The following is a 230,686-nucleotide window of genomic DNA, read 5'->3' as shown; positions in this document are numbered from 1 at the left end:
GGAAACAACGGCAACGGCAACACGCCAAATAGCAGCAGCGGCGGGAACACGAACGCTCCTAAAGAAAGCGCGGCAACCGAAAGCACGGAGCCGGAAAAAGAAGTCACCCTCAAGTTTTACTTCGGCGGCGACAAAAAAGCGGCTACGGACGAAGTATGGTCCAAAGTCAGCGATTACGTGAAAGAAAAAGGCCTTAATGTTAAATTCGATATCAACTTTATACCGTTTGGCGATTTCAAAGACAAAATGCTCGTTATGGCCGCTTCCGGCGACAAATGGGATATGAACTTCGACGGCGACTGGCTGTCCTACAAGCAAATGGCGGCAAAAGGCTCCTACATGACGCTTAATGATTTGCTGCCGCAATATGCGCCAAACCTGTATAAGAAATACGAGGAGCAAGGCACGCTTGGCGCGGCTACCGTTAACGGCAATATCGTTGGTCTGCCGTGGACGATGAAGATGAACGAACGCAAATTTGTCGCTTGGCGCTCCGATCTGACGGAGAAAGCGGGTCTGGATATTCCGGAAGGCTCCGTGAAGACGATCGAAGACATGGATAAGTTGCTCCGCCAGATGAAGGAAGCTTACCCGAACGAAAGAATTAACCGGACAACGCCGCTCTCCATCTTTATGATCCGCGACGAGTGGGTGGACCTGAACTTCCACGGTCTTGGCTTCTATCTGAACGATCCGGCGGTAAAAGTACAACCGGTCGAGCAGCAGCCATTCTATATGGAAGCATCCAAACTCGCGAAGGTCTGGTATGACGAGAATCTGATTAACCGCGACGCGATGATCGACAAGACCGATGAAGCAGCCGAGTGGAGAAACGGCAAGAAGCTTGTAACCGTGACTTCCCATGAATGGGTAGAAGCGAACCCTGGCTTCTCCGACCCTTCTTACAAGCTGACGGCTTCCGAGTTCTATCCGGACAAAAAATTCATTAACCGTACTGCTCTGGCTAACGTTGTTGCGATTAACCGCAACTCCAAAAACGCCGACCGCGTGCTTCGTTTCCTCGATATGATCGAGACCGACAAAACCTTGTATGACCTTGTGCAATACGGTATCGAAGGCAAAACTTATGTCCTGAACGGCGATACGGCGGAATATCCGGATGGCATGGATACCACTACAAGCAACTATATGGAGTGGGGCGGCCAATGGGCGTTCTGGAAGCCGCAATTCATGCGTCCAACGATGACTTACGGACAAGGGTTCTGGGAGAACGAAGCGAAGTTTGCAAGCGAGCCTAACAATGTCAACTCGCCAATCGACGGTCTGTTCCTTGCGGAAGACGCGATTAAGAACGAAGTGGCCAAACGCGACGCGGCAAGCGACGAGCTGAGCAGACCTATCGAGTTCGGCGTTGTGAAGGATGTAGACAAAGCGGTTAACGACTACATCGAGACGCAGAAGAAAAACGGTCTGGATGCCATCATCACCGAAACGCAAAAACAAATTGACGCGTTTATTGCCAACAAGAAGTAACAGCCTGAAAGTTAACTAACATAACCGTACAGACAATCAAGAGAAGCCAGCCTGATGACACCTTTGGGAGGGCTTCTCTTTTTCTACGCCTTGTAAGCGGATTCAACGCTCAAATACATCTGCAAACTGGAGGTTTGATTGTGATTACGAATCGAAATCGGACAAACGTACGTACCGGAATGGCCAAATTTCTTGTCATGCTAATGTTATTTTCTTCGGTTGGTTTTATAGGTTTGCAAAGTGTTTATGCTGCGGAAGATGACGGCGATGTTGCCACGGTAACTCTTGGAGCTGAACCAGTGGAAAGCGGGATTTCCGGCAGAGCCGGCGACAACGGGGATGGACTTCAGACGGGAACGGTGGCGGGTGCCTCTTATTGGCAGACGAACAAAGCAGAAGGCACGACCTATATGTATATGAACGTTAGCGACGATTATCTGTTCGACAGCGCGGATTACGACGTGGATGTCACGCTTCGCTATTATGACGAAGGAAACGGAAGTTTCCTGCTTCAATACGATGCGCAGTCGGCGGCTTTCAAGGACAGCGCAAAGTTCACTTACACGGATACAAAGACTTGGAAGGACTACACCTTTAATCTGAGCGACGCCAAGTTCGCCAACCGCACGAACGGCGCAGACTTCCGGATTGCCATTGAAGGCGGCGGCATTAACGGTGAACAAAATCCGGATTTGAAGCTGGCTAGCGTTACGGTTAAGAAGACGCTCAAGGAAACGGCTACTCCGGAAGCCAGCATAACGCTTGGCGCAACGCCAATATCCCGCGGCATTACGGCCCATCCTGGCGATGGCGCCGCGGAGAATCTTGTGACTGGGGAGATCGGCGGCAAGACGTACTGGAAAACGAACCAGACGATTAGCTCAACCGACCATGGCGCCAATATTCTTTATTTCTACTTCGATGTCTCGGACAGCTTTTTGTACAATAACGCGGACCAGGATGTTTTCGTGACGGTTGAGTATTACGACAGCGGCAGCGGCAGCATGAAGCTGCAATACGATGCGTTGTCGGCAACCTTTAAGGATGCGCCTGAATTTACTTATACGAACACGAATACGTGGAAAAAACATACCTTTAAACTTGGCGACGCCAAGTTCGGGAACGGCACGAACGGCGGCGACTTCCGCCTTCACGTATCCGGACCGGGGGCGATTGGCGCCAACCCCGACCTATATATCGCTTCGGTATCGGTGAAAACCCAGCCGCAGCAAAACGTCTCTACGGAGACGAAAGTATACGACACGGTCTATCCTACGGATGATGTCGTGATCGCCGATATGAGCGTGAAGGACTTCGGCGCGGCCGGCGACGGCGTGAAGGATGATACCAAAGCGTTCCAGGACGCGCTTGCCGCAGCAGGCAACCGCGGGGGCGGCGTTGTTTTTGCGCCGGCGGGAACGTATAAGCTGACCAGTCATCTAATTGTTCCGACAGGGGTAACGCTTCGCGGCGACTGGATTAGTCCCGAAGCCGATGCGGCTGGCGGCCAAGCGAAAGGAACGATCCTGGCTGTATATGCGGATAAGGGCATCGAGAACGGACCAAGCTTCCTGCAGCTGGCGCCGGTAAGCGGCGTGACAAACTTGTCCGTCTGGTATCCGGAACAGTCGCTTAGCTCGCCGGTTGCTTATCCATGGACCTTCGAGCAGTTGTCGGGGGACAGCATGACGGTTAAGAATGTAACGCTCGTCAACTCCTATAACGGCATCAAGATAGGTCCTAGCTGGAACGAACTGCACTATGTGCGGAATTTGTACGGTACCGTGCTGAAGACCGGTATTTTCCTCGACTTTACGACCGATATCGGAAGACTGGAGCATGTCCGTCTGTCATCCGCCTATTGGGCGGGTTCCGGCTTGGCAGGTTCGCCGCAACCGGCGGAGTTGAAAGCCTATACGACCGCTAACGCCGAGGGGATCGTCATGGGTCGCTCGGACTGGGAGTATATGTCCGATATTGACCTGGCCGATTTCAAGACCGGCATGCGGATAACGACAAGAACGGGCAGCCTTGAGACGGCTAATGCCCAGCTGTACAAAATCAATGTTCACGACAGCAACGTGGCCCTGAAGGTCGAAGGCGTTAACGATTTTGGCCTTCTGATCTCGGATAGCAGCTTTAAGGCTAACGTGGGTGCAGATCCTAAAGCGGTTTATGCAACCGAAGGTTTCCATTCCATCGTTCAATTCAACCAAGTAACGTTTGGCGGCACGCCGCATCATGCGGTAGTAAATGAAGGCAGCGGCGTATTGTCGTTCGAGAATAGCACGTTCGAGAACTGGGAGGACCAAAGCGGCGGTTATGCGATTGACGCGAAAGGCGGCTCGCTTATTCTCGGCCAATCGACTTTCTCCAAAGCTGCGAAGCATGTACTCTTGGAAGGCAGCGTGGCAACGGTTAATTCGGTTAACTCCGGACATAGCGGCAGTCTTGCTGTGACCGATAACAGCGATGCGGCAGAGGTTAACGTGCATCAGGATGCAAAATATGTGCTGGAGCAGTTGCCAAGCGTTGCGGCGCTAGATTTGGCGAACCGTCCGAAGCCGGCTACGGAAAGCTTGTTTGACATTACGGCAGCTCCTTATTATGCCGACAGTACCGGCGAGACGGATGTATCGGCGGACATCCAGCAGGCGCTTGACGATGCCGATGCGGCGGGTGGCGGTACGGTGTATTTGCCGGCTGGCATTTACCGCGTCAACAATCCGCTCACCGTACCTAGCGGCGTAGAGCTGCGCGGTTCGTGGGATGTTCCGCATCATACGATTGGCGGCGGAACGGCATTGTTTACGACTTACGGCGAGAATAATCCCGAAGGCGCTGCGTTTATCTCGCTTGAGCAGGATGCGGGTCTCAGAGGTTTATCCGTTTATTACGATCAGCAGAGCTGGACGAACGTGAAGCCTTACGCTTGGACCGTTCAAGGCAAAGGCAGCGGCGTTTACCTGATCGATACCACGCTCATTAACCCTTATAAGGGCGTAGATTTTGGCACTTACGATACGAGCGGTCATTACATCGATTACGTTGCGGGCTCTCCGCTGATGGAAGGCATTTTCCTCGGCGGCGGCGCTGACGGCGGCTTGATGCGCAACGTACAGTTCAACCCGCATTATTACGGGCGCAACAACTTCCCGAACCATCCTTCCACGGATCAGGATTTTGACGCGGTATGGAGCTACCAGAAGGAAAATCTGGATGCGTTCCGGGTGGGCGACGTGAAGAATGAAACGATCTTTAATACTTTTGTATACGGTTCGAAATACGGAATCCATTTTGAAGAGCAGAACGGTGTTGGACCTGAAGCGGTTGTCATCGGCCACGGTACGGACGGCAGCAAGAAAGGCGCCGTGCTGGATGCCGCGGGAGAAGCGGGACTTAAGCTGATTAATACCGAGCTGGTGTCGATGAGCTCCTCCGACAAAGTGTATGTTGTGGTTGGCGAGAATTTTGATTCCAAAGCCGTATTCTTCAACTCTTCGATGTGGGGGGACACAACGCGTTCCTTCGATATTTTTGGAGGAGATGTCCGCATTCAGCAGAGCAACTTTACGAGAGTTGGGCAGCGCGGCATTAACGCGGTTGGCGGCGATATTACGCTGTATGATTCCTACTTCCAGCAGCCAAACACCAATCATGTGTATGCGGGTTCTGCTATTGAGAAGCTGGTAATTGCGAACAACCTGTTTAAAGGCGGTCTGCAGCTGATCAACGAAGCGGGGACAAAGGTAACGGGTTCAAACCTGGTTCCGGTTGCGCTGGATCTGGTGAAAGGCGAGTTCGACGAGAGCAACCCGGCTAACGCGAATTTTGCCCTGAAGCTGACCAACATGACGGAATCCGATCCGCTTGCGGGTAAGATCGAAGTTATTGCGCCGGACAGCTACAAGGACAAATTTGTACCTGTTCGCTTCAAGGATATTGCGCTTGGTGAGAGCGTAATGGTGGATCTCCCTTATTTGTCAGGGGATACGCTGAAGTACAAAGTAACGCTGGATAATGGCTATTCCTATGTGACACAGGTGAAGACTGCGCAGTCGTTTGCGACGCGCAAGGACGATAACAGCCAGGTTCAACCTACTATCGATATTTCAAGCTCCACCAATTATTCAAGCCTAGGCGGCATTTGGGGCGGCAAGGACGACCTGAGCGCGCAGGCGAATGTCCATTGGGATAACGATAATCTGTATGTAACGGTACGCGCTACGGACAATACGCATTACCAGACTTGGACAAACGGCGATATTTGGCAGGGCGACAGCTTGCAGCTTGGCATCGATTTGTCGAGAAAAGACGGCTCTGCGAGCCAAAATGTCAATGAACTTGGATTTGCGCTTACAAATAGCGGCACGGTCTCGAAGTGGAGATGGCGTGCGCCGGCTGGTGTAGCTGGCGGGGCATTTAACGATGCGGATGCGGTTATTACGCGGGATGAAGCGACTCATCAGACGGTGTATGATATTACGATTCCGCTCTCCGCCTTGCATGGCGCAGGCTATACGTTCTCGCAGGAGGATCCGCTTGGTCTGACGATACTGCTCAATGAACATGACGGCGCCGGCCGTTCGGGCTTTATCGAGTATAACCAAGGGATCGGTACAAGCAAGGACGCTACGCAGTTTGGCGATCTGTATCTGCTGGGCTCGGATTACGAAAGCCTGCTCGAGCAATCGGCTAATGCAGCGGTAGCGGCGGCTGAACAGTCGAAGGACGTTACAAGCATTGACGCTGCAACCAACTTTGTTAGCTTGCTTCCGCAAGGAACGGTGAAATCCGGACTGTCGGCTAGACTGACGGCAATTGGCGGAACAACAAATCCTGGCAGCGGTTCGGGGTCCGGCTCAGGCAGTGGGCAATCGGATCAGCCGAAGGTGACGGTTGGCGCTAATGGGGCAGTTAAGGTTGAAGGTACGCCAGTTGTTGACGCCGGTTCAAAAAATGCAAAACTTTCGCTGACTGCTACGTTGCTGGATCAAGCGTTCACGAAAGCAGCAGCAAGCCAAGACGGCAAGAAAAAGGTAACCGTGGTGCTTCCTAGCGTAGCAGGCGCAAATGGCTACTCGCTTGAATTGCCATCCGGTTATCTGACCGGTCAATCCGCCGATAAACAGATTGAGCTTGTCACTCCTACGGGGACCATTCTGCTCTCAAGCGATATGCTGAAGCCGGATGCCGGCAAGCTTGGCCAGACGGTTACGATCAGCATAAGCAACGTGAATTCGGGCAACTGGAGCGAGGAGCTGAAGAAGACAATTGGCGGCCGTCCGGTCGTTGACCTTTCGGTTCAATCTTCCGGCCAGATCATTAATTGGCATAACGGCGGTTCTCCGGTGACGGTATCCATCCCGTACACGCCTTCGGCTGCCGAGAAAGCGGATGCCAACAAGCTGACCGTCTGGTATATCGACGGAAGCGGCAAGCCGTTCCCGGTACCTAGCGGGAAGTATGATGAAGCGGCTGGAAGCGTCGTATTTACGACGAAGCATTTTAGCCAATACGCGGTTGCTTTCGTGCAAAAATCGTTTGGCGATCTGATCGGCTATGCCTGGGCGAAAGAAGCGATCGAGGTGCTTGCGGCGAAGGGAATTATTAACGGCGTATCCGATACGTCATATGCTCCCGGAGCATCGATTAAGCGGGCGGATTTCGTGAAGCTGCTCGTCGATACGTTTGGTTTCGCGGCAGAAGCTCCAGGTACTTTTGCCGATGTGAGCTCGAATCGTTATTATGCCAAAGCGGTGGGTACGGCAAAGGCCCTTGGCATTACGAACGGTGCCGGAGGCAACCGGTTTAATCCGGAAGCTCCGATTACAAGAGAAGAAGCGGCAACGTTTATCGAGCGTGCTCTCACGGTTGCCAAGGCTGGTTTGCCAGCGGGTACGGAAGATGTGCTTTCAGCATTTAAGGATGCCGATCAGATTTCGGCGTATGCGACAAGCAGCATAAGCGCGCTTGTGAAAGCGGGTCTCTTGCAGGGCAATGATGGATTGCTATTGCCAAAAGGCCAATTGACGCGGGCGGAAGCAGCCGTATTGTTCTACCGGATTTATAATCAATAATTTAAATCGGTAGGGGCCGGATTCCAGGCAGGAATCCGGCTCCTTTTTGGCGTATTATTAGCGTGCTAAACATGCCTTTGCACCAATAAGCTAGACAAGTAATGCGTTTTGAAACAGGATTGCAGACACTGGAACGGCTATTTATGTTGGGAGGCTACATGGGATGAGCAACATTCGGATTGGTTTTATTGGAACGGGAGGCATTGCAGGCTGGCATGCCAAGCAGCTGCTGGAGCTCCCGGAGGTTCAGATTACCGCGTTATCGGATACGAGCGAGAGCAATCGCATTGCTTTTGCCGAGAAGTTTGGTTTGCAGGAAGCACGGCAATTTGCGGATTATGAGGAGATGCTGGAGCAAGGCGAGATTGACGCGGTAGTCATTTGCTCGCCGCATACGCTTCATTTCAGGCAAGCCTATGATGTTCTGGACAGAGGATTGCATGTGCTGATCGAGAAGCCGATGACTTGTTCCTCGGAGGAAGCGGAGCAGCTTATTCGGAAGGCGGAAGAGTCGGGGAAAGTGATGCAGGTATCGTACCAGCGGCATTTTCAGCCGGAGTTTCTGTACATTCGGGATGCAATAGCAAACGGGGAGATAGGCAGACTTACCTCTGTAACCGCTTCCCTCAGTCAAGAATGGTACCAGCTTACCCAAGGGACTTGGCGCCAGGTGCCGTCGCTCTCCGGTGGCGGATTCCTCATGGACTCCGGAAGCCATATTATCGACGTGCTGCTGTGGACGACCGGAATGACTCCGGTGGAAGTGAAATCCCAGCTGCATAACCATGGGGCAGCGGTTGAAATCGACAGCTTTACTTCCATTCGCTTTGCGGAAGGGGCGCTGGCTGGTCTGAACTTTGCGGGCTATGCGCCGGGCTGGAACGAGACGTTTGCTTTCTGCGGGGACAACGGCGGCATCTACTACGACAATGGCAAAATCACGCTCCGCCGCTTGAACGAGGAGCCGATCGTACCGGAGCTTCCAGCTGCTACAACGAACCAGGACAAAAGCTTCATCGACGCCATCCTTGGCCGCCACGAAGTGCTCGTCCCGGGCGAGTTCGCCCTCAAGGTCGTACGTTTGAGCGAAATGATCTACCAGGCGGCGGGTTACGATCCGCTGAAGAGATAACGATGAAAGGGTTGCCCCGTGTCGGGGCAACCCTTTCATTTATTTAAAAATGTAATTCTGGGCTTATTCTTCATTTGCCATTCTAGGGTTCAATCTCTTCCCGGATCAAAATATCTTGTATCAAAAAACTTGACACAGATGTAGACCGAGGATACAGTGAAGTAAAAGTTCTGGATGAGGGGAATGTGCAGTTGTGGCTAAGTATACCGTTATTAAGGAAGATATTAAGCGACGGCTGATTAACGGAGAATGGACGGAGGGCTACAGATTGCCATCCAGCCGCGAGTTCGCCCAATATTATGAGTCTAGCGTAAATACGATCGAGAAGGCGATCAAGGAACTGGCGGAGGAAGGTTGGCTAATCCGGGATACGCGGAGAGGAACCTTCTTGAACAAAGCGAAGGAAGCTGTGACAAGTGGTTCTCGCCTCATAGCTGCATTTGTTTTCGGGATTGATAATCCGATATGGGCGACTGCATTAAGAGGCGTGGAAGACGTTTTGTTCCTGCGGGGATATCAGTTGTTAAGCTCAAGTGATGATCGAAACTTGAAAAAGCTGGAGTCTCTCGTGCGAGGAGCAGTGGAAAGAAAGGTCGAGGGGGTTATTCTAAGTCCTTTTATGAGCCAAGGACATGAAGATATTAATAACCGGATATTTTCTATGCTAGAAAGCAATGGCATAAAGAATGTAAGCTTGGATCGGGCTGTCCACAACACCAGTATTCCTTATGTTACCAGCGATAATATTACAGGCGCTTACAATTTAACCAAGCTTCTCATAGCAAACGGTCATCGGCGAATTTTATTTATAAAAAATTCAAATATAAGTACGGTAAATGAAAGGCTATTTGGTTTTAAACAAGCATTTATTGACTCGGAATTAGAGTATTCCGATGAATTTGAAGTTTTTATTTCAACCAAATATGAAGATTTCACGGATGAGTTTGATGCGTATTGTGACGTATTAGGGAAAAAAATGAAAGAGATGCGGTTTACCGCCGTTTTTACTGCAAATGATCAAATTGCCGAAGCTGCCATCCGTTCGTTCCAAAATTTGAATTATCGGATACCTGAGGATGTATCGCTTGTTACGTATGACGCCGAAAATCTAAACCGCAGAATCCATTTAAATGTCACCGGGGTTACGCAGCCTTTTTATGAAATGGGACAATGCGCTGCCAAGCTATTGTTGAACATGATTGACGACCATGAAAATCAGTCTTTTTACGGTCAAGTATGCAATTCGAAAATGTATATCGGTAAGTCTATAAGATTGATTGTCACTTAATCAGAGGTAAATAGGGCTCCAATCAACGGCAACATTGAGTTTCCTTTATGGAAATTCAATGTTGCTTTTTTTGATTCAAGCAATTGACTAAGGCGACTTCTGTATCATTTTTACGCCATTTTAATATCAATTTTTAAATACAAGTAATTAATATATTGACACAGATGTTCATCGGCTGTATTGTTCATTGTAAGCGGAAACATTTTGTTTGGTCCAGAGATGCTGGAAACCACACGTAGTCTGAGGGGGGACACAGATGGTAAGTTCACACAAACTTATCAAAGCATGTTGGAAGCAGCGGTATTTTTTGTTAATGGTTTTGCCCGGTTTTCTAATTGTATTGGTATTCAGCTACTTTCCGATGTACGGCATCCAGATTGCCTTCAAAAAGTATAGCGCGGTACGCGGGATGTGGGGCAGCGATTGGGTAGGTTTTAAGTATTTCGTTTTATTCTTTCAAGATCCGATGGCAATGCGGGTTCTCAAAAACACCTTATTGTTAGGCGTCTACTCCTTGCTCTGGGGATTTCCCGCCCCGATTATATTAGCCTTGCTATTTAATGAATTAAAGCGTCCTGTATTTAAAAAAGTGGTACAGACTATCTCCTATTTGCCGCACTTCATTTCCACGGTCATTATTATTGGCATTCTTCGAACGTTCACCGAAAGAGACGGCTTGTTTAACCAAATTGCTGCTTGGTTCGGCAGCGAACCGATTGTGTTTCTGTCGGAGCCCGAATGGTTCAGAACCATATTTATCAGCTCAAACATATGGCAGGGTATCGGCTTTGGCACCATCTTGTACCTGGCGGCATTAAGCAGCGTTGATCCTACGCTCTACGACGTTGCTAATATTGACGGGGCAAACCGTTGGAAGAAGGTGCTGAATATTAACTGGCCGCATATCAAACCAACAACGATCATTTTGCTGATTTTGTCCCTTAGCGGTATTTTGGGAACGGATTTTCAGAAGATTCTTCTGCTTTATAACCCAGACACTTATGAGGTCGCGGATGTTATTGGGACCTATCTATATCGCGAAGGCATCATGGGGTCCAGATTCGAATATACAACCGCCATTGGGCTCTTCCAGTCGTTTGTTGCATTTATTTTGCTCGTAGGAGCAAACATGCTTAGTCGCAAAGTATCGGATACGAGTATTTGGTAGGGGGTACGAAAACGTGGTAGGTAAAGAAAGCGTTGGATCGAGAATCTTTGACTTGGTGAATATGGTATTGATGCTGCTTCTATGCGTGGCTATGTTATATCCGTTTTTGAACGTTATTGCAACTTCTTTAAGCAATTCTGAACATATCCTGAGAGGCGATATTACGATTTTTCCGAAGGGCTTTAATATAGGCGGTTACAAGTACATATTGAAGGATCCCTTCCTCTATTCAGGCTACGCTCATTCCATTATTTACGCTATCGGGTCCACCCTGTTTATGCTGACCTTCACTTCGCTGATGGCGTATCCGCTTACCATTCCCGACTTCGTGGCCAAAAAATTTCTTTCGATCTTTCTGGTCATTACGATGTTTTTTAGCGGCGGTTTGATCCCTTCGTATTTGCTCGCTCGCAGCCTTCATTTGCTTGATACTTATTGGATCATTATTATTCCGGGCTGTGTGTCTGCATTTAATGTCTTCTTGTTCAGATCCTTCTATCAGACGATCCCGGCCGATTTGCGAGAATCCGCTGTGATCGACGGCGCTAACGATATTCAAATTTTAGTGAAAATCATGTTGCCGCTCTCCAAGCCACTCTTGGCTACATTTGCGCTCTTTGGCATTGTCGGAAGCTGGAATAGTTGGTTTGAAGCACTAGTCTATCTTCAGGACGAGAATAAGTATCCTCTGCAGTTGATTCTAAGAAAATATTTGTTTTCCATTTCCTTTGATTCCGGCACGGGAACAGAAGTTATGCAGGCGATGCTGTCGCAAATGAATATCAGTTCTAAAAATATTCAAATGGCCATTGTTGTCGTTGTCATGTTCCCCATTATGGTAATTTATCCGTTTCTCCAGAAGTATTTCGTGAAAGGCGTCATGATCGGTGCGGTCAAGGGTTGATTGTCCAAGACTGCTGAGAGGAGTGGTGCCTATTAGTAAAGAGATCGGAGCTTAGCAACATTCACGCGTAGATGACAATGATTCCAGGAGGGGTAAAGATGAGACAAGGCATCAAATTAACTTCTTTAATGCTTGCAGGCTTATTAAGCACGGGAACTGTTCTGGCAGGTTGCAGCTCTGATTCTACTTCGACAAACTCAGGAAACGGCGAAGCTGCGGAACAAGCTGGAGCAACACTAAGCTTTTCCGTAACATTGCCGTCCTTCGGCGCCAAAATCGAGGACTCTATGGTTCAGAAGGAATGGGTTAAACAGATGGAGGCCCTTACCGGCAAGAAGCTCGACATAAAATTTAATTACATTCCGATTGGCGAATACGATGAGAAATCCAAACTCTTGCTTGCTAGCGGCGATACGACAGATTTGTTCATGGTTATGAACAGAGATCTCTATAAACAGTATGAAACAGAGGGGACATTTCTTGATTTGAGCAAGTATAAAGAGCTTCTGCCTAACTACTTGAGCCTGGTCGATCAAGCGACAGACGGCAAAATTAAGGCGATCCGATCCGATGGGCAATTTTATGGGTTATGGAATATCGACCTTCCGCGGCAAGAGCAGGATAAAGGAATGGGCGTATACACGCCGGCAACCTATCGCTATGATATTTTTCAAAAAGAAGGCATCCCTATTCCAAGTACATTGGACGAGCTGTACGCCGCTGCCAAAACTCTGAAAGATAAATACCCGAATTCCTATCCCGTCAATACGCAAAGTGGCTCGTTTGATCCGCTCTTTTATGCAAATCACAATGGCGGATCTTCAATCTACTGGAACGGTAAAAACTTTGTCTATGGGCCGTTCGAAGATTCTTATAAAGAAGCGCTGCAGTTTGCGAATAAACTATACGCCGAGAAATTGCTAGACCCTGAGGTATTCTCGGACAAATCCGATGCGATTAAGAAAAAAGTAATGAGCGGCACTAATTTTATCTTGCTGTCCAATTGGTTTACTTTTGCTGGAGATTGGAATAGAGCAGCAACCGGAGGGGAGAAATTCGTCATTTCCTTGTTCCCCGATAATCCGAAGTATGGGAAAGCGTGGCAGAGCGTGAACGACTTCAGTACCGTAGGGGTTAGCTCCGGGGCGGTAATGGTCGTTAGTCCAAAGGCGAAGCATGTAGAAGATCTAGTGAAGCTGCTAGATTTGCAATACAAGCCGGATATTATCAACCTGGTTACATGGGGAATCGATGGAACGACCTATACGAAAGATGCCAGCGGTAAACCGACGTTCATCGATTCAATTAAACAGGCTGCGAACCCTTGGGTCGAAGGCGATAAATACGGCATGAGAGCAAGCAGCTCCTATCGTCCTGGCCTGCAAATGGCTATTGATACTCGAGCATTCGTAGATTTTGCACCAAAAGACTCCGGTATTATTAACGGCAAGCCGGTTGATCAACCATGGGAAACTGCGTTCAAGGACTTGCCATTCCCTAATGACTACGTGCCTCCGATGGTATTTCAGCCTAGTGTTGAATTTACAGACGATGAACGCGAACAAATTACTTCGGTAATGTCACCGGTAAATACGTATGTAGCGGAAATGCAGAACAAATTTATAAATGGCAAAGAAAGTTTTGCTAACTGGGCAGACTTTCAAGCTAAAATTAAAAAAACAGGCGATCTCGACAAGGTGCTCAACATCTATAACGATGCGTTAACAAGATATCAAGAGAGACGTGCAGCTAATAAATGATTAATGATGTGGCCCGCTAATTTCCTTCGGTGGAGGCGAAGCGGGCTTTATTTGAACATTTAAGATTGGTGGTGGATATTGGCGTGGAAGCAACGGAATGGAAGCAAAGAGTGAAGAAATATAAGGGGATTTTTACAGAACCGCCCCAAACGGTACCTTCGGACAAAGTCGTCGATAGCCCGGTAATCGGCAATGGCGATCTCGGCGTCACCATTAGCGGAAGACCGGATCAGCAACGTGTATGGATATCGAAAACGGATTTCTGGAAAGCGCAGAAGATGTACCCCAATGGCAGCCCGTGCCTGCTTGGCGGAATCGATATACATATTCCTGATCTCGTAAATGCTTCGTATTATTGCGAGCAACGGCTGGATGAAGCCCAAATCGTATCGGCCTTTCATGGCACGGCCTCTTCGGTCTACATAACCTCTTGGATATCAGCCTTGGAAAATGCGTTAATCATTGAGTTTAGCTGCGAAGGGCAAGCGGTATCCGTTAAGCCGGATCTGTGGGTACAGCAGGGTAATGGATCGGAAACGGAGTATGGGCAGGAAAGCAATGCGGTTTGGGCGACACGTAGATTTTCAGGCGACGATATCGAATGGCCAACAGAAGGCGTTATTGCTATGCGCAGCTCGGCAGGTAGTCCTTCCTTTACGCTGCAGCCTGGGACAAAACAATATTTGGTTGCCTACGTAATGACGAACCATGACGAGGAAAACTATCTGCGGGAATCTATTCGTAAAGTTGGTCTTATCGATGAGAAGGCGATTGCTTCGCTGCGCTCTGACCATGAGGACTGGTGGAGCACGTTCTGGGCCAAGTCTGCTATTGACATCGGGGATGAATTGCTGGAAAAGTTCTGGTACGGTTCCCATTACATCATGGCCTGCTGCAGCCGCAACAAAAATTTCGCGCCTGGCTTGTTCGGCAATTGGATAACGACGGATACCCCGGAATGGGCGGGCGATTACCACCTAAATTATAACTACCAGGCCCCTTGGTGGGGTGTATATTCATCCAACCACATTGAACTAAGCGAACCGTATGATACGCCACTCTTGGAATATATGTCTAGCGGACGCCGGTATGCGAAGGAATATTTGGGCATCCGAGGACTCTACTACGATGTTGGTATAGGCCCGAAGGGTTTACCCACTGCATTGTGTAATACCCCTTATGAGAACGGACATATGTTTTTGGGGCAAAAGAGTAACTCGGCGCTAAGCACGGTCAACATGCTGATGCGGTTTTACTATACCTATGATTTGGAGTATGCCGGATTCGTTTATCCCTTCCTCACTGAGGTTGCGGATTTTTGGGAGGATTATTTGATCTTCGAGAATGGCCGTTACGTGATTTACCATGATGCTATTCATGAAGTAGGAACCTATACGGAGTCGCACGACGATGATCATTGGGACCGCGGCCTGGAGGATATGAATCCCATTCTTTCATTAGCGCTCATCCGGATGTTGTTTAAAGGGCTTCTCGATATTTCCCGGCAATTGCAGCTCGATGCAGAGCGTCGCGAGAAATGGACTCATATTTTGGAGCATATCAGCGAGTATCCAACGTTCGAGCGGGAAGGAAAAACAATATTCCGCTTAACGGAGCAAGGCTACGATTGGTGGCCGGACAATACGCTGGCGATTCAGCATATTTGGCCAGCCGGCGGAATAGGCCTTGATTCGGATCCAGGACTTTTGGAGATTGCCAAGAATACGATTACGGTGCTTAACCGATGGACGGATTATAACGGCTTTCCGACGATATTTACCGCCGCGGCGCGTGTCGGGTATGAACCCGAGACGATCTTGCGCGAGCTTCGCCGCCAATGTTCGAAGCACAGCTTTCCGAATCTGTTTATTTTCTTCGGCGGCGGTGGCATCGAATGCTGCAGCGGAGTACCTGCGACTATCAACGAGATGCTGCTGCAAAGCCATGAGCAAGTAATCAGGCTGTTCCCGGTCTGGCCCCGGGACAAAGCTGCCCGTTTTCACCAGCTGCGGGCTGCGGGAGCATTCGTTATTTCCAGTGAGCTTTCCGGAGGTAAAGTAACTCTCATTGAGATTACAAGCGAGAAAGGCCAAGATTGCCGCATCTTCAACCCTTGGCTTAACGAAGGGTTCTCTTTAATAGAAGTTGATAGTAAGCATCCAAAGGAAATAGAGTGGAAACTATCTTCCGATATCATCTCTTTTCATACGGAAGCGGGCAAATCCTACGCCTTGCGCCATCATGAGAGCTAGCTAGAGGATATGTTTTATCAACAATTAATGATTAAATTCAGCATGGCAGGGTGAATGTGTATGTCAAAAATTAAAGATGTGCTTGTGCTCCATCATAGCCACTTGGATGTCGGTTACACGCATGCGCAGCCTATTCTGTTGGAGCTGCAAATGAACTATATTGATCAAGCCTTGCAGTTATGCGAATTAACCGAGGATTGGGACGAAGAGAATCAATTCCGCTGGACATGTGAATCTAGTTATCCTGTCCTCCAATGGCTGGAGAAGGCAAACGATCAACAAATTGAAAAGCTTAGCCGTTATCTGCAAAATGGGCAAATGAGCATTTCCGCTTCGTTCATGCATACGACGCCGCTTGTGACCGCAGAGCAAACGGCCCGTATGCTGCAACCGATCAAGAAGCTGCGCAGCCTGTTTGGGATTGAGATCAAAACAGCTATTCACCACGATGTCAACGGTCAGCCATGGCCTTACTGCCAGCAGCTGATTGATGCCGGTGTAGAATTTTTCATCATGGGCATTAACATTCATATGGGTGTTGTTCCATTCACAAGGCCAAACGCTTTTCACTGGGAGGCTCCTGATCGCAGGAAGCTGCTGACGTTTAACGGGGAGCATTATTCGCTATTCAGCCAAATTTGCGGAGTAAACGCCAAAAATACGGCCGTCATGGCGCAAGGCATAGCCCCGTATTTGCAGAAGCTCGAGAATAATCCCGACTATCCTTTCGATTTTATCTATTTAACCGCAACCAATCTGCCGCTATACGATAACAACCCGCCGGACCAGGAGCTGGCAGCTCTTATCAAGCAGTGGAACGGCGAGTCGCGCGAACAACGTATTTCATTCGTGACTCCGGAGCAGCTGCACGCTAGAGTTCGCAAGCATGCAGAGCAGCTCCCGACTTATGCCGGGGATTGGACGGATTATTGGAACTTTGGTTCGGGCAGCTCCGCCAAGGAAACGAAGCTGAATCGCCGCACGAAGCAAGGCATGAAAGCGGTCGAACTGCTTGAAGCCTTCCAAGGAGAAACCGATAACCGATATCCGGCGATCAAACGGCAAGCTTGGGAGCAAATCCATTTGTTCGATGAACATACTTGGGGGGCGTTTAATGCCATTGCCGATCCCGATCATGTAAACGTCGATATCCAATGGGCCCATAAAGCGCATTACGCTTACCAAGGCAATAGTCTGACCGGCTACTTGCTTGGAAGCCAGTTGGAGAAGCTCGCCGGAAATCCGCTTCAGGCGGATGACCCCGAGGGGGTTCTGCTTGTGAACTATTCTTCCGCTCCGATTGTTCACGACCTGCGGATTCCCTCAAGCTTTCGAGCGTCCGGCCGTCATCTGAGAGCGGACAGAATGAGACAAGTGCTTATGAACAACGATCGCCTTGCTGCCGGAGAGAGCTACGGAGCGATCGAATTGCCGCCGTTCAGCTGGCGCAAAATTCCGTTCGACAAGCTTCAGCGTGCAGAGCAGGCTTCAAATATAGAAGCATTCCCCGGGTCCAAAGAGAAATGGAACGATCCGTTTAGCGCAATGAATCAGGGATATGAGATTAAGGTTCTGAACGGACGGATTGAATCGCCTTACCACAGGCTTGATTTTGATCCGGTCCGGGGAAGAATCATAAGCTTGTACGACAAACAAAGCGATTGGGAGACACTTGATTTGTCCAGTCCTTGGACGCTGTTTCAATATGTTCAGGAGACGGTTGATGCGACCATTGCCGAGAACAGCAGACAAACTATTTTTTCGCGGGATGTTGAAAAAGGCAACAACAGCATCAGCTGCTGGAATAACGACTGGCCTGCGGTTAGGCGGTCTCACTCTCAACTCGCGTATTGCTCCGTTGAACGGGGAGCGAACGACGCAACGCTTGTGCTGCGATGGGATGCTCCGGGGGTAGATAACCTGGAGCAGCGCTTTACGCTATTTAACTACCGCCCCGATATAGAGATTAAGGTTTCTTATCTAAAGAAAGACATTACAACGCCGGAAGGAACGTATTTTGCGATTCCGCTCAATTTGGGAAGCTGGCGGTGTTTATATGATACGGCCGGACAGCTCGTGGAGCTGGATGAGCAGCAATTGCCGGGTGTTTGCAGGGATTTCTTGACTGTGGACAGGAGTGTTTCCCTATTCGACGGGGATCACGGGATAACGCTGGTCTGCCCCGATGCTCCGTTGGTGCAAATAGGAGATTTCAATTTCGGCAGAGAGCATAAGCAAATCGACAGGTCGGCTAATCCATTGCTGTTAGCCTGGCCGATGAATAACTATTGGGAAACAAACTTTAGAGCGAGGCAGCCAGGCTTTAATTCTTTTACCTACATGCTGTCGACGTATCGGGCATTCGAACCGTCGGCGGTAACCGAAGCCTCAACCCGGGCCGCATCGCAAATCTACGCAACGCCTATAATGGAATGCATGCAGGAAGAAGCAGGGCAATTTATCCATTTCGAAAGTGAACATGCGTATGTTGTCGATGTAAAACCAGCGGAGTCAAGCAAGGGTATTATCGTACGAATTAATAACGTGAAGGATGGCTATACAGAGGCTAATTTGAGCTTTCCGGGCAGACGGATTGCGGAAGCGTACTTGTCTAATGTACTGGAGGACCCGTTGAATTTATTGGCATCCCAGAAAATAGACATGCTTCATGTTAACCTAGAGGCCAAGCAAATGATTCATCTGCTTATTATTTTGGCGGAATAGGAAAAATGGCGGGAAAATGAGTAAAGCCCTACAGGAAACTGTAGGGCTTTTAGGCTTGGGTTGCCTTACTTCACCTCAAACTCGCCAGTCAGAGCGATATGACTGGAGCTTGAACCAATCAGCACGCGGAAGGCGCCGGGCTCGACGGTCCATTTCAGATCGCGGCCGAGAACGCGGAGATCGCGAGAGGTCAGCGTAAACGCAACATTTGCCGTTTCGCCCGGCTGCAAGCGGATGCGCTTGAAGTGGCGAAGCTCCTTCTCCGGCCGCGCTACCGAGCTGAACACGTCGCTCACGTAGAGTTGAACGACCTCGTCACCCGCACGGTCACCTGTATTGGTCACGTCGAACGTCACGTCGACACTATCATCCGCGCCGATCTCAAGCGAACCTAGTTGCAGATTGCCATACCGGAACGTTGTATAGCTGAGGCCATGGCCAAAAGGATACAGCGGTTCGTTATTGCCTCCGGCATAATGCTTCTGGCCACCGCGGCGGCGGTTATAGTAGACCGGAATTTGGCCGATAGTCCGCGGGAAGGAAATCGGCAGACGGCCAGCCGGGTTGTAATCGCCAAACAATACCTCGGCAATCGCAACGCCGCCCTGCTCGCCCGGATACCAAGCTTCGATAATAGCCGGAATATGCTCAGATTCCCATTCCAATGTAAGGGGACGTCCATTCTGGAGAACCAGAATAACGGGAGTGCCCGTCTCATATACTGCCTTCAAAAGCTTAAGCTGGTCGCCCGGCAAATCCAGGCTGCTGCGGTCAATGCCTTCCCCGCAGGTACGCTCGGAATCGCCAAGGGCGACAATGGCAACATCGGCTTGAGCCGCCGCGGCAACCGCATCTTGAATGCCAATCGTGTTGTGGTTCCATCCGAGCACGACTTCAACGCCGTTTGTATCCTTGCAATATTCCGCGCGGATATCGTATTCCCTGCCGGCTTCTAGCTCGATCGGAACGCTGCGCTTAGCGCTTTTGTCCTTGCCCCAGCCGTCCACAAGCAGCTCGCCGTCCAGCCAGAAGCGCATGCTGTCCTGGCTAATTGTACCGATGTAACCGCTGAAGCTATGCTTCGGAATAAGCTTGCCGGTCCAACGGACGGAGAAGCCCATCGTGTTAATGCTTTGATCCGGCTTTGTAATGACCCAGTTGAAGTTGATGTGGCGGTCCAGCTTGCTTAGAACAGGAGAACCCGCAAGCTCCGGATTGTTGAAGTATTCGCCGACCAGTCCAGGATTGCCGCTGCCGTCATGGAGGCAGTCCGCCGGAATGGCTTCGAGCTCATCGGCCAGAATGCCCGTACCCTTGGCATACAGCACGTTCGTCTCGGAAGAGACAGCTGATTTAATGCCCTCGAGCAGAGTTGAAGGCTTAAAACCTTCGATATAAGGCGTATAGTCGCCAAGCCGGGCTTCAGCCGCGCTAGGTCCGATAACGGCAATGCTTCCCAAAGTTTTGACGAGCGGAAGAGCGTAAGCCTCATTTTTCAGCAAGACGATACCTTCCCGCGCCGTCTGAAGCGCCGTCTGTCCATGCTGGGCATGGCGGATGGCCTGCTTGGAAAGCTCCGGATCGACATACGGATTCTCGAACAAGCCGAGCATGAACTTCACCTTCAGCACGCGGGAAACAGCTTGATCCACGACCGCCGCATCCAATTCGCCGCTTTCTACCATCTCGGTAATCGACTGCTGATAGAGCTCATGCGGGTAATCGTAATATTGCATGTCCGTGCCGGCAACCAGCGCCTGGCGGATCGCTTCCTTCTCCGAATCGGCCGTGAAATGCGCATGCTGCAGACGGGCGATAGCCCCGAGATCGGAACGGACAAACCCCGGCATGTTCCACTGTCCGCGCAGAACTTCCGTCAGCAGGCTGTAGTCGGCCGAGCATGGAACGCCGTCAATGGAATTATAGGAACACATCGCGTTAACCGCGCCGGCTTCCACAAATGCCGCTTCAAAGACCGGAAGGTGATAGGCGTGCATATCGTTCAGGCCGATGGAAGCGGGAGAATGGTTCAGTCCGGATTCCGGAATTCCGTGTACGGCAAAATGCTTCGGCTCCGCAATAAGGCTGTTGTTCGCGGCAAGGTCGTCGCCTTGCAGGCCCTTAATCATCGCCACCGCCATGCGGCTCGCCAGATGCGTGTCTTCGCCGAACGTCTCTTCCACTCGTCCCCAGCGCGGCTCGCGGGCAAGATCGAGTACCGGCCCAAACGTTTCGTGAATGCCTACGCTGCGCGATTCGGCCGCGATCTGCCGGCCAATCTCTTTTACAATTGCGGGATTCCAAGTCGAAGCCATGGTGATGGCATGCGGGTATACCGTAAAGCCGGGACGCAATAAACCGTGCAAAGCTTCTTCGCTGAACAGAATCGGAATGCCTAACCGAGTCTCTTCCACTGCATAACGCTGCAACTGGTTATTCACCTCGGCCGTGCCATACAAGTCATGAAGGCAGCCGATACCTTCCTCGCCTACTACTTCGCGCACTTTGTCCCAGTTCACCACCGCATCATCGGCCATCACGGTAATCATGTGGGGATGGGTCGCGCTCATGAATGAGGCGCCAAAATATTGATCCAGCTGCCGGACCTTCTCTTTAAGAGACATCCGGGCAAGCAAATCCGCTACGCGCTGCTCCATTGGAGCATCCGCCTTTTTGTACAAAGCCGCATTGGCATGAATCATTTCGTATTCCTCCTGTAACTTGATCGATCGCGTCTGTATCTAATCTAGCGCAACATGCGGCGCCTAGACAGTGCAGAAACGAAAGAAGCCAAGAATGCGACAGAAAGTTTAAAGATGTCTCATTTAGAGCCTATCCAAAGCGGCTTAGAATGGGAGAAAGCACGACAAGAGGAGGGTTTTACTATGGCAAAAATAACCGGAATCCAATGTATTCGCACCCGCAAAAACGGGACTTGGACCATCGTTAAAGTCATGACCGACCAGGATGGATTGTACGGCCTTGGTTCCGCATCCGATGTCTATAATCCGGAGAGCGTTGTGCAAATCATTGAGCAATTGCTAGCGCCTCTATTAATCGGCAAAGAAGCCGCCAATATAGAAGATTTGTGGCAGACGATGTATATGAGCGGGTATTGGAGAAACGGCGCTTTGCTGCATACGGCAATCGGCGGTATTGACATGGCGCTATGGGATATCAAAGGCAAGGAAGCGGGACTTCCCGTCTACCAGCTGCTTGGCGGGGCATGCCGCGCCGCGGTTCCTTGTTATGGCCATGCCGGAGGCAAGGATATTGGCGAGCTCAAAGAGGATGTCCACAAATTCATTGAAGAAGGCTACACCGTTATCCGCGTTCAAATGGGCGGTTACGGGGGAGGCGGCTTCATCGACCGGGATAAAGCCAATCTCCCGCAGCAAGCATGGGGCAATGGCCCGGTATTTGACGAGCAGTCCTATTTGCATGCCATTCCGCATATGTTCGAGCAGCTCCGCAACGAATTCGGCATGGGCGTTCAATTCACCCACGACGTTCATGAGCATCTGTCGCCGGTCAACGCTATACAGCTTGCGAAGCGGGTAGAGCCATACAGCCTCTTCTTCCTCGAAGACGCCATCGCTCCGGAGCAGATTGGCTGGTACCGCCATTTGCGGCAGCAATGCGCGACCCCTCAGGCCGTTGGCGAGTTGTTCGTCAATCCGCAGGAATGGACGCAGCTGATCAAGGAGCAATTGATCGACTTTATCCGCGTGCGGGTATCCAAGGCCGGAGGCATAAGCGCCTGCCGCAAAATCGCGGCATTAGCCGAAGCGTTTGGCGTACGTACGGCTTGGCAGGAGGGCGGGGAGAACGATCCGGTCAACCAGGCGGCGGCCGTGCACCTTGATATGGCGATCTGGAACTTCGGCATACAGGAAGTGAATCACTTCAAACCGGAGGAACAAGACGCCTTCGCAGGACATATCGAGCGCAAGGGCGGTTATCTGTATCCGTCGCAAAAGCCGGGCCTTGGCATTGAACTCGATGAACTAAAGGCGCAGCAGCTGCTGGGAGAAGGCTTTAAGCGATCGGTTTATTTCAATCCTTATCAGTTGGACCGCAAGGCGGACGGTACGCTAGTACGGCCGTAACTTTCAGACAATAGGAGTGTTCCATGACATGAAAACAATTGCAGTAACGGGAGGCAGCGGCAAGCTGGGTTCGGCGCTGATCAAGGAGCTTCAGCAAGAGGGCTATAATGTCACCTCGCTGGATACGCAGCGCTCCAACGAGCTGAGGTGCCGGCAAATCAAAGTAGACCTTAACGATTTCGGGCAAGTCGTCTCCGCGCTTCATGGGGCGGTTGCGGTTATTCATCTGGCTGCTATTCCGGCTCCTCTTGGTTATCCATATCCGTATATATTCTCTAACAACGTTGTCTCCGGTTACAACATTCTTGAAGCAGCTTCGCTTCTTAACATCCGGAAAGTCGTTGTTGGCTCTAGCGAATCCTCTTACGGCTTCGCATGGGCGCCATCCCCGTTCTCGCCGGACTACCTGCCGGTGGACGAGGAGCATCCGCAGCAGCCGCAGGAATGCTATGGCTTATCGAAGATCGTAAACGAGTTGACGGCCGCGATGTTCGACCGCCGTAACGGGATGCAGGTGATCTCGCTCCGTTTCTCCATGATTACGAAGCCGGAGGATTACAAACATCTTGCCATTAGCAAGCCGGAGGCATTCAAAAATATTTTCTGGAGCTACATCGACATCCGCGATGCCGTCAGCGCCTGCATTGCTTCGCTTCAAGTCGACGATAGAGGAGCAGTCTGTCTCAATATTACTAGCAGCGATACGCTAAGCGACCGGCCAACCGCAGAGTTGATCGAACAGTTCTATCCGGATGTCAAAGATCTGCGCGACCCGTTCCCGGAGCGGACGGCCATCGTCAGCAACAAGGAAGCCGAGAGAGTACTCGGCTGGAAGCCGCGGCATTCGTGGGCGGACCAGGCAGCTGAATAACCGAAAATGAATAACCTGCTTTGCGGATCACCTTCTGCAGAACAGGTTATTTTTTATTGGAAACGCTTAAAATTTAGTTGCCTTTTTCATGCAAGCAATCAATGATGGATAGTGTATGAAATAATTGGAAACACCGCATGACACTACTTGTCTTGAGAGGAGTTTCTGCATATGGCCAAAAGCTATAAAGGCGCAAAAACAAGAGAGATCTCATTCCCTCTGGGAGGGATAGGCAGCGGGAGTATTGGTCTTGCTGGCAATGGCAGACTGATAGACTGGGAAATTTTCAATAGGCCAAATAAAAAAAGCTTTAACGGGTTTAGTCATTTTGCCGTTAAAGCGGAGACTCAGGGTCGATTGTTGGATGCCCGAATTCTAAATGGGGACTTGCAGGCACCTTACATGGGAGAGCATATCCGTGGAGGGCCTTGGTACAGCGGTTACGGGTTCGGACCGGAAAGCCAGACCATGGCCGGCATGCCTCATTTTGAAGATACGGAGTTTCAGGGGGAATTTCCAATGGCCGGCATGACGTTTGCCGACCGTTCATTCCCAGGTCGAATGGAGCTGCTCGCGTTTAATCCTTTTATTCCTCTTAACGACCACGATTCTAGTATTCCGGCCGCATTGTTCGAATGGGTGATCGAGAATACTAGCGATTCGTCTATCGATTACACCATTGCTTTGTCCGTTGGCAACCCGATTCCAACGGAGAAGGTGATCCATTGCTATCGCCAATCGGTTAGCGTCAGCGGCCGAACCCTACATAAATTGGGACTCTCCTCTAAGCAATATGAAGATGATCATCCGCAATACGGCGATATCTGCATCGCGACCGATGCGGCCGAAGTCAGCCGTCAGGATTTCTGGTACCGCGGCGGATGGTGTGATGCGCTGGAGATGTATTGGCATGATTTTTCGAGACCCGGGGCCATGAGGAATAGAACCTATGCCGAAGAGATGCCGCCTAGTGATCGACACAAGGACACGGCAACACTTGCCGCGCATGTGAACTTGAAGCCCGGCGAGAAGGGCAAGGTCAGATTTACGATTAGCTGGAACTTCCCGAATATGGTTAATTTCTGGAACCCGCAGAAGTCAGGGTCAAACAGCTGGAAACACTACTACGCAACGTTGTTCGACAATGCGGAAGCTAGCGGAAAGTACGCGCTGGAGCATTGGGACCGGCTGCTTGCCGAAACCAATGCTTTTAAAGAGGCTTTATTCTCTACAACGATTCCTGATGTCGCGAAGGAAGCCGTGTCCGCTAATTTATCCGTGCTTAAGACTGCGACTTGTTTGCGGTTGACGGACGGCTCCTTTTATGGCTTCGAGGGTCTTACGGAAGACACGGGTTCCTGCGAAGGCTCTTGCACGCATGTGTGGAACTATGCCTATGCGCTTCCATTCCTATTCCCGAACTTGGAACGCAGCATGCGCGATCTGGATTTCCGTTATAATAGCCGCCCGGATGGCCAAATGATGTTTCGGCTTATGCTGCCGATTGGCCGGGAACAGCAGAATTTCCATGCTTGCGCTGACGGTCAATTTGGAGGCGTAATTAAAGCGTATCGGGATTGGAAAATTTCCGGAAATACCGAATGGCTGATCGCGAACTGGCCGGCAATCCGGAATTCCATTGAGTATGCCTGGGCCGATACCAACGACGATCAATGGGACCCGCTGAAAAAAGGGGTGCTGGAGGGGAGACAGCACCATACTCTTGATATGGAGCTGTATGGTCCCAATTCCTGGTTGACCGGCTTTTATCTGGCTGCTCTGAAGGCGGGTTCCGAAATGGCCTCCTTTTTAGGAGAGAGGCAAACGGCCGAAACTTATCAATGCGTCTTTAAGAGGGGGAAAGAATGGGCGGACCAGCATCTATTTAACGGTTCTTATTATGGGCAACGCGTGGATTTGTCGGACGATTCGATCCTTCCTCGATTCGGAGAAGATGCCGTACATGGATATTGGAATGAAGAACGCTCCGAAATAAAATATCAAATCGGCGACGGTTGCGTCATTGATCAGGTTATCGCCCAGTGGCATGCCAATTTGTGCGGACTAGGAGAAATATTCGACAAGGAGCAAACCCGCACGGCGCTGCAATCGTTATACCGTCATAACTATAAGTCTAGCATGAGGAACGAAGCCAACACATGGCGCTTATATTCACTGAATGATGAAGCGGGCATTGTCATATGCACTTGGCCGGAGGGAACCGCAAAGCCGTCAATCCCGTTAACCTACAATTCGGAGACGATGACGGGTTTTGAATATCAAGCGGCTTCGCATATGATTCAGGAGGGTTTTGTCGAGGAAGGGTTATCGATCGTAAAGGCCATCCGGGATCGTTACGATGGCGAGAAACGCAATCCTTGGAACGAATTCGAATGCGGCAGCAATTATGCGCGGTCTATGGCAAGCTACTCCTTGCTACATGCGTTCAGCGGGTTTGAATATGATGGAGTCAAGGGCATGATCGGCTTTCGCCCGGTACAAACCATGCAAGAAGAATTCCGGACATTCTGGTCGCTCGACCGCGTCTGGGGTCAATTCGAAATGACGGCGGATCACCTTAGCTTGAAGGTATTAGGCGGCGGGGACGGGCTGAATTTGAACATGTTCAAAACGACATCATCCGTATTGGAAAAAGTAGATTGCGTATCATTCGGCAATAAAGAGGTTTCCTTTGACATTTTAGAGGATACCCTGTATTTCCGGAACGAAATCATCTTGCAGGCAGGGCAAGCCATAATGTTTAAGCTGCTTCGTTAATCAACAGAAAGCCCTGATTGATCAAGCAACATTGATCAACCAGGGCTTTTTCTTATAGGGCTAATCCTTGTAAATCCGGTAATTGCCGCTCAAGGCAAGCAAGCTGAACAAATAGAGGCAGTTATCATAATAACGGCGTTCTCCGGTCCGAAGCGGGGTATCCCAGAACAGCTTCACGAAATACGCGGCGTCCGGACCGTCTGCCGCAAGAGAAGCCATCGCGTTTGTAGCGAGAAGTCCGACCGGATGAAGCGCCGGTTCCTCGAATGGCTTGCCGTCAATGGTGTAGCGGCGGTAATCCGCTACTTCGATTGGCCGGAAAAACCGCTGAATGCGGTTCGACTGCTCCACCTGCCACGAATCTAGCCGGAACCAAGCCCAATCAAGCCCGATATTAGCGGCTGTCCGGTAAGCATCGCTGTAGAAATGCCGGAAGTCGCCATGTCTTTGCACCTCTGCCGGCGTTCCGTCGTAGTTGGCGTATTCCGGCGACAATCCGGTCTCCGGATGGCAGGCCAAATGCAGGTAAGCCCGACTAGCGTCCGCCGCCTCTTTCCAGAACGGTCTATCTTCTTCATCTGCCCATATAGCAAAGAGCTCGTAGAAGTGAGGGAGGTGGTAGGACGGATCGCTAAATAACGATTCCGGCACGAACTTGATCATCTTGTTCGCCCGTTCCCACATCGGACTGCCGCCGTTTCCGTCTTCGCCTTGGTGCAAGCATGCCCGCAATATTCGCTTTGCCTGCTCCGAATAATTGTAAGGCGCGGGACCGTCTCCCCATCTATGCGAAGCGAACAATAATGCCATCGCAAAAAACTCCTCCCCGTCCGGGGCAGGTCCCTGCGATAACCGTGTTCCGTCCGGATTGCAATGCCAAGCAAAATAATCTTTGTACCGTCCTTCGGTATGCTGCATGTAAGTAACCGAGAAATTCCACAGCCGGTCAAAGATCTCCTTATCGTTCATTTGAACGGCCATCATCATGCCGTAGGACATGCCTTCCGACCGAGCGTCGGCATTTCCGGTATCCAGGAAATACCCTTTGTCGTCTCCTAACGGATAATAGATTCGGTTCTCCCCGTCCAGCAGCTCCGACCATGCCGCTTCGAGCTTTTTTTGTATATCTTCCTCGGAATAACCGAGTTCCTTAAATAGATTGCGATAGTTACCTGTATAAAAAGAGCCGGAAGCCGTTGATGTCATATTGGCGATACCCTCCATTACATGTTGGTTTGAGCAAAGTATAGCATGGATGCTCACAGACAAATTAAAGCGTTTCCATCAAAAAGTATAGTTTTGGGGCAAACAAGCTATGAGAAGTTTCTTCACATACCCCGTTGACAGAAGTTGGGGAAGTCCATACAATATAAATAAATCCAGTGGACAAATTAATTATTCGACCTACACATCATGATCCTACACACCTCTATTTTCATCTATGCAACCACACAACCTTCCTATGCACGGCAAACAGCAGCATCCAATCTGCCGCATCAGCAACACTCTTCCAACATGATTCGCAACTCTCATGCATTCATCTCGAGGTTTATTCTTACAGGAGGTGAGGCCAGCCTACAGCCTACAGCCTAGCAAACCGAATATCCCGATTGTCCGGCAAAGCAACGCAAGACAGGTCATGATCTTTTATTCCTATAAGGGGGTTATGAGAAATGAGGAAATCTTTATTTGCTCTTACGGCCAGCGCTCTGCTGCTTGTAACGGCAGCTTGCGGCAACAGCAACAATGAGGCGGGTTCAAGCAACACGGGGGAAAAGCCCGTTCAGGCGAAAACGATTAAGTTCTGGCAGTTCATGGGGACGATGGATGACAGCTCGGATATTAATATCGCGCCAATCATCAAGGAATTCGAGGATTCGCATCCCGGAATCAAAGTCGACGTTCAACAGCTTGCCTGGGACAATGGCCTGGACAAAATCACAACGGCTTTTGGCGCCAACGAGGCGCCGGATGTCGTGGAGCTTGGCAACACATGGGTTACGCAATTTGCCACGCAAGGCGCATTGCTTGACGTAACGGACCGGATCGCGGACGTGAAAGACCAGTACATAGGCTGGGACAGCGTATCGTACGACTCCAAGTATTACGGAGTTCCATGGCTGCTGGGCACCCGTTCCTTATTCTACAACAAGGAGCTGTTCGAGCAAGCGGGGCTTGATCCAAACAACCCTCCAAAAACGTGGGATGAGATGAAGAGCGCCGCCGAGACGATTACATCGAAGACGAAGGCGAAAGGCTTTGGCATTGCGGCGGGCGAAGCGGAGACGCCTTGGACGGAGTTCTCGATCTTCTTATGGAGCAACGGCGGTGATTTCCTGAACGGGGACCATACAGCAAGCGCCCTTAACGATCCGGCTGCCGTTAGCGCGATGGAGTATTACAATGAACTGTCCAAATCATCCCTCGTTGCGCAGGACGCGGTTATTGGGCAAGAGTTCGCTGCGGGCAACGTCGGGATGTTTATCTCGGGAGCTTGGAATCTTCGAAGCCTTCCGCAGAATGCTCCTGATCTGAAATGGGGAGTAGCCGAAATTCCGGCAAGCGCAAGCGGCTCCACGGCTACCTTTGGCGGCGGCGAGATCTTGAGCATCTCCGCCAAGTCCAAATATCCCGATGAGGCTTATCAGCTGGTGCAATTCATGACTTCCAAAGCCAACGCGATGAAAATTACGGAAATTGCGAAGTCCGTATTCCCTCCGTATCCGGGCATGGAGAGCGATCCGTTCTTCGCCGACAAGCCGGAGCTGACCGTATTTGCCAAGCAGCTTGCGAACGCGAAGAACCCGCCAAGTCTTAAAGAATGGCAGCAAATTTCGGAAGCGGTAACGATGGCCGTCGAACAGGTCGTGCTGAACAAAACCGCGCCGGCCGATGCGATGAAGGAAGCCTCCGATAAAGTGAACAGCCTGCTCAAGCCATAACATGAATTTGTCAGGCGGAGAGAGGGCATAGCCTACTCCTCCTCCGCCTGATTCTAATGGAGGAATACGTATGAAGACGGCCAGCCGGATTAAGCTTAGGCGCAATGCGACCGCGTATTTTTTTCTCTCGCCATGGTTATTGTCTTTCCTCGTCTTTGGTTTGTTTCCGATTCTGTTCTCGTTCTACTTAAGCTTTACGGATACGGGGATGCTCGACATGAATCCGGTTTGGCGAGGGCTTGATAATTACATTCATGTCCTGAAGGATAAGGACTTTCTGAAATCGCTTTGGAACACCTTGTATTTCGTCATTGTGACCGTTCCGATTACAACCGTTCTTGCGATGATTCTCGCCGTTGCGGTGAACAGCCGCATTCCGGGAAAAGTTTTGTTTAGGGTCGGATTTTTTATGCCAACCATCACGTCGATCGTTGTTGTCTCCATGATGTTTATGCTGCTGTATGCCCCGTCGGGCATTCTGAACGCGATTTTGGATCTGCTTCATTTGCCGAAAGTTTCCTGGCTGCTGGATGTCCGGACGGCGCTGCCTTCTATTATGGCGATGTCGGTGTGGACGGCGGTTGGCTTTTATATGCTGATGTACGTAGCGGCTTTGCAGTCGATTCCGAAGGAACTGTACGAAGCGGCGACAACGGACGGAGCAGGACTCTGGACGCAATTCCGCATGGTCACTCTTCCGCACTTAAGGCAGATGAGCATTCTTGTTATCGTCATGAATACGATCAATTCCTTGCAGGTGTTCTCGGAGGTTTTCGTTATGACCAAAGGCGGCCCGCTGAATTCCACCAAAACGATCGTGCTCTACATGTACAACATCTCGTTCTCCAATCTGCAGTTAGGCAAAGGTTCGGCTGTTGCGTATTTGTTAATGGTCTTTATTCTGATCGTCACCGTCATTCAAATGGGGTTGCTGCGCATCAATAAGGGGGTAGGCGAATAATGGCTTTGAGAAATAATGTCCGTTCTGCGGTTATATTTGTTCTCCTGCTCTTCCCGCTTGCGCTGATGTTTTTCCCTTATCTCTATATGATCAGCATGTCGCTGAAAGGCGACGGCATGCTTATTAAGACGCTGGGCGATATTATTCCGCACAAGATAACGCTTCAGAATTACGTGGATGTGCTTAGCAGCGGACCGTTCGGAACGTATTTCTTCAATAGTACGCTTGTTGCCGTGCTTGTAGTGGCGGGGAATGTCCTGTTTGGGTCGATGGTCGGCTATGCGTTTGCGAAGATGGATTTCACGGGGAAAAATGTACTGTTCCTTGCCATTCTCGCAACGATGATGATTCCTTTTCAAGTGACGCTGATTCCAATCTTCCTCTTGATGCGGGAGCTCGGCTGGATCGATACGTACGCGGCCTTGATTGTACCTAGTCTGGTGACGCCGATGGGGATCTTCCTTATGCGGCAATATATTTCCACCATTCCGACAGAGCTCATTCAAGCTGCCAAGATTGACGGCTCCACCGAGTTTGGCGTATTCTGGCGCATTATATTTCCTCTCGCGAAACCCGCGCTAGGGGTGATGATTATCGTGCAGTTCCTAAGCTCGTGGAACAACTTTATCAATCCGCTTATTCTGACAAACTCGGAAAAAATGAGGACCCTGCCAATTGGTCTTTCTTTGTATAAAGGGTTTAACGCCATAGATTGGGTGCATCTGATGGCCGCTGCCTGCGTGGCGACATTGCCGGTTGTGGTGATCTTTATCTTGTTTCAGAAATATATTATCGCCGGAATGACCAGCGGCGCGGTGAAGTCCTAGAGAGAAAGGGAGAAATCGATGCGTACTTCTGTTGAACCGAACATAAAGGAGGAATCGGCTGTGCGGCTCGAAGAGAAAATAGCGGCAATGTGCGTGATCGGCGTTCCTTCATTAGAAGCGGGGCAGCCGTTCCGGGAACGCTTGTCCCGTTACCCCTACGGCGGTATCGGCCTATTTCCCCACAATATACAGTCGGAGCGGCAATTGCGGCAACTCGTGGAAGAAGTAGAAGCGCTGGCCGCAGGCGAACAGCTCCCGGTCCCTTATTATCTTTCCATTGATGAAGAAGCGGGCAGCTTGTCCAACTTCAAGAGCTTTTACCCGTTTATCCCGGGCAATGGAGCGGTAGGCGTCGGCGATGATCCGGAAGCGGCCTTCTTGCTTGGCAAGCTGATCGGGAGCCAGCTTTATGAACTTGGCATTCCGATGAACTGGGGACCGGTTCTTGACGTCAATACGAATATCGATAATCCCGTGATTGGAATCCGCTCTTTTGGTTCGGATGCGGAGAAAACGGCGGCTTTTGGCCAGGCTTATATTCGCGGGCTTCATGAAGCGGGAGCTGCGGCAACCGCCAAACATTTTCCCGGCCATGGACAAGTAAGCGGGGATTCCCATTATATGCTACCCGAATGTACGCTAACTGCGGAGGAGCTGCGGCAAGGGCCGCTTGTTCCGTTTGCGGCGGCGATAGAAGCAGGGGTGGACGCGATTATGACCGCCCATCTCGTGTTTCCGAATATCGAGGAAGCAGGCGGGTTGCCCGCGTCTCTTAATCCTTGGTTTGTGACGAAACTTCTGCGGGAGGAAATGCAATTTAATGGCGTTATTTGCACAGACGACGTGGAGATGAAGGCCATCCGGGATCATTATGAGCCGGAAGAGATTGGCGTTCTTGCCGTTCAGGCCGGCAACGACATGGTATTAATGTGCCATACCGCGGATTTCCAGGACCGGGTAGTTGCCGGTATAGTTGCGGCGGTGCAGGATGGCCGAATCCGCATGGAGCAGATAGACGAATCCTACGAGCGGATTAGGCAACTTAGGTGCAAATTTAGTGTCTACCGTTCCGATGCGGTACCTTTCCCGAAGGAAAAATGGAAGGAAGAAGCGAAACGGCTTGCCCGCCGGACGGTTCATGTGCTAGCGGATCCGCAGCAGTTGCTTCCGCTCGATCCTTCCCGGCGTTACTTGCTTCTGCTTCCCGAACAAGTTCGGCTGACGGTTGCGGATACATCCGCGAGCTCCGGAATATCCCTTGCGCCTCTCCTGCAGAGTTACGGGATTACGGTGGATACCTTGCCATGCTCGATTGACCCGGAGTCTAGTGAAATCGGGCAAATATTGGTACAATGTGACTCATACGACTGTATCCTACAGGGTACGATCAATGCCCATCTATTCCACGGGCAACTTCGTTTGGCCGAGCAGCTTGCGGCCGTTAAGCCGCTGCTTCATCTTGTTCTAAGGAACCCTTACGATGCGGAATATCTTCCGCCAACGTCCGGTAAAGTATTGCTTTGTTCCACCTCTCATTACTCATTATTGGCATTTGCAGAAGCAGCCGTAACCAGGAAGTAAGAAGGGATAACTATGCCGTCCATTAAAAAAGGTAATCTACAATTAATGAAAGAGATTAATACCGCGACCATTCTTAACCTGCTGCACCGCGGAGACAAATTATCCCGGGCCGAGATTTCTTCCATTACAAGGCTAAGCGCAACAACCGTATCGGCCCTAGTTGAAGAGCTGATCGCTTCGGATATGGTCGAAGAGGTAGGCGAGCGTCCGATGGTAGGCGCGGGCCGACGCGCAACGGCGCTTCAGATTAAAGCGCGAGGCGGTTACGTCGTGGGGATATTCCTTAGCAATAGCTCGCTTATCTGCGCCGTCTTTAATTTGCATGGGGAGAAAATCGCGGAGTTCAAGACCGGGATGGTCTCCGGCAATGAGGCGATGATGGAGCAGATTGAGAAAGCCTTGGTTAGCTGCTTGGATGATCCAAACGTGAAGGATTGCGGCAGCATGAAGGGGATTGGCATTGCGGCGCCCGGCATCATTGACGAGAAAGGCGAGACGATTCTTTATTCCAGCTATTTGAAGTTAACTAATCTGGCTCTGAGAGACCGTCTGTCTTCCCTTTACCCGGATATTCCCATCCAGATTGTGAACGATTCGAACGCCGCGGCTTTTGCCGAGCAATACAAGGGGATTGGCGAGGACAAGAGTCATCTGCTCTATTTTACGATTAATGAAGGGATTGGCTCCGGTCTTATCCTGAACAAAACGATCTATTCCGGTTATCTTGGCGCATCCGGGGAGATTGGCCATATTCCGGTGGACCCGGACGGGGAAGTATGCGCATGCGGCAGAAGAGGTTGCATCGAGACGGTTATTACGAGTCCGTATATCCTAAAGCGCTGCCAGCAGCTTGCTTTGACCAAGGAGGTTGCGGTGCCGGGAACGTTCGAGGAATTGCTGCGGCGTTATAACGAAGGCGAAGATTGGCTTCAACCCGTCTTCGACAAGGTGCTTCAGGTAACAACGATTATGATTGCGTCCGCGGTCAACTTTATCAGCCCGGAGACGATTGTCATTGAAGGATGGATGAAGGACTCGCCATCGTTTATGAGCATGCTTACCGCCGAGCTTGTCCGATTCCCATTTCCGGTGCCATTCTCGTCCGAACGGATCTGCCCGTCTTCCTATCAGGACGACGGCGCGCTTTACGGAGCGGCAACCCTCATGCTTCAGAAAATATTCAAAGCAACTTCGATTGCTTGATTGGCTATAACCGAACAAAACTCGGCATCTCGCCTGCGGTATAGGAACACCGGAAGCGGGATGCCGAGTTTTTATAGGCTATCGCTTATTCCAAGTTTGCATGATTGCCGTACATGCCCGTACCTTCGAGCTGAAGCGTCTCCATCAGGTTCATGACGATGGTATCGAGCATAATCAGCAGGCTTTGCTCAAACAAGGTGCCCATCGGCTGATTGGAACCTCCGGCCGGATTGTCTTTGGTGACAGCGGGAATCGTTACCGTAAGCGAGGCAACGGTACCTAAGGTCGACGCCGGAACGATCGTCACAACCCCTATCGCAGCACCGATGCTACTTGCTTTCGCAGCCATGCTTACAAGCGTTTTGGTCTCGCCGGAGCCCGAGCCGATCAGCAATAAATCCCTTTCGGTTATGCCGGGCGTGACGGTCTCTCCAACCACGTAAGCGCGGAGCCCCATATGCATCAAGCGCATGGCAAATGCCTTCATCATCAATCCGGAACGTCCCGCCCCGGCCACAAAGATCTGCTCTGCTTGCATGATCTGCTTCGCAAGCTTTTCCATCTCGCCTGGCCGAATGCCTTGGAGCGTCCGTTCCAGTTCCTGAATAATCGACGACGCTTGCGGTAGCGTACTCATCCGCGGTTACCCTTGCTTGATGAGCTGCTGCATTTGAGCCGCAACGGCTTGCTTGTCCCCTGCGCCGGTAATGCCGCCGCCTACGATAACAAGATCCGGCTGAGCGCTGATGACTTCAGGCAGCGTTTGAAGTTTAATGCCGCCGGCAATCGCGGTTTTCGCCTGTTTGACAACGCGTTTAATCGTAGCCAAGTCCTCGAACGAGTTTTTGCCGTCTGCTTGATGGTCATAACCGGAGTGGACGCAAATATAGTCAACGCCAAGATTGTCGATTTCTACAGCTCGCGACGCGATATCCTTCACGTTAATCATGTCGACCATGATCTTTTTGTTTTGCTTGCGTGCCTCGTCAACCGCGCCTTTAATCGTGGAGTCATCCGATACGCCAAGAACGGTAATAATGTCAGCGCCGGCTTCGGAAGCTTTCATTACCTCGTAACCGCCCGCGTCCATGATTTTCAGATCGGCAAGCACTTTGAGCGAAGGGAATTCGTCTTTGATTTCCTTAACGGCGCGAAGGCCTTCATTAATGACAACCGGTGTGCCAATCTCAACAATATCGATATAAGGGGCAACCTCTTTAACGACTTCTTTTGCCTCCGGGATATTAACCAAGTCCAGTGCCAATTGCAGTTCCATAATAAGAATCTCTCCTTTAATTGAAGTGTTTGAAAGCGATGAGTTCATATTAGGGCGATACCGGATTTTACGGAAGTACGCACTTTCAAGTAAGTCGGTATCCTGCAGGAAACTGTAACGCGCAAAAAAACAGACTCCATGCGGAGTCTGCGGGATTTTGTCGTGAAATATCCGATTTAATTTTCTGCTGCTTGCAACGCGACCGGCTCCGAATCCGAGACTCTTCCAAGCACCTCTTCGCCGTAATGTTTGCCCCAGTTGTACATCAGCTTCAGAATCGGGACCAAGCTTTCTCCATGCGGCGTCAGCTTATATTCAACCTTGGGCGGAACAACCGGATAGACGGTCCGTTCAACAAGCTGGTCTTCCTCCAGTTCGCGGAGCTGGTTGGTCAGAATCTTTTGCGTAATATGGGGAATGAGCTTCTGAAGCTCGCTGAACCTTTTTGTGCCGTCGATGCCCAGATGCCAGAGGATAATAAGCTTCCACTTGCCTCCGATCAACGCCAGGGTTAGTTCTTTCTCACAGTTGATCTGATCAATCTCAATTCGGGAACGAATATCTTTCGCCATGTTCGGCACCTCCGCATTTGCTATATTGTGTCCCAATAGATTACAGGATGATAGAGCTTCTGTCTACCGAAGGGGTTCCGGGATCATAAATGAAAAATAGTTGATAAATTAATATAAATAACAAAAAAAGGGTATTTTCAAACGCTTGTCCGTCGATTATATTAAAAGATACTTCAGGCCTTCTCCGTCATGTCTATCCGATCGGTGAGGGCCTTGTCCCGTTTGTTTGGCAACTCATATGTGGAGATGATGACGTGGTCGTTTTCATTTCGATTATTCTTATAATAGCGGGTGTTCTGGGCAGCTTTTTTCCGTCCATAAGCTGGCATATGAAACATGGCTGGGCTTACGACGGCAAAGCTGAACCTAGTGACCAATACATCTTTGTAAGTAGATTTGGTGCTGTGCTTGTACTAGGCTTGGGGGTTTATATTCTTATTACCGGAGATTTGGGAACGCTCAGATCATAGAAGGAGAGGGATTAGTATGAAACGTTTACCAATGAAAAGGCCAACCGACCACTATGATGCGCGTTTATTCAAAATCGACGAACAGCTCTGCGCTTTGCTGGAAGAACGAAGAGAGATGTCGAACCAGAATCCCGGTTATCCCCCATTTAACAGCATTGAAAGCTGGGCGGAACGTTATCGTTTGTACCCGGATTTCTTGAAAACCGTATTTAGCGTATTAATGAACGAAGAAGCTTATCTGCCCGTGGTGGAGCCTTCGGGGTTCCGGAAGTATGTGCCCATCCTCTCGTTTGTCGAGCTGGACAACCAGATCTACACGTTATCGGGCATTAAACAATACGACAATGCGAGTATCGTGAACTTGAGCATACATGGCGATTACAGGGAGCGGGAAGAAGAGCTGTCCCGCAAGCACCTTCATCTCGAGTTGGAGCTCGGAGAAGGTTATGACAGCTATATCGACCAGGGAACAAGTTCCGGCGCTAATGCCGCTTATGCTTTTGTGGTAACGCCGGCTCTCCCCGATGATCTTAGCGGAATGGCGCTCGCCTTCAGAGAATATGAAAGGCCGCTAAGGAAACAGCCAACCGGCAAAGAAATCATATTTAGCGACCTGTGAAAAAAAGGCCCTACCGGTGTTTGCGAATCCCGGCAGGGCCTTTTGCTTATTTCTGCTGTTCCAATGCGTCGATGCCAAGCGCGATGGATCCGCAAAGTCCGGCATTGTCGCCAAGTCCTGGCGGTACGATGTAAGAGTCGATCTCTTCGAGCAGCGATTTATGGGAAGCGTAGCCGTTCAGATTCTTCTGCACTTCCGCGCGAATCATCGGGAACAACTGCTCCTGATGCATAACGCCGCCGCCGAGAATGACTTTCTTCGGAGACAGCAGCAGGATCGCGCTGGAAATCGCTTGTCCGAGGTAGAATGCCTGCATAGGCCAAGCCGGATGATCCTTCGTCAGCTCATCGCCCTTCACGCCCCAGCGTTGTCCAAGCGCAGGACCCGCTGCCATGCCTTCGAGGCAGTCGCCATGATAAGGGCAGAAGCCGGCATACGTATCTTCGGGATGTCTGCGGGTCAATACATGGCCGCCTTCCGGGTGAAGCAGGCCGTGGACAAGCTTGCCTTCCGAGTAGACGCCAACGCCGATTCCGGTGCCTACCGTGTAATAAAGAGCGCTGTTAAGACCTTTGGCAGCACCCCATTTGGCTTCGCCAAACGCGGCCGCGTTAACGTCGGTATCCCAGCCATAAGGGACAGGGAGCTCGCGTTTCATCGTTCCAAGGAAATCAAAGCCGGACCAGCCCGGCTTTGGAGTAGTGGTCACAAATCCGTAAGTGGGGCTGGACGAGTCGATGTCGATAGGTCCAAACGTACCGATCCCAATCGCTTCCACTTGCTTATCGCGGAAGTAGTTCAATACTTCGCGAAGGGTAGATTCCGGAAGCTCCGTTGGCAAGCTGATCCGTTCTTCAATCTCGCCATGTTCATTGCCAATCCCGCATACAAACTTTGTTCCGCCTGCTTCAATAGCTCCAATACGCAAGGTTGTCTCCTCCTAAAATGAATTGCCATACAAAGGTGAAACAATAACCGTTTTGTGGTAATTCATACTTCGTAAGCATACGCCAATGAATTGCCATACAAAGGTGAAACAATGGTTTTGTTATTCGTGAGAGATAATAAATTCAAGCTCGCCGCGGAGCGTAAACGCGCCAAAGCCAAGCGGAAGAATGAAATGGTCGCCTTTTTTCAGCGGATAGCTGCCCGTAGCATTGTCCAATTCGCCCGCACCGTCAAGCACGCTGCAGATCACAAATTGAGCTTGCTCAGGGAAGGAGCTTTCGCCATTTGTGTTCCACTTCTGAACGGTAAAGAAGCTGTTCGATACAAACGTCGTCACCAACGTATCGCCAACCGTTTCGGTAGAGAACGTTGTTTCCGCTCCAACATGAGGAACGGTCGTCACTTCAATGCCTTTGTCCAGATGCAGTTCGCGGGTATTGCCTTTATCGTCCTTCCGGTCGTAATCATAAATCCGGTAGGTCGTGTCCGAGCTTTGTTGGGTTTCAAGCACTTGGATGCCTTTGCCGAGCGCATGAAGCGTACCGCTTGGCACATAGAAGAAGTCGCCCGGTTTCACGGTTACGCGAGTAAGAAGCTTGTCCCACTGGCCAGCGTCAACCATTTGCTTGAATTGTTCTTTTGTAGCCGCATGGTGGCCGTAAATAATTTCAGCTCCAGGCTCGCAGCCTAGAATGTACCAGCATTCGGTTTTGCCAAGCTCGCCGTTCTCGTTCACTTGAGCATAAGCATCGTCGGGATGGACTTGAACGGACAAATCGTCGGAAGCGTCCAGAATTTTGGTCAGCAAAGGAAATTTAGAAGCGTTTGATCCGAACAATTGCGGCTGCTGCTCCCAGAGCTCTCCAAGTTTCAGTCCTTTATATGGTCCGTTATGAACGATGCTTTGACCGTTCGGATGAGCGGACACAGCCCAGCATTCGCCGGTACGGTCGGATGGAATATCGTAATTGAATTGTTCTCTCAGCTGTTTGCCGCCCCAAATGCGTTCTTGAAATACAGGTTCCAGGAAAATCGGTTGATTCGCCAATCTTGATCCCTCCAAGGTTTTAAATAAAACTTTACTAAACTTGACAAAATAAATATTTGTAAAGTAAATTGATTATACCATACCGTTGAAGGAAGTAGAAGAATGCCCCGGCCTAAAAAAATATCCATGCAGACGATCGCGGATAAACTTGGCATTTCCCGTAATGCCGTATCACTCGCGTTAGCGAATAAAAAAGGGATTGGCGAAGAGCTGAAGCAGCTGATCATTCAAACGGCGCTGGAGGTCGGTTACCCTCTGGACGCAGGGCAGTCCTCTGTCCGCGCTCCCATTCTCGTTCTTGTTCCGGAGAGAATTATGAGCCATGAAGACCATGAGCATTTATTGTTTTATCATGATTTGATTTGGGGGCTTGACCGGCAGTTGCAAGAGGAAGGCTACAGCGCGGTTATTATGAGGATCAGCATCGACCAGGAGCGGGAGCTGATTCTTCCCGAGCTGGTTATTCATATGGAGTACCAGGGGATTATTGCGTTTGGCATATTGGAGAAGGACTATATCGTTAAAGTGCAGCAGACGCTTACGAAGCCGATGCTGCTCTTTGACTCCTATTACCGGGAGATCGATGCGCCAGCGGTTACTTCCGCCAATATTGAAGGAGCCTCTGAAGCGGTTCAACTCTTGATAGAAGCGGGTCATCGGAGAATCGGCTGCATAGCGCCGGTTAATTTGACGACCAGCCATGAAGAACGTTGGTTTGGTTATACGAAAGCTATGCTTCAGCATAAACTTCAGCCGGACTTTACCCTATGTCTCCTGGAATCGGAAGGTTTCGGAGAGACGCAAGAGGAGCTTGTTGCTTATTGCGACCGGTTTGCGGAGGGGGAATATCCTTCGGCCGTTTTTTGCGGGAATGACCGGATCGCCTTGCTCTTGATGAAGGAACTGGAGAAGAGGGGCGTGAACGTTCCGGGGGAAGTGTCGGTGATCGGCTTTGACGGCCTTGCCATGTCGGCAGAGTCGAATCCTCCGCTTACTACGATGGCGGTCAATAAAAAAGCACTGTGCACGGCAGCGGTCGAGGTGCTGGGGCAAATGCTCAAGCATCCCGAATATCCTGCTGTCCGCTGCAGCACAGCGCCAGATCTGCGTATGGGCGGTACCATCCAAGCGAATAATTAAGTTACATCGTTGCTCCATTATTTCGCTGGAAAGCGATAATCCATTCCCCTTGCGTTGCGGCATAACCGGTATCGCCTTCGGCAACGAGACCAAACAGATTTTTGACGTCCATGAATTCTTGCCGTTCGCCGTTATCGAACTCGAGCGTGATGTAATAATAAGTTCGGGAAGAATGGCTGATTTGACCATTATGATTGTGGGAGTTCTGCCGTACGTCCATCCGTTTGGACACGACGCGGGCGAAGACCGATTCCTTAGGCGAAGTTGCGTTTTTGGCATATTTGATGCCGCGGAATACGACAGTCCCGATGACGATGACGAATCCAATTACAATGATGATGGGAACAATCGTAAACATCAGATCAAATCCCACCGGCTGGCCAAAGTTGCTGTTGATCATACTTGCTCCTCCGATGCTTCCATGATATGGGTTAAATGTACTTTGATTGTACGCATGGATGCAAGGAAAAGTTGCACTTTCATTTGGGGTATGATATAAAAGGTTCGTGACTAAATGACCGGAATTGAAAATTAGTCAGTATCATTGGCGACGATGAGGAACGAGAGGAGAGAGGATTCATGTCCATTGACCGCAAAGCATTAATATTGAAAGCAGCGACGCAGTCGTTTGCGCAATTTGGCTATAAAGCGACCACAATGGATTTGGTATCCAAGATCGCAAGCGTAGGCAAAGGCACGATTTATACTTTTTTCAAGACGAAGGAAGAATTGTTCGAAGCGATATTGAACAAAGCCGAGATCGAATTGAAAGAAGCGTTGAGCTGCGGACTCGATCGCGATGGCAGCGAAAGCTCATTTATTCATAGCGTGTTCAGCTTGCTTGATTCTATCCTGGAGTTCCGTTCGGATCATGAGTTGTTTGCGAAGCTGGGGCAAGAGGTTCGGGATATTGGCACCGTGCAGGCGCTTGAAGGCATTCGCCGCGTGGAACAGTTCATGCTCGATTTCCTGAAGCAAAAGCTGGATGCCGCCATTCAAAAAGGCGAAGTTCGGGAATGCGATACGACGATAACCTCGTATATGATTTTCCGGTTGTATCTAGGTCTTGCCTCCGAGTGGAACAAGTCGCATAACGAACCGCTGACGAAAGAGCAGATTAAGGAAAATCTGACGATGCTGATCACGCAAGGGATTATGAAAGAAGTTCGATCGTGAAAATTCCAGCCTGAAAGGGCTGTTTTTTTGGTCTAAAATGACCGAAATACGAATTTAGTCAATTATTCAAGAGGAAGAAGGAAGTGTGAACATGAGACCGATTCAAGTCTTCTTGAAAGACATGAGAACATTAGCGACCAAACGGATGCTGCTCTTGTCTTTTCTTGGCGTCGCTTTGCTCCCGATGCTGTACAGCAGCATTTTGATCGATGGTTCGATGGACCCTTACGGCCAGACGAGCAAGCTGCCGGTTGCGGTCGTTAATCTCGACAAAGGCGCAGACTACGAAGGGAAAACGATGAATGTCGGCGGCGATTTTGTGGAGGAGCTGAAGAAAAGCGACAACTTCAAATGGGATTTCGTAAGCGAAGAGAAAGCGAAGGAAGGCATGGAGCATAACGATTATTATATGACCATTACCGTCCCAAGCAATTTCTCGGAAAACGCGGCGACTTTAACGCAGGAAAATCCCGTGCAGGCAGAGCTGATTTTTGAGCCGAACAGCCAGTATAACTTTGTGGCCGGCCAGATCGGTAATAGCGCGATGAAGGAATTAAGGTCTAAGCTCAATACGCAGATTACGGAAGCGTACACTCGCAGTATGTTTGAACAAGTCGGCACGATATCCGATGGTCTTGGTCAAGCGGGTGAAGGCGCAACCGAGCTGAAAGACGGTGCGGGTAAACTCGAGAACGGTCTTGCGACATTGAAAGATAATTTGAACAAGCTGGCAAGCGGCACTACCGAGTTGAGCGGTGGCGTCTCCAAGCTGTATGACGGCGCATCAAGCCTCAATCAAGGTACCGGCCAATTGTCTTCTGGCGCAACGGGACTAGCTGACGGTTTGAGTCAATTATCCGCAGCAGAGCAGCAGCTCCAGGATGGAGCGAACCAATCGAAGGCCGGAGCGTCACAACTCGCTGACGGACTGAAGGCTTCCAAAGCCGGAGCCGACGACTTGAAGCAGGGCTTGACGGCAGCTTCTGCCGCAAGCGGACAGGTGGCGGACGGTGCGGAACAAGTTGCGCAAGGGCTTGAGCAGTTAATCGCGGCTACCCCTGAGCTGCAAGAGAATGAGGCTTTGAAGCAGCTGCTGGCGGCAAGCAAGCAAGTGGCCGCAGGCAGCGCGCAGTTGCAAGCTGGTCAAGAGCAGCTGCTGGCGGGCAGCGGCAAGCTAGCCCAAGGTCAGGAGCAGTTGTATGCGGGAGCGACTGAACTTAGCAAAGGCCAGGAGAAGCTGGCATCCGGCCTTAATGTATTTGGCGGCAAGCTGAAGGAAGCTGGAGCGGGAGCTCAGCAGCTCGCCGTAGGAGCAGAAGCTGCAAATAGCGGCGCCGCGCAGCTGAAAGACGGATTAAGCAAGTTAAGCGGCGGAGTTGCTGGCATTGCCGACGGGTCGAAGCAGCTGGACCAAGGGGCGGGGCAGCTCAAAGACGGTTCTCAGCAACTCGTGAACGGATCCGGCGAGCTTGCGACAAAACTGAATGATGCGGCAGCGGACACGGGCAACATCAAAGACGGCGACGACATCGTCAATATGTTTGCCGAACCGGTAGTTGTCAAGGAAAATGCCGATCACAAGCTTGACCGGTACGGTCTTGGCATCGCTCCATACTTCTTGTCGCTTGCGCTCTTCATGGGGGCGCTTGTGTATACGACGGTCTTCTCGGTTCGCGAATCCTATACGCTTGGCGCATCGCCGATGGGCCGATTCGTCAGCCGTACGTTGACCTATGCAAGCATAAGCCTTCTGCAGTCGCTGATTGCGGATGCGGTTCTGCTCTACGGGCTCAAGATCGAAGTAACAAGCGTTCCTCTGTTCGTCTTGTTCACGATTCTCACGAGCCTGGCTTATACCTTTATTATCCAAGCGCTTGTCACTTGGCTGGATAATCCGGGCCGGTTCTTGGTTGTGCTACTAATGATCTTCCAGCTGACCTCCAGCGCGGGCACGTTCCCGCTTGAATTGCTGCCGGACTGGATGCAGAAGCTGAATCCTTGGCTGCCAATGACCCATGCGATTACCGGTTTCAAGACGCTTATTGCAAGCGGAGATTATTCGCTAATGCGCGAGCAGATGCTTATTCTCGGAAGCTTCGCGGTTATATTCTTGGCCTTGACGTTCCTGTATTTCAAGCGTCAATCTTCAAAACCGGCGGAGCCGGTGCTGCCGGCAGCCTAAATGGCATGTCTAGGAATTGACATGGAACATGTATCCACATGCCCTTTTTTCCGGCTTGTAAATCGGTTAATATAAGAAGAATAAGTAAAGATCAATGAAGGTGGCCGTCGATTGACGGCTTCTTTTCTTTTTTTTCGTAAGTTTATGTTTTCGAAGCAAGAATCATCACGAGCAGCCATCTGGCTGTTTGGGTGATAATTCTTTTAGGAGTGTGAAGTTGTTGATTTCGTTCTATGAGGACAAACACCGGCGTTCGCCGTTTATTTGGATGTTCCTGCTTCTGCTGAGCAAATCCGTTTTGTTCCGCGTGTTCCTGTTTGGGGAACTGCAATGGAACGGGCTGATCGCGGACGCGGCAGCGTGGCTTGGTTTGCTGCTTCTGGTGGAGCTTGCCACGGGGGCAAGATGGAGAGGGATTGCTTATTGGGTAGTGAACCTGATTGTTTCGGTGCTGCTGTTTGCTTCAACCGTATATTTCAGTTATTACGGCTCCGTGCCTACCTATACGGCGCTTAAGGCGCTTGACCAGGTCAATCAAATTCAGGACAGCGTAGATTCGTTGATCAAAAATGTCTACTATGTTTATTTCATGGACCTCGCGATATTAGCGGTTCTTTATATGGTTCGCTTGATTCGTGGAACCCGCGTTACCGGGCGGAAAAGAATCAGTCAGACACGTGTCGTACTTAGCGGTCTGCTTGCTTGTCTCGTTGTCATTAGTGCCATCATCTATTCCGGAAATGATGTCTCTAATGAATTGGAGCAAGCGGAGGGAATGGGATTTGTCGGGTATCAAGCGGCCGCGGCTTGGGACAACCGCACGGAGAAAGCGTTGGCGGAAAGCGGGAATATCGAGCAGACCAAAACCGAAATCGCCCAGCTGATGTCATCCTATTCTTATAAGGATCAGCCGGGGCAAGCTCCAATTCAATTTGGCAGCGCTCAGGGGAAAAATGTGATCGTAGTTCAATTGGAAGCTTTTCAAAACTTTCCGCTTCATTTGTCCGTTGGCGGCATGGAGCTAACGCCGGTGCTTAATAAGCTGGCGGACGAGAGTTATTATTTCCCGCATATTTATCAGCAGATTGGCCAAGGCAATACGTCGGATGCGGAGTTTATGTCGAATACTTCGATCTATCCGACGGGCAAAATCGCGATGTCGACGGGTTATGGTAACCGCGAACTGCCAAGCATGCCGCGTATGCTGGAGAGCATGGGGTATGAAGCCAATACGTTTCATGTAAACGATGTGACGTTCTGGGACCGGGACAAGCTGTATCCGGCGCTTGGTTTTAACCATTATTTTGACAAGCCGTATTACACCAATGATCATTTTAATGAATTTGGCGCATCGGATGAGGAGCTGTACCGCGTTGCGGTCGAGAAGCTTCAGACCTTGCATGGGCAGAACAAGCCGTTTTACGCACAGATGGTGACGGTATCGAGCCACTTCCCGTTCGAAGTGCCGGATGACAAGAAAAGTCTGAATCTGCCTGAGGCAATGGTGGGGACGCAGTTAGGCAATTATTTAGAGGCTGTCCATTACACCGATTATGCGCTTGGCACCTTGATCGACCGGCTGAAGGCGAATGGCATGTGGGAGGATACCGTACTCGTTGCGTATGGCGACCATTTTGGCTTGCAGCCGGAAAAAGCAAGCGCGGATGAGATCAGCAAGCAGCTTGGCATCCATTACGATGACCGGCTCAGCCGATTCAATATTCCGCTCATAATCCATGTGCCAGGCCAGAGCAATGGCAAGGTCGTCGATCAGCCGGGCGGGCAACTCGATATTATGCCGACTTTGGCGAATTTGCTTGGGGTCAAACCGGCAGAAGACAATGTCGTTGCTTTTGGACACGACCTGCTGAACATCAACCATAACGTGTTTGGAATGCGTTACTACCTTCCGACGGGATCCTTCTTCAATAACGACATCCTGTTCGTTCCGGGCAAAGGCTTCAACGACGGCACCGCCTATTCGATCAAAACGATGGAGCCGGTTGCCGATTTCGCCGAGTACCGCGATGATTACGACTACATCATGAAGCTGATGACTTTGTCGGACCAATATGTAGAGCAGTTGCCGAAGCGACAGCCATAATTAGAATACGAATACCTCCACTGGCCGGTGGAGGTTTTTTTGTTATAGGAGCTCTAGTGCTGGAGGATTAAACGCAATGGCTAAGGAATACCTGCATATGATGTATAAATAAAGAGGTGAAAGAATATGAAGCTGACGGCAGCCGTGCGAGGGAGACATTATCAATTCCGTGACCTTAAGGAGGTTATGGCCAAAGCCAATGAGGAGAAATCGGGAGACAGGCTGGCAGGACTGTCTGCCGAGGACGCAGCGGAGCGGGTGGCAGCGAAGATGGTTCTGGCGGAGCTTCGATTATCGGATATCCGGGAATCGTCATTGCTCCCTGCGGAGACCGATGAGGTATCTCGTATCATTGAATCCGATTTGGATGAGGAAATGTACGCACGGATTAAGAACTGGACTGTCGCTGAGCTCAGGGAGCAGTTGCTGCAGATGGAAGGCGGTGGCGGTTCCAATTCTCTCATTCGTGTAGGTCAAGGGCTGACGAGCGAAATGATCGCTGCATGCGCCAAGCTAATGAGCAATCTGGATCTCATTCAAGCAGCCTCCCGTATGGAGGTTGTGACGACTTGCAACTATTCGATGGGACAGCGGGGCGTCATCGCAGGCCGAGCCCAGCCGAATCATCCCGCTGATCATCTGCACGGCATAAGGGCTTCGCTCTATGAGGCGCTTGCTTATGGCATTGGAGATGCCGTAATTGGAATTAATCCGGTTATTGATACGGCGGATAGCGTCTATAATATCCTTTCGATGACGAAGGATGTGATGACCCGCTGGGAGGTACCCACGCAAAATTGTGTACTAGCTCATATTACAACGCAGCTGCGCGCCATCCGCATGGGAGCACCAGCCGATATGGTGTTTCAAAGCTTAGCGGGAACCGAGCTTGGGAATAAGGCTTTCGGGATCACCGCAGCGCTGCTTGACGAGGCCGATGAAGTTATCAGACAAGAAGGAACTTCGACAGGGCCGAATCGGTGGTATTTCGAGACAGGGCAAGGCTCGGAGCTATCATCCGAGGCTCATCATGGCATAGATCAGCTCACGCTTGAGGCACGCTGCTATGGGCTGGCCCGGCATTATAAGCCTTTTATGGTAAACACGGTCGTGGGTTTTATCGGACCTGAATATTTGTATGACAGCAAGCAGGTCATTCGCGCCGGGCTTGAGGATCACTTCATGGGCAAGCTTCATGGACTACCTATGGGAGTTGATGTTTGCTATACGAACCATATGAAGGTTGATCAGAATGATATGGATAATCTCGCCGTATTGCTCGCGGCAGCAGGCGTTAACTTTCTTATCGGAGTGCCTATGGCGGACGATTGCATGCTGAATTATCAGTCCACGAGCTATCATGATATCGCGACACTGAGGGAAACGTTGGGCCTCCGGCCGGCGCCAGCGTTCGAGCGTTGGCTCGAGGGAATGGAGCTGATGAAGAACGGCAGGCTGACTGCCAGAGCAGGAGATCCGAAGATCTTTGTGTAGGGAGGAGGGGAATGCTGTGATGAACGATATTTCTTCAGAGGTGGAAACTTGGAATGAGCTGAAAAGCACGACTGGGGCACGTATCGATGTGGGGCGAGCCGGTACTAGGCCGCTTACGAGCAACATGCTGAGACTGCGTCTTGATCATGCGGCCGCTATAGACGCGGTGTACAGCGAGGTCCCCCGCGAACTCATTGAAGAGATGGGTTTACTCTCCGTCAATACGCTCGCTTCAGACAAGGTTCAGTATTTGAAGCGTCCTGATCTCGGCAGGAGATTTACAACAACGTCCGCAGACGCGATACAAGCAAGCTGCCTTCATGCGCCGCAAGTGCAGATTGTTGTATCGGACGGACTTAGCGCAGCGGCCATTGAAGCCAATTTGAAGGAGGTCTATTCCTCTTTGCTCGACTCGCTGAATAGCCTCGGTCTCGAGGCAGGTACGCCAATCTATGTAGAGCGCGGCAGAGTAGGTAGCATGGATCATATCGGTGATATTTTGCAGCCGGAGGTGTTGGTTTTGTTAATTGGGGAACGCCCGGGACTGCTGTCCGCGAGCTCCATGAGTGCCTATATGTGCTACAAGCCTTGCATCGGGAAGCTGGATTCGGACCGTAATGTGATCTCCAATATCCATGAGAGCGGTACTCCGCCAGCTGAAGCCGGCGCAAGAATTGCTTCCATGCTGAAAGCTATGCTGGATCAGAGGCGAAGCGGTACGGAACTTGTTTTTTAATATAAGAAGCGACTAACCAGGGCTTTTCGCCTTAGGTTAATCGCTTTTTTAGTGTTCAATATAGCTAATAGATGATTGATCCAGCTTGCCTTATCCCAGTTCCCGAGTAAACCCTTCCTCTTCCATATACGCCTCAACCTCTTTATGCGTCTCAAACGCCATTTCGAGGTTAATGCCGGAATAGATATACCACATATCATCTTCCCATTTGACAACGAGGCTTTGATTTTCCTCATTCGTCCACAATTGATCTTTCTTTTTGCGATTGCGCGAAGGCTTTGGCGCAGGCTCTTCCTCACGTACCGATAAGGAGTCAATGGACTGACGAAGAAGCGTGCGGAGCTGAAGCTCGCTATAATCGCGGATATTGATCATTCCTTTGTCATCCTGGCTGAAGTTGCGCAGAAGTCCTGCATAGACGAAGCCGTTACCGTTCGGGTGCAGGTGGTAAACGACGTTTTTTCGATCATACAGGCTGTCCTCAAATTGGAAATTTACGCGTCCGAGAGACACATTGGAACGTGTCAGCTCCGTGAACGATTCGATTATGGCTAGCTTTTCCTCAAAATTTAACATAACATCCTCCATCATCAATCCATAAATATGCTTCGGCTATTATAGCATAAGCGTCTGCTCCTTACGAATGACCTGTGCGTTACAACTAAACACTTATGCTCCGTGTTAGTCTCCGCTACAAAGTTGCCTCAGGCTCGTTTACTCCGAGTACCTCTATTGACTATCATAAATGGAAACGAAGGGAGCGATCGAACATGAAGCATGATCACGAGTATTATTTGAAATATTCCATTGAGGTGTCCCGCAAATCGAGAGAAAACGGCAATACGCCGTTTGGAGCGATTCTTGTTAATGAAGAGGGCGAAATTGTGCTGGAGCAGGAGAACGTCGAGATTACGGAAAAACGGTGTACGGGTCACGCCGAAACCGCTTTGATGGAAAAAGCCTCGCATCAATTCGATCATCATGATCTGTGGAACTATACGCTTTATACAACCTTCGAGCCATGTGCGATGTGTTCGGGCGCTATCTATTGGGGCAACGTGGGCAAGGTGGTGTATGCGGCAACAGAAGAAGCGCTGCTGAAGCTTACGGGTGATCACGAGCAAAATCCGACCTTTAATTTGCCTTGCCGGGATATTTTCTCAAAGGGCCAAAAGCCAATTGAAGTCATCGGACCTTTCCCTGAACTTGAGGAAGAAGTTGTAGCCATTCACAAGGGATATTGGAACTAAACGGTCCTCACGCCCCCCTTTCGTCTGACGCCTGGCCGTCTTTTTTGTCCTTGCCCTGCATAAGCATGTAGAGGTACGGGACAAAGGTCTAAGCTTACGAAGTGAGAATTACCTCAGTGGCTTGAACCGGCCACTTGCATGGTAATTCTTTGGGTCTAAGCTTACGAAGCAAGAATTACCACAGTGGCGCTCCACCAGAGCCAAAGATGTGGTAATTCTTTTAGAGGTGGTGGATCATGACAAAATGGGGAAGAAGGGGATGGTTGCTTCGATCATTTGGCCTGAGCCGGCAGCAACTATGGTCTAACCGTCCTTTTGCCAAGGTAAAGCGGGTCAGCTGGGGGAGCAAAATCTCTACTCCAAGCAGCACTCCAAAGCCATGGGGAACAAAAAGCAAGAGCAAGTGGCGTTCTCCAAGCAAGCCAAAGCCCGCAAGTAGCTGGGGCGGCATGTGGCAGCCGCGCAGACGTCCGGTTAAAGCGGCAGGAAGAGGGATTAAGACGATGAGCATCAGCTCTGTTTCCGGCGGAAGCGGCGGAGGAACCAGACTGAAGTCCGGCAAACGGCGAACCAAGTTATGGATTGTCGTCAGCATTCTTATCCTGCTCATCGGCTCGATTCAATCATTGGTTTATATCGAGAAGCATTTGCGTCCGCCGCTTATGAAGGTTGCGCAGCTTCGGATCAAGCAGGTCGCCACGCAAGCCATCAATAAAGCAACGACCGACGAGGTTGTCAGCAATGCCGATTTCGAGAAGCTGATCGATTGGAAAATGAACAGCAGCGGCAAAGTGTCCGGGTTTATGCTGAACTACGCCGAGCATACGAAGATCCGTTCGGAGACGATCAAGACGGTGCAGGCTACGCTCGATGATTTGAAGGAAATTCCCGAGCATATTCCGGTCGGCAATGCGCTGGGCAGTGCGCTGATCTCAACCTACGGCCCAAGAATCCCGGTTAAATTCGAGCCTGTTGGCGCGGTAAAGGTGGATTTGAACACGCGCCAGACGAACGCGGGCATCAATATGATCCTTATTGAAGTGTACATCCACATCGTATCAGAGGTGGCGATTATCGTCCCGTTCGAGACGGATCCTCAAATCGTAGAGACGGAAATTCCGATTTCATACCTGCTTGTGGTTGGCGATGTGCCGATGTATTACTACGATAACGAAGGCAAACCCGTCGGCGACTCTGCCCCGGATGCTCCGAATATTTCGCTGCCGATGTCCAAAGGCGAGGGGGTTACCCAACCGTCGGACGGAAGTATGCTGAAAGAACAGCTTGATTCCGAAAATTCGCCGCTGCCTTCGGGTGGCAGCAATTCGGCTAATAACGCTAGTAACGCTAATGCAGGAGACGGTAGTTAAAAAATAAAAGGGGCATCCCAAAAGGTCCAATGGATTGGCCTTTAGGATAGCCCCTTTTATCGGTTTAACCGACGCCGTTCATCTTGCTCCCAATGTCTTAGCAGCGGATACGGATCGAAGGCCCATTCGATAAGCCCGCGGTCCCGATATACGCCGTAATGAAGGTGAGGCGGGAATTTGCCTTGCGTTCCCGGTTTGCCGTAACCGGAGCTGCCGACCCAACCGATGGTCTGGCCGGGTTTGACAATCGTTCCGATGCCAACTGTCTTGTCAAAGCCGGACAAGTGGGCGTAATAATGATAATAATTGTTCAAATCCCGGATCCCGATACGCCAGCCTCCATAAGGGTTCCAGCCTTTTACCTCCACGACGCCAAAGCATGTGCTTCGGACGGGAATACCGTAATTGGCGAAAATATCGGTTCCTTCATGAGTGCGCCTTCCTCCCCAACCCCGGGCATTGCCCCATGTGCTCCGGTACGAATAATTGGTTCCCACCGGAACGGGGAAAGCATGCTCGTATAAATCCAATCGGCCGAAGGTAGCGTAGATGCTGGAAAATTGTTGAATGCGCTGAACGGCTCTGCTGTTATGGTAGAATTCCCATAAACCTATTGCGAAATCGTCTTCGGTCGACCCGCCGTTTTGAAGCAGCCTGGTTGCTACCGAATACAGCAAATCAACATCGTTTGTACGGTCGGCAAATCCATCGCCGTCTCCGTCGCGGCCGACGCCGTTGAACCATTGGATAGAAGCCGGTACATGGTCGGACGGATCTGGGTTGAACGCCCCGGCCCACTGTTCCTCGTCCATGTAGATCCCAACGAAACTTCCCAGCTGCGGACGTGCTTTTGGACGTGCTTTGGACAGAGTACGCTCATATTGATCAACAGCTGCAAGACGGTACCAAGGAATGCCGGTAACCTCACTAAGGCGGTCGTACAGCTGCTGTCTGGTGACGAGCGGATCAGCTGCCCCGCCTGAAGATTGGGCCTCTGCCTGCACCGTTTTGCTAACGCTTGGATTTGCATAGCCTAATTGCCCGGATATAAGCATGGAAGCGACAACGGCAGCAAGCGCAAGTGATAAAGTCTGTTTCAATCGTTCCACCCTTTCGATAGCTCGAAGCAATATTCGTTATGTTTTGCAAATCATTGGATTTTATCCGAACTATGCTATAATAAACGGTGAGATTCAGCTGTCCAAATGAAAGTGAAAGCAGGGAATTCTAGATGAAATCGAATAAAGAAAAACTCAAAAAGCCGGACTGGCTTAAAATAAAACTTACAACCGAAGGTAACTACTCCGAAATTAAAGATATGATGCGAACCAAAACGCTGCACACGGTCTGCGAGGAAGCGCGTTGCCCGAATATTTACGAATGCTGGGCGAATCGAACGGCTACCTTTATGATTCTTGGCGATATTTGTACGCGGGCTTGCCGGTTCTGCGCGGTCAAGACAGGTCTTCCGACCGAACTCGACCTGCAGGAGCCGGAACGTGTGGCGGAAGCTGCCGAACAGATGGGACTACGCCACTGCGTGGTTACTTCCGTAGCCCGCGATGATCTGGCTGACGGCGGCGCATCGATCTTCGCCGGTACGATCAAGGCCATCCGTGAACGGATGCCTTTCACCCGCGTCGAAGTGCTGATTCCTGACTTTATGGGGAATGCAGATTCCCTCCAAGTCGTAATGGATGCCAAACCGGACATTCTGAACCACAATATTGAGACGGTTGAACGGATGTCGAACCGGGTACGGGCCAAAGCGAAGTACAGAAGATCGCTTGAGCTGTTGCAGCGCGCCAAAGAAATGAATCCAAAAATTCCAACGAAATCGAGCATTATGCTTGGCGTTGGCGAAACATATGAAGAAGTGCTTCAAGCGATGGATGATCTTCGCGCGGTGGACTGCAATATTTTGACGCTTGGACAATATTTGCAGCCTACGCCAAACCACATGCCGATCGCGCGTTACGTGCACCCGGATGAATTCAAAAGCTTGAAGGAAGAAGGGTATAAGCGGGGCTTCCGTCACGTAGAGTCGGGACCGCTTGTACGAAGCTCTTACCATGCGCATGAGCAGACGGATTCTGCTGCTGCCGCTGAGGAGCGCGAGCTTAGCAACGTATAAGGCTTCTATTGGGGAATTCGAAAGAGGGGAAACGGGATTGATCCAAATTGGCGGCAAAATATATGAACTTATTCATGAAAATCGAAACGGCTGGAACGCCGATGCGTTCAAGGATCGTTACAGCGAAGTATTGGAGCGATACGATTTCATTATCGGCGACTGGGGATATAGCCAGCTCCGTTTGAAAGGTTTTTTCCGCGATAATCATATGAAAGCAACAAAGGACAGCGCCTATTCGGGAATGTCCGATTATATCAATGAGTACTGCAACTTCGGCTGTGCTTATTTCATTCTGGAGAAGACCGGGACGGTTAAGAAATCTCCGGAAGAAGAAGAGGCAGGGGAGGAGCAAGAGGCTTCTCTTAGGCAGGATTCTTACGTACAGGAGAAGAATGATGCGGATGACGAAGAGGAAGTAGGTGCTTCGCTGCTTGCTGATGCTATCCTTGCGGGTGCCGCTGCGGCAGCAAGAGAAAGCGCTGCTGCAGGCAGAGGTGGACGCCATGCCGAAGATACCAAGCAGCAGCCAGCCCGTCAGCAAGGGCAACATTCCTCCCAGCATTCTAACCGTAGCGGCAAGGACCAGCACAGAAGAAGCTACCGCTCAAACGGTAAAAAGCCTATTAGACCGTCTGCAAACAAGGATGTAGCCGCTGCATCCGAGCAGGCTCAGGTTCACGCGCAGTCCGGCCAGAAACCAAAAGACCGCTTCCGTGACCGGGATCGTGACCGTGACCGTGACAGAAGCAAGGAACCAAACAAGGAACCGAACAAAGAACCAAATAAAGAACCAAATAAAGAACCAAACAAAGAATCGAACAAAGAGCAAGGAAACCGTCCATAAATAAAAGGGCTGTCTCAAGGTTGAACAAACCTGGGACAGCCCTTTTTTAGCGCGAAAGGATCACATATCTACAAACGCATCGCGGACGCGGTTCCAGAACGGGAACGGACGATAACGGGCAAAGCTGACTTTGCGTGTAGACACGCTGCAGCGGATGGACCGGATATCGGTGCGTTGCAAGCTTTGATGGTCAATGGTTAAGAGCAGCCGTTGCTCTTTTTTGGAAACGATATCGCAGTGATGATGCTGCGGCAGAAGGAACGAAGAGCCAAGCGTCCGGTAGACGCGGTTATTGATCGAGGCAATTTCCGCAATCTGCAGCGATTCAATCGACGGATGGACAATAGCGCCGCCGACGCTTTTATTGTAGGCCGTGCTTCCCGACGGGGTAGAGATCACGATGCCGTCGCCGCGGAACATCTCGAAGGATTCATCGTTGACGCTAAGCTGTACGACAAGCGTGGCATCCACGCCTTTTAACGTAAATTCGTTAAGTGCCAGGTAATAGAAATTTTGCTCATCCGTCTCTACGGCAATTTCCGCAAGCGGATAACGAACGAGATGGGGCGTTTCTTCCGCCATCAAAGTGACAAGCGTATCTAATTCATCTGCTTTCCAGTCGGCGTAAAAGCCGAGATGTCCGGTGTGAATCCCGACAAAAGAAACGTCGGTAACCCGGTCGACATATTTGTGAAAAGCTTGGAGCAGCGTTCCGTCTCCGCCGATGGATACAATAATGTCCGGCGTGTCGTCATGTCGCGTAAGTCCGCGCTCTGCCGCCAGCTGATGGAATCGCTCCGCTAATGATTTCGATAATTGATCGCCACGATCGATGACTGCATATTTCAAGAAATTTAAACCCCTTCCGACCTGTTGCAAGATACTAATGATGATATAGGAATATGGCATCAAATTCAACGCCGACACAAAACTTTAAGGTGCGAGCCATCCCCATAACACATACACAAGCACTACCGCGATGAAGCCATGAGCGAGGCGTGCAACCATAAGCGGGAGGTAACGCAGGTCTGTACGGCTTAGCAAGCTAAGCACCTGGGCGTGCACGGATAACCCTCCCCAAGACAATATCCAAGCTGCAACTGCCGTTTGGTGCATTAGTCCCGTATCCGCGCCTCCTGCGGCTTTCGCTCCTAGGGTAACTTCGAATAAACCGAAGATGCTTGCATCCGCAAGTTTAGCCGGCAGACCAAGGGCGCCAAACAACAAACGCAGCGCCTCCGCTAATGCTTCTACGATTCCTGCGCGGGTAAGCAGCTCCATCACAACCGAGAAAAAAACGACAAGACCGCCAACCACAATCATAAGACGCAAGGCGGATTGAATGCTGTCCTGAAGCAGCTTGCCTAGACTTCTGCCGTCAAGCAGCCGTGCATCATGCATCGCTTTTATCGCTTCAAAAAGCCGGGAAGAACGACGAGCCGCCGTCCGCCGCGGCGATTCGGTTACGGGCTCGTGACGGTCATGGAAACGCATAAGCAGTCCGATAATAAAGGCTCCGCCATAATGGGCGGCAGCAAGTATGGGGGCCAAGGCCGCGTTGTGAAAAAAACCGACCGCTACCGCCCCAATCAGGAAGATGGGATCCGATGTTGTGGTAAAAGCAACAAGCCGCTCTCCTTCCGCGCGCTTCACTAGGCCTTGTTCCCATAGCTGGGCGGTTAGCCTTGCTCCTACCGGATAACCGGATACATAACCCATTGTGACGACAAAGCTCCCGATGCCCGGAAGACGGAATAACGGCCGCATGAGCGGATCCAAGAGTTTGCCGAAAAAATGGACGATCCCGAAGCCAAGCAGCAGCTCGGAAATAACGAAGAACGGGAATAAGGCCGGGAACAAGACCTGCCACCATATGGATAATCCCCGCAAGGACGATTCCAGCGTTTGGGCTGGGAACACCGCCATGAGCAGAACGATTAGCAGGGCGGTGAGACCGGTAAGCGAGGCTGGACGGACAAGCGTTCGGAGCATGGATGCGTCCTCCTTTGGACTTTGGGACATGCGGATCGCAAAATGTACAACCCCTACAAGAGGTATATGAAGACAGGTGGACATCCATCACCAAAGGTAGTCAAAAATATTTTTCATAATTCTAAGAAAACGCTTGCAAAAAGGGCTGGACGGTCCGGATTTTTATGTTACAATGAAGGTACCTTTGAAGGCTTGGAGTGATGAGAATGAGTATAATCGCTGGCATTCTGGTCTGTGCGTTTGTTTACGTCATCCGAGAATCACTAACTGCACCGGGAGAAGAGGACTACGAAGGTTAATCGTTACATCTAATTCATAACAATCCCGCATTGGTAACGATGCGGGGTTTTTTTTGTGTTATAATACTAAATACCTACATATTGGAGATGGAATTGACGATGAATAGGAATATAAGCCTTTATGAAGCAATTGGTGGAGCTGAGACTTTAAGACGAGTGATTGAGTCTTTTTACCCAAAAGTGCAGGAGCATGAGTTGCTAGGTCCGCTATTTCCGGACAATATTATCCCTGTTATGGAGAAGCAAATTATGTTTTTGACGCAGTTTTTCGGAGGACCAACGTTGTTTTCCGATGCGTATGGCCATCCGATGATGCGGGCGCGGCATATGCCTTTTCCGATTACGCCGAAACACGCCGAAGCGTGGCTTGATTGCATGAGGCGCGCGCTTAAGGAAACTTCCGGCCTCGATGAAGAGCTGCAAGCATACATCATTGAGAGATTGTCGGGACCAGCCCACCATTTTGTGAACACACCTGAATAGGAGATGGGATTGGAATGGAGCCGCTTTATCAGACAAAGATGAATTGCATTTGCTGTGAGACCATCTTTACGACATCACGAGTTCGCCCAAGCTTTAAAAAAGCGGTGTCTATCGATTCTGATTTTTGCGGTTATTATCATTCGGAAGCAAATCCGGATTATTATGTGGTACGGGTTTGTCCGAATTGCGGTTTTGCAACAACGGAGAATGGAATACAAAAGCTTGCGGAGCGGCAAAAAAACAATTATCGCGAGCAGATTGGCTCGCGTTGGAAGGCTTGCGATTATGGCGGGGAGCGGGATGCGGTTGCGGCGATGACCGTGTATAAGCTGGCTTTATTATCCGCGCAAGCCATTGAAGAGAAACCTCGGGTGATTGCAGGCATCCTGCATCATATTGCTTGGTTGTACCGCTATGACGGCAATCAGCAGGGGGAGCAGAGGTTTATGCGCTTTGCTCTGCAGGCGTACATCAAGGTGTATGAGGAAGAAGAATCGCAATTAAATAATGCAAAGTTGATGTATCTGATCGGGGAGCTTAACCGGAGAACGGGCGAATTGAAAGAAGCGGTAAAATGGTTCTCGCGGATCGTCGGCGACAAACGGATCATGGACGCGGCGATGATTCGGAGAAGCCGTGAGCAGTGGCAACTCATCCGTGAGCAGCTGAACGAAGGACAGCCTGTTGCAGCGGATGGCGAGCCGGGAGATTCCCCCGTACAGACAACCGCTTAACAGGCTTGTCCGGTTTGTTAATGGCGCAGCTTGCGAAGCGACTGATCTGTCAGCATGTAGTCATGGTCCATATCAAGGACCGTCACTTTATTATGGCAGCAAGGAAAGACCAGCAGCTTTTTTTTGCCGTGCTGGATTTCTTCGATCTCGCGGACGCGAAGCGGAATAAGGACGTTCTCGCTGCTGCAGAAGGGGCAGGATGGCACATATACGTCCTTCATTATAATATCGTAAGGCCAAGTCTTTTCAAACGGAATCATGAGGAGGACTCCTCGGAATTAGAAGCGGAATCAGACGGCTTAGCAGCCTCTGCTTCCGCTTTTGCCAGTTCGGTCAGCTTCTGCAGCAAAATATGTTTAGGCATATGCATTAAATGCTCGAGCGGCACGCCAAGCTGTTTGGATAGCTTAATAGCTGTTTCGGGCGAGATTTGTAATGGTTGTGACATGGTGTTATTCCTCCAATCTGGATATAATTAAGTTATACACCGCAGACCGGAGATTGCGCAAATTTATTTGTCGATCTTTTGTGGCGGTTTTTTTCTTTATAGGTGTTACATATGCCAGCTAATCGAGTGCAAAGGAGAGGAACGGTTGAATGACGACAAGTAATTATCCGCTCAGATGGGATTTGGAGACGTTTTATGAAGGAGGGTCGAATTCGGCTGCTTTCGCGAGTGAATTGGCAGGAATCGAAAAAGATGTTTCCGAGTTGGACAGACTGCTCTCGGATAGCTCTTTGGAGCTCAAGAACAAGATTGAGGACACAACGGCTGTTTTGCAATCCGTGTTGATCCGCCTTCGCGAGTCGGAATCATTCGTAGAATGCCTTCAGGCGCAAAATATGAAAGACTCCGCGGCTAACGGCCTTAGTGACCGTGTAAAAACGATTAGCGCCAAGCTGCTTGGAGCATTAACGCGATACGATAACGAGCTTCGCCAGATTGAGGATGACAAGTGGGCAGCAATGATTGCGGACGGAGCTTTGGAGGAAGTGGCATTCAGCTTGTCCGAACGCCGTGAGCTTGCCAAGGAAAAGCTGGCACCCGAGCTTGAAGCGCTTGCCGGCGATCTGGCGGTTGACGGTTATCATGGCTGGGGCGCTTTGTATGATCTGATCGTATCCCGAACTAAGTTTACGGATATCGGCGAGAATGGCGAAGAGAAAGTTCTGTCCGCTGGACAGATGTTTAACCGCCTCTCGGACGGGGACCGTTCGGTTCGCATCCGCGCGTTTGCGGAGTGGGAGCGCGAGTGGGGCGATGCGGCCGAGCTATGCGCGGATGCCCTGAACCGCCTTGCGGGCTTCCGGCTTAAGCTGTATGGCAAACGCGGCTGGGAATCGGTGCTGAAAGAGCCGCTGAGCATTAACCGGATGTCTGAAGCGACTTTTAATGCGATGTGGTCGGCAATTAATGAAGGAAAGCCTAAGCTTGTTCGCTATTTGGAACGGAAGGCGAAGCTGTTAGGCGTTGAGAAGCTCGACTGGCATGATGTCAGCGCGCCGCTTGGTTCATCCGCACGGACAATAAGCTTCGACCAAGGAGCGAAGTTTATTGTAGAGCAGTTCCGCAAGTTTAGCCCGGATATGGCCGATTTCTCGGAAGTGGCGTTCCGTGACGGTTGGATCGAAGCCGAAGATCGCGCGGGCAAACGCCCTGGCGGCTTCTGTACGTCCTTCCCTAAGAGCCGTCAGACAAGAATCTTCATGACCTATTCCGGGACGGCGGACAATGTTTCAACGCTCGCCCATGAACTTGGTCATGCGTATCATCAATACGTGATGGACGATCTGCCTGCTCTGTCGCAGGAATATGCGATGAATGTAGCGGAGACAGCATCAACGTTCGCAGAGCTGATCGTATCGGATTCGGCTATGAAGGCTGCAGTGGATCAGGAGGAGAAGCTTGGCCTGCTCGAGGATAAAATCCAGAATGCGGTAGCCTTCTTTATGAACATTCATGCCCGGGTATTATTCGAGACGCGGTTCTATGACGAGCGCAAGAACGGAATTGTTCCGGTTGAGAAGCTGAACAGCCTTATGGAAGAAGCGCAGCGTGAAGCGTACAGCGGTGCCCTCGGCGAACTGCATCCTCATTTCTGGGCTTCCAAGCTTCACTTCTATATTACAAGCGTGCCGTTCTATAACTTCCCGTACACGTTTGGCTATCTTTTCAGCGCAGGAATCTACGCACGCGCGATCCAGGAAGGACCTGCGTTCGCGGACCGTTATGTACAGCTGCTTCGCGATACGGGCCGCATGACGGTAGAGGAGCTGGCGCAGAAACATCTCGGCGTCAATCTCGAGGAAGCTGATTTCTGGCGAGAAGCCGTTGAACTTACGACTAAAGATATCGACCTGTTCCTGGAGTTGACGGAATAGACAAAGGTTTTGAGGTGTCCCATCGGTCATGACAATGACGATGGGACACTTTTTTTATTTTCTATTAGAGAATAGTTCGCTCATCCAAATTTTCACGGTTTGCGACAAAGGTATGGTAACGTAATTTGCCCGATCCGGCGTTAAGCAATATACGTTCCTTTACCATTTTTCGCAGCAGTCGACGTGCAGTGTCAATATGTATGTTCAGATAATGGCTTACGTCATGAGAGCTGATTGGTTTAGCGGATCGGAGGGCCAACATTAGGATCTCTTGTTGAAACCATTTGCTCGCACATTCGCGGTCTATCTTTTACATCGTCGTAGGAAAAACGAAGAACTCTCCATCCATCAATCATTAAGTGATTTTGACGTATCCGGTCGTCGGAGAATTGTGATTTGGAAGAGTGAGAACCGTAGCCGTCAATCTCAATTGCGAGTTTCAACGGATACCTCATGTAAGCAAAATCAATATATCTTGTACCGTCTTTGAAATCCGATACCTCATATTCAGGATGAAGGAGCTCAAAGGAGCGGAAAGCCGGATACCAGACGTTCTGAAGGAACAGTACTTCAGCATGAGCATGTCCCTCTACGAGTCTTTCCTTAGCTTTATCCTTACGTTTTTTGAGATGCATGTTGAGCCATTTTTGATGCGTCAAATGAAATGTCATAACTCGCATAAGCTCCTTTCTAAAAGAAAAACACGCCGCGATTCCAAGCGTTGAATGCTTGGAAAGCGGCGTGTTCTTCACGACCAAAAGTTTGATTTGTGATGATAATACCATTTTCTGGTCTGGCCATCAAGAGGAAGCTGGTTTTGAAAGAATCGCGAGTCGGTTGTGGGGGCGAGTAGTAGTGTAGCAGGCAAAATGCCTGCTGCAGGAGGTAGGCTAGGTGGCGGAACAGTGGGAGGAGTGGTGCAGCAGGCAAAAAGCCTGCTACATGGGGACCGCGAGTCGGCGGAACAGTGGGAGTAGTCGTGTAGCAGGCAAAATGCCTGCTGCAGGAGGTAGGCGCGTTGGCGGAACGGTGCGAGGAGTGGTGCAGCAGGCAAAAAGCCTGCTGCAAGAGGTAGGCGAGGTGGCGGAACGGTGCAAGTAGTGGTGCAGCAGGCAAAAAGCCTGCTGCATGGGGTGGCGCGATGGCGGAATGGTGCGAGTAGTGGTGCAGCAGGCAAAAAGCCTGCTGCAGGAGGTAGGCGCGTTGGGGGAACAGTGGTAGTAGTAGTGCAGCAGGCGAAAAGCCTGCTGCTNNTTGTTGTGGTGCAGCAGGCAAAAAGCCTGCTGCAGGGCGCGATGGCGGGAGTAGCCGTCCGACTTATTGAGCATAAATAGAGCACAATTCAAATGTGATCTCGCATATATTGTGTAATAAATATATATGTGCTATATTATTTGCGAATATTGATGGTAAATTAGGCAAATGTGTGTAATAAAAAGACTGAGAGGTGAGTCGTCATTCAGTTATCGAGTCGCCAGCTAGAATTGCTAGAGTTAGTTAAGAAGCATGCGCCGATTACAGGGGAGCAGCTCGCGGAGTATATGGGCGTCAGCCGCCCCACGCTACGCTCTGACCTGTCGCTGCTTGTCATGTTGAACCTTCTTGACGCGAAGCCGAAGGTGGGGTATTTTCTCGGCGAAGCCTACCGGTCTGATGACGATTCGGCAACCAGGCAACGCTTCGAGAACATTAAGGTTCATGAAATACAAGGGGTACCGGTTAATATCCCGGAGACCTTATCGGTCCAGGATGCGGTTATCACCTTGTTCACGGAGAACGCCAACACGCTTCTGATCGTGAACGAGAATAAATATTTGGCGGGTATCGTTACTCCGAAAGATCTGCTGAAGATTACGCTCGGAAATCCAGGTGCCGGCGCCGTGCCGGTCAGCATGGTGATGACGCGTTATCCGAATATCGTTACGCTTGTTCCTGAAGAATCCGTTTCGGATGCGATTCGAAAAATGATGCTCCATCAAGTCGACTGTCTGCCGGTAATCGTGCCGGGCGAAGCCGGAGCGGAGATAAGCGGATGGGTATCGAAATCGAACATTATCCGGCTCATGTCGGATATTGCAACAGCAGCGGAACTGGGGGATTAAAGGCGATGTCAGAGCAAATTATATACGTCTGTTCAGATGCGGTTGGAGAGACGGCGGAAGCCGTCGCAAAAGCAACATTGCGGCAATTCGCATCCGAACATGTGAAAATTAAACGGTTTGGCCATGTCAAAACGGAAGACGAGGTCATCCAGATCGTTGCAGAGGCTGCAAGAACGGGCGGCTTTATCAGTTATACGCTAGTTCAGCCGGAGCTTCGCGAGTTGATGAAGCAGGAGTCTTTCCGATGGGGAGTCCGGGCGGTCGACGTAATGGGGCCGATGATGCAAGCGTTTGTTGATACTTTTGGTAGCTCGCCAAAACGCAAGCCCGGTCTTCTTCATTCCATCGACGATGAGTATTACCGCCGGATGGAAGCTATCGAATTTGCAGTCAAATATGATGACGGCAAGGATGCACGCGGCTTTATGCAGGCACAAGTCGTTCTAATTGGAGTATCGCGCACTTCCAAAACGCCGCTTAGCATCTTCTTGTCGCACAAAGGCATTAAGACGGCTAATCTTCCGCTTATGCCGGAGGTGAGGCCGCCAGCGGAGCTGATGCCGGCACCGGGCCGTTTAATCGTTGGTCTTACCATGCAACCGGAGCAGTTGCTCCACATTCGGACGGAACGACTGAAGACGCTAGGTTTGCCAGGTACAGCGCAATATGCTTCCATGGATCGGATTATGGAGGAACTGGCTTATGCTTCAAGCGTAATGGAGGCATTTGGCTGCCCGGTTATAGACGTTACCAACCGTGCGATTGAAGAGACTGCAGGACTTATTATTGAGCAATTATCCTAATTATCTATTTCAAAATGTTGCACAAAAAAGCGCCGCCAACGTATTTATTGCATAAAAATGGCAATACGTATGAGAGGATGCCCAAATATGTTAGAACGCGAATTGTCTCTAGAGCTTGTTCGAGTTACGGAATTGGCGGCGCTGGCCGCTTCCCCCTGGATGGGCAGGGGAGACAAGAATAGTGCCGATGGCGCAGCAACCGAAGCGATGCGGAGCATGTTTGATACGGTATCGATCCGTGGTACGGTAGTAATAGGGGAAGGCGAGATGGATGAAGCGCCAATGCTCTATATCGGAGAAGAAGTAGGCAGTATGCAGGGACCGGAGGTCGATGTAGCGATTGATCCCCTTGAAGGAACCGAGATCGTAGCCAAAGGGCTGAACAATGCGATGGCTGTTCTGGCCGTTGCGGGCAAAGGCGAACTTCTTCATGCGCCAGATATGTACATGGAGAAGCTGGCAGTAGGTCCGGAGCTTGCTGGCAAGCTGTCGCTGAAGGATCCGATCCGCATTACGCTGGAAAAGGCGGCACTCGCCCTCGGCAAGCCGATTACAGACCTGACCGTTATGATTCTTGACCGCGAGCGGCATGCGGAGATGACCCGCGAGCTTAGGGAAGCGGGCGTTCGGATCAAGTTTTTATCCGATGGAGACGTTGCGGGCGCGCTTGCTCCTTCTTTTCCGGAAGCGGGTATCGATCTGTATGTTGGTTCAGGCGGGGCACCGGAAGGCGTGCTTGCTGCAGCAGCGCTCAAATGCCTAGGCGGCGAGATACAAGGCAGGCTGGTGCCGGAAAGCAAGGAGCAGTATGAACGCTGCGTCTCTATGGGGCTGACGGATCCTCGCAAAATATTAACTATTAACGATATGGTTGGTACGGGAGATGTCATTTTCGCCGCAACGGGCGTAACGCCAGGCGAGTTCTTGGGCGGAGTACGTTATATGCCGGATCAGCGGGCAGAGACCCACTCGATGGTCATGCGCGCACAGACCCGCACGGTCCGCTATGTGAAGTCACTGCACTACCTGCCAAACAAACCTCTGTTGCTGAAGTAAAGGTAACGCACATAAATTCGTAAACGAAAGAAGGAATTGGAATGGAACGAACCTTTGTCATGGTAAAGCCCGATGGCGTGAAACGTGGATTGATTGGCAGCATTGTTGCAAGATTCGAGCACAAAGGCTTTAAGCTCATTCAGGCGAAATTGATTGAGATCGATACGCCTTTGGCGGAGCGCCATTACAGTGAACATGCGGCTAAGCCGTTTTTCGGCGAACTGGTCGAGTTCATTACATCCGGTCCTTCTTTCGCCATGGTCTGGGAAGGCCCCGGCGCCGTGCAAAACGCCCGAACGCTCATTGGCCGTACCAATCCGTCCGATGCCGATGCGGGGACGATCCGCGGTGACTATGCATTAAGCGTAGAGAGCAATATTGTCCATGGCTCCGATTCGGTTGAAAGCGCGGAACGCGAGATCAAGATGTTTTTTGAAGGACAGCTATAAAGTTAGAAAATAACCAGTAAAAACCCTATGGAAACGGGTAACCGTTTGCATAGGGTTTTTTTAATATTCTTGCAACATATCGTCGCAAAGTTATGAAAAACGTTGAAAAAACTATTGACACGATACGTTTTGTATCTTAGAGTAAGGTATACAAATGGTGATACGGATTGTATCTTAAGACCTACAACGTTGCAGGAGGGAAACGCGTGGAACTAAAGCAGTATGTGCAGATCGTCATGAAAAAATGGTGGCTAATTGCCGCTATCGTTATCGTAGCCGTTGTTGCGACGGGCATTAAAAGCTACTTTTTTACAACCCCGATCTATCAAGCCAAAGCCACTCTCATTGTTAACCAATCCCCTCAGCAAGCCGGCGTAGAAACACTAAACCTTGGATTATTGCAATCCAATGTAATGTTGATCAACTCCTATAAGAAAATCGTAGAGTCCGCCTTCATTATGGATAAAGTGGTTGAACAGCACGCAAGCCTCGGCGTTACCGCAGATGATCTTTCCTCCAAAGTGACGGTTACCTCGGCAGACGACTCGCAAGTCATGGAGATCTTGTACAGCGGAGCCTCTTATACGAAAGCAGCGCAAATCGTCAATGCCGTCTCCGAAGTGTTCAGGGATCAAATTCCTAATATTATGCAAGTCGACAACGTGACGATCCTCGATAAGGCTAACGAGAACGATAAGCCTGCGCCTACCAATAATAGTCCTCTCCTTAACATAATCATCAGTTTGATCGTATCCGCCATGCTGGCCGTTGGCATCATCTTCTTGCTGGACTACTTGGATGACACGATTAAAAGCGAAACGGAAATGCTGCAAACGCTCGATGTGCCTATTCTTGCGCTGGTCAACAAGATCAATAAACATGACCTCGGCGCCAAGGATAAGCCAACGATTCCTATTAAACAAGAATTAAACGAACCGACGTACGCTACTCTCAATCAATGATAGATACTGGTTTGGCAGCCCTAGACCTCTAAGTCAGGGCTTATATTTTATAGAGAAAACTATATTGGATAGGTGAGGGTGAGAGTGTAATGAACAAGGTAAAAAAAGCGATTATTCCCGCTGCCGGACTCGGAACCCGGTTCCTTCCGGCAACCAAAGCGATGCCGAAAGAAATGCTGCCCATCGTAGATAAGCCTACAATTCAGTACATTGTTGAAGAAGCGATCGCCTCCGGAATTGAAGACATCATTATTGTCACGGGCAAAGGCAAAAGGGCCATCGAAGATCATTTCGACCACGCCTTCGAGCTGGAGCATAACTTGCTTGGCAAGGGCAAGCTCGACCTGCTTGATGAAGTTCGCCGGTCTTCCAACGTAGATATTCACTATATCCGGCAAAAAGAGGCAAGAGGGTTAGGCCACGCAGTCTGGTGCGCGCGCAATTTCATCGGGAATGAACCGTTTGCCGTCTTGCTCGGCGATGATATTGTGCAATCTCCAGTGCCTTGCGTGAAGCAGCTAATTGAGCAATATGAGCGAACAGACCGCTCTGTCATCGGGGTTCAGGCTGTTAGAGAGGACCAGACAGACCGGTATGGCATCGTTGATCCGATAGAAAGTTTTGACCGTCTCTATCAGGTCAAACGTTTCGTAGAGAAGCCTGCCAGAGGGCATGCGCCTTCCAATCTTGCCATTATGGGGCGTTATATTCTGACCCCTGAAATTTTTGACTGCCTGGAGCATCAGGAAGAAGGTTCCGGCGGAGAGATTCAGCTGACCGATGCGATTCAGAAGCTTAATGAATTGCAAGGCGTATATGCCTATGACTTCGAAGGAGTCCGGTACGATGTCGGCGAGAAACTTGGCTTTATTACGACTACGATTGATTTTGCCCTGAAAAATGACGAACTCCGTATTCCCCTGCTTGCTGCCATGGAAGAAATGATGCTGCGGGAGCAGTCCAATAAGATTAATTAGAGGTGAATATTGATGGCTCCCACTCCTCAGCAAAATGATCTCGAAGCCGTTTTTGAGGCGGCTACTATTTATACGCCCTACGAGCGTCGGCCTCTTCGTATTTACTTAATGGGCAAACGCGGTTTTGATCTTATTGCCGCATCGGTCGGCCTTATCTTGCTCTCCCCGCTTTTTCTTATCGTTGCTCTACTCATCAAACTCGAGAATCCTAAAGGCTCCGTCTTTTTCTATCAGACCCGGGTAGGGCGCAATGAGCAGCCGTTTAAAATGTTCAAATTCCGTTCAATGGTTGCCAACGCGGAATCCATGCTGGATAACCTCTTGAACCAAAATGAAATTCAAGGCGCCATGTTTAAGATGAAGGAAGATCCCCGCATTACAAAGGTCGGCAAGTTTATCCGCAAAACAAGCATCGACGAGCTCCCTCAGCTGTGGAACGTCATTCGGGGCGACATGTCGCTTGTTGGCCCGCGTCCGGCATTGCCGCGCGAAGTGAATGAATATACCAGCTACGATAAGCTGCGCCTGAAGGTACAGCCCGGCTGCACAGGCCTATGGCAAGTAAGCGGCCGCAACGAGCTCAGTTTCAACGAAATGGTGGAGCTTGACCTCAGATATATCGAAGAGCGTGGATTCCTGCTTGATCTGAAGCTGGTGCTTCTTACAGTGAAGGTTATGTTTGGTTCCAAAAACGCCTACTAGAGAGAGCGTGAAACGGAGGAGTTTGGGATGAAGCTTGTCCTGTTATCGGGAGGATCGGGCAAACGGCTGTGGCCGCTGTCCAATGATGCCCGTTCCAAGCAGTTCCTGAAAGTGCTTGAGGATGAACAACGGCAGCTGGTGTCGATGGTGCAGCGGGTATGGGGACAAATTGCGGAGCGGGGGCTTGGGGACAGCAGTTATATCGCTACCGGCAAATCCCAGATTGAAATGATGCATAATCAGATTGGCCGCCATGTGCCGTTAATTATTGAACCCGAACGCAGAGATACGTTTGCCGCGATCGCTCTAACCGCCGCTTATCTCTACTCGGAGCAAGGGATCTCGCTTGATGAAGTGATCGCGATCCTTCCGGTAGATCCGTATGTGGAAAGCCGCTTTTTCGATGAAGTGAAAGAACTCGAGACGGCTTTGCGCGATTCGGACGCAAACCTAGCCTTGATTGGCGTGAAACCGACTTATCCATCGTCTAAGTATGGTTACATTGTGCCATCCGAGGATGAGCGTAAAGCGTCGTCAGCCTACCGTCATGTTAACCGATTCGAAGAGAAACCGTCCGAAGAACGGGCCGCTCATTTAATTGAACAATATGACGCGCTTTGGAACTGCGGCGTATTTGCCTTCAAGCTAGGTTTTATCATTCAGCTGATGGAGGACAAAGGATTACCTCTTCATTATGAGGAGCTTGTCCGGCAATATCATACGCTTCCGAAGGTCAGCTTCGATTATGAAGTGGTCGAACGAACGAAGCGTATCGTAGTCCGCCCGTACGAAGGTTATTGGAAAGATCTTGGCACATGGAATACGTTAACGGAAGAGATGGCCAATCGTCTGATCGGCAAAGGGATGATCAGCGAAGACAGCGAAAACACGCATCTCATTAACGAAATTGATATTCCGGTATCCATCCTGGGATTGTCTAATGTTGTCGTAGCGGTAAGTCCGGACGGCATTCTTGTGGCTGACAAAAGCGCGAGTCCAAGGGTGAAGGACTTTATCAATTACAATCAGGGTCCTATGTTCGAGGAACGCAGCTGGGGGTGGGCGCGGATTTTGGATGATCAGCGCTATGATGACGGCCGTACGGTCGTTACGAAGCGGGTTGGGATTTTGGAAGGGCGGAACATCAGCTATCAGCTGCATATTAACCGGGAGGAAGTATGGACCATCGTCAAAGGCGAGGGCGAATTTATCCAGAACGGCAATTATATGCGGGTGAAAGCCGGCAATGTGCTTCATATCCCGATGAAGACGCTGCACAGCATCCGGGCGGTTACCGAGCTTGAGATCATTATCGTCCAATCCGGCAACGGGGAAGAGGATAACCGGATCGTGGAGCTCTATAACACTTGGGAAGAAGTCGAGGAGCATTGTATCAATATGTAACAGCAGGCGCATTTGTCTCCGCGGGAGGCGAATGCGCTTTTCTTTTATTACAGAAACTGGGTGTGAGGAGAGTATCGGATTTTGCTACATTTTGTTGATTAGATAGTTATAAAATGATACAATTAGTATCAAAAAGAAGAGCGAGTGTGATCCATTATGGAGCATATACACAACCGTTTATATACTGCGTATGGGTTGCGTCTGGCAAGCGAAATGGAATTGCCGGAGCTGATGACGGCTATGGATGACGGCTCAGAGCCGGACGCCTGGATTACGTTTGCCGATTTAAGCGAGTTTACCGCAAATTGGCAACCAGGCAAAAAATACATCGCCGATGACGAAAAGGTACTGATCTATGAACCTAATGTAGCTTTTTATTGCGTGAAACATAACCAAATTCAGGTCATGCCTATCAAGCAAACGGAAGCAGGGCAATATCGATTAACGATTATTCGGATCTGTTGCAGCATGCTGCTGGTCCGAAGAGAGATTGCGCCGATCAATGCAGGCGGCGTAGTGATTAATGGCAAGGCTTATGCGGTTATTGCGGATTACGGTACAGGCCAATTGGCGTTGGAAGCTTTTATGGAAGCGGGGTATAAGCTGCTCGGCGACGAGATTCTGGCTATAGCAATGAATGGGAAGACCAATGAACTGACGGCTTATCCCGGCTATCCGGTCGCAAAGATGTTCCACAATGAGCCGCTGCCGCTGGCGGGAGTATTGGAGATTGAAAGAGCAAATACCCATCAAATAAGTATTAGCCAGATCACTTTGCTGCAACGGGTTCAATTGTTCCGCAATCAATCCTATCTTCAACTGATATTAAGGGAAATGAATTTGGAGAAGTGGCTGTTTACCTTCGCAACGAGAGTGGCGCTGTCTATTCCTTTTTATCAAATCAAGCAGCCGCTTATCGGATATTCGGAGCAGAGACTCGTTCATCAAATTCTATATGCCGTCAGTGAAAAAGAAATAGTGTCAGGTATGTTGTGACAAGCAAGGAGAAGGGGAGCAAAGATGAACCAACCTTGGGCGCTTGATGTAAGCTCTCTTCCAAAGGAACTGCGTTACATGCTTCGGTTGCTGCGCAGTGACTATCCATTGGACGAGGACGAAGCCATGCAGCTGGCCGGCGATATCGATTGGCCGTTATTTCTCCGGCTTGCTCTTTATCATGAGACCTTTCCCGTTCTATACCCGATACTCCTAAGGCTAAATGCCAGACAACAGTGGACGCCGGATTTCGTTATGGCCAATTTATTAACTCCGTATACTAGAAATACGCACAAGTTGTTGCAACTGCAAGAGGAGACGGGACGGCTTGGGGGACTGCTTGAAAGCAATGGCGTACGGGCTTTGTTTTTGACAGGCATCACCGGGGATTTAAATATTTTGGTCTCCAAACAGGATGCGAACGTTATGGAGCAGCAACTGGGAACCGAAACTGAACTGAATATCTGTTGGAGCTTTAGCCCGGACTCGAGAAATGCGCCTTCTTTCGAAGAATTGTGGGTTCGCAGGCAGGCAAGCTCCCTGCAAAAGTCGGTATTTACGCTTGGGAATGAAGACAGGCTGTTGCATCTGATTATGAATGGAACGAGAACCGGCTGCTCATCACTTAAATGGCTTCTTGATCTAGACAAATTGATGGGGGAATTTCTGAATTGGAATAGAATGAATCAACTATTTGAACAGAGTAAGAGTAAGTTGATTGGAGGACAAGCTTTTTTGCTATCCACTCAGCTGCTTGGCACTCTGTTGCCCGAAGAAGCCTATAACCTGACACTTGAGTCAAAAGCTAGACGGCTGGCGCAAATGTCGATTCCTCTTGTCCGCGGGGAACAAGATAAGACGCTGGAGTCCGGTAAGTTGCCTATGAAATATGTCCCTTTCCTAAGGATTTGGCAGCAATTTAGAAGGCTGTCTCCTAAGGGAGAAGCCCCATTGCAATAAGAATGCTCCAGCTATCCCTTAATGGAAAGCTAATTTTTAGTTGACGGGCATTTGAGTAAAATGGTAAGATTTGTACATTACAAATCGATCGGCAAGTACGGAAGCACCGTAGAAGGCCGCAGGTAAACTGCGCCTTTTACGGTGCTTTTTTGCGTTTGTCGTGACAAGAAAGGCAGGGGCAGCAGTGAGGCAGCAAATCGCGATTGCAGTGAAGGAGCAGGATTATGTACGAAGATTGGCTGATTATGTGCGGGATAGTCCCTTCAGCGAGTTATGGCAGCTGACAGCTTTTACCCATGCGGAGGCGTTTGTGCAGTTTCTTAAGTCCGGTTATCCGGTTCATGGAATCGTCGCCCAGCCTTCAATGTTGGAAGCTGCTGCTGATGTTTTGCCCGAAGGGGTACCTGTCGCAGCGCTCGTCACAGCTCTAGGACAGCTTCCCGTCTATCACGAATTGATACAGTTCCAAGCACTCCCCGGGCTGCTGCAAGGGTTGGCTTCTTTTCTCGCACCGGCTTCACAGGCGGTTATAAGCGAGCGCGCCATACAAGTTGTTACGTTGTATTCCGCTTCCGGAGGGGTAGGGAAAACAACATTGGCCAGACAATTTGTTCAGACGGCGGCAAGCAACGGGCAGCGGGTTTTCTATTTAAATTTGGAACGATGGACGGCTATGGATAGCTGGCTGGGGGATGGACCGGCCGCTGCGGATGAAGGTTTATCCCAACTCCTCTACACGCTGCAGTCGCATCCGGGCAAGGTTGGCGATTGGCTTGCGAGCCATAGCAAGCGGCATGCGGGATTGCGCGCGGATTATTTGTTGCCTTGCTCGAATCCTGAAGACAGGATATCTCTTCAGGCAGCGGATGCGGAAGCTATTATTCGAGCGATTGCGGGTATCGGCCAATATGATCTTATGGTGGTTGATCTGGACGAAGGGATGGATGAGCTGCATTTGGCCGTGCTTGAGCAAAGTGACCGCGTTTTATGGCTGGTAACGGAAGATCAGGGCGTTCAGCGCAAAAGCCAGCTTGCTTATCAATATGGCATGCAGCGTTACGGCGACAAATTCCGATCCTTGGAACGTCGTCTTGAGCTGATTGTCAATCGCAGTATCGGTCACCCGCATCCGGGACAAAGGTTGTTCAAGCCGGCTTTTGCTATACTTCCGGATGTTTCCATTAGCGGCTCGTCCTCCGTTCATGCCTCGCCCGTTTATATGGCGGCCGTGGAGCGACTGTTCCGTCAGCTGGTGAAGGAGGAAGGAGGCGTTCAACTTGCTAACGGATGAAGCCGTTCTGGAACTGAAGAACCGGATTAAGGATCGCCTTGAATATAGCGGTTCGGTAACGGATGAGCAATTGACTGCTATTGTAGAGCAGACCGTATTCGCCTGGAACAGCGGTAGCCCGCTTACCGCTTCGGAGCTTGCCTCGCTTGTGCGGCGGTTGTTCCATTCCTTTCGGGGGCTAGACATTCTGCAGCCGCTTATGGATGATCCGTCGGTGACGGAGGTGATGATCAACCATCACTCGGAAATTTTTATTGAACGCAATGGCCAGCTTAGTCTGCTTCCCGTTGCTTTCGAAAGCCAGGAACGGCTGGAAGATCTGATCCAGTCGATCGTCGCAAGCGTGAACCGGGTCGTTAACGAATCTTCGCCCATTGTTGACGCGCGTCTGAAGGACGGCTCCCGCGTTCATATCGTCCTTCCGCCGGTTGCGCTACGGGGACCGTCCATGACGATCCGCAAATTTCCGGATCGACCGCTTACGATGGACGAGCTAGTCGCAAGGGGAGCGTTGACGGAAGAGGCGGCACTGTTTCTGCAGATGCTTGCAAGAGCGCAATATAACATCTTTATAAGCGGGGGTACCGGAACAGGGAAAACAACCTTTTTAAACGCATTATCCCAGTATATCCCGCGGGATGAACGGCTTGTAACCATTGAGGATTCCGCGGAGCTGCAGATCCGCAGCGTTCCGAACCTCGTGTCGCTCGAAACTCGTAACGCGAATACCGAGGGGAAAGGGGAGATCACGATCCGCGACCTGATTCGCGCTTCCCTTCGGATGCGCCCCAACCGGATCATCGTAGGGGAAGTTCGCGGTAGCGAGGCGTTAGACATGCTGGCAGCGATGAATACGGGGCATGCGGGAAGCATGTCCACGGGCCACAGCAATGGGCCGAAGGATATGATGTCGCGGCTCGAGACAATGGTGATGAGCGGGGCGGAGATGCCGGTCCAAGTCATTCGTAAACAGATCGCATCGGCACTCGATATTGTGATCCACTTGTCTCGGTTCAGGGACCGTTCCCGCCGTGTGACGGATATTAGCGAAATTATTGGCGTAGAGGACGGCGAGATCGCAGTAAGGCCGCTATTTCAATTTGAAGAGGAAGGCGAGGAAAGCGGGAGAGTGGTTGGTTCGCTTCGGCGCACAACATACAAGCTCCAGCATACCGAGAAGCTGCGAATGGCGGGTATTTCATCTGTGGAGGAGGCAGCCGCAAGCTTATGACCATCATCCAATCCGCAGCGGTACGATTGCGTGTTTTGCTCGAATGGTGCGGATGGGAATCATCCTTCCGCAGCGGAGCGAAGCGGGGCAAGCAGGATCGGGTACCGGTACAGCCACTACAGGATTATGATCAATATCGTTTGTCCTACAGTCAGTTTACGGGATCCGTTGCAGTTGGCGCCTGCATCCTTTTTATCGCCGTGTATCTGATCTACCATTCGGTTATTGTCTCCTGTTTGTTTGCTATGGCAGGTTTGACTGCGCCACGGCTATATAAGAACGCTTTGCTTGCCCGGCGCAAGGATCGGCTGCAGTTGCAATTCAAGGAGGCGTTATATTCGCTTTCCTCCTCGCTAGCTGCTGGCCGTTCGGTAGAAAATGCATTCCTCGCCACGATTGATGATTTAAAAATGCTGTATCCGGATCCTAACGCGGAGTTATTGATCGAATTTCAGATGATTAAGCACCGTCTGGATAATGCCGAGCCGCTTGAACAAGCATTGCGCAGCTTGGCAAGACGTGCCCATATCGACGACATAACGCAATTCGCGGATGTGTTTGCGGTATGCAAACGTTCGGGCGGCGATTTGGTTGAAGTGATGAAGAAGACCTCGCAGACGATTGGAGAGAAGCTTGAGGTTAAACAGGAAATATCCGTCTTGCTTGCGCAAAAACGGTTCGAAGCCCGGATCATGATGGGCGTTCCTTTTGCTTTTCTTGGATTTCTTAGCGCATTTGCTCCGGATTATATGAAGCCGCTGTACGGTGGAGCCGGCTATGTGCTGCTCACGATTGGATTGGCTATTCTTGCGTTTTGTTTTTGGCTTATACATCGCATTATGAGGATTCGAGTGTAAGGAGGTATAAAATGGCGGTTATTGCGCTCTTTCTGATGCTGCTCTGGATAACGCTAATAGGCAAAGCGGCATGGGGTCGCCTACTGAAGAAAGGCAAGCAGGATTGGAAGGAGCAGCTGATCGTATTGCCTTTTGACCGATTATTTGAACGCGGCAAACTATATGTGCAGCTTCAACTGCCACTCAGCAGCTTTCATTCCAAGCAGGTACTGCTGAGAGGAACGGAGTGGCCGTTGAATCGGACGAAGCTACTTATCGCTGAATCCTCAGGTTATGGCTTTGCTGTTCTAACCGGCTGCTCCTTGCTTGCCGTGCTGGCCAAGGAACCTCTTCTTATCGGCATGGGAGTTGTGCTCGGATTGCTGCTGCCGATGAGGCCTTTCATAGAAGCCGGGCGTCAAGTAGAGCGGAGAAAACAAGCGATGGTCTCCGAGCTGCCGGAAGCGCTGAGCAAATTAATGCTGTTAGTTGGCGCAGGCGAACCGGTCTTGCAGGCTTTCGCCCGTTGCCTGGAAGGCAAGGACTCCTCCGTTCAGCCTTTATATAAAGAGTGGGAAAGAGTTGTTCATGCTTTGAGGAACGGCGAATCTTTCAGTGAGGCAATCGAGAAGTTTAACCGAAGCTGCGCCGTGCAGGAGGTTTCCGTCTTTACAACGGTTATGCTGCTTAACTATCGCAGGGGCGGCGATCAATTTGTTCTGGCATTACGCGAGATTTCCTACTCCTTGTGGGAGAAACGCAAAGCGGTTGCCCGTTCTCGGGGGGAGGAAGCATCCTCCAAATTAGTTTTTCCGCTGGTAGGCATCTTACTTGTCCTGATGGTGTTTGTTGCGGCTCCGGCCATGCTTCTCATGTCTTAAGGATTATATGATGAATAGAGAGGAAGTTACTTATGTTGAAAAAGTTAGGTAAAGCGGCCCGTTCCTTCTGGCGTTCGGAAAGCGGTCTCGGTACGCTTGAAGTTATTTTAATTATTGCGGTCGTTATCATTATTGCGCTTTTGTTTAAGGATTGGATTATTGAACTTATAGAACGTTTAATGGGCAAAGCCGATGATGAAGCGGACAAAATTTTCACCAATTAATGTTAAGCGAAGCTGGGTGCGATGGCTTAGAAATGCGGAGGGCAGTTTTACGTTGGAATCGGCACTGGTGTTCCCGGTCGTCTTTCTGCTTATCTTAATGTTCCTATTATTCAGCATGTATATCTATCAGAAGGTTGTGCTCTATTATACGGCATCCATCGTGGTGGAGCGCGCATCCTTCAGTTGGGATAACAGCCATCGGAATGCTCGCAGCGGCATGCTGGGGGATGGCCAATATGACAGCTTGTACTGGCGGGTCAGCGGTGATTATATGCTTGGTTCTTTATTTGGTCTAGCGGCTGACCAAACGGATGTGTCGATTGACTTGCCTGGTGAGCCTAATAACGAATCTTCTGGACTGGCAACAGTTAAGCTGCAACAAGCCTCTTCCTGGCTAAGCGGTGAAGCGGGGCTGCCGTTTCAGGGGAAGATCGCTTATGCAAATAGCGTGCTCAAGCGGGAAGTAGCAGTGCAACTGAAACAACCTGTTTCTCTCGTTCCTCTGGAGAAGACGCTTGGACTGTCGGAGCCTAAGACGGCTGCAGCAGCAAGTATCGTTGATCCGGTTCAATTCATTAGGGATGTGGATATGGTTCGTTACTACACGGCCAAATTCAACAACAGAACGTCGAAGCAGCAAGCCGGCAAAGCTCTTGCAGCTTATACCGACGGCGGGAAAGCAGGCAATCCGTGACAAAAGCAACGCAAGGCTCGATCACGATATTTGCCTCCGTTGTATTATCCGGGCTGCTGCTCTTCTCAGCGGTGCTAATTGATTATGGAAGAATGGCCGTCTTGCATAAAGTAACGGAAGATGCCGCCCGGTCAGGCATCCGGTCTTCCTTGTCCGCGTATGACGAGAGGCTGTATGAACGGTATGGTCTGTTTGGCCGGGGAGGGACGGGGAGCGATGAAATTTTCAAACAGACGGTGCAAGCAAATTTAGGACAATCCTCGTCTGAGCATTCGGATACCTTCAAGCTAGTGCAGGCGGAACTTGAATCCGCTCATACGGATGTTGCGGAGGTACTGGGTAATCATGCTGTCTTTGCCCGGCAAGTGCTAGAGGAAATGAAGTATAAAGCGCCGGTCGACTTTACCTTGGAACTGGCATCGAAGTTTGCTCCGCTCTCGGGGACGATGAAGGAAGCTTCCGTTACCGTCAATATGCTGGAGGAGCTAAGAAAGCTGTACGACAAGCGGGAAGAGAATCTGACTGCCGCCTTGCAGCTGCAGCGGCAAGCAGCGGAAACCGTAGGCGGTATTGCGGGTCTCATTCCGTCCAAAGCGCTGGAGCTTGCAACGGGAACGAAACATGCGGTTAGACTTGCAGGTGATTACGCTGGTTATGCCAATTGGGTGCTGAGCGACAAGAGTTTGATTCAGCAAGGTGAAAAACCAAAACACGCCGATGACATTGACGAATACGAGACAAACGCAAGAGAGTGGACGGATGGGATGTCTCGCGAGCTCTCAGCGGCAAAGAAACAACATGACAAGCTGCAATTAGAAGCGGGCAAAGCGATTGAAGCGGCTAAGCGGATGAACGAAGAGATGCAACGCATCAAGCAAGATGCAGATCATGCTCCTTCCAATAGCGGATATGACCGGGTTACCGGTAAATCCATTGCAGGCGATACAGCCGCGCAGCTAGATTCCTCTCCAGGGAGCGATATGAAGGACATTCGGCAAATGGCGGATGAGCTTATATTACCGGATAGCTGGTTCGCCGATTACAGTGCCGAAATCGCTAATCAAGCTTCGGGATTTGCATCGCTGCAAATGGAAGCGGGCGGCTTTATAACGAATCTAACTGCCGGTCTTGCTTCTCCTAATCCCCATAATGAGCAGATCAAGGAAGGCGTCCTGAATCTCCGTATCGCCTATGAACAATATGAAGGAGCCTATTTGCGCAAGGGGTCAAGCCTCGACGAACGCGAGCAGAAGCTATCGGATAAGGAAATCAAGAAGCAGCGGCAAGCGCAAGAGGCGCGCGCAAGCGAATTATGGTCGGAAGCACGCCGTCTGCTGCATGGCATGACCTTAATTCCTCAAACGGAGGAGAATCTTTCGATTATTCAGGAAGTAGAGAAGCGTTATGCAAACAATCTCTTGTTTAATCAGGAAATGGCCGAGGCGGAAGCGCAAGGGCTTTCCTTTGCTCAAGATGCGCATGAAGAGACGGAACAAGCAACCACTTTGATGAGCGGATTGTTTGACGGACTTGCCGATATGCTGGAGAAGACGAGAGATACTGTATATTTCTCGGAGTATGCCATTTCGCATTACGCTGCTTTCTCGCCGCAAAATCTTCGCGCACTGCTAACTAGCGGCAATACGAATGAACTAGCCCATGCGATTGCATTTAGCAATCAGGAAGCAGAGTATGTCATTTACGGTTTTCATAGTCCAACCGCAAATTTGGCGGCAGCATATGGGGAATTGATTGGGGTACGAATGGCAATCAGAACGATGGAAGGCTTGTCATCCTGCAGAGCGGCTGCCCATCCGCTGTTAATCTTGTCGTGCTCCATTGTATATGGCTTGGAGAAAACGATGGAGGATCTTAATGCTTTTACGGAGCGGGGTGCAGCACCATTATCCAAATATATGAACGTGGATGTATCTTACACGGATTATCTCCGGTTGTTTATGCTGATTCACGGGGGTGCCAGCCGCCCTTCGGCGTTAGCCCGAATGATTGCCGTCATCGAGCATAACAGCGGTGTTACGTTATCCAAAGTTCCAACATCCTTGACGGGTGAGGTGCAGACATCGGCCAGGTTATGGTTTTTACCGGGAGTAATGGAGGTTGTACGGCACTTTGGATCCTTGCAAGGAAAGGTTGTTGACGGCAAGTATGAAACCACGCAAACGATTGGCTGGTCTTATTAGCCGGCGGAAGCGAGTGGAAACCAGAGATGGCGAGAATGGCAGTATCGTTCTGGAGGCCGCGCTCGTCATGCCTCTGCTGCTCATTATCCTGTTGCTTTTTATTATTATGATCCGTTTATGCGCGGTACAGATGGCCTTGCAATCCGCAACTTCCCAGACCGTCAGGCAAATAGCAGCTCATATAAAACCCGCCGATCTTGCATTTCAGAATACCACTTCCTCCATACCCGATTTGAGTCCAATCGGTTTGCCGCTTCCCGATTGGGGAGGGGCTATTGCGCAAGAAGCTGCTAGTTGGCTGCCATCGCCGGCAGACGCGTTAGCTTCCGCCGTACTTGATGGGAACTGGAAACCGGTAGCGGATGCCGCTGCTACCGAGCTTGGACGAACGGCTATCCAGCCTCTGCTCCATCAATTTGCGGACGAAGCGGTGCTGCAGAAGAAGCATTTGAGGTTGTCGCATCTTGCGCTGCCGGATCTGAAGGAAAAGCAGGAGCCTTATTTGACCGTTGAAGCGGAATATGAATTTCCGTTGGCCATGCCTTTTATAAACAAAAAAATCATCTTGCGGGAGCAGGCGTCCGAGCGGGTTTGGGTTAGTGATGCGGTACCCGCACAGGATCAGGCGGAATCTTCTGATGTTATACCAATACAGATTGTTTCCATTCAACCGGTGCCGCTGCGTCCCGGCAATAAAGCAACGGTAACGGCTTTAACTTCGCCGAGTGCATCTGCATCTCTTGCCGTTCATTATAAGAGCGGCTCCAGTGTTGCCAAACATCTGGGCAGCGCGACGGCAGATGCGAACGGGTATGTACAATGGACATGGCTTGTTTCCGGCAATACGACACCGGGTACCTGGGAATTAACGGCGACTTCGTCGTCGGGAGAGACGGTATCCATGCATTTCAATGTCATGAAGAAAGGGGATCCGCCATTATGACTTTACCGTTTGCGGCAGTAACCGTACTGTTATTGGCAGCTTTTTATACCGATCTGAAGGCAATGACCATACCTAATCTGCTGACTGTTCCTTTTTGGGCGGCCGGATGCTTATACGCTTTGGCGGTTCATGGAGGCCAGGGACTAATGCTTGCTTTCGGAGGCGCGCTCGCGGGTTTTGTTCCGCTGCTCCTTCTGCATTTGGCCAAGGGAATCGGCGCCGGGGATGTGAAGTTGTTTGCGGCGCTTGGAGCTTGGCTAGGGGCGATTGCCGTCCTTCAATTAATGATGTACGCCATTTTGTACGCTGGGCTGTTAGGACTGGTCTTGCTGCTCGTTAGCCGTCCGTTTGCAAGAAAGATAGTAGCAGGGATAATGGCTGTTGCCGCTTTACCGTTTGGAATCCGGACGACTGCTTCTTCGTGGTTAACATGGGCAAAGAGCGGTCGCACCTTTCCCTTTATGCTTGCGGTTGTACCGGGTGCAATAACCTTGTGGATCATATCCGGTTAATTGAGAGGAGGTTGTATGGATGAGATTACCGCTTATTATCGATTTTTCAATGAACCGCGGCCATGAGATGATCGTCGACCGGAAGGACGGAATTCGCAGAACAGAGCTGGACGAGCTTGAACTGCAAATGCTGCAATCGGGTAAAATCCCTCATCTTCTGCCGGTGGAATGGCTGGAAATCGACGGGAGGGTTACCTTCCGTTATGCGTTGGCAGGCCGAAAAATGCTGCTTCACCGTCTGCAGGTTCAGCCGCTCACGATGGAACAGTTCTATACGTTATTGCTTGGAATCGTAGAAACTTTTGACGAATGCAAACATTATATGCTTCGTCCGGAAGGTTGTCTGCTTGATGATCAATATTTGTTTGTAGGAGAACAGCTTAACGATATTGCCGTTGCATACGTGCCGTTAAGAGAAAGTGAGTCTAACGGCATTCCTGGGGCTGGCGACTTGCTGTCGCTTATCGTTAGGTGGACCGCGTACATCCAAGACATTGACGGCGCGGGACTTCAATGTATTCTACAGCCGCTAAACGGCAATAAATGGCCGATTAGCGAGCTCCGGTCCGTTTTGCTTGGCCTTATTGGCGACTCATTTATTCAGCACGTACCGCAACAATTATCTCAAATGCGAGAAAAGATTATACCAGCGTTCCCGGTATCACCCGAGAGAGTTGCAGAGCAGTTGGACAGAGAACACGTTTCGTCTAATCCAAGATCGGCTTACGATAACGCCACCCCTGTTAAATCGAATATTCCAATGCTTGAGCTCGAGGAGCAAGAGCATAACCCTGAAGCTGCAAGGAGAAAGATGTGGATCACGGCTGCGGTTGCCGTTATCGTAATAGCCTGCGTGTGGAAATATATTTATTTGCCGTCCCATTCAAAAAGCAGCCTATATATCAGTTTAGGTTTGACCTTTATGGGAATAGCCGCTTTATACATGGTATGGTCTCGCAGGCTGCCGGCCGAACTGCTCGCCAAACCATCGGAAGACGATATCATTGACGAGTTTGTTCCGGAATCTCAACCACTTGGCATGTGGCCTCGTTATGGGGGAGAAGAATCGGAGAAAAGAGCATATCACGATGCTAGCGTTATATCTATTAAGCGGGAATCGGAGTTTTACGGCTATGAGAAGAATACCGCGGATCTTCATAGCAAGCATAAGCATGCAGAAGCAATGGCGGCAGAAGCAACGGTTTTGCTAATGGATCAAGAAGAAGTTTCATCAGAATATGCAATCTACCGGGAGTGGGCAGGCGGCGGTACTTGGCTCGATTGGCGGGATTCGAAATTTACGGTGGGCCGTCTAGGAGAGCAGGTTAGTTATGAGGAAGAGGCGCATGGAATTTCAAGACTTCATCTGGAGCTGGAACGGGAGGAAGGATCCTATCGTGCGAAAGATCTTGGCTCCAGAAACGGCAGTATGTTAAACGGGGAGTCGATGATTCCTTACAAATCTTATTTAATCAAACCGGGAGATACGGTTCAGCTGGCTGGCAGCAACGGACCCAAATATGTGCTGAAGACGGGAGGATAACTCCCCTTTTCAGCTTTTTCCGCTTAACTGGCTCATGGCGCTTTCGATTGTGGGATATTTGAACGTAAAACCATGCTCGATCGCTTTGCGGGGAACCGCTCTTTGTCCTTCGAGAAGCAGCGAAGACATTTCCCCAAGTACAGCCTTCATCATAAAAGCCGGAGCGGGAAGCCAATGGGGCCGGCCTATGGCTTTACCTAGCGCCCGTCCGAATTGATCATTCGTAACGGGCTCGGGAGCCGAACCGTTAACGGGTCCTTCCATCTCCCGGTGATCGATACAAAACAGAATAAGCCGGACCATATCCTCCAAGTGGATCCAGGAGAGCCATTGCGATCCCGTTCCGAGCCTACCTCCCGCGAATAAGCGGTGAGGCAGAGCCATAAGGGGGAACGCGCCGCCTGTCCGGTTCAAGACGACGCCTACGCGCAGCTTAACCAATCGTTTCACCGGGATGGCATTTGCAGCTTGTTCCCATTGCTCCACAACGCTTGACAGAAAATCCGTTACTTTGAGCGGACTGCTCTCATCAAAAGTCGCGGTAAGAGAGTTGCCATACGCAGAAATGCCGGAAGCGTTAATGACGGCTTCCGGCTTCTGATTCAACTGACTAACAAGATTCGCGATACGTGCCGCGGCTTCGGTCCGCGAGTGGAGAACACGCTGCTTGGCGGCAGCCGTCCAGCGCTGGTTGATACTTTCGCCGGCTAAGTTCACAATAACGTCGGTTCCCTCCAAGCTGCCCGGCGACACGGCGAGCTCGTCCCAAGTGACTTGATGAAGTCTGGAATCGTTAGATGAAGAAGAACCAGCCTTTTTCCGTGATACGACCCAAATGTCATCGCCTCTCTCGAGCAAGGCTTTCACCAGCGCCCGGCCAACAAAGCCGGTGCCCCCCGTTACCGCAACACGCATCGTTCATCCGTCCTTTATTAGGATTTTGCTTCGAGTTTTTTCAAAAAGTATTGCGTAACATCTCCGCTGACCTTCTCGGTATATTCGAACGTTACTTTTGTATCCGCTGGAATGCTGTTGATTTCATCGGCCAGTTCGTCCGTAAACTGCAGAACCATTGGGCCTTCAGGCAAGTCGATCTCAACCGAAGTTGTATCGGCTTGTCCGGCAAACACGCCTTCGCCCGTTTTTACTGCGGAATCCTCAGGAGCCGCATTTGCATCAACATCCGGCGATGCCGTTTCCGGATCTACTACGCCGTTGTTTTGTCCCTCAGCCTGATTGTTGCTTGTGTTACTATTATTCGTTGTATTATTGCTGGTGTTGTCAGGTGCGGCATTGGACGGTTGTTCAACCGCCGAGCCCTCGGCATTGTTCTTGGCATTGTCGTCCGATCCGCAAGCGGATGCGGTCATCATAACAGCGAGTAGTACGGCGCTGGCCGCGATTAAGCTGCTCTTTTTCTTGGATTTCGTAGTTGTCATACGAGCACCTCCTAAAAATTTTTACCTTAAAGATTGTTGATTTAGGTATGTCTATATTAACGAAAACAACCTGTTTAAGGTTCCAATAGATTAGTACACACTAATAGTACCGTTTAAAACAATAGGCTGCCGGGAAAAATCTCAGCAGCCGCTGCTTTATTTATTGAGCAGATGCCTGTAGGACGTGTAGTCGATTTCCTTGCGTTCCAGGAAAGAAACAAGGCTTCGGTAGTCACGCTTAGGCGTTGCGCGTATGTATCCTTCGATGCAGTGATCCCGCGTTACTTCAGAAGCTCCGTTATCAATAGCGACCTGGCCGATCTTCGCGGCAATGGAATGCTTGGCGATATCCCGGAATGCGGACGGAACAGGAGAGACCAGCTCGTCCAGAAAACTTTTGGATTCGTCGGTCCACATGCTGCGGCTCCGCTCGACCCAATAGTTTTGCCAATCAAGCTTGGATTTGCCGTCCCGCTGAGGCAGCACCTTCAAAAACTTGCGGAACATGAAGAAACCGCCGATGGCCATAGCGCCGACCATAACGACAGCCCAGAAAACAATGAAAAACATAAACCAATCGGGAGCTGATTTCATACTGTACCTTCACCTCAGGAAGAATTATACCGTATTCCTAGATTTATTTCGACATTCCTTGTAAAATAAGGGTTGATCAACCGAAAGGGGCGTATTTGTAAGATGTTGAAAATCGGTTCCCATGTATCATTTTCGGACAAGGGGCTGCTCACTGCGGCCAAAGAAGCTGTGTCCTACGGTTCAAGCTCGTTTATGATCTATACCGGCGCACCGCAGAATACCCGCAGAAAGCCAATTGAAACTTTATATATTGAAGAAGGCAAACAGATGATGGAGAAGGCCGGCATTAACGAAATTGTTGTGCATGCTCCTTACATCATCAACCTTGGCTCCTACAAAGACGACACGTTTGAGCTTGCCGTTCGCTTCCTGCAAGAAGAAATCCGCCGTACCGATTATATCGGCGTGCGGAATATCGTACTTCATCCCGGCGCATATACGGACAAGGATGCCGAATTCGGGATCGCGCGTATCGCGGAAGGTTTGAATGAAGTATTAGAAGGAACAAAAGACACGAATGTGAATATCGCTCTTGAGACGATGGCCGGCAAAGGCACGGAAATCGGCCGCAGCTTTGAGGAAATCGCTCAAATTATCGATAAAGTGCAAAATAACGAACGTTTGACGGTATGCATGGATACCTGCCATATGCATGATGCGGGTTATGATCTCATTAATGATCTGGACGGCGTGCTTCAAAAATTCGATCAAACCGTTGGACTTAACCGCGTAGCGGTCGTCCATGTCAATGACAGCAAGAACCCTGTTGGCGCAGGCAAAGACCGTCACGCGCCTATTGGCGCCGGTTGGCTTGGACATGAAGCGATTCACAGAATCGTGAATCATGAGGCGCTTGCAGGCCGTCCGTTCATTCTGGAAACGCCATGGATCGGCAAAGACGACAAGAAGCAGTTTCCTATGTATGAAGCGGAAATCGCGCTGCTCCGCGGCGATGCGATGGAGCGTTTCGGCGAGTCGTTCTTCGACCATGTCGAACGTCTGCACCATTTCTACGGCAAGCAGGAAGTTGATCCTCGCCTGTTCGTTTTATCGACTTGGGATGTTCTGAAGAATGATGCCAAGGCGAAAAAAGCGGATCCGCGCGAGCCGATGGAGCGTTTGTTCGATATGCTGGCGGAAAGCGATGCGCTTCCGGGCGATTTGTCCGAAGAGCAGATCAACCAGCGGATTACGGCATGGTTCGCCGGCAAGCAACTGCTTAAAACGGTGTAACCGATGCTTTAAGATAACCATTGCAAAAGGAAGGAAGTTTTAACGTTTATGTCTTCATCTACTACGGAGTCGCGCAGCGGACGCGCGCGAATGCTGATCTCGTGCCCGGATAGACCGGGTATCGTGGCAGCTGTTTCGCATTTTTTGTATGAGCACGGTGCGAACATAGTACAATCGGACCAATACACGATGGATCCGGAAGGCGGCATGTTTTTCATCCGCTTTGAATTTGATTTGAATGATCTGGACAAGGAGCTGCCTGTTCTTGTTGAAGATTTCGCCCGCGTGGCGGACCGCTTCAACATGAAATGGCATACGTTCCGCGCGAGCCGCAAGAAACGCCTAGCCATCTTCGTCTCCAAGGAAGACCATTGCTTGAACGAGCTTCTGTGGCAGTGGAAAGCGGGCGACCTGAACGCGGAAATCGCAATGGTTGTGAGCAACCACCCGGATATGAGAGATATGGTCGAATCATTTGGCATTCCGTACCACCATATTCCGGTTACGGCGGATACGAAAGCCGAAGCGGAGCGCAAGCAGATGGAAGTGGTTGCGGACAAGGCTGATCTTATCGTTCTTGCCCGTTACATGCAGATCATTTCGCCGAAATTCATCGAGCAGTTCCCGAACCGCATCATCAACATCCACCATTCCTTCCTTCCGGCCTTTGTTGGCGGCAAGCCTTATGCGCAAGCGTACAACCGCGGTGTTAAAATCATCGGCGCTACGGCACATTATGTAACGGAGGAACTGGATGGCGGCCCGATCATCGAGCAGGACGTTCAGCGCGTCAGCCACCGCGACAATGTAGAGGAATTGAAACGAATCGGCCGTACAATTGAGCGTGTCGTTCTCGCCCGTGCCGTGAAATGGCATACGGAAGATCGCATTATTGTACATCAGAACAAAACGGTCGTTTTCAATTAATCCAATAAATGTAACTCTCTATTTTTAGGATGGTAAACAGGTTTTCGGAATGGTACAATATTCAAAGCCTTTGCGCTACAACTCGCGCTATATCCAGAAAATATAGAGAGAGACAGAGCAATTTCAAACAGGAATTAGGAGGAAGTAAGAAATGACAGTTACACAAAAATCGATTGAACAGCTGTCGATCGACACGATCCGTACGCTGGCAATCGACTCCATCGAGAAAGCAAAATCCGGACATCCAGGTATGCCAATGGGCGCAGCTCCAATGGGCTACCAACTGTTCGCAAAAAACATGAACCACAATCCGTCGAACCCGACTTGGATTAACCGCGACCGTTTCGTACTGTCCGCAGGACACGGTTCGATGCTGTTGTACAGCTTGCTCCACCTGAGCGGTTACGATCTTCCGCTTGAAGAGCTTCAAAACTTCCGCCAATGGGGTTCCCTGACTCCAGGTCACCCGGAATTCGGCCACACAGCTGGCGTTGACGCAACTACAGGTCCGCTTGGACAAGGTGTTGCAATGGCAGTTGGCATGGCAATGGCAGAAGCTCATCTGGCAGCTGTCTATAACAAAGATAACTTCAAAGTAATCGACCACTTCACATATTCGATTTGCGGCGACGGCGACTTGATGGAAGGCATTTCCCACGAAGCGGCTTCCATGGCTGGTCACCTTAAGCTTGGCAAACTGGTTGTTCTGTACGATTCGAACGATATCTCCCTTGACGGCGCGCTTGACCTGTCCTACTCCGAAACTGTTCAAAAACGTTTCGAAGGTTACGGCTGGCAAGTACTGAAAGTTGAAGACGGCAACGACCTGAACACATTGTCCAAAGCAGTAGCTGAGGCGCAAGCAGAAACAGGCAAACCGACTTTGATCGAAGTGAAGACTGTCATCGGTTACGGCAGCCCTAACAAAGGCGGCAAAGGCGGACATGCTGGTCCTCACGGTTCCCCGCTGGGCGCTGACGAGACTAAATTGACAAAGCAATTCTACGGCTGGTCCGAAGATCATCAATTCCATGTACCAGACGAAGTTCGTGCACACTTCGCAGAAGTGAAGCAAAACGGCGAGAAAGCAAACGCGGCTTGGAACGAACAGTTCGCAGCTTACAAAACGGCTTATCCAGAGCTTGCTGTTCAATTCGAGCTTGCTGCTTCGGGCCAATTGCCAGAAGGCTGGGATGCTGACCTTCCTAAATACACAACGTCTGACAACGCGGTATCGACTCGCGTTGCATCCGGTAACGCTCTGAACGGTCTTGTGAAGAACGTTCCTAACCTGGCTGGCGGTTCCGCTGACCTTGAGAGCTCCACAATGACTCATCTGAAAGGTTTGGCACAATTCAAACCGGGCAGCTACGACGGCCGCAACATCTACTATGGTGTTCGTGAATTCGGTATGGCTGCTGCAATGAACGGCATGAGCCTGCATGGCGGCATGAAAGTATTCGGTGGTACATTCTTCGTATTCACAGACTACCTGCGTCCGGCTATCCGTCTTGCTGCAATCATGAAGCAACCAGTGACTTACGTTCTGACGCATGACTCGATCGCGGTTGGCGAAGACGGTCCTACGCATGAACCTATCGAGCAGCTGGCTTCGATCCGCATCATCCCTGACCTGACTGTTATTCGTCCTGCTGATGCGAACGAAACTTCCGCAGCATGGGCATATGCGGTTGAGAACCAAAGCAATCCGGTAGCGCTTGTTCTGACTCGTCAAAACCTGCCGATCCTGGAAGGCACTGTAACTGGTTCCCGTGATAACATCAAACGTGGTGCTTACGTTGTATCCGATGCAGCAAACGGCGCTCCGCAAGCTCAAATTATTGCAACTGGTTCCGAGGTTCAACTGGCTGTTGCCGCTCAAAAAGCACTTGCTGAAGAGGGCATCCAAGTTCGCGTAATCAGCATGCCAAGCGTGGATCTGTTCGACAAGCAAGATCAAGCTTACAAAGATTCCGTTATTTTGCCGGAAGTTAAAGCTCGCGTAGCTGTTGAAATGGCTCATCCGTTTGGTTGGGATCGTTTCGTGGGCGACAAAGGCGTTATTATCGGCATCGACCGCTTTGGCGCATCCGCTCCTGGCGACCGCGTGATCAAAGAGTACGGCTTCACGGTTGAGAACGTAGTAAGCAAAGTGAAATCGGTTCTGTAATTAAATATAGCTATTTGGCGTAGAGGAGCTAACCATAATATGTCGCAATTTGAAAACGTAACGGTTGTCAAAGAAGCTAATGTTTACTTTGACGGTAAAGTAACAAGCCGTGCAGTAGTGTTTGCAGACGGCACGAAAAAAACGCTCGGCATTATGCTTCCTGGCGACTACGAGTTCGGCACGGACTGCATTGAAATTATGGAAATTTTGGCTGGAGACCTGAAAGTACAGCTTCCTGGGGAAACAGAATGGCTGCACATTCAAGGCAAAGGCGAGTTCACTGTTCCAGCGAACACGAAGTTCAAGCTTCAAGTAGCGGCTGTATCTGACTACTGCTGCTCTTACATCTACGAATAGCATGAAATGAAAAAGGGGCCGCCCCATCGTTGACGATGGGACGGCCCCTTTTGTTCGGTTAAACAGCAAACTGCGCATTAAAATGTTCTTCCGATCGCCATTGCTCAGGGATTCCTTTGAATCAACTAGCAATGGTTGGAATCCCTTCACAAAAGCGCACGCTAGCGCTTCTCCAGAATCATTTTAATGCTCCGTCTGCCATTAACCTGATCATTTTAAAGGCAATAAGAGATGAAAAAAAGTGGCCATGAAAGGAATCTCATGGCCACGATATGTTAGTTTTTATCGCTGATCTTGCGGCCAATCCATTGCTCGTACGCTTTGGTAACGCTGCTGAGGTCAAGATCGCCAAGTCCCATCGAATCGCTGACCTGGAACATGCTTTTGGCAGCTTCCAGCATCGGCGTTGGTACTTTAAGGTTATCCGACAATACGGAGGATAGGCGCAAGTCCTTCAGCATAAGCGCCAAGGAGAATTGCACATCATAGTTGCCGGTAAGAATCTTCTCGCCCTTCAGTTCGGCTTGCTTGCTTCCGGCGCTGCCCGCTTGCACGAGCTCAAGGAATGCGCTGCCGGTAATGCCGCCGCTTGTTGCGATCGCTAACCCTTCGGCCAAGGCCGTTATATTGATGCCTACAATGGTGTTATGGGCGAGCTTGGCGATAGAGCCTTTACCGTTTTCGCCCATATGGATCACTTTGCTTCCCATTGCAAACAGTACGTCTTCTATCGATTTCAAAGCTTGTTCCGTACCGCCAACCATAAAGGTCAACGTACCGGCATCAGCTGCCGGTTTGCTTCCCGTTACCGGAGCGTCCAGGAATACGGCGCCTTTGGATTCCGTAGTCTCGGCGAGCTCGACCGCCAAGGAAGGAGAAATGGTGCTGCAGTCAATCAGGGTTGAACCTGAACGGACGGCGCCAAATATACCCTTGTCACCGAAGTACACCTCGCGAATTGCCGCATCATTAGTGATCATTGTGATAACGATGTCCGAGTAGCGAGTCGCATCGGCAGGGGATGCCGCTTCTTTTGCCCCAAGTTGAATCAACTCATTAGCTTTTCCAGCAGTTCTGTTGTAGACCGTTACCTCGTATCCTTTGCGAATCAGGTTTGCAGCCATGCCATAACCCATAACGCCAAGGCCAATAAATCCGATTTTTTTCATGTATAGTTCCCTCCATTATCTCTATAGTATGTAAAATAATTCTGAAAGCTATAAATGCTTTTGCTATTCAGTATAGATAATCTTAATACCTTTTCATGGTTTTGTCGCTTGTTTTTCATATGTAAATCCGATATCCTAAAGGCTAAGTAAGACAGGCAATTGAAAAACATGATCAGGGAGGCCTTTTTTTTATGAGTAAAACCGTAAAATTCGATTACAGCAAAGCGCTTGGCTTTATCGGCCAGCATGAGATTGACAATTTGACAGAACAAGTTCGTGTCGCTCACGAACAATTACATAATGGTACTGGTGCAGGCTCCGACTATCTCGGATGGATTGACTTGCCAAGCAATTATGACAAAGAGGAATTTTCCCGCATCAAGCAATCCGCGGCAAAAATTACATCCGATTCCGAAGTGCTGGTTGTAATCGGCATCGGCGGTTCTTACCTCGGCGCTCGCGCTGCGATCGAAATGCTGTCGAACTCCTTCTACAATCTGCAGACCAAAGAACAACGCAAAACGCCTCAAGTGCTGTTCGCGGGCAACAACATCAGCTCCACTTATGTGACGCATCTGCTTCAACTGCTTGAAGGCCGCGACTGGTCCATCAACGTTATCTCCAAATCCGGTACAACTACGGAGCCTGCGATCGCTTTCCGCGTATTCCGCGAAGCACTGGAGAACAAATACGGCAAAGAAGAAGCTCGCAAACGCATCTACGCTACAACGGATCAAGAAAAAGGCGCTCTGAAAAAACTGGCGAGCGAAGAAGGCTACGAGTCGTTTATTATCCCTGACGATGTAGGCGGCCGTTACTCCGTATTGACAGCGGTAGGTCTCTTGCCAATCGCCGTAGCCGGCATCGACATCGACGCGATGATGCAAGGCGCAGCAGACGCTTCGAAAGAATACAGCAACCCGAACCTTGCGGAGAACGAAGCCTATCAGTATGCGGCAGCCCGCAACGCGCTTTACCGCAAAGGAAAAGCAACGGAAATTCTCGTTAACTACGAGCCTAACCTGCACTTTGTATCCGAGTGGTGGAAACAGCTCTTTGGCGAAAGCGAAGGCAAAGACTACAAAGGCATCTACCCGGCATCGGTTGACTTCTCGACTGATTTGCACTCGATGGGACAATTTATTCAAGAGGGCAACCGCAACATTTTTGAAACGGTTATCCAAGTGAACGAAGTTGCGGAACATATCGCAATCGGCAACGACCCGGCTGACCTTGACGGACTGAACTTCCTGACAGGCAAAACGATGGACTTTGTTAACAAAAAAGCATTCCAAGGTACGCTGCTTGCCCATACGGACGGACAAGTACCTAACTTTATCGTTAACATCGCCGACATGACGCCATATACGTTTGGTTACATGGTGTACTTCTTCGAGAAAGCTTGCGGAATCAGCGGTTACCTGCTGGGCGTGAATCCATTCGACCAACCGGGCGTTGAGGCTTACAAACGCAACATGTTTGCGTTGCTCGGCAAACCGGGTTACGAGAAAGAAAAGGCTGAGCTCGAAGCTCGTCTGTAATGCTGGAGCGTTATCGGACGGTAAGAGAGCAGGGCAGCGAGGAGATCGTCATCAAGAAATCCCGATTTATCGGTTATGCGAAGCCGGTAGAGACGGAAGAGGAAGCCGTCCAATTCATTGACGAAATCAAGCGGCTTCACCGAAGCGCGACTCATAACTGTTCGGCCTATGTAGTGGGGGAGCGCGACCAGCACCAGAAAGCCTCCGATGACGGTGAACCTAGCGGAACGGCAGGCAAGCCGATTCTGGAGGTCATCAAGCATAAGGGGTTAAAAAACGTCGCTGTCGTCGTAACCCGCTATTACGGCGGGATTATGCTAGGCGCCGGCGGGCTTGTCCGTGCCTATACGGACGGCGCCGTAGCCGGGATTGAAGCGGCAGGCGAGATCGTGAAGGTGCTGCACCGCGAAGTGTTTGTTGACGTGGACTACACTTGGTACGGCAAGGTGGAGAATGAACTTCACGGCCGCGGAACGAGGCTTGGCGGTACGGAATTTACCGACCGGGTTATCGTGAAAGGTTTGCCCGAGGTCTCGGAAGCGGACGCTTTTGCGGCATGGATGACCGATTTGACGCAAGGACAAGCGATCATCACCGAAGGCGAAGAAGTTTATTATATCGAAGGCGAGTAAAACAGGAAGCCGCGCATTGTCTTAATTAAGACGATGCGCGGCTTTTTTATGGGAAATTTGGACAGTCCAAGTAAGCATAAAATGTAAAAATGGGATTGACTAGACCAGTTGTTGTCTGCTAAATTTAGAATACCAAGTGAGTTAATAGGAATTGTAATGAATAAAAGGCAGGACTGAAAATCAGCAATCACCTACGGCTCGAGCCGATGGTTTGGAGGTCATAAGCAACATGAATGTCATGTTTCGCAGCAAGTGGTGGAGCTTCGGATTTCGAAGCGCGATTATGCTCTACTTTATTGTACTCATTGTACTTCCCATTATCGGAATTTATTCGCAGTCGGTTTCCAGAGGGTTCGTACCGTTCTGGGAGAGTATATCGGATCCATTGGCGTGGAAGGCTGTCCTTCTGACGATCAAGCTGGCGCTTATTGCTACCGTTATTAATGTGTTGATCGGCACGATGAGCGGATGGGTCCTCATTCGTTATCGTTTTCCGGGCAGAAGAATTCTAAACAGCTTGGTTGATTTGCCGTTTGCGCTTCCGACGGCCGTGACGGGGCTTATGATTTTGCTATTGCTAGGTCCTGGCAGCTTAGTTGGCGAGTTGGCCGAGAAGCTGGGCTTTACCATTGTTTTTCATCAACCTGCCATTGTAATCGCGATGGTATTTGTTACGTTTCCGTTTGTCATCCGTGCTGTACAGCCGCTCCTTGAGGAGATTGACAAATCGGAAGAAGAAGCTGCCTATACGATGGGCGCTACGAAGTTTCGGACGTTTTTTACGGTAATCTATCCTTCTATGCTACCCGGCGTAATCAGCGGAGCGATGCTGGCCTTTTCCAGAGCGCTGGCGGAGTTTGGGGCTGTTGTGCTTGTAGCGGGCAATATCCCGGGGAAAACGCTGATTGCCGCCGTTTATATTTTTGGCGAAATTGAAAGTGACAATGCTCAAGGAGCCGCAGCCGTATCGGTCATGCTGCTGACGCTTTCTTTTATCATCTTATGGACGGTCAACCTGATTCAAGCTAGGAGGCCGGGCAAATGACCATAAGACGAACTTGGATAACACTTACGTATATTGTTTTTACTCTATTGCTAATTATTCCGCTTATCGAAATATTCACCGGCTCATGGGCGGACGGCTGGAGCGGTTTTATTGAAGGACTAACCCGCAAGCAATCGCTTCACGCGCTTCAGATGACGGCTATGATCGTTGTTGTCGTTACAGCCATCAATACGGTGTTTGGCGTCATGCTGGCGCTGTATCTCGTACGGGCGGAGTGGATTGGCCCACGCTTGAAGCGGCTGCTCAACAGTATCGTTGACTTGCCGTTTGCCGTATCGCCAGTTATCGGCGGTTTAATGATTGTACTGTTGCTTGGTCCTAATACGGTCATTGGTTCATTTTTTGAAGGTACGGGCTTTAAAGTCGTTTACGCTTTGCCGGGGATGATTCTTGCTTCGCTCTTCGTCACTTTCCCGCTTATGGTGCGCGAAGTGCTTCCGGTACTTCAGGAGATTGGCGCTCAGCAGGAGGAGGCGGCATCCACGCTTGGCGCGTACTCGTGGTATACCTTCTGGAAGGTAACATGGCCTTCGATCCGCTGGGGCGTTATATACGGCGTTGTATTGACGGTAGCCAGGACGCTTGGCGAGTTTGGCGCGGTATTGGTCGTTTCAGGCAATATTATGAATAAAACGCAGACGGCTACCACGCTCGTCTATCAGGATGTCGAGAATTTTAATGTCGTTGAGGCCAACGGAATCGCGCTGGTGCTTGCCGTATTTTCAGTTGGTCTCCTGTTGCTCATGGAATGGGCCAAAAAACGAAAGGAAGTGCATTAAGCCATGCATATTGAAGTTCGCAACCTTAACAAAAGCTTTGGCGATTTTCATGCCGTGCAGGATGTCAGCTTTGAGATTGAAAAAGGTCATTTAATCGGGCTTCTTGGACCAAGCGGCGGCGGTAAAACGTCGATTCTCCGTATGCTGGCCGGCCTTGAAACGCCAAGCTCCGGCGACATCCTGTTTCATGGCAAACGCGTTAACGATCTTCCTCCGCAAGAGCGGGGAATCGGATTCGTATTTCAGAACTATGCTTTGTTCAAGCATATGACGGTATACGAGAATATCGCTTTTGGTTTGAAAGTGAAGAAGCAATCCAAAGAGCAGATTCGCGAGCGCGTATCCACGCTTGTTGAGCTTACCGGCCTCAAAGGCTTCGAGCACCGTTACGTGCATCAGCTCTCCGGCGGTCAACGCCAGCGCGTCGCTTTCGCCCGTGCGCTTGCGCCAGAGCCGCAATTGCTGCTGCTCGACGAGCCGTTCGCCGCAATTGACGCGAAGATTCGTACCGAGCTTCGGACTTGGCTGAAAGAAATGATAGAACGCGTAGGGATTACGTCGATCTTCGTTACTCATGACCAGGATGAGGCGATAGAAGTAGCGGACGAGATTATGATTATTGGCAAAGGCAAGCTGGAGCAGAAGGGTACCCCGTGGGAAATTTATAAAAATCCGCAAACACCGTTTGTGGCAAGCTTTATCGGCGAGTCTACCATCGTGGAAGACATTAAAGTGCTGAAAGGCTTTGATGCCGCATTAAATTATGAAGGCACGAAGGCACTTATCCGTCCTGAGTATATTGAGATTGGCAAGCCGGGCGAGATCCGCCTGCAGTCCGCGACGGTTAACGCGACGGTCAAAGCCTTGCATTTCCGCGGCAGCGAATGGATGGTGGAGCTGCTCGTCGACAATGTGAAGCTGATTACGTACCGTTCGCTTGAGAAGGAAGTGCTGCAGCCGGGCGAGCAGGTCAGCGTCCTCGTCCATCGCGCCTACCTGTTTAACGACAATGACAGCTGGATTATGGAGAACAGTTTGAAAGTTGACCCTATGCCGATTCATATCTAAACTCATCTTTTGCGGAAAGAGTTGTATATGCACATGAATAATAATCGAAAAACAAGCCGGCGGATGGCCGTGCTGCTCCTCGCCCTCCTGCTCCTTATCACAGCAGGCTGCGGCAAGGAACAGTCCAGCCAACCCGCCGAGTCTACCGCACAAAACGGTGATGTAACGCTTGTCATCGGTGCTTACTCGGTAGTAAAAGATGCGTTCAGCGAGCTGCTGCCGCAATTCCAGACCTACTGGAAGGAGCAAACGGGTCAGAAGGTTGTATTCCAGGAATCGTATGAAGCTTCAGGGACGCAGGCACGCGCCATAGCCGGGGGCTTCGAAGCGGATGTCGCGATCCTCGCGATGGAAGGCGATCTGGATAAAATCTCGGATGCGGGCTTCATCACGCATGACTGGAAGTCCCAGCCGAACCAAGGCCTCATTACGAAATCAATTGTTGTCTTAGGTACAAGAGCGGGCAATCCAAAAGGCATTAAAGATTGGGATGATCTTACCCGCAAAGGCGTAAAAGTTCTATACCCTAATCCAAAAACCTCAGGGGGCGCCCAGTGGGACATTAATGCGATTTACGGGGCAGGGCTCAAGAAATCGGAAGAAGAGACGGGTACCAAGGATCCGGCATTTGCCAAGAAATACTTGGAATCCATTCATCATAACGTCGAGTCGCTCGATAAAAGCGGCCGCGCATCGATGGCTGCCTTCGAATACGGTGTTGGCGACGTCATCGTTACTTACGAGAATGAATTGCTGGCCCGCATCATGAACGGCGTGAAATATGACATCGTTATTCCGAAAAACACGATTCTGATCGAGAATCCTGCCTCGGTTGTCGACAAAAACGTCGATAAACATGGCACTCGCAAAGTAGCCGAAGCGTTTATCTCGTATTTGCAAAGCGAAGAAGCTCAGCGCACATTCGTCAAATACGGGTTCCGGTCCGTTGACGGGAAAGTAGCCGAAGAATCGAAGGATAAGTACACCGTGCCGGAAGGGCTCTTTGACATTAGCTATCTTGGCGGCTGGAAGGAAGTCCGCCAAACGCTTTATTCGAAGAAAGGCATCTGGTATCAGGTGCTTGCAGGAATCTAGACTTTGACGCGAAAAAAAACTCCATGGAGGGAGCCTAACGCTTCCCATGGAGTTTTTTGCTATTCCCTATTTATTTAGCAGCCGGTTCGAGCACGAATTTCTCAATGACATGACGCACGCCTTCTTCATTATTCGTCAGCGTAATATAATCGGCGATTTCTTTCAGCTTCGGCGTTGCGTTGCCCATGGCAACGCCAAGCCCGGCTGCTTCAATCATTTCATGGTCATTCCATGCGTCGCCAATCGCTATCGTTTGATCGATTCCGCAGCCCAGGTGCTCAGCCATAAAACGAAGCGCATGGCCTTTAGTGCCTTCCTTGTGCATGAACTCCAGATAATGAGCTTTCGATTTCGTAATGTGGACGCGGTCTCCGATCATCGGCTTCAACTCTTCGGCGAGCTGATCCAGATAAGCGGGATCGTCAATGATTAGCATCTTGTTATTTGGTTTGTCTAGCAAAGCTTCGAAATCCTCGGCTACGACATAAGGGATATTCGTCAAAGTGGAATAGTTGACGGCTTTCTCGTTTGCTTCCTTCACATAAAGGATATCGTCCGCGTACAGCTGCAGATGCAGTCCCCGCTCCTCCGTGAAAGCATAAAGCTCTTTCGCGGCATCTTGAGGGACGCAACGTTCGTAGAGCACTTCGCCGTCCAGTAGCGTCTTCACAAGAGATCCTTGATACGTAATAATCGGAACGTTTAGCTCGATCTGGTTCGCGATTTTTTTGGCGGATGCGTACATCCGACCTGTTGCGAGCGTAACCGTTACGCCAAGCGCAATGGCTTCCTCCATCGCTTTTTTTGTCCCTTCGGTTACTAGCAGATCATCGTTAAGAAGCGTATCATCGACATCGATTGCAATTAATTTGTACATATTCTCTCTCTCCTGTCTCTATTCGTCCAATAAAAGCTAGGTTGATTGTAGCGAAAAACAGAACCCGGTTCAAGCCTTATGACGGTGATCGATTTTACGTTTATTTGCTCCGCAGACCATAAATAAGCTACAGTAGAAGAAGGATTGATCAGTCATAAGTCAGGAGTGACCTTACGTGAAAGAATTCTCGAACGCTGCCGCCAAACAGCGAATCATAACCTGGGCGGTAATAGGTGCATTATTGTTTACGATTATTGGGTTTGTGCTTGGCTGGCTATGGATGGAGATCAGGTATCCGATGCTTAGAGAGCCTGCCTTCCGGAATTTCACGGTATCGTACAATACGATTATGAGCAAATATTTGAACGGTGCCAAGTCGGAGGATCTCATTAACGGAGCTTCGCAAGGCATGCTTGCATCGCTCGGCGATCCGTATTCCAGATATCTGATTAAGGAGCAGGGCAGCGCCTATACGCAAGGTTACGAAGGGGAGTTTTCCGGCGTTGGGATTACGCTTCAGGAAGCGGACGGCAAATTTATTGTGGCTAGCCTGACGGAAGATGCGCCGGCGGTACGCGGCGGCGTTCATGCAGGGGATGAGATCGTTGGGGTAAACGGAACCTCGATCAAAGGAAAAGCCTATGAGGATATAATAACGATTCTGCGCGGAGACGTTGGAACGAAGGTGAAGCTCTCTTTGCAGCGCGGCGGCTCGGCGAAGCCGATTGAGGTTGAATTGACGCGTGAAGCTATTGCCGTACATACGGTCACTTCGGAGATGTTAAGCGGCGGCATCGGACATGTCACCATCTCCAAATTCGGACAGAAGACGGACGAAGAATTCAAAACCGAGGTCGAAAAGCTGCAGAAAGAAGGAATGACCAAGCTGCTGCTTGATCTTCGTTCTAATCCCGGCGGACTTTTGCAGTCGACCATTAAGATTGCCAATATGCTAGTACCAAAAGACAAGGTCATTTTGCAAGTTGTCTACAAGGACCATGCCAATACGATTACCTATAAGTCGAAGCAGGACAAGCCATGGACGATCCCGATCGTAGTACTTGTGAACGGTCAATCGGCCAGTGCCAGCGAAGTATTGACGGCGGCGCTGAAGGAATCGGCAGGGGCGACGGTTGTTGGCGAGAAAACATTCGGCAAAGGCATTGTCCAGACGTTCCAGCAGTTCAAAGACAACTCTGTCTTAAGCCTGACCGAAGCGCAGTGGAAAACACCGGGCGGTACATGGATTCATAAGCAAGGCGTAACGCCGGACGTAACCGTAGACCTGCCCGCCTATGCGAGCCTTAGCCAGCTTCCTTTCGGAACGGAGCTTGAGATTGGAAGCTACGGGGACAATGTAAAAACTCTTCAGCTCATGCTGAAGGAGCTAGGATATTCGCCGGTTGGAGATATTGGCCTCTATAATGAACAAACGGCCGACGCGCTGAGCAAGTTCCAGAAGGACGAGCAGCTGGCAATAACGGGCAAGTTTAATGATGTGACAGGTTACCGTATTCTTGAACTGTTAAGCAATAAGCTGAAGGAAGAGGATACGCAGCTGCACAAAGGAATGGCGATACTGAATGAAAAATAAAGCCGGCAGAATTTGCTATAGCTATTGACAACGGGAATGATAATTATTATCATTTGTTCTAGTAAGTATTACACCGTTGCGGTAGCGAGGTGAGCCGGCTTGAAGATCAAGTATTGTACCCGGAATTTGAAGAATGGGACAAAACCCGTATACAAAGCCATGAAGAGCAAATATCCGGATATTAAGATGAAGAAAAAGGACTGTCTCGGCAATTGCAGAACCTGCAAGCGGGAAAGCTTTGCGATGATTAAATCGAGAAGTATCTGTGCCTCAAGCCCGGACCAGCTGTATAAGGAATTGAAGAAACTGATCGGGTAACCGAATAACTTGGATAATTTTACATGGGACGGCTTTTGCCGTCCCTTCCGTTTGTGTTAGAATAAGTTAGAATAAGACTAAATAAGAAAAAAGAGGTGCATAAGCGATGAATGATAAATTAGCAGAAGCGCTCAATGAACAGATGAATTTTGAATTTTATTCGGCGCATGTGTATCTGGCAATGGCAGCTTATTGCTCCGGCGAAAGTCTCGATGGTTTCGCGAACTTCTTCATTATCCAAGCGGAAGAAGAACGATTCCATGGTATGAAAATATACAAATTCCTGAACGACCGCGGCCGCCGCGCAACGCTCTCCGCGCTTGGCGAACCTAAGAACGAATACGCGTCGATGCTGGATGCTTTCGAGCATGGTTACTCGCACGAACAGCAAAATACGAAGCGATTCTATAACCTGGCGGATCTCGCACTTAACGACCGCGAGCATGCAACGATGTACTTCCTGAAATGGTTCATTGACGAGCAGGTAGAAGAAGAAGCATTGTTCGATAATATTATTCATAAGCTGAAGCGGATTGATAAAGACAGCAATGCTTTCTATATGCTGGATGCGGAATTTGCGCAACGTACGTTTGTTGCCCCAGCGGAATAACAAATCACGGAACATCAAAACGGGACTTGGCAGTTTGAACTGGCAAGTCCCGTTTTTTTATTAAGATGCTAACGAATTTAGGAGGGTACTCGTTTGTTTCTGGCTCAACGGATAGCAGGCTTCGCAGCTGTTGTATTTGGTCTTATTATGATGATACTTGGACTTTTCTGGCAGGGGGCGATCGTCGCTTTCGCGGGTTTCGTGCTTGCTTCTCTCGCGGAGCTGGTTCTTGTGCAGCAGAGTAAGTACCATCTGGCATTAGGGCTGCCTTATAAGGACGAACAAATTAATCTGATGCTCAAACGGAGCACACCGGTGAAAGTATCCTCCGGAGGCTTAAGCATTCATCCGTTGGATGGGACGGCTTATCCGCTTCTCCAACTTCACGGAGACTATTATTTGCGGGCGAAAGCCTTCATTGCCTATATCGAGCAAAACGAAACGGAGTACCGGTTTGCCTTTCCGGACGTTGAACCGGTACTCCTCGCAAGCGAGCCTCGTTGCAGACAGGGCAGCAGCTTGTTTCAATTTAATGATCAGGTATTCGTTAAGTTGTCCGCGCTTCCGCTTGCGATTCAACTGGAAGGCGACCGGCTGCGGATTGAAGTTCAATCGCGGTCCGCTCAGTTATAGGCGTTAATAATAAAAGAGGATACCGCCGCGGGTTTGCCGCGGTAATAAGCGGGGGAGCTGATATACAGCTCCTCTTCCGCTCTTGTGACGGCAACGTAAGCGAGGCGCCGTTCTTCTTCCATCGCGGCTTCCGCTATATTATCGCCGGCTTGGATGGCGCTCCGGTCGCTATTTTTCTCCGCTGTAATCGCAGAGCTGTGAGGCAAAATCCCTTCGGAGACACCACATACAAACACAACCGGAAACTCCAAGCCTTTTGATTTGTGAATGGTCATGAAGTTCACGGCATCCGCGCTTCTGCTGTCAAGCTTCAGCCGCTTCATCTCTTCATGCTTAGAAGCAATCTCGTCAACGAAGGAGAGGAACGCTTCTAACTGATTGAACCGCTTTGCCGAAGCTTCAAGTTCGTCCAGCATTTCTTTTAGCGAATCTTTATGTTCGGTTAACGCGGGCCCAGTCTTGTTCGCATCGATGAATTGATCATAAAACTCGATGCGGAGTTTGCGGATCGCAGCTTCCGGCTTCAGCTTCTCCAATGAGCGGATCAGCTTGATCCGTTCTTTTATTTTGTCCTGATGGAAACTCTTGATCTCAGGGAAGCGGGTCAGATGGATAAGCGGCCACTTCTTCGCTTGTTTCTTCTCTTCGTTCCATATAAAAGCCATCGCTTGGTCCGGACGGACGTACATCGTGGCCAGCATCGCTTCCATGGCGTCAAAGTTGCGGCGGTCAATCGACAGGCGAAGGTGAGCGATCACGGGTTTGATCACCCATTGCTCGTACAACGATTCACCGCTGCCGTAATCGATAAACGGCACCTGCCGGATGACAAGCTGATCGAATACCGCCCGGCTGCTGCTTGCCGTCCGGAACAAAATCGCAAAGTCGCGGAACGAACGGCCTTTCTTCTCCTTCTGCTGGAGCAGCGTGTTCACGATCAAGTCCGCTTCGTCGTCGCTGTTGCCGGGTCTTGCGAACACCGGCGGAAGTCCGTGGGGCTTTGCCGTCAGCAAAGTTTTGCTTCGCCGCTGCTTATTATGGCGGATAACCGCATTGCCAAGGCCAACGATGCCGGAACCGGAGCGGTAATTGACGTCAAGAATGATATTTTTGGCGCCGGGATACTGCTTTTCGAAGTTCAGAATGTAGTCGTTGCACGCCCCGTTGAAGGAATAGATCGTCTGGTCATCATCTCCAACAACCATAAGATTCCGGCGAGGGTCTGCGATCATCTTAATGATCTCATATTGAATCGTATTGGTATCCTGAAATTCGTCAATCATGACATAACGGAAACGGTTCTGCAGCGTGGAGAGCAGATTCTCGTCCCGTTTCAGCAGTTGGTAAGCTTCGAGAAGCATATCGTCGTAATCGATCAAGTCCGCTTGCCGTTTCCATTCTTCGTAACTGGTAAAAATAAGTTTGAGCTGCCTGTCTTCCTCGGTTTTCTCCGGCAAGTCCGGGACGGCGATCATCTGCATCTTATAAGAGGAGAGTAGCGTCATAAGCGTCTCGGGCTGATAGGTTTCATGCAAATTGCGCTCACGGAGCAGCCGTTTGAAATAAATTTGCTTGCGGCCGGTTTCTCCCAGAATGTTTTGCTTGTATCCGCGCCTGCGCAACATAAGCAAGCAAAACGAATGGAAAGTCCGCGCTTCAATTCGGGAAGCGGCGGCCTCTCCGATATTCGGCAACTGGCTGATCCGCGCTTTCATCTCATCGGCTGCTTTTTTGGAGAAGGTCATAAGCAATAGCTGCTGCGGCGGGATGCCGCGTACCGACAGCATATAACCGGTCCGGCATACGAGGACGGAGGTTTTGCCCGAGCCGGCGCCGGCTAGCGTTAGGATCGGGCCGTCAATATGGCGGACGGCGGCGATCTGCCGTTTGTTCAACCGGATGCCTTGGCTCTCCAATGCCCGGAAATAGAAGGCGTCTTTGTCGGAAGCGGGAACCAGCTGCTCGCTTGTATCGGCCGAAGCGTGCTCGGCAGGGGCGAAGTTTTTATTTACAACGCCATAAGGACGTTTGTAGTAGATTTTATTGTTGGAGTTTGTCGCATTGTTCATTGTCTGTAATCACCTGTTGTCGATTATAGCATGATAGAATAGGTGTTCGTACGGTTAAACTGAAATTATTAATATTTGGAGAGGATCGTGGCAGCATGATTGAACCGGCAAGCAAGGAAGACGTGGAGCAAGTGATGCCGCTCCTGCATGAAGCGATTGGCAATATTGCCTGCTCGCTTGCGGGAGTAGGCGAAGACGAGGAAGCGGAAGCGATGCGGATTCTGGCGGATTTCTACGTGGAAGAAGATAACCGCGTCAGCTACCGGAATGTGATTGTAGATAAAAGGGAAGGCGTAGTTGCGGGTATCTTGGTCTGTTATTCCGGAGATGCCGCGGAACGGCTCGATCAGCCGCTTATTGAACGCGTGAAGCGGGCAACGGGAATGGCCGATTATACGATTCTGACGGAAACCCGTCCCGGCGAGTTTTATCTGGACTCGATTGCCGTCCATGCTTCCTTCCGTAATCAAGGAATTGCGAAAGCGTTAATGGCTGCTTTTGAACGGGAGGCTGTGAAGCAAGGTTATCGTTTGGTCTCTTTGATTGTGGAAGAATACAATGGCCAGGCCCGAATTCTTTATGAAAAAATGGGCTATACAGAAGATGGCGAGCTCGTAGTCAGCGGACACCGTTACACCAGAATGGTAAAGACTGTCTAAGGAGAATAAGGGCGAAGCAAGAAGGAATAAGGCGATTGATGTCGAACAACTACATCCGGCATAATTATAATAATGTAATGGGTGATACATAATGAACCTGATTCCTTCTTCGTGGAGTACCCCGACTTTTAGTTGTGAGGATTTGCAGTCGTCTGAGATTGGCGTGGTGCAAGAGCTGTATATGGCAAGCGCACCGGTTGCTTTGTGGGATGGGAAAGAACAAGATCCCCATTATATCGAACTTTCCTATCAGGAAGGTATTTTGCCGGAGGGCGGCGTGAAAGAGAAGTTCCGCATTCAGTCGATTAGACTGACTACAACGGAAGAAATCGTCGGCTTTATTAGCGTATACCACGGCTATCCGCGTGAAGATTCGCTGTATCTAGCCATGATGTGCATTAGCGGGGATTTTCAGAATCAAGGTTACGGACAGGAAGTCATGAAGCATTTCTTGCTGGAGATCGGACTGCTTGGTTATTCCGAAGCCAGGGTGAATGTGTCGCTGCGCAATTGGGCGGGGTTACGCTTCTGGACGAAATCCGGGTTTAACCGCATTAGCGGGATATTTGGCGATAAGGAATTCGCGGAAGGTAAATTTGCCGATATTGAACTGATCAACCGTTGGTGACGGCAAGCGGGAAATTTTAGATGTCATTGTGTAATGATAATAACTATGATAAGATTGTAGTTACTCTAAATTATAATTATTCTAAATAAGATGCGATGAAGCATGAAATGAAACACAGGAAAGGCGGGTGAGTCATATGATGATCGAGGAACAAATGGAAGCGATCAACCGTCAATTAAGAACCAAAGGTTACAAATTAACGCCGCAGCGGGCGGCAACGGTACGCGTATTGCTGGAGAACGAGAAGGATCATTTAAGCGCTGAGGATGTGTATATGCTGCTCAAGCGCAGTAATCCGGACATTGGTCTTGCCACCGTATATCGTTCCCTAGAGCTGCTTAGCGAGATGCATGTTGTGGAGAAGGTCAACTTCGGCGACGGAGCCACTCGTTATGATCTTCGCAACAGCGATCAGGAACATCACCATCATCACTTGATTTGTACCGAATGCGGTACGGTTGAGGAGATTATGGACGACTGGCTGCTGCCGATGGAGCATCGGATCGCGAAGGAATTTGGATTTAAAGTATTGGATCACCGGCTTGATTTCCATGGCATTTGCAAAGCTTGCAAGAGCAAAGCATCAGGCAATGACCATAAAGCGGTATCTTAACATAATAAGGAGCCTTGGGAAGATGATTACCCCAAAGGCTCCTTTCTTGTTGTCAGTCGCAGACAATTAGGCTTGCGAGCACGGACGGCCGTTTATGTAATAGCTGTCTTCGCGATAGGTTCGGAAGGCAACCTCCAGTTCATGGACGCCGATCCGGGCGAGCTGTTCGGTTACAGCCTTGGCGAACCGGTCGCGTACGGCTTGTCCGCGCTCGAACCAGCCGACTTCAACAAACGGGTAAGATTGTCCTTCGGCGAGTCCGCCGTATATTGCGGTCGTATGAACATACTCCATCGTGAAATTATCCGTACCGCATTCGCAAATGAGCGCTAGCTCCTCGGAGAGCGGTTGGCTAATCGTTTGAAGCTTTTCTGCCGGGACGCCCCGGAATAATAGCTGTGGCATACGTCTCCTCCTTATCTTCTGTTGTCTATCCATTAGATTACCCCGACGAGGCAACGAATTGCAATGAACCGCAATGGATCGCTCCTATCGTTAGCGGTTGCAGACCAGAGGGCGCATGCGTTATCGTAAGAAACGGAAGAAAGCCCCCTTCGATCGAAGGGAGCCCAATCTGAGCGTCATTTAACTGTATTTCAGCCAGATGTTGCTAAGGGCCAGAAGCGGCCAAATATAGTTGTTGCTTGCATAATGAACATAAACGCTGCCGGGCAGCGCTCCGCCGGTCGGGTACGTGTAAGTCCAGTCATGGCGGTCAAGGGACTGCAGCAGGGCTTCGACGCCGCGTTCCAGGGCGGAGTTGGGTTTATTCAAGGCAGCCGTTAATCCGTCAAGCGCCCACGCGGTTTGGGATGGCGTGCTGCTGTTCAGCGGGACATAACGCCTGACTTTATCGCTGATGCAGGATTCGCCCCAGCCGCCGTCTTCATTTTGGACTTCCAGCAGCCAGTTGACGCCTTTTTTGACAGCCGGGTGATCGTCCGCGATCCCTACGGCCGTCAGCCCTTGAAGAGCTGCGCTTGTGCCGTGAATATAAGTGATTCCCCATCTGCCGAACCAGCTGCCGTTTGTTTCCTGTTGGGACAATACCCAGCGGATGGAGGATTCCACCCAGCTGTTGCCGGCGTTCATGCCTAGCTCCTGGCCGAGAAACTGCAGCGTCCTGGACGTCAAATCAACGGTGGATGGATCAACGGCGATATCTTTGGCCCCGTCAAAAGCAAAGAACGCAATAGGCAGACGGGAGCCTTCCCGCTCAAACGCCGGCCATCCTCCATTGTCATTGCGCATCGTCAGCACCCAGTTCAGTCCGCGTTGCCAATCGGCTTGAAGCTGCGGGGAACGGGAACTGTACGGCCGAATGGCCCGCAAAGCTGCGGTTGTATCGTCGACATCCGGGTAAAGGGTATTTACATTGGAGAATCCCCAGCCTCCCGCCGGCGTGCCGGGATTGCGGATCGCCCAGTCGCCGATCTGGCTTTGCTGTCTTTGACGCAAATAAATGCCCGCATTCTCAAGCGCGGTTGAGGTAGGGTTTACGCCCGCTTTCCTGAGCGCGTGAACAAGCATAGCGGTGTCCCATACTTCCGAGGAAGCAATCTGGACATGATGGTTCGAGCACATGACCGAACGGATGCCGTTTACCATGCGGTGAATCATCGGCGAGGTAGGCGAATAACCAAGCATGCGCAGCGCCAGAATCATAAACATCGTTGCTGTCGTATAAGTGAGCAAGGTCCCGTCCGGTTCCAATCGATCGAACAGGAATTGGACGGCTTTGTCCTCCGGGGAAGGGGATTCCAACGGCAGCAGCTCTGACAAGCCTAATGAACCAACTAACGTAGCGAGGGCGGCGATCCACGGCGAGTCATTCTCGAAACGTTTGGAGCTGCCGGCGAACAGATCGGACAGATCGGGCATGGCGTTACTGCGCTCAACGTATTGATTATTGGCGAGCATAATGATCGGTACGATATGTACGCGGGCATGCCCGGACAAGGAGAACAGATCAATGCCGATGCCATGTTCGGAGAAAAAGACCTGCAGAGGAATTCGCATCGACTTCGGCCATATGGCTTGCCCGGCGGCGGAGAATAAGGCTTGCGTCAGCAGGGAGCGGATTTTGGATAACCCGCCTTTGCTCAGAATGAACTGCTTGGCTAGCTGCATGCGCGTGTCCTGCTTGTTCACGTAACCGGAAGAGAGAAGCGCGAAATACGCTTCGGCGGTGGCGTCCAAATTGCCGTCTTCTTCGTCGGGGTATATTTTCCACGCGCCGCTCGGGAGCTGCCTGGACATAATCCGGCTGGCCAATTGGCCGATAAGAACTTCTTCCTGCTTGTAGCCGAGCATCCGAAGAATGATAATGAAGTAACTGTCCGGCATCGTGCCGGAATCAAAGCAAAGACGCCAGGCGCCGTCTTGCGATTGGAGCTGAAGAAGCTCACCCCGCATTTGTTCGATCCGCGCGCGGATCCGATTCATATCCATAGACCGCATTCATTCCTTTGCCGCGAGTATGTTGCTGCTTGTTATGTATATGCGGATGCCGGTAGGGATCAGAAGAACTTTCAAAGTGTTGCCATATGGAGAGGAGAGGCTTGAGAGATGTACGATATTACGATTGATTTGCATAGAAATTGGATTGATACCGTCAAAGAAGTGTTCCGCGGGTCGGGCCAACCGTTGCCGGAGGATTTGAGCGATGCGGAGGTTGCTGTTATCTATTATAAGCAAACGGCCGAATCGGAGGGGGAGGCCGTGACGCAGCAGAAGTTGAACGAGGACAGGCTCCACGGCATGCAGCAGACGATATTGGACAATTTCGAATCGGTTATATTGCCGGATATCCGCAAACGTACGCGTTACGAAGGCAATCGGTTTTGCTTCCAATGGGTGTATAACAATGGCGAGCATATTACCGAGGAGTATTCCTCGTACCGCATTCCGGTGTAATGGCATAAAAAAGAGGCTGGCTCCGTCTTGGCGACGGGGTCAGCCTCTTTCCTATTTATATTCATCCGCTTCTTTGTAATGCTCCTTGCAGAAAGCAAGCAGCTCCTGCTCTTCGTCTTCTTCAAGCCCGAATTCGAGCAGCTTGTCCGTTACCCGTTCAATCAGCTCATGTTTGATGAGACGGCCGCCGCCTTCCTCTTCGCTAAATACGGCACGAATATAAACGCCGTTGCTTGAATAAAGCTCGTCTTCTTCGTCCAGATCGATATCAATCAGGAATTCGTAACGGCGTCCGGTCAAGATGCCAAACGGGTCTTTAATAAATTCTACGCTATAGCCTGTAATCTCAAGCAACATCATAATCATCCTTTGCTTCTTCGATCTGGGGTTGTTGATTCATTCTTGAGCGGATTGTAGAACAGCTTCGGAATGCCGGTATCGAACTTTAGCAGCTCTCCCGTAACGGGATGCTCGAAGCTAAGAATACGGGCGTGCAGGCCGAGACGGCCAATTGGCTTCGTGCTCGAGCCGTATTTCTTATCTCCTGCGATAGGGTGCCCGATATCCTGCATATGAACGCGGATCTGGTTTTTGCGGCCGGTTTCCAAATGAACCTCGACAAGCGAAAAAGCTTTGCCCGCTTGCAGCAGCTTATAGTGGGTAACGGCGTGTTGGCCGTCGTTCGGATAAGAGCTCGAATACATCTTGAGCGTCTTAGTTTCTTTCAGCCAGGAGGTTATGGTGCCTTCTGTCCGTTTAACCGTGCCTTCGACAAGCGCCACGTACGAACGTTCCTTGACGATGGTTTGCCATTGCTCCTGCAGCTTCTGCTGCACGGCTTCGCTCTTTGCGAACATAAGCACGCCGGATGTATCCCGGTCGAGGCGGTGTACGATAAATATCCGGTTCTTCGGGTCGGCCTCGCGAACATGCGCCATTAGTTGGCGGTAGGCGGTCAAATCGGTTTCCTTGTCCGAAGCGATGGTAAGGAGTCCTGCCTCTTTGCTCGCCACGATCACATCATCGTCTTCATGCAGAATCTTAAGTCCGACGAGAGGGAGCTGTTCTTTCTCGCGTTCTTTGCGAATCGCAACCGTTTGTCCCGGCTGAAGCGGGTAATTATATTTCGTCTCCACTTTGTCGTTGACATATACTTGTCCATGCGCCAGCAGCGATTTGACCGAATTGCGCCCTTGGTTCAAATGCGCGAGCAAAAAGGCGAGCAGCTCGGACGCTTCCGTCACGGCAAAAGACTTGTTAGGCGTAGCCGGAGTGCTTTTTGCCGGGCTTGCGCTTTTTTTCGCCGGGTTATGGGATTGTTGTTTTTTTGACTTCACTTCAGTTCCTCCAAGTTCAAGCTTGACTGCAATCACTATACCATGACCGGCTTTGCAAATTCTACACAGAAGACTTCATATTCCGTTCATGTTGGGCCGATATAATCAACATTAGCAGTATATCCCTATGAAACCATTTTCATAGACAAACGCAGGCAGATAGTGGTACGATAATTAGATCTATCTTTATTACTGGTAGTACAGTAAGAATTTGGGGGAAATAGCAATCGTGAAAAGAAAATTAGCCTTTACTCTACTAAGTCCGCTGCTTGCAGCAAGCCTGTTGCTGTCGCCGCTGGCTACGCCTCAGCACGCCGCAGCCGCAGCTGTTCCGGCCAAATTGGCTGCCGTAGCAAAAACTTCAACGATCAGCGTATACGTCGATGATCAGAAGCTTTCGCTCTCGAAAGCCCCTTATACGAAAAACGGCGTAACTTACGTGCCGATGCGCGAGTTGTTCAAAGCGTTAGATGCTTCGGTAACTTGGGAAGCGAAAGCGCAGACGATTATTGTGCGGAAGGACAGCACCTCCATTACGCTGACGATCGGCAACAAGGTTGCGCTTATTAACGGCAAGTCCGTGAAGCTGGATGCGGCGCCGGAGATTAAGAGCAATACAACGTTTGTGCCTGCCCGTTTTGTAGCGGAATCGCTTGGCGGAACGGTGAAATGGGATAACGCAAAGCAAGCCGTACGGATTACGACAGAAGAATATGAATACGAGAAAGAATATGAGCAGCTCCAGGAGGAACTGAAAAACCGTCCGAAATATACGCCGCAGCAAATCGTTGAGAAGTATGACGACAGCGTCGTAACGATTACGACGAATCTTGGCCTGGGCAGCGGTGTGGTCATCGGGGACCGTTATATCCTGACGAATTACCACGTCATGCAGGATGCTTCCTCGGCTACAGTCGTTACCGTCGACAACAAAGAGATCAAGGTATCCGGCGTAGCCGCTTATAGTGAAGACAATGATCTGGCCATTATCCAGACAGACCGTTCGATTGGCGCAACGCCGGTTGAGCTTGGCTACGGCAGTCTGAGCGTAAGCAAAGGCGATAAGGTGGTAGCGATCGGCAGTCCGCTTGGTCTTCAGAATACGGTGTCTGACGGATTAGTCAGCGGCGTCGTATACATAGGCAATACCCGTTATATCCAGACCAGTGCTCCTATCGACCATGGCAGTTCCGGCGGGGCGCTGTTCGATGAGTACGGGGAACTAATCGGCATTACGTCGAGGGGCTTGACTTCGCAAGCGGACCTGAACTTTGCCGTCTCGTCGCTGTATGGCGCGATTCTGATGGACGATCTTCCCGAGAAACCTGCAGCTAACGTGAAATTCCTTGATCCTACTCTTCCGGCAACGCTTGTAGGCAAGTCTAATGACGACATTGCGGCTTTGCTGAAAAAGCAATTTGGCGAATTCTCCACGGAAGAAGGTATCGCGGAGATGAGCAACTGGAAGGTTGCGCGCGATTCCCAAGGTTGGCTCGTTATCACGACGGATATGGATCCCGTATTCTACACGTATTACGGCGGACAGGAAAAAGAGGAGCTTCGCACCTGGTCCATTAATTTGGCCAATGAGCTTCACCGCATGCTGCCTGACGAGAAGATCCAATTCCAAATCTATTACGACCGTGTATTCGGTTTTGAGCCGCGCGGCTTCGATTCCAGCGAAGTGAAGGCGCTTGGCGACGGGAAATGGGAAGTTCGTTTCCCGATTTTGGATGCTCAATTCAAAGATCAGCTTTTTATTAACATGAGGGCCTAATTCCATATCTTTTATATCGTTCATGATGAGGCTTGCCGACTTGGGGAATATCCCCTTGCGGCGAGCCTCTTCTTTTTTACTTATGTTTTCGGTACAATAGTAGTCAGCTTGCATAAGAGCAGAAAGAGGTACCGTGATGAAAGTTGTGTTATCAACGCTTAATGCCAAATTTATTCATACTTCGCTTGCCCTGCGCTGTCTGAAGGCGTATAGCGGCGAGCAATTTGATATGGAAATTGCCGAATATACCATTAAAGATCCGGCGATGAACATCGTATCGGATATTTTTTCGCGTAAGCCGGATGTCGTGGGCTTCTCCTGCTACATTTGGAATATCAATGAGACCATTACCGTCATTAATATGCTTCGCAAAATTATGCCGGAGATCAAAATCGTTCTAGGCGGACCGGAAGTCAGCTATGATACGGAATATTGGATGGAGCGGATTCCGGAGGTCGATTTTATCGTGGTGGGAGAAGGGGAAGAGACTTTCCACCATTTGCTGACGGAAATCGAAGGCGCGGGCAAATACCATATGGTATTTGGGGTAGCTTACCGCAAGCAGCGGGAGGACCATGCGGAAATTCTTCTTAATCCGGGCCGACCGAAGCTGGACCTCGCTACGTTGCCTTCGCCGCACCGGTTCCAGGAAGATCTTCCGCATCTGGGCAGCCGGGTTGTCTATTTCGAGACAAGCCGCGGCTGTCCGTTCAGCTGTCAGTTCTGTCTGTCGAGTATCGAGGTTGGTGTCCGTTACTTCGACATGGAGCGGACGAAAGCGGATATTACGTATTTGATCGATTCCGGCGCGAAGCTGATCAAGTTTGTGGACCGGACGTTTAATATTAAGCGGGATTATGCGCTTGAGATGTTTAAATTTCTGATCGAGAATCATCGTGGCTGCGTGTTCCAGTTCGAGATTACGGCGGACATTATGCGTCCGGAAGTGCTGGATTATTTGGCTGAGCATGCGCCGCCGGGCGTTTTCCGCTTCGAGATTGGCGTCCAGTCGACGAATGATCCAACCAATGAAGCGGTGCAGCGCCGTCAGAACTGGAAGAAGCTTGTCCGGACCGTTACGAAGGTGAAGGAGTCGGGCAAGATCGACCAGCATCTGGATTTGATCGCCGGCCTGCCGCTTGAGAATTACGATACGTTCCGCGGCACGTTTAACGATGTGTTCGAGCTTGGACCGGAGGAGCTGCAGTTAGGTTTCTTGAAAATGCTTCGCGGAACGGGATTGCGGCGGGATGCCGACAAGTGGGGCTACCTCTATATGGACCATGCTCCTTACGAAATGCTCGGCAACGATTTGATGCCGTTTGGCGATATCGTGCGCATCAAACGGGTGGAGGACGTGCTGGAGAAATATTGGAACGCGCACCGGATGGACCGCACGTTGGGTTATCTGGTGAAAGAGGTGTTCCCTTCTCCATTTGATTTCTTTCAATTGTTCGGCGATTTCTGGGAAGAGAGAGGTTGGCAGAAGATCGGCCATCAGCTCGAGGATTTGTTCTCCCGGTTATGGGCGTTCCTGTCGGATTACAAAGCCGGGGCAGCTTCCGAAGAAGCGGATAAGCTGGATCTTGAGATTGTTCTTGGTCTCATGAAGTACGATTACTTCCTGAACCATAACTATAAGCCGCGCAAAACCTGGTGGGAGTTCACGATGGACAAAGCGGTATGGGGAGGCTGGATGCGGCATCTGGTCGAGCATCCGGAGGAAGTCTCGGAAGGGTTTGCCGCTCTTCGCCTGAACGAGAAGGAGCTCCACAAGCATACCGTGATCGAGATGCTTCCGTTTGACCTGGAGCATTATCTGGCTACGGGAGAGATCGATAAACATTCGCATACGCTGCTTGCCGTGTTGTATGCGCTTGGCGGCGGCGAACGCCAGGCGAAACCAACGCCTAAACCGTATATGTTGAAGATCAGCGAAGCAGCTTTACCTGCTTCAGGTTTGTAATAGATCCAATGTTGGGGCCGCCTATTGAGGCGGTCCTTTATTTACAAATAAATCCGTTGCTCTAAAGTTTTCATATGGTACAATAGGAAGCTATGTGGAATGTTTTTATTGAGTAAAGGAGCTATCGTACATGGAACATTGTATTCCTTCCGACGCGCTGATTACGATCGCAGGGACGGTTGGCGTCGGCAAATCGACATTAACCTCCGCTTTGGCCCGGCGTCTTGGCTTTCGGACTTCGCTCGAGCAGGTTGAGCAAAATCCGTATTTGGAGAAGTTTTACCACGATTTCGAGCGGTGGAGCTTTCATCTGCAAATTTATTTTTTGGCCGAGCGCTTTAAGGAGCAGAAGGCGATTCATGAAGCGGGCGGAGGTTTTGTACAGGACCGCTCCATCTACGAAGATACGGGCATCTTTGCGAGAATGCATGCGGATCAAGGCACGATGACCGCAACCGATTACGAGACGTATACCAGCTTGTTCGAAGCGATGGTGATGACGCCGTATTTTCCGCATCCGGATGTGCTCATTTATTTGGAGGGCAGCTTGCCGTCCATCCTGAGCCGGATTGAAGCGCGCGGACGCGAAATGGAAATTCAGACGGACCGTGCTTATTGGGAACGGATGCACGAACGTTATGCGGCCTGGATCAGCGGGTTTAACGCTTGTCCGGTGCTGAGACTCAACATCGACGAATATGATGCCAATGACCCGTCCTCCTTGGACGGCATTATTGCGCAAATCGGCCATGCGATTTCGGCATCGCGCCTCGCGAGAGAGGAAGCGGCCGCGGCAGCCGGACGAATATAAATAGATAATCAAAACACCTCCAAAGTTATTGCCCGTTTCAGGGACGGCTTTGGAGGTGTTTTTGTTAGCTGTTTGAGCTGATCTTAGCTTGAGACGCGTGCAGCTTTGGCTGTTTCAGTGTCAGGAACCTGTTCAAGCGCTCGGAGAACAGGAACATGGCAGCTGCGCACAATACGATATAGACCGGGAAAATACCGATGGAAATCGTTGAAGCCAGCAGCCCGAGAAGCGGAGGCATAAGCGTGCTGCCCGTATAAGCGACGGCCATTTGATAACCCATAATGGACTGGGAATGCTTTTTCCCGAATCGCACCGGCGTTTCGTGAAGCATGCAGGGATAGATAGGCGCAAGGCCTAGTCCGATAATAATTAACCCGGCGAGAGAATAGCCGTCCGGGAGCGGAAGGATGAGCAGCAAAGCGCCGGCAAGGGCAACCAGCTGACCGCCGCGAATCAGGTTGCGGTTGCTTACTTTAAACGTGATAAAGCCCGTAATAAACCGTCCCGCCGTGATGCCGGCGTAATAAAGGGACACCCATGCGGCTGCCGTTCCCGCGGATATATGTTTGCTGTCCACGAGGAAGCTGCTCCCCCATAAGCCTACCGCTGCTTCGATGCCGCAGTACAGAAGGAAGGAGACCAAGGCGAGCTTGATGCCTCTGATTTTGAGAGGATGCCCCGTCGTCTCTTCTTCTTCCGGTTCTTGAACGGCAAGCTCCTCTTCGGATGGGGAGGAAGACTTATGGACTTTGGCCACGCGATCCCATAACGGGAGGGTAAAGAATAAGATTACGACAAGCAGGCACTGAATCGCAGCAACGGTCATATAGCCGTATCTCCAGGCGTTGTTCGTAATGAACTGGGCCATAATGATAGGACCTAACGTTGCGCCTACGCCCCAGAAGCAGTGCAGCCAGCTCATATGATGCGCTTTATAATGCGCGGCAACATAGTTGTTGAGTCCGGCATCAACCGCGCCGGCGCCAAGACCTAGCGGGATGGCGCAGAAGAGCAGCCAGATCAAGGACGGGGAAGTCGAATAGCCAAGCAATGCCGCTGCCGTCATGATACAGCTGAACAGCGTAACTCTGCCCGTGCCAAAGCGGCTTAGAATTTTTCCGCTAGCAAGGCTGGATACGATCGTACCCGCCGCTATCGTCATATAGAGCACGCCTGCTGTACCTAGAGGGGCATGAAATTCCGGCCCCATAACCGGCCACGCGGTTCCAAGCAAGGAATCGGGCAGGCCAAGGCTGATAAAGGCTAGATAAATAATGATCAAAAAGAAAGTCGCCATGAGATTTCACCTTTTCTTATATTTATGAGGAAGCGGATATCATCAGATCAAGCCCCAGGCTTTGCAGGCCGTTCAGATAGTCCGCCTTCAGGTCGCTTGCGGTTAGCTGCGGGAGATGCTGCTTCGGAATATAAGCTGCGCTATGCTCCGCAACCCGTTCCAGAATAGATGCCGTAACTTCTGCTTCGTTAAAAATAATCGTCCGCGGGTTAATTATCGCCGCAAATGTTGCAACAAGCCGGCTGATGGCATCCAGTTTGCTGTTATCGTTCTTCAGCGCCTGATGGAAATTAGCATGATCGTATTGCGGGACAAAGGAAACCTCGCCCGAGAAGAAGGTGTTTCCCCGTACGACATCCCCGTTGATCATAATGCCGGAACCGGGACCGTTTTGCCCGAAGTATAAGTAAACAAGCGACGGATTGTCTTGATTTCCGCCGTTTTTGTAATAGCCCAGCACAGCTGCGTTCATGTCGTTCTCGACGACGACAGGAAGGGAAAATTGCTCTTCCAGAAGCTGCTTCAGATTGATATGTTCGAAGCTCGGATAATCCGGGATATGAATCAGCACTCCGTTATTGTTAACGGCACCCGGCACGCCAATTGCGATGGAGCTAATCTTGGGATGAATCTCGATCAGTTGGCTGATCTGCCGTGTAAGGCTGGGAACGTCGTTAATTAATGAAGTGGTGCCTTGCTCCTTGATTTCCCCTATGCAATTAAAGATCGTGTAACTCAGATCCGTTGTCTCGAAAAAGATCGCAAGCCCCAGCATAAACTCCGGGTTGTACGCGTATCGCTGCGCTCTTCTGCCGCCGCTCGAATCATCAAGCCCTACGGTGAGCAACTCTCCCGCCGCTTCCATCTGCGCCAGAAACTTGCTAATGGTCGGAAAGCTGATGCCAAGCTTCTGGCTAAGTTCCGCTTTCGTAGCGCTTCCTAGCGTAAGCAGGGCGGAGCGCAAGCCATGCAGGATGACATTCTTCATCTCTTTGGGTGTGGCGAGCAAATCACTCACGGTTATGTTCAACTCCTCTACTGAGACTTATTAAACATCTTTAATAAGTTGGTATGATCGTATCAAAAAAGATTGTTCGCGGCAATAGGTTTGGCGCAAGAAAATGATTTACGTTGGTTGCAGGTCTAAGAAAGTGTAGAAATGAGTGAAAAGAAAAAGAGGCGAAGCTGCGGCAGCTTCACCTCTTCTCCACCGCCACCAAATACGGTGCGGTGTCTCTCTGCGGCTGGCGGTATAGCACCGCCGCATACAAAGCCCCGGGCAGCTTCGCTGCCCAGTCCGCGACAATCGCCGCTTCTTCCGCGCCGCCCGGGTGCCCCGGGTACAGCGCGACAGTCACAATACCGCCGCGGCGCAGCAGCGCCAGCGCCGCGTCCAGGGCGGCGACCGTCGTTGTCGGCACGGTGATGACCGACTCGTCGCCGCCCGGCAAATAGCCGAGATTGAACATCACGGCTGCAACATGGCCTACCGCGGAGGAACCAACGGCCTCCGCCATTAACGCATGGCTGACCAGATGCAGCTTCACTTCCGGAAGCTTGTCCTGCCGCTCATAAGAGCGGAGGCGCTCCGCGGTACGGTCCAGCGCATCCTGCTGAATGTCAAAGGCATGCACGATGCCGCGCGGCCCAACAAGCTCGGCAAGCTTCAGCGTGTCCACGCCGCCGCCGGCGGTTGCGTCGATAACCGCATCGCCTGGCTGTACACGTTCGGCGATCCATTGATGCGCCATGCTAAGAATCGATAAAAAGCCCATTTTACACCGCCCCCCAGAGTTTGCCCTGCCATGTATTGCGTCGTTTCAGCTCGGCATCGATGGCGTTCAGGACAACCCATTTCTGCATGCTCCACATCGGACCGATGAGCAGATCCTTGGGGGCATCGCCGGTAAGCCTATGAATGATCATCTCCGGCGGGAGAAATTCCAGCGTGTCGACGATCAGCTTCACATATTCGTCCAGTTCGAGGAAGCGGAGCAGTCCGGCTTCGTACTGCTTCACCATCGGCGTCTTGCGCATGAGATGAAGCAGGTGGATTTTGATGCCTTGCACGTCCATGGCGGCCACCGCGCGGCCCGTCTCGAGCATCATTTCATGCGACTCCTGCGGCAGGCCGTAAATAATATGCGCGCAGACACGGATGCCCCGCTCGCGGAGGCGGCGCACGGCATCCAGATAACAAGCCGTATCGTGAGCCCGGTTGATGAGCTCCGAGGTGGATTCGTGGATCGTCTGCAAGCCCATCTCCACCCACAGGTAAGTCCTCTCGTTCAGCTCGGCCAAATAATCGACGACATCGTCAGGCAAGCAATCCGGCCGGGTAGCGATCGAGAGCCCCACAACCCCCGGTTGCTGCAAAATAACCTCATAATATTCCCGAAGCTCCTCTACCGGGGCATACGTATTCGTGTAAGCCTGGAAGTAGCCGATATAATTCGCTTCCGGCCATTTCTGATGCTGGCGGTCGCGGATTTTGTTAAATTGCGTGACCAGGTCATCCCGCCGGCTGCCGGCAAAATCGCCGGATCCCCTAGCGCTGCAGAAGGTGCAGCCGCCTTTGGCGAGGGAGCCGTCCCGGTTCGGGCAGGTAAAGCCCGCATCCAGCGTCACCTTGAACACTTTTCCTCCAAGCTGCTCCCGCATCTCGTAGTTCCATGTATGAAATCTCTTGTCGCCCCATAGCTTTGGCTCTTCGGGCGTTAGTGGCAAACCGTTACTGTTCATGCCGTTCTCCTTATTAAGCGGATAAGAATTGCATGTTTCATTTTATCGGAAACAGGGGGGAAATGCTATTCGGGATTTGCAAATGAGACGATTGACCATCCGCTTGCAGCCGTAAAAATCAACTGGAAATAATTTTGCGATACGAGGGAATTGGGCTTGCAATACCTAACATCATCTGTTATATTAAAAGTGCGACAAATCAATGAAATAACCTTACATGCTTAATTCGTAATGATCGTCATAAAACGTCGATAAACTGGAAATGCTGTAATAAAAAAATCGATGAGGTGATCTTAATGACAGTGCAAGCGAGAATTCCGCATGGTGATGAGAAAGTAACGATTGAATTAACGGTGAAAGAATTGATGGCGCTTTCAGGAATTCGGTTCCACAACAACCATCATATTGAAATATCCGCTCGCAAGAAACTTAATCAAGTGATTGAGAGTACTTGCCGCGATATTCAAGCTGAAGGCCCAATTGATTATCAACTGCTTGTATAATCGTTTTGCAACGAACATACGCATACAAACCTGAAGCCTTGGCGATTCTCAACAATCGTTCAGGGCTTTTTCTTTTTGAATAGCATCTTTACAAGGCGCTTCAACTTGGGCACAATAAGGACTAGCTTAATTTGTAGGAGGACCAGTACAAGATGCGTTTAAGAGGAAGAAAAGGAATCCGCGAGTCGATTGAGGCTCAACCGGATTTAGTCGTATTGGATGCCAAGCCGCTTAAGGGCAAATGGCGCGAGTTTTTTGGCAACGATAAGCCGATTCACGTGGAGCTTGGCATGGGAAAAGGCCGTTTTATTAGCAATCAAAGCTTCCGTAATCCGGATAACAACTACATTGGCGTAGACATGTACGATGAGTTGATCCGCCGCGCGAGCGATAAAGCGCGCACGATCTGGGAGGAAAACGGCGTGGAATCGCCCCCGAACCTGGCTTTGCTTCGCGCCAATATCGAGCACATCGAAGACATGTTTGAGCCGGGAGAGATCGAGCGGATTTATTTGAACTTCAGCGATCCTTGGCCAAAAAGCAAACATGCCCGCCGCCGCCTGACGCATCCGCGCTTCTTGCGGAAATATGCGCAGCTGCTGAGCGACCGCGGAGAAATTCATTTCAAGACCGATTCGGAATCTTTGTTCGAATTCTCGCTTAACAGCTTCGCGGAAGTGGAGCTGCAGCTGCGCAATATTTCGCTTAATCTTCACAAAAACGGTCCTCGCGAGGATCTTGTGTTTACCGAATACGAGATGAAATTCATGGAAAAAGGCCAACCGATCTTCCGCCTTGAAGCGGTTATCGGGGAAGCGGCGCTGCGCGAATACCGCGAAAGCAAGCTGGAGAACTCCCGCCGCGAAGAAGCGGAAGCGGAAGCATCCAATCAGGACGATGAGTCCGACGAATAAGCCATGCAGGCCTTAACATAAAAAGGGCCGTTCCCGTGTAGCCGATTGGAGGCTAAGGGAACGGCCCTTTTTCAATGAGAACTAAAACAAGGTAAGAGTCCAGCTGTATTCTACCGTTAACGCCGTTAGCGTCCCGACAAGCGCGCCCGCGGCAACATCGGATGGATAATGGAGTCCCAGGTACATGCGGGACCATGCAACCGAAAGCGCGAGCAATGCCGCAATGGGCATAACGACCGGGAACCAAATTCCGCTGGCCCCGATAATGGGAACCACATATGCAAAAATGGCTGTTGTATGCCCGGAAGGGAAGGAAGAGTCAACGAGCGGTTTTTTTCCCGTGTTCACCCCGTTTAATGCCTGGTATGGGCGCAGCCTCTTTAATTTTCGTTTTACCACGTACACGGGCAGATGACTTATAAATACGGCAGTAAAACATTGCCAGCCCACGGTATTCCAAGGATTTTGTGCAAACATCGCAACAAGGAAAGAGCTGATGAGTGTAAAGGATGCTCCACCAACATGAGTCACCGTGCTGAGCCATACCCCAAGCCAGCGGTGAAGCCTGCTCTGCGATCGGCGCTGATTCGCCCATAGAATCATTTGCAATTCCCTGGTTCGTAACCAACCTATCATTCTTCTCATCTATTTCCTCCTAAAAGATTTGTTTCACACTTCTGCTTCGAAAGCATTGCTCACGGTGGAACAAATCTACTTCGAAAGCATACGCTTGAGATTTGCAGAGCAAATCTACCTCGAAGTTTCCACACACATTATAATCGATATTTAACTATTATGGTTAAATTAATGAGCTTGTACAAGTTTTAAGTTTATACGAAGAGGACGGGGAATCCGCCCCAAACATTAACGAAGTATTAAAATGATGTTGATTATCCCCTAACAGACCTCCTGTAGAATGGAGCCGATCAAGGTTTCATATAAAGCCTGTGCTTTCGAAGTATGAATTACCGCAATGGTTAATGTTTTACCTTTGGTATGGCAATTCATTAAGTTAATGCTTACGAAGTATGAATTACCGCAATGGTTAATGTTTTACCTTTGGTATGGCAATTCATTTTAGGAGGCGTTCTTCATGAGAGTTGCGCTATTTACCGACACGTTTGAACCCGATGTGAATGGTGTGGCACGCACGCTTGGCCGCTGGACCAACTATTTGAAGCGGCAGGGCGCGGAAGTGCTCGTATTGGCTCCAGATCCGGCATCCGGCAAGCAAAACGGCAAAACTTCCAGCGTAGAGCGCTTCGCAAGCCTGCCTTTCTTCTTATATCCCGAGTGCCGTCTGGCGCTGCCTAACCCGATTCATATCCGCAAGGCATTAAAAGATTTTAATCCAACGATCATCCACGTGGCGACTCCATTTAACCTCGGGCTATGCGGCATTCATTATGCCCGCAAGCTAAAAATCCCGCTTGTTGCTTCTTATCATACCCATTTTGATCAATATTTGCCGTTTTACAATTTGCAATGGATGGCAAAGCTGTTATGGAGATATATGGAATGGTTTCACCATGATTGCCGCTCCATTTACGTACCTTCCCGTTCCACATATCAGGATCTGCTCGATAAAGGCTGGGATGACAGCCGGCTTGAAGTATGGAGCCGCGGTATTGATACCGAATCTTTTCATCCGAATGTTAATCGGGAGGAATGGCTCCGCCAGCATGGAATCGACGGCAACCGCTTTGTCGTGTTGTATGTTGGAAGGCTCGCTCCCGAGAAAAATGTCGATACCGCTCTAGATGCTTTCTCTAAATTTCGGCAAAATATAGGCGAGGATGCGATATTTGTCATTGCCGGCGACGGACCTTCTTCGGAAGCGCTGAAGGAACGGTGCCGCCGCGAGGAGATCGATGCCCGGTTTCTCGGCTTTACGGCTATGCCGGATTTGCAGCAATGGTACGCTTCCGCCGACCTGTTCCTGTTCCCGTCGGCGACCGAAACGTTTGGCAATGTCGTGCTGGAGGCGATGTCCTGCGGCGCGCCGGTTGTATGCGCGGACAAAGGCGGCGTTACGGATTCCGTTCAGCACGGTGTAACGGGTTTATTGTGCAATCCGGAAGATCCGGGGTCGTTTGCTAACGCGATGGGACTCTTGTACAGCAATCCGGACCTGCGCGGGGCGATTGCCGAGCAAGGACGGGTATATGCGCAGAAACAATCGTGGAATGCGATTTTCGACAAACTGGCTGCCAGCTTTGAACGGTTCTCGATTCCGGTTCAGCCACACATTCGTCACAAAGCAGAGTGAGGTACCGGGAACAATGGATCAACTATTTGCGTCTATATTGGACGTAAGGGCTAAAAATTCAGGAAATGGATGAAAATAAGGGCGACAGGACGCAAAAGGAGGTAATACAACCATATGCTTGCCATGCAAGCGTTTTAATGGCCTGATAACGGATAATGGGCGGAAATAGCGGTTTTGACAAAGATAAATAATCCGTGGAAAATCAAAAAGGTCTCGCGAATCGCCGGCACACAAAAAAAGAAGAGCTTGCGTTAGCACAAGAGAGAAGATAGTAAAGAGCCTGTCGGCGCCTGTAAGAGGCGATTAGAACAGGCAATTAAAAAGGGGTCTCAAGGGGGCAGTACCGAAAAATGTTCAACACGATTATGCTTGTGTTCCAGATCATTTTTGCATTGCTGGGTTTGTATCAACTGTTTTTGACATGTTTTGGCTGGCACCGCAAGAAAGAAGACGTATCTCATCCGCCGCAAAAGACGTTTGCGCTTTTGGTTGCGGCACATAACGAGGAGCAAGTGGTAGGAGCTCTAATCGAAAACCTGCTCAAGCTGAAGTATCCTCGCGAGCTGTTTGATATTTTTGTCATTTGCGACAACTGCACGGACGGCACCGTCGATATTGTGAACAGCTACGATGGCGTTTATGCCTGCGTTCGCAATAACAAGAGCCAACGCGGCAAAGGCTTCGCCGTGGAATGGATGCTGAAAGAACTGTGGAAGATGCCCAAGAGCTACGACGGCGTTGCGATTTTTGATGCCGACAACCTTGTGGCAACGGACTTCCTGCAGTACATGAACAATGATTTGATTAATGGCCACCGCGTTATCCAAGGTTACCTGGATACTAAAAACCCGAACGATTCGTGGATCAGCTCGGCGAACGCAATCAACTACTGGTTCTGTAACCGCCTGTGGCAGCTGCCGCGCACAAATCTTCGTCTGGCTAACTTCCTCGGAGGCACGGGCATGTGTTTTGACGCCGCGCTACTGAAGGAAATGGGCTGGGGCGCTACAAGCCTCGTAGAAGACCTTGAATTTACGGTCCGCTGTATTCAGCGGGGCATTTATCCAAAGTTTAATTTCGAAGCGAAGGTGTTTGACGAGAAGCCGATTACGTTCCAGGCTTCGGCACGTCAACGTCTGCGCTGGATGCAAGGACATTTCGACGTTACGCGCAAGTACATGCTGCCGCTTTTGTGGCAGGGCATTAAAGATCGGAGCTGGACAAAGATCGATGCAGCGCTGTACGTATTTAACGCATATAACTATTTGGCCGGGTTCTTCATCGCTGCGATCATCTGGGGCGACGTGCTTCTGTTTGGCGGCAACAACGTGGAATCGGTATACAACCTGCTGCCGATATGGCTAAGCGTTCCGTACATGGCTTATATCATTATCCAAATTCCTTTGTCGATGTATATGGCGAAGGTGCCTTGGAAGCTTTATTTGCGGATCCCGACTTTCCTTCTGTTCACTTTGTCTTGGTGGCCGATTACGGTTCATGCGTTTTTCACGCAAAACAACAAGACATGGAGCCATACGCAGCATACGCGCGTGATCCGGCTCGAGGACGTACAAAGCAAACAGCTGTAACGCTCGCGTGATATAATGGGTTGACACATAGAAATCCGTTATGTTATAGTATCTCGGTAACGTTGTTACACAACATATTTGCACAAGCAGAAGCACCCGCTTCTCACCTTTCGGTTTTGCCGACTGGTTCGCGATAACTGACTAGCTTAACGAATTGCTTCTTTGCAAGCGATGAGGAAAGCCCAATGAACGGTTATAACAATGCGGGTTCGTGCGAACCCGCATTTTTTATTTTGTCTCAAACACATAAACATCCTATCCTGGAGGTGGCACGTTATTAGCAGAGAACATCAAATCAACGATGAGATCCGGGCCAGAGAAGTACGACTTGTTGGCGCGGAAGGCGAGCAAATCGGTATCAAATCGATCCGTGAAGCTATGCAAATGGCAATTGACCTGAGCTTGGACCTGGTGAATGTCGCACCAACGGCTAAACCGCCGGTTTGCCGGATTATGGACTACGGTAAATTCCGTTACGAGCAACAGAAGAAAGAAAAAGAAGCACGCAAAAACCAGAAGATCGTCGACCTTAAGGAAGTTTGGTTCCGTGCCAACATCGACGAGCATGACTACCAAACGAAATACCGTAATGTCGTGAAATTCTTGGGCGAGGGCGACAAAGTTAAAGCTTCCGTACGCTTCCGCGGACGGGAAATTGCCCATGCTGCCATCGGCCAGAAAATTCTGGACCGTCTGGCGCAAGAGGTTGCCGAAATATGCAGCGTAGAACGTGCACCGAAGCTGGAAGGCCGGAGCATGATTATGATTTTGGCACCAAAAAGCAATAGTTAAATAAAGGGAGGATAATCGACATGCCTAAAATGAAAACACACAGCAGTCTGAAAGACCGCTTCAAAATTACTGGTACTGGTAAAGTAAAACGCTATAAAGCGTACAGAAATCACTTGCTTTCCCACAAATCCGGTCGTCAAAAACGTGTTCTTGCTGGCCAACCACTGATGGCAGCTGGCGACGTTCGTCGTATTCAACAAGGTCTCGCTAACCTGAAATAGTAGCAATCGTTCAAATAGCTTTATCAAAATTCAACCTACGGGAGGTTTCCACTCATGGCAAGAGTCAAAGGCGGTTTTGTCCGCGCTCGTCGTCGTAAAAGAATTCTTAAACTAGCAAAAGGTTATTTCGGTTCGAAACACCGTCTGTTTAAAACAGCAAAGGAGCAAGTTGGTAAATCGCTTCTTTACGCATACCGTGACCGTCGTCAAAACAAACGTCAATTCCGCAGACTGTGGATCGTTCGTATTAACGCGGCTGCTCGCTTGAACGGTCTTTCCTACAACAAACTGATGCACGGCCTGAAATTGGCTGGTATCGAAGTAAACCGCAAAATGCTTGCTGATCTGGCTGTTAACGACATCAACTCGTTCAACTCCCTTGCTGGCGTTGCAAAATCGAAAATCAACGCTTAGTAATAAGCGTGATATAGAGAAGAGGTTGTCCCTTTTGAGGACAACCTCTTTTTTTATGCAGAATGGGGTATCCTAACGAACAAGCAGACAAGCCTGCGCTTAAGTGCGGGCCGACAAGGGATGAAGCCGGTATGCGCGAGGGCTGGTTCCATGGAAAGCCGTAAAATGGCGGGTGAACGGATGAATGGACGTATACCCAAGTCGTTCGGCAATAGCGGTAACGGAATAATCCGTTTCGACAAGCAGCTGGGCAGCTTGTTTCATCAGCAGTCTATGCCGGTATAACTGCGGGGTGAACCCGGTCTCGCGCTGGAATAGGGAGTGGAAATAGGAACGTTTGAGGCCGCACATTTCCGCCCATTCCTCCACTTGGGACCGTGTTTCGGGATGCTCGTTCAAGTGCGCGAGCAGCTTCAGGATCCGGAAGTCGCTTGGCTGGCGAGTGTGAACGACGTTGTACCAGCTGAGCATCCAGGCATATAGCAGGCTATTTACCAGCTCGGTACGGTAGTGTCCGGCATTGTCATATTGCTTGGCAAGCGTAACGAAGGCATCGAATAACCACGGATGGGGCTGCAAAGAGAAATAGCTGGGCAGCGATTCGAGCTCCGGGCATGGTTCTTCCAGCGAGCGCGACTCCAGCTCGAAAGAATCCGGTGCATGGATAAACACCCGATTCAGGGAGGCCGGCGGGCCTTCCCACATGTCGCAATACAGGTTGTAAGAGGATAGCGGTCGGTCTTCGGTAATGTGGAAGGCATGCGGTTCGCCCGGACGTAGGAATATTAAGGTTCCGCGCTCGATCGGGTACCGTCTGCCGCTCACTTCCATTTCTCCCGGACCGTCAACAAACAGATGGAATGCATATACGCTGCAGACGCGCAGCTTTTCATTCCAACCCCCTACGTACAAATATCGCATGGAATCCCCGACATATGGTTTCATTTCGCTTATGCTTCTCATCATTTCTCTCTCCCCTCTATAATAGCGGACAAATCGTCAACTAATTGGACTTGAGGACAAATACGTTTGTTAGGATCAATGTTACAATAATGGCGAAATTCGTGAAAGGGTTATCCATGCTTTAGCGGATAATTTGTTAACAAGGGAGAGGATGATTGTGATGAAAATGACTTATACGCAGCCGGCATCGGGTTGGAAGCAAGGACTTCCGCTTGGTAACGGGCAGCTTGGGGCTGTCCTTCATGGCGGCATCTCATATGAAACTTGGAATATGACGGAGGTAACGTTCTGGTCAGGCAAGCCGGAGCGGTTTGGGGGATCAATCGATGCCAAGGATAAGCTGAAGGCGATGCGGGAAGCCTTTTTCGGCGGTGATTATGTAACGGGAGATAAGCTGGCGGCCGAGCAATTGGAGCCGGTTAAAGGCAATTTCGGAACAAACCTGTCCTTATGCGATGTTCATATCCGTTATGAGGATGAAGGCAGCGAACTGTTCCGGGAATTGGATTTGAATCGCGCGGTAGCGACTGTGAAATACCGTAGTGCCACGGGGGCTGTTATTCGAAGAGAGACTTTCGCGACTCATGCGGATGGGCTGCTTGTTTCCCGGATTAAAGGGGACCGGGCGGGAAGCATATCGCTAACTTTGCACATAGAGGGTAGAACGAATACGTTTGATGCCTGGGCGGACGCACCGGGTCAACTCCAGTTCCGTACGCAAGCGACAGAAACGATCCATAGCGACGGCACTTGCGGCGTGTGGTGCGAAGGCGGAATGAAGGCGGCGGTTACAGGCGGGCAGGTAGTTGGCGATGCAGGCAAAATCGTCATTCGGCAGGCGGATGAGGTTGTTCTTTATTTTGCGGCGGCGACGGATTACGGGCACGGGCATGATGATTGGAAGGCCGAAAGCAGCGAGAGGCTGAAGGCGGCGGAAGCAAAAGGTTTTGATCGGCTGCTCGAGGATCATATTGAGGATTACCGGCAACTGTTTGGCCGCGTGGATATTGACCTTGGCGGAACGGAGAACTACGGCTCGCTTCCCGTAGACGAGCGCATCCGCAGGTTGCGGGCAGGAGAATCCGCGGATAACGGGCTTATCGCGCTATTTTATCAGTACGGCCGTTATTTGACGATTGCCGGTACGCGCGAAGATTCCCGTCTGCCGCTTCATCTGCAAGGCATCTGGAATGACGGCGAAGCAAACGCCATGGCTTGGAGTTGCGATTATCATCTGGACGTCAACACGGAGATGAATTATTATCCGACCGAGATTAGCAATCTGGCGGAATGCCATATTCCGCTTATGAATTATATCGAGAAGCTTTCCCATGCTGGCCGCGCGGCGGCGGAAGACTTCTATGGATGCGAGGGCTGGGTGGCGCATGTCTTCTCCAATGCTTGGGGATTCGCCTCTCCGGGCTGGGGAAGATCATGGGGCCTGAACGTAACGGGCGGCTTATGGATTGCGACGCATTTGAAGGAGCATTACGAATATAGCAAGGATCGGGAGTTTTTAACTCGTCAAGCTTATCCGGTCATGAAGGAAGCCGCACTCTTCTTCCTGGACTATATGACGGTTCATCCGAAGTATGGCTGGTTGGTGACTGGGCCGTCGACCTCGCCGGAGAACAGCTTCTATCCGGGGCAAGCGGAGCAAGGAGAGCAGCAGCTGTCCATGGGATCAACGATGGACCAAATGCTGGTCCGCGATTTATTTGGCTTTGTACTGGAATCGGCGGAGCTGCAGGACGTGGATCAAGATCTGCAACTGAGGCTGAAGGGAGCGATTGACCTGCTGCCTCCGCTGCAGATCGGTAAACGCGGGCAACTGCAGGAATGGCTGGAGGACTACGAAGAAGCGCAACCGCAGCACCGGCATTTCTCCCATATGTACGGGATCTATCCGGGGAATCAGATCACGCCGGAGGAGACTCCGGAACTTAGCGCGGCGATGAGGCAAACGCTGCTCGGACGGATGCTCGTGGATGAGCTGGAGGATATCGAATTTACGGCAGCTTTGTTTGCTCTTGGTTTCTCGAGGCTTCATGACGGCAATCAAGCGGTGAAGCATGTCCGGCATTTGATTGGCGAGCTATGCTTCGATAATCTATTGTCTTACTCCAAACCCGGTGTCGCCGGCGCGGAGACGAATATTTTTGTCATTGACGGCAATTTCGGCGGTACGGCGGCAATCGCGGACATGCTGCTCCAAAGCCATGCGGGTTCCATTCATCTGTTGCCGGCGTTGCCGGCAGATTGGTCTACCGGTTCTTATCGCGGGCTGCGCGCAAAGGGCAATGCGGAGGTCGCGGCAACATGGGAAGAAGGCCGCTTGACGGAAGCGGCGATAACGGCTTATTCGGATTTGGAGACTGTCGTCAAATACGGAGGCGAGCAAATTCGTCTGCAGATGGAATCGGGCAAACGATACCTGCTTAATCGCCAGTTGATATTGCTTCAGGTTGAAACAATAGCATAAGATTTAAGATTTATCTTGAGCCGCCAAAGGGAAGGAGCCTAGAAATAGGTTTTCCTTCAAACTTTGGCGGTTTGTCGTATAGTTCGTTAAATATTGGGATTGTTCAAGCCTTCGCTCTAACTTACATTGAAAAGGCAATCTGAAAGCGCTTCACACTAATGGATGCGAATAGGAGGCTTGAAGTAATGAAGAGGAAAGCTAGATCATGGGCCGGCAAATCATTGTTTCTTTTGCTGGTTGCGGTATTGCTCGTTCAATGGACAGGTGGTCCTGCAGGGCAGGAGGCCGAGGCGGCTGGCGCGGAGGTGACGTCTATAACGGATGAAGCCGCTGCAGACAGTTATTCCTTCGAAGCGGAATCCGCGGTTAATACGCTGGCGGGCAAAGCAGAGATTAAAGCTTGCGCAGAGCTAACGGCCTGCTCGGGCGGTCAAATCGTCGGAGGGCTGTGGGGAGGTTCATCGCTTGGTTTTAACGAAGTAACCGTGGATGCGGCTGGTGTATATACGATGACGGTCCATTATATTTCGGGTGATCCGAGATCGATTGGCGTCAGCGTAAACGGCGGGACCATTGATCATTATGATCTGCCGAAGACCACCGATTGGAATACGCTTGGCGTCTACGAGCTCGAGCTTGAGCTGAAGGCGGGAAGCAACACGATTCGTCTGGACGACGAAGGCGGCTATTCTCCGGATATTGACCGGATTGAGCTCCGTTTGTCCGAAGGCGGATCCGGCGAGCCGGGTACGGGCACGGCATACGAGGCTGAAGCTGCGAATAACGTTCTGACGGGCAATGCATCCGTCAGCGGTTGCAGTGCGGCAACCGACTGCTCGGGCGGCAAGAAGGTGGGCAACCTGTGGGGCGGTTCAACCTTGCAATTCCGCGATGTGACAGCGGAGCAAGCTGGCGTGTATACGCTTAGCGTGTCTTATATTTCAGGGGATCCGCGTCCGGTGTCCATTGCCGTTAATGACGGTCCATCGGATAATTATGCGCTGCCAAAAACGGAAGACTGGGATACGGTTGGAGTATTCAAGCTTGAAGTTGAACTGAAAGCAGGAGCTAATACAATCACGTTTAACGATGACGGCGGCTGGTCGCCGGATATCGACAAGATCGAGCTTGCGGCTAAGGAAGGTTCCGGCGAAGATCCGGGTCCGGTGGACAACATCGGCCAGATCGGCAAAGCGATTGATTCGAAGAAATACGGTTCGATTAAAGTGACCGCCTATGATAAGGGAGCGACCTTCGTGTCCCGTAATTATAGCGTTACCTACAATACGGAATCGGGCCTTGCGGCATTTGCCTGGAACGGCAAAACGCTTGTAAAAGGCGCGTATGCCAGCGCTCAGCTGGAAGACCAGCTGCTGGACAGCCGCAAATACAGCGAGCATAACTTCAAGCTCGGAAATGTGGAGAAGATAAAGGACGGACATGGCCAAGGCGTCCGAATTACGGTGGAGAACCGTAGCGCGGGGCTGCCGGTTATGAAGCAAATTTATCAATTGTACGATAATCAGTCGTATTTCCTTGTTTCGCAGCAGGTGGCTGGCAGCAACGTGATCAGCTCGAACGATATGGCACCGCTTGTCGTGAATGCGAGCGGCGGCGTTGATCTTGGCAGCAATGGCGACAACCGCGTCCTCATTACGCCATATGACAACGATGCTTGGTCTCGTTATCAAGCCCGTACAATCAATACGGCGCTCAACAATAACAACTATATCAGCTCCGAGATGACGGCCGTCTATGATAATACGAGCCGCGCCGGGCTAGTTATCGGTTCGGTAACGCATGACGTATGGAAAACGGGCATCTACTGGAGCGGCTCGAATGACAAGCTGAATAAGCTGAAGGTATACGGAGGTTTCACTTCGCTTACCTCGACGCATGACAGCATCCAGCATGGCAAAGTTTCCGGCAAGACGATCACTTCTCCGCAGGTTGCGATTGGCTATTATGCGGATTACCGCGACGGTCTGGAGAACTACGGCGATGCTAATGCAGCGGTAGCGCCACCTCTCAAATTCGAGAAGGGCATACCTTCCGGCGTGCCGGTCGGCTGGAACAGCTGGGGCGCTTACGAAAGCTCGCTTAGCTATGACAAGGTCGTAAGCGTGTCGAATTTCTTCAAGGATAACCTGCAGAAATCGTTCTCTAACAAAGGAACCGTCTATATCAATATGGACTCCTATTGGGATAACTTGACGGAGCAGCAGCTTCGCGACGCGGTGAAGGTCATTCGCAAGAACGGGCAAAAAGCCGGTATTTACTACGGTCCGTTTGTATACTGGGGTGACAATATGTCGCAGCCGGTAGAAGGGACAAACGGCAAATACACGTATGGCGATATCGTGCTTCGAGATGCGGATGGCAACATTTTGCCTAAAGTAGACGGCGCGTACGCGATTGACCCAACGCATCCCGGCTCGCAGCAGCGCGTCGAGTATATATTCAACAAATTCCTGGAAGAGGGCTTTGAGTACATTAAGATCGACTTCTTGTCCCATGGCTCCTTCGAGGGCAAACATTATGATCCAAACGTGCAAACCGGCATTCAAGCTTACAACGAGGGCATGGCGCATATTGACAAGACGCTGGGCGGCAAAATGTTCATCAGCGCTTCCATCGCGCCGCTGTTCCCTAGCCAATACGCGCACGCAAGACGGATCTCCTGCGACGTGGACGGTTCGCTTGGCCGCACCGAATATCAGCTGAACAACCTGACTTACGGCTGGTGGCAAAACGGTACAATCTACTCGTACACGGATCCCGACTATGTGACGCTTGCCAAAGGCGGCTCGTTCATCGCGGCGCAAACAAGAGTTAACGCAGCGGCTATTTCCGGCACGGTCTATATGAACTCCGACGACGTCAGCAACGTTGAGACGCAAAAGCTGATGAAGTCGCTGCTTACGAACAAAACCGTTAACGACATTGCCCTGATCGGCGAAGCTTTCCGTCCGGTTGAAGGCAATACGGGCAATGCCGCAGCAGACGTGTTTGTCCTGCAAAACAAACAGGACTACTACCTGGCGGTGTTTAACTATACGAACGATGCGGTAACTAAAACGGTGGATCTGAAGCGGGCATTTGGCGTAACCGCAACTTCCAAGGTTGAACTTACCGACGCTTGGACCGGTTCCAAGCTTGAGGCCCAAGATTCCTTCCAATTGAGCCTTGAAGGCGCTCAATCCAAGCTCTACAAAGTGAAAATCAAGAAATAACAAAAAGGCTGTGCCGGGTATTGTATCCCAGCACAGCCTTTTGTTCGCCCCACCTCTCCGATATTTGGAGTTTTGGAAAGAGGGACGGCAGGTTAAATGCAGGCGGAGCAATTAAATGTTCTGGAGAAGTGAAACGTTCGCTTTTGCTCTGGGGATTCCAATCCGCTAGGATTGTTGTTCAAGGAATCCCCGAGCAATGGCGATCGGAAGAACATTCAATTGCGCAGACAGCTCTTTAACCGCCACGCCACTCACTTCCCGGGAATCCGAACCGTAACGCTAGTCCCAATTCCAAGCCGGCTAAATATCGACACCCCATACGACTCGCCAAACAATAACTTAATCCGGTTATCGACGTTGCGCACGCCGTAGCCGGACAGATTATCTTCGCTTTGGGGCAGATCTGTGCCGCCGGCCATTCTCATGCCCATCCCGTCATCAATCACTTGGAGTAAAATATCTTGTCCCTCGCGATAAGCCCGGATAACGATATTAATGCCATGCTCGTGATCCCATATCGCGTGATTGATACAGTTCTCCACAAATGGCTGCAAGGTCAGCTTCGAAATCAAGCAGGGCAATACCGATTCATCGATGTCGTAATGCACCCGAAGCAGCTTATCGAACCGTACCTGCTGAATCGATACGTAATAGCGGGTTAGTTGAATTTCCTCGTGAATGGACAACGTGTTTTTACCTTTGTTCAATGAGATCCGATAAAACTTGGCCAGGTCCGTCACCATCTTGTTCATTCGAGGATCTTCGTTACGGATAGCCAGCGACGAGATGGAAGCAAGCGAGTTGTACAGGAAATGCGGGTTAATCTGAGCCTGCAGCACGTTCAGTTCCGCTTCGCGTTTATCAATCTCTTTCATATAGACGTCGGAGATCAGCTTGCTTAAGCGTTGTCCCATTCGCCTTAACGCATTGCCGATTTGGCCAATCTCATCCCGACCAAGGGACCTTATGTCCTGCAGGTCGAAATCTTCCTTTTCAATGCTGCGGATCATCCCTACCAGCGTTTCCATGCGTTTGGTAAACAAACGGGCGGTTATATAGATAAGCAGCGCCATAAGGACAAAGCTGATGAGTGCATAGGTGAGTATTCGTTTGGCCGTTAGACTTGCCTTGGCAAGGAAGCTGCTGTAAGGAATAAGGGAGACGCTTTTCCAGCCGTATGTGGTCGTGTTGTAGACGACAAGCACTTTTTTGCCATTATAGGCGCTGTCGAATTGGCCGCTTTGCTCGGTCGGGAACGGTACCGGCAAATCGATTCTTTTGTTGAGAAGGCTTTTATCTCTCGATGACATGACGATACCGTCCTCATTGAGGATCAGTACGGTTTTGTCGCTCGACTCCTTCTCCATCAGCCGAAAGATATCCGACTCCAAAATGTTGATCGTTAACACGCCGTACGGATTATTCATGCTGCTTATATTCAATAGACGCGACAACGTAAACATAGGGGGTTTGTCAGGTTCGGAAGGAGAAGTGATAAACCGGACCTCCCCGTAACTGCCGCTGAGCGACTTGTAGGCAAGAGAACTGCGGAACTTCTCATCCATGGATTTGATGTACATGCCGTCGGTGGGCAATGTGTCATTGTTGATGAATATGGTCATCGAATCAATATCCGGGTTGGTCGTCAGCATGTTAACAAAGGTGTTGTTGATATATTTATAAGCGTCGACAAACAAGGAAGGATCCTTCGAATAGTCGTTGGTCAGATAAGCCCGCATCGTGGAATCCAAATACAAGGTCGCGGACAGCTTCGTATAAATATCAAGTTTGTTCTCCAAGTTGGAGTTGATCTGCGCAACCGTCGATTTGGTGCTGGCCACCACCTGAGCCGACAACTCGCTGCGAATGGTCGAATAAGAATATTGGACGAAAAAGAGCAAAGGGAGAATGCCTCCGAGCAAAAACATGACAAACAGCTTTTCTCGCAAGCGCAAATTGTAAAAAGGATTTATCAGCCATTGGGCAAGCTTCTTCATAAACAAACCACTCCAGCCTAAAGTTGCAATTTACGGTATTCGTTTGGGGTACTGCCTTTATGTTTCTGGAAGACCGAGCAGAAGTACGAGACGTTCTCATAGCCGACATGATGGGCAATTTCGCGTACTTTTAACGAACGGTCCTTCAGCAGCTCCGATGCGTGATTCATCCGGACCCGTGTGATGTAATCAAGGATCGTCTCACCCGTCTTCTCTTTAAAGATGGTGCGCACGTAATTGGGAGACAGAAATACCTCTCTGGCGATATCCTCTACGGTAAGAGTCTGATGATAACGCTCGGCAATCAGCTTCATGATCTGCTCCGCTATGGACTGATGGCGATCCACGTCGCGTTCGGCGGCAGCCTTAAGCAGATCCGTGCAGAAGCGAAGCGTATATGCATGGAAATGAGCGATCGACGGCAGCAACGACAACTCCTTCCAGTGGTCGGCAAGCAGTTGATCGCGAAGCGGACCAAACATCAGGGAGGTGAAATGCTGCTCCAGCATGGTGAGCAGTTGGATAACCGCCCGGACGGCATAGTTCCGTTCGACTCGCTCCTGGCGCATGCCGGAGAACCAATCGCTTAGTACCTGTCCGACGCGCTCTGAATCGCCCGCCTGGACGGCGGCGATTAGGGAAGCGGAAGTTCCGTCGACATCGATATCGGCTTGCTTCGCAATTTCCCCGCTGCCGCTCCGAATGACGGAGCCGGCGAGCCGGTACAGCTTCTCCTCATTGCAGCGCTGAGATTCCTCGTAGGCTTCCTTCAACAGATGAAATCCCATGTAAGGCCCTGAGAGGCCGATGGTCGCAATCCCCGTTCCTTCCGTCGTAACGGCAAGCAGTTCCTCGCGCAGCAGCTCCCAGTATGCCGTTTCCCATTGCTGGGGTTTGCCTTGGAATAGAATAAAAAGCGTGTTAGGTCCGGTCTCCAGCACAATGCCCGCATCAAGTCTTTTCTTCAATAGATCCCGCGCGGCTTCCGCGGCGTCTGCGGAAAGCGAGCTACTGCTATTCGAGAGGGGAAAGGCCGGAGGTTCAACCGTCATGTAAGCGGCTCCAAATGCTTGGTGGGCAAGAAAGCCCGAAGCCCCGTTTTCCCATTGGCTGATCCACTCCATCCGCCTCTCCGTGGAAGGTTCCCTGACGATTCTCAGCAGCAGCTTTTCGAGCCGCCATCCGCCGCCTTCATTAGCTTGCTGCTCCTCTTCGCATTTCTTTTTCACTTTGTCAAGCAGAGCTAGCAGCTCTTCCATGTCGATCGGTTTCAGCAAATATCCGGCGGCTTCGATATTAAGGGCGGATTTGATATATTGAAATTCGTTATGTCCGCTTAAGTAAATAATTTTGACGCTTTTGTCAATTTGTTTGGCGCGCCGTCCAAATTCCAGACCGTCCATGATGGGCATGCGTACATCCGTCACAACGATGTCGGGCTTCAGCTCCGTTAGCTTTGTTAGAGCTTCTTTGCCGTTACGAGCCGTTCCCACGACCTGGATGCCGGCTTGTCCCCAAGGAACGTAATGTTCCATCGTCTCCAATTCGATCGTTTCATCGTCTACGAGCAGCACAGTATACATATCGAAATCGCCTCTCTTGAATAAATAGAACTTATTATCGGTATGGATACTAGTTTAACGGCAATACCGCAATTCAACAATGGAGCGCGAAGAAGTGTGTGGGATTCGAACATGAATCGGTAGATCTTTTTATAGAACAGCCCTTTGGGCGGACCTATAATTAGGACACGAAGCGATGAAACGCTATCCATTTACGGGAGGGCAACCTGATGAACATGCAAACGAAAGCGCATCCAGGGGGAAGCGGCGCGCTTGCCGTCAAGCGGAAGAAAGGCGGCTTGCTAGACAGATTAAAAGAGCAGAAGCTGCTTTACGTGCTGATGCTGCCCGCGATTATACTGACCCTGATGTTCTCCTACGTCCCGATGTTCGGGCTATACATGGCGTTCATTAATTATCAACCGGGCGGCGGGACGTTTTTCAAACAATTTTTCACGACGGATTTTGTAGGACTGCAGTGGTTCCATTACTTCTTCACAAACGGTGACTTTATAAGAATCATGCGGAACACGCTGGCGCAAAGCTTCTTGTCGCTGCTATTCGGATTCCCGCTGCCGATCATGCTGGCGCTTATGATTAACGAAATGCGCAATGGCTGGTTCAAGCGGACATTCCAGACCGTATCTTATATGCCACATTTTATATCATGGGTCATTGCGGCAAACATTATTATTACGATGCTGTCGTCGGGCGGGGTACTTAATAATATACTGACCGGCCTTCATATCGTGAACGAGCCGATCCAGTTCATGCAGAAGGGACATCTGTTCTGGTGGATTATCGCCTTCTCGAACGCTTGGAAAGATATGGGCTTTAACGCGATCATGTATTTGGCTGCTATTTCGGCGATTAACCCCGAACTTTATGAAGTGGCCAAAATTGACGGTGCAAGCCGTCTGAAGCAAATGCTTCATATTACGCTTCCTTCGATACGGCCTACCATTATCATTTTGGCGATCCTGGCCGTTGGCGGTATTTTGAATGCCGGCTTTGACCAACAGTATTTGCTCCAGAACAATACGGTATTGGAGTACTCGGAAGTTATTGATACTTACACGTATAAATACGGTCTGCAAAACGGCATGTTCTCCTACGGCGCTGCTGTAGGGCTGTTCAAGTCGATAGTGGCTTTCCTCCTAGTCATCAGCGTCAATCAGCTGGCTAAACGAACGGAAGAACAAGCCCTGTTCTAGACCACAATGGAAGAGGAGAACACGCCAATGGTAAAAGACAAAAAAGATTTTCTTTTTATGGCAGGGGTTTACGCCTTTATCGGTGCGATATTTATCGTCACGTTTTATCCGTTCTGGAATATCCTCATCATCTCGTTTAACAGCGCGGAGGATACGCTGCGTGGTAACTTGTACCTGTGGCCAAGAGACTTCAGTCTGGAGAGTTATAAGCAGATTCTGAGCGACAGCGAGATTTGGACGGCGATTCGGGTCACGCTGCTGCGGACTTTAATCGGCACGCCGCTAGCGGTAATTACGATCAGTATGCTAGCGTTTGCGCTTAGTAAAAAAGAACTGGTCGGGAATCGGTTCTGGACGTTATACTTCGTCTTTACGATGTATTTCGGCGGCGGTTTGATTCCTTACTACATGGTGCTCAAAAACTATCACCTGATTGATAACTTTATGGTCTTTATCGTACCGGGTTTAATGAATGTGTTCTATATGATTATCGTCCGTACTTTTATGCAGGGGCTTCCGCAGGAACTGGACGAGTCGGCCAAAATGGACGGAGCGAATCATCTTCAAATTTTCTTCCGCATTATTTTGCCGCTCACGACGCCGGTGCTTGCCACGATTGGTCTATTCACGGCAATCGGTCACTGGAATTCCTGGTTTGATTCGTACGTGTTTACTTACAAGCCGGAATTGAAGACGCTGCAAGCCGTGCTCGTCAAAATTTTGAATCAGTATCAGACGGGCTCGATGGTTGGAGACGCGCAAGCGATGGCGGATTCGGCTAAACGGATGGCGGTTTCCCCGGATACGATCCGGATGGCAGCGACGATGGTGGCTACGCTTCCTATTATTATGGTGTATCCGTTCCTGCAAAGATATTTCGTGAAAGGGATGACACTCGGAGCGGTCAAAAGCTGATCGCCCCGTCACCATCCGCTTAAGTCAAGTCAGATTACGTATGAGGGGGTATGTCCCCGCCGGGACGAAGACCTGGCAACTTGCTCAATCATGTAATGAACAATGTATAGGGGGATTTCAGTATGAACACGAAAAAATGGGCGTTGTCTCTGCTTACAGCCGTTATGTCGGTTTCCTTAATTTCTGCTTGTTCTTCGAATTCATCAAATAAACCAAGCAACAACACGGGGTCGTCTAATACGGGAACAAACGAAAGCGCAACCAAAGATCCGGGCACAGATCCGATCACCATTACGTTCTTTGATAAAAACACGGGCGACAAGTTCGACAATGAAGTGGCCAAAGAGATTACAAAGCGTACGGGCGTAACGATCGAGATTCAGCAGCCGACGGGCAACCCGACGGAGAAGCTCAATCTGATGCTGGCGAGCGACGACTTGCCGGATATGATTATGTTCGACCGCTCCAGCGACCTTGTGGCGAAATACACGGAAGCGGGTTCCATTATTCCGCTTAACGAATTGATCGATAAATACGGTCCTGACGTAAAAACCATGTACGGCGACGTATTGAACAAAACGCGTTACAAGGATGGCAACAACTATTACCTGTCCAACTGGTACGGTCTTGAGCATGAGCCCGTGTTTGGCTTTAACATGCGCAAGGATATCGTGAAGGAGCTGGCTCCGGATAAAGCGGAAGGCGGCGTGCCGTTCACGCAAAGCGAGTTCAAGCAGCTTCTTACGGACTATAAAGCCAAATACCCGCAAGTAGACGGCAAGAACACGATTCCTCTGATCATGAACGGCGAGAACTGGGGCGGCACGATCGGAACATTCAAAGGGATGTTTGGTCTTAAGCCTTACTTCGAACATGACGGACAATTGCAATATGACGTAAAAGACCCGAAATATAAAGATATGATTTTGTATATGAATGATTTGTACCGTTCCGGTCTGATGGATAAAGAATGGGCAATCAACAAGCAACAGGTATGGGAGCAAAAGCTCGCAACGGGCAACGTCTTCTCTTCGACGGGCGCCTATTGGGACTTGGGCGGAGCGAATACGATTCTGAAAAAAGATAAAGGCGATGATTCGCAGCTGTTCGCGTACAAAGTCGTAGCAGACGGCGTTGATCCTTCGGCAACCACTTACGGCGGCCGCAGCTCGCTCGGCTGGGATGCGATCTCAATTACGAAGAAGAACAAAAATCCGGAACGCACGATGCAGCTCATTAACTTCCTGGCAAGCGAAGAAGGCCAATACCTGCTTATGTGGGGCGTGGAAGGCAAGGATTGGGACATGAAAGACGGCAAACACGTGCCGCGTCCTGAAACGCTGGAATCCCTCAAAAACGACAGCACCAACTTCATCAAGCAAACAGGCATCCGCAAATGGACTTGGTTTATTAAGAACGGTCCAGGCCAAGACGGCACGCCATATGACCTCGTTGGCCGTTACGAGCGTTCGCCGATCGACCAGATGGCGATCAAGAACTTGTCGGACACGGTGTTTGATACGGCGATCTACGACGGTTTGAACCCTCAAGGCGGTACGCCGGAAGCTTTAGCGGAGCAAAAAATCAACGACATTATGAAACAGGCGATTACAAAAGCGATCATGGCTTCTTCGGCTGACGAAGCAAGCGCGACGTTTGACAAAATGCTGGCGGACATGAAATCGGCAGGCGACGAAAAGGTTGAAGCGGTATACACAACCAATTATGCAGCCCGCAAACAATTGTGGAACTAAAATAGCAAGCAAGAGGGGAAGGCCAGCTTAGCTGGCTTTTTCCCTTAATAGGACAGGGATTCTGCACTAATCAATGGGAGAATGGGAGCGAGGACATGATGACGACGGAAATGGGGCAATTCAAGCTGGAGCAGGCGGCAGGAATTTTTGAAGCGGATAACGGACTGCTTAAGGTTACGGCCAATACGGAAGACGGAACATTGGGGCTAACTTGGTCTAACGGACAGACGATGACCGGATTTTATGCGGAAGCTCGCGTTGGGGGAGCGCTTGTCCGTTCGTCCTGGTACAGCTCGCATGCTGTTCCGGAGGCATCCGTGCGGGAGATCGAGGACGGCTTTGGCCAAGGGCTCCGGTTCAGCTTTGAGCATTCCGATCCGGGCAAACCGGCATTGAAGCAGCACATTCGTTTGTATCAAGGATTGCCGTATGCTTTGGTCGAGCTGGAGGCGGTACATTCAGAGGAGTGGGAAACCAACGAGTTGATTCCGTTTGCTTCTTATTTGAATGACAACGGGATACTTGATTTCGGCGACGGCTCGAAGGAAGAAATCCGCTCACTGTTTATTCCGTTTGATAATGACAAATGGGTACGGTTTGGTTCCCATGCTAATCCGGCAAGCGTGCGGAGCTACGAGGTAACCGCCGTTTACCGGGCAGAGTCGCGCCGCGGTTTCGTTATTGGATCGGTGACTCACGATGTTTGGAAAACGGCCGTTGAAGTGGAAGGCACCTTCTCGGAAGCAATCGGCCGCTTGCGGGTCGTTTCCGGCGTCTCCGATCTGCAGACGCGCGATACGGTTCCGCACGGCTCGCTTCGGGGAACGTCAATCGCATCGGCGACAATACTTGTTGGAGCATACGATGATTATCGCGAAGGCATGGAAGCCTATGGCAAAGCCAATGCGATTGTTCAGCCTGCGCTTTCCTGGAACGGCGGCGTACCGATGGGCTGGAACAGCTGGTCGGCGGTTATGACCAAGCTTGATTACGACGTCTATACGCATACATCCGATTTCTTTGCGACAGAGCTTCAGGAGAACGGGTTTGCCGATCAAGAGGGCAGCTTGTATGTCAATTTCGACGCTTTCTCGGATAATTTGAAGGAAGGCGAGATTGAAGATGCCGTGCGACGGGTGAAGGCGAACGGCCAGAAGCCGGGAACGTATTACACGCCGTTTGCGTTCTGGGGAAGCAATCCGGATACGCCGGTTGAAGGAACGGATGGCAAGATTCTGTACCGTGAGATTTTGCTGAAGGATGAAGCAGGCCATCCATTGCCTAAGCTGGACGGCGCTTTTCCTATCGATCCGTCGCATCCGGAGGCGATTGCGCGCATCATGCGCAAGCTGGATGAAGTTGTGGCTGCAGGCTTCGAGTATTTGAAGATGGACTTCCTGGCCCATGGCGCCATGGAAGGCGTCCATTACGACAACTCGGTACGTACCGGTATTCAAGCGTATAACTACGGAATGGCCGCTATTGCGGATGCGCTTAGTCCGGAGAAGCTTGGACGTCCATTCCTGATCAATTTGTCGATCGCGCCGCTGTTCCCGCATGGTTATGCGCATAGCAGACGCGTGTCCTGCGATGCCTTCGGTTTGATAGGCGATACCGAATATATGCTTAACGCGCTTACTTACGGCTGGTGGATCAGCGACAATTTGTACCGCTTCAACGATCCCGACCATATCGTCTTGTACAAGAGCGATAACCAGCGCGCAACGACGGAGCATGAAGGACGCAGCCGCTTGAATTCGGGCGTCATCTCCGGCACGTCGCTGCTGCTTGGCGATGATTACCGGATGGAGGAAGCGGCGTCACGCGCCAAAGCTTGGATGACCAACCGAGAAGTCATGGCGCTTGCGCGGCGCGGGGAATCTTTCCGCCCGTCCCAAGGCAGAAGCGGCATGGGCGGGGAAGATCTGTACTCTCTTGCCGGCGATGGCGGCACATGGGTTGCGGTGTTTAACTTCGACGGAGAGAACGGAAAGTCGAAGACAATCGATTTGTCCCGCGTCGGCATAGACCCCTCGAAGGGTCTAACGGTCCGCGACCTTTGGAGCGGGGAATCGTACAGCCTGAAGCCCGGCGCATCGGAGCATGTGGTGGAGCTGGAACCGGCCGAGTCGAAGCTATTATTCTATATTTAATCGGAAAGCTGTGCAGGGGCTCATCCCTGCACAGCTTTGTTTGTTATTTACTAGCTGGCATGTGGCTTCTCTCCAACGCCACATCGGCACTTTCCGGCCAACTCTCATTGCCCTAAATTCGACTGGTCTGTACTAGCGCCTGTCCTGTCGCTAAGTTGACTAGAACCCACGCACCAACCCATCCCCTCGGCCGACAAACACTAACTTGTTCCAACGCGCCATGCCCGCGGCATGACGCAACCTACATCCGCCGTATTATGCTCACTACGTTGGTCACCTAACGCAACCTACATCCGCCGAAACGTGCTCCCCACCTAACTGCTCTATCTGCATCTACATAACGTGCTCGCTACCTAAAGTAACCTACATCCACCATAGCGTGCTCGCTACCTAACGTAACCTACATCTACGATAACGTGCTCGCTACCTAACGTAACCTACATCCACCATAACGTGCTCGCTACCTAACGCCTACATCTACGATAACGTGCATTCCCCCTAACACTAACTACATCCTCCGAGACGTGCGTGCCACCTAACGTAAACTACATCCACGATAACGTGCTCGCTATTTAGCGCAATCTACATCCGCCGTACGTTGCCGCCACCTAACCGCTAACTACATCCACTTAGCGTGCACGCCACTTAACTATCTAGCTCTAAACCTATGACCGCCTGCCACTCATTTGCTACCCCTGCACGGAGTCTGCCGCCAAAACTATCTTTCGATCGAACTAGATCTTTAATCTCATTCTCTTAGGCAACCTAATCGACTAACACTGGTCGAGAATTTCGCTAATAAGGAAAGCAATTTCCTTATATGGAGCCAACCCGCCGTGCAATGCCAATCTTATATACTTTTAGCATGAACAGCGGAAACGAATTACCGTATTGAGAAAGAATTTACCTAAGAAGCGAGAAAAAGGCGGGAATTAGCCGCCTTTCAATAAAATAAGGAAAATATCGCAGGATATAAGGTAATTTATTTCGCAGCAAGAGTTCACCTTGGCAAGAGAGCACTATAGCTTCTTCTGCTCTTTCCACTCCTTCCACTCCTTCCACTCCTTCTACTCCTTGTACTCCTCTGCTCCTTCTATCCGTCCGTCTGAGACAGTCTTCCAGCCCAGCTAAACGACTAACTCTGGTCGACAATTTCGCTAATAAGGAAAGCAATTTCCTTATATAGGGCCAACCCGCCGTGCAATGCCATTCTTATATACTTTTAGCATGAACAGCGGAAACGAATTACCGTATAGAGAAAGAATTTACCTAACAAGCGAGAAGAAGGCAGAATATAGCCGCCATTCAATGAAATAAGGAAAATATTGCAGGATAAAGTGATTTATTTCGCAGCAAGTTGGTGGAATCGGTGAAAGGGTACGGATAATAATTCCGTATCCTTTCATCTTCCACCAATCCCAGTTCACCCTTGGCAAGAGAGAGCTCCATAGATCCCGTCACCATGCACGCCGCCTAAATCAAGGTATGTAGTTAGCTAGCCGGTAGACCGATACTCTCTTAGCGGTAGAATCACATTCCAGAATACCTTCATCTCGCAACTTATGCAGCCAATTGACGGCGGTTCTGCTTGTGACTTGAAACTGTCTCGCAACATCATCGGGCTTAACTTTTCCGTCATGCCGCAAGGCGATTTGCATGATCAGGCTTTTCTTGATTTCATGAAGCTGATTCTGATTGCCGCTGTCCACGCCATAATTCCGGGACCACCAATATCCGATTGCCTGCATAATGGTCCGTTGGCAACGCTCAGCTTGATGCTCGACTTGCCAAGCCGAGAAGCGCAACACAAGCCAGCCCGAGAGTATGAGGTCGTTTTGCCTCTCTAAATGATCATTGAACTCGCCTGGAGTAAGATCTCTCGCATGTGTGGTAAAACCGTCAATCTCAATAGCTAACCTAACGCCGTTTCGTACATACACAAAGTCAACAAACCGCTGTCCGCCTTTGAAATCTCGGAAGGGGTGTTCCGCTTTAAGTCCTTCGTACTGGAATTGGAAAGCAGGACCCCAGACTTGCTCCAGGAACATTAACTCCATTTTGCCTAGCTTGCCGCGGTAATGGCCATTTACAGCCGCTTCATGCTCGAACGATTCGATATAACGCACCAATTCGTATCTCATCTCTATTAAATCCTCCCTCCCGGAAAACAGAACACCCCGATCACAGCACACAATGCGCTGAAATCGGGGTGTTCTTCATCCCAAAATAGTTTTGAATCCTATTATAAAGGAAACGGAGTTACGCTTCAATTGCGCTTGCTAGACTAATAAACAGGCAGCACTGCCACTTCCTGAATACACTGTAGAACAACGGGAAGGGAGGGAATACTCATGAGCAAAGTGAGCAAAGTTTCCAAAGCGCAAGTCAAGAAGCTGGTAGGCAAACCGATCTATGCGGTTCGCAAAGACGGTTCTGTCGTGACGGGCAAGCTTGTGGAACTGCGGCAAAACAAGCTCGTACTGGCACCTCTGAGAAAAGATAAGGGGAAAGTAGTGAAAACAAAAGCCTTCTTGCCGCTTGTATTATTTGATCTTCTTGTCATTGGCACATTGCCGCTCTGGGGCGGTGGCGGCTGTGGATGCGGCGGTGGCGGCTGCAACAAATGCGGCGGCGGCTACGGCGGCGGATATGGCGGTGGTTATGGCGGTGGTTATGGCGGCGGCTACGGCGGTGGCTATGACGGCGGATATGGCGGCGGTCCGTACGGCGGCGGTTTCTACTAACTCATATAATTCATTAGTAAGTTGATGAAGCGAGCTGCTTAATCATTTCGTAACAGCGGAGCTCCGGATAATACTGGTTGGCTTGATAACCGAGGCGAGTATACAGATTTTGAGCTTTGGTATTCACCTGATCCACAAAAAGTCTGGAAGCTCTGCAGTTACGGCTTAAGCCGTAAGCTTCGGCGGCAAGGAGCAACTTTCTTCCCCATTGGCGGTTGCGGTGGTCCGGATGCACGACAAGCATATCTAAATACAGGATCTCGCCTGTAATTTCAAACCGGATGAAACCGTAAGGTTTGCTTGTTTTTCCTTCTGCAGCTACATAAGTCATTCCCCGGCGAAAACGTATAGGCAGATCCCGAATCGTCTGGGCGTCCAGAGGATGGGCGGTATGCGACATCGGGATAAGTTCATCTTGTATGAGGCGGTATATTTCCGTATCGTCCGTTTTCGGATTGCGTGCTCGTATCATTTGCGATCCATCCTGACCGAATGAAATTGCCGAAAATAGGCTATGTTATCCTATGAGAGAAAAGCGGAATATGCCCTAACTATTTTTTCGAAATTGTTAGGCAGTTTAGCTTGACGAACAGATGTGCAAGGCATATAATAAAGAAAATCTTAACCAAGCATATGTTATCGGCAATGATGAGGACGAAGTGTTAAGGGCTCTTTTGTTCAGAGAGCGGATGGATTAGCTGCAACCATCGCCAAAACCCCTTTTCTACGAGCTCACCTCGGAGCTGTTTTCCTGAAAAGCAACATTCGTCAAATGTTGGTTTATTAGGGAAAATCGCAAGACACGCGTTATTGTGTCAAAGGTATGGGCGTTTTGTGCGCACACGTTCATTTACCTTGTGGAGGTTATGCATCGCAAGATGTATAACGAATTTGGGTGGTACCACGGAAGATATAACCTTTCGTCCCTCAGGCTTCAATTGCTGAAGCTGGAGGAACGAAAGGTTTTTTTGTTGTTTTCGAGAGGAGGATGACTAATGGTCACGCAAAGTGTTTCTGTAACGTTAAAGTCTAAAGAAGAAGTTAAAGAACGGATGAGTAAGCCTGAAGTAATCTCCGGTTCTGAAATATTACTCCGCAGTTTGGTGCTGGAAGACGTCGATTGCGTGTTTGGTTATCCAGGCGGTGCCGTATTGTACATCTACGATGCGATGCACGGGTTCTCCGATTTCAACCACGTCCTTACAAGACATGAGCAAGGCGCGATTCATGCGGCAGACGGTTATGCTCGCGCAAGCGGCAAGGTTGGCGTATGTATCGCAACTTCCGGTCCTGGCGCAACGAACCTCGTAACGGGGATCGCAACGGCTTATATGGATTCTGTGCCACTCGTTGTTATCACGGGTAATGTTATTTCGTCACTGATCGGTACGGATGCTTTCCAAGAAGCTGACATTACGGGCATTACAATGCCAATTACGAAACACAGCTACATGGTTCGTGATGTTGAGGATCTCCCGCGCATCATCCATGAAGCCTTCCATATCGCGAACACAGGACGCAAAGGCCCGGTACTGATCGACATTCCGAAGGATGTCTCGGCAGCGAAAACCTTGTTCAAACCGGTAACGGAAGTGAGCATTCGCGGCTACAATCCAACAGTATCCCCTAACAAGCTGCAAGTTGACAAATTGATCAAAGCGATCGAAGCGTCCGAGCGTCCGCTCATTCTTGCAGGCGGCGGAGTTGTCTATTCCGGTGCGCATGAGGAATTGCTGGAGTTCGTAACAAAAACCGATATTCCTATCACGACAACATTGCTTGGTCTCGGGGGCTTCCCAAGCGGCAATGATCTGTGGCTCGGCATGCCGGGTATGCACGGTACGTACACGGCGAACAAATCGATTCAATCTGCAGACCTTCTTATTAATATAGGTGCTCGCTTCGATGACCGCGTAACGGGCAAGCTGGCCGGCTTCGCGCCACTGGCAAAAATCGTCCACATCGATATTGATCCGGCGGAGATCGGCAAAAACGTTCCTACCGATATTCCTATCGTAGGCGACGTGAAGACTGTTCTGCAGCAAGCCAACCTGCTTGCGAAGCGCGCTGACAAAGCAGATGCTTGGCGCGAGCAGATTCAAGAGTCGAAAGCGCAATATCCGTTCAGCTACAAAGATTCGGATACAGAGCTCAAGCCGCAGTGGGTTGTGGAGATGATCCACGAAACAACAAACGGCGACGCGATCGTAACGACAGACGTAGGCCAGCATCAGATGTGGGCCGCGCAATATTATAAATTCAACAAACCTCGCTCCTGGGTAACATCCGGCGGACTTGGCACAATGGGCTTTGGTTTCCCGTCCGCGATTGGCGCCCAAATGGCGAATCCGGATCGCGTCGTTGTATCGATCAACGGTGACGGCGGCATGCAAATGTGCGCGCAAGAGCTTGCGATTTGCGCGATCAACAACATTCCGGTTAAGGTCGTCATCCTGAATAATCAGGTACTGGGTATGGTTCGTCAATGGCAAGAGCTGATTCACGAGAATCGCTTCAGCCATATCGATCTTGCAGGCAGCCCTGACTTCGTGAAGCTGGCAGAAGCTTACGGCGTGAAAGGCTTCCGCGCTTCGAACAAGGAAGAAGCGAAAGTTGCATGGGAAGAGGCGCTTAGCCATCCTGGCCCTGCAGTGGTCGAATTCGTAGTTCGGAGAGACGAGAACGTGTACCCGATGGTAGCACAGGGTAGCACGATCGATCAGATGATCATGGGGGATGCAGAATGAAAAAGCACACGATCGCAGTAATTGTCAACGATCAGCCCGGCGTTCTGCAACGCGTATCCGGCTTGTTCGGACGCCGCGGCTACAATATTGAGAGCATTACCGTAGGTGCAAGCGAAGAGCAGGGCTTGTCCCGTATGGTTATCGTCACTACCGGCGATGACCATACGCTCGAGCAGATTACAAAACAGCTGTACAAGCTGATTGATGTTATCAAAGTTGTTGATCTTAGCTCCAACCCAATGGTATCCCGCGAGCTTGCCCTTATTAAAGTAAGCGCCGAGCCGTCGTCCCGTCCGGAAATTCTGGGCGTAGTAGATACGTTCCGCGCAGCGGTTGTGGATATCGGCACTCATTCGCTTATCGTACAAGTTATCGGCGATACCGAAAAAATTGATGCCATGATCGAGCTGTTGAAGCCTTATGGCATCCGCGAGCTTTCCCGTACTGGTGTAACAGCGCTTAACCGCGGTAACGTACGTTAGTTAATAATCAACATTAAAACCAACTATAATAAGCAAGTTCCCGTTTTGAACGGGAGTTTAAGGGGAGAACCTCTTCTCTGCTTAAACACCCGTTCAAAAGGGTTAAATTAAAGGAGGCAATCATTAAAATGGCAGTTACATTGTACTATGAAAAAGACGCAGACCAAGGCGTACTTCAAGGTAAGACAATCGCAGTTATCGGTTACGGCAGCCAAGGCCACGCACAAGCGCAAAACCTTCGCGACTCCGGCCTGAAAGTTGTTATCGGCCTTCGTCCTGGTAAATCCGCAGACGTTGCAGCAAAAGACGGTTTCGAAGTGTTGACTGTAGCAGAAGCGACTAAAGTTGCTGACGTTGTTCAAATTTTGCTCCCTGACGAAACCCAAGCGAAAGTATATGCAGAAGAAATCGAACCAAACCTGAAAAAAGGCGCGGCTCTGATGTTCTCCCACGGCTTCAACATTCATTACGGCCAAATCGTTCCTAGCAAAGACACAGACGTATTCCTGGTAGCTCCTAAATCCCCTGGTCACATGGTTCGCCGTACGTACCAAGAGGGCTTTGGCGTTCCTGGTCTGATCGCAATCCACCAAGATGCTTCCGGCAACGCGAAAGCAATTGGTCTTGCATATGCAAAAGGTATCGGCTGTACTCGTGCAGGCGTTATCGAAACTTCTTTCAAAGAAGAAACAGAAACAGACTTGTTCGGCGAGCAAGCTGTACTGTGCGGCGGCGCTTCCGCGCTCGTTAAAGCAGGCTTCGAAACTTTGGTTGAAGCTGGCTACGCTCCAGAAATGGCTTACTTCGAGTGCTTGCACGAGCTGAAGCTGATCGTTGACCTGATGTATGAAGGCGGTCTGGCTACAATGCGCGACTCGATCTCCAACACAGCGGAATACGGCGACTATGTAACTGGTCCTCGTATCGTTACGGAAGAGACGAAGAAAGAAATGAAACGCGTTCTGGAAGACATCCAATCCGGCCGTTTCGCACGCGACTTCATCCTTGAAAACCAATCGAACCGTGCTATGCTGACAGCTACTCGTCGTAACGAAGCTGCTCATCCAATCGAGCAAACTGGTAAACAGCTGCGCGAACTGATGCACTGGATCAAGAAGTAATAAAGAAGTAATATAATCATAACCCGCAGATCCATTATCCCGGTTCGCCGGAGTGCGCGCAGGTTAGGTTCCTTGCCTGCCTGTCACGCGCTCTTGAGCGAACCGGGATGATTCTGTTCCCGGAGGTGTAAGGCACAAATGCGAAAAATTTATATTTTTGACACGACGCTTCGTGATGGAGAGCAATCTCCCGGTGTTAACCTGAACACGAAGGAAAAGGTTGAGATCGCGCTCCAGCTCGAGAAGCTTGGCGTTGACCGGATTGAAGCAGGTTTTCCTGCAGCATCACCAGGCGACTTGGCTGCTGTGAATGCGGTTGCGAGCGCAGTTAAGAATGCTACGATTATCGGCTTGTCACGCTCCCGCGAACAGGATATTGACGCGGTACGTGAAGCATTAAAAGGCGCACAGGATCCTTCCATTCACGTGTTCCTCGCTACGAGCCCGATCCACCGCAAGCATAAGCTTCGGATGGAGAAGGAGCAGGTATTGGAAACGGCTGAACGCGCGATTCTGTACGCGAAGAAATATTTCAGCAAAATCGAATTCTCGCTTGAGGATGCAGGACGTACCGAACTTGATTTCATCTGCCAAATGACGGACATGGCGATTCGCGCAGGCGCTTCTGTCGTGAATCTTCCGGACACGGTTGGTTACATGAATCCGATCGAATACGGCAACATCTTCAAGACGGTGAAGGAGAATGTACCAAATATCGAAAAAATCCAGCTCAGCGCGCATTGCCATGACGATCTTGGCATGGCAACGGCTAACGCCCTCGCCGCAATCCTGAACGGCGCCGATCAGATCGAAGGTACGATCAACGGTATTGGCGAACGCGCGGGCAATACGGCTCTTGAGGAGATTGCGCTTGCGCTTGAGACTCGTTCGGATTATTTTGGTGCAAAAACAGGCTTGAACCTGAAAGAAATCGCAAAAACAAGCCGCCTTGTCAGCAAATTGACCGGCATGGTCATTCCTGGCAATAAAGCGATTGTTGGCGCGAATGCGTTCGCTCATGAATCGGGTATTCATCAGGACGGCATGTTGAAGGAGAAAACGACTTACGAGATTATTTCTCCGGATACAATCGGTCTTCATGATTCCAAGCTTGTGCTTGGCAAACATTCCGGCCGTCATGCTTTCCGCGAGAAACTGATTGACCTCGGTTACGAGCTGGATGAGGAAGCCGTTAACGTTGCTTTCGCGAAGTTTAAGGATTTGGCTGACCGCAAGAAGCATGTAACGGATGAAGATATCCGCGCTTTCTTGGAGGAGAAGCTGATCGATACGCCGGAAGTCTACACGCTTGAAGCGATTCAAGTGAGCTACGGCAACCAGTCGACGCCAAGCGCTTCGGTCCGCATCCGCACGACGGAAGGCGAGACCCGCGAAGAAGTGGCGATTGGCAACGGTTCGGTAGACGCGATCTACAATGCGATTGATAAAGTAACGGCTGAAGCGGTTGAGCTTGAGGATTATTCCATCAAGTCCGTATCGCAGGGCAAGGATGCGCAAGGCGAGGTTCACGTCGTGCTGAAGCAAGATGATACTTCTGCACATGGACGCGGTCTCAGCACGGACATTCTTGAAGCTAGCGCACGTGCTTACATCGACGCGCTGAACCGTCTCATTGAGAAGCGTAAGTCTCCTGGACGCCGCGACAAGATGAGCCTGATCTAACCCGGTAAGCCCTCTGAAGTTGATGAACTCAACCGCAGGGGGCTGTTTTTATAACCAGCTTATTGATAGATAGGGGTGACCGTACCGTTATGTTCTTTACCGAAGATTTGCAAACGTCCAGAAGAGACGAAATGTTCGATATTACGCGTAAGATTGCGTCTATTGTGGCGCGGGAGGGCATCCAAAGCGGTCTTGCCGTTGTATATTGCCCGCACACGACGGCCGGGATTACCATTCAAGAGAATGCGGATCCGGATGTGAAGCATGATATTCTGATGCGGCTGAACGAGGTATACCCATGGGAGCATCCGAAATATCGTCATGCAGAAGGCAACACGGCTTCCCATTTGAAGGCTCTTACAACCGGAACAAGCCAGACGGTTATCATTAACGGCGGCAAGCTTGTGCTTGGCACTTGGCAAAGCATCTATTTCTGCGAGTTTGACGGGCCGCGCAGCCGGCAATATCATGTGAAGTTAATTGAAGATTAACGGGTTGAACCGCCTTTATAAGCACCACCTATAAAGATGATAGATTTTATATCTTGGTACTCTTGCTAGAAATGTGGTACAAATGATAACAGAATGAGAATAGCTTACTAGAGCGAATAAGAGGAGTGTTCAGTTATGTCAGAAGTGAAAAAAATCGCTGTCATCGCCGGCGACGGTATCGGTCCAGAGGTTGTTGGCGAGGCGCTTAAAGTTATGAAAAAAACCGAGGAGCTCTTCGGTTACCAATTTGAATTCGAACATGGTCTGTTCGGCGGCATCGCAATCGACGAGAAAGGCACGCCGCTTCCGCAAGAGACGCTTGATATTTGTAAGAAAGCCGACGCCGTATTGCTTGGTGCTGTAGGCGGTCCGAAATGGGACAACAACTCGAAAGAGCTTCGTCCGGAAACAGGTCTTCTCGGCATCCGTAAAGCATTGGGCTTGTTCTCGAACATCCGCCCGGCAAACGTATTCGACTGCCTGAAAGAAGCATCCACTCTGAAGCCTGAAGTTCTTGAAGGCACTGACCTGATCGTTGTGCGCGAGCTGACTGGCGGCATCTACTTCGGCGAGAAGTTCCGTCGCGAAGGCGCAAACGGCGAAGAAGCGGTGGATACTTGCGTGTACAACGTGCAAGAGGTTGAACGTATCGTTCGCCAAGCTTTCGACATTGCGATGACTCGCAGCAAACGTCTGGCTTCCGTTGATAAAGCAAACGTTCTTGAAACTTCCCGTCTGTGGCGCGAAGTGGTTAACCGGATCGCTCCGGAATATCCGGAAGTTGAACTCGAGCATGTACTCGTAGACAACTGCGCGATGCAATTGCTCCGCCGTCCATCCAGCTTTGACGTTATCGTAACGGAAAACATGTTCGGCGACATTCTAAGCGACGAAGCAGCTATGCTGACAGGTTCGATCGGCATGCTCTCCTCCGCTTCCCTTGGCGAAGGCAGCTTTGGCCTATACGAGCCGGTACACGGTTCCGCTCCTGACATTGCCGGACAAGGCATCTCGAACCCAATTGCTACGGTTCTGTCCGTTGCTCTTATGTTCCGCCTCACATTCGGCTATCATGAAGCGGCTCAAGTTATTGAAGATGCGGTTAAAAACGTCCTTGATGCCGGTCATCGCACAGGCGATATCGCCGTTGACAAGAGCACGGCAATCGGTACAACGGCAATGGGCGATCTGATCGTTGCCGCAATGAATCGTTAATCATTCCTTGTTTATAATAATTATAAATTAATACCGATTCTAATATTGACTTTATTATAGGCTGGTGTTACTATTCTATAAGTAAGTCACAGCTTAGTAGTGACATTAACTATAAATATGTTGGATAGGTTAAGGAGGAATTGTATTATGGCAGAGCGTTTGGTAGGCCGTCCGGCTCCAGATTTCACAATGGAAACAGCAACAGGTGACGGTAAAGATTTCGGAACAGCATCCCTTGCTGATTACAAAGGTAAATGGCTGGTATTGTTCTTCTATCCTCTCGACTTCACATTTGTTTGCCCAACTGAAATTACAGCTTTGAGCCTTGCTTCCGAGCAATTCAAAGCCCTGAATACAGAAGTTCTTGGCGTATCCGTTGACAGCAAGCACAGCCACCGTGCTTGGATCAACACGCCAGTTAACGACAATGGCCTTGGCCAATTGAGCTTCCCGCTCGCTGCTGACATCACGAAGAGCGTTGCTCGTGACTACGGCGTCCTGATCGAAGAAGAAGGCGTTGCACTGCGCGGCCTTTACATCATCGATCCAGAAGGCGAAGTGAAATACCAAGTCGTTAACCATAACGACGTTGGCCGTAGCGTTGACGAGACTCTCCGCGTATTGCAAGCTCTGCAATCCGGCGGTCTGTGCCCAATGAACTGGAAACCAGGTCAACAACATCTGGTTGCGAAATAAGGTTTTACCTGCTAAAGATCCCGTATCGCATTTGCGATACGGGATCTTTTTTTTGTGTAAATAGGAGGTAAATCCTGGTTTGCATGTAGAAAGCAGCCGGATTATGCTTGTAAAGCAGGAATTTTGAAATAGAGAAGCGAATAAGTTGAGAAGTAAGCATGCGCGAATGAAGTTAATCCTTACGAAGTGAGAATTATCGTTTAGGAGGTTGTCGCCCGATGAGCTTTTGTTGTGGAGCGAGTATGATCGGAACGAAAGGCACTTTGAAGCATATGCGTACCCATATTCATAATGTACCGATTTTGTTTTGTCCCGTCTGCCACCGAGTAGAGATACATTATTTGATCGAGAATGAATATGAAATTTTGGCTGAATATGCGCATGGGGATGGCGCTGCCGAGGTTGATTTCACGGATTACGTGGAACAGGAAGGCAAAGCGTTATATGAGAACTGCGTGAATAACGAAAATGAGGAACCTATGGATGTTGTTCTTAGCCAAATCGATATGTCGCTTGATTTGTTAAGCTTTGCAAAGCAAATTGGCGATGAGGCATGGGAAAATGAGCTAAAGACGCGTCTTGGCATGTTAAGCGGAAGACGGAATAAACTACGGCAGCGACGAACTTCTGTTTAACTTTTATGGATTTATCAAAGTTAAGCCTCCGGAGCCGGGGGCTTTTTTTATAGTAAATGGATTGTAGCAGACGGCTGTCTGATAGTTTCTCATCTTTTTTCTCATATTTCTAACATTTGCTAAGATGGAACCCCCTAAAAAAGAAACCACACTATCGAAACTTATACAGAGAGGAGGATAATCTTCATGTTCAAACGGTTTTTGCGGAGAAAAACCGCCGCACAAGCTGCGCATGATGAAAGAATAGCTCCTGAACAAATCATTAAACAAATTCAAGAAGGCGATGAACAGCTGAGAGAGAAGTTTATTGCCGATTACAAGCCCTATGTGGCCAAGGTTACCAGCGGCTTCAGCAAGCGTTATGTGGACCCGACTAGAGATGATGAGTTTAGCGTAGCGTTGACGGCTTTTAATGAGGCCATTACGCAATTCTCTCCGGAATCGGGCAGATCTTTCCTTAGTTTCGCGGAGACGGTTATGCGCCGCAGGTTGATTGATTACGTGCGCAAGGAGCAGCGTCATCTAAAGACGGTGCCGTATACGGCATTTGACCAGCAGGACGAAGAGGAACAGACTTATAATCCGATTGATACGAAGATGGCTATGAACGCCTATCAGCTTAAGCAGGATGGCGATGACAGACGGCTTGAGATCGAGGAATTTTCCAAGGAACTTCAGCAGTTCCAGATTTCATTCATGGAGCTGGCGGAATGTTCGCCTAAGCATGCCGATTCCCGCCAGTTGCTGCAGCGAATTGCCCAAACGCTAGCCGGGCAGCGCGAGTTGTTCGCACAACTGTATGTATCGGGCAAGTTGCCGGTCAAAGAGTTGACGGAGCTATGCGGCGTTTCCAGGAAAACGGTGGAACGAAACCGTAAATACATTATTGCCATATCTCTTATTGTGAACGGTACATATCCTTACTTATACGATTACTTAAATATATCTATACCAATGCCAGGGAAGGAGGCGGGATTATGAAACGAGGGATTATTCTCTCTTTAGACAACAAAAAAGCTGTTGTTATGACGGCGGATGGCCAATTCATTTCAATCCCGCAACAGTCCCATATGCGAATCGGTGAAGAAACAACGATTCCGGCAGAGACCTCGGCGCCTAAGCGCAAGCCGAAACAGGTCTATTGGTATTCAGGTGCAGCGGCAGCGGTCTTGCTGTTCTTCCTTCCTTTCTTTTACCTCACTACTGCTGAAGCGCATCCCGTAGTCGCTTACGTGAGTCTCGACATTAATCCAAGCATCGAGCTTGGCGTGGATAAACAGCAGCGCGTGCAGGAGCTTAAAGGTCTAAACGGCGACGGACAGGCAATCGTAAGCAAGCTGGACTATAAAGGAAAACCTCTTGAGACAGTGGCTGCTTCCATAATGAGCACCGTTGCATCAGAGCATTACTTGGACAAACCGGATAAGGATATCGTAATTACGAGCCTCGCTCTAAACAATGCCGATGATCTTGAACAAACGGTAGCCGGCGCGGTTGATCAAAAAGTGAAAGATACCATCAAGCAGATTGATTCGACAAAAGAAGCAAACGTTACGGTGCTGTCCGTGCCGACCGAGGTTCGGGACGAAGCGAAGGCAAACGGAATCTCGTCCGGCAAGATGGCCGTCTACTTAATGGCCAAAGACGAAGGATACGAGATCGAGCTGGAGCAGTTAAAAGCCCAGTCGATTGCAGAGGTAACTGAAAAAGCCGGCGGCGTTAAAAAAATTGTCGAGCAAGGCGCTAGCAAAGAAAAGCTGAAAGAGCTTGTTGCCAAAGAAAAGAAAAGCAAAAAACAAGCCACAGCCACTCCGGCTGCCGACAAAACCGCAACGGCAACAGCAACAACGGTTCCAAATAAAAACGCTGTCAAAGCGAACCCGGCAAAAGAAACGAATCCGCCGCGTCCGTTAAGACCAAGTCCATCGGAGAAACCGATCTGGTCGAAGGATCGAAACCAATCAGCCAATAAACCTAATCGCCCCGTGAAGCCGATTTCACCAACCAAGCCATCTGGCAAGGATGATGATAAGAAGCGGAACGGGGATTGGTCTAATAATAGAAATGACCGCTGGAGCAACTCGGAATCCGACGACGATAATGGCAAAAAAAACAACTCCGGCAAAAATAATAGCTCAAAAAACGCTAACAAGCTGGAGAGCTGGACTTGGAAAACCGAGCGGGATAACGAACGGAACCACGATCGGGGAAATAGTAATCGGAATAAGTGGGAAAGCAATCGGAATCATTAAAGACAGAGATAGGACGATAGGCACGGGAAAAAAGTCGTTTTTAAAAAGGGAATGCCTCTCAACTTTCGACAAAGTCTCCGATTGACATCTATTGGTAATAAAACCTATGATAATAGAGATATGTTATGCTGTTACATGTTCTCTATAGATGTGGCCGGGAGGGTTGATGATGCATTCCATTAGAAAGCGCTATTTCCCGGCGCTTGCCGAATATATTCGTGGCGGCGAGGAGCAGTCCCTCTATAAAGCATCCGAACTCGGTAAAGACATGCAAAGCTTCAACCCTGAGGAGATTATTGCTGTTCACGAAGAAAGCATTCAATATTTGGCCGCCAATGTGGAATCCGAAGAAGCGGTAAAACTGTATAATCAATCTTTTATGTTTCTAATAGAAGTAATGGTCGCGTATCGGCTTAATGAAGTTCCTGTTGAATCGGCAGAGCAGAAGTTTTCAGATATGCGGGAGAGACTTTTTCTATCCAACCAGTCCTTTGAGATGGTCAAACATAAATATGAGAATGTTCTCCAGCATATGGACAGCGGGATTGCTCTATTCGACAGCGATGGGATTCTGTCTTTCATTAATGTCCGGATGGCTAAGCTTCTAGATATTCCGCGCAAAACGTTAGTTGGTTGCAATCTGCGCGAGATTTTGCTGCATCCGTTGCTTAAGCGTTCTACGAGACGCGTCATTTTGCGGTTATACAAAGAAATGAATCTTAAACGCAATGTTTACTATGAGTTTCAGGATAAAGACGGTAGGCATTTACTCGTGAATTTTACATACGGAGACCAAATGAACGGCGATTTTCTTGTGAGCGTCAAGGATGTATCCGAGTACAAGCAGATTGAACAGACGGCTTTGCAGAACGACAAGCTCGCGATGTTAGGCCGAATCGCAGCGGCGATCGCGCATGAGATCCGCAATCCGCTTACTTCCATTCGCGGCTTTATTCAGTTGCTGAGGCCTTATTTGATGCAGCTTGGCAAAGAAGAATATGCCAGAATTATTTTGACGGAGATTGACCGCGCGAACGATATTATTTTTGAATTTTTAAATTCATCCAAACCTTCGGCTCCTATGAAAAAGTCGGTTTCGATCAACCGGTTGGTTCAAGAGGTTATTTTGCTCACGGAAAGCGAAGCGTTGATGCGCAATTGCGACATTCAGCTGGAAACCTACGGGGATGATCAAGATCTTATGGTTTCGATCGATGTGAAGCAAATCAAGCAAGTTGTTCTAAACATTGTGAAAAACTCGATCGATGCGATTGAATCGCTGCAGGAGGCACGCAGAGGCCGAATTGACCTCGTTGTGCGTTCCGATGGACAATTCGCGGAAATTACATTAAAAGACAATGGCAAAGGGATGGACAAAGCGACACTCGCCCGTTTGTTTGACCCCTTCTTCACAACAAAGGAAGCGGGAACCGGACTTGGCTTGTCCGTAAGCTATCGGATTATTCGCAATCATGGCGGATCGATCCGGGTGGACAGCACGGAAGGAAGCGGAAGTTCGTTCCTCATCTATTTGCCATTAGCAGAATAAACGATTAGAATCGGGTTAGATCGCTAAAGATTCAAGCGGTCCCCGATTTTGTCATTGAGAGAGAGGAATTTATTTTATGCAAACACATTTTACATATGAACCGGCGGAAGCAGCGGGATCGGCTGATGCAATCGTAAGGCTGATTAGCAATGCGGAACTTAAGGCAGGGAACATGGCTGAGTGGGTGCAGCCGCAAATAGATGAAGCCGTTCGCGGACTGTATGCCAAAGGACTGTTTAAGGCAGATCCGGAACAAACGGAGACGTTATCTACGCTTGGTCTCCATTCGGCTTCCCATGTTATTTTTGCGGGATATGACGACAAAGCCGGCATACATGGCATTCGCTTTGCAGCCGCGGCCGCTGCGAATGCGCTGAAGCGGATTAAAGCGCAAACCGCGCAAATTCGCTTGCCGGAATCGATCATCGCTTCTGCTGACTATACGTTAACGCAAGCTGCGCAGGCACTGGTTGAAGGTCTTTCCCTCGCTGTATATGACCGCATGCCTGAACTTCGCCAGCCGAAACAGCGTTATGCTTTGTCCAATGTATCTTTTGTGCCTGCGGCAGGCGCGGTTGTTCCTTCCGATATGGCGGAACAGTGGAAGGCTGGCACCGAGCAGGGCAGACTGTATGCGGAAGGCGTTAAGCTAGCGCGTGACTTGACCAATCTGCCGGGCAATCAGCTAGTTCCGGAATCGCTCGCCGCTCATGCGGAAGAGCTTGCCCGCGAATGGGATCTGGATATTGAAGTGTTGGATGAGTGGGCGGCTATTGAGCAAGGTATGGGCGGTTTGCTGGCCGTTGGCCAAGGCAGCGTTCATGCGCCAAGAATGATCGTTATTCATTATAAAGGGGCTCCGGATCAGGAAGAGGCCTGGGGATTGATTGGCAAAGGCATTACCTTCGATACGGGCGGCATCTCTTTGAAAAAAGGGCCGGGCATGGAGGAAATGATTTCCGACATGGGCGGAGCGGCAGCCGTTCTTGGAGCTATGCGCATTATCGGCGAACTTAAGCCGGAAGTAAACGTGATTGCCGTTATTCCGACTGCGGAAAACATGCCTTCCGCTCAAGCATTTAAGCCGGGTGACGTCATTAAGATGATGAACGGCTTAACGGTTGAAGTCGTCAATACCGATGCCGAAGGGCGGCTTGTCCTGGCGGACGGTCTGACAACGGCTATTCGCCGGGGCGCTACGCAGCTGGTCGACGTAGCTACGTTAACCGGAGCTGTCATGGTTGCGCTTGGTACGGAAGCGACGGGCGCGATTACGAATAACGACGGGTTGATGCAGCAGGTATCCGAGGCAGCTTCGCGCGCAGGCGAGCGGATCTGGCAGTTGCCTTCGTTCCCGGAATATAAAAAGCAAATCCGCAGCGATGCGGCTGATCTGAAAAACAGCGGCGGACGATATGCGGGCGCAACGACGGGCGGCTTGTTTATTGGCGCATTTGCCGAGGATCTGCCATGGGTTCATCTGGATATTGCCGGCACTGCGTTCTTGGATAAAAGCCGTCTTCTTGAACCAAAAGGGGCAACAGGCGTCATGGTTCGCACACTCGTTGAGTTGGTTGCCAAAAACGAGGGGTAAAGTGATTTAGGCGATACAGCTAGTTATGAACGGCTGACACTCAGGCCGTCATAGCTAGCTTTTTTTTGCTTTAATTCACAAAGAAAGTTCTATAGTTTCTAGGTATTTATAGCGGGTTAACAGCCGTATAATTTTGTTTGTAATCGCTTTCAAGTAAATGGCAAACCGTTAAACTACCCAACAATAAGAGAATAACAAGTAATCGAAGCGGGATGTTTTGGCGGGGGAATCATTTTATAATGAGGTAGCAGTCCGGAATAGATTCAAATGGCAGGGGGCTTTGCTGATGTACAAGGTGTTGCTGGTGGATGATGAAATATTTGTGCGCAAAGGATTAATGAATTTAATAGATTGGGCGTCTCTTGGTTACGAAATTTGCGATGAAGCGGGTAACGGCCAGGAGGCCCTTGAAAAAATAAAGCAGCTTGAACCGGATTTGGTTATTGCGGATATCCGGATGCCCGTGCTGGACGGTCTGGAGTTGATTCGGAAAGTTACCGAAGAAGCCGCGTATAGCCCTACGTTTATCATTGTCAGCGGTTATCATGATTTCGAATATGCGCAACGCGCGCTTCGGTATGGGGTCCATGACTACATCTTAAAGCCAATCGACGAGACGGAATTAGAGACAACGTTGAAGGCGCTTTCCGGAACGCTTGGATTAAAAAAGCTGACCACCATTGCGGGGGACAGCGCCGTAACGGATTCGATCGTGGAAACGCTTGTTCAAGGACAGTTCTCGGAAGCCGATAACAGTGCGTTATGTGCCGCTCTTCAGCTGCCGGAGTATTCAAGCTTCAACTACGTGCTGGTAGAGATTCATGCCGATGCTTTGCATTCGGGCAAAAGCGAGATGCAAGGCAAGGAGCTAGCGGCAATCGTACAATTAAACGCGGCAACGCCGGGATGCAAAATACCCCTATACGAGCAGGCAAACGGTTTATTTGGACTGCTTATTGACCAGCGGCAATTTATCTCGCCGGAGGGGCGTCCCGAATCCGCGTTTGCCAGCTTGCATGGGATTCTAACTAAAGCTGTTGCGCGGCAAGTCACGTTATATATCGGCAAGACGGTGGAGCGTCTTGCCGATATGCCTGTTTCCTATCGGTCAGCGAATGAGGCATTGTCATACAAGTACGCGGAGAATGGCGTTCCCGTTATTTACGCGAGCCGGGTATCGGGTACTCCCTTGTATTATTTCGACGTGGATACGGAGTTGTACAGCCGACTTTTGGAGAGATTGGAAGAAAATCAGACGGATTTATATGAGCAGGATATCGAGCTCTTATTCCGCCAATTCGTGGAGCAAAGATTCGCGCCAAATGCCGTCGCCAATACGATTACACGGTTTGTTATCGGCATTATCAATATTATCCGGAAGATGGAGGGAGACGAGAATCGCCTCCGAATGCTTCCTTCTATGATCGATTGGCAGAGCAATAGCAGCAGGCTTCAGGATTTGAAGAGCTTGTTCAAGAGCTTTCTGCATGAAGCGGCAGCCTATTTGGCCGAGCTCAGAGGCGAACAGTCAAAGGGCGGCATCGAGCGGATTAAGAAATACATTGAAGCGAATTATACGGAGAATATTAGCCTGAAGAGCATAGCCGGCAAGTTCTATATGAATTCCGTCTATTTGGGACAGCTGTTCCGTAAAACCTACGGTGTCTACTTCAATGATTTTCTTCTGCAGATCCGTATCGGGGAGGCCAAAAAGCTGCTTCGCCAAACCGATCTCCGCATGTATGAAATCGCCGAGAAAGTAGGCTTTCAGAACGCCGATTATTTTGTGACCCAATTTGAAAAGCTGGAGAAAGTGACCCCAAGCGATTACCGCAACAAGCTGCTGGGCAAAAAATAAACGGGTGGAGATTGAAGTGGGCAAATTTCATTGGAATCATCTTAAACTGCGGGACAAGCTGCTCTTGATGTATATCTTTTGCGTATTTGTACCGATTGTTCTGACCAATATAGTTTTCTATAACGTAACGACCAATAATATTAAAAACCAAAAATCGCATGACGCAGACATCGCCCTGGAGAAACTTCAGGGCGAGCTTCGTGCTGTCATTGATGAAGCGGCGGGAATCTCGTACTTATATTACATTGACCCCCTTCTTAATCAGCTGCTGGACAAAAGATACGAATCCCAAATTGAATACGTCGAAGCGTTTAACAACATCCGAAGCGTGTTTAACAAATCCGAGCAAGCTTACAAAACGACCAGTTCCACGGTTATATATACCGATAATCCGACCGTGTTATCCTCCGGGCCAATCATGCCTATTGCCGACTCCGTTAAACAATCCGTTTGGTACCGGGCGTTTATGAAGACGAATGTCTCTTATCCGATGTTTATTCAAGACGGAGAGACGTTTAGTCTTGTTCAGAAGCTGAATTATATCAAGGGAAGCGGTTATGACAACGTCATTAAGATCGACCTGAATATGGCGACGGTGAAGCAGCTTTTTGCCAATTCGGGCTTTGAGGGCCAAATCTATTTCGTTCAGCCGGACGGCACCGTCCTGTATTCCAATGACTCAAACGTAGAGTGGCGTTCACACGGCCTGAACATAGAGGCGCTCCCAATGCCCCATAACGCTCTTTCTTTCGACAAGGTATATACCAACAACAATTATTTGAACGGCTGGACGCTGCATGGCGTTATTAACGAGAGAAGTTTCCTGCATGACGTGAGAAAGTCGGGCTCCTTCGTCATTTATTTGGCGCTTATTAATTTTGTGCTGCCTTCTTTGATCATTGCAGCGCTCTCCAGATCGATTAACAAACGGCTCGTCCAAATCGTGAAGCATATGAAAAAGGTGAAAAACCAGCATTTCGAGACGATTCCCCTTGATGATGCCCGCGATGAAATCGGCCAGTTGACCGGCGAATTCAACCGGATGACCAAGCGGATTGACAGCCTTATTACCGACGTGTATCTCGCGGATATCCAGAAGAAGGATATGGAGATTCGGCAGCGGCAGGCGCAGCTTCATGCTCTCCACAGCCAGATTAATCCCCATTTTCTGTTCAATTCCTTGGAGACGATCCGCATGCGCAGTTTGATGAAAGGGGAAACGGAAACGGCTCGAACGATCCATTATATGGCGAAAATTTTCCGCAAGTCGATTTCGTGGAAGCGCAGCTGGGTGTCGATCCGCGAGGAGATTGAGCTGACGGAATGTTTCCTTGAAATTCAGAAATACCGGTTTGGCGACAAGCTGCAATATCAGTTGACCATTGAAGAAGCCGTGTATGATCAAATGATTCCCAAGATGACGTTCCTGCCGTTCGTGGAAAATGCGAGCATACACGGAATTGAAAGCTCGCCGGGTATTGGACTAATTCAGATTCACGTGGGCATTACGGGCAACAAGCTGATGTTCAGGCTGACGGATAACGGGATCGGAATGTCCGAAGCCAAGCTAAGCGAGCTATTGAATTACTTGCGGATGGACGACTCCATTGGCGATAACGTGGGAATGAAAAACGTCTATACAAGACTGAAATTATGTTATAAAGACTCCTTCGAATTTGACATTCGCAGCGAAGAAGGCCTAGGAACAACGGTCGAATTGCGCCTTCCTCTCGACATGAATGGGCAATAATCGGCAGAAAAGGCGAACTATGCTTTTCAAAGTACGAACTAAAGTTTGAGGGGTAATCAAGAATTCGGATTCGTTTTATGATGAAAGTGCTTACAACATACACGTTGAAATGACGAAAGGGGTCACAAAGAAAATGGTTAACAAAAAGCTTCTCTCTGTCAGCTTGGCTGCTGCCATGTTAGCGGTTACGGCATCTGCCTGCGGCGGCAATAACGATAACGGCAATGCAAACACCGGCAATAACGGCAACGCGGCTGCCAATGGCTCCGCTTCTCCTGAAGCGGATGACAAAACACCTGTCACTTTCTCGTATTACGGCTTCAGCAGCCAGAAGGATACTTTGGCAAGCGACACCGTCATCGGTAAAGAGCTGCAAACCCAGACCGGCGTAGATTGGAAAATGGAATTCCTCGTCGGCGATCCGCAAACGAAATCCGGCGTTATGATCGCAAGCGGCGACTACCCGGACGTTATCGTTCCGGAAGGCGAGATCGACAAGCTGCTTGACGCGGGCGCCTTTATTCCGCTTGATGATCTGATCGATAAATACGGTCCAAACATCAAACGCGTATACGGTCCTTATTTTGATAAATTCAGACAAGCAGACGGTAAAATGTACTTCTTGCCGTTTGGCGCGAACCAAGGCTACATCGGCGATCCGGGCATCAGCCAAGGCGCATTCTGGGTCCAGCGCTCCGTTCTGAAGGAAGCAGGTTATCCGAAGATTAAGACGCTTGACCAATACTTCGATCTGATTAAGCAATACCAAGAGAAACATCCGCAAGTAGACGGCAAAGACACGATTGGCTTCGCTTCGCTTGCCGGTCCTGCCGACAGCTTCTTCTCGATTACGAATCCGGCTATGCACCTTGCGGGTTACCCGAATGACGGCGACGTGACCATCGACATGAACACGCATGAAGCAAAAACGTACGCAGCTACGGATATAGAGAAAAAATGGCTGCAAAAGCTGAACGAAGTGAATGCGGAAGGGTTGTTTGATCCGGAGACGTTTACGGCGAACAAGGACCAATTCCTTGCGAAGCTCACTTCCGGCCGCGTACTCGGTTACTTCAACTACGCTTGGCAAGTTGGCGACGCGACAAACAACCTGAAGAAAGCCGGCATCGACGAGAAGCGTTACGCTCCGCTGCCAATCGTATTCGACGAGAATACAAAAGACCAATACGTAGATCCGCCTAGCTTCGTTAACAACCGCGGTATCGGGATCTCCGTTAAAGCGAAAGACCCGGTTCGCATTATCAAATACTTCGACAACCTGCTGAAAGAAGAGAACCAAGTTCTCGTTCAATGGGGCGTGAAAGACCAGAACTATACGGTGGACGCAAACGGCCGTTACGTGATGGATGCTCAGCAAATTGCGGACCGTAACGATCCGGAGAAAAAACGTTCGATCGGTTGGCAGTATTTCGAGTACAGCTGGCCGCGTTACGGCAACAACTCCGTGCTTGCTGACGGCAACGCTTACGGCGTGGGCAACCAGCCGGAAGTAGCGTATGCGGGTTACACAGACGGCGACAAAGCGCTGCTTGATGCATACGGCGTTAAGACGTTCTCCGAATACTTCTCCAAACCGGATGAACGCGCTTGGTACCCGGCATGGAGCATTAACAAAGGACAAGGCACGCCTGAGCAGATCTTCCAGCAAAAAGCAGGCGACTTGCAGAAGAAATTCGTACCGAAACTCGTTCTTGCCAAGCCAGGCGAATTTGATTCGATCTGGAACGATTATGTCGGCCAAATGGGCAAACTCGGCGTGAAAGATTATGAGACGTTCGTAACGAAAGTCGTTCAAGACCGCATCGCGGGCAAGTGGTAAGCAAATAAAAGTAGACGGAGGGCCGGAAAGCGACTTCCGGCCTTCCGATCTATGAATCTATGGATTCATGCAGGATGCTAGAGAGGGGAAGAGCTAGTGGAGAACATACAAGAAGTTACACCAACTGTTGTCAGGAGTCCCAAAGCAAGCGAATCGCGACTGCAGCTCTTTTTCAAGAAATTAATGCAGCAAAAAGTGCTTGTGTTCATGTCGTTACCGTTTGTATTATGGCTATTCCTGTTCAAGTACGTACCGCTCTGGGGCTGGACCATCTCCTTTCAGAAGTTCAGACCTGCCAAAGATTTGTTCGATCAGGAATGGGTAGGCTGGAAAAACTTCAACTTCCTGTTCAGCGATGATTCTTTCTATCGCGTATTAAGAAATACGGTTGTCATGAGTTCCATCAACCTCGTATTAGGATTTGTAACGGCGATTGTGTTAGCCATTCTACTAAATGAGCTTCGCCAAATCATGTTCAAACGGGTCGTTCAGACGATCAGCTACTTACCGCATTTCATTTCCTGGGTCGTTGCGGCCAACATTATTTCTTCGGCGCTGGCGCCTGAAGGAATCGTCAATATTTTATTAACGAAGATGCATCTTATTGACCAGCCTATCTTGTGGTTAGGCAAAGGGAATTACTTCTGGGGTATTCTTGGCGCGTCGGAAGTATGGAAAAACGTAGGCTGGAACACGATTATTTATTTGGCGGCTATTACAACCATTGATCCTTCCCAATATGAAGCTGCAGAGATTGACGGAGCAAACCGGTTGCAAAGAATCCTGCACATTACTTTGCCGGGTCTGAAGTCGGTTATCGTTATTCTGTTGATCATGAACCTCGGAAATATTTTGGAATCGGGATTTGAGCCGCAATACTTGCTAGGCAACGGGATGACCGTGGACTATTCCGAGAACCTTGATATATTTGTGTTGAAATACGGCATGAACATGGGCAACTACTCCTTGGCTACCGCAGCCGGCATGTTCAAAACGGTCGTCAGCTTTATCTTCCTCTTGTCGGCTAACTCCATTGCGAAGCGGCTGGGCGAGAGCAGACTGTTCTAGATTGAACCGAAAGTTGGACAAAGCAAGGAGGCTATCGACATGAAAGAGAGTTCGGCCAAAGCAAGGTACAGCTCTATTCCGGATAAGATTTTTGACACAACTAATATAGTTTTTATGCTGCTTATCGTAACGGTGACGTTATATCCTTTTCTTAATATGTTCGCGTTATCGTTTAATGACGCCAATGATTCGATCCGAGGGGGGATTTACGCCTGGCCACGGATGTGGACTTGGGATAATTACAGCTACATCTTTAATGAAGCATCGATTTATCACGCTACGCTGATCTCGGCATTGCGCACGATTATCGGTACGGTCTTTTCCGTGTTCTGTACGGCAATGCTGGCGTATACGATCAGCCGCCAAGAGTTTGTGCTTCGCAAATTCGTTACGCTGGTCGCGATCTTCACGATGTATTTCAGCGGTGGTCTTATTCCGGGTTACCTGCTGATTAAAGAGCTTCATATGATTGGTTCGTTCTGGGTGTATATTATCCCGGGGATCATCGGCGTGTTTAATATGATCGTGATCCGCTCCTTCATCGAAGGATTGCCGGACGGCATTATGGAATCGGCGAAAATCGACGGTGCCGGCGACTTTATTACCTTCATGCGTATCGTATTGCCGCTTACGGTTCCGGCTTTGGCGACCGTATCGCTGTTCGTGGCGGTATCTCAATGGAATTCCTGGTTTGACGTGTTCTTGTATAACTCCTCTCATCTTAACCTGAGTACTTTGCAATATGAGTTGATGAAAATTTTGCAGACTTCGAATACGGCGGCGTCTTCAACGAACGCAGGCGATCAGTTTGCAGCGGGTCAGAGCGGCGTGACGGCCGTTACGCCAACTTCAATCCGCGCGACGATGACGATTATTGCGAGTCTGCCGATTATTATGGTGTATCCGTTCCTGCAGAAATATTTCGTTAAAGGGATGACGGTAGGCGGCGTAAAGGGATAATCGCTTGCTGCCCGCGTCTTCCAAATAATAATACGCGTTCGCTTAGCTTTCCTTATGGAATCGGGCGGACGCGCTTTTTTGCCAATGATGAGTTAAATCTATGATGAAGGGATGTACACGTTATGGGAGATCACGGATACGCGGCTTGGCTGAGATATGAGCAGGTGACGGGCGACAGCATGGCTAGCTATGCAAGTTGGGCAAACGAAATGGTATTGCCGGCAGGGGTGCCGGTAGACGGGGTGTTAAAAACCGCCGTACAAGAGTTGTCGCGAGGCATTCGCTCAATGCTTGGAACAGCGCCAACGGTGGAGCATGAACCTTCGCGGCAGCGGTTTATCGTGTTAGGCGTGCTGGGCGGAGGAAGCTTGATAGATGCGGCGGCTGGCGATACGGCAGCTTTGTCTAGCGAGGGTTATATCTTAAAGACGGTTCACGAAAGGGACCGGGCCTATATTGTTGCGGCGGGCAAGTCGGATAAAGCCGTTCTTTACGCAGCTTTTCACCTGCTGCGCTTGATGCAGTCCGGCAGCGCGATTGATCAGCTGCATTTGATGGAGTCGCCGACATACAGCCTTCGCATGATTAACCATTGGGATAACATGGATGGCAGCGTGGAGCGGGGTTACTCGGGACGTTCGATCTTTTACGAGAATAACAACGTGCTGTCAGATTCCGAGCGGATCCGCGATTATGCCCGCCTAATGGCTTCCGTCGGCATTAACGGAATTGCGATCAACAATGTCAACGTTCATCGGGAAGAGACTTACCTCATTACCGAGAAACTTCTTCCGGATGTTGCCCGCATTGCAGAAGTATTCGGCGAATACGGCATCAAGCTGTTCCTCAGCGTAAACTACGCGGGAACGATTGAGATTGGTGGCCTGGATACGGCGGATCCGCTTGATCCGCAGGTGCGTACTTGGTGGAAAGAGAAAGCGGCTGAAGTATACCGCTACATTCCGGACTTTGGCGGCTTCCTTGTCAAGGCCGATTCCGAGAACCGTCCCGGGCCGTTTACGTACGGCCGCGACCATGCGGATGGAGCGAACATGCTGGCTGAAGCATTGGAGCCTTACGGCGGTCTAGTCTTGTGGCGCTGCTTCGTCTATAACTGCCATCAGGATTGGCGAGACCGTTCCACCGACCGCGCAAGGGCTGCTTATGATCACTTCAAGCCGCTGGACGGACGATTCAAGGATAATGTCATCCTTCAGATCAAGAACGGTCCGATGGACTTCCAGGTCCGAGAGCCGGTGTCTCCGCTGTTTGGCGCGATGGAGCATACGAACCAGATGATGGAATTCCAGATTGCCCAAGAATATACCGGCCAGCAGAAGGATGTTTGTTTCCTTGTTCCCCAGTGGAAGGAAGTGCTGAACTTTGACACGTATGTCAAAGGCTCGGGCAGCACCGTCAAGGAAATAGCGGCAGGTCATGTTCATGCTTATACGCATAGCGGAATAACGGCCGTTAGCAATATCGGCAATGACGAGAATTGGACCGGGCATCATCTGGCGCAGGCTAATCTATACGGCTATGGCCGCCTCATCTGGAATCCGGAGCTGTCATCGGAGGAGATTGCGGGCGAGTGGGCGGTTCAAACGTTTGGCGGCAACGAGAAGGTCCGGGACATTCTCGTCAACTTCCTGCTCGAGTCCTGGTCGATCTATGAGAACTACACGGCGCCGCTTGGCGTTGGCTGGATGGTTACGCCGCATTACCATTATGGTCCGGATATAGACGGCTATGAATACTCCAAGTGGGGAACGTATCATTTTGCCGATCATAAGGGGATTGGGGTAGACCGTACGGTTGCGACCGGAACCGGCTACAGCAGCCAATATATGCAGGCAAATAGCCAGGTGTATGACAGCTTGGAGGCTTGTCCGGATGAACTGCTCTTGTTTTTCCACCATGTTCCTTACACGCATGAGTTGAAGTCGGGCAAGACGGTGGTTCAGCATATTTACGATACGCATTTCGCCGGCGTGGAGCGGGTGGAATACTGGATCGGCCGCTGGCAAGAGTTAGAAGGCCTTGTAGGCGTGGACCGCTTCCGTCACGTGGCGGCACGACTGAATAAGCAACTGGACAATGCGATGGCATGGCGAGATATCGTCAATACGTATTTCTTCCGTAAATCGGGCATTCCGGATGCGCATAACCGGGTTATCTATTAATTGGAGTTAGGAGATGTGCGGGACATGACACAAACATCCAAGCAGCCGGCACTGCAGTCCGTGTATAAGGATTACTTTGATATTGGAGCAGCGGTAAATCTGACAACAATCGAGAGCCAGAAGAGCTTGCTTGCGTATCAATACAACAGCATTACGGCTGAAAACGATATGAAGTTCGAACGCATACAACCGGAAGAAGGCTTGTATACGTTCGAAGCGGCTGACCGGATTGCCGGCTTTGCAGCCGCAAACGGCATGAAGCTGCGCGGACATACGCTGGTCTGGCATAACCAGACGCCGGATTGGGTATTCAAGTCTGCAGACGGCGAGCCTGTTAGCCGGGATACGCTGCTTGCCCGGATGAAGAGCCATATCGAGACCGTAGTTGGGCGATATAAAAGCAATATATACTGCTGGGATGTTGTAAACGAAGTGATTGAGGATAAAAGCGATGTCTGGCTCCGGGAGTCCAATTGGCTGAAGCTGGCCGGCGAAGATTTTATTGCGAAAGCATTCGAATATGCGCATGCGGCCGATCCGAATGCGCTTCTGTTCTACAACGATTACAATGAGTGCAATCCGGAGAAGCGGGACAAAATCATACGTTTGGTTCAATCGCTGCAGGAGAAGGATGTACCGATTCATGGCATTGGCTTGCAAGGCCATTGGAATCTGAACGGCCCAACTCTCCCCGAAATCCGCGAAGCCATCGAGCGTTATGCAGCGACGGGGCTGAAGCTGCAAGTAACGGAGCTTGATATTTCAGTGTTTGATTACGAGGATAAGCGAACCGATCTGAGCGAGCCGACTGCGGAAATGCTGGAGAGGCAAGCCGAGAGGTACGGGCAGGTGTTTGAACTGTTCCGCGAATACAAAGACGCGATCACCGCCGTAACGTTCTGGGGCGCGGCGGATGATTATACTTGGCTGGATAACTTTCCGGTTCGCGGAAGGAAAAATTGGCCGTTTGTATTTGACGAGAAACATGAACCCAAGCCATCGTTCTGGAAGATCGCGGGGCCGATGAAATCCTGAGCCATACCGAAAGCTGTCGATTCAGTCGGACGCACAAAGCTACGAGTTGATGTTATACCCATTAAATTGCACAAGTCCTGTCTCCTTTGGTGTGAGACAGGGCTTTTTTTAATTCTACGCATTTACAAGTTTTTGCTTGGTCAACATGGCTTAGAAATGTCCGGATTGTAACACACTACGCCTTAGCCGGCGGCAATCGCTGTTTTGACTTGTTGCAATCCAGGCGAACTTGGTATTGACAGCAGTAACTGTATATAATAATATTACAGTAATGAAAGTTGTTACAGTTAAGCGTAAGTTAGAAATGACGAGGAGTGGAGAACTTGGAACAAAAATATAATCCCCTATTTGAATCTTTTGCATTCCGGAGCGGCGTTGAGGTGAAGAACCGCCTTGTGATGGCGCCTATGACGCATTCGTCTTCCAATGAAGACGGAACGGTATCGGACGTAGAGCTCGACTATTATGCTCGGCGGTCTGAAGGTGTAGGTATGGTTATCACGGCTTGCATTTATGTAACGCCAAACGGCAAAGGATTTCCCGGGGAATTTGCTGGCGACAGCGATGCTATGATTCCCGGTTTGACACGACTGGCTAACACGATCAAAGAAAAAGGCGCCAAGGCGATTCTTCAAATTTTCCATGGCGGCCGCCGTGTACCTCCGGCATTGGTCCCTAACGGAGACGTGGTCAGCGCAAGTGCCGTTGCTGCTACAGAAAGCCCGGATGTCGTTCCGCGCGAGCTGACGCATGAAGAGATCGAATCGATTATTCGCGACTTTGGCGAGACCACCCGCCGCGCGGCGCTTGCCGGATTCGACGGCGTTGAAATCCACGGGGCGAACACTTATCTTCTGCAGCAGTTCTACTCCCCGCATTCCAACCGCAGAAACGATCAATGGGGCGGAGATATCGACCGCCGGCTAGCATTCCCGCTTGCCGTTGTTGACGAAGTAAAACGGGCTGCGGCTGAACATGCAAACGGACCGTTTCTGGTAGGATACCGTTTCTCGCCGGAAGAACCGGAAACACCGGGGCTTACGATGGAAGATACGTTCCGTCTGGTTGATGAGCTAGCCGCGAAGGATCTCGACTATCTTCATGTATCGTTGTTCGACTACCATTCCAAGCCGGCTCGTGGTGCCGACGACAGCAAATCAAGACTGGAATGGATCGTGGAACGAGTAGCCAATCGCGTGCCTCTAATGGGCGTAGGCTCCGTTCATACGGCTGATGATGCGATTGACGTGCAGCAACAGGGAGCGCCTTTGGTGGCACTGGGACGCGTATTGCTAACGGATCCGGATTGGGTTCAAAAGGTTGAATCCGGCCGCGAAGACGAAATTCAGCCGAAGCTTAGCTTGAGCTCGCAGAACAAGCTTGTCATTCCGGACGGCTTGTGGCGGATGATTGCGTCAAAAGAAGGTTGGCTGACGTTTACCGAATAAGTTCGGTGAGCAGAAGCAGGCCATAATATAAGGGCTGGCTGTTTGATGCGGGGCATCAATGACAGCCAGCCCTAATTGCTTTGCAGTAGCTTGGCCGCCAAGGTATACTCGGATGTAAGAAACAAACAATTGGAGGCCAACGGATGACCTTTGATGAAGTCATGCAAGCTTTAGAAGCGATGGGAAGCGACCAGACGAAAAGCACGTATTTGCGGCATGGCGCACTGGAGCCTTTTTTTGGCGTAAAGATCGGAGATATGAAGAAGCTGGTCAAACACGTGAAAAAAGATCAAGAGCTGGTGTACAAGCTATACGATTCCGGAAATTATGATGCGATGTATTTGGCGGGCTTAACGGTAAATCCAAAAACGGTATCAAAAGAAATGCTGCAGCAATGGGTTAAGCAAGCGAATTGGTATTCGCCTGCGGAGTATACGGTTGGCAGCGTGACCGCTGAAAGCTTATTCGCTAGGGAGCTAGCCATGGAATGGATCGATTCGGCCGAAGAGTTGGTGGCGGTTGCCGGTTGGAGCGCATATGCGAATTATGTAACGATCGCGCCGGACGATCAGCTGGATATGACCGAAATCCGCAAGCTGCTGGAGCGGGTCAGAAAGACTATCCATGACGAGCGTAATCGCGTGCGGTACGTGATGAATAATTTTGTCATTTGCGTAGCTTCGTATGTATTGCCCCTTACGGAAGAAGCAAAAGCCGTGGCGGAAGCCATCGGCGCCGTTAAAGTGGATGTCGGCAATACCGCCTGCAAAGTCCCCTTGGCCTCCGACTATATCGCAAAGGTAGAAGCCAAAGGAACAATCGGCAATAAAAAGAAGACATGTATTTGCTAATACTGAATTACTCCGTGGCAGCCTTCAAGGCTGCTTTTTTGCTGTCCGATTGATCAAGACTGTAGCTGTAGGCGGTAGCGGCAAATGCGATCAAAGCAAGTATCGCTGCGGCAAGCGGAAGATAACGCAGACCATAATGATCGGTTACAAACGCGCCGATCGAAGAACCTACGGCAATTCCGATATTGGCGCTGATCGGCAGCAGGGATGCCGCGAAGTCTTTCGCTTCGGGCACGTACCGTTCGGTCAAATGAATGAAATACAGCTGGCAAGCCGCATTGATCGAGAATGAAATCAAGGCGATTGCCATCAGGCTTATAATGCCAAGCCAAGTGAACGGAACGGTAAATCCAAATATCGCATAAACAACGGCATGGACGAGGAACAATGTTTTTAACTTCGCCATATAGTTCCCGCTCGCTATTCTGCCGCCAAGCAAGTTGCTGAGAATGGTAACCGCCCCGTATATAAGCAGGATGGTGCTGGTGCGTCCTTCGGATATGTTCATCGTCTCCAGCATAAGCGGATTGATGTACGTGTAGATGACAAATATGGCTCCGATACCGATAATCGGGATAAAGAAGGCAACCAGCACTCTCGGATTTTTCATGAGTTTAATCTGATTTTTCATCGAGCTTTGCACGGCGGGTAAATTTCTCGGCACGATCCGATACAGAAGCAGGATGCTAATCACGCCGCATGCGGCAACCAGCCAAAAGGCCGCAGGCCATTCGAAATGCAGGCCAACCAAGGTGCCGATCGGAACGCCAAGCACGTTTGCGATCGTAAATCCGCCGATAATATAGGAAAGCGCAAGCCCTCTCCGCTCAGGAGATACATAATCCGAACAGATCGATACCGCTAACGATACGCTTAACCCGCAGAAGATCGCGGTTGCCATGCGGGTAAGGAACAAGACGGGGTAAGAGAAAGACAAGGCACTTCCCACCGTGCATAAGACAACTAACGAAGCGCCAAGCAGCAGCGCGTTGCGTTTCGAGAAATAACCGGCAGCCATCATGACAAACGGCGTACCTGCCGCATAAGCAATCGCAAAGCCAGAGACCATAATGCCGGTCTGCGCGACGGAGACGCCTAAGCTGTCAGCGATGGGCGTAAGCAGCCCCACAATGACATATTCGGTCGTTCCCAGAATAAAAGCCAGCAGAGTAAAGGTGAAAATAAGCAGATTTTCTTTTTTCATGTTGTTGTTCCTCCAAATAGATAACTCCTACCAACGTTCGGAGCCAAGCAGCTTATGCCCTCTTGCCGACAGGAACGTATGGCTAGTTCTTGCTTCCCAGCTTCGCAGTCTTTCCTTCAACAGGCAAGGCTGATCCGGCTGTGCCGGAAAGAAAGCGATCGGCAGCCAGCTGTGATCCGGTACGCTATCCAGATCGAGGCTGTGGACCTCCGGGTTGTATAAGACCAAATCGCCGATCTGAGCATAGTTCAGGCGGCATTGTTCAAGCGGGATCGGAACCGAGTGCTGCAAGCAAATGATGCCTTTGACGGGCGCAGGCTCCTCGGGGATTAGTTGTGCCCAGAGCGCGGTTGTTCCAAGAATTTCGCTAAATGCCTGATAAACGGGCTCATGCATGCGAATGTCCCATAAGTATTGGTGATGGATGTCGTATGGTTGGTCGTGAGGAAGCTCTTGTATCCATAACGAGTAACGCAGCGCATAAAAATGCGTTACCGCTCTTTGAAATATAGTCTGCTCCCAGCGTCCCGTCTCGCGCATACGATCACCTCTTTCGCTTGCTACCCTACACTCAAAGCTTAATGGAAGGGTGAACATGCGGCAATGAAGCATCTTGCCGGATATGCTTATAATGTGATATATCTTGCTGTAGCAGGTTATTTGAAATGAGGGAACGGGCATGACGTCGGCTGCCGGAGAAGAGCTAGAAAGCCGCTTGTTGTATGCGGGGAAAGTAAGCGATGCGCCAAACTGGAATTTTCCGAGCCATAAGCATGATGATTTGCATGAGATTATCGTCATATGCGACGGAGAAGGAACATTTACGATCGGAGGACAATCGTTCCGCGTTAGCGGAGGGGATATTCTGGTCTATAACAAAGGGGTTCTGCATGAAGAACAGTCATCAAGCGATCAGCCTCTGACCACGTATTATTGCGGATTTGCGCTGCCTAAAGCAAGCCCGTCCGAGGATTGGGTCATTCCCCGGGACGTTGAGCCGGTAATCCGGTCCAGCCGGGTGTACACGGAGATTGCGGCTCTGATGAAGATGATCGTGGACGAATCCTCCATCAAGGAGGAGGGCTATGAGAGGATATGCCGGTGTCTGATCAACTCCGTTATCTTGTTGCTTAGAAGAACCGTTCGCAATCAGCAACATATTAAGCAGCAATCCAATGCGGGACTTGCCGAGCAAATCAAGGACTATATCGACAGGAATTTTACGCAGAATATCAACCTGAAGGATTTAGGGCTGCAATTTCACGTGAGTCCGTATTATGTGTCGCATGCGTTCAAGGATTATTACCAGATCTCTCCGATTAATTATGCGATCCATAGGCGGATCGGAGAAGCGACAAGGCTGCTCGTCTCCACGGAAATGAAGGTATGGGAGATTGCGAAGCTGCTGGGTTACGACAATCCGAATTATTTCTCGATCATATTTCGCCGGGTGACCGGATTGTCTCCGAACCGGTTCCGGGAAAGCAATCAGCAGAACCTGTTTCCTAAGCACTAACGCTTGAAGCATCAAAAAAAGCGACAGTCAATGGCGTGTAGCCGTTGCTGCCGCCCGTGTCCGTGCGGTAATAGCTAGATTATGGAGTAATGGCTTCTGCGGTCTGAGCGGCGTCCTGGCGGACAAGCTTCAGAAATTCGCGCATAAAGCCAGGCAGATCAGGCCAAGCATGGCCGGTGACAAGCTTGCCGTCTACATGCAGCGTCTCGTCCGCATAACATGCGCCAAGCCGTTCGACTTCCAGCCGGGAAGCGTTATAGGCCGTCATGGTGCGGCCGTTGAAATAGCTGTAATCGGAGAGCGAGAGGAACACTTGCGCGCCGTGGCAGATGGCGCCGATCGGTTTGTCGGCGTCGATGAAATGCTGAAGAATGCGCGGCAGCTCCGCGTTGCCCCGAATGTATTCCGGCGCTCTGCCGCCAGGAATAATAAGAGCCGCATACTCGGACGGATCTACATCGGCGAAACCCAGGTGGGATTGCAATAGATGAGCCGGTTTTTCCGTGTACGTGTCCCAACCGTCAATAAAATCATGACATACGGTATGTAACGTTTTTTGCGTCGGGGAAGCGATAACAGCCTCGTAGCCTTCCTCCAGGAGACGGTAATAAGGATAATACACCTCTAACACTTCCGCAGCATCGCCAGTCACAATCAGCACTTTGGACATCAGCTCACACTCCTAAACAGAAATAGAATCTCAACAACATCCATAGTATGCGCCCCGCTATATAAACAGTCAATATTTTCCTTTTGCGAGGATCGTCAAATCGGCCCTTTCTACTAGAATTACCGCTTGAAGTGCGTGAAATTACCTATACAATAAATAAGAATAGCCATTCTGCTTCATTACATATTTGCTATATTTAATGGTAGAAAGCTGGGGGTGCATCATCATGAGAACGGGCTTTTCCAATCCAATGACCAAATTAAGCGTGAAGCAGCAGCTGCTGTTATTGTTCGTGCTGATGGTCAGCCCGATATTCATTCTTCACAGCTACGGCAATTCCGAGGCGGAACAAATCTTAAAGCGCCACGTCACGAATGCCTACGCTGAGCTGAACAAACAGAACCACACTTTGATTGACAGAGATATCGATACGGTCAACAAAATTACAACGACGATTATCCAAAATCCGGTCGCGCAGCAGTTAGTGCCGGACGGCGATGAATCCGTGATCGAACGCGTTCGGAAATACGAGAAAATGGACGCTTTGTTGGCCGGATATTCCACCGCTCTGAATGGCGGGGAGGCTGTTTATTACAGCTTGTATATTTACGACCCGGACAATTACTACTACTTTGCGCCAAAAGTGCAAATGATTCAAAGCGGCGTTTATTTCTTCTCCGACGCGAATAAGCCGAAATGGTTCGATAAGGCCGTTCAGCTGAAGGGTCTTGGATTTATGGAGATTATCGACAATAACGACATGCTCGTTAAGAAACGTACGCTTGCTTATATCCGCGCGGTTAATACCGTTAATCAGGGGCGTAAAGTCATCGGCGTGCTCGTGGCGACCAACATGGACAAAAAGCTGGCGGAATCGATGCAGTCGGTATCTTTGCCTGGCGGAGAAATCTATTTCACCGATCAGCAGAACTATATATTGGCTTCTACCGATTCCAAGAAAATGGGTTCAACGGTGGAGCTTCCTGTAACCGCTTCCGGCAAGCAGCCGGACAATCTCGATAAACCGATCATGAACTCGGAATACATCTATATGGCAAGCGACAATGAACTGCTTCAGCAGCGTTTGATTTATAAAATTCCGATCAAATCGCTTCTTCAGCAGCAAAACGAAGTGAAGCGGGTCATCCAGCTTATTTCGGTCGCTTACATTTTGTTCGGTTGTATCGTTATCTTCTATTTCTGGCGTTCCTTGATGACCCCTTTGCAAAGACTGGCGACATTTGTCCGCCGTTATGAACCTGGCAAGCGAGTGCCGGAGACGCCTGGCAAAGGCAGAAACGATGAGGTGGGAGTGTTGATTGCAGCTCTGTATGATATGGCCCGCCGGTTAAACGGACTCATTCATGACAAATACCAGATGGAGATCAAGCAGCGGGAAAGCCAGCTTCAAATCTTGTACCAGCAAATTAACCCGCATCTTCTCTATAACACGCTCGAAAGCATCTATTGGAAAAGCTCGCTCGAAGGAAACTCCGAATCCGCCGAAATGATCAAGGAGTTGTCGAAGCTGATGAAGATCAGCTTAAGCCGAGGTCGGGAGCTGATCACGCTGGCCGAAGAGCTTGAGCATGCGGCGGCTTACGTGAAGCTGCAGCAGAAGCGCTACGACTATGACTTCCAGGTCATCTGGGAGGTACCGGAAGCGATGATGAATCATCTCATTCCGAAGGTGACGCTTCAGCCATTAATCGAAAATGCGATCAACCACGGGGTCAAAAATATGGGCGAAGACGGCGAAATTCATATTAACGCGGATTACGAAGGCGATAAGCTGCTGATCCGCGTAGAGGATAACGGTTATAGAGAGGTCGACTATAAAGCGATTGAATCTCTTCTGTATGAGCCGTCCGCGAATCCGACCTCCGGATACGGGATTAAAAACATTCACCAGCGGCTTCAGCTGCATTTTGGCAATATTTACGGCATTCAATACAAAAAAAGAAACGGCGGCGGAACGATCGTGACGATCCAGCTTCCGGCTGCCGGCGAAAGGAAGGAACTAGGCGATGTATAACCTGTTGGTGGTGGATGACGAACCGCTTATTTGCAAAGGACTGAGCAGCGTGCTGGCTTCTTCCGGCATGGATATATCTACAATCCATATGGCTCATAACGGGTACGAGGCGTTAGACGTTTTGCGTACTGACGATATTGATCTGCTTATTACCGATATTCAGATGGGCTCGATGAACGGCATTGAACTGATGCAGCAAGCCAAATTAATTAAGCCTTGGGTGCAGACGATTATCATTTCGGCCCATGAGACGTTCCAATATGCCCAAATGGCGATCCGCCTCGGGGCGAAGGATTATTTGATCAAGCCATTAAACAATGAGCAATTTCTAGATTCCGTGCGTAATGTTCTGCTTAAGCTCCGTAAGCCGGAGACGGCCGTCCAAGAGGATCTGCTGTCCGGGATGCAGGAGCATTTCCACATGGAAGAGCTGAACCAGCAGTCGATCGAGTGGCTTAATCAGCTCGTAAGCGACCAGCCGTCGCTTAAAGTGCAGGATATTGCCGCGGTATTGAAGGAGAAACACGGGATTCGCCTGGAGGGTCCTTATTTCTCCATGATCCGCATCAAGCTTAACCTATCGGATCAATTAACGAAGAGGGATGAACGGCTGCTCCGCTATGCGGCTCTGAATATCGTAAACGAATTGTTTGACGAGCATTGGAACCATACCGCCTTTTATGCAACGGATCGGGATATCAATATTATTTTGCAATGGGATGAATCCAAATACGGAGCAACCGATCTGATGAACGAGCTCGATATGATCGGGCGCAGCTTGCACTTCAATATTCAGAAATATCTCGGCATGACAAGCGTTATTGGCATCAGCCAAATTCTGAAAGGCATTGAGTTTATCGACGTTGTTCACGATCAGGTCGTGAAGGCGCTTAGCTGCAATGACCGCCATAAGGACCACTATGTGTTTTATTACGGGGATTTCAACTGGAACCAATATTCGCAACGTCCGACGGAGGAAGAATTCACGGCCCAGACCAGCCTGATCGTCGAGAAAGCGATGGAATATATTAACCAGAATTACGCGCAGAAAGGGCTGACCCTGCATGAAGTGGCGCAGAACAATCATGTCAGCCCGAATTATCTTAGCTATCTCTTCAAGAAAGAAACGGGATATAACTTGTGGGAATACGTCGTGAAGCTGCGGATGGAAGAGAGCAAGCGGCTGCTTCTGCATACCGATATGAGGCGTTACGAAATTTCGGAGAAGGTCGGCTATGAATCGCCGGAACATTTTAGCAAAATTTTTAAAAAATATTACGGGATGAGCCCAAGCGAGCTAAAGAAGTAGAATTACTCATCATTGCCTTGGATATGCACATTACCTCGGGAGTCTCCTTTTTCTACAATAGGGGAAGAGGATTGTTATAGGAAAGAGGGAGACTTGTATGGAGCAACACGCTGCAGTCGCAAACGTGCCTCTCGAGCGTAAGGGCCGATTTGCCGTATTATGGAGGAAGCATTTCTGGGGATTGCTATTCCTGCTTCCCGCCTTTGTTATCTTTATCTTGTTTCTATGGGTCCCGATCTTCAAAGGATTCATCTACAGCTTCTACCACATTGACTTTGTAAAAGGGAACAGCTTCGTCGGGTTTGACAACTACAAAGTCGCGCTTCACGATGAGGATGCTTGGACGGCCGTGAAAAACACCGTTTATTATATGTTCCTTTGTCTCGTGATTGGCTTCTGGATTCCGATCGTATTCGCGATCGCCATCTCCGAACTTCGCCGGTTCCAAGGCATTGTCCGCGTAGCCGCTTATTTGCCAAACATTATTCCGGTCGTTGTTCTGTACGGATTATGGCGGTGGTTCTACGATCCGGTTGGGCCGATCAATGGCGTAATTACCGGATGGTTTGGGGCCGATGAACCGGTTTCCTTTATGACCGATACCAGATGGTCGATGATCTCGCTTGTTATTATGGAATCTTGGCAGCAATTCGGCTCGGCGATGCTCATTTATTTGGCGGCCGTGCTCAGCATCCCGCGAGACTGGTATGAAGCCGCGGAGATTGACGGGGCAGGCGTATGGAACCGAATCCGCCATATTACGCTGCCGTCGATCAAAGGTCTGCTTGGTTTGCTGCTCATCCTGCAGCTGATCGGCACCTCGCAAGGGTATCAATCTCAGCTGGCCATGCTGGACGGCGGTCCTAATAATACGACATTAACCTACGCCTTGCTAATCGTGAAGTATGCTTTTAACCAACAAAATTACGGAGTCGCGTCAGCGCTTGGCGTTCTTATGTTTATCGTGTTGGGCTTGCTCGCGATCGTTCAATACCGGCTTCAAGGCAAGGAGGGAGACGTACGATGAAACAGTTGGACAGAGGGATTCTCTCTTCGTTTGACCTGAAGAAGAAGCCGATTCTCATCGGTTATTCGATTATGGTGCTTGTGCTTGTCATTATGTCCTGTTCGATGGTCTATCCGATTCTGACCACGTTGTTTAACGGTTTGAAGACCAATGTGGAAGTCAATTCCTTCCCGCCGAAGTTTCTGCCAAGCGAATGGCATTTCGATAACTTTAAGAAAGGCTGGAATTTTATCGATCTGCCCGAGTTTTTAAGAAACACGCTTTATATATTCGGCGGCAATCTCGTCATTACGGTAGGCGTGCTTGGACTTGCGTCCTTTAGCTTGTCCCGGCTGAATGTGCCAAAGCGCAAAGCGATCTATTTCTTCTTCATGATGACTTTGTTTATTCCGCCAACAACGTATATCATTCCAAACTTCGTGAACTTGAAGGATTTGGGGCTGATGAATTCGTTTGCGGCGTTCTGGCTGCCGGCAGGCGCCAACGCGTTCTTCCTGCTGCTGCTCAAAAACTTCTTCGACGAGATTCATTACGAAATCTTCGAAGCCGCGCGAATTGACGGCGCGTCCGACTGGAGAAGTTTCGTGCAGATCGCTCTGCCGCTGTCGATACCGATCTTCTCGACGCTAGCGATCTTTATTTTCTCGTCGTCATGGAACGACTGGTTCTGGCCATCGCTCATCATGCATAACGACAGCCATTATCCGCTCGCAACGGCAATCTATAAATACGTGATTAATGCAAAAGGACTTGCGCTGAATATCCGGTTTGCGATTCTGACGATGGTCATGCTCCCGCCGATCGTGGTGTTCCTCGTATTCCAGAAGTATATTATGCGCGGATTACATTTGGGCGGCGTGAAAGGGTAGTATTCAAATCGTAATAGTGCACATGATCGGAATAGGAATACACCTCGCAGACGCCCATCCCTCTCAACTATGATGAGGGTGCAACAAATAATTTAACTCGAGAAGGGGAGTTTCAATGAGAAAGAGCGTTTTTACGACAGTAGCTGCGGTATTACTGGTTTCGTCACTTGCTGCCTGCGGCAACAATAACAACACGTCGAATAGCGGCAACAACAAGCCGGCTGAAAGCACAAATGCAAGCGCTAGCACAAATACGGCGACAGACACTCCGCAACCATCCGAAGATATTACGCAAAAGAAAGTTAAAATCAGCATTTATTATCCGCTTCCCGACCAAGTGGAGAACCGCAAGGCGGAGGATGACAAAATCGCGCGGTTCAACAAGGTATATCCCAACGTTGAGATCGTGAAGAGCGACTGGCATTATGCGCCTAACGAAATCGGCATCAAAATGGCAGCTAACGAAGCGCCTACGTTCTACAACACTTTTGCGACAGAAGCGAAATTCCTCGTTGAAAAAGGCTGGGCAGCCGACATTACGGACTTGTTCAACAGCTATGAATTCAAAGACCAAATCAATCCGGTTCTCCAAAACCAATTCGTGATTGACGGCAAAGTATACGGTATCGCGCAAAAAGGTTATGTAACGACTACTGTCGTAAACAAAAAAATGCTAGATGACAAAGGCGTAGCCGTTCCTTCATACGACTGGACTTGGGACGATATGGTTAATACGGCCAAAGGCGTAGCCGACGCGAAAAAAGGCATCGCGGGTATCGCTCCAATGGGTAAAGGCAACGAAGCAGGTTGGAACTGGACTAACTTCCTGTTCGAAGCCGGCGGTGAAATCCAAAACGTTGCAGACGGCAAAGTTACGGCTTCTTTCAACTCCGAAGCGGGCAAAAAAGCGCTTGATTTCTACAACAAGCTGAGATGGGACGCTGACGTTATTCCGAAAGACTGGGCACTTGGCTGGGGCGACGCTGTAGGCGCATTTGGTCAAGGACGTACGGCAATGGTTATCGCAGGTGCGGAAGGTGTACTCGAGCAAGCGCTGAACCAAGGCGGCATGAAAATCGAGGACGTATTGACATACCCAATGCCAGCTGCTGAAAAAGGCGGCAAGCACACAGGCGTATTGGGCGGCGACTACATGGTCATCAACCCTAACGCAACAAAAGACGAGCAAGAAATGGCATTCCGTTATATCACGTTCGACTACTTCACTGACGACTACCTGGCATCGCTCGAGAAAGACATTCAAGCTCGCAAAACCGAAGGCAAATACTTCATTCCGCCGCACATCAACTACTTCAGCCCGGATTCGGAGTATGGCCAAAAAGTGCAAACGATCTTCGACAAATACGATAACGTATACAAATACAATGCAGAATCCAACGCTCTGCTCGACGGCAAACCGGAAGCTCAGTATAATACGCAAGAATACTATGGCTCCATGACGAACGTACTGCAAGAAGTATTCTCGAAAAAAGGTACCGACACGCAAGCTCAGCTCGACGCGGCAGCCAAAGAAATGCAAACGAAATACTACGACGCAATCAAACCATAAGCAGGAGATACCCCTTACCTTATCAGAAAAAAATAATAACGGCCGTGCAGATGAAATTCACTCTGCACGGCCGTTTTATCGTTAGACGACAACAGGGAAATGCTGGGTGAAACAAGAATATATTCGTAAGAAGCAGATCATGAGTTGAAGGAGTGACAAGCTTGCAATTTCCTGTCTTAACCAAGGAATTAGCCGAACGGCTTGAACAGTCTGAAGTGGATTATATGACGTCCCGAGTCCTTGCGATCCAAGAGCGGGAAGGCAATCCGATGGGTGCTGAGGTACAAACATTCGGAGGAGCTACCGCTTTGTACGTGAAGGAAATGCCTTGGGGCACCTTCAACGCAGTGAAAGGAATGAGCGAGCAAGAGATTGGACTTACGGACGAGATCGTTCAATTCTATCGGGAGCGGAATAGATCATTTCAACTTGAGATTATTCCGAGCAAAGCTAGCAACGATTTGCTAAGCTGCTTGTCAAATAGCGGATTTAGACAGACTGGTTTTCATTCGACCTTGTATGGAATGCCTACGCCAACCAAGCCCTCTAATCCTGCTGGTGTAACGATCCGGGAGATGGATGCTGAAGATTTCGAGCTTTACGGACAACTTCATTGCCTTGGAACCGGCTTGAACTTGGAAGGGGCAAGTTACGTAGCAGACAATAACAAAGTATTGTATGGGCGTCCGGGCTGGAAGTTTTTTATCGGTTACGTGGATGGTCAAGCTGCCGGCGTAGCGGTTATGTATATGGATAACGAGATTGCCTCGCTCACCTTTGCTGCTACGGTTCCCGCCTTCCGGAAGCGGGGATTGCAAACGGCATTTCTGCACCAACGAATGTATGAGGCCGCTCTTGCCGGATGCGAACTGGTCGTTGGACAAGCTGCTTATGCCTCGGTTAGTCAGAACAACATGGAGAGAGCTGGTCTGAGATTGGGCTATACGAGAGCAACCTGGGCCGGGAAGTAGCCGAAGAGAAAAAGTTTATTGACATATTTAACATAACGTATATATTGGGGAGTGTATTATTACTATCAATTTTTCTAAATGATCGGACTGGGGAGAGATCACATGGACCGTTATAGACCTAGGTATCATTTTACGGCACCTCGCAATTGGATGAATGACCCGAATGGCCCTTTTCAGCTAAATGGAGAATATCATTTGTTTTACCAGCATAACCCGTCGAAGCCCGAGTGGGGCGACATTCATTGGGGCCATGCCATAAGCAAGGATCTGGTGAACTGGACTCACTTGCCATATGGGATGGCTCCGTCTTATGAGCTTGGCGAGTCGCATTGTTTCTCGGGCTGTTCGGTCGTGGACGGCGAGGAAGTCACTTTGTTCTATACGAGTATTGGCGAAGGCGAGCGGAATGCGGCTACTGGCGCACAACAGTGGATGGCTCGCGGAACGGATATGCGCACATGGCAGAAGCCGGCTATTAATCCGGTGTTGACCTTGGAATTGCATGGGGATCTTCAAATCCGTGACTGGAGGGATCCTTACGTATGGAAGACGGAAGACGGTTGGCGGATGATCCTTGGCGGTATTCATGAGGAAAAAGGCTGCGCCTTCATCTACCATTCCGATAACTTGGAGCAATGGAGCTTCAAGGGGATCTTTTATAAAGGCGAGGAATGGATCTGGGAATGTCCGCATCTGTTCCGGTTTGGAGACAAAGCGGTATTATTCTACTCTCCAAGCGGTCCAGTTCGTTATCTGTCCGGTACGATCAACGGAGATCAACTGGTTGACGTGCAACAACACGGCACCGTCGACTTTGGAGGATGGGAAGGGTATTACGCTTCGACAGGTTTTGTAGATGAAGCTGGACGCCGCATCGTGCATGGCTGGATTCCGGAAGGCAGCAGAGGCGAAGAGTTCCCGGTAAACTTGGATTGGGCTGGGGCATTGGCTTTGCCGAGGGTGGTAGATTTGAAGCCAAACGGCGCGCTATCGATGACTCCGGTTCCCGCATTGGAATCGCTTAGAGGCGAGAACTATAGCTTCGCTAACGTTACGGTCAATCAATCTGCATGGAATACGGGAGTAGGGTCGACCTCCTTCGAATGCCTGCTCGAAATCGACAGACAAGCGATTGCATCAACAGATCTGACTATTTCCGTATTCGCGTCAGCTTGCGGCAAAGAGCATACGGATGTCGTCTTGGATCTGGCCGCGAATACGATATCCATCGATCGTTCAAATTCGAGCCTGCTTCCTAAGGTACATAAAACGGCAATTACCGGCGAGCTGCCGGTTGCTGACGGTACAGATTTCATCAAGCTGCGTATATTCGTGGACCAATCCATCGTTGAAGTATTTGTAGATGATGAAACTTGCCTTACAACAAGAGTGTATCCTACGTTAGAGGACAGCAACGGTATTCAGCTTCGTTCGGGCAACGATAAATCCGTCGTCTCCAGTATTCAGATTTGGGAAATGAAAGCCGCGGACATCCGCGAGGAATAATTATGCATGAACGAGTCAAGGACAGCCGATTTCGGCTGTCCTTGGCTATTTTAAGAAGGTAAACGTGTTCAAGATCCTAAAAGCGCGATTTTGACCGTCGAATCCGGTTTTTTTATAACTTGTTTGATTGCGCGAAGCAGCCGCTTTCGGGAACATTCGAAGCCGTTAACGCTCTATAATTGTGATTGTCTGATCGCGATCAGAAAAAAAAACTATTTTTACAACACTGGAGGTGACGGAACAATGCATGTTGTTAAAGCATTTAGCTTTAAATTAACAGCACTTGTTCTTCTATTCATGCTTACTCTGACTTCGTTTGGGGCACAAGGTTCTTCAGCCGCATCCACATTAAATTACTCGAATCCGATCAACACGACCGGAGCGGATCCCTATGTCATGCTGCATTCGGATGGATATTATTATTTTACCCACACTTTAGGCAACAGACTGGATATTTGGAAATCGAGATCGCTGACAGCCATGGATTTGGGAGAACGAAAAACGGTGTGGGAAGCTCCTTCCGGGTTAAAAGATATTTGGGCCCCTGAAATCCACAACATCGGCGGCAAATGGTATATCTACTATACGGCGAACACGGGCTGCGGCGATGAGTGCAGGGGGATATACGTCCTGGAGAACGACTCCGCGGATCCTTTGCAGGGAGATTGGACAGACAAAGGCAAGCTGAATACGCAATATCCGGGATTGGATGGCACGGTATTCGACCATAATGGCCAGATGTACTTCCTCTATGCGGCATATGGGGATTGGACGGGCAGCCACGGCAGCGCGATTGCCATTGCGCCAATGTCGAATGCATGGACGCTGGACGGAGACAATGTAATTCTGACGAAGCCGGAATACAGTTGGGAACAGAAAGGCATGCCTGTTAACGAAGGCGCTGTCATTTTGGAAAGAAACGGGAAAATATTTCTTGTTTATTCCGCGAGTGCTTGCTGGGAAGATGATTATTCATTAGGCATTCTGACCGCTGACGATACTAGCGACTTACTGAATCCCGCTTCGTGGACGAAGAGCGAGCAGCCGGTATTCGCCAAATCGCCGGAAAATGGCGTTTTTGCACCGGGACACAACTCCTTCGTTAAGTCCAAAGACGGCACGCAGGATTTGATCGTATACCATGGCAACAGCGGACCCGGTCAAGGATGTGGCCCAAGGCCAACGCGAGTACAGCCTTTTACTTGGAATGACGATGGTTCCCCGAACTTTGGGGTTCCGACGAACGGTCCTCTTGCCGTTCCATCCGCTGATTATCGGATTGAAGCTGAGCACGGAGTAGCTGTCAAAGCGAATATAAAAGAGAATCAAGGAGCATCCGGCAAAAAAATCGTGCGACTCAATAATAGTAATAGTACCTTGACGATCAAAGATGTCATTGTGCCGGAGGAAGGCAGCTACACGTTAAACGTTCGATATTCGAGCGTCGCAGGTCCGGATGCCTATGAGAATGTATCGGTAAATGGGAAACCTGCCGGATTGATGGCCTTCCCTCATACTGGCAGCAACCAATATGCGACTGCTACGATACAAGTTATGCTGAATAAAGGCTACAACAACGTGATCGAATTTACGAAAGGCAAACATGCGATCGAATTGGACTATATTGAGCTAGCCGGCAGCAACGCGTTCTCGGTCAAGGATGGAGCCGAATATAAGCTAATTAACCCTAATGGCGGCAAGGCGCTGGGAGTAACGGATGCAGGCATAACGGACGGAACGTTGACCCAGATGTGGGACGACGCTAATGGAACGGCCGCGCAGCGTTGGAAATTCGTCGGAAACGGGGATGGATCCTATACGTTGATTAACCCGAACTCCGGCAAAGCGTTGACCGTTCTGAATCCTGCGGAATCATGGGGAAGAGTGGGCATATCCGAGAACCAAGGCCTAGATACGCAAAAATGGAAAGTGATAGATACCGGCAACGGCTACTGCAATTTGATTAACGTGCAGACGGGGAAAGCGCTAGATATAGGCGGAGCAAGTATTAACAACGGGGCGGGTGTAGGTACTTGGAATGAAATCCCCGGCGGAGTAGCGCAGCTGTGGGTGTTATATCGTTTGGATTGAAGTTGTAAACGCATACGCTTTCCATTACAATGAGGGAAATTATTTTGCAAAGGCATGGGACCCCGATGAGATACGAATTTGTGGACAACATCGAGCATTTTGCCCCTCATGCGTTTACGGGAGATCAGGGAACGGGCTTGTTTCGCGCACACTCCCACGGCACGGACGAGATTACGCTTATACTTGAGGGAGAAGGCTATTATTCATCAAATGATCAAAATGTCCAAGTTAGGGCGGGTGATCTGCTCCTCATCCCCCCTGACATCCTCCACGGTTTCGTGTGTTTGAAAGCGTGGGAGGGGATTTCGATCCATTACAATTCTCAGAGTATTCCATCCTACTGCCAACATTTGCTTCAACAGGCCTATAGGCAGCATCCTAATCAGATGCTAATATCGCGGTTGAACGGGACACATTTTGAAAGAGTGAAGGCAGCGATGCAGCAGGTGGAAGAAGAATGCGTAAGTGAACGGATGAATGAAAATGCTTATTCGCAGGATCTGATCCGCAATGCGCTCGAAGCCATACTGCTTACATACCTTGCGAATGCTCCAGCACCTTCGGAACAGGCTAATGAAAGCGAAGACAGCGATGAACTCATGATTCAAGACGTATTGAAAGAAATTCATATGACCTATTTTACTTCATTGAAGATTGCTGATTTGGCGGCGCGACGCTTCCATTCCGAGAGCATTTTCCGTAAAAAATTTACGAAGCGCGTAGGCGTATCGCCAAAGCAATATATTATCACCGTTCGCTTGAACGAAGCCAAGCGACTACTGCGTCTCACCGACAAACCCGTTGAATTTATTGCCTCCGAAGTCGGATTCACATCTTCAAGCCGCTTCTTTGCGCTATTCATCAAACATGTAGGCAAAACGCCCCTGGAATGGAGAAACGAGAAGTGATGATTCTGAAGGACAAAATCGAACTAGCAAAGGAAGTAGCCACGAATGCTGCAATAACGGCAGGGAAACTAGCCAAGGATTATTTTTCTAAAGACAAGCAAATTGTTGAGAAAGGCGATGATGGCGACCTTGTCACCATTGTGGATCACCTGGCAGAAGAAATCATCTTGAAAGCCATTTCCGACCATTTTCCAAATGATCAAATTAGAAGCGAAGAAACGGGATGGTCTGGCGAAGAGGGAGATTGGTTATGGTTAGTGGACCCGTTGGACGGAACAAATAACTACGCTATAGGTCTTCCCGTATACGGGGTATCCGTTACCCTGATTTATAAGAAAGAACCCGTTCTTGGCGTCATCTATGATTCGCATTTAGGCGATATTTACGTTGCGCAGAAAGATAAAGGGACGACTTGTAACGGTAAACCGTTATCGATCGTTAACAATCCCGTTAAGCCGATTCATAAAATGACCATTGGTTGGATACAGGGGCATCAGGTTCAAAAAGATGCCAATGCGATGAGCTTAAAGCATAAGCTGGATCAGGAATGCAAACGAGTATTGCGGCTTTGGGCGCCATCGCTTCTTTGGTGCATGTTGGCTCGCGGCGATTTGGATGGCATTGTCCTCTTTAATTCCGAAGGCGACGATCTCTATTCGGGCCTATTAATTGCGGCAGAGGCGGGAGCTGACGTCATAGATTATAGAGGTGCAAAATTCGAAGGCATGAATCCTGAGCCTTATATAATTGCATGTCATCCTGATCATAAAGCTTCGTTAATGGAATTGGTGGAGCAAGCATTACCATCAATGGAAGGGAGGGACTAGTCATCGGCATTAGAAATTATTTGATTGAAGGCGTTTCGGGCACCGGCAAAACTTCAGTCTGCGATGAATTGCAGCGCCGCGGCTACCATGCCATTCATGGTGACCGTGAATTGGCTTATCAAGGCGATCCTATGACGGGTACACCGATGGAAGGCGTCTCGCATGAACATCATATTTGGAATGTAGATAAAGTAAAAGTTTTGGTCGCCAACAAGGATGAGGCCATAACGTATTTTTGCGGCGGTTCTAGAAACTTTTCGAAATTCATAGATCTGTTTGACGATGTATTTGTCCTCGAGGTCGATCCTGATACTTTGATCCGGCGGCTAGAAGAGCGACCGGCAGATGAATGGGGCGGTAAGAAAGCAGAACGGGATCTTATTGCGCGATTGCACCAAACAAAAGAAGATATTCCGAGTCACGGAGTAATTATCGATGCTACCGCGCCTCTCGAGCATGTAGTGGACGAGATCATTCGTTTATGCGAAGCAAATAAACACTAGCGATATGAGGGGGGCTAAATGAAAAGCTATTATTTATTGAGTCTTATATTAATAATGATTTTATCGGGCTGTAAATCAAGTAATGAACCAAAACCTTCACCGTCGCCTGTAAACCTTTCGTCCATGTACTCTACAGAAGAAGGTAAATACTATTTAGTTGCATTAGGAACCAATGAAGAACAAGAGCTTGAATTTCAACAAGTGTTTGACGAGAATATTGAAAAAATAGCCGGTTCTTATCTAAACGGATCCCCAAATGAAGTTGAGTTACAAAAATTAAATATACATGAAATGCCGGTGTATATTGTTATTGGCACCGAGAAAGAAATATTTCGAACAGATCATTTGAGTGAGCTTAATCAATTTCTTCACGATGATAAATTCCTTCCTTAGTTGTAAATCCGGCACATGGTAAGTTCCTAGGGGAACTCATCACGTGCCGGATTTGTTTAAAAGGTGTGACATTTGTCATTCCATTTTCGTGATAGCCGTTACTGACCAGTGACTATTTAAAGTGGTATTTTATGGGTATAACGTGCGATGAGGGCATCATGCATGCCGAATCAAGGAGGGAAGCAAATGAAGAAATTTAGTCTTGCCTTTCCGGTTACTGTTGCAGTGATCGCAATCACATCGATCTTCACTTTGTTGCAATTTATCTACCCTGAGGTTCTAAGCGCGTTTCGACGCAATCCAGCGGCATTGGAGTCGGGTGAATGGTGGCGGATCTTTACCCCGCTTCTTGTTCATTCTGATGGATTTGGTCAATACATTTTCAACATGGCGTGTTTGGCTTTCCTTGGTGCTTCGGTGGAAAAAAACTTCGGTTGGCGGCTATTGGTGGTGTTGTATGCAATAAGCGGAGTGGCGGGAGAAATTGCCGGTTACGCTTCGTGGGACCCGAATGGAGCTGGTGCATCCGTCGGATTTTGCGGTTTGCTTGGTGGTCTAGTCGTGTGTATTCTCAAGCGGAAAGCTGATGTGAACCCATTGGTCAGGAAAATGAGCATATTTATCGTCTTGGGCATGATAAGCGGGGCGATAGGTGGGATGGCCATAATAGCGGCGTTGTATGGAGGGGTCATCCTTCTCTTTATAATTGTACAGCGTTCCAAAGGTTCGGAGAGGCTGCTTGATCTTATAGGCAGTTGGGGAACGCTTCTCGGCGCACTTGTCTTGCTCGGTTTGCACGATATCCATGGAGTATCTATCTTGGTAGGGAGTATGTTGGCGCTAGCCGTGCTGCCATTGTTGAAGCGGGCTTCCACGCCTTGCCGTCCAACGGAAAAGGGAATTTGAGATCATAACACAAAACAGCCGGCATTATAGCTCGGCTGTTTTGTGTTGCAATAATTATACGTTTAGTAATTCTTGCTGCTCTAGTCTTTCCACTTCATCATCATATAAAGCTGCTCGACGCTTTAGGAGTTCATAGGTTTCGCTCCACTCGTCGGGATATCTTGTCCATTGAATTCGTTGATTGAGCTCTCCAAGGGCCAGTTCAACTCTATTTCTGAATTGTTCCCATACGATCTTAGCTTTGTGATAATCTCCGTTATTACGCGTAGCGTTCACGACGTCATAACAGAGTTTATCTTTCTTGGAAATCTCCATACTGATCTCGTCAACTTTAAAGAGAATTTCTCTCTTGAGTTTGGCGTCATTTTCCATTGTTTCGATCATTTCGGCCATTATAGAAATTATATTGTGATTGTTTTGAACAGAGTGATTTATTCGTTCAGCGAGTTGGATGGTCATAGATTTTTCCCTCCTAGTAAAGGGGTTAGTTTAATTAGCTGCTGCATTTGGGCTATATATAATACTGTTCGTTAGTAGGGTCTTTTTTTAGTCACTAAGAAAGTAATAAGAAGGATGAATGCATGGGGCTGAAATTATTGACTTATTTAATATGTCGTATATATTTGTTATATAAATAACTGATGAAATGGATATTCAATCCGAATAGGAGAGATGAACATGGATCGCTACAGACCAAGGTATCATTTTACGGCACCCCGCAATTGGATGAATGACCCGAACGGCCCGTTTCAATTAAATGGCGAATATCATTTGTTTTACCAGCATAATCCGTCTAAACCGGAGTGGGGAGATATCCATTGGGGACACGCGGTAAGTCGTGATCTAGTGAACTGGACACATTTGCCGTATGGACTTGCGCCTTCTCATGAGCGTGGTGAAATTCATTGTTATTCCGGATGCGCAGTTGTGGATGGCGATGAGGTGAAGTTGTTCTATACCAGCATTGGCGAAGGAGATCGGAACGCGACTACGGGGGCGGAGCAGTGGATGGCTCACAGCAGCGGTCGAGATTTGCGTTCCTGGCATAAACCGGATATCAATCCTGTGTTAACTCTGAATTTGCATGGGGAGACTTATGTGCAGGATTGGCGCGACCCTTATGTATGGAAAGAAACCGACGGCTGGCGTATGATCCTTGGCGGCATCTACGAGGGCAAAGGCGTGGCGATGATCTATAAATCCGAAGATTTGGAGAACTGGAGTTTTATTGGTGTTTTCCATCAAGGCGAGGAGCATATATGGGAATGCCCGCATTTGTTCCGCTTTGAAGAAGATAAGGCCGTATTATTCTACTCGCCAAGCGGACAGGTTCGTTATATGACCGGGACGATCAATGGAGATAAGCTGACTGATGTACAAATGCATGGCACCGTCGACTTTGGCGGTATGCAAGGTTATTATGCTTCGACTGGTTTTGTTGATGAAGCCGGCCGCCGCATTCTGCTCGGATGGAGCCCTGAAGAAGCAAGAGGGAAGGATTTTCTCGTGAATTTGGATTGGGCGGGAGCATTGGCATTGCCTCGAGTCGTGCAACTTAAGCCTAATGGCGCTATCGCCATGTCGCCGGTTCCAGAGATCGAGAGACTAAGAGGCAGCCATCATATGTTCCAACAATTACGAGTTTCTTCAACTAAGGTGGATACAGACCTCCATTCCACCTCGTTCGAATGTTTGTTGGAAATGGATAGAGACGCGCTTGGCGTTCAAGCTATCATCGTGTCTTTATTTGCTTCGCCATGCGGCCGGGAGCATACCGATGTGCGCCTCGATCTCGTGTCCAATAAGGTTACGATTGACCGTTCAAGCTCGAGTTTGTTCCCCGATGTTAATAAAACCCCTGTTGAAGGGAACTTGCCGCAGGCAGAAGGATCTGAACCGGTGAAGCTTCGGATTTTTGCGGACCAGTCTATGATTGAGGTGTTTGTGAATGACGAGACCTGCTTAACCGCACGGGTATATCCTACCCTGGAGGAAAGCAACGGTCTTGCGCTTCAGACTAGCTTAAGCGAAGCGGTTATCTCCAGCATGCAAGCGTGGGAAATGAAGGCAGCCGATATCCGCGAGGAATAAGAAATCAAAAAATAGTAAAAAGGACAGCCATGTGCGGCTGTCCTTTTTGCACTGTCAGATTAGAAAAGAACCTTAGCACGGCGGCTTGCCGGGCTAGAAACAGCCATTGCAACTTGCGATGTGAAAGAATGGACAAAAAAACATGATCATTTTTATTTGTCCATTGAGTCGACATCTGGATTTTCGTATATTACATTAATAGATAATGATTATCATTATCTCTAGTACAATCGAAAAGACTGGTGGAGGGCAATAGAATGAAGAAGGCAGGAAAATGGATGTCGCTCCTAATCGCGACTATGCTCACGATGGGCGCGTTGTCCGCTTGCGGAGAGCAAGCAAATAACACGGCGGATCAAGCGAAAGAAGCTGAGAAAACGGGAAATAATTCGGGGGTAGAGACCGTGGAGCCGGACAGCGGAGACGCGGAACCGGCAGCAGCGACTCAATTGTTCCAAGACTGGACAGGCCATTCGGTCGAAGTGCCGACGTTGCCCAAACGGATCATTTTCCATGGGGAGACAACGGGCGATCTTGCGGCGCTTGGCGTTAATCCGGTGGGGATCATGCAGAGCTCTGTTGACGGTACGTTGAGTAAAGAGCATTTTAAAGATGCACAGGACATAGGATTCCCGTTCAATGTTGAAAAGGCGCTTGATTTAACTCCCGATCTTATCATATTCGGCAATGCGGACGAAGAGCAATATGTGCAAATTTCCAAGGTAGCGCCAACCGTTACTTTTGATACGTTTGGTTCGCTCGACGAGCGCTTGACCAAGCTGGGACAGCTTCTCGGGAAACAAGAGGAAGCGGGGCAATGGCTGGAAAGTTATCATGCGAAGGAAGCGGCGATGTGGAAGGCGATCAGGGATGGCGGAATCGGCGAAAACGTGACCGCTACGGTATTCACCATGTATCCGGGTGACCGGTTGTTTGCGATGGCCAATACAGGTTTGTCCCAAATCCTGTACGACGAAGGGGGAATGAAGCCAACGCCTTTGGTACAAGAGGCTTTGGATGCCGGGCAAGGATTCGTTGAAATTAGCTTAGAGAAGCTTTCGGAGTATGCTGGCGATTATATATTCCTGCTTACGCCCGTTGATGCGGAAGCGGTTAGCGATACGGAAGAATTGAAGAAAAGCAAAGTATGGAACGGACTAGATGCCGTCAAAAACGGTAAAGTATACACGTTTGGCTTGCTGGAAGCGTATAGCGATGCGATGTCGCGCGACTGGTTGCTTGATCAATTGCCGAAGGCGCTTCTGAAGTCGGAATGATCCTGGGAAGGCAAGTAAAGCCGCTTATCATTATTGATAAGCGGCTTTCGATCGTCTACAATGATAACAATTTTGTTGCAAAGCGAGGAGGAGGACGGCGAATGGATCATTCAAGGGCAGAATGGGAGACGCTTGATTCCTTGTTGTATCATATGCTGGAAGCACGCCGATGGCTGATTCAAGAAGGCGAAGTGACAGAGGAGCAAAGTGTTTCGAGCTACACACTGCTTCTGGTTACAGCCGGGGACTGCAGTGTGTATGCGAGCGATGTGTTAATTCCTGCCCTGGAGCAGAGTTGTTACATGATACCGCCAGGGCAGCGATGGTATATTAGCAATTATTCAGGCAGCCAGGTTGAGATTTACTCCATGTCGTTCAAAATATGGAATGTGGAAACCGAAAAAGCACTCTGTATACCGTTGCAACCCATTCATTATAATTGGAGGCTGTTCCCGTATACGCGCGCGGTCAAGTTGGCCGAGCAATTGACGAATAATTCCGGGAACGAGGAAAGCGATTCGGTCCATGGAATGGGCGCAGGCAATAAGATGCACCGCCGCCGGATGTTGTTCATGGAATTGATGGGCATGCTGCTGCAGCATAACGCTGATAGCGCGGCAAGCGGATCGCTGCCGTCGGCCGAGCGTTCCGTCTCCTTTATGGAGGAGCATTACATGCATCCGCTTAGCATTAAACAGTTGGCCGAGCAATCCGGCGCGCAGCCGGGACAATATGCTTCGATGGTCAAGCAGCTGACGGGATTTGCGCCTCTTGAGTATTTAAATCAAATTCGGATCAAACAGGCGAAAAAGCTTCTTCTGACGACCGGAGACCCTTTGCGCGAGATTGCCCGCAAGGTTGGCTTCGAGGATGAATATTATTTCAGCCGTCGTTTTCGCCAACATACGGGACTTGCGCCGAGACAATATGCGGAGTCCATGAGCGGAAGCAAGCTGGTTACGGACGATGCGGGACATGAGGTTCGAATCCCTATTCGGCCACGCCGAATTGTATATTTCGGCGAAGTGCTTGGAGATCTGTTGGCGCTTGGCGTCAGACCTGTCGGGAGCAACTTGTACGAACTCGATAGCTCTTGGCTTGCGGAAGAAGAAAACGGCTTGGCAGAGATCGAGGATATCGGAATCCCGTTCCGACTGGGCAAAGCGAGGATGTTAGAGCCTGATTTAATCATTATTTCGAATATGGATGAGAGAATTTACGGGGATATCAGTGCGATCGCGCCTACCCTTGTCTATAATTCCTATGATTCGCTTATTCAGAGACTTCATAGATTGGGCAAATGGCTGGACAAGGAGAAGGAAGTAGTCCGCTATATAGCTACTTATAAGCAACGTCTTGAGCATGCTAGTCTCATTTGGAAACAACAAATTTCAACTAACCGAAGGGTATCCGTATTCATCTGCCATCGCGGGCACAAATGGTTTGTGATGGGGAAACTTGGGTTGTCCGAATTGCTGTATAACGTGGACACAATGGCTGTTACCGGCCAGATTCAGGAGCTGATTGAAAGCGATGAGGCGTACTTGATGATTAATCCGGAAGACATCGCAAAGTATGCAGGCGATATTATATTTCTTCCTATGCCAGTGAACGTATCATCTCGCGATACGACGGAGCAGATGCTCCACAGCGAACTGTGGCGAAACATTCCGGCTGTGTTGAGCGGTCAAGCTTTCGTGGTAGAGGAAAGCAAGTGGAATTTATCCGACGCAATATCTCGCATTCGCCAGTTAGAGCATTTGCAGGAGCTAATCGAGAACCGTGTCCTTGAACATTAATAAGATGGCAGTTGATCATGGATCAGCTGCCATCTTATTGCGGGAGAGTTTCTAAATAAACGGTAGATCGACCTCGTCATTAAATTCTTCTTCCAGGACGTCGAGCGGCACGGATTGCTCCTCGTCTGGACTGTCCAGCGTATGAATGATTGCCGTGCCGGCTTCCATGTTAACCGATTCGATAAACACTGGAATACCCAAATACGATATGACCTGTATATCCGGAGATTCGGCGATCTCCTTCGCTCTGTTGACTTCCACGATGTCATCACCTCTCGTAAAGTATTTGCATAAGTCCATGCCGTTTATCCGTGAAAAAAAGCTGGGCGAAATGAATCGACCAGCTCTTTCGGTATTTATAACAAGGTAATCGGTTGAGGAAAGGGGTATCTCCTGAAGAGCGAAGCGCCCGCCTTTGCCACTTGTGAATTAAACCTTATAGAATGTAATCGAAAATTCACAATGGCAACCGCGGCGTAAGGAGATACCCCGTCCTCTTGAGCGATACCTTACTCTCCATCTTACTTTCCGCTCCAGGACGCCTCGATTTCCTCAAGCGACTTGCCTTTCGTCTCCGGCACGACACGCATCGTAAACACGAACGTAATCAGCGCCATAACGCCGAAGATCCAGAACGTTGAAGCGGGACCCGCGGATTCCAGCATTGGAGGGAACGATTGCGACACGACGTAGTCCGCGATCCACAGCGCCATCGACGCGATAGCCGTAGCGCGGCCGCGCACGCGGTTCGGGAAGATTTCGCTAAGAACAACCCATACAACCGGACCAAGCGATACGGCGAATGCCGCTACGTAGATCAGGATAAAGACAAGGATAAGCGAACCTGTCGTGTGGCCGGTATGGAACGCAAAGCCAATCACGGCAAGACATACGGTCATAACCGACGAACCTACAAGCAAAAGAACTTTACGGCCGACTTTATCGATCAGCCAGATGGCAAGAATCGTGAACAGGAAGTTAACGAGACCAACCAGAATCGTTTGAACAAGGGAAGAATCCGTACCGGCGCCCATTGATTTGAAGATTTCCGGTGCGTAATACATAACCGCGTTAATACCTGTTACTTGCTGCAGAATAGCAAGGACTACGCCAACGATCAGAGCAAGACGAATGCCCGGACGGAACATGTCTTTCAATTTGCTGCCTTTTTCCTCGGCAAACGAAGCTTTAATATCCAGAACTTCTTTCCGCGCTTCTTCTTCTCCGTGGATGCGAAGCAAAATGTTAAGTGCTTGCTCGGACTTGCCTTGTTTGATCAGCCATCTTGGGCTCTCGGGAACAAGGAACAGCAGAACGAAGAAGATAACGCCAGGCACAACGCCTACGCCAAACATCCAGCGCCAAGCATTGGCAATATCCCATGCGTCGTCGCCATAACCGGCAATGCCGGAGTTAACGAAGTAAACCAGGAAGATACCTGTTACGGTAGCGAATTGGTTCAACGCAACGAGACGGCCGCGGTATTTGGCAGGAGCAATCTCCGCGTTATACAGCGGGCACAGCGTAGAAGTAATCCCGATGCCGAGACCGCCGATCATGCGGGCGACGATGTACATCGAGAATGTATCTGGAATAGCAGAGCCGATCGAACCGATGACGAACAGGGCTGCTGCAACGATAAGTACTTTTTTGCGTCCGAAGCGGTCACTCATAACCCCGGAGAAAGCGGCACCAACAATACATCCAATAATAAGCGAAGATACGGCCCAGCCGACCTCGACTTCATTCAAATCAAACTTGTCTTGCATAAACCCGATGGCGCCGGATACAACGGCTGTATCGAAACCGAACAATAATCCGCCAAGCGCGGCGATCATCGAAACGAGCGTAACAAACTTCATGCTTTTGCCGCCGGCATTCGCAGTTAAGTTGCTCATTTTATTTTTATTCCCCTTCCGTGTGACTATTGAATAATTGGCTGATGTGAAGCGAATCTCATTATAGCATCGGACCTACAGCCTAATGTCGCTATTCGACAGCACTAATTTGTGTTGTTTGGGCGCGGGGGGAGCGTGCTTTACCGCACAAAAGGGACAAGTAGCATTTTATTGATATGCCAAAACAAAAAAGTCCATGCGCAACTGGCATGAACTCCCTGTATATCCTATTCATTTCGCTTGACTGCGGAATTCGGTTGGCGTGACGCCGGTTACCCGCTTGAACACTCTGCTGAAGTAGTTGGGGTCTTTGTAACCAACCTCGAAGCAAACTTCTTTGAGCGCAAGTTCATCGGCAGAAGCAATCAGTTGCTTGGCTTTATCGATCCGAAGTCCCGTCAAATAGTCGATAAACGTAGCCCCAACCTGCTGCTTGAACACTTTGCTGAAATAGTGAGGATTCAGATGAACATGTTCGGCCGTCTCCTCAAGAGACAAGTCTTCCGTAAAATGCTGCTCGATATATTGTTTGGCTTTGTCCATTACGTTGATCGTCTGCTGCTCGCGCTGCTCCCGGATCCGCTGCAAGGCGGAGAGGACGTAGGATCGCCCATCATGGTCATCCGCATGAAGGGAGTCACTAGCGCCGACGGGCAATGTTCTGTCCGCAGCGTCCGAGCCGGCCCCTTTGAGCACGTCCTCGAAATCGCAAACTTCTCCGGCATGCCGATCCGCATCCGAAGCAAACACCGCTTCGAAATACGACTTGCGCCAACCATTCCCGCCAGTCTGAACGGATCCGATTCCGACGGTAATCGGAAGCTGAAATTGCCGCTTCGCCAGACTGCACAGCTTTTCTCCGAATTGCTTCACGGTCTCTTTCGAGAACGAATCCGCCTGTTCATGTCGTACAAAGATCGCCATGTGCAAGTCAATTAAAGAGCTGACAATACAGGAGATGCCATACGTTTTGGCATAGCTGCGGAACGTTTCGTACAGCTTTTTCTTATCCAGCGTGTAGATCTGCTTGGGGAAAGCGACAACAACCGCACAGCCTTCATTCAGCGGGAAGTCCAGCCAATCGGATAACTGCGCTTCATCCGCATCCAGCACCTGATCGACCATGAACAGGAGGGACAGCTCATTCTCTACAAGCGGCTGCAGCTGGGACACTTTATCCCGAAGATGAAGATCCTCGGTCCGTTTGGATTTCTCTCGTTCCAGCTCTTCAATAAGCTGAGTCAGGGTAGAAGCGATCAATTCGCGTCCGGCGGGCTTGACGATATATTCCTTTACCCCAAGCGAAATGGCCTCTTTGGCATAGGCAAAAAAGTCATAGGCCGTAACCAGAATAAATTTGGTGTCCGGCAAAAAAGATTTAATTTCCCGGATCGCCTGCAAACCTTGAATGCCGGGCATATTAATATCCATCATAATGATATTGGGGCGGAATTCCTCGGCTTGTTCAATAGCCCGCCGGCCATTATCCGCATGCGCGATCTGGAACATCCCCGGCAGCATGCGGTGGATTAGATGCTCAAGCCCTTCGCGCTCAAGCGCTTCGTCATCGGCGATCAATAAACGGTACATCGGCAGCTGTACCTCCTTTCTTGTCATGGTCTGAAAGCTTCGGCACAAGAAGAATGACAGTCGTTCCCCGTTCCGGCTCGCTTTCTATTCGAACAATATCCTGCCGGTTATAAAATAACCTCAGTCTTTTGATTACGTTTCGGGTACCAAAGCCCATCGAATTTTTCTTAAGCGAGGAAGGCTGCGGCGGTTCTTGCAGAGCAAGCAGAGCATCGCGCTGCGCAGCAGTCATGCCAGCGCCGTTATCCGTTATCTTAATCCTCGCGCCATCTCCCGCCTGCTCCACGAGAAGCTCGATCACTCCGCCGGACTCCATGCGTTCCACGCCATGGACATAGGCATTTTCCACAAGCGGTTGAATCGTTAATGCGGGAATGAGAATCCCAAGCACGGAATCGTCGATCTGCTGCCGGATTTCCACGCGGTTACGGAATCGGGCTTGCTGAATCGTAAAATATTCCCGGACATGCTTCAATTCATCTCCAAGCGTGACGGGTCTGTCCAACTGACTTAGGTTATAACGGATCAGCTTGGACATCGACACGATCAGATCGCTGGTCTGATCCGCTCCTTCCAGGAGGGCCAGCTTGGACAATACGTTAAGCGTATTGAACAAGAAATGAGGATTGATCTGGCTTTGAAGTGCTTGCAGTTCAAGCTCCTTGATCAAACGCTCCGACTCGTGATGTTCTTTGTCTTTAACCATAAATTCGTTCAAATCCTGGATCATAAGCCGGAACGATTCGGATAAGATGCCAAGCTCATCGTTGGTTCGTTCCGGAAGATACGCCGTATCGAGCTGTCCTTTGGACAACTGCCGCGCCGTAAGCACCAGCCGGTCTACCGGTTCCGTAATGCTTCTAGAAATCCATAAGGCAAGCACGATACTGAGCAAGGTATTAATCATAAATACAGCAGGGCCAAGCCAATCCATTTGTACAATTTCCAACTGGATGCTTCGGTATACCGGCTCGTAGGCGCTAAGTTCCAGGTCAATGAGACGGCGTTCTTCCTCGCGGATAAATGAGCTCGTCTGCTCCGCATTCTCGTAATAAGCAAGCGCATCGTTTTGAGTCTTGGCCTTTTCGGCCGATTGCGTTTGTTCCGCAAGCGTGCCGAGCATATGAATATATCCTTGCAATACGCCGGCAATCGCCGTTTCGGTCTGTTGCGTCTCCAGCCTTCCCTGAATGAGAGCAAGAGATTCTTGTTGCCGGTGAAGCGCTAGGCGCCTGCTATCCTCAGGATTAAGCAAATAGGTATACAGCGCTCTCACATAATCTTCGGCGGTTTGCGCCGATTGCGTATAGAGCAGCATGCGGTCCATCATCGTATTATAGCTGTGTTGGACGGTTTTTGAACTTTCGAAGAGGAAAAAAGTAACGCCGTTCGTAAGCAAAACGAGCAGCGGAATAAATAGAAGCAGCTTTTTGCGCAGCGTCATCTTGCAAGCACCTCCTTCTCCGTTAGAACGGAAATCGGAGTATACTGCTTGGGAGCCGCGGATTTCCCTGCGAAATAGCCATTCAAGAGGGACATTGCTTGATAACCCATCTGGTAGGGCTGCTGTACGATCGAGGACTGGATCTGCTTGTTCCCGATAGCCGTTAACGTATCTTCCAGATCATCAAAAGCATAAATGCTCACTTGGCCTGGTTTCAAACGCGCAACCGCTTCAGCCATGCCAATGCCGTCTAGGGAACTGAAACCAACGAGCGTCGTAATGTCCGGATGCTCCCTTAGCATTTCTTCGGTTTGTTGTGCCGCTTGCAGGCGGGATATGTTCGAAGCCCGAACATCGGCAATGCGCAGACCTTTGTAGGTGTTTATGACAGATTTGAAGCCCTCTAGTCGAAGTCGTTGATTGGCTGCGTCCAGGCTGCCGACCAGTACGCCAATGACTCCGCGCCGGTCTTGATCCCCTTTTGCCACAAGGCGTCCCATCTCTTGTCCGGCTAATGCGTTGTTGGTGCCTACATAAGCGATGCGTTTGCTGCCCGGTTCGTCTGTATCGACCGTAATGACCGGTATGCCAAGCAAATCTGCTTTTTCAATTAATAATCGGTCCTCTTCCGTTCCAATACCCTGCAAAATGATAGCATCCATCTTAGAGGCAATCGCTTTCTCCAATAGTTTCATCTGTTCATCGGCATCGATGCGGAATGGCCCCATATATTGCAGCTCCATCCGGTAATTCGCGGCCGCTTCAAGCGCGCCTTGCTCGACAGAGCGCCAGAACGGATTGTCGAGCTCCTGCGAGATTAAGGCAATCTGCCGGTTGGCGCGTTCCTCATGGCTTGCTTCAAGCGGGGTCACAAGCCCCCTGATCCGCTGGGTTGACAGATAAAATTGAACCAGCACATAGCCAAATACAATGAGCAATAGAAGGACGACAATGTTCCATTTTGTCCGGTTAGTCATTCGTTTCGTACGTTCTCCTCAGGTGTCTGAATAATAGCCACATTATACATGAAGGGTCAATAAACCCAAAATTAATGTAATTTCAACGTTCATGTTAGCAGGGGATTCCCTCAATTTGTGGAATTGAAAGAAGTAGCGATCACTTTGACTTCGAAAAGGTGGAAAAATTCGAATGGACAAGCATGGTCATATCATGAATCATTCCTTTATGGAATCGATATGGAATCATATCCCCGACGGGATTGCAGTCATAGATTTGGACGATAATGTGTTGGACGTAAATCCGGGCTTCGAAGCGCTTCATGGATGGACGAGGGACGAGCTTGTCGGCAATCCATGTTGTTTTACGCCGGTACATCTGCTGTATGAGCGAAAACTGATGATCGAAAGAGCACTGAACGGAGAATCTTTGCAAGGACACGAAACGTTTAAGCTTCGCAAGGACGGGACTCTTGTTTATGTCAGCATTACACTGGCTGCTCTGAAGGATGAGAATGGATTTATTATCGGACTCGTTAGCATCGAGCGGGATATTTCGGACCGGATCAAGATGGAAGCTTCTTTATTTGAAGCGGAAAGCTTGTACAGCCATTTGGCGGATAGTGCCCTAGCCGGTGTATTTGTGGGACAGCAAGGGCGCATTTTATATGCCAATCCCTATTTGTCTGAGCTATACGGGTATTCGAACGATGAGCTGCTGCAAGTTGAACTAGGTCAATTGATGATGCCAAGCGAGCTGGTGGCCGTTACGCGTGAAGCAGAGAAGACGTTAATCGAACAGAAGCAGAACTATTATCATTTCAATGTTACGGGAGTGAAGAAGGACGGTTCTCCCGTTCACCTCGAAGGCAATTCCTGCCTCATCTCCTTCCACGGCAAACCAGCGCTGCTTGGCACCGTTCAAGACATTACGATCAAGAAGGAGAAAGAACGGTCCTTGCGCGACAGCGCCAATATGTATCAGCGGATTATCAAATTCCTTCCCGAGCCGATCGTTCTGATCGATAACGGCGAAATCGTTTATGCCAACAAATTAGCGGTTAAGCTGATCGGCGCCGCGGATGACACCGAGATGGTCGGAAGACCTATTTTTGATTACGTGGATCCTGCTTACAGCCGTGATCTTACCGATGTGTTAAATACCGTTATACATACCGATGACCCAACGAATTTTATCGAAAATAAGCTGTTATGCAAGGATGGGCAGACCATTGACGTTGAAATGTCGAGCATTCGGATTCATAATTACCGGGGCAAAATGGTTATTCTGACCGTTATTCGCGATTTGACGGACCGCAAACGGTCGGAAGAGATGCTTGTCCGGTCGGAGAAGCTGTCGGTGATTGGCCAGCTGGCGGCAGGGGTAGCCCATGAAATCCGCAATCCGTTAACCGCGCTTAAAGGGTTCACCCAATTGCTGAAGTCCAAGGCGGAGGGGAATTCGTTCTATTACGATATTATGACGAACGAGCTCGACCGGATTAATTTTATCGTGAACGAGTTTATGACGCTCGCGAAGCCGCATTTCTCTAAATTCAGCACGCGCAGACTGGATCATATCTTGCATGCGGTTATCTCCATTCTGGAGACGCAAGCCATCTTGATGAATGTATCGATCCGCACGGAATTCGAGAATTGCATACCTTCCATCTATTGCGACGAGAATCAGCTGAAGCAGGTGTTTATCAATATTATTAAAAACGCGATCGAAGCGATGCCATTAGGGGGACAAATTACGATATCGGCGGCTATGGAACCGGATGAGAAGCGGGTGCGGCTTACGGTTCGCGATGAAGGAATGGGTATTCCCGATGAGATTATCCGTCAGATCGGACAGCCGTTTATTACGACCAAAGAGAAGGGTACGGGGCTTGGTTTAATGATAAGCTCCCGCATTATCGAAGCCCATCAAGGGCTGATGAATATTTCGAGCGTTCCTGACGAAGGGACGACCATCGAGATTATTCTACCGCTTAATATGGAGGAACAATGAATGAAATAAGAAGGCTGGGCGTCGTTGAACGCTCAGCCTCTTTTTTATTTAATGGTAGAAACGGAGCGGCGGATAAGCAGCTCGGCGGGCAGGACGATTTTTTTCCATGGGCCGGCTTCGTCTTTGTTCTGTATGCGATCAATGAGCATCTGCATGCCCAAATATCCGAATTGATAGGCTTGCTGAGCGGCAACCGTCATAAACGGATCAACCTCGGAGTAAGGACCGAAATCGTCAAAACAGACGATGGATATATCATCCGGAATCCGAAGGCTCCGCTTCCGCAGCAGGCGGATTACCTCAATAGCCAGCACGTTATTGCCTGCTACAACAGCAGTCGGGAGGGGGTTAAGCGAATCCAGCCAAGCCTCCATCTCCGATAGATCGGTCCGCGGGCCGTAACTGGTCTCGAAGACAATGGTCTTGTCGTATGCAAGACCGTTAAGAATGAGCGCTTCTCTATACCCTTCAAGGCGGAGCCTCGCGCTAGAGATCGTATCGGATCCATTCACCATGGCAATTCGGCGATGGCCTTGCTGGGCAAGGTGGTTAACGAGCTGGCGGGCGCCTTCTTTGCTGTCGCCAAGCACGATATCGCAATCTACGCCCGGCACCTCGCGGTCGAGCAGCACAAACGGAATGTTATGCCGTTTGAGAGATTCAAGATGGGGCAACGACGGGTCTCCCGCCGGAGCGATCATAACGCCGTCTACGCGGGTCGTTAGAATCGTGTTTATATAATCGGCTTCTTTCTCGAGGCTTTCATCGCTGTTGCCGAACAACAAGCGGTAGCCGTTTTTGGTAGCGGCATCTTCGGCTCCCCGCGACAGCGTGGTATAGAAAGGGTTCGTAATGTCGGTAATGAGCAAGAACAAACTCCGGGTCTGTTGCAGCACCAGGCTGCGGGCCATTTGGTTCGGGACGTAGTTAAGCTCCTCCATAACCTTCTTGACCTTGGCTCTTGTTTTCTCGCTAATTCTGCCTGTGTTATTGATAACTCTAGAAACGGTCATTGCAGAGACGTTAGCTTTCTCCGCAATATCATAGATTGTAACCATACTAACCTGCTCCTTGTCGACAATTCATGCTTTTATCTTACAAGAGAAAACGATTGACAGCAACAGGATGCCTTGCTAAATTAGAGTTATCGGTAACATTTTACTTTTTAGGAGGGTATTTATGACGGATATCGCTTATCGCTTTCAGAATGGTTTTCCGAAGATTGGCATTCGCCCTACGATAGACGGTCGCCGCAAAGGCGTTCGCGAATCGCTTGAAGTGCAGACGATGAATATGGCTAGATCGGTTGCGAATTTAATTGCGGAACATTTGCGTTATCCGAATGGCGAACCGGTACAATGCGTCATTGCGGATACAACAATTGGCGGGGTTGCGGAAGCGGCGGCTTGCGCCGACAAATTTGCCCGCGAGAATGTAGGGGTATCGATAACGGTAACGCCTTGCTGGTGTTACGGAACGGAAACAATGGACATGAACGCTTCCATCCCGAATGCGGTGTGGGGCTTTAACGGTACGGAACGTCCCGGCGCGGTTTATCTGGCAGCGGTGCTGGCAGGTTATGCGCAAAAAGGCATTCCGGCTTTTGGCATATACGGCGAAGAAGTGCAGGAAGCATCGGACACGTCCATTCCGGATGATGTGCGCGGCAAGCTGCTGTCATTTGCTAGAGCGGGACTTGCTGTCGCTTATATGCGCGGCAAATCATATCTCTCGATGGGTTCGGTTTCGATGGGTATCGCGGGCTCAATTGTAAGCGATTCCTTTTTCCAGGAATACCTTGGCATGCGGACGGAATACATCGATATGTCCGAGTTTGTACGGCGTTTCGAAGAAGAGATTTACGATACGGCCGAGTTTGAGAGAGCGCTCGCTTGGGTGAAAGAGAACTGCGCGGAAGGACCGGACAACAACCCGGAAGCGATTCAGACCTCCCGCGAGAAGAAGGACCAGGACTGGGAGACCGTTGTCAAGATGACGATGATCGCCCGCGATCTGATGATTGGCAACCCGCGTCTTGCCGAGCTTGGCTTCGGTGAAGAAGCGATGGGCCATAACGCGATTGTGTCCGGGTTCCAAGGACAACGCCAATGGACGGACCACTTCCCGAACGGCGACTTTATGGAAGCGATTCTGAATTCCTCCTTTGACTGGAACGGTATTCGTCCTCCATTTATTGTGGCAACGGAAAATGACAGCTTGAACGGCGTTGTTATGTTGTTTGGTTATCTGCTTACCAATACGCCGCAAATTTTCGCGGACGTGCGTACGTACTGGAGTCCGGCTTCCGTAGAGCGGGTAACGGGTTACAAGCTGGAAGGCGCTGCGGCTAACGGTATTTTGCATCTGCTGAACTCGGGTTCTGCAACGCTTGACGGTACCGGCGAACAACAGCTGGACGGCCAGCCTGCAATGAAGCCGTATTGGGATATTACGGAGGACGAAGCGGCAGCATGCTTGTCCGCGACTTCGTGGAGACCTGCAGGCGTCGAATATTTCCGCGGCGGCGGTTTCTCTTCCGACTTCCTGTCGCGCGGAGGCATGCCGATGACAATGTCCCGCATTAATTTCGTAAAAGGCGTTGGACCGGTACTGCAAATTGCGGAAGGTTATTCCGTTGAGCTTCCTAGCGATGTCCATGACAAGCTCGACAAACGGACCGATCCAACTTGGCCGACGACTTGGTTCGCTCCAAACCTGACAGGCAAAGGCGCATTTACTTCCGTCTATGACGTGATGGATAACTGGGGAGCCAACCACGGTTCGATTAGCTTTGGCCATATTGGGGCGGAGCTCATTACGCTTGCTTCGATGCTGCGCATTCCGGTTAACATGCACAATGTTCCGGAAGAGGAGATTTTCCGTCCGCGGGCATGGGGACTGTTCGGGACAAACGATAAAGAGGCGGCGGATTACCGTGCGTGCTCGAACTTCGGACCGTTGTACAAGTAAATTTTTGTAGGAGCTGAGCGAATTGGATATTCGGCAGGAGTTGTGCAAGTACGCAAGAAAGACGGTCGCGAATAAGCTGGTCGTTGGACCGGGCGGCAATATTAGCGCGCAGCATGAAGGGAAAATGTACTTGTCGCCAAGCGGTTTTGCCCTTGACGAGATCGAGCCGGAGCAATGGGTTGCCGTTGATATCGAAACCGGTGCGGTAGAGGATAACGGGCTTCGCCCTTCTTCGGAAGTGCTTATGCACTTATACGCGTACCGGGCTAACCCGGCGATTGGCGCAATCGTGCATACGCATCCGCCGTATTGCATCGCTTTTACGCTGGTGGAAGAAGAACTTCCGATTATGTTCCCGGACCAAGCGGCGCTTGTGGGCAAAACCGTCTACATTCCTTATGTGCTGCCAACGACGGAGAAACTGGCTGATGCGCTTGCTCCCAAAGTGAAAGAAGCGAGCAGCATTCTGCTAGGCAATCACGGACTGGTCACAACGGGACGCAACCTGCGCGAAGCGTATTACCGCACGGAGGTTGTGGAAGAAAGCGCAAAGATCTTCCTCATTGCTAGCCAAGTCAAGGAACCGAAAGTGCTGACGAAGGAAGAATTCGAGGAGATTGCATCGCTTGAGAGCGAGGCTTACCGGATCAAGCTGCTCCAGAAGCAGCAATAGCGAAGGGACAGCAGCTGCCGCTGCGAGGAGGAATGGATATGGAGCATACAACCACCGTATTGGCGTTTGACCTTGGAGCTAGCAGCGGCAGGGCGCTGATTGGCAGACTTACGGGCTCCGCTATGGCGGAACGGAAGCTGGAAGTCGAGGAAATCCACCGTTTTCAGAATGTACCGGTTCAGGTGGGGCGTCATTTGCACTGGGACATTCTGAGGCTGCTGCAGGAAATGAAACAGGCGCTGCGCAAGGCGTTTCAGCTCGGTTATGAGCCGGTTACGTTTGGGGTAGATACGTGGGGTGTTGACTTCGGTCTGCTCGATGCGAACGGCGAACTGCTCGGCAACCCTTACCATTACCGGGATCCTCAGACGGAAGGGCTGATTGCCGAGGTGGAATCGAGATTCGGCCGGGAGGAGCTGTTCCGCCAAGGCGGTCTGCAGTTTATGCCGTTTAACACGGTCTACCAGTTGTATGCGATGGCACAGGCCGCATCCCCAAAGCTCGATGCGGCGAGAACTTTGCTGCTGACGCCGGATCTGCTTGTCTATTTGCTCACGGGTAAGCGGGTTTGCGAGTTTTCAATGGCGACAACGACGCAGCTGCTGCAACCTGAAACCCGTCAATGGAATGCGGCATTAATGGAGCAATTGGGCATTCCGGCAGGCATGTTTCTGGAGCCCGTTTATCCGGGGACCCGGATAGGAACGTTGTCCGAAGAGGTGTGCGAGGAGCTTGGAATACCGGCTGTTGAGGCGGTCGCCGTGGCCACTCATGATACGGAATCTGCTGTTGCCGCCATTCCTGCTGCCACCGGTCCGTTTATTTATTTGGTTTGCGGTACTTGGTCGCTTGTAGGAACAGAACGGGATGAGCCGTTATTGTCGGATGAGGCAATGGCGCTTGAGTTCTCGAACGAAGGCGGTGCCGACGGTAAATATCAACTGCTCAAAAATATTATGGGTCTGTGGATTCTCCAGGAGTGCAAGCGGGAATGGGATGAAGCGGGCATGGTATTTTCTTTTGCCGAGTTAGCTGCCATGGCGGAGCGGGAGGAGGCTTTCCGCTTCCTTATTAATCCGGATGATCTGCGTTTCTTCGGGCCTTCCAATATGACGGAAAAGGTTAAGAGTTATTGCCGCGAGACGGGGCAACCCGTTCCGTCAACTGAAGCGGAAGTTGCCAGATGCATTATGGATAGTCTTGCGCTTCGGTACCGCAGCGCGCTAGAGCAGATCGAGAAGCTGACAGGCGAGCATTACAGCGGGATGCACATGGTTGGCGGCGGCATTCAGAATAAGCTGTTATGCCGCCTGACCGCGAATGCGATCGGCCGTCCGGTTTGGGCTGGCCCGGTCGAAGCTAGCGCGATTGGCAATATGCTGGTGCAGCTTATGGCGCTAGGGGAATGCGCGAACCTCGAGGAAGCGCGGCAATTGTCCGCGGCTTCTTTCCCGGTTGAGGCGTATGAGCCATCGGATCCGGAAATATGGAATGAGACCTACGAGCGATTCAAGCAACTGTTGTAGCCGTTTATAGGGGAGGACTTCAAACAAATGTTGAGCGGTATTCCGAAGATCATTTCACCCGAGCTATTGAAAATATTAATGGAGATGGGGCATAGCGATGAAATCGTGCTTGCCGACGGCAATTTCCCGGCTGCAAGCCATGCTCAGCGTCTCCTGCGCTGTGACGGTCATGGCGTGCCGGAACTGCTGGATGCCATCTTGCGGTTATTCCCGCTGGATCAATACGTGGCAAAGCCTGCCGCGCTGATGCAGGTCATGCCCGGCGATTCGGCGGAAACGCCAATCTGGGAAACGTATGGAGCGTTGATTGCGAAGCACAGCGGATTGGAAGAGCCATTCGAGCAAGTGGAACGATTCGCGTTCTACGAACGCGCGAAAAAAGCCTACGCCATCGTTGCTACCGGCGAAAGCGCCATCTACGCCAACCTGATTTTGAAAAAGGGCGTCATCAAGGATGCATAGCCCGTTGCCAAAAGCTGCCTCTCGGGGCAGCTTTTTTGCTGCGAGGAAAAAGGAAAACCAAGTTACGAGGGACTGGTGCGTGACGGTGGTGGGCGTGGTGGTCGGAAAGCAGTAAAAAAGGAATGCCTAATGTAACCGGCATTCCTTCTTTATGAAATTAAACCGTCTTAAACGAATACGATTTGCGCGAAGCTTCGCGGCTCTTTGAGTCATAGGCGATGATCTCGATTTTGTGAGTGCCGGCTTTCAGCTTGTCCGGCTGGATCGAGAAGGTATACGGATATTGCCCGCGGCTGAGCACAAGGTTGCCATCCAGCTTGATGACCACTTTGCTAATGTACGGATCATACGTTTTCACCCATACGATGCCGGTGGCCGATTTGCCGATCGTTCCTTGGTTCGCGAACTTGCTCACCGTTCCCGTATAGCTGCTTGTTCCTGTTGCGACCTTGGACAGGTAGTACGGATCTTGAATCATCTTGCTGTAGGCGCTGAGCAGAGCCGGGCTTTCGGTCAAGCTGAAGTTGTTCAAACTCCGTTCAGAGTTGTAGGAATCCGTTAATGTATTCAAGCTGAACCAGTTGATCGACTTCACTCTTGGATACTTCAGTTTTGCCCCATGGTAGAGCATATTCATCTTCGTAATGGCGAAGTTCACCGTTGAGGTGTTGCCCGCCTTGCTATAATGCGTGGCGCCAAATTCGCTAATCATAATTGGTTTGCGGGATGCGTACAGCTTGTACGTGTAATCGACCGAATCCAGAGGGTTCACTTGATCAGCAGGCTCATTAACGTTGCCGTTGAAAAATTTTACGCTGTAGACGCTTAGTCCTACCCAGTCCACCCAATCGTCGCCCGGGTAATAGGCGGCGATTTTTTGCTTCGGATTCGCGGCTGGCGACCATACCATTGCAACGTTAGGAGCTTCTTCCTTCATCACTTTGGATACGAGACGGAATTTCTCGATGTATAACGACGGATTGCCGTTCCACTTCACCCAGCTGCCGTTCATCTCGGAGGCGAATCGCAGGAATACCGGAACCCCGGCGGCTTTTGCGTCCCGAGCGAACTTGCGCAAGTAAGCGTCATCCTTCACCGCGCTTAATCCGTTATCCGGCTGCAGAGCAAGCTGGATGGCACCGCCGGCATTTTTGACGGTCTCTGCCCAATGATAAGGAAAGGCGCTGCCGTATTTATGGTAATTGAAATAGATGGCATGCTGCTTGCCTGCGAGCTTGTTGAAGGCGCTGAATTTGCCGTCTTTCTGATTCTCGACGCCGCTGTCTTTCTCGACGTAAGCACCAATGTACATGCCTGACGCGGGTTCAAACTTCGCCAGATTGGAAGCTCCTGAAGAAGCACCGGCGCTTGTTTTTTCCAGATACAGCTCGATTTGCGTATTAAGCGCATCTGCTTTGGCCAGTACGGCGTAGTAGGTGTTTAAATCGCCGGATTTCTCGCCGATGGCTTTATCGATTTTGGCTTCGCGGTAATATGTGTCCGCCGCTTTCTGGAACTGGTTGTCCATCGTGTAACATTCAGCCAGCTTTCGCAAATAACCGGCTTGCTCCGATTGCGCTACGGCGAGCTCGAACTCCCGGATAGCCAGCTTGATTTTGCCTTGATTCATGTAAGCTACGCCATTGGTGTAATGTTTCCAGTGGTGAACGGAATCCGCGGCATCTGCCGCCCGTGCCAGCGGCTGCAACGTTAATGCCAGAACAAAAGCCATGACGAGAACAAGACGCAATCCGCGCCAGCCTTGCTTCCTTGCGATGATCATTTGTAATGCCTCCCTTGTTTGTCTTCTACAAATATCGGCGGAGTCTACTTGCCTGTGAATACGAATCTACAATTGCGTACTTTAGTCCTATTACACCTTTATACACGTAGGCGAAGGGGCCTGAAACGCCGTGAGGCCATAGCGCAACCTTTTTCTGGAAAATAAAGTCTAATATCTAGATCCATTAAAAGGAGGCTTAACGGATGAAGCATACCGCCGTACCACTTGCCATAGTAGCCGCATTAGCCCTAATTTCGGGCTGCAGCCAAGATGCAACTCCAAGCAACAAGGCTTTGGGAACAGCAACATCAGCACCAACTGCGGCCGCTAATTCCACGCCATTATCCAATCAGCCTTCTGCCAGCGGAGAATTGCCAATCGAGTTGGTACAGCGAGACAATGGATTCTCCTTTCCCTTACATATTTCGGAAGAAGTGAATGGTTTTGTCGCGCAAACGTTTCTAGTTCCTGGAGATCAACATCGTGTAGCCCATCTGGTAAGGCGTATGTCCGAGAACAATAAATTTCAATTGGATGTCGTTGTAGTCGATACGGCGAAGCAGGGCTACAAGATTTACCCGGCAGCAGACATGACCGTAAAAGATCCTTATTCGGTAGACTCTTTGGCGCGAGCGTATGGGTTCACTAAACAGGGGCAGCTGGTTCTTGTTCAACCGAAGACGCGGGATGACGGACACACAGGGGTCCAGTACGATGCCGTTGCACTTGATCTTGTGACCGGTGAAATCACGACCATTGCCGCTAATATAGTGCCGGATGTATCGCCAAGCTTTTACGCAAAAGGTTGGATGAGCGAATCCGGCATGCTCTACTTGAACAGCTATTCCGACGGCCGGCTGTGGTCTGTGAATACCGAGAATGGCCAGGTCCGGAAGTTCGAAGGACAATTTGCCAACGAATGGCCGCTATTCATGCTGACGGCCTCTCCCGACGGCAATCTGTTCTGGCATGAAGAAAAGGATAATTTCAAGTTGTACGACCAGAAGGGGCAGCTGCTTAAGGTCATTCCGCAAACGCTTGGTTATCACGCATATCCTGCTTTTGATTGGAGTCCGGACAGCAGGCTTGCTGCGCTTGCGTTCACGCTAAGTGACAGCCATGACAATGTACTTGGGGGAGAAGAGGCTTATATAATCGCTCCGGAAGCGGTAGCTTTTTATGATGGCAAAGGGGATCTAATCTGGGATGCGCAAGCTAAACTTAAAGAAGGCTACACGAATATCGATTGGGTCGGATGGCTCGCGGAAGGGGATGAAGGCGTATTGTCCTGGTACCGTCTTGAGCGGTCCGGCACCGATGAAGTTCCACGCAAAGCGGATCCGATTTATGCTTTGGCGAACGTAACAACAGGCAAGATTAGCATGCTATCGCAAGCGGACCGGCTGGAGGATTTGGAGTCGCCGGTACCTGTTGTGAACCCATCGAAGCAGCTACTTCTCATTGACCGTCATAGCGGCAAGTATTGGTCGCCATCGCTTGAGGAAGAGAACAGCAACTCTTCGGTCCGTTACGCGTTAATCTCGAAGCCGAAAGATCAGCAGCTTATGTGGGCAGCCTACGACGATCATGCAGGGACAACTGCAATTACCCGGTATTCGCCCGCAAACCACGCTGCAACCTCGACGGCGTTTCAAGAGCGGCTGGGAGATGAATTGCAGGTCATCAACGATAATATCGTGGTCGACAACAAAATGAATTACAGATGGATTCATTGATGGAAAAGGCTAATAGCCTGCCCCTTATTTACAGGTGGCAGGCTATCTTTATGGTCATGCTATATAAGCACCGCATCAGCTTCCGCTTGTTACGCGTGCATGTTGCTGTTGTTTGCATATAATTTTCCGCAGGCTGTCCCCGGATAAATAATAAACCCGCTCAAGGTCAGCGATTGACTGCCCTTTGCAATATTCCGCATAGATCTGATCATTGCGATCATTGATCCGCGCTTTCGTGCCGCTTAGCTGTCCCCAGCCGGCACGCTCTTCGCTTTGCTTCGGAATGTAGAGCAATTCGCCATCAATATATTGCTGGATTTGCTTAAGCAGAGTGGGGGGAAGCACATCTTTTCCGTTTTTGTAACGCCCCATCGAGGCCCTCCTTTAATATGTGGTTCCATTGGCTTTCGCTGGCTTGTTTTGCGTTAAACATGGCTAACCCTCCTCCTTTCACAATGTTAAATTTGAGATTTCAAAATCAAATGGAGGGGAGCCGTAAAGCTCCCCTGTTATGGGACATCCGCTTACGCGAATGCCACCTCCTGGATCTGAATCATTTCGTTCAGCCTCCTTTCCGGTCAATTCGTCGGCCCGACATCTATATTAACGCATAGAAAGGCAGTATCCCGCAAGGTCAAAAACGGTTAAATTTGTCTTTTACCAAAATGATTCTTCATGAACGTACAATCGGCGGAGCAGCGCAGCAAATTCAGGCTAGTTGACATTTCAAAAATAATTCAATAATATTCACCTATCTGATAGGTGTAAAGGATGGTTGGACGATGATTCGCACAATTAAAAAGCAGCAAATGCATGAACTCGTATCCGAAGAAATTATTCGATATATTGCCGACAAAGAGCTGGTAGAAGGGGACAAACTTCCGTCCGTGGACGAGCTCGTGAGGATGTTTGGGGTAGGGAGATCCTCTTTGCGCGAAGCATTGCGTTATTTGGAAGCGATTGAAATCGTGAAAGTTATTAATGGCAAAGGCATTTATGTAAGCGATTCCGGTTCTTACCGGTATAGCGTAAAAGTGAAAATAGAGGACGAAAAATCGTTCCTGCTCGATATTCTGGATGTTCGAAGAGCGCTGGAGGGCAAAGCCGTCGAGCTGGCCGCGAAACGGATCTCGGACGGCAAGATCGAGGAGATGAAAGCTTGTCTTGCGGAGTACGACGAGCGGAAGCAAAAAGGGCTGGATACGTCGGTTATTGATTACGAATTCCATCAGCATATTTACGACGCGGCAGCCAATCCCTTGCTGCGCAGCGTGTACGATTCCATTGCGGAGCTGATTAAGAAATTTTTCTCGGGACCGTTTGGCGTGAAAGAGCTGTTCGATAATACGTATCCGTTCCACCGCACTTTATTTGACGGGATTGAGAGCCATGATTGGAAGTACGCGTTAGAAGAATTTAACAAGATGATGGACATTATCGAAGAGACCATAAAGGAATATTGACAGAAAATTTAGATATTGACAATTCGTAAATGCCTCACTTATATTAAACCTATCAGACAGGTATACAGCATGATACTCACTCATCTAAAGGGGGATTCCAATGCAACAACTGTTTTGGAAGAAGTCACTGTTATCCGTATCTATGATTGGTTTAACGCTTAGTTTGACCGTAACGGCCTGCAGCTCATCCGGTTCCAACAACGGAAACGGGGGAGGAGACAAAGTCGTCACGCTTCGCATGATTGAAAGCTTGACCAGTCCGAATCGCACGGCCATTATTCAAGAAGGCATCAAGGCATTTATGGATCAGAATCCTAACATCAAGGTGGAACTAATTTCGCCGCCTTTTGATCAGGCGGACAACAAAATCAGAACGATGCTGAACGCGAAGCAAGATCTGGACGTACTGGAAGTTCGCGACCTGAACGTGGCGGAATTCGTGAACAACGGCTACGTGGAACCACTGAATGAATATACAAAGAATTGGAATGACTTCAGCACCGTCACTTCCGTTGCCCAATCCGTCGCTACCGTAGGCGACAAGCTTTATTTTATTGCAAACGGCCTCTACCAGCGGCAGCTGTTCTACCGCGCGGATTGGTTGAAGGAAGCGGGCATCGCCGCACCTACTACATATCAGGAGTTGGTTGACGCTTCCGTGAAGCTAACCGATCCTGCCAAGAACCGCTTCGGCTTCTCGTTCCGGGGGGGCTCCGGCGCAAACGGGGTTCCGGATACGATGATCCAGGCGTACGACTCCGAGAAGATTAATGTCGATGACGCGATGTTCCTGAAGGACGGCGGCACCATCTATTCGTCGCCTGAAGCCAAAGAAGCGGTCGAACAATACGTGAAATTGTATAAAGAAGGTTCGCCGCCGGATTCCATCAACTGGGGCTTCCAGGAACAAGTGCAGGCGTTTACGTCCGGCGTGACGGCATTCCTGTTGCAGGATCCAGACGTGATCCAGACGTTGACCGATAGCATGGAAGAGGGAACATGGGCAACGGCTCCAATGCCGAAGGGCCCTAGTGGCAAAGCGCTCATCTCCGCAGGCGGAGCGGGTTGGGGCATTACTTCTTACTCGAAAAACAAAGAAGCCGCCTGGAAGCTGATCAGCTTCTTGTCTTCGCCGGAACAAAACACCAAGCTGTCGAAGAGCCACGGCACCGTGCCGATTCATTCCTCCGCGACAGAGGACGCCTTCTTCCAGACCGGACCTTACAAAACGCTGCTCGACATGACCAATCTGCCCGATACGTTTATTAACTACAAACCGCCTTTCCAATACCCTGCTAACGGACAATGGGGCACGGTCGCGATGGAATCCGGACAAAGCATGTTGCTCGGCAAGACGAGCGTAGAAGATACGCTGAAGAAATGGGACGAATATTGGGTGAAAGCAAAAGCGGACATGGAAAAATAACCTTAAATAAGCGGTGGGCGGCATAAGAACGCCCACCGCATTTTACTAGCGGGGAAGGTGAGAATCGCGTGAGTAAGCAAAGAAGGTACATCCTGCTCAGTTTGCTTCCTGCATTGGCATTGCTGCTGGTGTTTACGTTTTATCCCTTTTTGCAAGGGGTAGTGATGGCGTTTCAAAATTATGTGCTGTTTGATCTGACGAACGTGAAGTTCATCGGTTTGCAAAATTTTGAAACCGCGTTTCAAGACGCTAAGTTTCTATCGGCCCTGGAGAACAGCGGATATTGGGTATTCTTTTCGCTTATCCTGCAATTCTTGATCGGATTGTCGCTTGCGCTGACGCTGCGCAAAAACTTCAGAGGAAGAGGCGTCTACCAAGGTTTTGTTTTCTATTCCTGGGCTTTGTCCGGGTTTCTGATCGGCCTCATCTGGAAATGGATGTTCAACTCGCAAATTGGCGTTATTAATGACTTATTAATGCGGACGGGACTTATTGATACGCGGATTGGATTCCTTTCCGATCCGAAATGGGCGATGACTTCGGTCATCATCGCAAACGTTTGGTACGGCATCGCGTTTTTTGCCATTATGCTGCTCGCCGCGCTTCAATCGGTGCCGGCGGACTTGTATGAAGCGGCGGAAATGGACGGAGCGGGAGGTTTGCGCAAGTTTGTCAACGTGACGTTTCCGTATATTTTGCCGACCGTTATCGCAACAACCTTGCTCCGGGCGATCTGGATCTTTAATGATCCTTCAATCATTTACGGTCTTACGAACGGAGGACCGGCCGGAACGACCCATATTCTCTCTTCGCTGATGCTGGACAAAATTATTTACGGCGGAGATTACGGCATGGCAGCGGCAATAGGCGTTATCATGATCCTCATTCTTATGCTGTATACCGTCTTTTATCTATTTGCAACAAGGTCTGAAAAGGCGGGTGATTTCTAGATGAAGCAACGTTTGTTGACGGGTCTGAAGTCGCTTTATCTCGCCGCTTATTTTCTCATTATGGTGTTCCCGCTCTATTGGATCGTCATCACTTCGCTGAAGCCAAAGAAGGAGATTTTCTCCCTTCCGATTCGCTATTGGCCGGAGAAGCTAACGTTCGAAAACTACGCCAACATTTTTAAAATATCGAAGTTTCATATTTATATCGCTAATAGTTTGCTAATCTCCATCATCGCCGCTCTAATCGTTATTTGCATTGCGACGCTAAGTGGTTATGTCATGGCCCGGTTCCAGTTCCGGGGGCATAAGCAAATTATGATGGCTTTCTTCTTAACGCAAATGCTGCCCGGCTTTATTTCGCTGGCGCCGCTGTATCTGCTCATGTCCGACATGAACCTGATTAACAATCGGTTGTCCTTGGTCCTGACCTATACGGTAATGCTGATCCCATTCTCAACCATTATGCTGCGCGGTTTCTTCCAGCGAATCCCTAGCAGCCTGGAGGAGGCGGCAATGATTGACGGCTGTTCCAGGCTGACGGCGCTCATCCGCGTCATCATTCCGGTCATGCTGCCGGGGATCGCATCCACCTTTATATTTGCTTTCGTGCAGAATTGGAACGAGCTGTTTATGGCGGTTATGTTTATCGATGACGAGAGCCTGAAGACGCTGCCCGTGGCGATGAACTCCTTCGTCATGAAGTTCGACATAGACTGGGGTTCCATGTCGGCCGGCACCGTCTTGTCGGTTATTCCGACCGTCGTCCTGTTCGCATTCGCCCAGCGGTATATCGTGGAAGGGCTGACGCAAGGCGCCGAGAAAGGTTAACGCGAGCGGGCACAGGCGGAAGTGGCTTGATTGAAGGAATCAACGGAAGGAATGACACAAGTAAAGGGATGTATGGATATGGAGAGAACGCACATGAATGAAGAGCTGCACAATATCGTGTCGCATGACGAGGTAGATACGAAACATAGCGGCGCCGTTAACATCCCGATCTATCAGAATAGCCTGTTTGCGTTTGAGAACTATGAATCGTTTGAGCTTGCCATGAAGGATGTATTGGCAGCGACGGTATATTCCCGCGGCAACAACCCGACGGTTCAATACCTGGAGAGCAAAATCGCCGAGCTGGAAGCTGCCGAGCAGGCGCGTTGCTTCGCATCGGGCATGGCCGCCATCGCCGGTTCTTTGCACGCGTTATTGCGTTCGGGCGACCATGTCATCTGCGTCAATCAAGCCTATGGTCCAACAAGACAGTTCCTGGATGAATTGTCCGACCGGTACCGTGTTGAAGTCACCTATGTCGACGGTTGCCTGTTGTCTGACTTCGAGGAAGCATTGAGGCCGAATACGCGCCTCATCTATCTGGAGAGTCCCACATCGGGATTGTTCCAGCTGCAGGATCTGGAGGGAGTTGCGGCGCTTGCCAAGCGGGAGGGCATTCTCACCATGATTGACAGCAGTTGGGCGACACCGTGCTTCCAGCGTCCGCTAACCTGGGGAATTGATCTTGTGCTTCATTCGATGACCAAATATTTCTCCGGCCATAGCGATTGCTTGGGTGGCGTGGTGGCGGGGCGCGCGGATTTAATAGGTGAAATCGCTAACAAAGGGTATATGCTGTTTGGAGGCGTCATGACTCCTCATACGGCATCCCTTATGATACGGGGGCTGCGAACGCTGCCAGTGCGGATGGAGCGGCATCAGAAGAGCGGTTTGATCATTGCGGAGCATATGGAGAAACATCCGGTAGTGAACCAGGTGAATCATCCGGGCTTGCCTTCGCATCCGCAGCATGCTCTCGCACGCAAGCAACTGGACGGCTACGGCAGTTTATTCTCGTTCGAAACACAGTTGCCGGTAGAGTCGCTCAAGAAATGGGCCGACGCTTTGCGTTATTTCCGGATCGGTGTCAGCTGGGGCGGCTTTGAAAGCTTAGTGACGGTTGGACAGACGCCGGCAAAACGCAATTTGGCGGGGAACAATCCGTCGGTAGCCCGTTTATACATCGGTTTGGAAGATCCGAATACGTTAATAGAGGATATCGAGCAGGCTTGGCGGCAAGTGATCAAGGCTTAGCTGGCGCCATACGTAAATCCTTAACCGTAATTGCTGGACAATGGCCCGCCGCTTGGCGGGTTTTTATTTATTCCGGCCCATGTGTTATTTTTAGTAATAATCGCTATTAGCCTATTGAAGGAGAATCAAAGAGAATGAGAACATCATTGCCTATCGTTGTCCGCTCGACGGAAATTGATGTTAACGGCCATGTTAACAACGCCAAATACTTGGAGTATTTCGAATGGGGACGCGAAGAATGGTACGAACAATGCGGGCTCTCTTATGAAACGTTCGGAGACATGGACATTCAGACGGTGACGGTAAACATTAACGTGAATTATAAAAGGGAATGCAAGCAAGGCGACAAATTAATTGTCACCTGCGAGCCTGAGCAAATCGGTCGTTCTAGTTATGTTTTGAAACAGGAAATCAGGGACGAGAACGGCGAGGTTCGCGCGGACGCATTCGTAACAAGCGTAACGATGGACCGTTCAACCCGCAAAAGCCGCGAGGCTCCGGCCGATCTTAGGAAGTTTTTTTCGTCTTAAGAACAAACCGCCTCGTTTGTTAAACCTACAGCTTCCAATCCCGCCGTCAAAATCGTAATCATCTCCTCCACGTCATCAGCCGTTACGATCAGTGGCGGCATTAACCGGATGGTAGAGGCGTTAGGCGCGTTAATGAGCAGACCATTCCGCAAGCATTCGGCGGCCAGCACCGGAGCTGTACCTTCAGGTACGTTAAAGCCGAGAAGAAGGCCTTTGCCGCGAACATGACTAACGGCATAATCCTCGAACAAACCCGTAAGCTTCTCCTGAATCAAGGCGCCTTGATTAGCCGCATTGTCAGCAAGTCTCTTATTGATGATTTCGCTGACAACGGCATAACCGGCCGCCATGCCAAGCGGCGCAGCTCCATAAGTGCCGCCTTGGTCGCCTGGCGCAAACAGATCAAACTTCTCTGTTGCCAGCATGGCCGAGACCGGATAGCCGCCAGCAATTCCTTTCGCCAGCGTCATGACGTCAGGTTTAACCCCGTAATGTTCGTAAGCAAACAATTTGCCCGTTCTTCCGAGTCCGGTCTGCACCTCGTCAAAAATCAGCATAATGTTGTACACGTCGCAAGCCTTGCGCAAAGCCTGCAAGTAAGGAGCTTCGACCGCGTGTACGCCTCCCTCGCCTTGAACAAGCTCCAGCATGATCGCGCAAGTACGGTCGCTAATCGCCGCAAAGCAGGCATCCAGATCATTGATCGGAACATGCTTGAAGCCGGGGATTTTAGGTTCAAACAAAGGCTTGAACGCTTCTTTGCCCGTGGCGGACATCGTCGCAAGCGTTCTGCCGTGGAAGCTGTTCGTCATCGTTATGATCTCATAGGCGCCGTCCCGGTGGAGCGCGCCATGCTTGCGGGCGAGCTTAATCGCGCTTTCGTTCGCTTCGGCGCCGCTGTTAGCGAAGAATACTTTATCAAAGCCCGAAATTTCCGTTAGGAGGTTCGCGAATTCAATCATCGGTTTGTTATAAAACCCCGGGCTTGCATGCACCAGCTGGCTGCTTTGTTCAGCCAAAGCATCCCGCAGGGCTGCCGGGGAATGCCCGAGACTGGTCACTGCCCAGCCGCCAACATAGTCAAGATAACGATTGCCTTCCGTATCCCACAGGTACATGCCCTCCCCGCGATTCATTACGATATCGGGACGATTAGCCGTATATAGCAGCGATTGCTTGGCGGATGCGAGCAAGCTGTCGGTTGTTTTATTTAACGATTGCATGATGTTCAAACCTCCGTCTCTAACATGATGTGAATTAATATACAGTATAGTGAATATTAATACAATACTCTGAACGGTTGTTTTCAAAAAGAATATTTTTCCTAAAAGCAAGCATGAAAAAAGGGGCTGTCCCATAAGTCATGTGAATGACGATGAGACACCCCTTTGTTTTACTTTGGGCTAAACAGCAGTCTGCGCATTAAATGTTCTTCCGATCGCCATTGCTCAGGGATTTCTTGAATTAATATACCACCCAACCAATTTAAGTAAAGAGAGGCTTCTTTTGTACAAAGTATATACCATGGATCAACTGCCCTTGCCAATGGACTTGCAATGGCTTTCCCATCGCGTTATCCGATTGTAATTTTGCCTTCCGGATACCGATATAGCTCTTTGGACTGATGGGGGACTAAAGTATAGGCCAGCGTAAGTGGTCCCATCCTTCCGATAAACATGACGAGTATGATCATAAGCTTCCCGAAATCGGACAGATTGGGGGTTAGTCCCATGGACAAGCCTGTGGTCCCGAAAGCTGATGTCACCTCGAACATCACGGTTAAGAAATCAGTCTTTTCCGTAGCGGACAAAATCATCGTAAACAAGACGATGGTAGCAATTGAAACGGCCGTAATCGTTAACGCTTTATGGACGCGGTCCTTCGCTAACCGGCGTTTGAAGAAAACGACGTCCTCTTTGCCGCGGATCATGGCGATAACGGCTCCGATCAGAATGGCAAACGTCGTTACTTTGATGCCGCCTCCCGCGGAGCCGGGGGAAGCCCCGATAAACATCAGTATAATGAGCAAAAATTGGCTGGCATTGCGCATTTCGGCAATATTCAGCGTATTGGCCCCGCCCGAACGGGGCGAGATCGATTGGAACAAAGAGCTGTACAGCTTGCCAGGCAAGCTTAGCGGTTCAAGCGTGTTTGTGAATTCAAAAATAAATAAGAGAACCGCACCGCCAAGAAACAGAAGCCCGGAAGTGCTGAGCACGACTTTGGAATGAAGCGACAGCTTGCGGATTTTTGGGAAATCAATGATTTCAGCCAATACGATAAAGCCGATGCCTCCAAGAAAAATAAGCAGCATCAGCACGATGTTAATGACAGGATCCTCCACATGATTGGTAAAGCTGTTAAAGGGTCCGTGCAACGGGCCCATAATATCAAGGCCGGCATTCGTAAACAACGAGACGCTATGAAAGACACCGTAATAGAGGGCTTGGTCAAAAGGCATAACGGCGGACCACCGGATGGCAAGAAGAAGCGCGCCCGCCAGTTCAATCGTAAACGCATAGATGAGCACTCGCCGGATAAAACGGACAATGCCTTCGAGTGAAGTATGGCTCATGGACTCCTGCAGCCAAAGCCGTTCGCGGAGCGATATCTTTTTTCTGAAGGCTAGCGCAAATAAGGTTGCCATCGTCATGAAGCCTAGGCCGCCTACCTGCATGAGCATCAATATAACGGTTTCCCCGAAGACGGAATAATGCGTTCCTGTGTCCACGACAACAAGTCCCGTTACGCATGCCGCCGTAGTGGCCGTAAAGAAGGCGTCTATAAACGGTGTACGGATCCCGTCTTCCGTTGCGTATGGCAATGATAACAAGATAGAACCAATAAGAATAATGACGATAAAACCTGCCGTTAAAATTTGAGGAGGACTAATTGGCGACAAAAAATATTTTTTCAAGCCTAACCTATCACCTTTCATGATGGCTGGTAACAGCCGAATTCTAAGTTCTTCAAATTATCTGGTATAATTAGTATAAATGCAACGGTACAGGAGGACATAACATCATGAAATCCAGATATATCGCGAGTTTATCGCTAGCCATTATGTTGATCGGTTTTATTGTCACGAGATGGTGGCTGCCGGACAATTGGTGGATCAGGCTGCTCGAGAGCGGCTTTGAGGCGGGCCTCGTCGGCGGGATTGCCGACTGGTTTGCGGTTACGGCTTTATTCCGCCATCCGTTTGGGATTCCGATCCCGCACACCTCTTTGCTTCTTAAGAATAGGGATAAAATCGTAAATTCGCTTATTTCGGCGATGGAAAACGAGCTTTTGAACAAGGAGAGCATCAGTAAAAAGCTGAAGGAGCTGAAGTTGTTCAAAGGAATTGCATCAGCAGCAACGGGGCTGATCGGCAAACGCAAACTTCGGGTAAGCGTACTCCGTTTCGCCCAGTCTTCACTCGAGCAGATTCCGCTCGAGAAACTTAGCGTCAAAATTCAAGAGCTTGCCGCAGGTTATGTCCGCAAGCAAGATATCGTGCCCATCGTAGATAAGCTGACGGATAAGTTCGCCCACGAAGGCTGGGATGAGAAAGCGCTGGATTTTGTGCTCGAGCAAGGTAGAGAATGGGTGAAGAAACGGGAGACCGAGCAATTCTTCGGCAGATTGGCGCATAGCAAGATGGAAGAGCTGCAAGTTGGCGGTTTTATGGGCTTTGCGGTCCAGGCGTTTGTTGGATTTATGAGCCCGGAGAAGCTTGGTCCAATCATTCAAGGCATGCTCCTCTCCAGCATCAAGGAACTTCATACGCCTGGCAACCCTCACCGGCAGAAGCTGCTGGAAGAGCTTAGAAGGCATGCGTTGGCGTTGTCTGCGAATGAGGAGTTGATGGGCAGGCTGAAAGCCGGCTTGCAATCGGGCGTAGAGAGCGTCGGGGTAGAGCGGTTTATTCATCTTCGTCTGGAAGAACTGCGCCAATTGCTGCTCGACAAGCTCGAAGAGGAAGCATTAAGCGGAGGGCGCATCCTTGTTAGAGGTTTCCGCTTCTTAATCGAGCAGGCGAAGAGCAGAGAAGAGCTCGTTCACCGGTGGGAGCAGTCTATCTTGTCCTATATGGTTGATTGGATTGAAAAGAACCATTACCGGATCGGCATGCTTGTCCGCGATAACGTCAACCAAATGGACGATCAGGCGCTTGTTCAAATGCTGGAGCAAAAGATTGGCAAGGACCTGCAGTGGATCCGCGTAAATGGCGCGGTATGCGGCTTTATTGTAGGCGTGATTCTATTTTTCTTCTAGAACATGTCCGCTGGAGAAGGAGTACTCGTATTGCACATTAACAACCTTACTAAATCAAAATTTGACGATCCAAACGCTTTATTGTTCAGGGGAGTTACGGCGAAGCTTCAGCCGGCAGACAGAATTGCGCTGATTGGAGGCTCGGGGACCGGCAAAAGCACGCTGCTTCGAATTCTTTCGCTGTTAGAGTCGTTTGAGGAAGGAACCATTGCGTTGGAGGACCGCTCAAGCACGGAGTGGAAGCCGCATAGCTGGCGCAGGAAGGTCTCTTATGTCGCTCAGAAGCCGATCATGCGCAGCGGCACGGTTGGGTTTAATCTTCGCACGGTCAGTCAGCTGCATAACCTTCCATTCGACGAGGAATTGGCGAGAAAATATATGGCGGCGGTTGGTCTGGGGCAGACGGATTGGAATAAACAAGCCGGGGATCTGTCCGGCGGCGAACAACAGCGGCTTGCTCTTGTCCGCTCGCTTCTGCTTCAACCGGACATTCTGCTGCTTGACGAGATTACGTCCTCCCTTGACCCCGGCAGCAAACAAGCGGTAGAGAGCCTGCTTCTGGAATGGGTAACGGGCCAAAGCGATCCTTCCGCCCGGGCATACGTCTGGATTACGCATGATCTGGAACAGGCCCGTATAATTAGCAATCAAATCTGGTTCATGGCTGATGGAGGTTTGCTTGAGCAAGCGGAGACAGGAGCTTTTTTTGCGAAGCCGGCAACCGAACAAGCCAGACGGTTTATTCAGGGGCTGAAGGAGGGGGCAAAGAGCGATGAGTAATTTAGCTTTGATCTGCACCTTATGTTTTGTTGCCGTCGCCGCTGTCATCTCCATGCGTCAAAAGCTTGGCCTGGAAAAAGAAATCCTAATCGGCACCTTGCGGGCGGCCGTGCAGCTGCTGTTTATCGGTTATGTCCTTCATTTCGTATTTGAGACAAGCCATCCGGCATTTATCGTGACCATTATCCTTTGCATGATCCTCGTTGCGGCTTGGAACGCGGGAGCCAAAGCCAAACACGTCCGGGGCATCCGCAGCCGGATTGCCCTTACCCTTGCCTGTACGGAAGGATTAACGATGGCTATACTGCTTGGCCTAGGCATTATAAACCCGACTCCGCAATATATTATTCCGGTCAGCGGCATCATTATCGGCAGCTCGATGATCGTATGCGGGTTGCTGTTAAATCACATGAAACGCGAGATGGAAACGGCCAGAGGCGAAATGGAAATGCTGCTTGCGTTAGGAGCTACGGAAAAGCAAGCCATTCATGACCCGTTGCGCCGCTCCGTAAGGGCAAGCATGATTCCGACGATAGACGGCATGAAGACGGTGGGATTGGTGCAGCTTCCCGGCATGATGACGGGGATGATCGTTGCGGGAGCGGATCCGGTCGAAGCCGTCCGCTATCAGATTCTCATCATGTTTGTGCTCGCTTCATCCGCAGCCATGACCGCTATGGTGCTTAGTTTGATCAGCTATAAGTTATGGTTTACGAAGGATGCCCGGCTGCTGCCATTGCAAGCTTCCGATTGATAGGCAATTGCTTTCTATTAATGAAGAGGTATTCGCATTCTTGAATAGAGCAGAATGCGAATACCCGGTTTATCAATGGGAGGGATATAGCCAGGACACCCAGAACGCCAAACAAACCAAGGTGAAAATAACCGTGGGCGGAATAACGACAAACGTAAGTTTCATATAGTCTTTCCAACTAAGCTTTACTTTGTACTGCTTAAGAATATGCAGCCATAAGAGGGATGCTAACGTACCGATCGGAAGGAGCAGCGAGCCGATATCGCTTCCGACAACACTTGCAAGATAGGCGATTTTGAGCGTCAACGGATCCAGGTCCATATGGGTTAAAGTCAAGGTTCCGACCATTAGAGCCGGGTGGTTGTTAAAAAGCGTCGACAAAATCGAGATCAGGCCGCCCATTAACAAGCTGGCATTCAAGTGGTCACCGGATACCAGAGGTTGGAAGACGTCAATAAGCAGGTTGGTCAATCCGATGTTGTTAAGACCGTAGATGATGACGTACATGCCAAAAGCAAAAACGAGAATGTGCCATGGGATTTTGCGGATGACGTCCTTGGGCGGCATCTTCAAGTAAATCCAGCGCCAAGCCAGCAATATCAAAGATCCGGCGACGGCAATCCATTCAATCGGGATATGGAAATAAGATCCTGCAAATAAGCTTAACCGCACGATGAACACAAACAATAAAATGTTGGTCATAAAACGGTTGCTATATTTGCGGTTCGAGTGTTCATCGGAAGAATGGCGCAAAGGATGGCTTGTCACGGGATGACGCGGAATGGTGAAGGTTAGCGGTATTTTTTTTGGCAGCTCGCGGTAAAAGTAAAGAAACATCAAAGTAACCAGGAACAGTAGGCCAAGGGTTGCCGGCACAAACATCATCATGGTGCTCGTGTACAAATCCATATGGACGATCTTAAGGGCGATCAGGTTAACGATATTGCTTACCCCGATCGGGGCGCTGGATGCGGTAGCGACCAAGGCTCCCGATAATAAATACGGGAGTTTCTGGCGGTTTTTCAGTCCAAGATGCTGCAGCAGGATTAAGAGAATTGGCGTAGTTATTAGGATGCTTCCATCATTATTAAAGAACATAGTCATGAGAAAACATAGGAGATTGACATACCAGAACAACCGTACCCCAGAGCCACGTGCCCGTATAGCTAGTCCTTCGGCGACCCAAATAAAGAAGCCAAAGCTTTCAAGCACGATGGCCATAACGATCGTTGCCATTATCGTTATTGCAGCTCCGCTAACCGTCGTAGCGATTTGAACGAGATCCGGGAAGGATACCGCTCCGCATAAAAAAACGATGGCCGCTCCAACCGTCGCAGGGATAGCCTCATTAAGGCCTCTTGGTCTCCAGAGGATCAGCAGCAAAGTAAAAGCGAATGAAATTAACGTGATTGAAACCGCAGCGGAATTTATCATTGTCATCACCTCATTTCAATCTGAATGTTATGCGGTTTCGTCCTCCTTCCATCATGATTCTCTACCACAACTATCACTAGTAGATATTGATGCTATATTCATATGAGCCTTATTGTCGGGACGTACTAGTCAGATGATTCTATTAATCGAGAATTCCGCTATTCATAGATTTCATTAGCCTATATTAAAGTTTTGTTATTCATTTGTAATTTGCGAACGTTTGTTCTATAATAGGGAAGATCTCGTAGCCCAACAAATAAAAAAAAGCCTGTCCTTTCCGGAATGGAAAGACAAGCTTTCTTGACAAGTATTGTATTATTCGGAAGAGACAACAGCCTGCTCTATCTGGATCCAATCCTGCGACCATCTTTGAATTTCCCTCACCACGGGCTCTAATGCGCGCCCTTTTTCCGTTAAGGAATATTCGATGCGAACTGGAATTTCCGGATAAACCACGCGAGTGACGATCCCTTCATTCTCCAAATCTTTGAAACGTTCGGATAACAGCCTGCCGCTAATCGGAAGCGCGGCTTGAACGGCGCAGAAACGCTGCGGTCCGGCTAACAGCTGATATATAATCAAGCCGATCCAACGTTTTCCAATGAGATCCATCCCTTTCTGCAGGCGCGGACAAAGGTCAGATTGCTCCATAACGATCACCTCAGATTGATTTCCACTCCATTATAGACACAATATCAAATGAATACAAGCAAACTTTTGTAGTGCTTGTAACTTGACGTCACTTGTTTATGAATTTATAATTAGTTACTAATAGTAACGAAGGTTAGCCGATTTTTCTCCGCTTTTTCCCGTCTGGGCGAATGGCGGAGGGACCAGCTGCCTGTTGCGCTCTTGCTTCATTCTCAATATACTGGTATTCACTGCAAGAATTTGGTCAATTATTCGTGGTTTATTATTCAGCTAAAAGAAGGTGCGGTAAATGAGTAATCAACATATCTTATCGATATTAAAAAATAAAATAAAAACGATCGACAACGGTGATCATGCGATCCATGTTGTTGGTCCTGTCAAGCTGCCAGTTGAATTGGACGGCGAGACCGTCACATTCCAGTGGTACAGCTGGCTGCGCCGCGACAAGGCGAAGGCTGAATCGGTGGAAGAGCTGATCGAGGAACTTAACCGCGTTCATTATGCGGATTTCCAACAATCCAGCGTGTTAGTCTATGGGGACTTCGAGCATGAGGAAGAAGTGCTGATCCGCATGCACAGCATCTGCCATACCGGCGATATCTTCGGCAGCCAACGCTGCGATTGCGGCTTCCAGCTGAAGCAATCCATGCGAATGATTATGGCAAACGGAGCAGGCGCATTGTTCTATTTGGCGAATCATGAAGGCCGCGGTATCGGTTTGTTCAGCAAAGCAATGGCGTACTTGTTGCAAGAAGAAGGCCTTGATACGGTGGATGCAAACCTAGAGCTTGGTTTTGAAGAGGATGCCCGCGATTATAGCGAAGCCATTGACGTTCTCAAGTTGCTTCGCCAGGCTCCGGTATCCATTATTACAAACAACCCTCGCAAAGTAGAAGCGTTGCGCGGAGCGGGGATGAACATTGTTGCCCGCGTGCCGTTATGGGGCGAAGCTTCCGTTCATAACGAGAAATATTTATCGACCAAAGTCGTCCGTTCCGGCCATTTCGAGCGGGAACTAGCAGTCAAATAAGGAACAGGCCGATCAAACGGCGCCTCCCATTTAGCTAATGATTTGGGGCCGTTTGCTACCGGCCTGTTTTTTTTTTTGCTTTTGGACCGAAACCAATCGATATGTCCCGTCGTCTAATGGATATGCTCAATCTGGCATACACTATATGGAACGGAAGGTTGGGTGCATATGAATTCTCGTCTAAAACAATCCTTATATATATTGCTGACGGTAAGCATCGCCATCGGATTGATGGGATGCGGCAAAGCAGAATCTGATAGCCAGGCTGCTAAGAAGGAACTTGCGAAAGTGGAACCGGCAGCTGATGCGGTTAAGCAGGATCAGGATGATCTTATTAATAAGTTCAATACGGTAGTCCATACGGCCAAGGAAGCCTCCGACATTGTATCCTTCCTGAACGAGAACTTGAACAAAGCGGGACAGAATAACGCAGATCGGATGGTCAGGGAGCTTTATGACTTTTATAACAAGGATGTGCAAATCGCCCAGAAAGCTTTTATGAGCGCGGATGTACAAAACGTGCTGACGGATATGGACTGGCCGATAACTTCAGCTAATGCGGGATCCATTCCCGATAATGCGGTCAGACAGCTTGTCGTGACCAAATTGTCCGGCGGCTACAAGCTTGTATGGGTAGAAGGCACCATCTATCCCATCGTGGATTACAGCATGCAGCATAAATACAGCTCGTATTTGTCGAGACCGCTGAACAGTTACATAGCTCTAAAGGCAGCTGAATCGGAAGAACCGGCGGCAAGAGATGCCGGACTTGTCATCACATGGGACGAATTGGCTAGCCGGGCGATCATGACGGAAGCTTTTCTTAAGGAATATCCGGATTCGCCTGATTATACGGAAGTGAAAAATCTTTTTTTGGACAATTATTTGCGCATGTTCATCAACGGTCTGGCGAATAGTCCGATATTTGATATGAAGACGCTAAAGATTGTACCGGAAGTGAAATCCAGCTACTTAAAAACCTATAGTCAAAGCCCGAATACGATAACGGGCATAATGGCAAAGCATTTCCTGGCGATCCTGGACAAGACTGATGATGTTGGGCTGCTCCGGGGACCCGGCGGAACAAAACTGCTGCAAGAGGTAGACCAATTCCAGAAAAACTACCGGCGCGAGGCCGTAACGCTGTTCACGGGCGAGTAAGGAGAGCATCCAAAAATCGACAAAATTATTTTGCGTTCCGCATCTATTTCAAGTATGATTGGATGTAACATATCGAACCGAGAAGGAGAAGGACATGAACACGAAAACTAGCCATTGTAAAATTGTAGACTGTACGGTTCGCGACGGCGGACTTGTGAACAACTGGGACTTCAGCGTTGAATTCGTTCAACATCTCTATAAAACATTGAACGAAGCCGGCGTAGATTATATGGAAATCGGCTACAAAAACTCCCCTAAGCTGCTGAAAGGCGCTGAATCGGCTGGCCCTTGGCGCTTCCTGGATGACAACTTCCTGAAGCAAGTCATTCCAAACAAAGGCAACACGAAGCTGTCCGCCCTTGTCGATATCGGGCGTGTAGACGAGAATGACATTTTGCCGCGCAGCGAAAGCCTTCTTGACCTGATCCGCGTTGCCTGCTACATCCAGGACGTGGACAAGGCTCTTGAGCTGGTTCAACTGTTCCATGACCGCGGTTATGAAACAACGCTTAACATCATGGCGCTCTCCAACGTAATGGAGAATCAACTGATTGACGCGTTTGAACTGATCAAGGAAAGCGTAGTTGACGTTGTCTACATCGTAGACTCGTACGGCAGCCTGAAGCCGAATGACTACAGCTACCTGATTGAGAAATTCCAACATTACCTGCCTAACAAACGTCTGGGCATTCATACGCATAACAATATGCAGCTTGCATTCGCGAATACGCTGATTGCTGCGGAGAAAGGCGTTGAGCTCCTTGATGCTTCCGTATACGGCATGGGCCGCGCCGCGGGCAACTGTAACACGGAACTCTTGGTTGCCAACCTTCAAAACGCGAAATACAATGTACGCCCGGTTCTCGACATGATCGAGAAATATATGATTCCGCTTCGCGAGAAGGAAGAATGGGGCTACATCATTCCTTACATGATCACTGGCATGTTGGACGAGCATCCGCGTTCGGCCATGGCGCTGCGTGATTCCGAGGACAAAGACAAATGCGTTGACTTCTACGATCGTTTGACGACTCCTGAGGTTGCGCATAGCAAATAAGATGAGGGCTGCCGTTAAGGCAGCCTTTTTTATGGTAAGGGCATGCTCAGGACGGTCATGTATCTCCTTCCGGCTGCTGTTGCCAATCTGAATATTGAATTTACTCGTTAACGAGTATTCAGATTGGCAAAGGCAGACGCTACGCTCCTCCAGGAGATACATGACCTCTCTTCGCACCATAACCATAAAGACAAGGCTGACCTTAAAGGTCAGAGCCCCCTCATTTGCTATTTAGGGGGCGGTTGGTGGTGCCAGCTGATTCTGGCACCTTGGTGTGTAAAAGGCAAAGGCAAAGCAAAGGCAAACACAAGAGCGAAGGCAAGGACAAAGAGCGAGGGCAAGCTGTAATTTGTCAAACGTAATGGTGCGCCAGAGACCAGTAATTTAGCTGCAGTGGATTTCATCTAAGTGGATCGCTTATTCGGGCACGTACAAGCTCAATAATGAAATCCAACTTGGACAGCATTGAGCACAATTGGGCAAAGCCTAAGAAAAACGTTAGTTTGGCTACGTTGCACGTAGTGCAGTATATTTCCCTTAATTAGGCCAAAGAGCAAATTATCCTGCACGGAATGCAGGATATGAGTTGGATTGGAACCCTTTTGGGCATTTTTTGACTTATATCCTGCATTTTGTGCAGGATATCTCTAGTTAGTGGACTCATACGCCTAAATATGCTGCATTTCGTGCAACGTAACTAAACAGGCGTCGGGACTTTGGTGAGCGCCAATATCAACATTTAGGTTTAACATAGCCAAAGCATAAAAGAGGCTGTCCCATAGTCATTTTCATGACTTATGGGACAGCCTTTGTTGGTTATAGCGTTTTTTTCATGGTAACGTGGGGGATACCCTCTTCCAAGAAGATATCGGAGACGGTATGGTAACCGAGTTTCGCATAGAACGGTTCGGCGTGAGTCTGGCCGTTCAGCTTGGCTACCTGCAGTCCTTCTTCGCGGGCAATGGATTCGAGCGCTTCGACAACCGCGCGGCCAAGGCCGTATTTGCGATGGGATTCCAGGACGCAGATGCGTTGCAGCTTGGCAGCGCCATCAACCTCTCTAAGACGCCCCGTTGCAGCAGGCTCTCCGTTATATAGCACAAGAACATGGTTTGCTGTTTCGTCAAATTCATCGTATTCGTTCTCCGCAGGTACGCCTTGCTCGTCTACAAATACTTTTTTGCGGATCTCGAAAGCTGCTTTCAAATCTTCTTCATTGGTAATTCTTCTTGAGGTAATTGCCATGTTGTTATTCTTCTCCTTCCTATGTATAAGGGGCTTTACGTTTGGCGCAGCTCTCCGTCGCCTCGGATGGCAGCTGCCTGGTGAGGCTCGTTTGGGTGCAAATAAGCCGTACCGTTAAACGTTCGGCCATCCGTGGCGGTTGCATATAACTCGACCCGGATATCCTCGCTTTGTCCAAACCACTGTAGCATTTCCAGATCTTTCACTCCGTTTACGTCCACGTACCATAACCTTGAGCCGTAATCCGACACCAGTACAAGCTCGGCTGTATCGAACGGAATCTCCTTCATCTGCTGCCGGTACACAATCTCAATATCTTTTAATTGAATCGTCTCCATGATTGCAGCCCTCCATGACTGGCATAGAACGGCTTGTTCGCCGAGTTGCCTGCTATTGATTGTAATGTTGATTGCCGGGTAATGCAACAATCCCAGAATCCTTAACGTCTGACTATTTAGAAAATAAAGGGGGTTGTGGAAAATGCTAATAGACCAAATGAGAAGCAAGCTGACGTCCATGATCATTTTGTTGTTTGTTGCCGTGCTGGTCATGGGAGGATGTTCTTCTTCAACCGGCAACAATGCGGCTAACGAGGATGCAAGCAAGAATAGCGGCACGGCATCCAGCGCAGAATCCACGACAGACAAAAAAATGAGCAACGAAGACGATCGGTCAAGAGAACCGGAGGCTCCAGTCCGGGAAGAGGTGCGGCGCCAGGGGAGGACGGATGCGCCAATTCAGGCGGGTCAGCTTACCGCCGGAGAATGGGATGATCTGGCCGCATGGGAGAAGTTTAATAATCTGTTGAACAGCTATGAAGGCAGCCAAAGCTCGAATACATGGGGGTTTCAGTTGTTCAACCGTTTGGAAGTTGTCGTGACCTCGGATGGCAAGGCGGTGTCCGATGCCGCAGTCAAGCTGATTGGCGAGCAGGAGACGGTGTGGGAAGGCCGGACCAATGCGGAAGGAAGAGCATATTTATTTACCGGTTTATTTACTGAAGATCAGCAGTCTAATCGCCAAACGCGGTATACCGTTGAAGTGATGGCCGATCAGCAGAAAAAACGGGTATCTCAGATTGAAGTGCCGGGACAAGGCGTATTAAAGGTTGATCTCGACGACGAGATCGAAGATTCCAATCAGGTTGATGTGATGTTCGTCATGGATACAACGGGCTCGATGCAAGACGAGATGGATTATTTGGAAGCAGAGCTGAAGGATGTGATCGAGCGGGTAGGCGATCAGCATGCGAATCAGTTGGATATCCAAGTAAGCACGAATTTTTACCGGGATGTTCATGATGACTATGTCGTGAAGTCGAATCCTTTTACAACTAATATCGATCAGGCGGTTCAGCTCATTGCGATGCAAAAAGCGCAAGGCGGCGGCGATTATCCGGAGGCGGTCGAGCAGGCGCTTAGGGATGCGGTCAGTAATCATAAATGGAGTGAACATGCGCGGGCAAGACTGATGTTCCTCGTGCTGGACGCTCCTCCACATCAGGAGCCGCAAATTTTGCAAGAGATGCATAGCGTAATTGCCGAAGCCGCGAAGGCAGGCATACGCATTATTCCGGTTGCCTCCAGCGGTATTGACGTGGATACCGAATACCTGCTTCGTTTTGCAGCCGTAGCCACCGGAGGAACGTATCTGTTCTTGACCGACGACAGCGGGATTGGCAGTGATCATCTGGAGCCAGCGGCAGGCGAATACGAAACGAAGCTACTTAATGATTTGCTGGTTGAAGTCATTAACCGTTATGTGCAATAGGTAGGGCGCAATGTTGCAGGAGGTAGGGGCTGCCTGGCTTGGCAGCCTCTTTTTGATGTGGCAGGCGGTGGTGAATGTATTCTACAATAAGGAAAAACAGCGGATGCTAAAGGTGCGGATCGAATGGGTGTTCAAGTAACGCCGCTTGGCGACAGGGCGCTTGTTATTCGCCAGGATGATGTGGAAGGCGCCGATGGGTGGAGGCTGATGGCCGATCTTGCATGGACGCTTCAGCAGGTAGCCGAGGCGTGGATCGTGGATGTTGTGCCGGCTTATGAAACGGTAACGGTCCTGTATGAACCGGCATTCCTGTGGCGGGAGATCGAAAATGGAAAGGAAGCTGACCGTCTGCTTCCTTATGAACTGGCAGAACGTAAGCTCAGAATACATATCGAGAATAGAAGTGCGGTAGGGAAACGGGCGGCAGCGGCACGCAGGTTTGAGCTTCCCGTTTATTACGGCGGGTCGTACGGACCGGATTTGGAGGAAGCAGCAACACGTTCGGGTCTATCCGTAGAGCAATTCATCAAGGAGCATTCCAGCGTGGAATACACGGTGGCGATGATTGGGTTCATGCCGGGGTTTCCTTATTTAAGCGGACTGCCGGAGGTGCTGGAGCAACCTCGCAAATCGGCTCCCCGGGCCGTCGTGCCCGCGGGATCCGTTGGGATTGCCGGGAAGCAGACCGGGATTTACCCTATTGCGACACCCGGAGGCTGGCAGATTATCGGGTATTCGCCAGCCGTGTTGTTTGACAAGGAGCGAAGCGAGCCCGTGCTGCTCCGGGCCGGCGACCGCGTTAGATTTATTCCGATTGGCGGAGGTGAAGGTCTCTTATGACGGAACGGATGGTTAAAGGGGGAGCCTCGATGGCGAACAACGCGGTACATGGCTTAAAAGTGATTAAAGCGGGTCTGTTAACAACGATTCAGGATTTGGGCAGAGCGGGTTACCGGTCGTCCGGGATTACGACGGGAGGCGCGATGGACCGTTACGCGCTGCGGCTCGCCAATCTGCTAGTTGGCAATGAGCAGGGGGAAGCCGGACTTGAGATCACGCTTGTTGGTCCTGAGCTCGCGGTTGAAGCTGATCTTCTCATCGCGGTATGCGGCGCTTATTTGGAGCCCACGATCGATGGCGAAGAGCTGCCGATGTGGCGGCCGGTTTGGGTTCCGCGCGGCGCGGTGATCCGGTTTGGCCGTGCGGTTAGCGGCTGCCGCGCTTACTTGGCGGCAGCCGGAGGTTTCGGCGTGCCGAGCGAACTCGGCAGCCGCAGCACGGATGTGCGCGCCGCGCTGGGCGGGGTTGCCGGGCGGCGCCTTGCCGCCGGCGACGCCCTGCCCTGCGGCGCAGGGCAGGGCTCGGCTGCCCCGTCCCGGTG

At 50.0% G+C, this 230,686-nt stretch carries 199 protein-coding genes, 1 pseudogene and 1 other annotated feature (1 of these 201 cut by a window edge); of the genes and pseudogenes, 147 read left to right on the top strand and 53 right to left on the bottom strand.

The genetic code is table 11. From position 1 onward, the window contains the following. From QQK89_RS10470 to QQK89_RS10430, 9 genes are all read left to right on the top strand, one after another. Positions 1-1,494, top strand: the 3' portion of a protein-coding gene (locus QQK89_RS10470; RefSeq protein WP_284238492.1) for an extracellular solute-binding protein. It extends 81 nt beyond the left edge of the window; 1,494 of the gene's 1,575 nt are visible here — the last part of the coding sequence; its start codon lies beyond the left edge, outside the window; its stop codon occupies positions 1,492-1,494. A 140-nt stretch (positions 1,495-1,634) separates the two neighbouring features. Continuing rightward, complete coding sequence (locus QQK89_RS10465) at positions 1,635-7,574, top strand: S-layer homology domain-containing protein (protein ID WP_284238491.1); 5,940 nt, start codon at positions 1,635-1,637, stop codon at positions 7,572-7,574. A gap of 163 nt (positions 7,575-7,737) precedes the next feature. Continuing rightward, on the top strand, positions 7,738-8,706 hold the full coding sequence (locus tag QQK89_RS10460; RefSeq protein WP_284238490.1) for a Gfo/Idh/MocA family protein: 969 nt from the start codon (positions 7,738-7,740) through the stop codon (positions 8,704-8,706). 193 nt (positions 8,707-8,899) lie between these two features. After that, on the top strand, positions 8,900-9,994 hold the full coding sequence (locus tag QQK89_RS10455; RefSeq protein WP_284238489.1) for a GntR family transcriptional regulator: 1,095 nt from the start codon (positions 8,900-8,902) through the stop codon (positions 9,992-9,994). A 256-nt stretch (positions 9,995-10,250) separates the two neighbouring features. Further along, complete coding sequence (locus QQK89_RS10450) at positions 10,251-11,162, top strand: ABC transporter permease (RefSeq protein WP_284238488.1); 912 nt, start codon at positions 10,251-10,253, stop codon at positions 11,160-11,162. A gap of 13 nt (positions 11,163-11,175) precedes the next feature. After that, the gene (locus QQK89_RS10445) at positions 11,176-12,066 is read left to right on the top strand and encodes a carbohydrate ABC transporter permease (RefSeq protein WP_284238487.1); all 891 of its coding nucleotides are present in this window, start codon (positions 11,176-11,178) and stop codon (positions 12,064-12,066) included. 98 nt (positions 12,067-12,164) lie between these two features. Then, positions 12,165-13,826 (top strand): extracellular solute-binding protein, encoded by a 1,662-nt coding sequence (locus QQK89_RS10440; protein WP_284238486.1) that lies wholly within the window; start codon positions 12,165-12,167, stop codon positions 13,824-13,826. 83 nt (positions 13,827-13,909) lie between these two features. Then, positions 13,910-16,078, top strand: coding sequence for a glycosyl hydrolase family 95 catalytic domain-containing protein (locus QQK89_RS10435; RefSeq protein WP_284238485.1), 2,169 nt, complete (start codon positions 13,910-13,912; stop codon positions 16,076-16,078). A 60-nt stretch (positions 16,079-16,138) separates the two neighbouring features. Then, positions 16,139-18,802: a glycosyl hydrolase-related protein gene (locus tag QQK89_RS10430; RefSeq protein WP_284238484.1), complete on the top strand. Its 2,664-nt coding sequence runs from the start codon at positions 16,139-16,141 to the stop codon at positions 18,800-18,802. Between the two features lie 65 nt (positions 18,803-18,867). Here the strand turns inward: QQK89_RS10430 and QQK89_RS10425 are convergent, their stop codons facing one another. Continuing rightward, positions 18,868-21,504 (bottom strand): beta-glucosidase, encoded by a 2,637-nt coding sequence (locus tag QQK89_RS10425; RefSeq protein ID WP_284238483.1) that lies wholly within the window; start codon positions 21,502-21,504, stop codon positions 18,868-18,870. Between the two features lie 183 nt (positions 21,505-21,687). Here QQK89_RS10425 and QQK89_RS10420 point away from each other — a divergent pair, with 183 nt between their 5' ends. From QQK89_RS10420 to QQK89_RS10410, 3 genes are all read left to right on the top strand, one after another. Then, a complete protein-coding gene (locus tag QQK89_RS10420; protein WP_284238482.1) occupies positions 21,688-22,911 on the top strand; it encodes an enolase C-terminal domain-like protein in 1,224 nt (407 codons plus the stop codon). Between the two features lie 28 nt (positions 22,912-22,939). Further along, positions 22,940-23,782, top strand: a complete 843-nt coding sequence (locus QQK89_RS10415; RefSeq protein ID WP_284238481.1) for an NAD-dependent epimerase/dehydratase family protein — start codon at positions 22,940-22,942, stop codon at positions 23,780-23,782. Positions 23,783-23,953: 171 nt separating this feature from the next. Continuing rightward, positions 23,954-26,560, top strand: coding sequence for a GH116 family glycosyl-hydrolase (locus QQK89_RS10410; RefSeq protein ID WP_284238480.1), 2,607 nt, complete (start codon positions 23,954-23,956; stop codon positions 26,558-26,560). A gap of 60 nt (positions 26,561-26,620) precedes the next feature. Here the strand turns inward: QQK89_RS10410 and QQK89_RS10405 are convergent, their stop codons facing one another. Continuing rightward, positions 26,621-27,766: a glycosyl hydrolase family 8 gene (locus tag QQK89_RS10405; protein ID WP_284238479.1), complete on the bottom strand. Its 1,146-nt coding sequence runs from the start codon at positions 27,764-27,766 to the stop codon at positions 26,621-26,623. Between the two features lie 467 nt (positions 27,767-28,233). On the opposite strand from QQK89_RS10405, the gene QQK89_RS10400 reads away from it, so the two are divergent. The 5 genes from QQK89_RS10400 (at position 28,234) to QQK89_RS10380 (ending at position 34,074) form a co-directional block, all read left to right on the top strand. After that, the gene (locus tag QQK89_RS10400) at positions 28,234-29,502 is read left to right on the top strand and encodes a sugar ABC transporter substrate-binding protein (protein WP_284238478.1); all 1,269 of its coding nucleotides are present in this window, start codon (positions 28,234-28,236) and stop codon (positions 29,500-29,502) included. Positions 29,503-29,572: 70 nt separating this feature from the next. Then, the gene (locus QQK89_RS10395; protein ID WP_284238477.1) at positions 29,573-30,463 is read left to right on the top strand and encodes a carbohydrate ABC transporter permease; all 891 of its coding nucleotides are present in this window, start codon (positions 29,573-29,575) and stop codon (positions 30,461-30,463) included. After that, positions 30,463-31,290, top strand: a complete 828-nt coding sequence (locus tag QQK89_RS10390; protein ID WP_284238476.1) for a carbohydrate ABC transporter permease — start codon at positions 30,463-30,465, stop codon at positions 31,288-31,290. The genes QQK89_RS10395 and QQK89_RS10390 overlap by 1 nt, the downstream gene beginning before the upstream one ends. A gap of 18 nt (positions 31,291-31,308) precedes the next feature. After that, on the top strand, positions 31,309-32,871 hold the full coding sequence (locus QQK89_RS10385) for a glycoside hydrolase family 3 protein (protein ID WP_284238475.1): 1,563 nt from the start codon (positions 31,309-31,311) through the stop codon (positions 32,869-32,871). A gap of 12 nt (positions 32,872-32,883) precedes the next feature. Then, positions 32,884-34,074: an ROK family transcriptional regulator gene (locus tag QQK89_RS10380; RefSeq protein ID WP_284238474.1), complete on the top strand. Its 1,191-nt coding sequence runs from the start codon at positions 32,884-32,886 to the stop codon at positions 34,072-34,074. Positions 34,075-34,159: 85 nt separating this feature from the next. Here the strand turns inward: QQK89_RS10380 and hxlB are convergent, their stop codons facing one another. The 3 genes from hxlB to QQK89_RS10365 form a co-directional block, all read right to left on the bottom strand. Next, the gene (hxlB, locus tag QQK89_RS10375) at positions 34,160-34,711 is read right to left on the bottom strand and encodes a 6-phospho-3-hexuloisomerase (protein WP_284238473.1); all 552 of its coding nucleotides are present in this window, start codon (positions 34,709-34,711) and stop codon (positions 34,160-34,162) included. Between the two features lie 6 nt (positions 34,712-34,717). Continuing rightward, positions 34,718-35,350: a 3-hexulose-6-phosphate synthase gene (gene hxlA, locus QQK89_RS10370; RefSeq protein WP_284238472.1), complete on the bottom strand. Its 633-nt coding sequence runs from the start codon at positions 35,348-35,350 to the stop codon at positions 34,718-34,720. Between the two features lie 176 nt (positions 35,351-35,526). Continuing rightward, complete coding sequence (locus tag QQK89_RS10365; RefSeq protein WP_284238471.1) at positions 35,527-35,922, bottom strand: winged helix-turn-helix transcriptional regulator; 396 nt, start codon at positions 35,920-35,922, stop codon at positions 35,527-35,529. Between the two features lie 254 nt (positions 35,923-36,176). On the opposite strand from QQK89_RS10365, the gene QQK89_RS10360 reads away from it, so the two are divergent. Both QQK89_RS10360 and QQK89_RS10355 read left to right on the top strand, forming a co-directional pair. Then, positions 36,177-36,392 (top strand): DUF6199 family natural product biosynthesis protein, encoded by a 216-nt coding sequence (locus QQK89_RS10360; protein ID WP_284238470.1) that lies wholly within the window; start codon positions 36,177-36,179, stop codon positions 36,390-36,392. Positions 36,393-36,408: 16 nt separating this feature from the next. Beyond that, the gene (locus QQK89_RS10355) at positions 36,409-37,011 is read left to right on the top strand and encodes a hypothetical protein (protein ID WP_284238469.1); all 603 of its coding nucleotides are present in this window, start codon (positions 36,409-36,411) and stop codon (positions 37,009-37,011) included. A 46-nt stretch (positions 37,012-37,057) separates the two neighbouring features. Here the strand turns inward: QQK89_RS10355 and QQK89_RS10350 are convergent, their stop codons facing one another. Both QQK89_RS10350 and manA read right to left on the bottom strand, forming a co-directional pair. Then, positions 37,058-37,939 carry an ROK family protein gene (locus tag QQK89_RS10350; RefSeq protein WP_284238468.1) on the bottom strand — a complete coding sequence of 294 codons (882 nt, stop codon included), beginning with the start codon at positions 37,937-37,939 and terminating at the stop codon, positions 37,058-37,060. A 120-nt stretch (positions 37,940-38,059) separates the two neighbouring features. After that, entirely contained in the window at positions 38,060-39,007 is a 948-nt protein-coding gene (gene manA / locus QQK89_RS10345) for a mannose-6-phosphate isomerase, class I (protein ID WP_284238467.1), read from the bottom strand. Positions 39,008-39,109: 102 nt separating this feature from the next. Between manA and QQK89_RS10340 the strand changes: the two genes are divergently transcribed. Further along, positions 39,110-40,147 carry a substrate-binding domain-containing protein gene (locus QQK89_RS10340; RefSeq protein ID WP_284238466.1) on the top strand — a complete coding sequence of 346 codons (1,038 nt, stop codon included), beginning with the start codon at positions 39,110-39,112 and terminating at the stop codon, positions 40,145-40,147. 1 nt (position 40,148) lies between these two features. Here QQK89_RS10340 and QQK89_RS10335 read toward each other — a convergent pair whose 3' ends face one another. Continuing rightward, positions 40,149-40,547: a DUF2500 domain-containing protein gene (locus QQK89_RS10335; protein WP_284238465.1), complete on the bottom strand. Its 399-nt coding sequence runs from the start codon at positions 40,545-40,547 to the stop codon at positions 40,149-40,151. Between the two features lie 179 nt (positions 40,548-40,726). Between QQK89_RS10335 and QQK89_RS10330 the strand changes: the two genes are divergently transcribed. The 5 genes from QQK89_RS10330 (at position 40,727) to eutC (ending at position 47,839) form a co-directional block, all read left to right on the top strand. After that, a complete protein-coding gene (locus QQK89_RS10330) occupies positions 40,727-41,323 on the top strand; it encodes a TetR/AcrR family transcriptional regulator (RefSeq protein ID WP_284238464.1) in 597 nt (198 codons plus the stop codon). A gap of 91 nt (positions 41,324-41,414) precedes the next feature. Continuing rightward, positions 41,415-43,505: a YhgE/Pip domain-containing protein gene (locus QQK89_RS10325; RefSeq protein ID WP_284238463.1), complete on the top strand. Its 2,091-nt coding sequence runs from the start codon at positions 41,415-41,417 to the stop codon at positions 43,503-43,505. Positions 43,506-43,773: 268 nt separating this feature from the next. Next, entirely contained in the window at positions 43,774-45,609 is a 1,836-nt protein-coding gene (locus QQK89_RS10320) for an LTA synthase family protein (protein ID WP_284238516.1), read from the top strand. Positions 45,610-45,735: 126 nt separating this feature from the next. Then, positions 45,736-47,103: an ethanolamine ammonia-lyase subunit EutB gene (locus QQK89_RS10315; protein WP_284238462.1), complete on the top strand. Its 1,368-nt coding sequence runs from the start codon at positions 45,736-45,738 to the stop codon at positions 47,101-47,103. A 19-nt stretch (positions 47,104-47,122) separates the two neighbouring features. Then, positions 47,123-47,839, top strand: a complete 717-nt coding sequence (gene eutC, locus QQK89_RS10310; protein WP_284238515.1) for an ethanolamine ammonia-lyase subunit EutC — start codon at positions 47,123-47,125, stop codon at positions 47,837-47,839. A gap of 90 nt (positions 47,840-47,929) precedes the next feature. Here the strand turns inward: eutC and QQK89_RS10305 are convergent, their stop codons facing one another. Beyond that, positions 47,930-48,415, bottom strand: coding sequence for a hypothetical protein (locus QQK89_RS10305; protein WP_284238461.1), 486 nt, complete (start codon positions 48,413-48,415; stop codon positions 47,930-47,932). A 194-nt stretch (positions 48,416-48,609) separates the two neighbouring features. Between QQK89_RS10305 and QQK89_RS10300 the strand changes: the two genes are divergently transcribed. Both QQK89_RS10300 and yunB read left to right on the top strand, forming a co-directional pair. Next, the gene (locus QQK89_RS10300) at positions 48,610-49,089 is read left to right on the top strand and encodes a nucleoside deaminase (protein WP_284238460.1); all 480 of its coding nucleotides are present in this window, start codon (positions 48,610-48,612) and stop codon (positions 49,087-49,089) included. A gap of 236 nt (positions 49,090-49,325) precedes the next feature. Next, positions 49,326-50,459: a sporulation protein YunB gene (gene yunB, locus QQK89_RS10295; RefSeq protein WP_284238459.1), complete on the top strand. Its 1,134-nt coding sequence runs from the start codon at positions 49,326-49,328 to the stop codon at positions 50,457-50,459. A gap of 56 nt (positions 50,460-50,515) precedes the next feature. On the opposite strand, the gene QQK89_RS10290 is transcribed toward yunB, so the two are convergent. Further along, positions 50,516-51,559: a M23 family metallopeptidase gene (locus tag QQK89_RS10290; protein ID WP_284238458.1), complete on the bottom strand. Its 1,044-nt coding sequence runs from the start codon at positions 51,557-51,559 to the stop codon at positions 50,516-50,518. A 131-nt stretch (positions 51,560-51,690) separates the two neighbouring features. On the opposite strand from QQK89_RS10290, the gene lipA reads away from it, so the two are divergent. Together lipA and QQK89_RS10280 are read left to right on the top strand one after the other, a co-directional pair. Then, positions 51,691-52,593 (top strand): lipoyl synthase, encoded by a 903-nt coding sequence (gene lipA / locus QQK89_RS10285; protein WP_284238457.1) that lies wholly within the window; start codon positions 51,691-51,693, stop codon positions 52,591-52,593. 37 nt (positions 52,594-52,630) lie between these two features. Continuing rightward, a complete protein-coding gene (locus QQK89_RS10280; RefSeq protein ID WP_284238456.1) occupies positions 52,631-53,437 on the top strand; it encodes a YutD family protein in 807 nt (268 codons plus the stop codon). A 60-nt stretch (positions 53,438-53,497) separates the two neighbouring features. Here QQK89_RS10280 and QQK89_RS10275 read toward each other — a convergent pair whose 3' ends face one another. Both QQK89_RS10275 and ylbJ read right to left on the bottom strand, forming a co-directional pair. Further along, a complete protein-coding gene (locus tag QQK89_RS10275) occupies positions 53,498-54,286 on the bottom strand; it encodes an NAD kinase (RefSeq protein ID WP_284238455.1) in 789 nt (262 codons plus the stop codon). Between the two features lie 84 nt (positions 54,287-54,370). Then, entirely contained in the window at positions 54,371-55,429 is a 1,059-nt protein-coding gene (ylbJ, locus tag QQK89_RS10270) for a sporulation integral membrane protein YlbJ (protein WP_284238454.1), read from the bottom strand. 398 nt (positions 55,430-55,827) lie between these two features. Here ylbJ and QQK89_RS10265 point away from each other — a divergent pair, with 398 nt between their 5' ends. Beyond that, a complete protein-coding gene (locus QQK89_RS10265) occupies positions 55,828-56,211 on the top strand; it encodes a globin (protein WP_284238453.1) in 384 nt (127 codons plus the stop codon). A 14-nt stretch (positions 56,212-56,225) separates the two neighbouring features. Further along, positions 56,226-56,945 (top strand): DUF2225 domain-containing protein, encoded by a 720-nt coding sequence (locus QQK89_RS10260; protein ID WP_284238452.1) that lies wholly within the window; start codon positions 56,226-56,228, stop codon positions 56,943-56,945. A gap of 17 nt (positions 56,946-56,962) precedes the next feature. Here QQK89_RS10260 and QQK89_RS10255 read toward each other — a convergent pair whose 3' ends face one another. Further along, positions 56,963-57,205, bottom strand: coding sequence for a hypothetical protein (locus QQK89_RS10255; RefSeq protein ID WP_284238451.1), 243 nt, complete (start codon positions 57,203-57,205; stop codon positions 56,963-56,965). Beyond that, positions 57,202-57,393, bottom strand: a complete 192-nt coding sequence (locus QQK89_RS10250; protein ID WP_284238450.1) for a YycC family protein — start codon at positions 57,391-57,393, stop codon at positions 57,202-57,204. The genes QQK89_RS10255 and QQK89_RS10250 overlap by 4 nt, the downstream gene beginning before the upstream one ends. Positions 57,394-57,542: 149 nt before the next feature. Between QQK89_RS10250 and QQK89_RS10245 the strand changes: the two genes are divergently transcribed. After that, entirely contained in the window at positions 57,543-59,327 is a 1,785-nt protein-coding gene (locus QQK89_RS10245; protein WP_284238449.1) for a M3 family oligoendopeptidase, read from the top strand. A gap of 239 nt (positions 59,328-59,566) precedes the next feature. Here QQK89_RS10245 and QQK89_RS10240 read toward each other — a convergent pair whose 3' ends face one another. Then, a complete protein-coding gene (locus QQK89_RS10240) occupies positions 59,567-59,998 on the bottom strand; it encodes an endonuclease domain-containing protein (protein ID WP_284238448.1) in 432 nt (143 codons plus the stop codon). A gap of 223 nt (positions 59,999-60,221) precedes the next feature. Between QQK89_RS10240 and QQK89_RS10235 the strand changes: the two genes are divergently transcribed. The 21 genes from QQK89_RS10235 (at position 60,222) to QQK89_RS10135 (ending at position 80,094) form a co-directional block, all read left to right on the top strand. Continuing rightward, positions 60,222-60,428 (top strand): hypothetical protein, encoded by a 207-nt coding sequence (locus QQK89_RS10235; protein WP_284238447.1) that lies wholly within the window; start codon positions 60,222-60,224, stop codon positions 60,426-60,428. 383 nt (positions 60,429-60,811) lie between these two features. Continuing rightward, a complete protein-coding gene (locus QQK89_RS10230; protein ID WP_284238446.1) occupies positions 60,812-61,429 on the top strand; it encodes a CBS domain-containing protein in 618 nt (205 codons plus the stop codon). Positions 61,430-61,434: 5 nt separating this feature from the next. Then, positions 61,435-62,232, top strand: a complete 798-nt coding sequence (locus tag QQK89_RS10225) for a pyruvate, water dikinase regulatory protein (RefSeq protein WP_284238445.1) — start codon at positions 61,435-61,437, stop codon at positions 62,230-62,232. Between the two features lie 87 nt (positions 62,233-62,319). Further along, positions 62,320-63,288: a class II fructose-bisphosphatase gene (gene glpX / locus QQK89_RS10220; RefSeq protein ID WP_284238444.1), complete on the top strand. Its 969-nt coding sequence runs from the start codon at positions 62,320-62,322 to the stop codon at positions 63,286-63,288. A 41-nt stretch (positions 63,289-63,329) separates the two neighbouring features. Beyond that, on the top strand, positions 63,330-63,737 hold the full coding sequence (gene ndk, locus QQK89_RS10215) for a nucleoside-diphosphate kinase (RefSeq protein ID WP_284238443.1): 408 nt from the start codon (positions 63,330-63,332) through the stop codon (positions 63,735-63,737). Between the two features lie 206 nt (positions 63,738-63,943). After that, positions 63,944-64,699 carry a YveK family protein gene (locus tag QQK89_RS10210; RefSeq protein WP_284238442.1) on the top strand — a complete coding sequence of 252 codons (756 nt, stop codon included), beginning with the start codon at positions 63,944-63,946 and terminating at the stop codon, positions 64,697-64,699. 89 nt (positions 64,700-64,788) lie between these two features. Next, complete coding sequence (gene galU / locus QQK89_RS10205) at positions 64,789-65,676, top strand: UTP--glucose-1-phosphate uridylyltransferase GalU (RefSeq protein ID WP_284238441.1); 888 nt, start codon at positions 64,789-64,791, stop codon at positions 65,674-65,676. A 12-nt stretch (positions 65,677-65,688) separates the two neighbouring features. Beyond that, a complete protein-coding gene (locus QQK89_RS10200) occupies positions 65,689-66,378 on the top strand; it encodes a sugar transferase (RefSeq protein ID WP_284238440.1) in 690 nt (229 codons plus the stop codon). 27 nt (positions 66,379-66,405) lie between these two features. Further along, the gene (locus QQK89_RS10195; RefSeq protein WP_284238439.1) at positions 66,406-67,782 is read left to right on the top strand and encodes a sugar phosphate nucleotidyltransferase; all 1,377 of its coding nucleotides are present in this window, start codon (positions 66,406-66,408) and stop codon (positions 67,780-67,782) included. A 156-nt stretch (positions 67,783-67,938) separates the two neighbouring features. Continuing rightward, complete coding sequence (locus QQK89_RS10190) at positions 67,939-68,778, top strand: hypothetical protein (RefSeq protein ID WP_284238438.1); 840 nt, start codon at positions 67,939-67,941, stop codon at positions 68,776-68,778. 24 nt (positions 68,779-68,802) lie between these two features. Next, positions 68,803-69,738, top strand: a complete 936-nt coding sequence (locus QQK89_RS10185; protein ID WP_284238437.1) for a nucleotidyltransferase family protein — start codon at positions 68,803-68,805, stop codon at positions 69,736-69,738. 184 nt (positions 69,739-69,922) lie between these two features. Next, the gene (locus tag QQK89_RS10180) at positions 69,923-71,029 is read left to right on the top strand and encodes a hypothetical protein (RefSeq protein WP_284238436.1); all 1,107 of its coding nucleotides are present in this window, start codon (positions 69,923-69,925) and stop codon (positions 71,027-71,029) included. Then, a complete protein-coding gene (locus QQK89_RS10175; protein WP_284238435.1) occupies positions 71,016-72,260 on the top strand; it encodes a CpaF family protein in 1,245 nt (414 codons plus the stop codon). The genes QQK89_RS10180 and QQK89_RS10175 overlap by 14 nt, the downstream gene beginning before the upstream one ends. Further along, complete coding sequence (locus QQK89_RS10170; RefSeq protein WP_284238434.1) at positions 72,257-73,117, top strand: type II secretion system F family protein; 861 nt, start codon at positions 72,257-72,259, stop codon at positions 73,115-73,117. The genes QQK89_RS10175 and QQK89_RS10170 overlap by 4 nt, the downstream gene beginning before the upstream one ends. Positions 73,118-73,128: 11 nt before the next feature. Next, on the top strand, positions 73,129-73,977 hold the full coding sequence (locus QQK89_RS10165) for a type II secretion system F family protein (protein ID WP_284238433.1): 849 nt from the start codon (positions 73,129-73,131) through the stop codon (positions 73,975-73,977). Between the two features lie 32 nt (positions 73,978-74,009). Beyond that, entirely contained in the window at positions 74,010-74,201 is a 192-nt protein-coding gene (locus tag QQK89_RS10160; RefSeq protein ID WP_284238432.1) for a Flp1 family type IVb pilin, read from the top strand. A gap of 52 nt (positions 74,202-74,253) precedes the next feature. Further along, complete coding sequence (locus tag QQK89_RS10155) at positions 74,254-74,895, top strand: pilus assembly protein (RefSeq protein WP_284238431.1); 642 nt, start codon at positions 74,254-74,256, stop codon at positions 74,893-74,895. Further along, positions 74,892-77,096, top strand: a complete 2,205-nt coding sequence (locus tag QQK89_RS10150; RefSeq protein WP_284238430.1) for a hypothetical protein — start codon at positions 74,892-74,894, stop codon at positions 77,094-77,096. Before QQK89_RS10155 ends, QQK89_RS10150 begins: the two co-directional genes overlap by 4 nt. Further along, positions 77,062-78,039 carry a TadE/TadG family type IV pilus assembly protein gene (locus tag QQK89_RS10145; protein ID WP_284238429.1) on the top strand — a complete coding sequence of 326 codons (978 nt, stop codon included), beginning with the start codon at positions 77,062-77,064 and terminating at the stop codon, positions 78,037-78,039. Before QQK89_RS10150 ends, QQK89_RS10145 begins: the two co-directional genes overlap by 35 nt. Beyond that, positions 78,036-78,551 carry an A24 family peptidase gene (locus QQK89_RS10140; RefSeq protein ID WP_284238428.1) on the top strand — a complete coding sequence of 172 codons (516 nt, stop codon included), beginning with the start codon at positions 78,036-78,038 and terminating at the stop codon, positions 78,549-78,551. Before QQK89_RS10145 ends, QQK89_RS10140 begins: the two co-directional genes overlap by 4 nt. Positions 78,552-78,570: 19 nt before the next feature. Further along, complete coding sequence (locus QQK89_RS10135; protein WP_284238427.1) at positions 78,571-80,094, top strand: DUF6382 domain-containing protein; 1,524 nt, start codon at positions 78,571-78,573, stop codon at positions 80,092-80,094. Positions 80,095-80,103: 9 nt separating this feature from the next. On the opposite strand, the gene QQK89_RS10130 is transcribed toward QQK89_RS10135, so the two are convergent. From QQK89_RS10130 to QQK89_RS10120, 3 genes are all read right to left on the bottom strand, one after another. Next, positions 80,104-81,009, bottom strand: coding sequence for a TIGR01777 family oxidoreductase (locus QQK89_RS10130; RefSeq protein ID WP_284238426.1), 906 nt, complete (start codon positions 81,007-81,009; stop codon positions 80,104-80,106). 17 nt (positions 81,010-81,026) lie between these two features. Then, entirely contained in the window at positions 81,027-81,533 is a 507-nt protein-coding gene (locus QQK89_RS10125; protein ID WP_284238425.1) for a hypothetical protein, read from the bottom strand. 156 nt (positions 81,534-81,689) lie between these two features. Next, positions 81,690-82,127 carry a DUF2621 domain-containing protein gene (locus QQK89_RS10120; protein WP_284238424.1) on the bottom strand — a complete coding sequence of 146 codons (438 nt, stop codon included), beginning with the start codon at positions 82,125-82,127 and terminating at the stop codon, positions 81,690-81,692. 102 nt (positions 82,128-82,229) lie between these two features. On the opposite strand from QQK89_RS10120, the gene QQK89_RS10115 reads away from it, so the two are divergent. The 4 genes from QQK89_RS10115 to QQK89_RS10100 all read left to right on the top strand — a co-directional run bounded on the left by QQK89_RS10115 (position 82,230) and on the right by QQK89_RS10100 (position 86,814). After that, positions 82,230-83,360: a deoxyribonuclease IV gene (locus tag QQK89_RS10115; RefSeq protein ID WP_284238423.1), complete on the top strand. Its 1,131-nt coding sequence runs from the start codon at positions 82,230-82,232 to the stop codon at positions 83,358-83,360. A 48-nt stretch (positions 83,361-83,408) separates the two neighbouring features. Next, the gene (purU, locus tag QQK89_RS10110; protein ID WP_284238422.1) at positions 83,409-84,287 is read left to right on the top strand and encodes a formyltetrahydrofolate deformylase; all 879 of its coding nucleotides are present in this window, start codon (positions 83,409-83,411) and stop codon (positions 84,285-84,287) included. Positions 84,288-84,438: 151 nt separating this feature from the next. Continuing rightward, positions 84,439-86,457 (top strand): transketolase, encoded by a 2,019-nt coding sequence (gene tkt / locus QQK89_RS10105; RefSeq protein WP_284238421.1) that lies wholly within the window; start codon positions 84,439-84,441, stop codon positions 86,455-86,457. Positions 86,458-86,496: 39 nt separating this feature from the next. After that, a complete protein-coding gene (locus QQK89_RS10100; protein WP_284238420.1) occupies positions 86,497-86,814 on the top strand; it encodes a pyrimidine/purine nucleoside phosphorylase in 318 nt (105 codons plus the stop codon). A 275-nt stretch (positions 86,815-87,089) separates the two neighbouring features. On the opposite strand, the gene QQK89_RS10095 is transcribed toward QQK89_RS10100, so the two are convergent. Beyond that, entirely contained in the window at positions 87,090-87,983 is an 894-nt protein-coding gene (locus tag QQK89_RS10095) for an NAD(P)-dependent oxidoreductase (protein WP_284238419.1), read from the bottom strand. 191 nt (positions 87,984-88,174) lie between these two features. On the opposite strand from QQK89_RS10095, the gene QQK89_RS10090 reads away from it, so the two are divergent. From QQK89_RS10090 to QQK89_RS10065, 6 genes are all read left to right on the top strand, one after another. Then, positions 88,175-89,524 (top strand): glucose-6-phosphate isomerase, encoded by a 1,350-nt coding sequence (locus tag QQK89_RS10090; RefSeq protein WP_284238418.1) that lies wholly within the window; start codon positions 88,175-88,177, stop codon positions 89,522-89,524. Further along, positions 89,524-90,156 (top strand): YigZ family protein, encoded by a 633-nt coding sequence (locus QQK89_RS10085; RefSeq protein ID WP_284238417.1) that lies wholly within the window; start codon positions 89,524-89,526, stop codon positions 90,154-90,156. Before QQK89_RS10090 ends, QQK89_RS10085 begins: the two co-directional genes overlap by 1 nt. A 229-nt stretch (positions 90,157-90,385) precedes the next feature. Then, positions 90,386-91,201 (top strand): sulfate ABC transporter permease subunit CysT, encoded by an 816-nt coding sequence (gene cysT / locus QQK89_RS10080; RefSeq protein ID WP_284238416.1) that lies wholly within the window; start codon positions 90,386-90,388, stop codon positions 91,199-91,201. A 2-nt stretch (positions 91,202-91,203) separates the two neighbouring features. Beyond that, the gene (locus QQK89_RS10075) at positions 91,204-92,001 is read left to right on the top strand and encodes a sulfate ABC transporter permease subunit (RefSeq protein WP_284238514.1); all 798 of its coding nucleotides are present in this window, start codon (positions 91,204-91,206) and stop codon (positions 91,999-92,001) included. 3 nt (positions 92,002-92,004) lie between these two features. Next, a complete protein-coding gene (locus tag QQK89_RS10070; protein WP_284238415.1) occupies positions 92,005-93,069 on the top strand; it encodes a sulfate/molybdate ABC transporter ATP-binding protein in 1,065 nt (354 codons plus the stop codon). Positions 93,070-93,096: 27 nt separating this feature from the next. Beyond that, positions 93,097-94,164 carry a sulfate ABC transporter substrate-binding protein gene (locus QQK89_RS10065; protein WP_284238414.1) on the top strand — a complete coding sequence of 356 codons (1,068 nt, stop codon included), beginning with the start codon at positions 93,097-93,099 and terminating at the stop codon, positions 94,162-94,164. 70 nt (positions 94,165-94,234) lie between these two features. Here the strand turns inward: QQK89_RS10065 and QQK89_RS10060 are convergent, their stop codons facing one another. Then, positions 94,235-95,041 carry a Cof-type HAD-IIB family hydrolase gene (locus QQK89_RS10060; protein ID WP_284238413.1) on the bottom strand — a complete coding sequence of 269 codons (807 nt, stop codon included), beginning with the start codon at positions 95,039-95,041 and terminating at the stop codon, positions 94,235-94,237. A 175-nt stretch (positions 95,042-95,216) separates the two neighbouring features. Between QQK89_RS10060 and QQK89_RS10055 the strand changes: the two genes are divergently transcribed. From QQK89_RS10055 to QQK89_RS10040, 4 genes are all read left to right on the top strand, one after another. Continuing rightward, positions 95,217-96,635 (top strand): S41 family peptidase, encoded by a 1,419-nt coding sequence (locus QQK89_RS10055; RefSeq protein WP_284238412.1) that lies wholly within the window; start codon positions 95,217-95,219, stop codon positions 96,633-96,635. 99 nt (positions 96,636-96,734) lie between these two features. Beyond that, positions 96,735-96,953, top strand: coding sequence for a DUF1450 domain-containing protein (locus QQK89_RS10050; RefSeq protein WP_284238411.1), 219 nt, complete (start codon positions 96,735-96,737; stop codon positions 96,951-96,953). Between the two features lie 106 nt (positions 96,954-97,059). Further along, entirely contained in the window at positions 97,060-97,563 is a 504-nt protein-coding gene (locus tag QQK89_RS10045; RefSeq protein ID WP_284238410.1) for a ferritin, read from the top strand. 93 nt (positions 97,564-97,656) lie between these two features. Further along, positions 97,657-98,196, top strand: coding sequence for a hypothetical protein (locus QQK89_RS10040; protein ID WP_284238409.1), 540 nt, complete (start codon positions 97,657-97,659; stop codon positions 98,194-98,196). On the opposite strand, the gene QQK89_RS10035 is transcribed toward QQK89_RS10040, so the two are convergent. Beyond that, positions 98,187-100,265 (bottom strand): ATP-dependent helicase, encoded by a 2,079-nt coding sequence (locus tag QQK89_RS10035; protein WP_284238408.1) that lies wholly within the window; start codon positions 100,263-100,265, stop codon positions 98,187-98,189. The two genes, QQK89_RS10040 and QQK89_RS10035, sit on opposite strands and share 10 nt — an antisense overlap. A 95-nt stretch (positions 100,266-100,360) precedes the next feature. Here QQK89_RS10035 and QQK89_RS10030 point away from each other — a divergent pair, with 95 nt between their 5' ends. From QQK89_RS10030 to QQK89_RS10020, 3 genes are all read left to right on the top strand, one after another. Continuing rightward, on the top strand, positions 100,361-100,924 hold the full coding sequence (locus QQK89_RS10030) for a GNAT family N-acetyltransferase (protein ID WP_284238407.1): 564 nt from the start codon (positions 100,361-100,363) through the stop codon (positions 100,922-100,924). Between the two features lie 91 nt (positions 100,925-101,015). Continuing rightward, on the top strand, positions 101,016-101,552 hold the full coding sequence (locus QQK89_RS10025; protein WP_284238406.1) for a GNAT family N-acetyltransferase: 537 nt from the start codon (positions 101,016-101,018) through the stop codon (positions 101,550-101,552). 142 nt (positions 101,553-101,694) lie between these two features. Then, a complete protein-coding gene (locus tag QQK89_RS10020) occupies positions 101,695-102,165 on the top strand; it encodes a Fur family transcriptional regulator (protein WP_284238513.1) in 471 nt (156 codons plus the stop codon). A 66-nt stretch (positions 102,166-102,231) separates the two neighbouring features. On the opposite strand, the gene QQK89_RS10015 is transcribed toward QQK89_RS10020, so the two are convergent. After that, complete coding sequence (locus QQK89_RS10015) at positions 102,232-102,570, bottom strand: DUF1904 family protein (protein WP_284238405.1); 339 nt, start codon at positions 102,568-102,570, stop codon at positions 102,232-102,234. 180 nt (positions 102,571-102,750) lie between these two features. Then, entirely contained in the window at positions 102,751-104,616 is a 1,866-nt protein-coding gene (locus QQK89_RS10010) for a prenyltransferase/squalene oxidase repeat-containing protein (protein ID WP_284238404.1), read from the bottom strand. Between the two features lie 117 nt (positions 104,617-104,733). On the opposite strand from QQK89_RS10010, the gene QQK89_RS10005 reads away from it, so the two are divergent. Continuing rightward, the gene (locus QQK89_RS10005; protein WP_284238403.1) at positions 104,734-105,081 is read left to right on the top strand and encodes a hypothetical protein; all 348 of its coding nucleotides are present in this window, start codon (positions 104,734-104,736) and stop codon (positions 105,079-105,081) included. Positions 105,082-105,132: 51 nt separating this feature from the next. Here QQK89_RS10005 and QQK89_RS10000 read toward each other — a convergent pair whose 3' ends face one another. After that, positions 105,133-105,447 carry a DUF6509 family protein gene (locus QQK89_RS10000; RefSeq protein WP_434481645.1) on the bottom strand — a complete coding sequence of 105 codons (315 nt, stop codon included), beginning with the start codon at positions 105,445-105,447 and terminating at the stop codon, positions 105,133-105,135. Further along, positions 105,444-106,418, bottom strand: a complete 975-nt coding sequence (locus QQK89_RS09995; protein ID WP_434481644.1) for an RluA family pseudouridine synthase — start codon at positions 106,416-106,418, stop codon at positions 105,444-105,446. Before QQK89_RS09995 ends, QQK89_RS10000 begins: the two co-directional genes overlap by 4 nt. 229 nt (positions 106,419-106,647) lie before the next feature. Between QQK89_RS09995 and QQK89_RS09990 the strand changes: the two genes are divergently transcribed. The 3 genes from QQK89_RS09990 to QQK89_RS09980 all read left to right on the top strand — a co-directional run bounded on the left by QQK89_RS09990 (position 106,648) and on the right by QQK89_RS09980 (position 110,972). Further along, positions 106,648-108,195: a stalk domain-containing protein gene (locus QQK89_RS09990; protein WP_284238402.1), complete on the top strand. Its 1,548-nt coding sequence runs from the start codon at positions 106,648-106,650 to the stop codon at positions 108,193-108,195. A 136-nt stretch (positions 108,196-108,331) separates the two neighbouring features. After that, positions 108,332-110,161, top strand: coding sequence for a B12-binding domain-containing radical SAM protein (locus QQK89_RS09985; protein ID WP_284238401.1), 1,830 nt, complete (start codon positions 108,332-108,334; stop codon positions 110,159-110,161). Between the two features lie 130 nt (positions 110,162-110,291). Beyond that, positions 110,292-110,972, top strand: a complete 681-nt coding sequence (locus QQK89_RS09980) for a deoxynucleoside kinase (protein ID WP_284238400.1) — start codon at positions 110,292-110,294, stop codon at positions 110,970-110,972. Between the two features lie 64 nt (positions 110,973-111,036). Here the strand turns inward: QQK89_RS09980 and QQK89_RS09975 are convergent, their stop codons facing one another. The 4 genes from QQK89_RS09975 to QQK89_RS09960 form a co-directional block, all read right to left on the bottom strand. Beyond that, a complete protein-coding gene (locus QQK89_RS09975) occupies positions 111,037-112,269 on the bottom strand; it encodes an MFS transporter (RefSeq protein WP_284238399.1) in 1,233 nt (410 codons plus the stop codon). A gap of 22 nt (positions 112,270-112,291) precedes the next feature. After that, positions 112,292-113,287 carry an ROK family transcriptional regulator gene (locus tag QQK89_RS09970; protein WP_284238398.1) on the bottom strand — a complete coding sequence of 332 codons (996 nt, stop codon included), beginning with the start codon at positions 113,285-113,287 and terminating at the stop codon, positions 112,292-112,294. A gap of 178 nt (positions 113,288-113,465) precedes the next feature. Then, positions 113,466-114,044, bottom strand: a complete 579-nt coding sequence (locus tag QQK89_RS09965) for a tRNA (mnm(5)s(2)U34)-methyltransferase (RefSeq protein WP_284238396.1) — start codon at positions 114,042-114,044, stop codon at positions 113,466-113,468. A gap of 1 nt (position 114,045) precedes the next feature. Then, complete coding sequence (locus tag QQK89_RS09960) at positions 114,046-115,011, bottom strand: TIGR01212 family radical SAM protein (RefSeq protein WP_284238395.1); 966 nt, start codon at positions 115,009-115,011, stop codon at positions 114,046-114,048. 296 nt (positions 115,012-115,307) lie between these two features. Between QQK89_RS09960 and QQK89_RS09955 the strand changes: the two genes are divergently transcribed. Then, positions 115,308-115,514 (top strand): hypothetical protein, encoded by a 207-nt coding sequence (locus QQK89_RS09955; RefSeq protein ID WP_284238394.1) that lies wholly within the window; start codon positions 115,308-115,310, stop codon positions 115,512-115,514. Positions 115,515-115,666: 152 nt separating this feature from the next. Continuing rightward, complete coding sequence (gene trmB / locus QQK89_RS09950; protein WP_284238393.1) at positions 115,667-116,428, top strand: tRNA (guanosine(46)-N7)-methyltransferase TrmB; 762 nt, start codon at positions 115,667-115,669, stop codon at positions 116,426-116,428. 81 nt (positions 116,429-116,509) lie between these two features. Here the strand turns inward: trmB and QQK89_RS09945 are convergent, their stop codons facing one another. After that, a complete protein-coding gene (locus QQK89_RS09945; protein ID WP_284238392.1) occupies positions 116,510-117,073 on the bottom strand; it encodes a phosphatase PAP2 family protein in 564 nt (187 codons plus the stop codon). Positions 117,074-117,521: 448 nt separating this feature from the next. On the opposite strand from QQK89_RS09945, the gene QQK89_RS09940 reads away from it, so the two are divergent. From QQK89_RS09940 to rplT, 5 genes are all read left to right on the top strand, one after another. Beyond that, positions 117,522-118,697 (top strand): glycosyltransferase family 4 protein, encoded by a 1,176-nt coding sequence (locus QQK89_RS09940; RefSeq protein ID WP_284238391.1) that lies wholly within the window; start codon positions 117,522-117,524, stop codon positions 118,695-118,697. A gap of 350 nt (positions 118,698-119,047) precedes the next feature. Continuing rightward, positions 119,048-120,286, top strand: a complete 1,239-nt coding sequence (locus QQK89_RS09935; protein ID WP_284238390.1) for a glycosyltransferase family 2 protein — start codon at positions 119,048-119,050, stop codon at positions 120,284-120,286. Between the two features lie 78 nt (positions 120,287-120,364). Then, positions 120,365-120,523 (top strand) — a sequence feature (ribosomal protein L20 leader region). Beyond that, a complete protein-coding gene (gene infC, locus QQK89_RS09930) occupies positions 120,488-121,078 on the top strand; it encodes a translation initiation factor IF-3 (protein WP_284238389.1) in 591 nt (196 codons plus the stop codon). It overlaps the preceding feature by 36 nt. A 20-nt stretch (positions 121,079-121,098) precedes the next feature. Continuing rightward, entirely contained in the window at positions 121,099-121,299 is a 201-nt protein-coding gene (gene rpmI / locus QQK89_RS09925) for a 50S ribosomal protein L35 (protein WP_015842912.1), read from the top strand. Positions 121,300-121,353: 54 nt separating this feature from the next. Further along, entirely contained in the window at positions 121,354-121,713 is a 360-nt protein-coding gene (rplT, locus tag QQK89_RS09920) for a 50S ribosomal protein L20 (protein WP_284238388.1), read from the top strand. 99 nt (positions 121,714-121,812) lie between these two features. Here rplT and QQK89_RS09915 read toward each other — a convergent pair whose 3' ends face one another. Beyond that, positions 121,813-122,679, bottom strand: coding sequence for an AraC family transcriptional regulator (locus tag QQK89_RS09915; protein WP_284238387.1), 867 nt, complete (start codon positions 122,677-122,679; stop codon positions 121,813-121,815). A 157-nt stretch (positions 122,680-122,836) separates the two neighbouring features. On the opposite strand from QQK89_RS09915, the gene QQK89_RS09910 reads away from it, so the two are divergent. Both QQK89_RS09910 and QQK89_RS09905 read left to right on the top strand, forming a co-directional pair. Continuing rightward, positions 122,837-125,158: a glycoside hydrolase family 95 protein gene (locus tag QQK89_RS09910; RefSeq protein ID WP_349816724.1), complete on the top strand. Its 2,322-nt coding sequence runs from the start codon at positions 122,837-122,839 to the stop codon at positions 125,156-125,158. 185 nt (positions 125,159-125,343) lie between these two features. Next, the gene (locus QQK89_RS09905; protein WP_284238385.1) at positions 125,344-128,391 is read left to right on the top strand and encodes a CBM35 domain-containing protein; all 3,048 of its coding nucleotides are present in this window, start codon (positions 125,344-125,346) and stop codon (positions 128,389-128,391) included. A 251-nt stretch (positions 128,392-128,642) separates the two neighbouring features. On the opposite strand, the gene QQK89_RS09900 is transcribed toward QQK89_RS09905, so the two are convergent. Together QQK89_RS09900 and QQK89_RS09895 are read right to left on the bottom strand one after the other, a co-directional pair. Then, the gene (locus tag QQK89_RS09900; protein ID WP_284238384.1) at positions 128,643-130,388 is read right to left on the bottom strand and encodes a sensor histidine kinase; all 1,746 of its coding nucleotides are present in this window, start codon (positions 130,386-130,388) and stop codon (positions 128,643-128,645) included. 17 nt (positions 130,389-130,405) lie between these two features. Beyond that, entirely contained in the window at positions 130,406-131,971 is a 1,566-nt protein-coding gene (locus QQK89_RS09895) for a response regulator (RefSeq protein ID WP_284238383.1), read from the bottom strand. Positions 131,972-132,180: 209 nt separating this feature from the next. Between QQK89_RS09895 and QQK89_RS09890 the strand changes: the two genes are divergently transcribed. The 4 genes from QQK89_RS09890 to QQK89_RS09875 all read left to right on the top strand — a co-directional run bounded on the left by QQK89_RS09890 (position 132,181) and on the right by QQK89_RS09875 (position 137,986). Then, positions 132,181-133,164, top strand: coding sequence for an ABC transporter permease (locus QQK89_RS09890; RefSeq protein WP_284238382.1), 984 nt, complete (start codon positions 132,181-132,183; stop codon positions 133,162-133,164). A 27-nt stretch (positions 133,165-133,191) separates the two neighbouring features. After that, positions 133,192-134,079, top strand: coding sequence for a carbohydrate ABC transporter permease (locus QQK89_RS09885; RefSeq protein WP_284238381.1), 888 nt, complete (start codon positions 133,192-133,194; stop codon positions 134,077-134,079). A gap of 122 nt (positions 134,080-134,201) precedes the next feature. Further along, positions 134,202-135,833: an ABC transporter substrate-binding protein gene (locus QQK89_RS09880; RefSeq protein ID WP_284238380.1), complete on the top strand. Its 1,632-nt coding sequence runs from the start codon at positions 134,202-134,204 to the stop codon at positions 135,831-135,833. A gap of 95 nt (positions 135,834-135,928) precedes the next feature. Beyond that, positions 135,929-137,986: an alpha-galactosidase gene (locus tag QQK89_RS09875; protein ID WP_284238379.1), complete on the top strand. Its 2,058-nt coding sequence runs from the start codon at positions 135,929-135,931 to the stop codon at positions 137,984-137,986. Between the two features lie 1,478 nt (positions 137,987-139,464). On the opposite strand, the gene QQK89_RS09870 is transcribed toward QQK89_RS09875, so the two are convergent. Next, the gene (locus QQK89_RS09870) at positions 139,465-140,127 is read right to left on the bottom strand and encodes a DUF559 domain-containing protein (RefSeq protein ID WP_284238378.1); all 663 of its coding nucleotides are present in this window, start codon (positions 140,125-140,127) and stop codon (positions 139,465-139,467) included. A gap of 210 nt (positions 140,128-140,337) precedes the next feature. Here QQK89_RS09870 and QQK89_RS09865 point away from each other — a divergent pair, with 210 nt between their 5' ends. After that, a complete protein-coding gene (locus QQK89_RS09865; RefSeq protein WP_284238377.1) occupies positions 140,338-140,730 on the top strand; it encodes a hypothetical protein in 393 nt (130 codons plus the stop codon). A 13-nt stretch (positions 140,731-140,743) separates the two neighbouring features. On the opposite strand, the gene QQK89_RS09860 is transcribed toward QQK89_RS09865, so the two are convergent. Continuing rightward, on the bottom strand, positions 140,744-141,202 hold the full coding sequence (locus tag QQK89_RS09860; protein WP_284238376.1) for a GNAT family N-acetyltransferase: 459 nt from the start codon (positions 141,200-141,202) through the stop codon (positions 140,744-140,746). A 523-nt stretch (positions 141,203-141,725) separates the two neighbouring features. Here QQK89_RS09860 and ilvB point away from each other — a divergent pair. The 21 genes from ilvB to QQK89_RS09755 all read left to right on the top strand — a co-directional run bounded on the left by ilvB (position 141,726) and on the right by QQK89_RS09755 (position 168,188). After that, positions 141,726-143,477, top strand: coding sequence for a biosynthetic-type acetolactate synthase large subunit (ilvB, locus tag QQK89_RS09855; protein WP_284238375.1), 1,752 nt, complete (start codon positions 141,726-141,728; stop codon positions 143,475-143,477). Continuing rightward, positions 143,474-143,959, top strand: a complete 486-nt coding sequence (gene ilvN, locus QQK89_RS09850; protein WP_284238374.1) for an acetolactate synthase small subunit — start codon at positions 143,474-143,476, stop codon at positions 143,957-143,959. The genes ilvB and ilvN overlap by 4 nt, the downstream gene beginning before the upstream one ends. A 128-nt stretch (positions 143,960-144,087) precedes the next feature. After that, positions 144,088-145,080 carry a ketol-acid reductoisomerase gene (gene ilvC, locus QQK89_RS09845; protein WP_015842927.1) on the top strand — a complete coding sequence of 331 codons (993 nt, stop codon included), beginning with the start codon at positions 144,088-144,090 and terminating at the stop codon, positions 145,078-145,080. A 138-nt stretch (positions 145,081-145,218) separates the two neighbouring features. Next, positions 145,219-146,763, top strand: coding sequence for a 2-isopropylmalate synthase (locus QQK89_RS09840; protein ID WP_284238373.1), 1,545 nt, complete (start codon positions 145,219-145,221; stop codon positions 146,761-146,763). 89 nt (positions 146,764-146,852) lie between these two features. Further along, positions 146,853-147,254, top strand: a complete 402-nt coding sequence (locus tag QQK89_RS09835) for a secondary thiamine-phosphate synthase enzyme YjbQ (RefSeq protein ID WP_284238372.1) — start codon at positions 146,853-146,855, stop codon at positions 147,252-147,254. A gap of 135 nt (positions 147,255-147,389) precedes the next feature. Beyond that, positions 147,390-148,469 carry a 3-isopropylmalate dehydrogenase gene (leuB, locus tag QQK89_RS09830; protein ID WP_284238371.1) on the top strand — a complete coding sequence of 360 codons (1,080 nt, stop codon included), beginning with the start codon at positions 147,390-147,392 and terminating at the stop codon, positions 148,467-148,469. A gap of 147 nt (positions 148,470-148,616) precedes the next feature. Next, positions 148,617-149,165, top strand: coding sequence for a peroxiredoxin (locus tag QQK89_RS09825; RefSeq protein WP_284238370.1), 549 nt, complete (start codon positions 148,617-148,619; stop codon positions 149,163-149,165). Between the two features lie 218 nt (positions 149,166-149,383). After that, positions 149,384-149,800 (top strand): hypothetical protein, encoded by a 417-nt coding sequence (locus QQK89_RS09820; protein ID WP_284238369.1) that lies wholly within the window; start codon positions 149,384-149,386, stop codon positions 149,798-149,800. Positions 149,801-149,986: 186 nt separating this feature from the next. Next, positions 149,987-150,781 carry an RNA polymerase sigma factor SigI gene (sigI, locus tag QQK89_RS09815; RefSeq protein WP_284238368.1) on the top strand — a complete coding sequence of 265 codons (795 nt, stop codon included), beginning with the start codon at positions 149,987-149,989 and terminating at the stop codon, positions 150,779-150,781. Continuing rightward, positions 150,778-152,052: an anti-sigma factor domain-containing protein gene (locus tag QQK89_RS09810; RefSeq protein ID WP_284238367.1), complete on the top strand. Its 1,275-nt coding sequence runs from the start codon at positions 150,778-150,780 to the stop codon at positions 152,050-152,052. Before sigI ends, QQK89_RS09810 begins: the two co-directional genes overlap by 4 nt. 169 nt (positions 152,053-152,221) lie before the next feature. Beyond that, complete coding sequence (locus tag QQK89_RS09805) at positions 152,222-153,601, top strand: ATP-binding protein (protein ID WP_284238510.1); 1,380 nt, start codon at positions 152,222-152,224, stop codon at positions 153,599-153,601. Positions 153,602-153,677: 76 nt separating this feature from the next. Beyond that, positions 153,678-155,195, top strand: coding sequence for a leucyl aminopeptidase (locus QQK89_RS09800; RefSeq protein WP_284238366.1), 1,518 nt, complete (start codon positions 153,678-153,680; stop codon positions 155,193-155,195). A gap of 286 nt (positions 155,196-155,481) precedes the next feature. After that, the gene (locus tag QQK89_RS09795; protein ID WP_284238365.1) at positions 155,482-157,053 is read left to right on the top strand and encodes a response regulator; all 1,572 of its coding nucleotides are present in this window, start codon (positions 155,482-155,484) and stop codon (positions 157,051-157,053) included. A 16-nt stretch (positions 157,054-157,069) separates the two neighbouring features. Beyond that, positions 157,070-158,803 (top strand): sensor histidine kinase, encoded by a 1,734-nt coding sequence (locus tag QQK89_RS09790; protein WP_284238364.1) that lies wholly within the window; start codon positions 157,070-157,072, stop codon positions 158,801-158,803. Between the two features lie 133 nt (positions 158,804-158,936). Then, positions 158,937-160,643 carry an ABC transporter substrate-binding protein gene (locus tag QQK89_RS09785; protein ID WP_284238363.1) on the top strand — a complete coding sequence of 569 codons (1,707 nt, stop codon included), beginning with the start codon at positions 158,937-158,939 and terminating at the stop codon, positions 160,641-160,643. A 96-nt stretch (positions 160,644-160,739) separates the two neighbouring features. Further along, positions 160,740-161,711, top strand: a complete 972-nt coding sequence (locus QQK89_RS09780; protein WP_284238362.1) for an ABC transporter permease — start codon at positions 160,740-160,742, stop codon at positions 161,709-161,711. A 39-nt stretch (positions 161,712-161,750) separates the two neighbouring features. After that, entirely contained in the window at positions 161,751-162,671 is a 921-nt protein-coding gene (locus QQK89_RS09775; protein ID WP_284238361.1) for a carbohydrate ABC transporter permease, read from the top strand. Between the two features lie 122 nt (positions 162,672-162,793). Then, positions 162,794-164,854 (top strand): alpha-glucuronidase family glycosyl hydrolase, encoded by a 2,061-nt coding sequence (locus QQK89_RS09770; protein WP_284238360.1) that lies wholly within the window; start codon positions 162,794-162,796, stop codon positions 164,852-164,854. A 24-nt stretch (positions 164,855-164,878) separates the two neighbouring features. Then, the gene (locus QQK89_RS09765) at positions 164,879-165,889 is read left to right on the top strand and encodes an endo-1,4-beta-xylanase (RefSeq protein ID WP_284238359.1); all 1,011 of its coding nucleotides are present in this window, start codon (positions 164,879-164,881) and stop codon (positions 165,887-165,889) included. Between the two features lie 323 nt (positions 165,890-166,212). After that, on the top strand, positions 166,213-167,337 hold the full coding sequence (locus tag QQK89_RS09760) for an NADH-dependent flavin oxidoreductase (RefSeq protein WP_284238358.1): 1,125 nt from the start codon (positions 166,213-166,215) through the stop codon (positions 167,335-167,337). A gap of 143 nt (positions 167,338-167,480) precedes the next feature. After that, positions 167,481-168,188, top strand: a complete 708-nt coding sequence (locus QQK89_RS09755) for a DNA alkylation repair protein (RefSeq protein WP_284238357.1) — start codon at positions 167,481-167,483, stop codon at positions 168,186-168,188. A gap of 7 nt (positions 168,189-168,195) precedes the next feature. On the opposite strand, the gene QQK89_RS09750 is transcribed toward QQK89_RS09755, so the two are convergent. Both QQK89_RS09750 and QQK89_RS09745 read right to left on the bottom strand, forming a co-directional pair. After that, positions 168,196-169,392 (bottom strand): MFS transporter, encoded by a 1,197-nt coding sequence (locus QQK89_RS09750; protein WP_284238355.1) that lies wholly within the window; start codon positions 169,390-169,392, stop codon positions 168,196-168,198. 27 nt (positions 169,393-169,419) lie between these two features. Continuing rightward, positions 169,420-169,932: a hypothetical protein gene (locus QQK89_RS09745; RefSeq protein WP_284238354.1), complete on the bottom strand. Its 513-nt coding sequence runs from the start codon at positions 169,930-169,932 to the stop codon at positions 169,420-169,422. Between the two features lie 139 nt (positions 169,933-170,071). Here QQK89_RS09745 and QQK89_RS09740 point away from each other — a divergent pair, with 139 nt between their 5' ends. Next, entirely contained in the window at positions 170,072-170,908 is an 837-nt protein-coding gene (locus tag QQK89_RS09740; RefSeq protein WP_284238352.1) for an AraC family transcriptional regulator, read from the top strand. A gap of 79 nt (positions 170,909-170,987) precedes the next feature. On the opposite strand, the gene QQK89_RS09735 is transcribed toward QQK89_RS09740, so the two are convergent. Further along, positions 170,988-171,581, bottom strand: coding sequence for a DJ-1/PfpI family protein (locus QQK89_RS09735; protein WP_284238509.1), 594 nt, complete (start codon positions 171,579-171,581; stop codon positions 170,988-170,990). A 223-nt stretch (positions 171,582-171,804) separates the two neighbouring features. Here QQK89_RS09735 and QQK89_RS09730 point away from each other — a divergent pair, with 223 nt between their 5' ends. The 13 genes from QQK89_RS09730 (at position 171,805) to QQK89_RS09670 (ending at position 186,493) form a co-directional block, all read left to right on the top strand. Beyond that, positions 171,805-173,613, top strand: a complete 1,809-nt coding sequence (locus tag QQK89_RS09730) for a cache domain-containing sensor histidine kinase (RefSeq protein ID WP_284238350.1) — start codon at positions 171,805-171,807, stop codon at positions 173,611-173,613. Continuing rightward, entirely contained in the window at positions 173,606-174,922 is a 1,317-nt protein-coding gene (locus QQK89_RS09725; protein WP_284238349.1) for a response regulator transcription factor, read from the top strand. Before QQK89_RS09730 ends, QQK89_RS09725 begins: the two co-directional genes overlap by 8 nt. A 97-nt stretch (positions 174,923-175,019) precedes the next feature. Next, a complete protein-coding gene (locus QQK89_RS09720; protein ID WP_284238347.1) occupies positions 175,020-175,949 on the top strand; it encodes a carbohydrate ABC transporter permease in 930 nt (309 codons plus the stop codon). Beyond that, entirely contained in the window at positions 175,946-176,818 is an 873-nt protein-coding gene (locus tag QQK89_RS09715) for a carbohydrate ABC transporter permease (protein ID WP_284238345.1), read from the top strand. The genes QQK89_RS09720 and QQK89_RS09715 overlap by 4 nt, the downstream gene beginning before the upstream one ends. A gap of 115 nt (positions 176,819-176,933) precedes the next feature. Next, positions 176,934-178,388 (top strand): ABC transporter substrate-binding protein, encoded by a 1,455-nt coding sequence (locus tag QQK89_RS09710; RefSeq protein ID WP_284238344.1) that lies wholly within the window; start codon positions 176,934-176,936, stop codon positions 178,386-178,388. Between the two features lie 161 nt (positions 178,389-178,549). Beyond that, positions 178,550-179,359, top strand: a complete 810-nt coding sequence (locus tag QQK89_RS09705; RefSeq protein WP_284238343.1) for an N-acetyltransferase — start codon at positions 178,550-178,552, stop codon at positions 179,357-179,359. 102 nt (positions 179,360-179,461) lie between these two features. Beyond that, entirely contained in the window at positions 179,462-180,865 is a 1,404-nt protein-coding gene (locus tag QQK89_RS09700; RefSeq protein ID WP_284238342.1) for a glycoside hydrolase family 32 protein, read from the top strand. 243 nt (positions 180,866-181,108) lie between these two features. Then, positions 181,109-182,956: a family 43 glycosylhydrolase gene (locus QQK89_RS09695; RefSeq protein WP_284238341.1), complete on the top strand. Its 1,848-nt coding sequence runs from the start codon at positions 181,109-181,111 to the stop codon at positions 182,954-182,956. A gap of 65 nt (positions 182,957-183,021) precedes the next feature. Further along, positions 183,022-183,864, top strand: a complete 843-nt coding sequence (locus QQK89_RS09690) for an AraC family transcriptional regulator (RefSeq protein WP_284238340.1) — start codon at positions 183,022-183,024, stop codon at positions 183,862-183,864. Beyond that, complete coding sequence (locus tag QQK89_RS09685; protein WP_349816723.1) at positions 183,864-184,691, top strand: inositol monophosphatase family protein; 828 nt, start codon at positions 183,864-183,866, stop codon at positions 184,689-184,691. Before QQK89_RS09690 ends, QQK89_RS09685 begins: the two co-directional genes overlap by 1 nt. 20 nt (positions 184,692-184,711) lie before the next feature. Next, positions 184,712-185,194 (top strand): AAA family ATPase, encoded by a 483-nt coding sequence (locus QQK89_RS09680; protein WP_284238339.1) that lies wholly within the window; start codon positions 184,712-184,714, stop codon positions 185,192-185,194. An 18-nt stretch (positions 185,195-185,212) separates the two neighbouring features. Further along, positions 185,213-185,587 carry a hypothetical protein gene (locus tag QQK89_RS09675; RefSeq protein ID WP_284238338.1) on the top strand — a complete coding sequence of 125 codons (375 nt, stop codon included), beginning with the start codon at positions 185,213-185,215 and terminating at the stop codon, positions 185,585-185,587. 186 nt (positions 185,588-185,773) lie between these two features. Further along, positions 185,774-186,493 (top strand): rhomboid family intramembrane serine protease, encoded by a 720-nt coding sequence (locus QQK89_RS09670; RefSeq protein ID WP_284238337.1) that lies wholly within the window; start codon positions 185,774-185,776, stop codon positions 186,491-186,493. Positions 186,494-186,547: 54 nt separating this feature from the next. Here QQK89_RS09670 and QQK89_RS09665 read toward each other — a convergent pair whose 3' ends face one another. Beyond that, on the bottom strand, positions 186,548-186,952 hold the full coding sequence (locus tag QQK89_RS09665) for a hypothetical protein (RefSeq protein WP_284238336.1): 405 nt from the start codon (positions 186,950-186,952) through the stop codon (positions 186,548-186,550). A gap of 219 nt (positions 186,953-187,171) precedes the next feature. Here QQK89_RS09665 and QQK89_RS09660 point away from each other — a divergent pair, with 219 nt between their 5' ends. The 3 genes from QQK89_RS09660 (at position 187,172) to QQK89_RS09650 (ending at position 191,660) form a co-directional block, all read left to right on the top strand. Beyond that, positions 187,172-188,584: a glycoside hydrolase family 32 protein gene (locus QQK89_RS09660; protein ID WP_284238335.1), complete on the top strand. Its 1,413-nt coding sequence runs from the start codon at positions 187,172-187,174 to the stop codon at positions 188,582-188,584. A gap of 257 nt (positions 188,585-188,841) precedes the next feature. Beyond that, positions 188,842-189,861: an ABC transporter substrate-binding protein gene (locus tag QQK89_RS09655; RefSeq protein WP_284238334.1), complete on the top strand. Its 1,020-nt coding sequence runs from the start codon at positions 188,842-188,844 to the stop codon at positions 189,859-189,861. Between the two features lie 101 nt (positions 189,862-189,962). Beyond that, complete coding sequence (locus QQK89_RS09650) at positions 189,963-191,660, top strand: AraC family transcriptional regulator (RefSeq protein WP_284238333.1); 1,698 nt, start codon at positions 189,963-189,965, stop codon at positions 191,658-191,660. Between the two features lie 51 nt (positions 191,661-191,711). Here QQK89_RS09650 and QQK89_RS09645 read toward each other — a convergent pair whose 3' ends face one another. The 5 genes from QQK89_RS09645 to QQK89_RS09625 form a co-directional block, all read right to left on the bottom strand. Next, a complete protein-coding gene (locus tag QQK89_RS09645; RefSeq protein ID WP_284238332.1) occupies positions 191,712-191,921 on the bottom strand; it encodes an H-type small acid-soluble spore protein in 210 nt (69 codons plus the stop codon). Between the two features lie 260 nt (positions 191,922-192,181). Further along, positions 192,182-193,558 (bottom strand): sugar porter family MFS transporter, encoded by a 1,377-nt coding sequence (locus tag QQK89_RS09640; RefSeq protein WP_284238331.1) that lies wholly within the window; start codon positions 193,556-193,558, stop codon positions 192,182-192,184. A 231-nt stretch (positions 193,559-193,789) separates the two neighbouring features. Continuing rightward, complete coding sequence (locus QQK89_RS09635; protein WP_284238330.1) at positions 193,790-195,148, bottom strand: AraC family transcriptional regulator; 1,359 nt, start codon at positions 195,146-195,148, stop codon at positions 193,790-193,792. Next, positions 195,123-196,592, bottom strand: a complete 1,470-nt coding sequence (locus QQK89_RS09630; protein ID WP_284238329.1) for a sensor histidine kinase — start codon at positions 196,590-196,592, stop codon at positions 195,123-195,125. Before QQK89_RS09630 ends, QQK89_RS09635 begins: the two co-directional genes overlap by 26 nt. Next, positions 196,589-197,569: a substrate-binding domain-containing protein gene (locus QQK89_RS09625; protein WP_284238328.1), complete on the bottom strand. Its 981-nt coding sequence runs from the start codon at positions 197,567-197,569 to the stop codon at positions 196,589-196,591. The genes QQK89_RS09630 and QQK89_RS09625 overlap by 4 nt, the downstream gene beginning before the upstream one ends. 172 nt (positions 197,570-197,741) lie before the next feature. Here QQK89_RS09625 and QQK89_RS09620 point away from each other — a divergent pair, with 172 nt between their 5' ends. After that, positions 197,742-199,562 carry a PAS domain-containing sensor histidine kinase gene (locus QQK89_RS09620; RefSeq protein ID WP_284238327.1) on the top strand — a complete coding sequence of 607 codons (1,821 nt, stop codon included), beginning with the start codon at positions 197,742-197,744 and terminating at the stop codon, positions 199,560-199,562. A 44-nt stretch (positions 199,563-199,606) separates the two neighbouring features. Here the strand turns inward: QQK89_RS09620 and QQK89_RS09615 are convergent, their stop codons facing one another. Continuing rightward, positions 199,607-200,620, bottom strand: a complete 1,014-nt coding sequence (locus QQK89_RS09615) for a LacI family DNA-binding transcriptional regulator (protein ID WP_284238326.1) — start codon at positions 200,618-200,620, stop codon at positions 199,607-199,609. A gap of 121 nt (positions 200,621-200,741) precedes the next feature. On the opposite strand from QQK89_RS09615, the gene QQK89_RS09610 reads away from it, so the two are divergent. Genes QQK89_RS09610 through QQK89_RS09595 form a run of 4 tightly spaced genes read left to right on the top strand, consistent with a single transcriptional unit; the run spans position 200,742 to position 205,193 of the window. Beyond that, entirely contained in the window at positions 200,742-202,532 is a 1,791-nt protein-coding gene (locus tag QQK89_RS09610; protein ID WP_284238325.1) for an L-fucose isomerase, read from the top strand. A 13-nt stretch (positions 202,533-202,545) separates the two neighbouring features. After that, on the top strand, positions 202,546-203,205 hold the full coding sequence (locus QQK89_RS09605) for a class II aldolase/adducin family protein (RefSeq protein ID WP_284238507.1): 660 nt from the start codon (positions 202,546-202,548) through the stop codon (positions 203,203-203,205). 38 nt (positions 203,206-203,243) lie between these two features. Further along, positions 203,244-204,731, top strand: coding sequence for a rhamnulokinase (rhaB, locus tag QQK89_RS09600; RefSeq protein ID WP_284238324.1), 1,488 nt, complete (start codon positions 203,244-203,246; stop codon positions 204,729-204,731). Positions 204,732-204,758: 27 nt separating this feature from the next. Beyond that, positions 204,759-205,193, top strand: a complete 435-nt coding sequence (locus QQK89_RS09595; protein ID WP_284238323.1) for an RbsD/FucU family protein — start codon at positions 204,759-204,761, stop codon at positions 205,191-205,193. A gap of 157 nt (positions 205,194-205,350) precedes the next feature. On the opposite strand, the gene QQK89_RS09590 is transcribed toward QQK89_RS09595, so the two are convergent. Continuing rightward, a complete protein-coding gene (locus tag QQK89_RS09590; protein ID WP_284238322.1) occupies positions 205,351-206,976 on the bottom strand; it encodes a glycosyl hydrolase in 1,626 nt (541 codons plus the stop codon). A 203-nt stretch (positions 206,977-207,179) separates the two neighbouring features. Between QQK89_RS09590 and QQK89_RS09585 the strand changes: the two genes are divergently transcribed. Further along, entirely contained in the window at positions 207,180-208,712 is a 1,533-nt protein-coding gene (locus QQK89_RS09585) for a hypothetical protein (protein ID WP_284238321.1), read from the top strand. A 75-nt stretch (positions 208,713-208,787) separates the two neighbouring features. Here the strand turns inward: QQK89_RS09585 and QQK89_RS09580 are convergent, their stop codons facing one another. Next, complete coding sequence (locus QQK89_RS09580; RefSeq protein WP_284238320.1) at positions 208,788-209,084, bottom strand: CD3324 family protein; 297 nt, start codon at positions 209,082-209,084, stop codon at positions 208,788-208,790. A gap of 410 nt (positions 209,085-209,494) precedes the next feature. On the opposite strand from QQK89_RS09580, the gene QQK89_RS09575 reads away from it, so the two are divergent. The 6 genes from QQK89_RS09575 (at position 209,495) to QQK89_RS09550 (ending at position 215,163) form a co-directional block, all read left to right on the top strand. After that, positions 209,495-210,175, top strand: coding sequence for a FadR/GntR family transcriptional regulator (locus QQK89_RS09575; RefSeq protein ID WP_284238319.1), 681 nt, complete (start codon positions 209,495-209,497; stop codon positions 210,173-210,175). A 100-nt stretch (positions 210,176-210,275) separates the two neighbouring features. Next, positions 210,276-211,601 carry an ABC transporter substrate-binding protein gene (locus tag QQK89_RS09570; protein WP_284238318.1) on the top strand — a complete coding sequence of 442 codons (1,326 nt, stop codon included), beginning with the start codon at positions 210,276-210,278 and terminating at the stop codon, positions 211,599-211,601. A 68-nt stretch (positions 211,602-211,669) separates the two neighbouring features. Continuing rightward, positions 211,670-212,551, top strand: a complete 882-nt coding sequence (locus tag QQK89_RS09565; protein WP_284238317.1) for a carbohydrate ABC transporter permease — start codon at positions 211,670-211,672, stop codon at positions 212,549-212,551. After that, positions 212,552-213,379 (top strand): carbohydrate ABC transporter permease, encoded by an 828-nt coding sequence (locus QQK89_RS09560; protein WP_284238316.1) that lies wholly within the window; start codon positions 212,552-212,554, stop codon positions 213,377-213,379. 78 nt (positions 213,380-213,457) lie between these two features. Next, positions 213,458-214,633 (top strand): trans-sulfuration enzyme family protein, encoded by a 1,176-nt coding sequence (locus QQK89_RS09555; RefSeq protein WP_284238315.1) that lies wholly within the window; start codon positions 213,458-213,460, stop codon positions 214,631-214,633. Between the two features lie 134 nt (positions 214,634-214,767). Then, positions 214,768-215,163 carry an acyl-CoA thioesterase gene (locus QQK89_RS09550; RefSeq protein ID WP_284238314.1) on the top strand — a complete coding sequence of 132 codons (396 nt, stop codon included), beginning with the start codon at positions 214,768-214,770 and terminating at the stop codon, positions 215,161-215,163. Here the strand turns inward: QQK89_RS09550 and QQK89_RS09545 are convergent. Further along, positions 215,160-216,386, bottom strand: coding sequence for an aspartate aminotransferase family protein (locus QQK89_RS09545; protein WP_284238313.1), 1,227 nt, complete (start codon positions 216,384-216,386; stop codon positions 215,160-215,162). The genes QQK89_RS09550 and QQK89_RS09545 overlap by 4 nt on opposite strands. A gap of 350 nt (positions 216,387-216,736) precedes the next feature. Continuing rightward, positions 216,737-218,101, bottom strand: coding sequence for a TrkH family potassium uptake protein (locus QQK89_RS09540; protein WP_284238312.1), 1,365 nt, complete (start codon positions 218,099-218,101; stop codon positions 216,737-216,739). A gap of 86 nt (positions 218,102-218,187) precedes the next feature. On the opposite strand from QQK89_RS09540, the gene QQK89_RS09535 reads away from it, so the two are divergent. From QQK89_RS09535 to QQK89_RS09525, 3 genes are read left to right on the top strand one after another with little or no spacing between them, the layout of a single operon-like run. After that, positions 218,188-219,423 (top strand): DUF445 domain-containing protein, encoded by a 1,236-nt coding sequence (locus QQK89_RS09535; RefSeq protein ID WP_284238311.1) that lies wholly within the window; start codon positions 218,188-218,190, stop codon positions 219,421-219,423. Between the two features lie 30 nt (positions 219,424-219,453). Beyond that, positions 219,454-220,203 carry an ABC transporter ATP-binding protein gene (locus QQK89_RS09530; protein ID WP_284238310.1) on the top strand — a complete coding sequence of 250 codons (750 nt, stop codon included), beginning with the start codon at positions 219,454-219,456 and terminating at the stop codon, positions 220,201-220,203. Further along, entirely contained in the window at positions 220,196-220,957 is a 762-nt protein-coding gene (locus tag QQK89_RS09525; protein ID WP_284238309.1) for an ABC transporter permease, read from the top strand. Before QQK89_RS09530 ends, QQK89_RS09525 begins: the two co-directional genes overlap by 8 nt. A 72-nt stretch (positions 220,958-221,029) precedes the next feature. On the opposite strand, the gene QQK89_RS09520 is transcribed toward QQK89_RS09525, so the two are convergent. Both QQK89_RS09520 and QQK89_RS09515 read right to left on the bottom strand, forming a co-directional pair. Continuing rightward, positions 221,030-222,391, bottom strand: coding sequence for an arsenic transporter (locus tag QQK89_RS09520; protein WP_284238308.1), 1,362 nt, complete (start codon positions 222,389-222,391; stop codon positions 221,030-221,032). 315 nt (positions 222,392-222,706) lie between these two features. Next, positions 222,707-223,042, bottom strand: coding sequence for a winged helix-turn-helix transcriptional regulator (locus QQK89_RS09515; protein WP_284238307.1), 336 nt, complete (start codon positions 223,040-223,042; stop codon positions 222,707-222,709). Between the two features lie 289 nt (positions 223,043-223,331). Between QQK89_RS09515 and QQK89_RS09510 the strand changes: the two genes are divergently transcribed. The 3 genes from QQK89_RS09510 (at position 223,332) to QQK89_RS09500 (ending at position 226,290) form a co-directional block, all read left to right on the top strand. Further along, complete coding sequence (locus tag QQK89_RS09510; protein WP_284238306.1) at positions 223,332-224,072, top strand: GTP cyclohydrolase II; 741 nt, start codon at positions 223,332-223,334, stop codon at positions 224,070-224,072. Positions 224,073-224,240: 168 nt separating this feature from the next. Further along, the gene (locus QQK89_RS09505) at positions 224,241-225,233 is read left to right on the top strand and encodes a hypothetical protein (RefSeq protein WP_284238305.1); all 993 of its coding nucleotides are present in this window, start codon (positions 224,241-224,243) and stop codon (positions 225,231-225,233) included. Between the two features lie 94 nt (positions 225,234-225,327). Then, the gene (locus QQK89_RS09500) at positions 225,328-226,290 is read left to right on the top strand and encodes an aldolase catalytic domain-containing protein (protein ID WP_284238304.1); all 963 of its coding nucleotides are present in this window, start codon (positions 225,328-225,330) and stop codon (positions 226,288-226,290) included. An 816-nt stretch (positions 226,291-227,106) separates the two neighbouring features. On the opposite strand, the gene QQK89_RS09495 is transcribed toward QQK89_RS09500, so the two are convergent. After that, complete coding sequence (locus QQK89_RS09495) at positions 227,107-227,529, bottom strand: GNAT family N-acetyltransferase (RefSeq protein ID WP_284238506.1); 423 nt, start codon at positions 227,527-227,529, stop codon at positions 227,107-227,109. Positions 227,530-227,570: 41 nt separating this feature from the next. Further along, positions 227,571-227,873, bottom strand: a complete 303-nt coding sequence (locus QQK89_RS09490; RefSeq protein WP_284238303.1) for a hypothetical protein — start codon at positions 227,871-227,873, stop codon at positions 227,571-227,573. A gap of 142 nt (positions 227,874-228,015) precedes the next feature. On the opposite strand from QQK89_RS09490, the gene QQK89_RS09485 reads away from it, so the two are divergent. The 3 genes and pseudogenes from QQK89_RS09485 to QQK89_RS09475 all read left to right on the top strand — a co-directional run. After that, positions 228,016-229,305, top strand: a complete 1,290-nt coding sequence (locus QQK89_RS09485; RefSeq protein WP_284238302.1) for a VWA domain-containing protein — start codon at positions 228,016-228,018, stop codon at positions 229,303-229,305. 123 nt (positions 229,306-229,428) lie between these two features. Next, positions 229,429-230,145, top strand: coding sequence for a 5-oxoprolinase subunit PxpB (pxpB, locus tag QQK89_RS09480; protein ID WP_284238301.1), 717 nt, complete (start codon positions 229,429-229,431; stop codon positions 230,143-230,145). Next, positions 230,142-230,686 (top strand): annotated as a pseudogene (locus QQK89_RS09475) (biotin-dependent carboxyltransferase family protein); the annotation flags it as partial. The gene pxpB and the pseudogene QQK89_RS09475, both read left to right, overlap by 4 nt.

It is taken from the genome of Paenibacillus glycanilyticus, from assembly GCF_030161375.1.
In the GTDB taxonomy this organism is placed as follows: Bacteria; Bacillota; Bacilli; order Paenibacillales; family Paenibacillaceae; genus Pristimantibacillus; species Pristimantibacillus glycanilyticus_B.
Note: the sequence above shows the minus strand (reverse complement) of the source record. Positions and strands in the feature narration are given on the sequence as shown.

Coding starts and splice junctions, on each gene's coding strand:
- QQK89_RS10460 (WP_284238490.1), top strand. CDS start 7,738: ATGAGCAACATTCGGATTGGTTTTATTGGAACGGGAGGCATTGCAGGC.
- QQK89_RS10450 (WP_284238488.1), top strand. CDS start 10,251: ATGGTAAGTTCACACAAACTTATCAAAGCATGTTGGAAGCAGCGGTAT.
- QQK89_RS10440 (WP_284238486.1), top strand. CDS start 12,165: ATGAGACAAGGCATCAAATTAACTTCTTTAATGCTTGCAGGCTTATTA.
- QQK89_RS10430 (WP_284238484.1), top strand. CDS start 16,139: ATGTCAAAAATTAAAGATGTGCTTGTGCTCCATCATAGCCACTTGGAT.
- QQK89_RS10425 (WP_284238483.1), bottom strand. CDS start 21,504: ATGATTCATGCCAATGCGGCTTTGTACAAAAAGGCGGATGCTCCAATG.
- QQK89_RS10420 (WP_284238482.1), top strand. CDS start 21,688: ATGGCAAAAATAACCGGAATCCAATGTATTCGCACCCGCAAAAACGGG.
- QQK89_RS10415 (WP_284238481.1), top strand. CDS start 22,940: ATGAAAACAATTGCAGTAACGGGAGGCAGCGGCAAGCTGGGTTCGGCG.
- QQK89_RS10410 (WP_284238480.1), top strand. CDS start 23,954: ATGGCCAAAAGCTATAAAGGCGCAAAAACAAGAGAGATCTCATTCCCT.
- QQK89_RS10405 (WP_284238479.1), bottom strand. CDS start 27,766: ATGACATCAACGGCTTCCGGCTCTTTTTATACAGGTAACTATCGCAAT.
- QQK89_RS10400 (WP_284238478.1), top strand. CDS start 28,234: ATGAGGAAATCTTTATTTGCTCTTACGGCCAGCGCTCTGCTGCTTGTA.
- QQK89_RS10395 (WP_284238477.1), top strand. CDS start 29,573: ATGAAGACGGCCAGCCGGATTAAGCTTAGGCGCAATGCGACCGCGTAT.
- QQK89_RS10390 (WP_284238476.1), top strand. CDS start 30,463: ATGGCTTTGAGAAATAATGTCCGTTCTGCGGTTATATTTGTTCTCCTG.
- QQK89_RS10385 (WP_284238475.1), top strand. CDS start 31,309: ATGCGTACTTCTGTTGAACCGAACATAAAGGAGGAATCGGCTGTGCGG.
- QQK89_RS10380 (WP_284238474.1), top strand. CDS start 32,884: ATGCCGTCCATTAAAAAAGGTAATCTACAATTAATGAAAGAGATTAAT.
- hxlB (WP_284238473.1), bottom strand. CDS start 34,711: ATGAGTACGCTACCGCAAGCGTCGTCGATTATTCAGGAACTGGAACGG.
- hxlA (WP_284238472.1), bottom strand. CDS start 35,350: ATGGAACTGCAATTGGCACTGGACTTGGTTAATATCCCGGAGGCAAAA.
- QQK89_RS10365 (WP_284238471.1), bottom strand. CDS start 35,922: ATGGCGAAAGATATTCGTTCCCGAATTGAGATTGATCAGATCAACTGT.
- QQK89_RS10355 (WP_284238469.1), top strand. CDS start 36,409: ATGAAACGTTTACCAATGAAAAGGCCAACCGACCACTATGATGCGCGT.
- QQK89_RS10340 (WP_284238466.1), top strand. CDS start 39,110: ATGCCCCGGCCTAAAAAAATATCCATGCAGACGATCGCGGATAAACTT.
- QQK89_RS10335 (WP_284238465.1), bottom strand. CDS start 40,547: ATGATCAACAGCAACTTTGGCCAGCCGGTGGGATTTGATCTGATGTTT.
- QQK89_RS10330 (WP_284238464.1), top strand. CDS start 40,727: ATGTCCATTGACCGCAAAGCATTAATATTGAAAGCAGCGACGCAGTCG.
- QQK89_RS10325 (WP_284238463.1), top strand. CDS start 41,415: ATGAGACCGATTCAAGTCTTCTTGAAAGACATGAGAACATTAGCGACC.
- QQK89_RS10320 (WP_284238516.1), top strand. CDS start 43,774: ATGTTCCTGCTTCTGCTGAGCAAATCCGTTTTGTTCCGCGTGTTCCTG.
- QQK89_RS10315 (WP_284238462.1), top strand. CDS start 45,736: ATGAAGCTGACGGCAGCCGTGCGAGGGAGACATTATCAATTCCGTGAC.
- eutC (WP_284238515.1), top strand. CDS start 47,123: ATGAACGATATTTCTTCAGAGGTGGAAACTTGGAATGAGCTGAAAAGC.
- QQK89_RS10305 (WP_284238461.1), bottom strand. CDS start 48,415: ATGTTAAATTTTGAGGAAAAGCTAGCCATAATCGAATCGTTCACGGAG.
- QQK89_RS10300 (WP_284238460.1), top strand. CDS start 48,610: ATGAAGCATGATCACGAGTATTATTTGAAATATTCCATTGAGGTGTCC.
- yunB (WP_284238459.1), top strand. CDS start 49,326: ATGACAAAATGGGGAAGAAGGGGATGGTTGCTTCGATCATTTGGCCTG.
- lipA (WP_284238457.1), top strand. CDS start 51,691: ATGAAATCGAATAAAGAAAAACTCAAAAAGCCGGACTGGCTTAAAATA.
- ylbJ (WP_284238454.1), bottom strand. CDS start 55,429: ATGCTCCGAACGCTTGTCCGTCCAGCCTCGCTTACCGGTCTCACCGCC.
- QQK89_RS10265 (WP_284238453.1), top strand. CDS start 55,828: ATGAATAGGAATATAAGCCTTTATGAAGCAATTGGTGGAGCTGAGACT.
- QQK89_RS10260 (WP_284238452.1), top strand. CDS start 56,226: ATGGAGCCGCTTTATCAGACAAAGATGAATTGCATTTGCTGTGAGACC.
- QQK89_RS10255 (WP_284238451.1), bottom strand. CDS start 57,205: ATGATTCCGTTTGAAAAGACTTGGCCTTACGATATTATAATGAAGGAC.
- QQK89_RS10250 (WP_284238450.1), bottom strand. CDS start 57,393: ATGTCACAACCATTACAAATCTCGCCCGAAACAGCTATTAAGCTATCC.
- QQK89_RS10245 (WP_284238449.1), top strand. CDS start 57,543: ATGACGACAAGTAATTATCCGCTCAGATGGGATTTGGAGACGTTTTAT.
- QQK89_RS10240 (WP_284238448.1), bottom strand. CDS start 59,998: ATGACATTTCATTTGACGCATCAAAAATGGCTCAACATGCATCTCAAA.
- QQK89_RS10225 (WP_284238445.1), top strand. CDS start 61,435: ATGTCAGAGCAAATTATATACGTCTGTTCAGATGCGGTTGGAGAGACG.
- glpX (WP_284238444.1), top strand. CDS start 62,320: ATGTTAGAACGCGAATTGTCTCTAGAGCTTGTTCGAGTTACGGAATTG.
- ndk (WP_284238443.1), top strand. CDS start 63,330: ATGGAACGAACCTTTGTCATGGTAAAGCCCGATGGCGTGAAACGTGGA.
- galU (WP_284238441.1), top strand. CDS start 64,789: ATGAACAAGGTAAAAAAAGCGATTATTCCCGCTGCCGGACTCGGAACC.
- QQK89_RS10200 (WP_284238440.1), top strand. CDS start 65,689: ATGGCTCCCACTCCTCAGCAAAATGATCTCGAAGCCGTTTTTGAGGCG.
- QQK89_RS10195 (WP_284238439.1), top strand. CDS start 66,406: ATGAAGCTTGTCCTGTTATCGGGAGGATCGGGCAAACGGCTGTGGCCG.
- QQK89_RS10190 (WP_284238438.1), top strand. CDS start 67,939: ATGGAGCATATACACAACCGTTTATATACTGCGTATGGGTTGCGTCTG.
- QQK89_RS10185 (WP_284238437.1), top strand. CDS start 68,803: ATGAACCAACCTTGGGCGCTTGATGTAAGCTCTCTTCCAAAGGAACTG.
- QQK89_RS10170 (WP_284238434.1), top strand. CDS start 72,257: ATGACCATCATCCAATCCGCAGCGGTACGATTGCGTGTTTTGCTCGAA.
- QQK89_RS10165 (WP_284238433.1), top strand. CDS start 73,129: ATGGCGGTTATTGCGCTCTTTCTGATGCTGCTCTGGATAACGCTAATA.
- QQK89_RS10160 (WP_284238432.1), top strand. CDS start 74,010: ATGTTGAAAAAGTTAGGTAAAGCGGCCCGTTCCTTCTGGCGTTCGGAA.
- QQK89_RS10145 (WP_284238429.1), top strand. CDS start 77,062: ATGAAACCACGCAAACGATTGGCTGGTCTTATTAGCCGGCGGAAGCGA.
- QQK89_RS10140 (WP_284238428.1), top strand. CDS start 78,036: ATGACTTTACCGTTTGCGGCAGTAACCGTACTGTTATTGGCAGCTTTT.
- QQK89_RS10135 (WP_284238427.1), top strand. CDS start 78,571: ATGAGATTACCGCTTATTATCGATTTTTCAATGAACCGCGGCCATGAG.
- QQK89_RS10130 (WP_284238426.1), bottom strand. CDS start 81,009: ATGCGTGTTGCGGTAACGGGGGGCACCGGCTTTGTTGGCCGGGCGCTG.
- QQK89_RS10125 (WP_284238425.1), bottom strand. CDS start 81,533: ATGACAACTACGAAATCCAAGAAAAAGAGCAGCTTAATCGCGGCCAGC.
- QQK89_RS10120 (WP_284238424.1), bottom strand. CDS start 82,127: ATGAAATCAGCTCCCGATTGGTTTATGTTTTTCATTGTTTTCTGGGCT.
- QQK89_RS10115 (WP_284238423.1), top strand. CDS start 82,230: ATGTTGAAAATCGGTTCCCATGTATCATTTTCGGACAAGGGGCTGCTC.
- purU (WP_284238422.1), top strand. CDS start 83,409: ATGTCTTCATCTACTACGGAGTCGCGCAGCGGACGCGCGCGAATGCTG.
- tkt (WP_284238421.1), top strand. CDS start 84,439: ATGACAGTTACACAAAAATCGATTGAACAGCTGTCGATCGACACGATC.
- QQK89_RS10100 (WP_284238420.1), top strand. CDS start 86,497: ATGTCGCAATTTGAAAACGTAACGGTTGTCAAAGAAGCTAATGTTTAC.
- QQK89_RS10095 (WP_284238419.1), bottom strand. CDS start 87,983: ATGAAAAAAATCGGATTTATTGGCCTTGGCGTTATGGGTTATGGCATG.
- QQK89_RS10090 (WP_284238418.1), top strand. CDS start 88,175: ATGAGTAAAACCGTAAAATTCGATTACAGCAAAGCGCTTGGCTTTATC.
- QQK89_RS10085 (WP_284238417.1), top strand. CDS start 89,524: ATGCTGGAGCGTTATCGGACGGTAAGAGAGCAGGGCAGCGAGGAGATC.
- cysT (WP_284238416.1), top strand. CDS start 90,386: ATGAATGTCATGTTTCGCAGCAAGTGGTGGAGCTTCGGATTTCGAAGC.
- QQK89_RS10070 (WP_284238415.1), top strand. CDS start 92,005: ATGCATATTGAAGTTCGCAACCTTAACAAAAGCTTTGGCGATTTTCAT.
- QQK89_RS10065 (WP_284238414.1), top strand. CDS start 93,097: ATGCACATGAATAATAATCGAAAAACAAGCCGGCGGATGGCCGTGCTG.
- QQK89_RS10060 (WP_284238413.1), bottom strand. CDS start 95,041: ATGTACAAATTAATTGCAATCGATGTCGATGATACGCTTCTTAACGAT.
- QQK89_RS10045 (WP_284238410.1), top strand. CDS start 97,060: ATGAATGATAAATTAGCAGAAGCGCTCAATGAACAGATGAATTTTGAA.
- QQK89_RS10035 (WP_284238408.1), bottom strand. CDS start 100,265: ATGAACAATGCGACAAACTCCAACAATAAAATCTACTACAAACGTCCT.
- QQK89_RS10030 (WP_284238407.1), top strand. CDS start 100,361: ATGATTGAACCGGCAAGCAAGGAAGACGTGGAGCAAGTGATGCCGCTC.
- QQK89_RS10025 (WP_284238406.1), top strand. CDS start 101,016: ATGAACCTGATTCCTTCTTCGTGGAGTACCCCGACTTTTAGTTGTGAG.
- QQK89_RS10015 (WP_284238405.1), bottom strand. CDS start 102,570: ATGCCACAGCTATTATTCCGGGGCGTCCCGGCAGAAAAGCTTCAAACG.
- QQK89_RS10010 (WP_284238404.1), bottom strand. CDS start 104,616: ATGGATATGAATCGGATCCGCGCGCGGATCGAACAAATGCGGGGTGAG.
- QQK89_RS10005 (WP_284238403.1), top strand. CDS start 104,734: ATGTACGATATTACGATTGATTTGCATAGAAATTGGATTGATACCGTC.
- QQK89_RS10000 (WP_434481645.1), bottom strand. CDS start 105,447: ATGATTATGATGTTGCTTGAGATTACAGGCTATAGCGTAGAATTTATT.
- QQK89_RS09985 (WP_284238401.1), top strand. CDS start 108,332: ATGAAAGTTGTGTTATCAACGCTTAATGCCAAATTTATTCATACTTCG.
- QQK89_RS09980 (WP_284238400.1), top strand. CDS start 110,292: ATGGAACATTGTATTCCTTCCGACGCGCTGATTACGATCGCAGGGACG.
- QQK89_RS09975 (WP_284238399.1), bottom strand. CDS start 112,269: ATGGCGACTTTCTTTTTGATCATTATTTATCTAGCCTTTATCAGCCTT.
- QQK89_RS09965 (WP_284238396.1), bottom strand. CDS start 114,044: ATGGGCTTTTTATCGATTCTTAGCATGGCGCATCAATGGATCGCCGAA.
- QQK89_RS09960 (WP_284238395.1), bottom strand. CDS start 115,011: ATGAACAGTAACGGTTTGCCACTAACGCCCGAAGAGCCAAAGCTATGG.
- QQK89_RS09955 (WP_284238394.1), top strand. CDS start 115,308: ATGACAGTGCAAGCGAGAATTCCGCATGGTGATGAGAAAGTAACGATT.
- trmB (WP_284238393.1), top strand. CDS start 115,667: ATGCGTTTAAGAGGAAGAAAAGGAATCCGCGAGTCGATTGAGGCTCAA.
- QQK89_RS09945 (WP_284238392.1), bottom strand. CDS start 117,073: ATGAGAAGAATGATAGGTTGGTTACGAACCAGGGAATTGCAAATGATT.
- QQK89_RS09940 (WP_284238391.1), top strand. CDS start 117,522: ATGAGAGTTGCGCTATTTACCGACACGTTTGAACCCGATGTGAATGGT.
- QQK89_RS09935 (WP_284238390.1), top strand. CDS start 119,048: ATGTTCAACACGATTATGCTTGTGTTCCAGATCATTTTTGCATTGCTG.
- infC (WP_284238389.1), top strand. CDS start 120,488: ATGCGGGTTCGTGCGAACCCGCATTTTTTATTTTGTCTCAAACACATA.
- rpmI (WP_015842912.1), top strand. CDS start 121,099: ATGCCTAAAATGAAAACACACAGCAGTCTGAAAGACCGCTTCAAAATT.
- rplT (WP_284238388.1), top strand. CDS start 121,354: ATGGCAAGAGTCAAAGGCGGTTTTGTCCGCGCTCGTCGTCGTAAAAGA.
- QQK89_RS09915 (WP_284238387.1), bottom strand. CDS start 122,679: ATGATGAGAAGCATAAGCGAAATGAAACCATATGTCGGGGATTCCATG.
- QQK89_RS09910 (WP_349816724.1), top strand. CDS start 122,837: ATGAAAATGACTTATACGCAGCCGGCATCGGGTTGGAAGCAAGGACTT.
- QQK89_RS09905 (WP_284238385.1), top strand. CDS start 125,344: ATGAAGAGGAAAGCTAGATCATGGGCCGGCAAATCATTGTTTCTTTTG.
- QQK89_RS09900 (WP_284238384.1), bottom strand. CDS start 130,388: ATGAAGAAGCTTGCCCAATGGCTGATAAATCCTTTTTACAATTTGCGC.
- QQK89_RS09895 (WP_284238383.1), bottom strand. CDS start 131,971: ATGTATACTGTGCTGCTCGTAGACGATGAAACGATCGAATTGGAGACG.
- QQK89_RS09890 (WP_284238382.1), top strand. CDS start 132,181: ATGAACATGCAAACGAAAGCGCATCCAGGGGGAAGCGGCGCGCTTGCC.
- QQK89_RS09885 (WP_284238381.1), top strand. CDS start 133,192: ATGGTAAAAGACAAAAAAGATTTTCTTTTTATGGCAGGGGTTTACGCC.
- QQK89_RS09880 (WP_284238380.1), top strand. CDS start 134,202: ATGAACACGAAAAAATGGGCGTTGTCTCTGCTTACAGCCGTTATGTCG.
- QQK89_RS09875 (WP_284238379.1), top strand. CDS start 135,929: ATGATGACGACGGAAATGGGGCAATTCAAGCTGGAGCAGGCGGCAGGA.
- QQK89_RS09870 (WP_284238378.1), bottom strand. CDS start 140,127: ATGAGATACGAATTGGTGCGTTATATCGAATCGTTCGAGCATGAAGCG.
- QQK89_RS09865 (WP_284238377.1), top strand. CDS start 140,338: ATGAGCAAAGTGAGCAAAGTTTCCAAAGCGCAAGTCAAGAAGCTGGTA.
- QQK89_RS09860 (WP_284238376.1), bottom strand. CDS start 141,202: ATGATACGAGCACGCAATCCGAAAACGGACGATACGGAAATATACCGC.
- ilvB (WP_284238375.1), top strand. CDS start 141,726: ATGGTCACGCAAAGTGTTTCTGTAACGTTAAAGTCTAAAGAAGAAGTT.
- ilvN (WP_284238374.1), top strand. CDS start 143,474: ATGAAAAAGCACACGATCGCAGTAATTGTCAACGATCAGCCCGGCGTT.
- ilvC (WP_015842927.1), top strand. CDS start 144,088: ATGGCAGTTACATTGTACTATGAAAAAGACGCAGACCAAGGCGTACTT.
- QQK89_RS09840 (WP_284238373.1), top strand. CDS start 145,219: ATGCGAAAAATTTATATTTTTGACACGACGCTTCGTGATGGAGAGCAA.
- QQK89_RS09835 (WP_284238372.1), top strand. CDS start 146,853: ATGTTCTTTACCGAAGATTTGCAAACGTCCAGAAGAGACGAAATGTTC.
- leuB (WP_284238371.1), top strand. CDS start 147,390: ATGTCAGAAGTGAAAAAAATCGCTGTCATCGCCGGCGACGGTATCGGT.
- QQK89_RS09825 (WP_284238370.1), top strand. CDS start 148,617: ATGGCAGAGCGTTTGGTAGGCCGTCCGGCTCCAGATTTCACAATGGAA.
- QQK89_RS09820 (WP_284238369.1), top strand. CDS start 149,384: ATGAGCTTTTGTTGTGGAGCGAGTATGATCGGAACGAAAGGCACTTTG.
- sigI (WP_284238368.1), top strand. CDS start 149,987: ATGTTCAAACGGTTTTTGCGGAGAAAAACCGCCGCACAAGCTGCGCAT.
- QQK89_RS09810 (WP_284238367.1), top strand. CDS start 150,778: ATGAAACGAGGGATTATTCTCTCTTTAGACAACAAAAAAGCTGTTGTT.
- QQK89_RS09805 (WP_284238510.1), top strand. CDS start 152,222: ATGCATTCCATTAGAAAGCGCTATTTCCCGGCGCTTGCCGAATATATT.
- QQK89_RS09800 (WP_284238366.1), top strand. CDS start 153,678: ATGCAAACACATTTTACATATGAACCGGCGGAAGCAGCGGGATCGGCT.
- QQK89_RS09795 (WP_284238365.1), top strand. CDS start 155,482: ATGTACAAGGTGTTGCTGGTGGATGATGAAATATTTGTGCGCAAAGGA.
- QQK89_RS09785 (WP_284238363.1), top strand. CDS start 158,937: ATGGTTAACAAAAAGCTTCTCTCTGTCAGCTTGGCTGCTGCCATGTTA.
- QQK89_RS09775 (WP_284238361.1), top strand. CDS start 161,751: ATGAAAGAGAGTTCGGCCAAAGCAAGGTACAGCTCTATTCCGGATAAG.
- QQK89_RS09770 (WP_284238360.1), top strand. CDS start 162,794: ATGGGAGATCACGGATACGCGGCTTGGCTGAGATATGAGCAGGTGACG.
- QQK89_RS09765 (WP_284238359.1), top strand. CDS start 164,879: ATGACACAAACATCCAAGCAGCCGGCACTGCAGTCCGTGTATAAGGAT.
- QQK89_RS09755 (WP_284238357.1), top strand. CDS start 167,481: ATGACCTTTGATGAAGTCATGCAAGCTTTAGAAGCGATGGGAAGCGAC.
- QQK89_RS09750 (WP_284238355.1), bottom strand. CDS start 169,392: ATGAAAAAAGAAAATCTGCTTATTTTCACCTTTACTCTGCTGGCTTTT.
- QQK89_RS09745 (WP_284238354.1), bottom strand. CDS start 169,932: ATGCGCGAGACGGGACGCTGGGAGCAGACTATATTTCAAAGAGCGGTA.
- QQK89_RS09740 (WP_284238352.1), top strand. CDS start 170,072: ATGACGTCGGCTGCCGGAGAAGAGCTAGAAAGCCGCTTGTTGTATGCG.
- QQK89_RS09730 (WP_284238350.1), top strand. CDS start 171,805: ATGAGAACGGGCTTTTCCAATCCAATGACCAAATTAAGCGTGAAGCAG.
- QQK89_RS09725 (WP_284238349.1), top strand. CDS start 173,606: ATGTATAACCTGTTGGTGGTGGATGACGAACCGCTTATTTGCAAAGGA.
- QQK89_RS09720 (WP_284238347.1), top strand. CDS start 175,020: ATGGAGCAACACGCTGCAGTCGCAAACGTGCCTCTCGAGCGTAAGGGC.
- QQK89_RS09715 (WP_284238345.1), top strand. CDS start 175,946: ATGAAACAGTTGGACAGAGGGATTCTCTCTTCGTTTGACCTGAAGAAG.
- QQK89_RS09710 (WP_284238344.1), top strand. CDS start 176,934: ATGAGAAAGAGCGTTTTTACGACAGTAGCTGCGGTATTACTGGTTTCG.
- QQK89_RS09700 (WP_284238342.1), top strand. CDS start 179,462: ATGGACCGTTATAGACCTAGGTATCATTTTACGGCACCTCGCAATTGG.
- QQK89_RS09695 (WP_284238341.1), top strand. CDS start 181,109: ATGCATGTTGTTAAAGCATTTAGCTTTAAATTAACAGCACTTGTTCTT.
- QQK89_RS09690 (WP_284238340.1), top strand. CDS start 183,022: ATGAGATACGAATTTGTGGACAACATCGAGCATTTTGCCCCTCATGCG.
- QQK89_RS09685 (WP_349816723.1), top strand. CDS start 183,864: ATGATTCTGAAGGACAAAATCGAACTAGCAAAGGAAGTAGCCACGAAT.
- QQK89_RS09675 (WP_284238338.1), top strand. CDS start 185,213: ATGAAAAGCTATTATTTATTGAGTCTTATATTAATAATGATTTTATCG.
- QQK89_RS09670 (WP_284238337.1), top strand. CDS start 185,774: ATGAAGAAATTTAGTCTTGCCTTTCCGGTTACTGTTGCAGTGATCGCA.
- QQK89_RS09665 (WP_284238336.1), bottom strand. CDS start 186,952: ATGACCATCCAACTCGCTGAACGAATAAATCACTCTGTTCAAAACAAT.
- QQK89_RS09660 (WP_284238335.1), top strand. CDS start 187,172: ATGGATCGCTACAGACCAAGGTATCATTTTACGGCACCCCGCAATTGG.
- QQK89_RS09655 (WP_284238334.1), top strand. CDS start 188,842: ATGAAGAAGGCAGGAAAATGGATGTCGCTCCTAATCGCGACTATGCTC.
- QQK89_RS09650 (WP_284238333.1), top strand. CDS start 189,963: ATGGATCATTCAAGGGCAGAATGGGAGACGCTTGATTCCTTGTTGTAT.
- QQK89_RS09640 (WP_284238331.1), bottom strand. CDS start 193,558: ATGAGCAACTTAACTGCGAATGCCGGCGGCAAAAGCATGAAGTTTGTT.
- QQK89_RS09635 (WP_284238330.1), bottom strand. CDS start 195,148: ATGTACCGTTTATTGATCGCCGATGACGAAGCGCTTGAGCGCGAAGGG.
- QQK89_RS09630 (WP_284238329.1), bottom strand. CDS start 196,592: ATGACGCTGCGCAAAAAGCTGCTTCTATTTATTCCGCTGCTCGTTTTG.
- QQK89_RS09625 (WP_284238328.1), bottom strand. CDS start 197,569: ATGACTAACCGGACAAAATGGAACATTGTCGTCCTTCTATTGCTCATT.
- QQK89_RS09620 (WP_284238327.1), top strand. CDS start 197,742: ATGGACAAGCATGGTCATATCATGAATCATTCCTTTATGGAATCGATA.
- QQK89_RS09615 (WP_284238326.1), bottom strand. CDS start 200,620: ATGGTTACAATCTATGATATTGCGGAGAAAGCTAACGTCTCTGCAATG.
- QQK89_RS09610 (WP_284238325.1), top strand. CDS start 200,742: ATGACGGATATCGCTTATCGCTTTCAGAATGGTTTTCCGAAGATTGGC.
- rhaB (WP_284238324.1), top strand. CDS start 203,244: ATGGAGCATACAACCACCGTATTGGCGTTTGACCTTGGAGCTAGCAGC.
- QQK89_RS09595 (WP_284238323.1), top strand. CDS start 204,759: ATGTTGAGCGGTATTCCGAAGATCATTTCACCCGAGCTATTGAAAATA.
- QQK89_RS09590 (WP_284238322.1), bottom strand. CDS start 206,976: ATGATCATCGCAAGGAAGCAAGGCTGGCGCGGATTGCGTCTTGTTCTC.
- QQK89_RS09585 (WP_284238321.1), top strand. CDS start 207,180: ATGAAGCATACCGCCGTACCACTTGCCATAGTAGCCGCATTAGCCCTA.
- QQK89_RS09580 (WP_284238320.1), bottom strand. CDS start 209,084: ATGGGGCGTTACAAAAACGGAAAAGATGTGCTTCCCCCCACTCTGCTT.
- QQK89_RS09575 (WP_284238319.1), top strand. CDS start 209,495: ATGATTCGCACAATTAAAAAGCAGCAAATGCATGAACTCGTATCCGAA.
- QQK89_RS09570 (WP_284238318.1), top strand. CDS start 210,276: ATGCAACAACTGTTTTGGAAGAAGTCACTGTTATCCGTATCTATGATT.
- QQK89_RS09560 (WP_284238316.1), top strand. CDS start 212,552: ATGAAGCAACGTTTGTTGACGGGTCTGAAGTCGCTTTATCTCGCCGCT.
- QQK89_RS09555 (WP_284238315.1), top strand. CDS start 213,458: ATGGAGAGAACGCACATGAATGAAGAGCTGCACAATATCGTGTCGCAT.
- QQK89_RS09550 (WP_284238314.1), top strand. CDS start 214,768: ATGAGAACATCATTGCCTATCGTTGTCCGCTCGACGGAAATTGATGTT.
- QQK89_RS09545 (WP_284238313.1), bottom strand. CDS start 216,386: ATGCAATCGTTAAATAAAACAACCGACAGCTTGCTCGCATCCGCCAAG.
- QQK89_RS09540 (WP_284238312.1), bottom strand. CDS start 218,101: ATGAAAGGTGATAGGTTAGGCTTGAAAAAATATTTTTTGTCGCCAATT.
- QQK89_RS09535 (WP_284238311.1), top strand. CDS start 218,188: ATGAAATCCAGATATATCGCGAGTTTATCGCTAGCCATTATGTTGATC.
- QQK89_RS09525 (WP_284238309.1), top strand. CDS start 220,196: ATGAGTAATTTAGCTTTGATCTGCACCTTATGTTTTGTTGCCGTCGCC.
- QQK89_RS09520 (WP_284238308.1), bottom strand. CDS start 222,391: ATGATAAATTCCGCTGCGGTTTCAATCACGTTAATTTCATTCGCTTTT.
- QQK89_RS09515 (WP_284238307.1), bottom strand. CDS start 223,042: ATGGAGCAATCTGACCTTTGTCCGCGCCTGCAGAAAGGGATGGATCTC.
- QQK89_RS09510 (WP_284238306.1), top strand. CDS start 223,332: ATGAGTAATCAACATATCTTATCGATATTAAAAAATAAAATAAAAACG.
- QQK89_RS09505 (WP_284238305.1), top strand. CDS start 224,241: ATGAATTCTCGTCTAAAACAATCCTTATATATATTGCTGACGGTAAGC.
- QQK89_RS09500 (WP_284238304.1), top strand. CDS start 225,328: ATGAACACGAAAACTAGCCATTGTAAAATTGTAGACTGTACGGTTCGC.
- QQK89_RS09490 (WP_284238303.1), bottom strand. CDS start 227,873: ATGGAGACGATTCAATTAAAAGATATTGAGATTGTGTACCGGCAGCAG.
- QQK89_RS09485 (WP_284238302.1), top strand. CDS start 228,016: ATGCTAATAGACCAAATGAGAAGCAAGCTGACGTCCATGATCATTTTG.
- pxpB (WP_284238301.1), top strand. CDS start 229,429: ATGGGTGTTCAAGTAACGCCGCTTGGCGACAGGGCGCTTGTTATTCGC.